Annotated in this window: 221 protein-coding genes, 2 tRNA genes and 4 pseudogenes (2 of these 227 only partly in view); 100 read left to right on the top strand and 127 right to left on the bottom strand. The window is 62.5% G+C overall.

Annotated features, from left to right (window positions below; all coding sequences use genetic code 11):
- From HYG82_RS38340 to HYG82_RS38330, 3 genes are all read right to left on the bottom strand, one after another.
- Positions 1-532, bottom strand: the 5' portion of a protein-coding gene (locus HYG82_RS38340; protein ID WP_179263044.1) for a GTP cyclohydrolase III. Its footprint begins 239 nt before the window's first position; only the first 532 of its 771 coding nucleotides appear in the window; the start codon lies at positions 530-532; its stop codon lies beyond the left edge, outside the window.
- Between the two features lie 317 nt (positions 533-849).
- Positions 850-1,176, bottom strand: a complete 327-nt coding sequence (locus HYG82_RS38335) for a DUF5785 family protein (protein ID WP_179263042.1) — start codon at positions 1,174-1,176, stop codon at positions 850-852.
- 80 nt (positions 1,177-1,256) lie between these two features.
- Positions 1,257-1,496 (bottom strand): hypothetical protein, encoded by a 240-nt coding sequence (locus HYG82_RS38330; protein ID WP_179263040.1) that lies wholly within the window; start codon positions 1,494-1,496, stop codon positions 1,257-1,259.
- Between the two features lie 361 nt (positions 1,497-1,857).
- Here HYG82_RS38330 and HYG82_RS38325 point away from each other — a divergent pair, with 361 nt between their 5' ends.
- Positions 1,858-2,001 carry a hypothetical protein gene (locus HYG82_RS38325; protein ID WP_179263038.1) on the top strand — a complete coding sequence of 48 codons (144 nt, stop codon included), beginning with the start codon at positions 1,858-1,860 and terminating at the stop codon, positions 1,999-2,001.
- A gap of 230 nt (positions 2,002-2,231) precedes the next feature.
- On the opposite strand, the gene HYG82_RS38320 is transcribed toward HYG82_RS38325, so the two are convergent.
- From HYG82_RS38320 to mct, 4 genes are all read right to left on the bottom strand, one after another.
- Positions 2,232-4,295 carry an ATP-binding protein gene (locus tag HYG82_RS38320; RefSeq protein ID WP_179263036.1) on the bottom strand — a complete coding sequence of 688 codons (2,064 nt, stop codon included), beginning with the start codon at positions 4,293-4,295 and terminating at the stop codon, positions 2,232-2,234.
- A gap of 511 nt (positions 4,296-4,806) precedes the next feature.
- Positions 4,807-5,142, bottom strand: coding sequence for a hypothetical protein (locus tag HYG82_RS38310; protein WP_179263034.1), 336 nt, complete (start codon positions 5,140-5,142; stop codon positions 4,807-4,809).
- Positions 5,143-5,169: 27 nt separating this feature from the next.
- Positions 5,170-6,084 (bottom strand): hypothetical protein, encoded by a 915-nt coding sequence (locus HYG82_RS38305; protein ID WP_179263032.1) that lies wholly within the window; start codon positions 6,082-6,084, stop codon positions 5,170-5,172.
- Between the two features lie 284 nt (positions 6,085-6,368).
- The gene (gene mct, locus HYG82_RS38300) at positions 6,369-7,544 is read right to left on the bottom strand and encodes a succinyl-CoA:mesaconate CoA-transferase (RefSeq protein ID WP_179263030.1); all 1,176 of its coding nucleotides are present in this window, start codon (positions 7,542-7,544) and stop codon (positions 6,369-6,371) included.
- Positions 7,545-7,713: 169 nt separating this feature from the next.
- On the opposite strand from mct, the gene glmS reads away from it, so the two are divergent.
- The 5 genes from glmS to citE are packed head-to-tail and all read left to right on the top strand — an operon-like array spanning position 7,714 to position 13,054.
- Positions 7,714-8,169: a methylaspartate mutase subunit S gene (glmS, locus tag HYG82_RS38295; protein WP_179263028.1), complete on the top strand. Its 456-nt coding sequence runs from the start codon at positions 7,714-7,716 to the stop codon at positions 8,167-8,169.
- 8 nt (positions 8,170-8,177) lie between these two features.
- Complete coding sequence (locus HYG82_RS38290; RefSeq protein WP_179263026.1) at positions 8,178-9,611, top strand: methylaspartate mutase subunit E; 1,434 nt, start codon at positions 8,178-8,180, stop codon at positions 9,609-9,611.
- A 1-nt stretch (position 9,612) separates the two neighbouring features.
- Positions 9,613-10,890, top strand: a complete 1,278-nt coding sequence (locus HYG82_RS38285; protein ID WP_179263024.1) for a methylaspartate ammonia-lyase — start codon at positions 9,613-9,615, stop codon at positions 10,888-10,890.
- Positions 10,883-11,962 (top strand): 2-methylfumaryl-CoA hydratase, encoded by a 1,080-nt coding sequence (mch, locus tag HYG82_RS38280; protein WP_179263022.1) that lies wholly within the window; start codon positions 10,883-10,885, stop codon positions 11,960-11,962. Before HYG82_RS38285 ends, mch begins: the two co-directional genes overlap by 8 nt.
- A 48-nt stretch (positions 11,963-12,010) precedes the next feature.
- Positions 12,011-13,054 (top strand): L-malyl-CoA/beta-methylmalyl-CoA lyase, encoded by a 1,044-nt coding sequence (gene citE / locus HYG82_RS38275; RefSeq protein WP_179263020.1) that lies wholly within the window; start codon positions 12,011-12,013, stop codon positions 13,052-13,054.
- A gap of 167 nt (positions 13,055-13,221) precedes the next feature.
- Here the strand turns inward: citE and HYG82_RS38270 are convergent, their stop codons facing one another.
- On the bottom strand, positions 13,222-14,295 hold the full coding sequence (locus tag HYG82_RS38270; protein ID WP_179263018.1) for a helix-turn-helix transcriptional regulator: 1,074 nt from the start codon (positions 14,293-14,295) through the stop codon (positions 13,222-13,224).
- Between the two features lie 213 nt (positions 14,296-14,508).
- Here HYG82_RS38270 and HYG82_RS38265 point away from each other — a divergent pair, with 213 nt between their 5' ends.
- Together HYG82_RS38265 and HYG82_RS38260 are read left to right on the top strand one after the other, a co-directional pair.
- Positions 14,509-15,711 carry a DUF7096 domain-containing protein gene (locus HYG82_RS38265; protein WP_179263016.1) on the top strand — a complete coding sequence of 401 codons (1,203 nt, stop codon included), beginning with the start codon at positions 14,509-14,511 and terminating at the stop codon, positions 15,709-15,711.
- 186 nt (positions 15,712-15,897) lie between these two features.
- The gene (locus HYG82_RS38260; protein ID WP_179263014.1) at positions 15,898-16,593 is read left to right on the top strand and encodes a DUF4897 domain-containing protein; all 696 of its coding nucleotides are present in this window, start codon (positions 15,898-15,900) and stop codon (positions 16,591-16,593) included.
- A gap of 309 nt (positions 16,594-16,902) precedes the next feature.
- Here the strand turns inward: HYG82_RS38260 and HYG82_RS38255 are convergent.
- Positions 16,903-16,986 (bottom strand) — tRNA-Ser (locus HYG82_RS38255).
- Positions 16,987-17,027: 41 nt separating this feature from the next.
- Positions 17,028-17,768 carry a glycosyltransferase family protein gene (locus HYG82_RS38250; RefSeq protein ID WP_179264617.1) on the bottom strand — a complete coding sequence of 247 codons (741 nt, stop codon included), beginning with the start codon at positions 17,766-17,768 and terminating at the stop codon, positions 17,028-17,030.
- Between the two features lie 133 nt (positions 17,769-17,901).
- Between HYG82_RS38250 and HYG82_RS38245 the strand changes: the two genes are divergently transcribed.
- The gene (locus HYG82_RS38245) at positions 17,902-18,117 is read left to right on the top strand and encodes a hypothetical protein (protein ID WP_179263012.1); all 216 of its coding nucleotides are present in this window, start codon (positions 17,902-17,904) and stop codon (positions 18,115-18,117) included.
- 94 nt (positions 18,118-18,211) lie between these two features.
- Here HYG82_RS38245 and HYG82_RS38240 read toward each other — a convergent pair whose 3' ends face one another.
- From HYG82_RS38240 to HYG82_RS38215, 6 genes are all read right to left on the bottom strand, one after another.
- A complete protein-coding gene (locus tag HYG82_RS38240) occupies positions 18,212-18,814 on the bottom strand; it encodes a uracil-DNA glycosylase (RefSeq protein ID WP_179264615.1) in 603 nt (200 codons plus the stop codon).
- A gap of 227 nt (positions 18,815-19,041) precedes the next feature.
- Complete coding sequence (locus HYG82_RS38235) at positions 19,042-22,011, bottom strand: FIST N-terminal domain-containing protein (RefSeq protein ID WP_179263010.1); 2,970 nt, start codon at positions 22,009-22,011, stop codon at positions 19,042-19,044.
- A gap of 188 nt (positions 22,012-22,199) precedes the next feature.
- Positions 22,200-22,460, bottom strand: a complete 261-nt coding sequence (locus HYG82_RS38230) for a DUF7976 family protein (RefSeq protein WP_179263008.1) — start codon at positions 22,458-22,460, stop codon at positions 22,200-22,202.
- On the bottom strand, positions 22,457-23,533 hold the full coding sequence (locus tag HYG82_RS38225; protein ID WP_179263006.1) for an Mrp/NBP35 family ATP-binding protein: 1,077 nt from the start codon (positions 23,531-23,533) through the stop codon (positions 22,457-22,459). The genes HYG82_RS38230 and HYG82_RS38225 overlap by 4 nt, the downstream gene beginning before the upstream one ends.
- A gap of 78 nt (positions 23,534-23,611) precedes the next feature.
- Positions 23,612-23,935 (bottom strand): DUF7969 family protein, encoded by a 324-nt coding sequence (locus tag HYG82_RS38220; RefSeq protein WP_179263004.1) that lies wholly within the window; start codon positions 23,933-23,935, stop codon positions 23,612-23,614.
- Between the two features lie 96 nt (positions 23,936-24,031).
- Positions 24,032-24,385, bottom strand: a complete 354-nt coding sequence (locus tag HYG82_RS38215) for a hypothetical protein (protein ID WP_179263002.1) — start codon at positions 24,383-24,385, stop codon at positions 24,032-24,034.
- Between the two features lie 2 nt (positions 24,386-24,387).
- Here HYG82_RS38215 and HYG82_RS38210 point away from each other — a divergent pair, with 2 nt between their 5' ends.
- Complete coding sequence (locus tag HYG82_RS38210; protein WP_179263000.1) at positions 24,388-25,239, top strand: eIF2B alpha/beta/delta subunit family protein; 852 nt, start codon at positions 24,388-24,390, stop codon at positions 25,237-25,239.
- A 136-nt stretch (positions 25,240-25,375) separates the two neighbouring features.
- On the opposite strand, the gene HYG82_RS38205 is transcribed toward HYG82_RS38210, so the two are convergent.
- Positions 25,376-26,071 carry a ThuA domain-containing protein gene (locus HYG82_RS38205; protein ID WP_179262998.1) on the bottom strand — a complete coding sequence of 232 codons (696 nt, stop codon included), beginning with the start codon at positions 26,069-26,071 and terminating at the stop codon, positions 25,376-25,378.
- Positions 26,072-26,348: 277 nt separating this feature from the next.
- On the opposite strand from HYG82_RS38205, the gene HYG82_RS38200 reads away from it, so the two are divergent.
- Together HYG82_RS38200 and HYG82_RS38195 are read left to right on the top strand one after the other, a co-directional pair.
- Positions 26,349-27,461: a Gfo/Idh/MocA family protein gene (locus HYG82_RS38200; protein WP_179262996.1), complete on the top strand. Its 1,113-nt coding sequence runs from the start codon at positions 26,349-26,351 to the stop codon at positions 27,459-27,461.
- A gap of 228 nt (positions 27,462-27,689) precedes the next feature.
- Entirely contained in the window at positions 27,690-28,652 is a 963-nt protein-coding gene (locus HYG82_RS38195; protein ID WP_179262994.1) for a cation diffusion facilitator family transporter, read from the top strand.
- Between the two features lie 76 nt (positions 28,653-28,728).
- Here HYG82_RS38195 and HYG82_RS38190 read toward each other — a convergent pair whose 3' ends face one another.
- The 4 genes from HYG82_RS38190 to trpC are packed head-to-tail and all read right to left on the bottom strand — an operon-like array spanning position 28,729 to position 32,616.
- Positions 28,729-29,523 carry a 2-amino-3,7-dideoxy-D-threo-hept-6-ulosonate synthase gene (locus tag HYG82_RS38190; protein ID WP_179262992.1) on the bottom strand — a complete coding sequence of 265 codons (795 nt, stop codon included), beginning with the start codon at positions 29,521-29,523 and terminating at the stop codon, positions 28,729-28,731.
- 24 nt (positions 29,524-29,547) lie between these two features.
- Positions 29,548-30,468, bottom strand: a complete 921-nt coding sequence (trpA, locus tag HYG82_RS38185) for a tryptophan synthase subunit alpha (protein WP_179262990.1) — start codon at positions 30,466-30,468, stop codon at positions 29,548-29,550.
- Positions 30,465-31,787, bottom strand: a complete 1,323-nt coding sequence (trpB, locus tag HYG82_RS38180) for a tryptophan synthase subunit beta (RefSeq protein WP_179262988.1) — start codon at positions 31,785-31,787, stop codon at positions 30,465-30,467. The genes trpA and trpB overlap by 4 nt, the downstream gene beginning before the upstream one ends.
- A 25-nt stretch (positions 31,788-31,812) precedes the next feature.
- Complete coding sequence (gene trpC / locus HYG82_RS38175; protein ID WP_179262986.1) at positions 31,813-32,616, bottom strand: indole-3-glycerol phosphate synthase; 804 nt, start codon at positions 32,614-32,616, stop codon at positions 31,813-31,815.
- A 487-nt stretch (positions 32,617-33,103) separates the two neighbouring features.
- Here trpC and HYG82_RS38170 point away from each other — a divergent pair, with 487 nt between their 5' ends.
- Positions 33,104-33,574: an MGMT family protein gene (locus tag HYG82_RS38170; protein WP_179262984.1), complete on the top strand. Its 471-nt coding sequence runs from the start codon at positions 33,104-33,106 to the stop codon at positions 33,572-33,574.
- A 340-nt stretch (positions 33,575-33,914) separates the two neighbouring features.
- On the opposite strand, the gene HYG82_RS38165 is transcribed toward HYG82_RS38170, so the two are convergent.
- From HYG82_RS38165 to HYG82_RS38155, 3 genes are read right to left on the bottom strand one after another with little or no spacing between them, the layout of a single operon-like run.
- Entirely contained in the window at positions 33,915-34,508 is a 594-nt protein-coding gene (locus tag HYG82_RS38165) for an NUDIX hydrolase (RefSeq protein ID WP_179262982.1), read from the bottom strand.
- Complete coding sequence (locus HYG82_RS38160; protein ID WP_179262980.1) at positions 34,505-35,005, bottom strand: DUF7109 family protein; 501 nt, start codon at positions 35,003-35,005, stop codon at positions 34,505-34,507. Before HYG82_RS38160 ends, HYG82_RS38165 begins: the two co-directional genes overlap by 4 nt.
- Positions 35,006-35,031: 26 nt before the next feature.
- Positions 35,032-36,177 (bottom strand): glycosyltransferase family protein, encoded by a 1,146-nt coding sequence (locus tag HYG82_RS38155; RefSeq protein ID WP_179262978.1) that lies wholly within the window; start codon positions 36,175-36,177, stop codon positions 35,032-35,034.
- Positions 36,178-36,742: 565 nt separating this feature from the next.
- On the opposite strand from HYG82_RS38155, the gene HYG82_RS38150 reads away from it, so the two are divergent.
- Both HYG82_RS38150 and HYG82_RS38145 read left to right on the top strand, forming a co-directional pair.
- Complete coding sequence (locus HYG82_RS38150) at positions 36,743-36,913, top strand: HVO_0758 family zinc finger protein (protein ID WP_179262976.1); 171 nt, start codon at positions 36,743-36,745, stop codon at positions 36,911-36,913.
- Positions 36,914-37,213: 300 nt separating this feature from the next.
- Positions 37,214-38,311: a PfkB family carbohydrate kinase gene (locus tag HYG82_RS38145; RefSeq protein ID WP_179262974.1), complete on the top strand. Its 1,098-nt coding sequence runs from the start codon at positions 37,214-37,216 to the stop codon at positions 38,309-38,311.
- Positions 38,312-38,317: 6 nt separating this feature from the next.
- Here the strand turns inward: HYG82_RS38145 and HYG82_RS38140 are convergent, their stop codons facing one another.
- From HYG82_RS38140 to HYG82_RS38125, 4 genes and pseudogenes are all read right to left on the bottom strand, one after another.
- Positions 38,318-39,508, bottom strand: coding sequence for a DHH family phosphoesterase (locus HYG82_RS38140; RefSeq protein ID WP_179262972.1), 1,191 nt, complete (start codon positions 39,506-39,508; stop codon positions 38,318-38,320).
- 53 nt (positions 39,509-39,561) lie between these two features.
- Complete coding sequence (locus HYG82_RS38135) at positions 39,562-40,461, bottom strand: SDR family oxidoreductase (protein WP_179262970.1); 900 nt, start codon at positions 40,459-40,461, stop codon at positions 39,562-39,564.
- A 120-nt stretch (positions 40,462-40,581) separates the two neighbouring features.
- Positions 40,582-41,834, bottom strand: a pseudogene (locus tag HYG82_RS38130) (molybdopterin-dependent oxidoreductase).
- Positions 41,835-41,954: 120 nt separating this feature from the next.
- Positions 41,955-42,380 carry a DUF5791 family protein gene (locus HYG82_RS38125; protein WP_179262968.1) on the bottom strand — a complete coding sequence of 142 codons (426 nt, stop codon included), beginning with the start codon at positions 42,378-42,380 and terminating at the stop codon, positions 41,955-41,957.
- Positions 42,381-42,557: 177 nt separating this feature from the next.
- Between HYG82_RS38125 and HYG82_RS38120 the strand changes: the two genes are divergently transcribed.
- The 9 genes from HYG82_RS38120 to HYG82_RS38080 all read left to right on the top strand — a co-directional run bounded on the left by HYG82_RS38120 (position 42,558) and on the right by HYG82_RS38080 (position 53,322).
- Positions 42,558-43,640 (top strand): tubulin/FtsZ family protein, encoded by a 1,083-nt coding sequence (locus HYG82_RS38120; protein WP_179262966.1) that lies wholly within the window; start codon positions 42,558-42,560, stop codon positions 43,638-43,640.
- Positions 43,641-43,693: 53 nt separating this feature from the next.
- On the top strand, positions 43,694-45,634 hold the full coding sequence (locus tag HYG82_RS38115) for a glycoside hydrolase family 2 protein (protein ID WP_179262964.1): 1,941 nt from the start codon (positions 43,694-43,696) through the stop codon (positions 45,632-45,634).
- A gap of 533 nt (positions 45,635-46,167) precedes the next feature.
- On the top strand, positions 46,168-47,049 hold the full coding sequence (locus HYG82_RS38110) for a coiled-coil protein (RefSeq protein WP_179262962.1): 882 nt from the start codon (positions 46,168-46,170) through the stop codon (positions 47,047-47,049).
- Positions 47,050-47,327: 278 nt separating this feature from the next.
- On the top strand, positions 47,328-47,762 hold the full coding sequence (locus HYG82_RS38105) for a nuclear transport factor 2 family protein (RefSeq protein ID WP_179262960.1): 435 nt from the start codon (positions 47,328-47,330) through the stop codon (positions 47,760-47,762).
- A gap of 90 nt (positions 47,763-47,852) precedes the next feature.
- The gene (locus HYG82_RS38100; RefSeq protein ID WP_179262958.1) at positions 47,853-49,211 is read left to right on the top strand and encodes a carboxylate--amine ligase; all 1,359 of its coding nucleotides are present in this window, start codon (positions 47,853-47,855) and stop codon (positions 49,209-49,211) included.
- Between the two features lie 104 nt (positions 49,212-49,315).
- Entirely contained in the window at positions 49,316-50,311 is a 996-nt protein-coding gene (gene sppA, locus HYG82_RS38095; RefSeq protein WP_179262956.1) for a signal peptide peptidase SppA, read from the top strand.
- 180 nt (positions 50,312-50,491) lie between these two features.
- Positions 50,492-51,820 (top strand): DUF373 family protein, encoded by a 1,329-nt coding sequence (locus HYG82_RS38090; protein WP_179262954.1) that lies wholly within the window; start codon positions 50,492-50,494, stop codon positions 51,818-51,820.
- Between the two features lie 50 nt (positions 51,821-51,870).
- Complete coding sequence (locus tag HYG82_RS38085) at positions 51,871-52,596, top strand: diphthine--ammonia ligase (protein WP_179262952.1); 726 nt, start codon at positions 51,871-51,873, stop codon at positions 52,594-52,596.
- A gap of 258 nt (positions 52,597-52,854) precedes the next feature.
- On the top strand, positions 52,855-53,322 hold the full coding sequence (locus tag HYG82_RS38080) for a DUF892 family protein (protein ID WP_179262950.1): 468 nt from the start codon (positions 52,855-52,857) through the stop codon (positions 53,320-53,322).
- Between the two features lie 29 nt (positions 53,323-53,351).
- Here HYG82_RS38080 and HYG82_RS38075 read toward each other — a convergent pair whose 3' ends face one another.
- Positions 53,352-54,059 (bottom strand): hypothetical protein, encoded by a 708-nt coding sequence (locus HYG82_RS38075; RefSeq protein WP_179262948.1) that lies wholly within the window; start codon positions 54,057-54,059, stop codon positions 53,352-53,354.
- A gap of 87 nt (positions 54,060-54,146) precedes the next feature.
- A complete protein-coding gene (locus tag HYG82_RS38070) occupies positions 54,147-55,121 on the bottom strand; it encodes a nucleotidyltransferase family protein (RefSeq protein ID WP_179262946.1) in 975 nt (324 codons plus the stop codon).
- 249 nt (positions 55,122-55,370) lie between these two features.
- Here HYG82_RS38070 and HYG82_RS38065 point away from each other — a divergent pair, with 249 nt between their 5' ends.
- Positions 55,371-55,661 carry a transcriptional regulator gene (locus HYG82_RS38065; protein ID WP_179262944.1) on the top strand — a complete coding sequence of 97 codons (291 nt, stop codon included), beginning with the start codon at positions 55,371-55,373 and terminating at the stop codon, positions 55,659-55,661.
- Between the two features lie 194 nt (positions 55,662-55,855).
- On the top strand, positions 55,856-56,215 hold the full coding sequence (locus HYG82_RS38060; protein ID WP_179262943.1) for a DUF7344 domain-containing protein: 360 nt from the start codon (positions 55,856-55,858) through the stop codon (positions 56,213-56,215).
- On the opposite strand, the pseudogene HYG82_RS38055 reads toward HYG82_RS38060, so the two are convergent.
- A pseudogene (locus HYG82_RS38055) lies at positions 56,212-56,664 on the bottom strand (Rieske (2Fe-2S) protein). The gene HYG82_RS38060 and the pseudogene HYG82_RS38055 overlap by 4 nt on opposite strands.
- A gap of 95 nt (positions 56,665-56,759) precedes the next feature.
- Between HYG82_RS38055 and HYG82_RS38050 the strand changes: the two are divergent.
- Positions 56,760-57,869: a saccharopine dehydrogenase family protein gene (locus tag HYG82_RS38050; protein ID WP_179262941.1), complete on the top strand. Its 1,110-nt coding sequence runs from the start codon at positions 56,760-56,762 to the stop codon at positions 57,867-57,869.
- Positions 57,870-58,059: 190 nt separating this feature from the next.
- Here HYG82_RS38050 and HYG82_RS38045 read toward each other — a convergent pair whose 3' ends face one another.
- The 9 genes from HYG82_RS38045 to HYG82_RS38005 all read right to left on the bottom strand — a co-directional run bounded on the left by HYG82_RS38045 (position 58,060) and on the right by HYG82_RS38005 (position 68,585).
- The gene (locus HYG82_RS38045) at positions 58,060-59,157 is read right to left on the bottom strand and encodes a hypothetical protein (RefSeq protein ID WP_179262939.1); all 1,098 of its coding nucleotides are present in this window, start codon (positions 59,155-59,157) and stop codon (positions 58,060-58,062) included.
- 777 nt (positions 59,158-59,934) lie between these two features.
- Positions 59,935-60,807: an aminotransferase class IV gene (locus HYG82_RS38040; RefSeq protein WP_179262937.1), complete on the bottom strand. Its 873-nt coding sequence runs from the start codon at positions 60,805-60,807 to the stop codon at positions 59,935-59,937.
- Positions 60,797-61,480: an anthranilate synthase component II gene (locus HYG82_RS38035; RefSeq protein ID WP_235217741.1), complete on the bottom strand. Its 684-nt coding sequence runs from the start codon at positions 61,478-61,480 to the stop codon at positions 60,797-60,799. The genes HYG82_RS38040 and HYG82_RS38035 overlap by 11 nt, the downstream gene beginning before the upstream one ends.
- Positions 61,473-63,083: an aminodeoxychorismate synthase, component I gene (gene pabB / locus HYG82_RS38030; protein WP_179262933.1), complete on the bottom strand. Its 1,611-nt coding sequence runs from the start codon at positions 63,081-63,083 to the stop codon at positions 61,473-61,475. Before pabB ends, HYG82_RS38035 begins: the two co-directional genes overlap by 8 nt.
- A 162-nt stretch (positions 63,084-63,245) precedes the next feature.
- Positions 63,246-64,112, bottom strand: a complete 867-nt coding sequence (locus tag HYG82_RS38025) for a helix-hairpin-helix domain-containing protein (protein ID WP_179262931.1) — start codon at positions 64,110-64,112, stop codon at positions 63,246-63,248.
- Between the two features lie 71 nt (positions 64,113-64,183).
- A complete protein-coding gene (locus tag HYG82_RS38020) occupies positions 64,184-64,987 on the bottom strand; it encodes a shikimate dehydrogenase (protein ID WP_179264613.1) in 804 nt (267 codons plus the stop codon).
- A gap of 95 nt (positions 64,988-65,082) precedes the next feature.
- Positions 65,083-65,745, bottom strand: a complete 663-nt coding sequence (locus HYG82_RS38015; RefSeq protein WP_179262929.1) for a DUF7344 domain-containing protein — start codon at positions 65,743-65,745, stop codon at positions 65,083-65,085.
- A gap of 58 nt (positions 65,746-65,803) precedes the next feature.
- Entirely contained in the window at positions 65,804-66,064 is a 261-nt protein-coding gene (locus HYG82_RS38010; protein WP_179262927.1) for a DUF7344 domain-containing protein, read from the bottom strand.
- A gap of 67 nt (positions 66,065-66,131) precedes the next feature.
- Entirely contained in the window at positions 66,132-68,585 is a 2,454-nt protein-coding gene (locus HYG82_RS38005) for a PAS domain S-box protein (protein ID WP_179262925.1), read from the bottom strand.
- Between the two features lie 160 nt (positions 68,586-68,745).
- Between HYG82_RS38005 and HYG82_RS38000 the strand changes: the two genes are divergently transcribed.
- From HYG82_RS38000 to HYG82_RS37990, 3 genes are all read left to right on the top strand, one after another.
- Positions 68,746-70,116, top strand: a complete 1,371-nt coding sequence (locus HYG82_RS38000; RefSeq protein WP_179262922.1) for a D-aminoacyl-tRNA deacylase — start codon at positions 68,746-68,748, stop codon at positions 70,114-70,116.
- Positions 70,117-70,275: 159 nt separating this feature from the next.
- Positions 70,276-71,448 (top strand): cell division protein FtsZ, encoded by a 1,173-nt coding sequence (gene ftsZ / locus HYG82_RS37995; RefSeq protein WP_179262921.1) that lies wholly within the window; start codon positions 70,276-70,278, stop codon positions 71,446-71,448.
- A gap of 287 nt (positions 71,449-71,735) precedes the next feature.
- Entirely contained in the window at positions 71,736-72,383 is a 648-nt protein-coding gene (locus HYG82_RS37990) for a hypothetical protein (protein ID WP_179262919.1), read from the top strand.
- A gap of 101 nt (positions 72,384-72,484) precedes the next feature.
- Here the strand turns inward: HYG82_RS37990 and HYG82_RS37985 are convergent, their stop codons facing one another.
- Both HYG82_RS37985 and HYG82_RS37980 read right to left on the bottom strand, forming a co-directional pair.
- Entirely contained in the window at positions 72,485-73,270 is a 786-nt protein-coding gene (locus HYG82_RS37985; protein ID WP_179262917.1) for a helix-turn-helix transcriptional regulator, read from the bottom strand.
- A 294-nt stretch (positions 73,271-73,564) separates the two neighbouring features.
- The gene (locus tag HYG82_RS37980; protein ID WP_179262915.1) at positions 73,565-74,200 is read right to left on the bottom strand and encodes a rubrerythrin family protein; all 636 of its coding nucleotides are present in this window, start codon (positions 74,198-74,200) and stop codon (positions 73,565-73,567) included.
- A 104-nt stretch (positions 74,201-74,304) separates the two neighbouring features.
- On the opposite strand from HYG82_RS37980, the gene HYG82_RS37975 reads away from it, so the two are divergent.
- The gene (locus HYG82_RS37975) at positions 74,305-75,498 is read left to right on the top strand and encodes an MBL fold metallo-hydrolase (RefSeq protein WP_179262913.1); all 1,194 of its coding nucleotides are present in this window, start codon (positions 74,305-74,307) and stop codon (positions 75,496-75,498) included.
- 184 nt (positions 75,499-75,682) lie between these two features.
- Here HYG82_RS37975 and HYG82_RS37970 read toward each other — a convergent pair whose 3' ends face one another.
- Positions 75,683-76,018: a 2Fe-2S iron-sulfur cluster-binding protein gene (locus HYG82_RS37970; protein WP_179262911.1), complete on the bottom strand. Its 336-nt coding sequence runs from the start codon at positions 76,016-76,018 to the stop codon at positions 75,683-75,685.
- 142 nt (positions 76,019-76,160) lie between these two features.
- A complete protein-coding gene (locus tag HYG82_RS37965; protein ID WP_179262909.1) occupies positions 76,161-76,502 on the bottom strand; it encodes a hypothetical protein in 342 nt (113 codons plus the stop codon).
- A gap of 116 nt (positions 76,503-76,618) precedes the next feature.
- Between HYG82_RS37965 and HYG82_RS37960 the strand changes: the two genes are divergently transcribed.
- Both HYG82_RS37960 and HYG82_RS37955 read left to right on the top strand, forming a co-directional pair.
- Positions 76,619-78,370, top strand: coding sequence for an alpha/beta hydrolase family protein (locus HYG82_RS37960; protein ID WP_179262907.1), 1,752 nt, complete (start codon positions 76,619-76,621; stop codon positions 78,368-78,370).
- Positions 78,371-78,519: 149 nt separating this feature from the next.
- A complete protein-coding gene (locus HYG82_RS37955) occupies positions 78,520-79,926 on the top strand; it encodes a geranylgeranyl reductase family protein (RefSeq protein ID WP_179262905.1) in 1,407 nt (468 codons plus the stop codon).
- A 216-nt stretch (positions 79,927-80,142) separates the two neighbouring features.
- On the opposite strand, the gene HYG82_RS37950 is transcribed toward HYG82_RS37955, so the two are convergent.
- The 5 genes from HYG82_RS37950 to HYG82_RS37930 form a co-directional block, all read right to left on the bottom strand.
- A complete protein-coding gene (locus HYG82_RS37950; protein ID WP_179262903.1) occupies positions 80,143-80,733 on the bottom strand; it encodes a COG4315 family predicted lipoprotein in 591 nt (196 codons plus the stop codon).
- Between the two features lie 73 nt (positions 80,734-80,806).
- A complete protein-coding gene (locus HYG82_RS37945) occupies positions 80,807-81,109 on the bottom strand; it encodes a DUF8036 family membrane protein (protein WP_179262901.1) in 303 nt (100 codons plus the stop codon).
- A 55-nt stretch (positions 81,110-81,164) separates the two neighbouring features.
- A complete protein-coding gene (locus HYG82_RS37940) occupies positions 81,165-81,452 on the bottom strand; it encodes a winged helix-turn-helix domain-containing protein (RefSeq protein ID WP_179262899.1) in 288 nt (95 codons plus the stop codon).
- Positions 81,453-81,515: 63 nt separating this feature from the next.
- Complete coding sequence (locus tag HYG82_RS37935; protein ID WP_179262897.1) at positions 81,516-82,805, bottom strand: amidohydrolase; 1,290 nt, start codon at positions 82,803-82,805, stop codon at positions 81,516-81,518.
- Between the two features lie 159 nt (positions 82,806-82,964).
- Positions 82,965-83,300 (bottom strand): uS10/mL48 family ribosomal protein, encoded by a 336-nt coding sequence (locus tag HYG82_RS37930; protein WP_179262896.1) that lies wholly within the window; start codon positions 83,298-83,300, stop codon positions 82,965-82,967.
- A 183-nt stretch (positions 83,301-83,483) separates the two neighbouring features.
- Here HYG82_RS37930 and HYG82_RS37925 point away from each other — a divergent pair, with 183 nt between their 5' ends.
- On the top strand, positions 83,484-83,915 hold the full coding sequence (locus HYG82_RS37925; RefSeq protein WP_179262894.1) for a bis(5'-nucleosyl)-tetraphosphatase: 432 nt from the start codon (positions 83,484-83,486) through the stop codon (positions 83,913-83,915).
- A gap of 180 nt (positions 83,916-84,095) precedes the next feature.
- Here HYG82_RS37925 and HYG82_RS37920 read toward each other — a convergent pair whose 3' ends face one another.
- Positions 84,096-85,145 (bottom strand): DUF7972 family membrane protein, encoded by a 1,050-nt coding sequence (locus HYG82_RS37920; RefSeq protein ID WP_179262892.1) that lies wholly within the window; start codon positions 85,143-85,145, stop codon positions 84,096-84,098.
- Between the two features lie 247 nt (positions 85,146-85,392).
- On the opposite strand from HYG82_RS37920, the gene HYG82_RS37915 reads away from it, so the two are divergent.
- Positions 85,393-85,902 carry an FxLYD domain-containing protein gene (locus HYG82_RS37915; protein ID WP_179262890.1) on the top strand — a complete coding sequence of 170 codons (510 nt, stop codon included), beginning with the start codon at positions 85,393-85,395 and terminating at the stop codon, positions 85,900-85,902.
- A gap of 40 nt (positions 85,903-85,942) precedes the next feature.
- Here HYG82_RS37915 and HYG82_RS37910 read toward each other — a convergent pair whose 3' ends face one another.
- The 3 genes from HYG82_RS37910 to HYG82_RS37900 form a co-directional block, all read right to left on the bottom strand.
- A complete protein-coding gene (locus tag HYG82_RS37910) occupies positions 85,943-86,299 on the bottom strand; it encodes a hypothetical protein (protein WP_179262888.1) in 357 nt (118 codons plus the stop codon).
- Between the two features lie 196 nt (positions 86,300-86,495).
- Complete coding sequence (locus tag HYG82_RS37905; RefSeq protein WP_179262886.1) at positions 86,496-87,338, bottom strand: PspA/IM30 family protein; 843 nt, start codon at positions 87,336-87,338, stop codon at positions 86,496-86,498.
- A gap of 124 nt (positions 87,339-87,462) precedes the next feature.
- On the bottom strand, positions 87,463-88,323 hold the full coding sequence (locus HYG82_RS37900; RefSeq protein WP_179262884.1) for a winged helix-turn-helix domain-containing protein: 861 nt from the start codon (positions 88,321-88,323) through the stop codon (positions 87,463-87,465).
- Between the two features lie 128 nt (positions 88,324-88,451).
- On the opposite strand from HYG82_RS37900, the gene HYG82_RS37895 reads away from it, so the two are divergent.
- From HYG82_RS37895 to HYG82_RS37880, 4 genes are all read left to right on the top strand, one after another.
- Entirely contained in the window at positions 88,452-90,086 is a 1,635-nt protein-coding gene (locus tag HYG82_RS37895) for a peptidoglycan DD-metalloendopeptidase family protein (protein WP_179262882.1), read from the top strand.
- Positions 90,087-90,183: 97 nt separating this feature from the next.
- The gene (locus HYG82_RS37890; RefSeq protein WP_179262880.1) at positions 90,184-90,813 is read left to right on the top strand and encodes an alpha/beta hydrolase; all 630 of its coding nucleotides are present in this window, start codon (positions 90,184-90,186) and stop codon (positions 90,811-90,813) included.
- A gap of 184 nt (positions 90,814-90,997) precedes the next feature.
- Positions 90,998-91,252, top strand: coding sequence for a hypothetical protein (locus tag HYG82_RS37885; protein ID WP_235217740.1), 255 nt, complete (start codon positions 90,998-91,000; stop codon positions 91,250-91,252).
- A 12-nt stretch (positions 91,253-91,264) separates the two neighbouring features.
- On the top strand, positions 91,265-91,753 hold the full coding sequence (locus HYG82_RS37880; RefSeq protein WP_235217739.1) for a hypothetical protein: 489 nt from the start codon (positions 91,265-91,267) through the stop codon (positions 91,751-91,753).
- Positions 91,754-91,762: 9 nt separating this feature from the next.
- Here the strand turns inward: HYG82_RS37880 and HYG82_RS37875 are convergent, their stop codons facing one another.
- The 4 genes from HYG82_RS37875 to HYG82_RS37860 all read right to left on the bottom strand — a co-directional run bounded on the left by HYG82_RS37875 (position 91,763) and on the right by HYG82_RS37860 (position 95,971).
- The gene (locus HYG82_RS37875; RefSeq protein ID WP_179262878.1) at positions 91,763-92,191 is read right to left on the bottom strand and encodes a DUF6069 family protein; all 429 of its coding nucleotides are present in this window, start codon (positions 92,189-92,191) and stop codon (positions 91,763-91,765) included.
- 220 nt (positions 92,192-92,411) lie between these two features.
- The gene (locus tag HYG82_RS37870) at positions 92,412-94,313 is read right to left on the bottom strand and encodes an ATP-binding protein (RefSeq protein ID WP_179262876.1); all 1,902 of its coding nucleotides are present in this window, start codon (positions 94,311-94,313) and stop codon (positions 92,412-92,414) included.
- 57 nt (positions 94,314-94,370) lie between these two features.
- The gene (locus tag HYG82_RS37865; RefSeq protein ID WP_179262874.1) at positions 94,371-95,177 is read right to left on the bottom strand and encodes a cohesin domain-containing protein; all 807 of its coding nucleotides are present in this window, start codon (positions 95,175-95,177) and stop codon (positions 94,371-94,373) included.
- Positions 95,178-95,344: 167 nt separating this feature from the next.
- A complete protein-coding gene (locus HYG82_RS37860; protein ID WP_179262872.1) occupies positions 95,345-95,971 on the bottom strand; it encodes a DUF7344 domain-containing protein in 627 nt (208 codons plus the stop codon).
- 364 nt (positions 95,972-96,335) lie between these two features.
- Between HYG82_RS37860 and HYG82_RS37855 the strand changes: the two genes are divergently transcribed.
- Positions 96,336-96,668: a DUF7113 family protein gene (locus HYG82_RS37855; protein ID WP_179262870.1), complete on the top strand. Its 333-nt coding sequence runs from the start codon at positions 96,336-96,338 to the stop codon at positions 96,666-96,668.
- 162 nt (positions 96,669-96,830) lie between these two features.
- Positions 96,831-99,719 (top strand): PAS domain-containing protein, encoded by a 2,889-nt coding sequence (locus HYG82_RS37850; protein WP_179262868.1) that lies wholly within the window; start codon positions 96,831-96,833, stop codon positions 99,717-99,719.
- Positions 99,720-99,791: 72 nt separating this feature from the next.
- On the opposite strand, the gene HYG82_RS37845 is transcribed toward HYG82_RS37850, so the two are convergent.
- On the bottom strand, positions 99,792-101,069 hold the full coding sequence (locus tag HYG82_RS37845) for a DNA double-strand break repair nuclease NurA (RefSeq protein ID WP_179262866.1): 1,278 nt from the start codon (positions 101,067-101,069) through the stop codon (positions 99,792-99,794).
- A 132-nt stretch (positions 101,070-101,201) separates the two neighbouring features.
- On the opposite strand from HYG82_RS37845, the gene HYG82_RS37840 reads away from it, so the two are divergent.
- Together HYG82_RS37840 and gpmI are read left to right on the top strand one after the other, a co-directional pair.
- Positions 101,202-101,465, top strand: a complete 264-nt coding sequence (locus HYG82_RS37840; protein WP_179262864.1) for a hypothetical protein — start codon at positions 101,202-101,204, stop codon at positions 101,463-101,465.
- A 168-nt stretch (positions 101,466-101,633) separates the two neighbouring features.
- On the top strand, positions 101,634-103,253 hold the full coding sequence (gpmI, locus tag HYG82_RS37835; protein ID WP_179262862.1) for a 2,3-bisphosphoglycerate-independent phosphoglycerate mutase: 1,620 nt from the start codon (positions 101,634-101,636) through the stop codon (positions 103,251-103,253).
- Between the two features lie 26 nt (positions 103,254-103,279).
- Here gpmI and HYG82_RS37830 read toward each other — a convergent pair whose 3' ends face one another.
- Positions 103,280-104,803 (bottom strand): NAD(P)H-dependent oxidoreductase, encoded by a 1,524-nt coding sequence (locus tag HYG82_RS37830; protein WP_179262860.1) that lies wholly within the window; start codon positions 104,801-104,803, stop codon positions 103,280-103,282.
- 185 nt (positions 104,804-104,988) lie between these two features.
- Here HYG82_RS37830 and HYG82_RS37825 point away from each other — a divergent pair, with 185 nt between their 5' ends.
- On the top strand, positions 104,989-106,806 hold the full coding sequence (locus tag HYG82_RS37825; RefSeq protein WP_235217738.1) for a sensor histidine kinase: 1,818 nt from the start codon (positions 104,989-104,991) through the stop codon (positions 106,804-106,806).
- Between the two features lie 59 nt (positions 106,807-106,865).
- Here HYG82_RS37825 and HYG82_RS37820 read toward each other — a convergent pair whose 3' ends face one another.
- Entirely contained in the window at positions 106,866-109,022 is a 2,157-nt protein-coding gene (locus tag HYG82_RS37820) for an alkaline phosphatase PhoX (RefSeq protein ID WP_179262858.1), read from the bottom strand.
- Between the two features lie 376 nt (positions 109,023-109,398).
- Positions 109,399-109,836 (bottom strand): hypothetical protein, encoded by a 438-nt coding sequence (locus HYG82_RS37815; protein ID WP_179262856.1) that lies wholly within the window; start codon positions 109,834-109,836, stop codon positions 109,399-109,401.
- Positions 109,837-110,276: 440 nt separating this feature from the next.
- Here HYG82_RS37815 and HYG82_RS37810 point away from each other — a divergent pair, with 440 nt between their 5' ends.
- From HYG82_RS37810 to HYG82_RS37800, 3 genes are all read left to right on the top strand, one after another.
- Positions 110,277-111,290, top strand: a complete 1,014-nt coding sequence (locus tag HYG82_RS37810; RefSeq protein ID WP_179264609.1) for a sodium:calcium antiporter — start codon at positions 110,277-110,279, stop codon at positions 111,288-111,290.
- Positions 111,291-111,401: 111 nt separating this feature from the next.
- Positions 111,402-112,694 carry an O-acetylhomoserine aminocarboxypropyltransferase/cysteine synthase family protein gene (locus HYG82_RS37805; RefSeq protein WP_179262854.1) on the top strand — a complete coding sequence of 431 codons (1,293 nt, stop codon included), beginning with the start codon at positions 111,402-111,404 and terminating at the stop codon, positions 112,692-112,694.
- Positions 112,695-112,861: 167 nt separating this feature from the next.
- The gene (locus HYG82_RS37800) at positions 112,862-113,251 is read left to right on the top strand and encodes a DUF7522 family protein (protein WP_179262852.1); all 390 of its coding nucleotides are present in this window, start codon (positions 112,862-112,864) and stop codon (positions 113,249-113,251) included.
- Here the strand turns inward: HYG82_RS37800 and HYG82_RS37795 are convergent.
- Positions 113,229-113,438 (bottom strand): hypothetical protein, encoded by a 210-nt coding sequence (locus tag HYG82_RS37795; RefSeq protein ID WP_179262850.1) that lies wholly within the window; start codon positions 113,436-113,438, stop codon positions 113,229-113,231. The genes HYG82_RS37800 and HYG82_RS37795 overlap by 23 nt on opposite strands.
- A 211-nt stretch (positions 113,439-113,649) precedes the next feature.
- Between HYG82_RS37795 and HYG82_RS37790 the strand changes: the two genes are divergently transcribed.
- Positions 113,650-114,174, top strand: coding sequence for a DUF5813 family protein (locus HYG82_RS37790; RefSeq protein WP_179262848.1), 525 nt, complete (start codon positions 113,650-113,652; stop codon positions 114,172-114,174).
- A gap of 46 nt (positions 114,175-114,220) precedes the next feature.
- On the opposite strand, the gene HYG82_RS37785 is transcribed toward HYG82_RS37790, so the two are convergent.
- From HYG82_RS37785 to HYG82_RS37775, 3 genes are all read right to left on the bottom strand, one after another.
- Positions 114,221-115,102: a hypothetical protein gene (locus HYG82_RS37785; RefSeq protein ID WP_179262846.1), complete on the bottom strand. Its 882-nt coding sequence runs from the start codon at positions 115,100-115,102 to the stop codon at positions 114,221-114,223.
- Positions 115,103-115,216: 114 nt separating this feature from the next.
- Positions 115,217-116,269, bottom strand: coding sequence for a dipeptide epimerase (locus HYG82_RS37780; protein WP_179262844.1), 1,053 nt, complete (start codon positions 116,267-116,269; stop codon positions 115,217-115,219).
- Positions 116,266-117,285 carry an N-acetyltransferase DgcN family protein gene (locus tag HYG82_RS37775; protein WP_179262843.1) on the bottom strand — a complete coding sequence of 340 codons (1,020 nt, stop codon included), beginning with the start codon at positions 117,283-117,285 and terminating at the stop codon, positions 116,266-116,268. Before HYG82_RS37775 ends, HYG82_RS37780 begins: the two co-directional genes overlap by 4 nt.
- 532 nt (positions 117,286-117,817) lie before the next feature.
- On the opposite strand from HYG82_RS37775, the gene HYG82_RS37770 reads away from it, so the two are divergent.
- Complete coding sequence (locus HYG82_RS37770) at positions 117,818-118,012, top strand: hypothetical protein (protein WP_179262840.1); 195 nt, start codon at positions 117,818-117,820, stop codon at positions 118,010-118,012.
- Between the two features lie 17 nt (positions 118,013-118,029).
- Here HYG82_RS37770 and HYG82_RS37765 read toward each other — a convergent pair whose 3' ends face one another.
- Positions 118,030-118,962: a Vms1/Ankzf1 family peptidyl-tRNA hydrolase gene (locus HYG82_RS37765; protein ID WP_179262839.1), complete on the bottom strand. Its 933-nt coding sequence runs from the start codon at positions 118,960-118,962 to the stop codon at positions 118,030-118,032.
- Between the two features lie 29 nt (positions 118,963-118,991).
- Positions 118,992-119,384 (bottom strand): DUF5802 family protein, encoded by a 393-nt coding sequence (locus HYG82_RS37760; protein WP_179262837.1) that lies wholly within the window; start codon positions 119,382-119,384, stop codon positions 118,992-118,994.
- A gap of 371 nt (positions 119,385-119,755) precedes the next feature.
- Here HYG82_RS37760 and HYG82_RS37755 point away from each other — a divergent pair, with 371 nt between their 5' ends.
- Positions 119,756-120,559: a hypothetical protein gene (locus HYG82_RS37755; protein WP_179262835.1), complete on the top strand. Its 804-nt coding sequence runs from the start codon at positions 119,756-119,758 to the stop codon at positions 120,557-120,559.
- 156 nt (positions 120,560-120,715) lie between these two features.
- Complete coding sequence (locus tag HYG82_RS37750; RefSeq protein ID WP_179262833.1) at positions 120,716-121,375, top strand: ArsR/SmtB family transcription factor; 660 nt, start codon at positions 120,716-120,718, stop codon at positions 121,373-121,375.
- Between the two features lie 93 nt (positions 121,376-121,468).
- Here HYG82_RS37750 and HYG82_RS37745 read toward each other — a convergent pair whose 3' ends face one another.
- Positions 121,469-122,101 carry a DUF456 domain-containing protein gene (locus HYG82_RS37745; protein ID WP_179262831.1) on the bottom strand — a complete coding sequence of 211 codons (633 nt, stop codon included), beginning with the start codon at positions 122,099-122,101 and terminating at the stop codon, positions 121,469-121,471.
- A gap of 87 nt (positions 122,102-122,188) precedes the next feature.
- Between HYG82_RS37745 and HYG82_RS37740 the strand changes: the two genes are divergently transcribed.
- Positions 122,189-122,398, top strand: a complete 210-nt coding sequence (locus HYG82_RS37740; RefSeq protein ID WP_179262829.1) for a hypothetical protein — start codon at positions 122,189-122,191, stop codon at positions 122,396-122,398.
- Between the two features lie 53 nt (positions 122,399-122,451).
- On the top strand, positions 122,452-122,673 hold the full coding sequence (locus HYG82_RS37735) for a hypothetical protein (RefSeq protein ID WP_179262827.1): 222 nt from the start codon (positions 122,452-122,454) through the stop codon (positions 122,671-122,673).
- Positions 122,674-122,786: 113 nt separating this feature from the next.
- On the opposite strand, the gene ppsA is transcribed toward HYG82_RS37735, so the two are convergent.
- Positions 122,787-125,129, bottom strand: coding sequence for a phosphoenolpyruvate synthase (ppsA, locus tag HYG82_RS37730; protein ID WP_179262825.1), 2,343 nt, complete (start codon positions 125,127-125,129; stop codon positions 122,787-122,789).
- Between the two features lie 262 nt (positions 125,130-125,391).
- On the opposite strand from ppsA, the gene HYG82_RS37725 reads away from it, so the two are divergent.
- On the top strand, positions 125,392-126,033 hold the full coding sequence (locus HYG82_RS37725) for a hypothetical protein (RefSeq protein WP_179262823.1): 642 nt from the start codon (positions 125,392-125,394) through the stop codon (positions 126,031-126,033).
- 15 nt (positions 126,034-126,048) lie between these two features.
- On the opposite strand, the gene HYG82_RS37720 is transcribed toward HYG82_RS37725, so the two are convergent.
- The 3 genes from HYG82_RS37720 to thiC form a co-directional block, all read right to left on the bottom strand.
- The gene (locus HYG82_RS37720; protein WP_179262821.1) at positions 126,049-126,948 is read right to left on the bottom strand and encodes a PhzF family phenazine biosynthesis protein; all 900 of its coding nucleotides are present in this window, start codon (positions 126,946-126,948) and stop codon (positions 126,049-126,051) included.
- Between the two features lie 104 nt (positions 126,949-127,052).
- Complete coding sequence (locus HYG82_RS37715; RefSeq protein ID WP_179262819.1) at positions 127,053-128,399, bottom strand: alpha/beta hydrolase; 1,347 nt, start codon at positions 128,397-128,399, stop codon at positions 127,053-127,055.
- Positions 128,400-128,504: 105 nt separating this feature from the next.
- Positions 128,505-129,944 (bottom strand): phosphomethylpyrimidine synthase ThiC, encoded by a 1,440-nt coding sequence (gene thiC / locus HYG82_RS37710; protein ID WP_179262817.1) that lies wholly within the window; start codon positions 129,942-129,944, stop codon positions 128,505-128,507.
- A 385-nt stretch (positions 129,945-130,329) separates the two neighbouring features.
- Here thiC and HYG82_RS37705 point away from each other — a divergent pair, with 385 nt between their 5' ends.
- The gene (locus HYG82_RS37705) at positions 130,330-131,058 is read left to right on the top strand and encodes a sporulation protein (RefSeq protein ID WP_179262815.1); all 729 of its coding nucleotides are present in this window, start codon (positions 130,330-130,332) and stop codon (positions 131,056-131,058) included.
- A gap of 58 nt (positions 131,059-131,116) precedes the next feature.
- Here HYG82_RS37705 and HYG82_RS37700 read toward each other — a convergent pair whose 3' ends face one another.
- A complete protein-coding gene (locus tag HYG82_RS37700) occupies positions 131,117-132,565 on the bottom strand; it encodes an MATE family efflux transporter (RefSeq protein WP_179262813.1) in 1,449 nt (482 codons plus the stop codon).
- 215 nt (positions 132,566-132,780) lie between these two features.
- On the opposite strand from HYG82_RS37700, the gene mtnP reads away from it, so the two are divergent.
- Positions 132,781-133,641, top strand: coding sequence for an S-methyl-5'-thioadenosine phosphorylase (gene mtnP / locus HYG82_RS37695; RefSeq protein WP_179262811.1), 861 nt, complete (start codon positions 132,781-132,783; stop codon positions 133,639-133,641).
- Positions 133,642-133,864: 223 nt separating this feature from the next.
- On the opposite strand, the gene HYG82_RS37690 is transcribed toward mtnP, so the two are convergent.
- Positions 133,865-134,269 (bottom strand): DUF8108 domain-containing protein, encoded by a 405-nt coding sequence (locus tag HYG82_RS37690; RefSeq protein ID WP_179262809.1) that lies wholly within the window; start codon positions 134,267-134,269, stop codon positions 133,865-133,867.
- 118 nt (positions 134,270-134,387) lie between these two features.
- On the opposite strand from HYG82_RS37690, the gene HYG82_RS37685 reads away from it, so the two are divergent.
- Positions 134,388-135,599: an MFS transporter gene (locus HYG82_RS37685; RefSeq protein ID WP_179262807.1), complete on the top strand. Its 1,212-nt coding sequence runs from the start codon at positions 134,388-134,390 to the stop codon at positions 135,597-135,599.
- 55 nt (positions 135,600-135,654) lie between these two features.
- Here HYG82_RS37685 and HYG82_RS37680 read toward each other — a convergent pair whose 3' ends face one another.
- From HYG82_RS37680 to HYG82_RS37670, 3 genes are all read right to left on the bottom strand, one after another.
- Positions 135,655-136,791 (bottom strand): segregation and condensation protein A, encoded by a 1,137-nt coding sequence (locus HYG82_RS37680; RefSeq protein ID WP_179262805.1) that lies wholly within the window; start codon positions 136,789-136,791, stop codon positions 135,655-135,657.
- Complete coding sequence (gene smc, locus HYG82_RS37675) at positions 136,784-140,356, bottom strand: chromosome segregation protein SMC (protein ID WP_179262803.1); 3,573 nt, start codon at positions 140,354-140,356, stop codon at positions 136,784-136,786. Before smc ends, HYG82_RS37680 begins: the two co-directional genes overlap by 8 nt.
- Positions 140,357-140,444: 88 nt before the next feature.
- A complete protein-coding gene (locus HYG82_RS37670) occupies positions 140,445-140,750 on the bottom strand; it encodes a DUF7518 family protein (protein ID WP_179262802.1) in 306 nt (101 codons plus the stop codon).
- 237 nt (positions 140,751-140,987) lie between these two features.
- On the opposite strand from HYG82_RS37670, the gene HYG82_RS37665 reads away from it, so the two are divergent.
- Both HYG82_RS37665 and HYG82_RS37660 read left to right on the top strand, forming a co-directional pair.
- Complete coding sequence (locus HYG82_RS37665) at positions 140,988-141,845, top strand: SDR family NAD(P)-dependent oxidoreductase (protein WP_179262800.1); 858 nt, start codon at positions 140,988-140,990, stop codon at positions 141,843-141,845.
- Between the two features lie 2 nt (positions 141,846-141,847).
- Positions 141,848-143,872, top strand: coding sequence for an AMP-binding protein (locus HYG82_RS37660; protein ID WP_179262798.1), 2,025 nt, complete (start codon positions 141,848-141,850; stop codon positions 143,870-143,872).
- 236 nt (positions 143,873-144,108) lie between these two features.
- On the opposite strand, the gene HYG82_RS37655 is transcribed toward HYG82_RS37660, so the two are convergent.
- The 8 genes from HYG82_RS37655 to HYG82_RS37620 form a co-directional block, all read right to left on the bottom strand.
- Positions 144,109-145,494, bottom strand: a complete 1,386-nt coding sequence (locus HYG82_RS37655; RefSeq protein ID WP_179262796.1) for a hypothetical protein — start codon at positions 145,492-145,494, stop codon at positions 144,109-144,111.
- Positions 145,491-146,774, bottom strand: coding sequence for a Glu/Leu/Phe/Val family dehydrogenase (locus HYG82_RS37650; protein ID WP_179262794.1), 1,284 nt, complete (start codon positions 146,772-146,774; stop codon positions 145,491-145,493). Before HYG82_RS37650 ends, HYG82_RS37655 begins: the two co-directional genes overlap by 4 nt.
- Positions 146,775-146,926: 152 nt before the next feature.
- Positions 146,927-147,316 carry a helix-turn-helix transcriptional regulator gene (locus HYG82_RS37645; RefSeq protein WP_179262792.1) on the bottom strand — a complete coding sequence of 130 codons (390 nt, stop codon included), beginning with the start codon at positions 147,314-147,316 and terminating at the stop codon, positions 146,927-146,929.
- 86 nt (positions 147,317-147,402) lie between these two features.
- Entirely contained in the window at positions 147,403-147,729 is a 327-nt protein-coding gene (locus HYG82_RS37640; RefSeq protein WP_179262790.1) for a hypothetical protein, read from the bottom strand.
- Positions 147,730-147,963: 234 nt separating this feature from the next.
- Entirely contained in the window at positions 147,964-149,505 is a 1,542-nt protein-coding gene (locus HYG82_RS37635; RefSeq protein WP_179262788.1) for a cytochrome c oxidase subunit I, read from the bottom strand.
- The gene (locus HYG82_RS37630; RefSeq protein ID WP_179262786.1) at positions 149,502-150,917 is read right to left on the bottom strand and encodes an MFS transporter; all 1,416 of its coding nucleotides are present in this window, start codon (positions 150,915-150,917) and stop codon (positions 149,502-149,504) included. Before HYG82_RS37630 ends, HYG82_RS37635 begins: the two co-directional genes overlap by 4 nt.
- A 139-nt stretch (positions 150,918-151,056) precedes the next feature.
- On the bottom strand, positions 151,057-152,703 hold the full coding sequence (locus HYG82_RS37625) for a permease (RefSeq protein ID WP_235217737.1): 1,647 nt from the start codon (positions 152,701-152,703) through the stop codon (positions 151,057-151,059).
- A 265-nt stretch (positions 152,704-152,968) separates the two neighbouring features.
- A complete protein-coding gene (locus HYG82_RS37620) occupies positions 152,969-153,412 on the bottom strand; it encodes a hypothetical protein (protein WP_179262782.1) in 444 nt (147 codons plus the stop codon).
- Between the two features lie 207 nt (positions 153,413-153,619).
- Here HYG82_RS37620 and HYG82_RS37615 point away from each other — a divergent pair, with 207 nt between their 5' ends.
- Genes HYG82_RS37615 through HYG82_RS37600 form a run of 4 tightly spaced genes read left to right on the top strand, consistent with a single transcriptional unit; the run spans position 153,620 to position 157,886 of the window.
- Complete coding sequence (locus HYG82_RS37615; protein WP_179262780.1) at positions 153,620-154,186, top strand: hypothetical protein; 567 nt, start codon at positions 153,620-153,622, stop codon at positions 154,184-154,186.
- A gap of 50 nt (positions 154,187-154,236) precedes the next feature.
- Entirely contained in the window at positions 154,237-155,250 is a 1,014-nt protein-coding gene (locus HYG82_RS37610; RefSeq protein ID WP_179262778.1) for a TIGR00341 family protein, read from the top strand.
- A gap of 27 nt (positions 155,251-155,277) precedes the next feature.
- Complete coding sequence (locus HYG82_RS37605; protein ID WP_235217736.1) at positions 155,278-156,915, top strand: DUF7972 family membrane protein; 1,638 nt, start codon at positions 155,278-155,280, stop codon at positions 156,913-156,915.
- Positions 156,912-157,886, top strand: a complete 975-nt coding sequence (locus HYG82_RS37600) for a sialidase family protein (protein WP_179262776.1) — start codon at positions 156,912-156,914, stop codon at positions 157,884-157,886. Before HYG82_RS37605 ends, HYG82_RS37600 begins: the two co-directional genes overlap by 4 nt.
- Positions 157,887-157,889: 3 nt before the next feature.
- On the opposite strand, the gene HYG82_RS37595 is transcribed toward HYG82_RS37600, so the two are convergent.
- Together HYG82_RS37595 and HYG82_RS37590 are read right to left on the bottom strand one after the other, a co-directional pair.
- Entirely contained in the window at positions 157,890-158,168 is a 279-nt protein-coding gene (locus HYG82_RS37595) for a hypothetical protein (RefSeq protein WP_179262774.1), read from the bottom strand.
- Positions 158,169-158,398: 230 nt separating this feature from the next.
- Positions 158,399-158,566, bottom strand: coding sequence for a hypothetical protein (locus tag HYG82_RS37590; RefSeq protein ID WP_179262772.1), 168 nt, complete (start codon positions 158,564-158,566; stop codon positions 158,399-158,401).
- A 341-nt stretch (positions 158,567-158,907) separates the two neighbouring features.
- On the opposite strand from HYG82_RS37590, the gene gatB reads away from it, so the two are divergent.
- Positions 158,908-160,404: an Asp-tRNA(Asn)/Glu-tRNA(Gln) amidotransferase subunit GatB gene (gatB, locus tag HYG82_RS37585; protein ID WP_179262770.1), complete on the top strand. Its 1,497-nt coding sequence runs from the start codon at positions 158,908-158,910 to the stop codon at positions 160,402-160,404.
- Positions 160,405-160,694: 290 nt separating this feature from the next.
- Here the strand turns inward: gatB and HYG82_RS37580 are convergent, their stop codons facing one another.
- Both HYG82_RS37580 and HYG82_RS37575 read right to left on the bottom strand, forming a co-directional pair.
- Positions 160,695-161,177 (bottom strand): acyl-CoA thioesterase, encoded by a 483-nt coding sequence (locus HYG82_RS37580; protein ID WP_235217735.1) that lies wholly within the window; start codon positions 161,175-161,177, stop codon positions 160,695-160,697.
- A gap of 317 nt (positions 161,178-161,494) precedes the next feature.
- A complete protein-coding gene (locus tag HYG82_RS37575; protein WP_179262768.1) occupies positions 161,495-162,289 on the bottom strand; it encodes an N-acyl homoserine lactonase family protein in 795 nt (264 codons plus the stop codon).
- A 140-nt stretch (positions 162,290-162,429) separates the two neighbouring features.
- On the opposite strand from HYG82_RS37575, the gene HYG82_RS37570 reads away from it, so the two are divergent.
- From HYG82_RS37570 to HYG82_RS37550, 4 genes are all read left to right on the top strand, one after another.
- Positions 162,430-162,564 (top strand): transporter, encoded by a 135-nt coding sequence (locus HYG82_RS37570; protein ID WP_179262767.1) that lies wholly within the window; start codon positions 162,430-162,432, stop codon positions 162,562-162,564.
- A 136-nt stretch (positions 162,565-162,700) separates the two neighbouring features.
- The gene (locus HYG82_RS37565; protein WP_179262765.1) at positions 162,701-164,065 is read left to right on the top strand and encodes an NAD(P)/FAD-dependent oxidoreductase; all 1,365 of its coding nucleotides are present in this window, start codon (positions 162,701-162,703) and stop codon (positions 164,063-164,065) included.
- A 161-nt stretch (positions 164,066-164,226) separates the two neighbouring features.
- Positions 164,227-164,886, top strand: coding sequence for a helix-turn-helix domain-containing protein (locus tag HYG82_RS37560; protein ID WP_179262763.1), 660 nt, complete (start codon positions 164,227-164,229; stop codon positions 164,884-164,886).
- 341 nt (positions 164,887-165,227) lie between these two features.
- Positions 165,228-165,602: a HalOD1 output domain-containing protein gene (locus HYG82_RS37550; RefSeq protein WP_235217733.1), complete on the top strand. Its 375-nt coding sequence runs from the start codon at positions 165,228-165,230 to the stop codon at positions 165,600-165,602.
- 69 nt (positions 165,603-165,671) lie between these two features.
- Here HYG82_RS37550 and HYG82_RS37545 read toward each other — a convergent pair whose 3' ends face one another.
- Together HYG82_RS37545 and artA are read right to left on the bottom strand one after the other, a co-directional pair.
- Positions 165,672-166,391, bottom strand: a complete 720-nt coding sequence (locus HYG82_RS37545) for a metallophosphoesterase (RefSeq protein ID WP_179262759.1) — start codon at positions 166,389-166,391, stop codon at positions 165,672-165,674.
- On the bottom strand, positions 166,388-167,479 hold the full coding sequence (gene artA / locus HYG82_RS37540) for an archaeosortase A (RefSeq protein ID WP_179262757.1): 1,092 nt from the start codon (positions 167,477-167,479) through the stop codon (positions 166,388-166,390). Before artA ends, HYG82_RS37545 begins: the two co-directional genes overlap by 4 nt.
- Positions 167,480-167,608: 129 nt before the next feature.
- Here artA and HYG82_RS37535 point away from each other — a divergent pair, with 129 nt between their 5' ends.
- Positions 167,609-168,388, top strand: coding sequence for a DUF7839 domain-containing protein (locus HYG82_RS37535; protein WP_179262755.1), 780 nt, complete (start codon positions 167,609-167,611; stop codon positions 168,386-168,388).
- Between the two features lie 92 nt (positions 168,389-168,480).
- The gene (locus HYG82_RS37530) at positions 168,481-168,843 is read left to right on the top strand and encodes a DUF7344 domain-containing protein (RefSeq protein ID WP_179262753.1); all 363 of its coding nucleotides are present in this window, start codon (positions 168,481-168,483) and stop codon (positions 168,841-168,843) included.
- A 57-nt stretch (positions 168,844-168,900) separates the two neighbouring features.
- Here the strand turns inward: HYG82_RS37530 and HYG82_RS37525 are convergent, their stop codons facing one another.
- Genes HYG82_RS37525 through HYG82_RS37505 form a run of 5 tightly spaced genes read right to left on the bottom strand, consistent with a single transcriptional unit; the run spans position 168,901 to position 171,126 of the window.
- Positions 168,901-169,668, bottom strand: a complete 768-nt coding sequence (locus HYG82_RS37525) for a proteasome assembly chaperone family protein (RefSeq protein ID WP_179262751.1) — start codon at positions 169,666-169,668, stop codon at positions 168,901-168,903.
- 6 nt (positions 169,669-169,674) lie between these two features.
- The gene (locus HYG82_RS37520; protein ID WP_179262749.1) at positions 169,675-169,854 is read right to left on the bottom strand and encodes an RNA-protein complex protein Nop10; all 180 of its coding nucleotides are present in this window, start codon (positions 169,852-169,854) and stop codon (positions 169,675-169,677) included.
- 14 nt (positions 169,855-169,868) lie between these two features.
- Positions 169,869-170,669, bottom strand: a complete 801-nt coding sequence (locus tag HYG82_RS37515; RefSeq protein WP_179262747.1) for a translation initiation factor IF-2 subunit alpha — start codon at positions 170,667-170,669, stop codon at positions 169,869-169,871.
- Positions 170,666-170,839, bottom strand: coding sequence for a 30S ribosomal protein S27e (locus tag HYG82_RS37510; protein ID WP_179262745.1), 174 nt, complete (start codon positions 170,837-170,839; stop codon positions 170,666-170,668). The genes HYG82_RS37515 and HYG82_RS37510 overlap by 4 nt, the downstream gene beginning before the upstream one ends.
- Before the next feature lie 5 nt (positions 170,840-170,844).
- Entirely contained in the window at positions 170,845-171,126 is a 282-nt protein-coding gene (locus HYG82_RS37505; RefSeq protein WP_179262743.1) for a 50S ribosomal protein L44e, read from the bottom strand.
- A gap of 154 nt (positions 171,127-171,280) precedes the next feature.
- Here HYG82_RS37505 and HYG82_RS37500 point away from each other — a divergent pair, with 154 nt between their 5' ends.
- Both HYG82_RS37500 and HYG82_RS37495 read left to right on the top strand, forming a co-directional pair.
- A complete protein-coding gene (locus tag HYG82_RS37500; RefSeq protein ID WP_179262741.1) occupies positions 171,281-171,547 on the top strand; it encodes an HAH_0734 family protein in 267 nt (88 codons plus the stop codon).
- Positions 171,548-171,757: 210 nt separating this feature from the next.
- Entirely contained in the window at positions 171,758-172,201 is a 444-nt protein-coding gene (locus tag HYG82_RS37495) for a GtrA family protein (RefSeq protein ID WP_179262738.1), read from the top strand.
- A gap of 66 nt (positions 172,202-172,267) precedes the next feature.
- On the opposite strand, the gene HYG82_RS37490 is transcribed toward HYG82_RS37495, so the two are convergent.
- Positions 172,268-172,657, bottom strand: coding sequence for a PPOX class F420-dependent oxidoreductase (locus HYG82_RS37490; RefSeq protein ID WP_179262736.1), 390 nt, complete (start codon positions 172,655-172,657; stop codon positions 172,268-172,270).
- Positions 172,658-172,832: 175 nt separating this feature from the next.
- Between HYG82_RS37490 and HYG82_RS37485 the strand changes: the two genes are divergently transcribed.
- The 3 genes from HYG82_RS37485 (at position 172,833) to HYG82_RS44360 (ending at position 174,088) form a co-directional block, all read left to right on the top strand.
- Complete coding sequence (locus HYG82_RS37485; protein ID WP_179262734.1) at positions 172,833-173,117, top strand: hypothetical protein; 285 nt, start codon at positions 172,833-172,835, stop codon at positions 173,115-173,117.
- Positions 173,118-173,205: 88 nt separating this feature from the next.
- Positions 173,206-173,934 (top strand): profilin-fold protein, encoded by a 729-nt coding sequence (locus HYG82_RS37480; protein WP_179262732.1) that lies wholly within the window; start codon positions 173,206-173,208, stop codon positions 173,932-173,934.
- A gap of 31 nt (positions 173,935-173,965) precedes the next feature.
- Entirely contained in the window at positions 173,966-174,088 is a 123-nt protein-coding gene (locus HYG82_RS44360; RefSeq protein WP_284145005.1) for a hypothetical protein, read from the top strand.
- Positions 174,089-174,187: 99 nt separating this feature from the next.
- On the opposite strand, the gene HYG82_RS37475 is transcribed toward HYG82_RS44360, so the two are convergent.
- On the bottom strand, positions 174,188-174,463 hold the full coding sequence (locus HYG82_RS37475) for a PadR family transcriptional regulator (RefSeq protein WP_179262730.1): 276 nt from the start codon (positions 174,461-174,463) through the stop codon (positions 174,188-174,190).
- Positions 174,464-174,661: 198 nt separating this feature from the next.
- Between HYG82_RS37475 and HYG82_RS37470 the strand changes: the two genes are divergently transcribed.
- On the top strand, positions 174,662-175,231 hold the full coding sequence (locus tag HYG82_RS37470; RefSeq protein ID WP_179262728.1) for an NUDIX hydrolase: 570 nt from the start codon (positions 174,662-174,664) through the stop codon (positions 175,229-175,231).
- Between the two features lie 64 nt (positions 175,232-175,295).
- On the opposite strand, the gene HYG82_RS37465 is transcribed toward HYG82_RS37470, so the two are convergent.
- A complete protein-coding gene (locus HYG82_RS37465; RefSeq protein ID WP_179262726.1) occupies positions 175,296-176,519 on the bottom strand; it encodes a hypothetical protein in 1,224 nt (407 codons plus the stop codon).
- Positions 176,520-176,783: 264 nt separating this feature from the next.
- Entirely contained in the window at positions 176,784-176,975 is a 192-nt protein-coding gene (locus HYG82_RS37460; protein WP_179262724.1) for an HVO_0649 family zinc finger protein, read from the bottom strand.
- 104 nt (positions 176,976-177,079) lie between these two features.
- Between HYG82_RS37460 and HYG82_RS37455 the strand changes: the two genes are divergently transcribed.
- The 8 genes from HYG82_RS37455 (at position 177,080) to HYG82_RS37420 (ending at position 184,712) form a co-directional block, all read left to right on the top strand.
- The gene (locus HYG82_RS37455; RefSeq protein WP_179262722.1) at positions 177,080-178,972 is read left to right on the top strand and encodes a bacterio-opsin activator domain-containing protein; all 1,893 of its coding nucleotides are present in this window, start codon (positions 177,080-177,082) and stop codon (positions 178,970-178,972) included.
- A gap of 112 nt (positions 178,973-179,084) precedes the next feature.
- Complete coding sequence (locus tag HYG82_RS37450; RefSeq protein ID WP_179262720.1) at positions 179,085-179,270, top strand: DUF1328 family protein; 186 nt, start codon at positions 179,085-179,087, stop codon at positions 179,268-179,270.
- Between the two features lie 236 nt (positions 179,271-179,506).
- Positions 179,507-181,432 carry an aldehyde ferredoxin oxidoreductase family protein gene (locus tag HYG82_RS37445; protein WP_179262718.1) on the top strand — a complete coding sequence of 642 codons (1,926 nt, stop codon included), beginning with the start codon at positions 179,507-179,509 and terminating at the stop codon, positions 181,430-181,432.
- A 269-nt stretch (positions 181,433-181,701) separates the two neighbouring features.
- Positions 181,702-182,679, top strand: coding sequence for a flap endonuclease-1 (gene fen, locus HYG82_RS37440; protein WP_179262716.1), 978 nt, complete (start codon positions 181,702-181,704; stop codon positions 182,677-182,679).
- Positions 182,680-182,849: 170 nt separating this feature from the next.
- Positions 182,850-183,224 (top strand): rhodanese-like domain-containing protein, encoded by a 375-nt coding sequence (locus HYG82_RS37435; protein ID WP_179262714.1) that lies wholly within the window; start codon positions 182,850-182,852, stop codon positions 183,222-183,224.
- A 196-nt stretch (positions 183,225-183,420) separates the two neighbouring features.
- Entirely contained in the window at positions 183,421-183,636 is a 216-nt protein-coding gene (locus tag HYG82_RS37430) for a hypothetical protein (protein ID WP_179262713.1), read from the top strand.
- A complete protein-coding gene (locus tag HYG82_RS37425; RefSeq protein ID WP_179262712.1) occupies positions 183,629-184,141 on the top strand; it encodes a hypothetical protein in 513 nt (170 codons plus the stop codon). Before HYG82_RS37430 ends, HYG82_RS37425 begins: the two co-directional genes overlap by 8 nt.
- A gap of 376 nt (positions 184,142-184,517) precedes the next feature.
- On the top strand, positions 184,518-184,712 hold the full coding sequence (locus HYG82_RS37420; RefSeq protein WP_179262711.1) for a hypothetical protein: 195 nt from the start codon (positions 184,518-184,520) through the stop codon (positions 184,710-184,712).
- A 186-nt stretch (positions 184,713-184,898) separates the two neighbouring features.
- On the opposite strand, the pseudogene HYG82_RS44820 reads toward HYG82_RS37420, so the two are convergent.
- The 3 genes and pseudogenes from HYG82_RS44820 to HYG82_RS37405 all read right to left on the bottom strand — a co-directional run bounded on the left by HYG82_RS44820 (position 184,899) and on the right by HYG82_RS37405 (position 187,681).
- Positions 184,899-185,270 (bottom strand): annotated as a pseudogene (locus HYG82_RS44820) (DUF7522 family protein).
- A gap of 427 nt (positions 185,271-185,697) precedes the next feature.
- Positions 185,698-186,987, bottom strand: a complete 1,290-nt coding sequence (locus tag HYG82_RS37410; RefSeq protein WP_179262709.1) for an MFS transporter — start codon at positions 186,985-186,987, stop codon at positions 185,698-185,700.
- A 4-nt stretch (positions 186,988-186,991) separates the two neighbouring features.
- Positions 186,992-187,681, bottom strand: coding sequence for an MBL fold metallo-hydrolase (locus HYG82_RS37405; RefSeq protein ID WP_179262708.1), 690 nt, complete (start codon positions 187,679-187,681; stop codon positions 186,992-186,994).
- 89 nt (positions 187,682-187,770) lie between these two features.
- Between HYG82_RS37405 and HYG82_RS37400 the strand changes: the two genes are divergently transcribed.
- Entirely contained in the window at positions 187,771-188,505 is a 735-nt protein-coding gene (locus HYG82_RS37400; RefSeq protein WP_179262706.1) for a helix-turn-helix domain-containing protein, read from the top strand.
- Positions 188,506-188,805: 300 nt separating this feature from the next.
- Here the strand turns inward: HYG82_RS37400 and HYG82_RS37395 are convergent, their stop codons facing one another.
- On the bottom strand, positions 188,806-189,549 hold the full coding sequence (locus tag HYG82_RS37395; protein WP_179262704.1) for an Lrp/AsnC family transcriptional regulator: 744 nt from the start codon (positions 189,547-189,549) through the stop codon (positions 188,806-188,808).
- A gap of 232 nt (positions 189,550-189,781) precedes the next feature.
- On the opposite strand from HYG82_RS37395, the gene HYG82_RS37390 reads away from it, so the two are divergent.
- The 6 genes from HYG82_RS37390 (at position 189,782) to HYG82_RS37365 (ending at position 195,526) form a co-directional block, all read left to right on the top strand.
- Positions 189,782-190,132 (top strand): hypothetical protein, encoded by a 351-nt coding sequence (locus tag HYG82_RS37390; protein ID WP_179262702.1) that lies wholly within the window; start codon positions 189,782-189,784, stop codon positions 190,130-190,132.
- A 6-nt stretch (positions 190,133-190,138) separates the two neighbouring features.
- Positions 190,139-190,561: a universal stress protein gene (locus tag HYG82_RS37385; RefSeq protein ID WP_179262700.1), complete on the top strand. Its 423-nt coding sequence runs from the start codon at positions 190,139-190,141 to the stop codon at positions 190,559-190,561.
- 53 nt (positions 190,562-190,614) lie between these two features.
- A complete protein-coding gene (locus tag HYG82_RS37380; RefSeq protein ID WP_179262698.1) occupies positions 190,615-192,951 on the top strand; it encodes an amino acid permease in 2,337 nt (778 codons plus the stop codon).
- A 6-nt stretch (positions 192,952-192,957) separates the two neighbouring features.
- Complete coding sequence (locus HYG82_RS37375; protein ID WP_179262696.1) at positions 192,958-193,644, top strand: potassium channel family protein; 687 nt, start codon at positions 192,958-192,960, stop codon at positions 193,642-193,644.
- Positions 193,645-193,769: 125 nt separating this feature from the next.
- Positions 193,770-195,320, top strand: a complete 1,551-nt coding sequence (locus HYG82_RS37370) for a TrkH family potassium uptake protein (protein ID WP_179262694.1) — start codon at positions 193,770-193,772, stop codon at positions 195,318-195,320.
- Positions 195,317-195,526, top strand: coding sequence for a hypothetical protein (locus HYG82_RS37365; protein WP_179262692.1), 210 nt, complete (start codon positions 195,317-195,319; stop codon positions 195,524-195,526). The genes HYG82_RS37370 and HYG82_RS37365 overlap by 4 nt, the downstream gene beginning before the upstream one ends.
- 183 nt (positions 195,527-195,709) lie before the next feature.
- Here HYG82_RS37365 and HYG82_RS37360 read toward each other — a convergent pair.
- The 3 genes from HYG82_RS37360 to HYG82_RS37350 all read right to left on the bottom strand — a co-directional run bounded on the left by HYG82_RS37360 (position 195,710) and on the right by HYG82_RS37350 (position 197,150).
- A tRNA-Pro gene (locus HYG82_RS37360) sits at positions 195,710-195,782 on the bottom strand.
- 102 nt (positions 195,783-195,884) lie between these two features.
- Positions 195,885-196,487, bottom strand: coding sequence for a tRNA (pseudouridine(54)-N(1))-methyltransferase TrmY (gene trmY / locus HYG82_RS37355; RefSeq protein WP_179262690.1), 603 nt, complete (start codon positions 196,485-196,487; stop codon positions 195,885-195,887).
- 105 nt (positions 196,488-196,592) lie between these two features.
- Positions 196,593-197,150, bottom strand: a complete 558-nt coding sequence (locus HYG82_RS37350) for a metal-dependent hydrolase (RefSeq protein WP_179262688.1) — start codon at positions 197,148-197,150, stop codon at positions 196,593-196,595.
- A gap of 131 nt (positions 197,151-197,281) precedes the next feature.
- On the opposite strand from HYG82_RS37350, the gene HYG82_RS37345 reads away from it, so the two are divergent.
- The gene (locus tag HYG82_RS37345; RefSeq protein WP_179262686.1) at positions 197,282-197,467 is read left to right on the top strand and encodes an HVO_A0556 family zinc finger protein; all 186 of its coding nucleotides are present in this window, start codon (positions 197,282-197,284) and stop codon (positions 197,465-197,467) included.
- 13 nt (positions 197,468-197,480) lie between these two features.
- Here the strand turns inward: HYG82_RS37345 and HYG82_RS37340 are convergent, their stop codons facing one another.
- From HYG82_RS37340 to HYG82_RS37325, 4 genes are all read right to left on the bottom strand, one after another.
- Positions 197,481-197,639, bottom strand: a complete 159-nt coding sequence (locus HYG82_RS37340; RefSeq protein WP_179262684.1) for a hypothetical protein — start codon at positions 197,637-197,639, stop codon at positions 197,481-197,483.
- Positions 197,640-197,777: 138 nt separating this feature from the next.
- Positions 197,778-197,963 carry a DUF8028 family protein gene (locus HYG82_RS37335; protein ID WP_235217732.1) on the bottom strand — a complete coding sequence of 62 codons (186 nt, stop codon included), beginning with the start codon at positions 197,961-197,963 and terminating at the stop codon, positions 197,778-197,780.
- Positions 197,964-197,971: 8 nt separating this feature from the next.
- Positions 197,972-198,163, bottom strand: coding sequence for a DUF7511 domain-containing protein (locus HYG82_RS37330; RefSeq protein ID WP_179262680.1), 192 nt, complete (start codon positions 198,161-198,163; stop codon positions 197,972-197,974).
- Positions 198,164-198,489: 326 nt separating this feature from the next.
- On the bottom strand, positions 198,490-199,599 hold the full coding sequence (locus HYG82_RS37325) for a S1C family serine protease (RefSeq protein WP_179262678.1): 1,110 nt from the start codon (positions 199,597-199,599) through the stop codon (positions 198,490-198,492).
- Positions 199,600-199,755: 156 nt separating this feature from the next.
- On the opposite strand from HYG82_RS37325, the gene HYG82_RS37320 reads away from it, so the two are divergent.
- Complete coding sequence (locus HYG82_RS37320) at positions 199,756-201,105, top strand: tRNA pseudouridine(54/55) synthase Pus10 (RefSeq protein WP_179262676.1); 1,350 nt, start codon at positions 199,756-199,758, stop codon at positions 201,103-201,105.
- Between the two features lie 97 nt (positions 201,106-201,202).
- On the opposite strand, the gene HYG82_RS37315 is transcribed toward HYG82_RS37320, so the two are convergent.
- Positions 201,203-202,387, bottom strand: a complete 1,185-nt coding sequence (locus HYG82_RS37315) for a peptidoglycan DD-metalloendopeptidase family protein (RefSeq protein WP_218834184.1) — start codon at positions 202,385-202,387, stop codon at positions 201,203-201,205.
- Positions 202,388-202,578: 191 nt separating this feature from the next.
- Here HYG82_RS37315 and rnhB point away from each other — a divergent pair, with 191 nt between their 5' ends.
- The gene (gene rnhB / locus HYG82_RS37310) at positions 202,579-203,247 is read left to right on the top strand and encodes a ribonuclease HII (RefSeq protein WP_179262672.1); all 669 of its coding nucleotides are present in this window, start codon (positions 202,579-202,581) and stop codon (positions 203,245-203,247) included.
- Between the two features lie 80 nt (positions 203,248-203,327).
- Positions 203,328-203,717 (top strand): DUF8147 domain-containing protein, encoded by a 390-nt coding sequence (locus HYG82_RS37305; RefSeq protein WP_179262670.1) that lies wholly within the window; start codon positions 203,328-203,330, stop codon positions 203,715-203,717.
- 108 nt (positions 203,718-203,825) lie between these two features.
- Here the strand turns inward: HYG82_RS37305 and HYG82_RS37300 are convergent, their stop codons facing one another.
- The 5 genes and pseudogenes from HYG82_RS37300 to lonB form a co-directional block, all read right to left on the bottom strand.
- Positions 203,826-204,170 carry a hypothetical protein gene (locus HYG82_RS37300; RefSeq protein WP_179262668.1) on the bottom strand — a complete coding sequence of 115 codons (345 nt, stop codon included), beginning with the start codon at positions 204,168-204,170 and terminating at the stop codon, positions 203,826-203,828.
- Between the two features lie 24 nt (positions 204,171-204,194).
- Positions 204,195-205,349 carry an RNA-guided endonuclease TnpB family protein gene (locus HYG82_RS37295; RefSeq protein ID WP_179262666.1) on the bottom strand — a complete coding sequence of 385 codons (1,155 nt, stop codon included), beginning with the start codon at positions 205,347-205,349 and terminating at the stop codon, positions 204,195-204,197.
- Between the two features lie 2 nt (positions 205,350-205,351).
- Positions 205,352-205,792 (bottom strand): annotated as a pseudogene (tnpA, locus tag HYG82_RS37290) (IS200/IS605 family transposase).
- Between the two features lie 155 nt (positions 205,793-205,947).
- On the bottom strand, positions 205,948-207,021 hold the full coding sequence (locus HYG82_RS37285; protein ID WP_179262664.1) for a CPBP family intramembrane glutamic endopeptidase: 1,074 nt from the start codon (positions 207,019-207,021) through the stop codon (positions 205,948-205,950).
- On the bottom strand, positions 207,022-209,184 hold the full coding sequence (gene lonB, locus HYG82_RS37280) for an ATP-dependent protease LonB (RefSeq protein ID WP_179262662.1): 2,163 nt from the start codon (positions 209,182-209,184) through the stop codon (positions 207,022-207,024).
- A gap of 353 nt (positions 209,185-209,537) precedes the next feature.
- Here lonB and HYG82_RS37275 point away from each other — a divergent pair, with 353 nt between their 5' ends.
- Together HYG82_RS37275 and HYG82_RS37270 are read left to right on the top strand one after the other, a co-directional pair.
- Positions 209,538-210,056 carry a nicotinamide-nucleotide adenylyltransferase gene (locus tag HYG82_RS37275; RefSeq protein WP_179262660.1) on the top strand — a complete coding sequence of 173 codons (519 nt, stop codon included), beginning with the start codon at positions 209,538-209,540 and terminating at the stop codon, positions 210,054-210,056.
- Between the two features lie 28 nt (positions 210,057-210,084).
- Entirely contained in the window at positions 210,085-210,975 is an 891-nt protein-coding gene (locus tag HYG82_RS37270; protein ID WP_179262658.1) for an SAM hydrolase/SAM-dependent halogenase family protein, read from the top strand.
- Between the two features lie 173 nt (positions 210,976-211,148).
- Here the strand turns inward: HYG82_RS37270 and HYG82_RS37265 are convergent, their stop codons facing one another.
- Positions 211,149-211,520, bottom strand: a complete 372-nt coding sequence (locus HYG82_RS37265) for a HalOD1 output domain-containing protein (RefSeq protein WP_179262656.1) — start codon at positions 211,518-211,520, stop codon at positions 211,149-211,151.
- 120 nt (positions 211,521-211,640) lie between these two features.
- Entirely contained in the window at positions 211,641-213,185 is a 1,545-nt protein-coding gene (gene thsA / locus HYG82_RS37260) for a thermosome subunit alpha (RefSeq protein ID WP_179264605.1), read from the bottom strand.
- Between the two features lie 188 nt (positions 213,186-213,373).
- Between thsA and HYG82_RS37255 the strand changes: the two genes are divergently transcribed.
- Together HYG82_RS37255 and HYG82_RS37250 are read left to right on the top strand one after the other, a co-directional pair.
- A complete protein-coding gene (locus HYG82_RS37255; protein ID WP_179262654.1) occupies positions 213,374-214,201 on the top strand; it encodes an amidohydrolase family protein in 828 nt (275 codons plus the stop codon).
- A 325-nt stretch (positions 214,202-214,526) separates the two neighbouring features.
- Positions 214,527-215,888, top strand: a complete 1,362-nt coding sequence (locus HYG82_RS37250) for a GntP family permease (RefSeq protein WP_179262652.1) — start codon at positions 214,527-214,529, stop codon at positions 215,886-215,888.
- Between the two features lie 80 nt (positions 215,889-215,968).
- Here the strand turns inward: HYG82_RS37250 and HYG82_RS37245 are convergent, their stop codons facing one another.
- The 6 genes from HYG82_RS37245 to purH form a co-directional block, all read right to left on the bottom strand.
- Positions 215,969-217,336, bottom strand: a complete 1,368-nt coding sequence (locus tag HYG82_RS37245) for a glycerate kinase type-2 family protein (RefSeq protein ID WP_179264603.1) — start codon at positions 217,334-217,336, stop codon at positions 215,969-215,971.
- A 207-nt stretch (positions 217,337-217,543) separates the two neighbouring features.
- On the bottom strand, positions 217,544-217,777 hold the full coding sequence (locus HYG82_RS37240) for a hypothetical protein (protein WP_179259077.1): 234 nt from the start codon (positions 217,775-217,777) through the stop codon (positions 217,544-217,546).
- A gap of 569 nt (positions 217,778-218,346) precedes the next feature.
- Entirely contained in the window at positions 218,347-218,841 is a 495-nt protein-coding gene (locus HYG82_RS37235) for a metal-dependent hydrolase (RefSeq protein WP_179262651.1), read from the bottom strand.
- Between the two features lie 592 nt (positions 218,842-219,433).
- A complete protein-coding gene (locus HYG82_RS37230; protein WP_179262649.1) occupies positions 219,434-219,577 on the bottom strand; it encodes a hypothetical protein in 144 nt (47 codons plus the stop codon).
- A 1-nt stretch (position 219,578) separates the two neighbouring features.
- Positions 219,579-219,764 (bottom strand): hypothetical protein, encoded by a 186-nt coding sequence (locus HYG82_RS37225; protein ID WP_235217731.1) that lies wholly within the window; start codon positions 219,762-219,764, stop codon positions 219,579-219,581.
- A gap of 101 nt (positions 219,765-219,865) precedes the next feature.
- The gene (gene purH / locus HYG82_RS37220) at positions 219,866-221,497 is read right to left on the bottom strand and encodes a bifunctional phosphoribosylaminoimidazolecarboxamide formyltransferase/IMP cyclohydrolase (RefSeq protein ID WP_179262647.1); all 1,632 of its coding nucleotides are present in this window, start codon (positions 221,495-221,497) and stop codon (positions 219,866-219,868) included.
- 176 nt (positions 221,498-221,673) lie between these two features.
- Here purH and purB point away from each other — a divergent pair, with 176 nt between their 5' ends.
- Positions 221,674-223,062, top strand: coding sequence for an adenylosuccinate lyase (purB, locus tag HYG82_RS37215; RefSeq protein ID WP_179262645.1), 1,389 nt, complete (start codon positions 221,674-221,676; stop codon positions 223,060-223,062).
- A gap of 506 nt (positions 223,063-223,568) precedes the next feature.
- On the opposite strand, the gene HYG82_RS37210 is transcribed toward purB, so the two are convergent.
- Together HYG82_RS37210 and HYG82_RS37205 are read right to left on the bottom strand one after the other, a co-directional pair.
- The gene (locus tag HYG82_RS37210; protein ID WP_179262643.1) at positions 223,569-223,781 is read right to left on the bottom strand and encodes a YgaP family membrane protein; all 213 of its coding nucleotides are present in this window, start codon (positions 223,779-223,781) and stop codon (positions 223,569-223,571) included.
- Positions 223,782-223,901: 120 nt separating this feature from the next.
- Positions 223,902-224,739, bottom strand: the 3' portion of a protein-coding gene (locus HYG82_RS37205; RefSeq protein ID WP_179262641.1) for a M20 family metallopeptidase. 302 nt of this gene lie beyond the right edge of the window; only the last 838 of its 1,140 coding nucleotides appear in the window; its start codon lies off the right edge, out of view — the gene reads right to left on this strand; the stop codon is at positions 223,902-223,904.

Below are 224,739 nucleotides of genomic sequence, written 5' to 3'. Positions count from 1 at the left end.
CGTAGCGCATGTGGCGCATGAGTTCCGCGTATCCCTGCTCGATCTCGATGAACGTATCGAAGGCGTTGAGTTCGTCCGTGTAATTACCGGTCGCGTTGATCACGTCGAAGTGTGCGATCTGGATGTCCCCCTCGGATCGGTGGGGTGGTTCGATGACCCGACCCTTCAGACACTCACGTCGGTTCTTGTCCTGTGCGCTGCCGGCGTCCTGTATTGTTTCGGTCGCATCGGCCAGGGCCTGTACCGGGTTCGTTCCGGTCGCGACGCCCAGACTGAGGGTCACGGGATACCGGTTGCCGACCGACTCCTGAAGAAGCGCGTGATCCTCGAGCGAGCAGCCGTTCGTCACGGCGATCATGTTGTCGAAACGAGTGAAAAAAGTGTAGCCACCGCGGTTGCCGACGAACTGGGAGATGTCTGCATATAGCCGCGATTGCATGGTCTGGAGGTCCGCCTCTCGTCGCGGCTCGGGCGTCACTGTCCACGGCCCGTAGTTGTCGATCTGAACGAGCGTTACCTGCGTGTTAGTCACTGTGTCCGATTCTTTCGAACGCCGTCGTATAAGTGATACGTAATCCAGATTCGTGATACGGCTCGTAGTGTCGGGCCGTTCAGGGGCAGGTCGGAAGCTAACAGCCAAAATCGTATCAGCTGGTCGCTACCGGTTCGATTGCTGCTGGTATGGTTCTGCTCGGGTAGTGGTCCGAACTCGCAGTTGCAAGGCTTTCGTCCGTGCGGTCAGCGAGGTCTCTCCCGAGTCGACGGTCTCGAGGCTCGGCGCAGTAGCGTCGCCGAACGCCGCCGTCCGCGTTCGGTTCCCGAGTACTGGAACGAGTCGTGGAAAACGGCTTACGCGTGTTTCTTCTCGGGATCTTCACCCTGCGGGTGATAGTCCCAGAAGACGCCTGCGCGCATCGCCGCGCCGACCGCCTTGTGCATGTCGACCATCGTTTCGAACTCCTCGGGTTCGACGTACTCGAAGATCTCGCTCATCGGGACGATCGTCTTGTAGTTGATCCGTATCGGATAGTCGCCGTACTCGTCGACGAACTCGTCGCGGTCCATCGGAAAGTCCTCCTCCTCGTCGACCTTGTCAGCGATGATTCGCATATCGAACTTTCGCATCCCCTCGCTACCCTCCTCGCCGTCGGGATCGACCGGCCAATCGTTGCTCATACTCGGACGTGCGCATGGGTCCCGCAAAAGGATTACTCTCCGTCGCTGTGGGGCCAACCGCGATGCCGCCGAGTCGGCTCTCACTCCCTCGTCGCGCCATCGTCGGCCGTATCGATGTCCTGGGGCTTTTCTCGCTCGGAAAGAAAAGCGGACTGAAGACCGAACTCGTGAGCGCGCTGACGCCAGAACTCGTCGTACTGTTCTTCCCTTTCGTTGACGGTGCTGTGGCCCTGATCGACCTGCGACAGTTTGAGGTTGACCTCCTCCAGTACTGGCTCGCTTACTTCGTCGCCGACGACCCCAGTCCGCATCGCGTCCATGATCGCGCTCTTCTCCTGTTTGAGTGAAAATCTGGCCAGGCACGGCACCAAATTCCGGTGACGGGTGTCGAGGAAGGGGTTCGACAGTTCGTTCCGGAGGATGGATACGCCGTGTACAACAGTGTGTCACATCGGTGGAATGTCGATGGGGCGTTTCGGCTCGTTCTCGAAGGCGGGCCCGGAACCTATCAATTCCGAGCTATCGCCCAGTCGAACGTCCGTCCGATCGGTGTAGTCGGATGCTGTGAGTGCCAGCTATGCTAAAAACGAGGTTTTAGATATTTCCTCCTGGGATTTCCAAAGGCTAGATCTATAGTAAATAGTACATTATTTAATGATGGAGCACATATCATTGCTACAGATGACGGGGTTAAGTAAGGGGAGTAAGGAGCATCTCGAGAAGGCATTGGAGAACGACGATCCATCGGAAAAGGACTTCCACATTCGTCAGGTGATACAGGCCTACGGCGTCGACGACCTTCCGGACGACATCGACACGCTGTAGCCGTTTCGTCCGCCACCGAAACGGGGGACGTCGACTAAGCGAAGGCAAATAAGTGTCGACGTCCTGTCGTCAGAATAACTCGACGATCGATCGCGCAGGGGCTGGCGGTACCACCATGTCGTCCGACCATTCGCGGTCGACTTCTCGGTGTCGTACTCGCAAGCCACTCGAATCACGTCGCCAAATTATTTTCCGCGAGCGGCAGGGAAGCACCACCAGCGTGTCGTCGATCATCCATCGCGCGTATCGACTGCGGGCAACGTAATCGAGAAGGTGGCGCCAGTTCCGGGTTCGGACTCCACCCAGATGTCACCGCCGTGTCGTTCGACGATTCGCTCGCAAACGGCCAGTCCAACCCCGCTTCCCTCGTACTCGTCACGGCTGTGAAGCCGATGGAACACGTCGAATACGTTGGCTGCCGCTTCGGACTCCATTCCGATTCCCTCGTCTCGAACCGAAATTACCTGCCGTGAACCGTTCCGTTCGGCCGAAACGTGGACCGACGGAGGTTCGTCACCGCTGTATCGTATCGCGTTACTCAACAGGTTCTGGAAGACCTGTCGTAACTGATTCACATCGCCCTCGACTCGAGGGAGCGACTCACTCGTGACGTCTGCATTGCTCCGTGAAATTTTCATCTTGAGGTCCTGACACGCACCGTCGAACACGGCGTTCAGATCGACCGGTTCCAACGGCTCGCCATTCGTTTCGACTCGAGAATACGCGAGCAATCCGTCGATCATCCCTCGCATCCGGTCTGCCCCGTCGATGGCGAACTCGAGAAACTCCCGCCCATCCTCATCGAAGGCATCACCGTATCGCCGTTCGATGAGCTGAAGATAACTCGAGACCATTCGGAGCGGTTCCTGCAGATCGTGTGACGCGGCGTAGGCGAACTGTTCGAGTCGTTTGTTGGTTTCTTTCAGGTCGGCAATCGATTGTTCGAGTTTGCGTTGGTATTGATCGCGCTCGATCGCCTCCGCGAGGATGTTAGCGACGCTCTGGACGAAAGTGACGTCCTCATCGCTGAAAGCCTGTGGTTCGGTATCGTGAGTGCCCAAAATCCCCCACGGTTCGTCGAACGGTCCGATAATGGTACTGACACCACTGCGGACGTCGTGAGTACGGAGCAGTTCGGGGCCGCTGAAGCGCGTTTCCGTCTCGAGATCCTCGACGACGACGGGATGATCGTTCGCCAGCGTGTATGCGGCCTGAGAGTCGGCTTCGACGGCTGATACCGTTTCCGTCCCGACGATGCCGGCGTCCCACCCGACGCCCTGACGGAGGAGGAGTTCGTCCGTCTGGTCGTTCAGATCGAGTACTTTGCAGTACTCCGTCCCGAGGACGTCCGACACCTGGCGGGACGCTTCGTGCATGAGTTCGTCCAGATCGTCCGTTTCGAGCGCAAACTGTCCGAGATCGGAGACGGTCTGTTGTTGGCTTATCCGCTTCGTGAGTTCCCGTTCGCGGTTCTTCCGCCCGGTGATATCCTGCCCCATCACTAAAATGGCGTAGACGTCGCCGTCCTCGGCCGTCAGCGGTTGGGTACGGAACTCGAATATCCGTCCCTGCATCTCGAGTTCGAACTGTGTCGGCGTGCCCTCGAGCGTCGTGTGGTAGTGTGGTTCGACCCGCTCGACGATATCTGCTGGGTAGACCTCTTGAACGCGTTGTCCTCGAAGCTCAGCGGGGCTGTAGTCGACCTGTTCGAAGCCCTGCCCAGCGACGAGCGTGTGTCGCAAGTCGTCGTCCAGAAGCGCAACCGCTCCGTTCGGAACGTTCTCAGCGAGGGTCCGATATCGCTGCTCGGATTCCTCGAGTCGAGCGACCGTTTCTTCGAGTTGCGCCTGCGTCTGTCGAAGTTCCTGATTGCGCTGTTCGAGAACGTACGCCCGCGACTTCGCGCGCGCATCGTAGCTTCCGGCCCCGAAGCCGGCAACTGCGGCGAGCGCAGAAAGGATGAGCAAATTGCCCGACGGATCGGATAGTTCGCCGACGAGCATGATGAAGAGGAGGATGACAACTATCGCACCAATAGCACGGAAACACCAGCTGGCGATGGACGGAAAGAACTCGGGATGGATGTCGGTTTGGGGGAGGCGATACCCGCCATAGAGGAGGACGGCGCCCGACCCGCCGACCAGAACGGTAATAATGAGACACTCCTCGAGCGATCGCGGCCCGCCGATCTGCACGAGCGGCCAGATCATCCCGGTTGTGGCGTACAACGCCCCGAGGGTCAGAACCGAGCGCCGGCCGCCGACGTCCGATATGACCTCCGTCCTAAGCGTCATGACTTTCCGACAGTGGCCCTGGACGGATAGCGGTTCTGGATCGAGCCGGTGGATCGTCGGTCGTCCGCTCTCCGACTTCCGATCCCACGAAACACCCCTCGAATCGTGACGGTCAGCCGTCCAGCTGCCGATATCGACAGGAGGTACGACGCTGCGATACATCACGACACAGCCCGGGACTGGCTCGCAGTGAACGGCCTGTTCGAGGACGGGACCTCACGTCCATACTCTCAGCGTCCAAACCGTAGTCGGTGAAACGATGTCCCCACCGCTCGCACTGCTGCGGCCAGTGAGTGCTCGCTGGCTGCGAATTCGCGAGCGGAGTGTGCAATGACGTTCAACGACTACCATAGCCACAGAGGACAATAGCAACTGAGAACGAGGTGTGGAACTAACCGGATTGTATCATCGTCATACCTCGACAATCGGTGTTCGTAGTCGACTCCGGGACCGTGTTATCCGTAGCTGCAATACCTGATTGACGGGGTACTTGTTCTCAACGGAACACCCCTCATCGTCGTCGACGTATCTGCTCTTCGAGGATCATCCCGATCCCGCCGAGAATGTACACCCACATCAGTACGGTTGGGCCGAGCTCGGTGATGATACCAAAGATGCCGATGCTGCCGATGAAAATTCCCACCAGAGACATCGGCGGGTGGCCAATATCGACGATGGGGAGATACGGAGCGAGTACTGCGAAGCCGATTACAGTGCCAACGGCGACGACACTAAGCGGCTGTAACGCTGGCTCGACCATCGTCGCCAGACCGGCTCCAATAATGACGATCGATCCGACGATCATCGCAGCCGTCTGGTGGCGAGCGAGCGCCAGATGGGCAGTCATTCGTGGATAGTACGCCGACCTATCTGATTAAATTATCGAGCAGTTGCCTATTTTACATCCGTATGCGACCCCGCAGGAGCCGGCATTGGGAGTGGGAAACACACAGTCTGCAAGGGCTGCGTTACAAAATGCACTGCTGAGATGTTCGTCTGCACACTTGCCGAGGTAACATGCGACTGCTACCGAACATCCTGCACACACGAGACACCCGAGGTAGTTCGGCTTTTTGAAACACCCGTCACGACAGGTGATCGCACAGGCTCCACCGCCGGTGACGATTCCGCCTGCGCCGCTGGTGACACAGCCGATAAAGTCCGATACCGATTGGGCGCGTACGGTCTCTTGTTGTAAATCGACGGTACCGAAGTACTCGAGAGCGTCGCGTTCCGACTGCGCCGCCAGATCACCGTCTGCAGGGACAATCGAAGCGACTGCGATGTCCGAGTCGGGTTCGATGAACCGCTCTATTCTGATCTGTTCGGAGTCGTGGTCAGGTATCGCGGCGGTGGCCTCATCCAGTACTCGCGGTGTCTCCGTTAGTTCCGTCCCCGTGCCAGCAAGTCGACCGAAAATCCGCTGTCCATCCGGGGAGTTCGTCCACACGACACCAGCCTGAAGATCATCCGCCGCTGGCGTGAACTGGAAGTAGACGGCGTGGAATTCCGCTTCCGCTCTCGAGTCGGAAACGACGTACCCGCCGACGTTCCTGATCTCGATATCGCGATTCGTCGACCGTCGAATCTGGGCCGTGATGTCGGTGAATTCGGGTGCCCGTCGAATCGTTCGGTCGAGCGCGGCGAGTGTCCAATCATCGAGGGGTGTTTTTTCGATGGTAGTCGCATCCTCATCGGCTGCAACTCCCGTCTGTGCTGCAGCCAGACCAACTGTTGCGGTGGTCCCGACGTTTCGAAGGATACTCCGACGACTTCTCTTGTTTGCCATCGTGTATCCAAAAGTAATTACTATCTTCTATTTAAAATTACTCATGGGATCGATTTTTCATTTTCGATCGTAGGACATTTTTCAAAGGGAATGCCACAGAGATAGCCGAAAGCTACCGATATCCGTTCGTACTTCGGCTACTCGGCCAGTACTGCCGGGGTGTCGGTCAGTGGACCGACGAGACGGATACCGGAGACACAGTTAGTCGAAGCGTGGACGACTGTACCGGGGAACCAGCGGACTAAGAAGCGAAATTTGCGGACGGGAATCAGTTGATAGACGGTTCAGTCGTCGGCCGTTTCGACGTCTGCTTTCTCGCCCAGCACTTCGTCACGGTGCTCGTCGAGCAGCGGTGCGCGACCGCGTGGTTCGGGGTTCGTCTCGCTCATTTTGATCGGGGTGCCCGCTATCTCGACGTCGGTGTCGGCACCAGGTTGTTCGACGGGCACGAGCATGTCTCGAGCGTGGACGTGCGGGTCGTCGAAGATTTCCTCTGTGTTCTGGACGGGGGCGGCGGGGACGCAGCCCTCGAGCTTGCCCACGAGTTCGTCGTTGGTCTGCTCGCGGGCCCAGTCGGCGATCTCCTTGCGAAGTGCCTCGCGGTTCTCGAACCGTTCCTGCGTCGTGGGATACTCCTCGGCCAAGCCTTCGCGGTCCATCACGTCGCAGAGTTCCGCCCAGTGGTTGTTGTTGAAGGCAGCGATGACAGCGTACCCGTCGTCCGTTTTGAAGGCGTTGTAGGGAAAGAGCGTGGGGTGGGAGTTGCCCCGTCGGGTCGGTGCCTCGCCGGTGTAGGACTGCTGGTAGATGGCGCGCTCGGTAAAGCTGAGCATCGAGTCGTACATGCCGGTGTCGACGTACTGGCCCTCGCCGGTCTGTTCGCGGTGGTTGACCGCCGCGAGAATGCCGATGCAGTTCAGCGTCGCGGTGAAGAGGTCGCCGACGCCGGGGCCGGTCTTCGTCGGTGGGCCGTCGGATTGCCCGGTCGTTTCCATGACGCCCCCGAGTGCCTGCGCGATGAGGTCGAAGGATGGCTGTCCCTGTCGGTCGGTTTCGCCCGTCCGCGGGTCGCCGAAGCCGCGGATCGACGAGTAAATCAGGTCCGGGTTGTACTCGGTAAGCGTCTCGTAGCTGAGATCGAATTTCTCCATCGTCCCCGACCGGTAGTTCTCGACGACGATGTCGGCTTCCTCGACGAGCGAGAGGAAATCGGCACGATCCTCGTCGTCGCCGAGGTTCAGTTCGATGCTCTTCTTGCCGCGGTTGACGCTCTGGAAGTAGCCGCCGTACGCTTCCGTTTCGGGGTCGTCGATGAACGGCGGGTACGACCGTATCATGTCGCCACCTGGGCGCTCGATCTTCACTACGTCTGCTCCCATGTCGGCGAGTAACATCGTACAGTACGGTCCCGCAAGCACCTGAGTCAGGTCCAATACGCGCAGGTTTGAAAGGGCTCCCATATTTCGTCTGTACCGCCACCTACCGAAACCATCGCCAAAACCTTTACCATTGATCATGTACTTGGATGCTCAGTACCACATCTCATGTGATCATTCCCCATAGAGACGCTGCTAGGATGTTTAAGGGGTATTATCATTGAAGATCATTAGGTTTATACGGGAGTTCCTCATGGTTCTGCATACGATGTCCCACACGGTCGTCCTCGGCGTGATCGGCTCCGATGCCCACGTCGTTGGCATCACAATCCTCGAGCAAGCCTTCAGCGCAGCCGGCTTCGAAGTCGTGAACCTCGGTGTCCAGACCTCTCAGGAGGAATTCGCCGAGGCGGCGGTAGCACACGACGCAGAGGCTGTACTGGTCTCTTCGCTCTACGGCCACGCCGAACAGGACTGCCAGGGGTTCCACAGCGTCCTCGAGGACGCTGGCGTCGACGCGGTCACGTACATCGGCGGCAACCTCGCCGTCGGTCAGGACGATTTCGAGCAAACCCGGCGAACGTTCCGGGAGCTCGGGTTCGACCGCGTCTTCGATTCCGAAACCGATCCCGAGGACGCGATTGCCGCGCTCCGCGAAGACCTCCAGATCAGACCGACGGAGTCGGAACGGGCAACTATCAGTTCGTAGATGACTAAATGATACGAGACGAACGCATACCATCCGACGAGCTACAGCGTATCGACGAGGAGATTCGGTCGAACTGGTCGACAGGGGCGGACGTCGACTTCGAGGAAGCGATCGAGTACCACGAGTCGCTTCCGGACCGCAAGCGTTTCGCTGACGTCCTCGAGTCGGCCGACAAACCGCTTCTCCAGCCCCGAGCCGGCGTTCCCCGGCTCGACGATCAAATCGAACTCCTGCAGTACCTTCACCGTGAAGGGCAGGCGGATCTGTTGCCGACCACCATCGACTCGTACACGCGCGACAACGAGTACGAGAAGGCCCAGCAGGGTCTAGAAAAGGCCCGCGAGACGGGTGACGATACTCTCAACGGTTTCCCCGCAGTCAATCACGGCGTCGACGGCTGTCGGCAGCTGATCGATGCGATCGACGCGCCGATCGAAGTCCGCCACGGAACGCCGGACGCCAGGCTGCTCGCGGCGATTACGTTCGCCGGCGGCTTCCAGAGTTTTGAGGGAGGGCCGATTTCGTACAACATTCCGTACACGAAACGACACGGACTCGAAGAGACGATCGAGAAATGGCAGTTCGTCGATCGGCTGGCGGGGGCATACACCGAACGCGGCGTGCGGATCAACCGCGAGCCGTTCGGTCCGCTTACGGGGACGCTCGTCCCGCCTTCTATCGCGATCGCGATCATGCTGGTCGAAGGAAAGCTGGCGGCGACGCAGGGCGTGCGATCGATCACGCTCGGCTACGGCCAGGTCGGTAACGTCGTACAGGACGTCGCCGCCCTGAACGCCTTGAAGAAACTCGGCAACGAGTACCTGCCCGACGAGGTCGTCGTCACGACCGTCTTCCACGAGTGGATGGGCGGCTTCCCGCCGGACGAAGCGCGCGCAAACGGCGTCATCAGTCTGGGTGGGATGACCGCCGCAATCGCCCAGCCCGACAAGGTCATCACCAAGTCACCCCAGGAGTTCCAGGGGGTTCCGACCAAGGAGGCCAATGCATCTGGGCTGCGCACCACGCGGCAGGTCATCGACATGGCGATCGAACAGAAAATAGACATCGACGGCATCGAGGAGGAACAGGACCTTATCGAGCGCGAGACTCGGTGTCTGATGGATACGATCTTCGAACACGGCGACGGCGACGTCGTCCAGGGAACGCTCAAAGCCTTCGACTCCGGAGCGCTCGACGTCCCGTTCGCACCCAGCGACAGTGCGAAGGGTGCCGTCCTCCCGGCGCGGGATGACGACGGTCGAGTTCGCATCTTCGAGTGGGCCGACCTCGCGATGGACGAAGACATCAAGGAGATCCACAGGGCTCGGCTCTCGCAACGTGCTACCACCGAAGGCCGCGACCAGTCGTTCCGGATGGTCGCAGACGACGTCGACGCGATCAGCGACGGAAAACTCATCGGTCGACCACAGGGTGACGTTTAAGATGGAAATTAAAGGAGTGTACGCCACGCCCGGCTACTCCGGGTTCTTTTTCGACGACCAGCGCGCGATCAAGCGGGGAGCAACGCAGGACGGGTTCACCTACGAAGGCGACCCCGTCACCGACGGCTTCGACGAGATTCGACAGGCAGGCGAGTCGATCATCGTCGACATCGAACTCGCGGACGGCTCCGTGGTGCGCGGCGACTGTGCCGCAGTCCAGTATTCCGGTGCCGGCGGCCGCGACCCCCTCTTCAAAGCCGACGAATACGCACCGGTCATCGACGGCCCCGTTGCCGACGAACTCGAGGGCCGCGACGCGACCGAGTTCCTCACGAACGCCGAACTGCTCGAGGAGATGACGGTGGAGGGCGATCGACTTCACACTGCGATCCGCTACGGCGTCTCGCAGGCGTTGCTCGCGGCGGCTGCCGAGGCCGAGAAGACGACCCGAACGGACGTCGTGGCCGACGCGCTCGGCACCGAGCCTGCGATGGAACCGGTCCCCGTCTTCGGGCAATCTGGCGACGACCGCTACACCAACACCGAGAAGATGTTCATCAAGGGCGTTCCCGTCTTGCCCCACGCGCTCATCAACAGCGTCGAGAAGATCGGCGAGGACGGGGAGACGCTGCTCGAATACGTCGAGTGGCTCGTCGAACGGTCCCAGGAGCTTGGTCCCGACGGGTACGAGCCGCGGTTCCACATCGACGTCTACGGGATGATCGGCGAAGTTTTCGGCGCTCCGTACGACCGCGACGAAGTGGTCGAGTACTTCGCCGCGCTCGAGGAGGCCGCAGCGCCGTTCCCGATTCAGATCGAGGGACCGATGGACGTCGGCAACCGCGCCGACCAGATCGAAGCGATGGTCGAACTTCGGGAGGGACTCGCCGAGACGAACGTTTCCGTCGACATCGTCGCCGACGAGTGGTGTAACACCTTCGAGGACGTGCAGGCGTTCGTCGACGCCGAAGCCGCCGACCTCGTACAGGTCAAGACGCCCGATCTGGGCGGCATCCACCGCAGCGGACAGGCGGTCCGCTACTGCGAGGGGACCGATACGGAAGCCTACCTCGGCGGAACCTGCAACGAGACGGAAACCTCTGCGCGCGCCTGCGCTCACGTTGCACTCGCGACGAACGCCGCACAGGTGCTCGCAAAACCCGGCATGGGCTTCGACGAGGGGTACATGATCGTCGAAAACGAGATGCGACGAACGATCGCCCGACGGAAGCGAGAACAGTTAACGGTAGACACAGACGAGGTGACAGCAGATGACTGAGTGGACCGATCCCGATACGTTCGCACAGGCGCTCGAACAGGTCGAAATCAAGGAGAAAGGGAATTGCTTCGAGGATTTCGAAGAGGGCGACGTGATCGAACACGATCCCGGACTCACCCTCACCCAGTTCGGCAACGAGCAGTGGATGGGCCAGACGCTCAACCACGACCCCGCCTACTGGCGGACCGACGCCGCCGAAGAACGCGGCTTCGACGAGCCGCCGGTCCACCCCGACTACCTGACCGCCGCGACGCTCGGTATCACCGTCGAGGACCTCAGTGAGAAAGGGGGTTACTTCCTCGGTCGAACTGACGTGCGGTTCCCCACCGCGCCGGTCTACACCGGCACCGAACTCCACGTCGAAAGCGAAGTCGTCAACTGCGCCACCTCGAGTTCTCGGCCCAACTACGGCATCGTCTCCTGGCGGACTCGCGGTAAAGACGCCGAGACCGGCGAGGTGCTGTGTTCATACGAACGGACCAACATGATTCCCCGCCGCGAACCCGTCGCGACGGACGGGAGCGGAAAGCGAACCGATGGTGGCACGACGACCGCCGAAGCGGACGACGGTCCCGATCTCCCCGAGGAGTTCGTCACTCCCGAGGGAGGGTACTTCGAGGACTTCGTCGACGCACTCGAGGAAGCCAAAGATCGCGACGCCGCCGTCGCGTACCGCCACGAACGTGGGCGAACGCAGGACGACGTTACCGTCGCCTCGCTGCCGCTGTCGACGCTCAACACGGCCAAGCAGCACCACAACGTCGACGAAATGGCCGACTCCCCGTCGGGTAACATCGTCACCTACGGTGACGTGACCCGCTCGACCGCACTCGGACACGCCCGCTCTGACGAACGAACGTGGCGTGAGGTCGGCTTCGACGACGAATCGTTCCACACGTTCGTCGCGGTCGGCGATACGGTCTACGCTTTTACACGGGTTATCGAGGCCGAGAACGACGCCTCGAGCGACGAGGCGGGCACCGTTACGTTCGAACACATCGCGTTCAATCAGAACGACGAACCGGTCTACTCCGGGACTCGAACGGCCGAGATCCGAAAGCGTTCTAACTGACACGATCGATTATCAAAAACGCCCGCAAGCGACAACGAATTCAGACACATGACCGACGACATCCGACTCTGCCGTACGTTCCAGACCGCACCGGCCGCCGTTCCGAAAGACGACTCGGCGAAGTACCTCGTCTCCGCTCTCGAGGCCGAGGGCTTTCAGGCACCCGACTGGCTCGTTCCCGACATGGAAGACGGGACGGCTCCGGACATGAAAGCCGAAGGGCTCGAAAACACCATCGAGAAGGTTCCCCAGTACGACTTCCCCGGCGAAATCTGGCCCCGCGTCGAGTGGAGCTACGAGGACGAAGAATACTGCGAGAAAGGACGCAACCAGATCGACCGACTCGTCGCCGAGATCGGCGACGAAATCGAAGGCGTCGTCGTCCCCAAGGTCGGCCGTCTCGAGGACGTCCAGCGTGCCGCCGAGGTCGTCGCCGAGGCCGAGGCCGAACACGGTTACGAGGATGGTTCGATCGGCCTCTCGGTCATCATCGAGACCGGCCGCGCCCGCTCCGATCTGCGCGAGATCTCCAAGTTCGGCGAGAACTCCCGACTGACCGCACTCGTCTTCGGTCCCGTCGACTACGCCGCCGAACTCGGCGGTCGCGATCTCGGCGACGGCATGCCCCGCTGGGACGGCCTGCTCGAGGCGCTTTCGAACGAATCCAGCGCAGCCGATCTGCTCTCGATCGGCGGTCCCTTCGACGACCTGTTCAAGGAACGCGCCGGCCTGACCTACTACAACGCCGACGACTACGCAGACCAGGTCGAGCACGAAGCACAGCTCGGTCTCGACGGCTCCTGGTCGCTGTACCCGAAACAGACCATTCAGGCCAACACCATCCACATGCCCACGCCCGAGGAACTCGAGCGCGACGTCCACAAGATCGAGCGCTTCAACGAAGCCAAACGCGAGGGCACTGGCGCGGTCACCATCGACGGCCAGATGGTCGACGAAGCCACCTTCAAGAACTTCCGCAACACCGTCCAGCAGGTCCGCGCTATCGACGATATCCGCCCCTCTCAGACCAAGGAGTACTACGACGGCGACCTGCTGTCTCGAGCGCGGGAGCTCGAGCTATCCTACCGATAAGCGCTCGAACAGCCCACGGGCATATTCCTGCTTCGGTTTTTGGTCGGTTGCGGATCGACGATTACCCGATGCTTCTACCGATCCGGAACCGGCTATCTTCCCGTCGAAAACGGCGAACACGGCGACCGATGCCGAATGGTCGGTCGAGAACACCGCACCCCGACTCGTTATTCGTCGTCCACGAGGTCGATCAGGTTTTCTCGACCGAGCCTGCGTTTCTCGATCGATCCCTCGTCGACCAGCCGTCCGATAACCCGGGACGTTTTCGACGGCGACCAGTCGAATTCCTCGTCGATCGCCGCCTGGCGCATTCGGCCACCGTTCTCCTCGAGAAGCGCCACGATACGTTCTTCGTCCGTCATGACCGGTTTCTCCGACGAGGAGCCGTCGGATTGCTCGGCGGGATCGGTCGCCGGTCGCGTCGAATCGCCCGATGATTCCTCGGCCTCGATCGTCACCGACTGCTCCGTCTCGGCGGACCCACCGTGCAACCGATAGACCGTGTATCCGGTAGTGATGACGAAACCCATCGCCGCGATTCCGACGAGCATGAGCCCGAGACCGTCTCGACCGGCGGGAAACGTGGCGTCTTTCCTATTCGGATCGAACGTGACGTGCGGGCGATCGGTTGCAAAATCTGCCCGGCCGACCCACGTCACCGTTTTCCCGTCCCGACTGTCCGGTTCGGGTTCTACGCCACCAATCGCGTGGTTCGACGGACCTTCGATCGTGAGCGTGTCGTTCGCCCCGATGAAAAACCCGCTCTGAAAGGCGTCGCCGACGACGACGGACTCGTCAGTTCGGGCGGCGAAGTTCGTCCAGGTGAATTGATAGGTGACGATCCCCCAGCGACGAGGGACTTCCTGGATGCTGGTGGAGGCAGTAAACCGGGTCGCCTGCATCTCTCGACCGGTCGCGTTTGCCGCGTTGGCGACGACACCGCGCATTCGTTCTCGGAACGGGCCGAGATATCGCGACGTGTCATTCCGAAAGCGAGTGCGGAACGCCTCGTACTCCTCGGCGCGCTCGTCCGTATCGAGTCGTGTTCGGATGTGAATCGTCCACTGTGCCGACCCGTTAGCGTACACGTCGATCCGTGTGACGGTGTTGTCAGTTTCGGGCTCAGCCTGTTGTGACACACCATCTACGATTTCCTGGGGGACGATCATCATCCCGGGCAAGAGCACGACGACTCCGAACAACAGAACCGTCACCGGAACGATTCTTTTCGACCCGACCATCTAATGAACCTGTTTAGAGGTCCTTCGTATAAAGCCGTCGGCCGAATTGGACGCGTCGTCCGTGATCGAGGCTGCAAATGGACGAAATTACATCCCACGGACGAAAAGGTGTGAAAATGAGTGCAAACGGTCGCAAGAGAGACTGAAAGCGGCTGCAAATCACGTCGAATACCATCCCGGTTTATTATCGGAGTGGTGTGAGTGTCACCTGCGATGAAACGAACGACGATCGGTTTCGTACTGATCGCGATGCTCACCATCGGGATGACCATCCCAGGGGCAGCGACCTCGGTGACCAGCGATCATTCGGCCGCCGCGAGTTCCGGGGCGGCTGAAATAGAGGGACAGGAGAACGCAATACAAACTGACTCGGACTCGAGCGTGGACGTCACGGTCGGGCAGCAGCTCTCGACGGTCATCGGAGTGTCGAGCGACGAGGTACAGACGGACTTCGAGAACACGGCGTTCGAAGTATCCGTCGAGGAAGCGAGCGAGGAGGAGCAAGCCGAAGCCGTCGCTGAGCGCGCAGAAGAGCTTCGTGAGGAGGCCGAAGACATCCGCGAAGAGTACGAGGATGCCACCGAAGAATACGAGGAGGGTGATATCAGTAAGTCAGAGTACGCTCAACGGCTCGCAACCCTAAACGCGCGTGCGACTAACATAGCCGACAGTTACGAGCAACTCCAACGACGAGCGGCGAACGTCTCCGCGTCTGAACTCCGATCGTCCGGCGTCGACCCAGCGACGCTCGACGATCCGATCGACAACGTGAGTAGCGTCAGCGGAACGGGTGCGGCGGCGCTTCTCGATCGATTCACCGGTGAGGCGGAAGGCGAAATCGAACTCGAGACTGCCGACGGGCTCAGCATCGAGGTGACGGGTGAAGACGGCGAACGGTCGCGCGAACTCGAACGAACGCGCGACGACGACCGAACCATCTCTGTGAGCCAGTCGACTGCCCTTCAGACGGCTCGAAAAGCGATCGCGACGCCCGAGACGGGAGATTGGCAACACGTCGAATCGAGCGTGAAAGATCATGAAGGCGCCTACGAATTCGAGTTCGCTCTCCGGAACGCGCCGGACCAAACGGGCGAAGCGGAAGTTCGTGTCGACGGTTCGTCGGGCAAGGTGTACAAGCTCGAAGAAGAGATCGAGGCTCGAGACGGTGACGACGAAGATGAAGACGAGCGAGAGGACGATGATGAACGGGAAGACGAAGACGAGCGAGAGGACGATGATGAACGGGAAGACGAAGACGAGGAGACCGAAACGGAAACCGAAAACGAGGAGACCGAAACGGAAACCGAAAACGAGGAGACCGAAGCCGAGACCGAAACGGAAACCGAAGACGAGGAGACCGAAGCCGAGACCGAAACGGAAACCGAAGACGAGGAGACTGAAACGGAAACCGATTAGGACGAAGATCGGCACCGACGAAGAAAATGCGGAGCCGATTCTTCGGCCGAGTTCGCGGTTCCGACCCGGCTGACGACGCTATTCGATGCCACGATTCGAGAGACATGATTCAACGGTATGACTGCTAATGAACGATCCCCGGTATGGTCGAACAGACGACGAGTTCGCACTGCGTGCGTTCTCGTGATGATTGCACTCCTCGTGACCGTTTCGGTCACAGCACCGGCGGGAGCGAAAGCGAATCAGACGTCGGAAGCGGTAGCAGCCGAACCGGCGTTCGGCGTGGCGCTCGAGGCGGACGGGTCGGCTCACGTAACCCTCGCGACCACGTTCAATCTGACCACCGACGGTGAACGGCAGGCGTTCCAGGCCCTTCGCCAAAACGAGACGGCGCGCGAGCAGCGAACGGAGCGCTTCGCTGCACGGATGCGGGCCATTGCAACCAGGGCTGAAAACGAAACCGGACGGGCGATGCAGATTACCGACGCCGGAATTTCGTTCCGCGAACGAAACGACACCGGGGTCGTCACGCTGTCGGTGACGTGGGACGGACTCGCCGCCCAACAGGGGGATCGGCTCGTGCTCAAAGAGCCGTTCGACAGTGAGTTTTCGCTCGACCGTCCGTTCCGCGTCACGAGGCCCGACGGCTACGAACTCGCGTCGGTGTCGCCAGAGCCGACCGAACGATCGCAGAACGACGCGGTGTGGAGCGGCGGAACCGACTTCGATGGGTTCGAGGCGACGTTCGCCCCGTCGAACGGTGAAGCGGGAGCCGACGATGGACTGGGTGGGAGTGTCCCCGGATTTAGCGTCGGGACCGCCGTCCTCGCGGTACTGGCCGGCGTAGGGTTGCTAATGTACCGCGATCGGTGCCGACGCTAACGGCTGTCGGTGCGACCGACGCCGCTAAAACTGCCGTCTCGGATGTCGGCCACCATCGAACGAGAACGATCGGCCTCGAGATTCCGCCGTTGTAGGCGGAGGCCGGTACGATGGAATCCGAATTGCGGCCGGTTCGCACTCCGTTCGAATTTCCACCATCCCCGCTGGCGCCCACGGAGTCCTCCGTCGCACAAGCGGTAGGAACGGGATTTGAACCACGCCCAGACGTGCTCGCTTCGCTGCGCACGACTGGTCTGATTCGAATCCCATCGACCTCGCTGTCGCTCACGAACGTGTTCGCGACAGTAACGGTGGGGATGGGATTTGAACCCATGAGGCTTGACAGCCACCTGCTCTCAAGGCAGGCGCGTTGGGCCGCTCTGCCACCCCACCTCACCTCCCGATTTGCCGTACGTTCAAAAAGGGTTGTCGGTCTATTCGCGCACCAGCCCGCCGTCCTCACCGACCGAAATCCCCAGTTCATCCACGAGGGCGGCCGTCGCCTCGGCAATCGGCCGATCGGCGACACGCCGGGCCTCAAGCCCCACGAGTGTCGACCGGAGGCCGGCCGGCGTCGCGACTGTTGGAAGCATCGGGGCGAAGCCGACGCCGAAGCCATCGGCGACCGCGCGCTGTGCGAGCGACGATAGTTCGGGCGTCGCGTACGCGTCCGCAAAGTCGATCGGCTCCGAAAACCCTGCGAAATAGGTTCGGCCCCCGTCGGCGGGCCCGAGCACGACGTCGTGACGACGCAGCGACATCGCCGCCCCGTCTATCTCCGTCCGATTGACGAGCGGGACGGTCGGCTCGAGGACGCCGACGCTCTGTGCATCTTCGCGCTCGAGAAGGTGCGCGACGGTGTTTCCGACGCGCGCCGATCGGCTCGAGCCGACCTGCCGTTCGAATCGGACGTCCGCGCTCTCCCCGAGTACGTCGACGGCGAGGGCTCGGACTTCGCTCTCGGGGTCGCCGCCCGAGTGCGCTTCGGGCAAACTCTCCGCGTCGCGGTAGTTGATCAGGAGGTCGCCACCGCTCCGTGCGACGGCCCAGAGGACGTCGGCGACGGCGGCTTCGTACAGCGAGACCGCCTCGCCGTCGGAAATCGGAGACTGCTCGACGAGCGACGACAGGACGAGGCCTTCCCGGGGTGGATCGACCGGAACGACGACGATCATGCCGACTAGTCCGGGCGCGCGGTCCTTGAACGCGGCGCTTCCGGGCCTCGAAGGTATGGGTTTCAAGCGTCGAAGACCGAGACCGGAACCGAAATAGCGACGAATTATAACGGCGGAGTGTCTTCGGCCGTGTATGGACGATCGCTCGATCGCCGGACTGCTCGCGACGCTCGTGATCGCAGCGCTTGCAGTCCTCGGCGTATACGGTTTCAGCAACGGCTACCTGATCAACTCATCCGATTACCTCACGTCGACTGTCGGCGCCCTCGTCGTCGCGATACTTGCCGTCGGTTCACTGATCGGCCTGGGCGCGGGCTCGAAACGTTGGCGCGAAAACCCGTACTGGTAGGTAGCGGCCGCCGGTTCGGCTCCATTTCGGCCCCGGTCGTTCGTTCCGATTGTTCCATCGTTCCGGTCGTTCCTGGTGTCGTACCGGTGCCAGTCTACCGTTCCTGTCTTCCCTTCGTCTGCCGATAATCCGACGCCATCAGTGTCGCGAATGCCTCGAGCCACGCTCGCGTCTGTTCTTCGGTCTGGTCACGCGGATCGATCATGGGCACCAGTTCGAACCCGCGACCGCGAATTCGCGCGGCGTGGTCGTCGGGGAGCGTGAGGGTTTCGGCCGGGGTCGTCGTATAGTCCGTACCCAGTTCAGTCAGTGCGCGCTCGCCGACGGGGACGAGAATTTCCGGGTTGATCATCCGAATTTCGGCGTTGAGATATGGCTCGCAGGTAGTGACTTCCTCGTCGGTCGGCTGCCGATCAGGGTCGCGACAGCGGGTGAGGTTCGTCAGATAGACGTTCTCGAGTATCGGTTCGTCGGCCGGGGAAGAGACGTCACAGAGGCCAAGACGCTCGAGCATGCGCCGAAGCCCACCGTCACCGTCACTCCCGCCTGTACCGGCGAACGGGACACCCACCTCGTCCGCACGCGCCGTCGGCCGTTCGCCGACGAACAGGAAATCAGCGCCGACGTCGCCGTAGCCGTGGACGACCTGCGTGCGCGTTTGGCACAGCGCCGGACAGTTCCGACACTCCTCGTCCATGCCGAAGGGGTTCGCTCGAGACTGTTGATTCGCGTCCACGTACGGATCTCGTGGCAGAAACGCAAAAGTGCCGCGGCTCAGTGGGCTCGTCGGAACGGTGGCGATCCGGTAGGCCGGGGGTACGTTCGTCACGACTGGAGGGGAAAATGCCGGACCGGCCGGGATCACTGCCGACGATGCTCCCGAGACACCGGCGACTCTGGGATTGATACCGTCGCGGACACCGGCTACTTCGGAAGCAACATCACGACAGAGGTCGTGTTGTGATACCCGCTCATCAGGCCGCGCTCCATGCAGAGTTCGCCGTACGTTTCGAACCCGCTGAAGGGGACGCCCAGTTCCTCGTTCATCGCGTCGACCGCCTCGTCGAAGTTCTCTCCGAGGATGATCGACCGACACGCACAATCGTAGACGAAGCCGCCGGAAACCTCACCGGGCGCGTTTCGAATCGCCGTGTTAGCCGTCTCGCGAGCGGAGACGATCTGTTCCTCCGGAGGACTGTGCATCACGCGCAGCACCGTCCCCTCGGGGACGCCGACGGGGAAGTCGAGCGGGCCCTCTTTTTTCTGTCGTAAGCCGGGCCAGCGGATCTTGTATCCGTCGCTGATCGCACCTTGCCCTTCTTCGAGGCCGAACTCGAACTCCGTCAACAACCCGAGCAGTTCCATGCTGTCGTCTTCGATAGCGTCGAAGTCGATGGTTCGATCCGTCTCGGCGAGATACGATTCGACCGCCTCGCGCCACACCTCGAAGGCGGGCCGGCCGTCCAGTTCCCGGACTGTCCCACCCTCGGACTTCGTCACCGTCACCGGTTCGGAGATGGGCGAGTGACCGTGTCCGACCGCGATCGTCACGGGCTCTTTCGAGGCCATGAGGGCGATGACGACCGAATCGGTCGCGATGGTGTCGTCGTGGAAGACGTGGGTCGCTTCCATCGCGAGGTCGTCACCTGCGGAGCCGCCGACGAAACTGGCCTCGTGACCGAGATTCCGCTGTGTGACGACCGCGATCTGGTCGCTGATTCCGGCCAATCCGTCGTGGAGGTTGATCGCCGAAAGATGCGGATATCCCTCGACCGACGTGGGAAGCGTCTCGATGGCTTCGTTCACCGCGCCGACCACCCCGTCGGAGAGGTCCGTCCCGAGTCCCGTGAAGAATTCGATCGTGTCACTGGCCACCAGCGACACCGTGACGGTCCCTTCGGCGACCGACTCTTCGGTGAACTCGCCCGACGACGAGGCACCGATCAACTTCGCGTCGGGTCCGATGACGTCTCGGATTCCCTCGAGAACCGCCTCGTACTCGTACGCCGGCGAACAGAAGACCTGACAGAAGTCTACCCGCTCGGTATCCATCGCGTCGAACGCCTGCGCCGTTGCCCGACGGCCAGCCTCGTAACTATCGTCATCGATCGCCATTCCCGTCTGGAACTGCGTCGGGAGCCCACCGGTGTCCGCCGCCTCTCCGAACGTGAACTCTTCGGATTCATCCGTCGGCCAGGAGTTCGATTTCGTCACCCAGTCTGGCGACGTCTCGGGAGCGGTTTCGCTCGCCGGCGACGGGACTTCGTCGGCGGTATCGTCCGGAGAAGCGAGTCCTTCAGCTGTCGATCCGGACGACATTTCCGCTCCGCCGGGCGTCGTCGCACCCGGGAGGGGCGAGCCGGTATCACTGGCCGCCCCCGCCGTCGCCGCTGGCGGGGAATCGACCTGAGCTGTCGGCGACTGTTGATCCATCCCCGGCACGTCCTGTCGCGCTTTGTACATCTCGAGCGTGTCGAGCAGCCAGTTTGCGTTCTGCGCGAGTTGCTCGGTGTTCGTCGCGACGTCGGTAAGCGAGGCCGTCTGTTCTTGGGCGGAGGCGGAGACGTCTTCGGCCAGATCGGAGGTCTGGTCGCTGATCGTCGCCGTTTCGTCGACGAGGGCGACCACCTGCTGTGTCGACTTGGCCTGTTCGTCGGCCGCCGTATGCATTTCCTGGACGCCGTGGTTGGTCTCCTCGGCGTACTCCGCGATTTCGTCGAGCGCGTCGAGGGCGTTTTCGACCGAATCGGTGTGTGCAGCGACTCGGCTCTCGGTCTCTCGGACGGTGTTCGTCGCGACCTCGGTCTTTTCGTGAACGTCCTCGATGCGCTTCTCGATGTTTTCGGCGGCCTCTCTGCTCTTGGCCGCGAGTTCCTTGACTTCGTTTGCGACTGCAGCAAAGCCCTCGCCGGATTGATCGCCACTACTGTTGCGAGTCGCCTCGATGTTGGCGTTCAGCGCCAGCATGTTCGTCTCGCGAGCGACATCGCTGATAAACTCGACCAGTTCGTCGATCGCTTCCATCTCCGACTGGAGCGTCTCGATCGCTTCGACTGCTTCCGTCGAGCCGTCCTCCATGTCGTTCAGGCCATCGATCGCCGTCTTCGCTGCTTCCTGGCCCTGCCGACCGACTTCCGCCGTCCGCTCGGAGAGCGTCGCGACTTCGTCCGACAGACTGGCGATCTCCTCGATACTCGAGGAGAGCGTTTCCATCTCGCCGTTGACCGACTGCAGTCGCTCGGACTGGACGTTCGCACCCGCTGCGATCTTCTGGATCGTCTCGCTGATCTGGTCGCTGGCTTCGCTGACTTCCTCGGTTCCCGACATCACTTCGTTACTCGAGGAAACGACGAGAGTGATGAAGTCTTTCAGGTGTCGCACCGTCGCCTCGAGTTCGTCCATCATCTCGTTGAAGTCGTCCGCAACGTCCAGTGGCGATTCCTCGTCGAAATCGATTCGATGCGCGAGTTGGCCGGCGGCACACAGTTGCATTGCCTCCTGCAACCGTTCGCTCTGGCTCTCGATGCGCTCGTTTCGCCGCGTTGTGCGTTCGAGAGTCGCCTCTAACTCGTCGACCCGTTGTCGGAGGTCTCGGTTCTCGGAGACGCGTTTATCGAAGGCACCGTCCAGTTCCCGAAACCCGCCATCGAAGGCCGCAGAATCGGACTCATCGAGCGCGGCTTCGACGTTCGAAACCACGTCCTCGTGTGCGCTGTCGACGCGGTGGCCGAGGGCGGTCCCCGTCCCCCCGACGAGGACCGCTCCGAGAACGAGTCCAGGCATCCCACCGACGGAGCCGGCAACCGCCATTATGCTCGCTGCTCCGAAGAGAACCGCACCGAATCGAAGTGTCCAGTTAGTGTCTCCCCCGTTCGTTCGCAAGAAGCTGCCCATAGGAACGGAACGAAGAGAATAAACAAGAATATGTCGGCCAAACAGAAATTGTTATTCGTTCACACAGCACAATGGACTGTATTTGGTCGTGACAGACAAAATATAACGACGTTCCATTGGAAATGCCGGGCGGGCCAAACGAAGAGGTTGCAAACGCCCGAATCGACGACCAGCGGGATGATGTACCCTCAGCGCTCGAGGCCGCCGTGTTCGGTGATTTCCAGAATGAACTTCACGTTACGAATGATTTCCTCTGGCGAGGTATCCTCGTCCTCGTCGTAGAGGTCGCTGGTGCGGTACAGGACGTTTGCGAGCTGTTCGCGTTCGCTGGAATCGCCGCGAACGTCGTCGGCGATCTCGCGGAGGAGTTCGACGCGTTCGGGATCGGGGTCGAACCGGTCGTCGCTCGTTTCGCAGTCCGTAGCGTCGTCGCCCGCGTCAGGGGTCATCGATCCGGCGAGAGGGGTTCGCTTTGTCGCGTCTGGGCGATCCCCTGCCGGTGGACGATCCCGGTGTTGTTCGCGACGTTCTCGGTGATCGTCCGAAGCGCGTCGCTGGTCCCGTCCTCGTCTTTCAGGACGGTCGGCTTCCCGCCGTCGCCGCCCTCGCGGACGGCCGGGTCGAGGGGAATCGAGCCGAGGAAGGGCAGTTCGTGTTCGTCCGCGAACTCCTCGCCGCCGCCGGAGCCGAAGATGTCGTGTTCGCCGCCGCAGTCAGGGCAGGCAAACGTCGACATGTTCTCGGCGATGCCGAGAACGACGGTGTCGTGCTTGGCGAACATCTCGAGGCCTTTTCGGGCGTCGTCGAGTGCAACGTCTTGCGGAGTCGTCACGATAACGGCCCCGGTGACGGGCATGGTCTGGAGCATCGTCAGCTGGGTGTCGCCGGTTCCCGGCGGAAGGTCGACGACGAGGTAGTCGAGGTGGCCCCACTCGACGTCCTCGGTAAGTTGCGTGATGACCTTGTGGACCATCGGGCCGCGCCAGATGACCGGATCGTCCTCACCTGTGAGAAAGGCCATGCTCATCAGCTTGACGCCGTACTTCTCTGGCGGGACGAGGGTTTCGTCTTCGGTCGCCATCGGTGGTTCGTCGGCATCGACCATTCGTGGAACGTTCGGTCCGTAAACGTCGGCATCGAACAGCCCGACGCGGGCACCGAGCTGCGAGAGCCCGGCAGCGAGGTTGACCGCGACCGTCGACTTTCCGACGCCGCCCTTCCCGGAGGCGACGGCGATGACGTTCTTGACGTTCGGCAGTACCTGTTCTTCGCTGGTGAGATCGTCTCGGTCGGGAACGCTCGCGGTGAGGCCGGGCTCGAGCCCGTCATCTGTCAACACCTGTCGAACGTCTGCGGCGATGTCACTCTCCGTGGGAGAGTAGGGCGCTCCGAGAGCGATATCGACGTCAACGTGCTCGCCGTCGACGCTGATGTCGTTGACTAGTCCGAGCGAAACGATGTCGTCGCCGAGTTCCGGATCTTCGACCGTCCGAAGGCGGTCGCGAACGGCGGCTTCGTCCATGTCTGTAGGTACTTCCCAGCGTCGAAAAGGGTTGTGTTCGGGCCCGGTCCGTCGTCAACCGGCACCCGTCTCAGTGAATTACTCCCTGAAATCGAATCGCGGCCCGCCGTACGTCGGCGGATCGGGTTCGAGTTCCACCCCGTGCTCGTAGCGGACGAAATTGAGGTAGAACGGGCGACCACAGCCCTCGACCGGGGTGCCCTCGAGATCGGTGACGGGTCCATCCTCGCCACAGAGGAACTCGATTCCGTCGGCCTCCTCGCGGTCCGGATCGTCCGGCTGAGCGTACTCCCACCCCGGCTGACGGACCATCGTGACAGATCTGTCCGCCAGATCCGCCGGCCGGTCGAGACTGACTACGGCACCACAGTGAGGACAGGTGTATCGGACGGTGACGGTCATCAGCGATGGTAGGGACTCCAGGAACCTGTACTTCTCGCCGATCTCGTCGTCCCGCCCCGTCGACGTGTTCGCCCGGGCTCAATCGCTGATGCGGACTCAACCGCTCGAAGGAAGCTCCGGAAGCGACGACGTAGTCGACTTTTCCCGAATTCGGTGAGCGTACCGGCGAAGCTCCGCGATGGTTCCGGTATCGGCGTCGCCGTATACGGTAGTGACGTTGTTGTGGTGGTCGTGGCCGAATATCTCCTCGTGTCTCTCCTTCGAACCGAGGTGGTGCAGTGCCGCGCCGGCGACGTCGGCTGCATCCATCCAATTGTGGTACTCACGGAGTCGCTCGTTCCGCGTCACGAGGAACTCCTCGTCGATCTTTCGGCTGCGACGGTGACACCCCCGCGAAAGGGCAGATCCGTACACCCGGAACACCTTTCCCGCTGTCGGGAAATCGTCCACGTATGATCGACGAGACGGCCGAGGAAATCAGGGAGATGCAAACGCACAGCTCCTCCGTGGTGGCCGTAAACGCTACGCGAGCCCTCGAGGAGCTCGTCGAGCGGGAGTTCGCCACCGTCGAGGAGTACACCCGCGCACTCGAGCGAAACGGCTCCGTCCTGCGGCAGGCGAATCCCTCCCACGCGTCGCTGCAAAACGCCGTTCGGGAGGTCGTCGACGACGTGACCGATGCAGACCCCGAGAGCGTCGAGGCGGCCCGGCGACTCACGAGCGAGAAGATCGACGAGGTGGTCACGCGGATCGAATCCGGCAAGCGACTGGCGGCCGAAAACGCCGTGGAAGAACTCACCGACGGCGCGACCCTGCTGACGCACGATTATTCCTCGACGGTCCTCGAGGCGCTCGAGCAGGCGACCGGGGCCGGCAAGACGTTCGACATCTACGTCACCGAGGCCCGACCCCGGTACCTGGGACGCAAGACCGCTCGGACGCTGGCCGACCTCGAGGGAGTCGACGTGACACTGGTCACAGACAGCGCACACGGGATTTACCTCGAGGAGTGCGACCGCGTCATCGTCGGAATGGACTGTATCGTCGACGAGACGCTGTACAACCGCGTCGGGACGTTTCCGATCGCGGCGACAGCCGACCAGGTAGACGTGCCGGTCACCGTCCTCGGTTCGGCCTCGAAGATCGTAAGCGAAGGATTCGTCTTCGAGAACGAATTTCGCCCTGACAGCGAAGTAATGGCCGAACCCGCCGAAGGATTCGACGTCGAGAATCCCGCTTACGACGCGACGCCGGTCGACCTACTCGAGAGCGTAATTACCGACGACGGCCGGCAGACGTTCTGACCGGTCGATCGGTTTCCAAGGCTCCGCCGCCGGGGGCGAATTACGTGGTGATCGACACACACGCGTCGTCGGCAGTCCAGACAGTCGGTATCGAACCGATCGGAATCCGACGGTGCAACTGCATTCTACCAGCCCGCTACGTTCGTTCGCCGAACGTCCGCGGCGAACCCTCGGGCGGGCTAGCCCACTCGACCGCGTTTCGGAGCACTCGTCGGATCGCCGCGTGTTCGTAAATCGGGTACGTCTCGTGACCCGGACGGAAATAGAAGATTCTGCCGTTGCCGCGCCGATAACAGCAGCCGCTTCGAAACACCTCGCCGCCTTCGAACCAACTGATGAATACCTGCCGGTCGGGTTCGGGCACGTCGAACGGTTCACCGTACATCTCCGTCTCGGGAAGTTCTATCGAGCCGTCCAATCCATCCGCGATCGGATGACCGGGGTCGACGACCCACAGGCGCTCGGTGCCGCCGTCCTCCCGGTACTGCAAGCTACAGGACGTCCCCATAAGTCGCTTGAAGGGCTTCGCGTAATGGCTCGAGTGCAGGGCGATAAATCCCATTCCCTCGAGAACGCGGTCGTGAACGCGGTCGACGACCGAATCCGTTACCTCGTCGTGGGCCTCGTGGCCCCACCACAGGAGGACGTCGGTCGCCTCGAGAACGTCGTCCGTGAGTCCGTGGTCGAGTTCGTCGAGCGTCGCGGTCCCGACGTCGTGTTCGTCGTCGAGCGCATCGGCGATGGTTTCGTGGATGCCGTCCGGGTAAGCGGCCGCGACTGCTTCGTCCTCGCGTTCGTGGCGGAATTCGTTCCAGACCGTAACGTCGACCATGCCAGTTCGTTGGCCGACGAGGACTTAGGTCAGTCGGAGTCTGCGGAGAGAATTTCTCCATCAATGATGTATTTATTCAATAGATTTGAACATTTATCAGGTAACAGTATGGTAGGGTATGGAATGGGAAATGATTAGACGGATTAATCGGTCATAACCCTTATTTCGATCGCACCCTGCCTCTCTCTATGGACTGGCATCGCACTCAAACGTCACCGAAATGGTTCGTTTCTCACTGTGCGTTCGTTTCTGCAGAATCGAAATCGGAGGCTGAGATATGATCGGAACCGGAATCGGCGTCGGCATCGTCGGTCTTGGCGGTATGGGAACCCTCCATGCACGAAGTATTCGGGATCTCGGTGCTGACGTCGTTGCCGGTGCAGACCTCGTCCCGGAGCAACGAAGGCGGTTCGCCGACGAATTCGACGCGACCACCTACGAGACCCACGAGGAGCTCGTCGTTGACGGAGCGGTCGACGCCGTCATCGTGACGACGCCAAACCGATTCCACGAGCCGATCGCCACCGCGGCCCTCGAGGCAGGATGTGACGTCCTCGTCGAAAAGCCACTCGCACACACGCTGGAGAGTGCAGAACGGATCGCCGAGGCGGCGGCCAGAGCCGATGGAATCTGTATGGTCGGATTTCACAATCGCCATGCCGCCTCGATGGCTATGTTCGACGAACAGCACGCTCGCGGCCGGTTTGGCGATCTGACTCACGTCGAAGCAAACTACGTCCGCCGACGCGGCGTCCCCGGCCCGGGGTCCTGGTTTACCGATCCCGAACTCGCCGGCGGTGGTGCATTGCTCGACATCGGCGTCCACGCCCTCGATCTCTCACTGTACGCGCTCGACTTCCCCGAAATCGTCGAGGTGAGCGGCGTCACGCGGACCACGTTCGGCGCGACGGAGGAGTACGCCGATCCGGAAGGGTTCGGAGACAACTGGAACGCCGAGGCCGAGACCTACGAGGTCGACGACTCCGTCAGCGCCTTCATCCGCTGTGCCGACGGCCAGACCGTGTCGCTCGAGGCCGCGTGGGCGACCAACCGCGAGGAGAGCATGAACTTTCGCGTTCGGGGGACGCAGGCGGGGGCACAATTCGACATCGGCGATACCGATATGCAGATCCTCGAGTCGGGAACCGCCGGCTGTGATCACTACACCGACGTCAACATGAGCGGCGATGCCACGTTGACCGGCTACACCGAGCAGGACGATGCGTTCCTCGCGGCCATTGCCGCGGACGTACCGCCGGAGACCAATACCGTCGACGAGGCGATGACTGTCCAGCGCGTCATCGACGCGATCTATCGCTCGAGCGAGTCCGGTCGAGCGGTAGAGCTCTCGGAGGTCAGGCGAGAAACGTCGCAACGAGCGCGTCGGTAAGCGAATCCCGTTGCGATAGCGGGTAATCGAGTGACGCCGGAAAGCGTATCGAGTGTTGAACGACGATCGAACATGTGGTAGGGTAGGGAAGGAAGGTCGAGACGACCGATAACCTGATCTGTTCACCTCGTTATTAATCCGGCAGGGGATTTTTGTTACGATTGCTAGTCTATACACCGATTAATAGCAGCTGAATTAATAAGACGGACGTTCCGAGTTCGAACTACGATGAGCCACGACGAGTCGGCGCACACCCACGACGACTCTCGGTCGCACGACGCACACGATCACGAGGGTCACGGCCACGGCGGAGAATCGACGAGCAGTCGCAAGCTCGCTGCCGTTTCGCTCATCAATATCGTCGGCTTCCTCGTCGAACTTGCAGGCGGACTGGCGTTTGGCTCCGTCGCACTCCTCAGCGATGCGTTCCACATGCTGTTCGACGCGCTCGCGTACGTGATGGCCTTCGCAGCCTCTCACGTCGCCGAACATTACGGCGACGGCGACCGCTGGTCGTACGGACTCCACCGCCTCGAACCGTTCGCCGCCTTCATCAACGGACTCCTGCTCCTGCCGATGGTCGGCTTTATCATCTGGGAGTCGTATCAACGGTTCCTCGATCCCGCTCTCATTTCCATCGGTGTCGTTCCAACGCTCGCCATCGCGGCAGGCGGGCTCGTCGTCAACGTGGGCTCGGTTCTCGTTCTCCACGGCGACGCGATGAGCCTCAACGAAAAGGGCGCGTTCTACCACCTGCTGGGCGACGCCGGCGGCTCGGTCGCGGTCATCGTCTCCGTACTCGCCATCGAAGTGACCGGCATCCGCGTGATCGACCCGATCACCGCGGCCCTCATCGCCGCCGTCGTTGCCTGGTCCGCGGTGACGGTGTTGCGCGGGAGCGGCGAGATATTTTTCCTCAAAACGCCGCTCGAGAGCGACGAAATTCGGGCCCACGTCCGCGAAATAGTGGGCGTCGACCAGGTGGACGACTTCCACGTCTGGCAGATCTGCAGCCAGATCACGGTCGCGACTATGCACATTGAAACGGACGTCGAAACGATGACCGAAGCCGAGTCAGTCCTCCGTCGCGTCCACGACGAACTCGCGAGCCACGGCATCGATCACGCCACCGTCGAACTCGGGCCTGGCTACGCGGACCGCGACGTGCATCTCGATACGCACTGCCATTGAGTGCGCCCCGAGACGAGTCTCGATAAACGAGTGAAAAACCGTCCGGAGAACAGAGATCTAGCCTCGAGAAGAGACGTCAGGCCTCGAGCGCCAGCCCCGCCTCGGCGAGTGCCTCGTCGGTCGAAAGATCGTGGTGGACGACTCCGGCGACCGCGTGCGCGATAGCCTCGGGGTCTTCGTGCTGGAAGATAGAACGACCCATCGAGACACCGGCGCCACCGGCATCCATCACGCCGCGGACCATCTCGATCGTATCGCGATCAGTCCCTTTCGAGCCGCCGGCGATGACGACCGGGAGCCGGGTCGACTCGACGACGTGCTGGAAGCTTTCGGCGTCGCCGCTGTAGCCCGTTTTGACGACGTCCGCGCCCAGTTCCTCGGCGAGTCGGACCGCGTGGCCCAGCGCCTCGGGGTCCTCGGGGTCGACACCGGGGCCGCGGGCGTAGGCCATTGCGAGGACCGGCATCCCGAACCGTTCGGCCGTCTCGGTGACGTCGGAGAGCTGAGTGAGCTGGTCTGGCTCGTGATCGGAACCGACGTTGATGTGGAACGAGACCGCGTCGGCGCCGACCCGAATCGCCTCCTCGACGGTGCCGGTCACTCGCTTGTCGTTCTCGTCGGGCCCGATAGTCGTCGAGCCGTTGAGATGCACGATGTACCCCTTCCCGTTCTTGTTCTCGTGGACGCGAGGCGCGATTCCCTTCTGCGTGAGGACCGCGTCCGCGCCACCGCTGGTGACGCCGTCGATGGTCGATTCGATGTCTTTCAGCCCCTGGACTGCACCCATCGTGATGCCGTGGTCCATTGGGACGATCACGTACGATCCGTCTGTCCCGATTCGTTCGAGTCGTGCGTCAATTCCGGAGGTCATTGCGGGAGTGTAGCAAGCTAGCAGTTATGGCTGTTCTGGTTCTGGTGCATCTTCCGCGCCGGCCGCAGTTTCGCCGGTCGAGCCACGGAGCGCGCCGCGTTTGAGCTCCGCCGCTTTGGTCTCGAGTTCGTCGACTGCCTCGCGTGGATCGTCGCTCGAGGCGATTATATCCACGAGTGCGCTGCCGACGATCACGCCGTCGGCACCCGCCTCGACGATTTCGGCCGCGTGGTCGCCTTTGCTGACGCCGAAACCGACGGCCTTGGGCACGTCGTACGCTGACAGTCGCGCGAGGCTGTCGTGAGTCGCGCCAGAAACGTTCTCGCGCGCGCCCGTCGTTCCGAGTCGAGCCTGGACGTAGGCAAAGCCCGAGACCTGCGACATGATGGTCTCGAGACGGTCGCCCTCGGTCGTCGGCGCGATGATGAAGACTAGATCGAGCCCGTTGTCGTCGCAAGCCTCGCGAAGCGGATCGGCCTCTTCGGCGGGCAGGTCGGGAACGATGATCCCCGAGAGTCCCGCTTCGGCCGCGCGTTCGACGAACGGCCGAACGTCGGGTTTGTTCCGCGACGAAACCGCGTCACTATCCGAGACGCGTGGCGCCTCGCCTGCCCCGTATTGCAGGATCATGTTGTAATACGTCATCACCAGGAGCGGTGCCTTGGTCTCGAGGTCGTCGACCAACTCGAAAAAGCCCTCGGGGGTCGTGCCCGCCTCGAGCGCGCGGTTGATCGCCGCCTGGATCGTCGGCCCTTCCGCGATCGGTTCCGAGAACGGCAACCCGAGTTCGATCAGGTCCGAGCCGCCGCGGTCGAGCGCCTCGACGTACGCTTTGGTCTCCTCGAGCGACGGATCGCCCGCCGTAATGTAGGTTATCAGTGCCGGGTGGTTTTCGCGGACGGCAGCTTCGACGTCGCTGTCGGTACCTGCCGAATCTGCGGTCATCCGTCGAACACCTCGACTGCGGGTGCGGCCTCGAGATCGCGCTTTTCCGTCTCCTCGAGTACAGTCTCCAGGTCCTTGTCTCCCCGGCCGGAGACGGTGACGATGACGAGGTCGCCGAGATCCTCGTGTGCTTCTTCGAGGTATCCAAGCGCGTGACTCGATTCGAGCGCGGGGATGATTCCCTCGAGTCGGGAGAGCCGGTGGAAGCCGTTGAGCGCGTCCTCGTCGTCGACGCTCACGGGCGTAACACGGCCCGTTTCGACGAGGTGTGAGAGCTCGGGCCCGACGCCGGCGTAATCCAGCCCCGCGCTAACGCTGTGTGACTCGACGATCTGGCCGTCTCCGCTCTGAAGGAGCTTCGTCATCGCGCCGTGGAGGACGCCGTCCGTGCCCGTCGAGAGCGTCGCGGAGTTAGGCGCGAGGCCCGCGTCTTCGTCGATATCGAGGCACGAACCGCCGGCTTCGACGGCGTAGAGGTCGACGCGCTCTTGCGGATTGGGCCCGCTCGAGTCATCCGCGGAGCGTGGCTCCGCGCTCTCCTCGTCGGGCACGAACGCGTGGAACGTCCCCATCGTGTTCGAGCCGCCGCCGGCGCAGGCGATGACGCTGTCGGGGAGTCGGCTGGCTTTTTCCAGAATCTGGCTCCGAGCTTCGTCGCCGATGACCGCCTGAAAGTCCCGGACCATCTTCGGGAACGGGTGCGGGCCGACGACGGAGCCGATCACGTAGTGCGTCCGCTCGACGGTGGTCGCCCAGTCGCGCATGGTTTCGTTGATCGCTTCCTTCAAGGTTCCACTACCGGCGTCGACCGGGTTCACCTCGGCCCCGTTCATCCGCATCCGGTAAACGTTCGGTCGCTGGCGGTTGACGTCGGTCCGACCCATGTAGATCTCGCAGGGCATGTCCAGGTGGGCTGCGGCCATCGCCGTCGCGGTGCCGTGTTGACCCGCGCCAGTCTCGGCGATGATCCGCTCTTTGCCCATGTACTTGGCCAGCAGGACCTGTCCGAGCGCGTTGTTTAATTTGTGCGCGCCGCCGTGGACGAGGTCCTCGCGTTTGAGGTAGATTTCGCGGTCGTAGCGTTCGCTCAGCCGATCCGCGCGCTGAAGCGGTGTCGGGCGGCCGCCGAAGTCGCGCATTCGTTCGCGGAACTCGTCCATGAACCCGTCCTCGTTCTCGACGACGTATCGCTCGTACGCATCCTCGAGTTCCTGCAGGGCCGGCATTAGCGCCTCCGGAACGTACTGACCGCCGTAGTCGCCGAACGTACCCGTGCGCCCGGAACCGTTCTCGTCGCGTTCGCGTTCGCCTGTACTCATGTCTGGGAGTCTCCGTCGTGTTCACTCATGTCGTCTCGGTCTCCGTCGTCGATTCCGCCGTTTCTGCCCGCGTGAGTCGCCGCGTATTCTCGGTCACATCGCTTTCGTCTGCACCGTGGTCCATGATGGCGCTACCGACCAGCAACGCGTCTGCACCGGCTTCGCGCATCCGACGGGCGTCGACCGGCGACGAAATTCCGCTCTCGGCGATCACCGTCACGTCGTCCGGAGCGTGGGGGGCCACCGACTCGAAGGTTTCGAGGTCGACCTCGAGCTTCGCCAGATCTCGGTTGTTCACCCCGATTATCTCCGCACCCGCTTCGAGTGCGTCCTCGAGTTCGTCCCGGTCGTGCACTTCGACCAGCGGCTGGAACCCGCGGTCGCGCGCAGCCGCGACGAGTTCCGAAAGGTCGTCTACGAACCGTGCGATCACCAACAACAGGTCGGCCGCAACGACGTCCATTCCAGCCTCGTCCAGAACGAAATCCTTTCGCAGAACCGGGACGTCGACGGCCTCGCGGATACGGGTCAGTGCCTCGGGGGATCCGCCGAAGTGAGTCGGCTCCGTGAGAACGGAAATCGCCGCCGCACCGCCCTCGACCATCGCCTCGGCCAGTTCGACTGGATCGTCGGTCCGCGTTCCGTCGGCCGTCGGACTCGTCGGTTTCACCTCCGCGATTACCGGCACCCGTCCGTCAGCCTCCGCCCGCGCCAGCGCGTCGGATATCGACCGCGCGTCGACGTTTACGACGCCCTCGCCGCCCGACCGCTCTCGAGCGGCCGCGAGAATCGACTTGACCGCGGGCGCAAGCTCCGTCTCGGAGTTCATTATTGTACATCGACGTACTCATATGTACATAAGACTTGCGTCATCGCGTCGACCAGCGGACCAGTCGCTCCGTTTGGCTGCCAGAATTCAACGGGGGTCGGAGGCGTCGAGTGGCGCGTCCGTGTGCCAGCGGATACAGTGGTCACGACGAGTGCCGACGCCGTTGGCGAGTGGCAATAGTTCGTTCGTCTTGTGATCGAACGTCGCCGTCGGTTTCGCCGTTTCGCCGTTTCGCCGAATTCACTGAATTGGTTTCGCTCCGGCCCGTCGTCGCCCAGTTCACCGAGCAGCTGCTCGAATTCGTCCAGTTCCCGGAATCGGGACATCGAGGAGACGAACGACGACCGGTGAAAAGGGACGAGATATTGTCACGAGTCGAGTGCCAACTGCCGGTCGACGAAACGCAGGCGGCAATCGATCGCAGGGCCGTACCGAGCTGAGAACCGAGACCGGCGGCTATTCAAGTCATGGCCGCTTACACCCACCTATGGAGGACGTTACGGACGCTGGAATCTACGCGCGGGAGTCATCGTATCTCGATCGATACATCCAGCTCGGAGTCGCAAGCGGGCGCGTTTTGAGCGTCTCGTTTCCCGAGATACCGGACGACGACGCCGAAGACGAACACCCCATCCTCGACCGGGTCTTCGAGTACCTCGACGGTCTCGAGCCGGTTACCTTCGACGACGTCCAGGTCGCGATGACGATGCCGACCGATCAGCGGTCAGTTCTCGAGCAGGTCCAACAGGTACCCTACGGCGACCAGGTCACCGTCGAGACCCTCGCCCGGATGACTTCGGGTCTCGATCACGAGGACGAAGACGACATCGTTCTCGTCCGGACGGCGCTCGACGAGAATCCGGCCCCACTTCTCATTCCGGATCATCGCATCCGCGACGGCCCCAGCGCCGCACCGCCGGACGTCGAACAGAAACTCCGGTCGCTCGAGGGACTGTAAGCGACCGATACCGTATTCTGCTCTCTCGGCCGGTGTCCATCCTCGTCGTGCGGCTTCGACTCGGCCAGTGTCCATCCTCGTCGTGCGGCTTCGACTCGGCCGGTGTATGTCTCCGTCGTGCGGTCGCGACTCGGCTGCATGTACGCCACCGCTGAAAACGGCCATCCCATGAAACGCAGACGAGTAGAACGAAGCGCTGTCCGAACTCGAGACGACGGTCGTTGAAGAATTACGGACGGCGCGAGAGGACGGCCGAGTGAGAACGGATCGACCGAACGAGCACGGAGTCAGGGTAGTGACGGAGAGTGCAACTGAGATCAAGAGGGCGGCGCGAAAGCGGTTACTTCTCCGTCCGGTCGACCGTTTCGGCCGCTTCGAACTCCGTCGCCAGCTCGAGCAACTGCACGAGGATTCGGCCAGTTGCGCCCCAGACGGTGTAGTCGTTTACGTGGAAGTAGTGGATGACGATATCGCCGTAGTAGGGATGGGACCGACGCTCGTACTCGTAATTATCCGGGTCGAGCAATCCGGAGAGAGGAAGCACGACAATTTCGGCGACTTCGTCGTCGTTGCGGTCGTAGTCCCGATCCGGGACGTTGGCGACGAATGGCGTTACTGCGTACTCTGAGATGGTCCGGATGTCGTCCAGTTGGCCGACGACTTCGGCCTCGCACGGCTCGAGACCGATCTCTTCGTTGGCCTCCCGAAGTGCGGTATCGAGGATCGTTCCGTCTACCGGCTCGGCACCGCCACCGGGAAAGCTCATCTGTCCGGGGTGTTCGCCGAGGTGGTCGGCCCGCCGGGTAAAGAGCAGATGGTCCTCGCCATCTCGGTCGACGATCGGCGCGAGGACGGCGGCGTCGTACTCCTGATCGTCGATCGCGGAGGGGGTGTGATTCGCAACCGGATCGAGTGTCAGTCTCTTCGGTGTCATTCCTCGAGGGCATCCTCCAAGCGCGTCCGTTCGTCCGTGAGATCGACCGGTGCCCAGGACTCGAGATCGTAGCTGACGTCGAGCAAGGTCCGACACCGCGCGTCGTCGCCTGCAGCGACAGCCTCGTCTGCGGCTGCGACGAAGCGATCGCGGGCTGCCTCGCCCAGCATCGTGCGATCGAGCCGCCGCCGCTCGACGTCGAGAATGTGGGGGACGTCTTCGGCGGATTCCGGTACCGACGGAAACGCCGTCGGTCCGGCAACGTAAAGTGCCTCGCCGTCCGCGTCCGCTGTCGCATCGCTCTTTCGGGCGGGGTCGTATCGAACGAGCGCGAACGATTCGAGCGCCGCCTCGATCGCCGCCTCGAGGGCCGTGTCGTCTACCGACTGCCCGTCGGCTCGGTACGCGGCCTCGGCGAGCGCCCGCTCGAGTTCATCGTGGGTCAACCCGCCGAAGAGGTCGACCACGCCGGCCAGTTCGTCGGCGGTCGCGTCCATACCCGGTCCAACGGCCGGTGATGGGATTAGTCTTGTGAGCGGGAGCCGACCCGACGCTCCCGCCAGGGCCGGGCGGCTTCGAGTACGTCGGTCGGTTCGAACGGCGCGTCGGTCCAGCGCGGAAGACGCGCGTCGTCCGTCGGCGGGGCGATCGATTCGGCGTAGCGCTCCAGTTGGTCCCGTTCGTTCGCAGGGTCGTACTCGAGACCGTTGAACGCCGCGTCGACGCGGTATTGGTCGATCAATTCTTCGCCGACGGCACGATATCGCTCGGGCAGCGTCTCGTACGCGGGGTCGACGCCGTGTTCCTCGAGTACGCAAAGCAGCGCGGCCCCGACTTCGCGACTCATCCCCTCGAGGCCGGTGTCGCCCGCGACGTCTCTGTGATCGTGTTCGTGGCGGCCGAGATCGACCTGGGCAGTCCCACGGAAGCCAGCGACTTCGTACGCATCGCCGAGCGTTCCGACCTCGAGTCCCCACGCGCGGGGCGTTCGCAGTCGGCGGGCGAGAGCGGCGGTCGCGGCGAATTCGCCGGCAAGCGCGTAGCGAAACGCGCCGAGGTAGTCGACGATCGGCGCGTCGTGGGCATCGGCGACGGTTCGAACGAGCGGCTCGTAAAACAGGCGGAAGAGCCGTCCGTAGAGCCTGCCACGTTCGACCCGGGCGTAGTAACCCTTCGAAAAGTCGAAGTTCGTCGTCAGCGGGGCGAGCAGACGATGGACGTGTTCGGCCTCGTAGCTTCGGGCGTCGGCGTCGTGGACGACGACCGCCTCGCCGCGGTCGGCCGCCGGGCCGAGCGCGAGCCAGACGTCCCGCCCTTTCCCGAAGTCGCCGCCTAAACCCGCATCAGAGAGTAACGCGTCGACGCCGGGTGCGGTACACCAGAGGACGCGGATCGGAAGCGCAAACGAGGTGAGCCACTTTCGAAACGGCCCGATCTGATCGGGGTCGGCGCGGACGGGAACGAAGACTGCGGCGGGCGCTGGCACCAGTTGCTCGAGTTCGACGAGGACGCGTTCTGCGGCGGGGCTCTCGTACTCGCGAGCGGTCATCGGGACGACGATGGACGTTTCGGCGACCGCCGCGGCGGCTTCGCGCGCGAGGGTGCCGTCGGGTCCATCCCCTCCGCCGAATTCGTGGAGCGTCGCGATTCGCTCCTGGACGTACTCCATCGATGGTGTGTTCGAGCGAACCGGTAAAACGCCCACGAATGCGGCCAGATAGGGTGTACCGACGGCCGGTCGACGGCCGTCGAGTCGACGTCTGCCGAGTAACCGAACGAGGGCTCGGCATTCGCGACCGATGATCGGCCACGCGATCCGGGAAAACCACACGACAGGAGCACTACGCGGGCCACCGTAGCGGGCCGACTCGCGGAGTGGACACGTCGGTCGCTCGAACTATCGGATAGAACGGTCGAAGACCGATCGGTCGAGTACGGCTGTCTCCTCGTGAGCCGCATCGGGGTCAGGTGGATCGAACGGCCTTCGTCCTTTCGTCACCAAGCGGAGCGGAGTTCCGCGAGGTCAGCCATACCAACGGTTTCGCCAGATCACGAGAGAGCTTCGCTCTCTCGAACGACCCGGGGCAGTCTCCTCTGCCGCTTGCAAATAATTGCCACCGATCAATAATTGTCTGTGAACACACATATGTTCGACGGCACACCAGCCGTGTGAGTCGAGTCGAAACTCGATAAAGCACCGGTCTTTTTCTTCCCCTCCTCCCTACAGGGGGAACATGAAATCAGTCCGAAAGGCACTTCGAGAGGGCGAACTCGAGAAGGACACCTACGATCGGCTCGTTTGCGGCGAGTGCGAGAAGCCACTAAAGACCGAAAACGATCCCGACGAGATCAAGACGGTCCGAATTTGTCCGGACTGCAACGCCGAGTGGAAGGAGATCCGGTAGGGACGACCGGTCACGTCGACCCGAAACGACCGTAGTGGGTTGGTGGTGCGGACTCGAGAGTTCGATCTAATTCGTTTTCCATGCCATGTGATCAAACAGCACGCTGTACTGCTGTCGCTACCACCACTTGCCGCTGTGACGTAACACGCTGTACTGCTGTCGCTACCACCACTTGCCGCTGCGACGTAACACGCTGTGCCGCGTGTCGCGTGTTTCACCGACGGGCCGTTCCGCACTTCGGCGATCGTCGAGGATCGCCGCGACCAACTGCTTTTACTGACGAGTGCCCCAATTACGGGTGTGAGCTACGCCGACCTTTGCGACCACCTCGACGCTCTCGAAGGAGACGGTCGCCGCCACGTCGTCGCACTCCCCGACGGCAGCGTCGATCACCGGTACGCTCTCTCGGGAGCCGGCGGCGTGCGAGTCGAGCGAGCCGACGAGTTCAGGAGCCAGCTTGCAGCGGGCAGCCGCGCGTTCTCACTCGAGCCGGTCGACGTCCGACCGGGTGGTCAGGCGGTCAACGCGGCCAGACAGGTCCACGCCCTCGGCGATTCGGCGACCCTCGTCGGTCACCTCGATCATCCCGTCCTGGCCGAGTTTCCGTTCGAAACGCGTTCGATGGGCCCGCCGGCGACGGTCCGCGTCGTCATGCTCGACGAGGACGACCTCCTCTTCTCGGAACCGGGGGCGGCCGAAACGTGGGAACTGGCGGATCTCCGTGCGGTCGTCGACTGGGACCGAATCCTCGATGCCGACGCACTCTGCTGTGCGAACTGGGTCTCGGTTCGCGGCCTCACGGCCGTCTTCGATCGATTTCGGTCGGCCCCGCCGGACGAGTCGCTCACGATCGTCCTCGATCCCGGTCCGATCGATGCTGTCGATCCGTCGGCACTCGAAGACTTGTTCGACGTGCTCTCGCGGACAGATGGGGCCAGCGAGTCCATCGAAATCGTTCTTTCCGTTAACCCGACCGAACTCGAAGCCGCCGTTGCAGCCACCGACGTCTCGGGCCGTGCTTCCGATCGGGTCTCCGACGCATCCGGCGTTACTTCCGATGGGACTCGAGATCGGAATCGGGCTCTCGGCCGGGCAGTGGCCCTCCGCTCGGCGATCGGGATCAGTGGCGTGATCTCTCACGGTACGGCCGTCGCTGCCGGAGCGACCCGCAACGGGACGACCGTCGTGAACATGCTCGAGGTCGGCGAAACCAAACACACGACGGGCGCGGGTGATCGATTCTCGGCTGGGGTGGCGTGCGCGCTGGCTCGCGAATGGTCCCTCGAGACGGCGCTCGCGCTCGGAAACGCCTGTGCGGCACACTTCGTCGGGACCGGCGAAACCGCCGGCCCAGCGGCCGTACGCTCGATACTCGAGCGCAGCGAGCGAGACCGGTAGACCGAGCTAGCGTTCGCCGGCCATCGCCGAAAAGAGGCGTTCCTCGAAGTCAGAGCGGCTAATCCCGTCTGAAGGGCCGATTCCGTTCATGTGATCGACCGAGAGCTGTCCGCCGCCCATCCGCGCGTGACCGCCCGCGCTGGCCATCGGAATGTCACTGATGGCGTGACGAAGCGTTTCGCCCATGTGGACCCGGTCGTCGCGGGATCGTCCGGAGAGGTGAAGCGTTCCGTCGTTTTCGCCGTAGACGACGACCGCCGTCACACCCTCGAGGTGCATGAGTTCGTCCGCAGCCTGGGGAATCGCGTCGACGTTTCCGATCTCGCCGACGTCGCAGACTGCGAAGGGGCCCTCGACGCGTTTCTGGGTGATCGCCGTCGCCTTGACCCGTAACACGTCGTCGCTGACTTGTGGATTGGCGATACGATCGAGCAGGTCCTCGTCGATCCCCGGAAAGAGCGTGGCACAGGCGTCGAATTCGGCCCGCGAGCAGCCGTTCGTCAGGTGATTCGTATCGGACTGAATGCCGTAGAGCAATCCTGTGGCCAGTTCCGGGGAAACCTCGAACTCGCTCGAGTCGTCATCCTCATCGATCGTCGCACCGACGTCGTTCAGGTACTCGACGATGATCGTCGACGCCGCCCCGTAGTTGGTCCGCACGTCAGTGAATTTCGTGCCAGCCCCGTTCCCCGGGTGGTGATCGATGACCGCGATCGGCTCGACCGTCTGGGCTCCAGTAAACCCCCGCGGCGTATTGTGGTCGACCAGCACCACCGCGTCCGAACTGAGCTGTGAACTGGCCTCGACGGGTTCAAGATCGAGATCGAGAACGGTCCGAAACGCCCGATTCTCCTGGTGGCGGATTTCGCCGGGAAACTGCATGGTTACGTCGGTGTCGACCGAGTCGGCGATCGACGCGATACCCATCGCACACGCCATGGCGTCGGGATCCGGATTGGGGTGCATCAGCACCGTCACGTCCTCGTGAGTTGCCAGCACGCGCTGGAGCCGAACGCCTGGGGGTCGACGGAACCACCGAACCGCCCACCAGCAACCGATGGCGATCCCGACGACGACGAGAACGAGAAGGGAGAGAACGAGCGGCTCGAGGGAGCGGAGCGAATCGCCGACCGGCTCGGCAACCAGCGGGTTTGCCCCGACGGACCCGACCCCATTCGAGCCGCTCCGAACGCTCATATCAGCAAATCAAATCGAACCACCAAGAATTTTCCCCATAGCTGCCGCTTCCATCAGATATCCGACTCGACGCGGAAGCGCTCGACAGCACCGCGGTATCCGTCGCGGAACGTCGGATAGGAAAACTCGTATTCAAGCGCCCGCAGTTTCTCGTTCGAACAGCGCTTGCTCGTCAGAATCCGCCGTCGGCCAGCCGCCGAGATATCGTCGTCTGCGAGCCGTTCGGCTTTCGTTCGCTTCGGCGGCTCCCCCACCCCGCATTCGTCGGCCAGCCAGTCCGCAAATTCCCACTTCGAGACGGGCTCGTCGTCGACGACCTGAACCACCTCACCTCGGGCGAGGTTCTCCTCGAGCAGATGCCGGACCGCGCCGGCCGCATCGTCCCGGTGAGCCATGTTCAGGTACCCCTCCGTTACAGGACCCTCGATGTAGCGCTCGAGCCGATATCGTTCCGGACCGTAGAGGCCGGCGTAGCGCGCGACGGTCCCGTCGATGCCGTATTCCGGCGCGTAGTCGAGTGCGATCCGCTCGGCCTCGGCGAGTACTTCGGTCTTGTCGGTGGTGGGCTCGAGCGGCGTTTCCTCGTCGACCCAATTTCCGTCGTGGTCGCCGTGGACGCCCGTCGAAGAGGTGTAAACTAGCCGATCGGGGGCGTTCTCGCGCTCGCCGAACGCTTCGATCGCCGTTTGCAACCCCTCGACGTATATCGTTCGGGCAGCGTCGGCCCCGCGACCGCCGCTGCTCGCTGCGAACACGACCGCATCGGCGTCGGGGATCGACTCGAGAGCTTCGCGGTCGGTGACGTCGGCCCGTATCGCTTCGATGCCGGCTGCCTCGATCTGCTCGACGCCCTCGTCCGATCGGCGAACGCCGATCGGCTCGTGACCCCGGTCAGCGAGCTGTCGGCCCAGTTCGATGCCGACGTAGCCACAGCCCAGAATTGCAACGTTCATAGCCGAACTCGCGGTCGGGTGCACATAATGTCACCGCTCGGGTGAGCCGTTTCGGACGACCGCGCTACATACCGTTCGGGTTCAGTATACCCGGTCGAAGACGGTCCGCGGCGATATCGCTCATTCGACGGTATCCTCGACCGCGTGGGGAAGAGAGACGTTCTCGGCGTAACCGCCCTCGTTCCACGGATAGTTGTTGCCGACGTCCCCCTCCGGCTGCGAGATTCGCGCCGGCTGACGGCGGCCGCGCTCGTCCGTCGCTCGAGAGACGAGCGTGTACGAACCGGGTGACGGCTCCCAGACGTATCGAAACAGCCGCCAGGCGCAGTCGTAGTTCGGACCGAAGAACTCGCCGGTGTCCCAGCTATCGCCGCTGTCGGTCGAGAGTTCGATTTCCGTCACTTCGTCGTCGCTCGCCCAGGCGACGCCGACGATGTCGACCGTGCCATCCGCTCGCGGAGAGACGGCTTCGCCGTCTTTGGGGCTCCGATCGTGGACTTGACGTTTTCGTCGAACGTATACGGATGGTCGATCTCGTCGGACTCGATCTGATCCCAGGTGTCGAACGTCGGCACAGTCGCGTTCGATTCGGGCTCGACGCCCACCGGGTGAATCCGGTAGGCGGACTGTTGCCATTGCGTGTCGTCTTGACCATCGCGGTCCGACCATTCCTCACCGTGGACCATCGTCTCCGCCACGTGAAGTTCGGTGAGCCACTTGACGCTGTTGACGCCGTACCAGCCCGGAACGAGTAACCGAACCGGCCGGCCGTGTTCGTCCGCAGCTTCGATCACGTCCTCGCCGTTGACCTCGTAGACGAGGATGCAGTCCTCGAGAACTGTCGTCATGGGGATAGAACGGGCGAACCGGTCGTTCTCGCCCTCGACTTCGGGATGGTCGCCGCCGACCGCGGTCAGCCACATCTCGTCGTCGGTCGTTGCACCGTGCTCTGCCAGGATCGTGCGCAGCGGCGCACCCGTCCAGATCGCCGTGCTTACGGCCCCGAACTCCCACTGGACGCTCCCCGTCTCCGGTTCGAAGTATCCGCGGCCGTTACCGGCACATTCCATCGTGTGCGACCGCAACCGTCGGATACGCTTCTCGAATCGCGTCCATATCGAGTTCGACCTCTCGATCGACCGCGCCGGCGAGTTCGACTGTCCACTCGTCGCTCGGGGGATCGAGCGTCTCGTTTCGGTGACAGATGTAGTGATCCCTGACGGGCGAAGCCAGTTCGCGTACGTGTCACGATCGGCCGCACCGACGACCCGATATCAATCTTCGAGATCGGTAACGGCTTCGGCGCCGGGTTTTCGATCCAGTATCGCGTCCGTCTCCCATCGCCGGTTCTCGTTGCGATCCGAATTCGACATGCGGATCGGACACCGTCGAGGGCGATAAGTTTCCGGGGGCTAATATCGTTTCCCGCTACTGTCAGAAGCCGTTCCCACCGTTGTTGGCCGTGAGCGAACACCGGCGGAAAGCGGCCGTGTCTACGGTGCGCTGTCTGCGATCACGTACTGGACATGGACGAACTCCTCGAAGGACATCGGCGCCCGCTGTTCGATCTTCTGCTGGATCTCCTTTGGGTCCATATCGATCTCGAGGTGACTTTCGACTGCGTCGACGTCGAGGACCGCCGTCGACATTCCGAGCAAAAGGTGTTCGAGCGCCATCGTCACGATCGTCTCCGGTTCCGGTTCGTCGTCTTTGAGCGCCTGTATCTCGGCCGCTTCCTCGAGCGTGAGAGAAGGCGAGTCACCGGCTGCCAGCGCCTCGAGCGCGTCCTGCTCGATGTCGGTTTCAGCTGCGACGGCCGATGGATCGCGTCTCTCGACGATCGACGTGAGATCGTCCTCGTACTCGGCACGAAGGTCGGCAGGCGAGTCGGGGACGGACATCCGCTGTTCGTAGAACATACCCGAAGGGACGGGGATATGGCAGAAATGTATTGTGACCTCCGATCGACGGTCGAGCCACCGTCTCGTTTCCGCCTGGTAGCTGACTGCAACACGTCGTGTCTGCCTCGAACAGGTCCGAAGAAACCGTCTCAACTCACCGGAACGTTCAACAGGACGCACTCACATGAGGCTGCTATGAAAGTTGCCCTGATCGGAGTAGGTCAGGCCGGCGGAAAAATCACCGAACGGCTCGTCCGGTTCGACGCGGACATGGGTTTCGGAGCCGTTCAGGGTGCGCTGGCCGTCAACTCCGCGAAGCAGGACCTCCAGTCCCTCGAATACGTCGACACGCAGTTGATCGGTGCCGACCGCGTCAATGGCCACGGTGTCGGTGGTGACAACGAACTCGGAACTGAGGTTATGCAGTCGGATATCGAACAGGTGCTCGGCTCGCTCGACGGGCGCATCACCTCGAAGGCGGAGGCCCTCTTCGTCGTGGCAGGACTCGGCGGCGGCACCGGTAGTGGCGGCGCGCCGGTCCTCGTCCACCACCTCCAGCGGGTCTACGACGTGCCCGTCTACGCACTCGGCGTGCTGCCGGGGCGCAACGAGGGAGTGCTCTATCAGGCCAACGCCGGTCGGTCGCTGAAAACGCTCCTCCGTGAGGCAGATTCGACGCTCCTGATCGACAACGATGCCTGGCACGAACAGGGCGAAAGCGTCGAAGACGCATTCGAGACGATCAACGACCGGATCGCCCGGCGGGTCGGGCTGCTCTTCGCTGCTGGGGAAGCCGTCGAGGGCGTCGGCGAAAGTGTGGTCGACTCGAGCGAAGTTATCAACACGCTCCGCACGGGCGGGGTCGCGACGCTCGGCTACGCCACCGAAGTCGCGAGCGAGGACAGCGGCGAGAACATCACAACCGCCATGACCGTTTCGAGACAGGCCCTGTTGACGGGAGCGAGCCTTCCCGATGCGACGACAGCCGATTCGGCGCTTTTGGTCATCGCAGGCCAGTCAGATCGAATCCCTCGAAAGGGAGTCGAGAAAGCGCGGCGATGGCTCGAGGACGAAACGGGCAGCATGCAGGTCCGTGGCGGGGACTTCCCGCTCGACAGCGACCGGATCGGCGCGCTGGTATTGCTCGGCGGCGCGGAACGCTCGGATCGCGTTCAGAAGTTTATGCAGCGAGCGCAGGAGGCCAACCGCGCTCAGGAAACGGAATCGGCGGACCACGCCGAACAGTTCGCAGACGACCGACTCGAGAACCTCTTTTAGACGGTTCTAAACCGTCGGAAGGGCTTTTTACCTCCGGTTCACTGAAGGTGACAATGACCGAGGAGTGGGTCGGTGGGATGGTGACCGACCACGGTGATGGCGGCCCGCCGACCGTCGAGGAGTGGCGGCCGGTGTCGGTTCCCGGACGCCCCGCGGGATTCGACGACGAGGGACCGATCGCCTACCGAACGAGGTTCGAAGACCCCCGCCGCGACGCGGAGGAACGCGCGCTACTCGAGTGTCGTGGCGCCTACGATCGGGCGACATTCTGGATAAACGGCGCGCGACTCGGAACGAACGAGCCGCACTTCCTCCCCGCTCGACTCGAGTTTGAACCCGAACCCGAAAACGAACTGATCGTCGTCTGCGAGCGCCCGGACTCGTTTGCGGGGATCTACGAGACGGACGAGGTTCCCGCTCACTTCGGGACGCCGGGTATCTGGTGGGGCGTCGAAATCGAATCCCGGCCCGCGGCCTTTTTCCGACGGGTCCGGGCGCGGCCTCGACTGGGCACGAATTCGGACTCGAAGCAGAGCGCGGGCACCGCGGGTGCTACGTCCACGAACGCATCCCCCGACGACGCGGGTGCGGCAATCGACGTTACGCTCGAGATCGATGCGGGCGAGGGTGTCGACGATGCGGTGTCGCTATCGCTTCGGCCCGAGGGCTTTCGCGGCGGCGCCACCATGGAGCGCATCCCCGTTCGAGTCGACGCGGGCCAGCGGACGACGGTATCGAAAACGCTCACGATCGATGAGCCGTCGCTGTGGTGGCCCCGCGGTTACGGGCCCCAGCGGCGGTATACTGTGCGGGCGAAACTCGGCGAGGAGGCCGTCGAGCGAACCGTCGGCCTCCGGACCGTCGAGCGCGATGCCGACGGTCTCCTGGTCAACGGCCGCCGCGTTCGCGCTCGCGGATTCACGCGACTCCCCGGCGGCGATCCGCGCGAAGACGTCGACCGAGCGGTCGACGCGAACGCGACGATGCTCCGTGCTCGGGCTCACGTCCCACCACGGGAGTTCTACGGCGCCTGCGACGACGCGGGGATTCTGGTCTGGCAAGATCTGCCTGCCACCGGAACTGGTTCCGGTTCCGATTTTAACCTCCCGATCGAACGAGGAACGGAACTGGCGACGGCGCTCGTCGAGGAGTACGGCCGGCATCCCAGTCTCGCGATGTACGGCGTTTACGATCGGCCGATGGACCCGTTCGCGGAGCCGCTCGGAAGCGGCCTGCTCGCGAAACTCGCGCTTCGCTATCGGGTGTGGCGAACGTCGGTCGACCACGGTCCCGCCACCGAAATCGCCGAGTCGATCCCCGACGACCGCCCCGTCGTCCCGACGGTCGGCGCGCCCGGAACCGGTGCAGACGCGTCCCACCTCGCCCTCGGCTGGCAGTACCTCGAGGCCGACGATGTCGACTGGTTGCTCGAAACGTACCCCGCTCTCCACGAGGTCGTCGGCGGATTTGGGGCCGGCTCTGTCGCGACTGACGACGCCGACCCGGCAGCGATTCCGGGGATCGACCCGGCGCTACTCGAGCGGCGGGCCGACGACGCCGAAACGTCGCAACTCGATCAGGCGCGAACGCTGAAGACGATCGCGGAAGCGCTCCGGCGACGGAGCTGTGGCATCCTCACGGCGTCGACGCTACGCGATAGCGCTCCCGGGGGCGGCATGGGGGTTTACACAGTCGACGGCGAGCCGAAACGAGCCGCCGAGGCGCTCGCACGGTCGTTCGAGCCCGTACAGGCCGTTCTCGACGGCCCGGCGAGTCCGGGTACTGTTGGGATCACCCTCTGTAACGACACGCACGACGCGCTCGAACCGATCGTCGGTTGGCGGGCCGGCGACAGTACGGAAACCGAACGCGTCAGCGTCGGGCCGCTCGAGACCGCCGCCGTCGGAACGGTTCGGATCCCGAAAGATGCAGAGCAAGTCGACCTCGAGGTGGCCGTCGATGGACGCAAGATTCGGAACAGCTACGAGTTGTGACCTGCACCCACGGCGGTAACCGCGGATGACCACCCGGTGTCGGCCGAGTCGGAACGAACAGACGACGGTTCGGCGTGCTTACGCCACCGATTCCGCTGCGAGAGACGTCGAGTCGTCCGCCCGCGTTCTCCCTCGAGACGAAGGTACCGGTTCGAAAAACGAGCATCCGGACCCTCCCTCGTATAATGCACCGTGGGTGTTTCGTCTGCTAACCAGTATAAGACCCCCCATCCCCCCTGTCAACGTCCAACATGGCACGATGAGGGCCCTGAGAACCGGTTTCAGGGGTTTCTGGACCGGTACATTTAAATTACAAGCGCCAGTAGTTGCGGCTACCAGAACGCCACCGGGGCGCGTATCGCTCGACGATCGATGACAGGAAATCTTATTCACCGAGGTTTCGCAGATCGTGAGTGCACGCTACGAACAGCCGGACGGCCGTCAACGAGCGCGACTCGCCGTTGGTACGGCGAGTCGCTTCGTGCCGTCCAACCGTTTCTCCGGTGCGGGTATGGCACAGAGGTTTGAATAACATGGTAGACGAATCGAAAAACATCGAACTGACAGAGGACGACCTCGAGAACAAATCGAAAGGACAGCTCATCAAAATGGCCGGTCAACTGCGAGACCGGCGAAACGACCTGAACCAAATGGCTTCTGAGCGCGCATCCAAGCGCGACGACCTCAACGCGAAGACTCGCGAGAAGGTCGACGAGGCCCAGGAACACCGCGAGAAACGCGACGAGCTCAACGAACAGGTCCAGGAGCACAAAGAACAGCGCAACGAGCTCAACGCCGAAGCCAACGAGCTGTTCGACAAGGTCGAGCAACTCAAGTCGGACATGGAACTCGACGAGGGAAAGGACCTGGAGGAACTCGAGGATGAGATCGAACAACTCGAGTTCAAACAGCAGACCGAGGTTCTCTCGAGCGAGGAAGAGAAGGAACTCATCGAGAAAATCGAGTCGAAACGCGAGGAATACGAAGAGCGCAAACAGAAGCTCGATCAGAACGAGGATCTCGAGGAACTCGTCGAGGAAGCCGAAGAAGTGCGATCGGATGCGTCCCAGCACCACCAGAAGGTGACGGAGCTGGCGGACAAAGCCCAGGAACACCACAACCAGATGATCGAGGCCTATCGAGAGGCCGACGACATCCGTGACGAGGCCGACGAGATGCACGAGAAGTTCGTCGAGGCCCAGGAAGCCGCCGACCGCCACCACGAGGACTTCGTCCGGGTCCAGAAACGCCTGCGCGAACTGGACAAGAAAGAAGAAGAAGAGCGCAAATCCGAGCGCGACAAGAAAAAGGAGGAAGCCAAAGAAGAAGCCGAAGAGATCTATCAGAAGTTCAAAGAAGGCGAAACCCTCGACACCGAGGACCTGATGAAGCTCCAGAAGACAGGGCTACTCTAGATCGATACCGTCTACCGCGTCTTTTCTCCCGGTTTTCGGGATTTGTAAGCGGGTCCGTACCGTCGTGTATCCTCGTCCTTGCAGCGTTGCGAGAGGGAACTACCCCGATGAATCGCCGCAAGCCACCGACGTGTAATGAACGTCCTGAATGGTCGTCGGAAACGATCATCGTGACGCCCAGTCACCTCGCTATGACAGTCATCGTTCCATTCTCATAGACTGTAAACCGAGTATAGCTATTTTGTTCGCGCGCATGTTCGAGACCATCTAGCAGGGTAATGACATCAAACGAACATCGGTCGATCGAGAGCGCGACTGCTCGAGAACGGCTTACGGAGTTCTATACCGAATTCAATCACGTCGTCACGAACCACAGTGACGTCGATGAGTTTGCTGCTGTACTGAGGGATGACGTGAGGTGGACAGACGTTACGACGGGCAACCGCTCCGATCGAACGTATGCGGGGATCGATGACGTCCTCGAAAACGTAGTACTGACACCGAGTAAGCAAGCCGACCACCTCCAGGCCCTTCCAGAGCGGTTTACCGACGCGGGCGACACCGTGGTCGTAGAGGGGGCCTACGTCGGAACGGTCGATGGACGGAACTTTGACATTGCGTTTGCTCACGTGTTCGACCTGACTGACGGCATGATCGAAGCGTGTCGGGCCTTTCGGGATACTGCCCTCGAACAACGGGTATTCGATGCCTAACACTGTCCGTTCGGGGATACGTCGAATTGGAATCTAGCGCGTCGGAGTATACGATCTATAACAATGGAACCAGACCCACTGCCATCGGTCATGCAACGACACAGGAACGGCACGAGCGTGGTCGTTCCCGGGATCGGCGCGCCGAGTTCCGTCGCCTGTCTCCGCTCGCTTCGACCGCGCGGCGTCCGAACGATCGTCGGCTCCGAGACGCGGACGACACCGGCGGCGACGTCGGGGTACCGCGACGAGTTCGTGGGCCTGCCGGACCCGGTGACTGATCTTCCCGAGTACGGCGACGCCCTGCTCTCACTCGCCGAACGGTCGGACGTCCAGACGATCATTCCCGTTCGAGAAGAGGACATCTACGTCCTCGCGGAGCGGAAAGACGCGTTCGCCGACGAAATCGCGACCCCCTGGCCGGATTTCGACACGCTCCGGCGCGTCCAAGATCGTATCGACCTCTTCGATGCCGCCGATGCAGCCGGCGTCGCGGCCCCAGAGACCGAGCGACTCGACGAATGGGACGACTGGAACCGCGAAACGATCGTCAAGCCCCGCTACACCGTGGCCGCCCCCGAGTATCTCGGCCCGACGTTCGACCGCGCTGAGATCGGCTCCACCGAGTACCAGCGGCCGGGGTCCCGGCCGAACCAGGCGGCGGAAATCGAGAAACGTGGCCACGTTCCGCTCGTTCAAGAACGGATCCCCGACTCACGAGAGTTCGGCTTCTTCGCGCTCTACGACCGCGGCGACCCCGTTGCGACCTTCCAGCACTGCCAGCGCCGAGGATGGGAGTATTGCGGCGGTCCGAGCGCCTACCGGGAGTCGGTCCACATTCCGGAACTCGAAACTGCCGGTCGTGCGCTGCTCGGCGAGCTCGAGTGGCACGGTCTCGCGATGGTCGAGTTCCTCCGTGATCCCGCGGACGGCGAGTTCAAGCTAATGGAGATCAACCCTCGCTTCTGGTCTTCGTTGCCGTTTTCCGTCCGAGCCGGCGCCGATTTTCCGTACTATTACTGGCAGATGGCGATGGACGAGCGGATCGAAACGGGGCCGACGTACGAAGTCGGCATGGGCGGCCACCTCCTCCGAGGCGAGCTCAGCTACCTCCACAGCGTGGCGACCAAGGAGTATCCGCTCGTCGACCGGCCATCGTTGAAAGAGGCCGCACGCGAGGTCACGTCGTCGATCTTCCAGCATCCTCGATTCGATTACGCAGTCGCTGACGATCCGGTACCGTTCTTTCAGGACGGTGTGAACCTGGTACGGGCGTGGCTGCATTCGCGATCTGACGCAGATCAGCCGGCTGAGGCTGCGCCAGAGGCGATGGCCGAAACCGGACGCCCGGACGACGGGCGCACGGAATCGACCGAAACGAGTCCGACGGTTGACGGTGACTCGACGCGCTCGGCGCAGACGGACGGTGGCCCTCGGTCCGAGTCGCGTTGACCCCGACCGAACTCACGTCGGTTTCTCCCGGCCGAATCGCCCGCTATCGCCAATGCTTAACGGAACCCGCTCCGAGCAATTCGGTATGACTCGAGGTGGACCCAATGATCAGTAGCGAGGATATCGGTCGGCTGGTGATCGTCGTGGGTGGCGGGCTCGCGTTTGCGCTCATCGGCGTCGCGCTGTTCGTCGTCTTTCCGACGTCGCTAACGGATCTACTCGGCGTGGTTCTCGCGCTGGCGGTTGCCCTCGTCGGCGCGCGTCTCGCGGCCAACGCTGCCAGGTCGGTATTTCCGGGCTACGACGTCGCCGAGGTCGCCGTCGAAGGGCCGATCACCCGGGACGGCGGTGGCGGTCGGTTTCCGTCGAGCCCGGGGGCGACGCCTGCCGACGATATCGTCGACCAGATCGACCGTGCGCACGACGATGACAACGTCAGGGCGCTTTTGCTGAAGCTGAACACGCCCGGCGGCGAGGTCGTTCCAAGTGACGACATTCGGCTCGCGGCAAAACGGTTCGATGGCCCGACGATCGCCTACGCGACTGACGTCTGTGCGAGCGGCGGCTACTGGATTGCAAGCGGCTGCGACGAGCTCTGGGCCCGCGAGGGAAGCATCGTCGGATCGATCGGCGTTATCGGCTCCCGGATCAACGCAAGCGACTTCGCCGAAAAGGTCGGACTCTCCTACGAACGGTTTGCGGCGGGCGAGTACAAGGACGCCGGGACTGCGCTCAAAGAGATGGACGAAAACGAACGCGCGTACCTTCAGGGGCTTATCGACGACTACTACGACACGTTCGTCGAGCGGGTCAGCGACGGCCGCGATCTCGAGCCGGAGTTCATCCGAGACACCGAGGCGCGGATCTATCTGGGGGAACGAGCATTCGACCTCGACCTCGTCGATCACCTGGGTACCCGTCGGGAACTCGAGGACGAACTGGCCGACCGACTCGAGGTCGACGAGGTCACGGTCGAGGAGTTCGAGCCCTCGCGACCGCTGATGGCCCGCGTCGGTGCAGGTGCAAAGCAGATCGCGTACGCCTTCGGCGCGGGAATCGCGGGCATCGCTGACGGGCGCAGCTTCCGACTGTGGAGCTGATTCGGCAGGGGCTCGCGTCGAGGAGGTGGTCGCCATCGCAGGCGATTCTATCGACGGAACAATTCGCTCGATACGGTCGACGTTGCTGGATCGGACGGTTCGATTGGCGCGGCCGATACTGCCACGAATGTCGTCGAACGAGTAAGTGGTTTTATCGTTGCACAGAATGCAACAGCTACCGTGACTACGTTGGTCGTCTGCCTCGACCGGACCGACGACGTCGGCCGTAAGACCGGCCTTCGCTCGCCCGTCGTCGGCTGGGAGGCAGTTCGCGCGCTCGTAACCGACGTCGGCCTCGCTGATCCGGAGGACTCGGGTGTCAACACGTTGCTCGAGTCGCTACGCGTCGCCCAGAATTTGCGCGACGAGAACGAAGAGGTCGTCGTCGCGGTCGTTTCGGGGAACCACGAATCGATGGTATCGGCAGACAGATCCGTCGCCGCGCAACTCGACGACCTGATCGCCGAGTACGACCCGAAATCGGCGGTCGTCGTGACCGACAGCGCGGAGGACGAACGGCTCATCCCGATCGTGGAGAGTCGCGTGCGGGTGGATTCCGTGGATCGAGTCGTCGTTCGCCAGGCCCGCGACATCGAGTCGACGTACTACCTGCTCAAACAGTTCCTCGCGGACGAGGAACTCCGTCAGACGGTGCTGGTCCCGATCGGATTAACACTGCTCGTCTTCCCGCTGCTCGCGACCTCCGTCGGCCCTGCGACGGGTGCGGCCGCAATCACGACCGTCATCGGTCTCTTCTTGCTTTACAAGGGATTCAACGTCGACGAACTGTTGACCCGGCTCGCACACCAGACGCGAGAGTCGCTTTACTCCGGCCAGGTGTCGGTCGTCACGTACGTGGTTGCGGCCGGACTGACGTTCGTCGGCCTGTTCGTCGGTGCGCTCGGCGTCTCGAATCTCGGTGAGACGCCCGGCGTGGTGATCCCGGCAACGCAGTTCGCCTTCGACAGCATCCCCTGGCTCGCGATGGCCGCGTTGACTGCAAGCGCCGGCCGACTACTCGACGAGGCGATCGGCGAGGCGCCGATTCGCAGTTCGTTTCTGAACCTGCCGTTTATCGTCCTCGCCGTCAGTCTGGTCGTCCGCGGATTCTCCGCGTATTTTCTGGAACAACAGAACGTGATCGATCCGTTCGTCGTCCCAGCGGCCGAACTCGGCGTTCTCTCGAACGAACGGTTCGTGATGGGGGCCGGCGAACGGCTGGCACTGTTCGTCGTCACCGCGATCGTAGTGAGCCTCGTCGGCGCGCAGATCGCATCGATCGTTTCCGGGTCCAGTGGTAACGAGCGTCGGGACGGCGGCTCAGACGCGGATCGCAACGCCGGCGGTGACGGACCAGACAGCAGCGTCGAACGTGGTACACCGGCCGACGGGACTGCTAATCGTCAGGCCGGGCTGCTAGCGGATGGATCAGATCCCGAACTCACCGACGGCGGAGCCGATTCGAACGCGAATCCGGACCCGTCCAGGGAACGGGACCACGATCGATAATCCGTTCCCGAACTCGGTAGCCATTTACCCGTCTGAACCCACGACTGACCATGAGCGATGGAGACGGCGCGTGGGTGAGCCTTTTTTCCGGCGGCAAGGACTCCTCGTGGGCGCTGTATCGCGCCCTCGAGCGCGGGTTGCCAGTCGAACGACTCGTCACAGTCCATCCCGAAGGCGACTCGTACATGTATCACGTCCCCGCGACGGAACTCGCCGCGCTGGCGGCCGAAAGCCTCGGGATCGAACTCGTCGACGTCGAACCCGATGCCTTCGGAGCCGACGGGGGAGTCGACTCGAGTGCCCGGGGAGACGACGAACTCGAGCCGCTCGAAGCGGCTCTCGAGGAACTCGGTCGCGAACTCGACGGCGGACTCGCGGGCGTGACTGCCGGCGCCGTCGAGAGCGAGTACCAGACCAGCCGCATTCGGGGGATGTGCGACCGTCTCGGCTGCGACCTCTACGCCCCGCTTTGGCAACAGGAGCCGCGGGAACTCGCCGACGCAATGCTCGAAGCAGGCTTCGAGATTACGATCATCCAGGTTGCGGCACACGGACTGGACGAATCGTGGCTAGGTCGAACGCTCGACCGTGAAGCGATAGCCGACCTCGAGGCGCTACACGAGGAGTACGGCGTTCACATCCTCGGTGAGGGAGGGGAGTTCGAGACGTTCGTCGTCGATGGGCCCCACATGGCCCGGCGGATCGCTCTCGAGTACGAAACCGAGTGGGACGGAATGCGCGGCCACGTACGGATTACCGACGCGCACCTCGAGTGATGACCCGTGAGCGATCGGTTTTTTGGCCCAGATTTTTGCGCGAGCGGTCGCCGACGGCGACCCGAGCGGAAAAAGGTGGTTCCTGAGATGGTCGTCGCGGACGGGTCGTACGTGGATCGGCCTCGGAGACGAACGCCAGTGGGGAAACGTGCGGGCGAGTCCGGAGTACGAACGCACGGCAGAGATACCGGCCCGATTCCTCACGACGTTTCGAGTGACGGGCGAACCGCTTTGCGCGTTCACGCTGACGACTCCGACATGATCGAGAACGATCGTGAGTTGTTCGTTCGGGAACTGCGCGAACTCCATCACATCGAGCGCGAACTCGAAGACCTGCAGTCGGATCTAGCCGAGGCCGCGACCGACGAGGAACTCGAGGACTTCTTTATGGCCCACAGCGAGCGGATGACGGAACAACTGAGACGGCTCGAGCCGATCTTCGACGCGATCGAAGCCGATCCCGCGCCGGTCGAGAATCCGGTTCTCGATGGATTGCAAACGGACCGCGAGGATATCGTGGGCGACCTGCAGGACCCGGTGTTGGGTGATCTGATCGAGACGGAACTGGGCCGGGGTATCGAACGCCTCGAGATCACGAAACTGGAGACGTTGCTCGCACTCGCCGACCGGATCGGCTTCCCGAGCGAGATCACCGATCCGCTGGAGCGAACCAAGACGGAGGCCGAAACCGGCCTCGAGCGAGTCCAGGAACTGACTGCCGCTTGACCCAGCAACTGACGCACGTTCGATGGTTGTCACGCGTCACGAACGGCCTCGAGGACGGCGTCGCGTTCGTCCGGATCGGTGGCCGTCCACCACGCGATGCAGTCGAGTTCGAGGGGACTGAAATCCGAAATGAACGCCAGCCACTCGCAGGAGGCGATCGTCCTGAGATCGGTCGTCGTTTCGATCGGGGATGCGTCGAGGTCGTCGTCGACGGCCAAAAGCAACCGTTCGATCGTCGGGTCAGGCGCGACGGTCGGGACCCCGGCCAGTTGGCGAAGATACTGGAACGTCGCCGGACCGACGCCTGAAACCGCCCCGATCGGGTCATCGACGTATCGATAGTGGTCTGCCGACTGTGCCCAGTCGACGAGTGCGTGGAGATCGTCGTCGATCGAACTGTCGGCGAAAATGTGTGCGATCTCGCAGAGAACACGCCGCTTGCGCTCCGCACCGAAAGCCGCGACGAGGTCTTCGTCCTCGACGTCGAGTGCCGCAAGGGACGCAAACGAGGTGACGCGGTCGGCCGCGACGAAGGCGTCTCGAAAGCGCTCGACGGCCGGCTTGATTCCGTCGACGAAGCGCTGGCCGGTGGATGCGGCGGCAGCCTCGGCGACCAGCAACAGCGGGTCGTCACCGGTCCAGCGCCGGTACTCGAGGAAATCTCGCGCGAGTTCCTCGAACGGGACACCGTCGGCGTGCGGTTCGAGTGCGTCTCGAGCCGCCTGTTCGGATTGCATGACCGTTGTCCACACATATCACACGGCGGACTGATATCTGTATCGACCGGTTCGACGCGACGGCCGAGAAGACGGATTTCAACGGCGTTACTGTTCGTGGCCGTTCGTGATCGTCGTGTGAGCCCCGATGAGAGCCCCGGCGAGGTCGAGGTCTTCGATATGGGTGCCCTGATCGATTATCGAACGTCGGATGTCACCGTTCTGGACCGTTGCATCCGGAAAGATGACCGTATGTTCGAGGTCGGTATCCTCGAGGGTGACGGCATCCATGACGTGGACGTTCTCACCGATCGTTGCGTCTTCGAGCGTCGCGGACTCGGCGACCATCGACTCGCCATCTAAATGCCAGGCGACGGCGTCGAGATAGCTCTCGGGAGTGCCGATGTCGAACCACGCGCCTTCGAACGTGTAGGCGTAGGTCGCCTCGCGGTTCTGGAGCCACTGGACGAACCAGCCCGGTTCGTCGGGGTTGTTGCCGTCCTCGAGGTAGGTCGCCAGGAGATCGAGCGAATCTCGCGGGAAGGCATAGCACGCGATCGAGACGAGTGTACTCTTCGGGTCGTCCGGTTTTTCCTGGAAGTCGACGACGCGGTCCCCGTCGATATCGACCAGCCCGTAGGATTTGGCCTTCTCGCGGGAGCCGACGTCGTAGGCGGCGAGCGTGGGAGCGTCGTGGTCTTGAAAGTAATCGAGAAAATCCGAGACGGCGAAACTGATCAGGTTGTCGCCGGCGATGACCAGAAGATCGTCGTCGATGTTCTCGCGGTCGATCAACTGGGCGAGGGCGCCGACGACGCCGAACTTGTCTTCTTCCTCGGTCGTATCCTCGACGGAGAGACGGGGCTTGTCGAAGTCGCTCTCGGCGAGGTGGGCTTCGAAGTCGGGGGCGAACCGCTCGTTCGTGCTGACGTACACCGCGTCGATCCGATCGTCCGCCTCGAGTTCCGCGAAGATGCGATCGATCACGGTCGATTCGCCGATCGGGAGGAACATCTTGGGCCGATGTTTGGTGATTGGCCACATACGCGTCGCGTACCCGCCTGCAAGGACGACGGCCTTCATGGTTCCGTCTTCATCAGCGGGGTCTAAGTTCCTTACCCTTTCACGGAATCCGCAACCGACTCTCGACTGCGTCGGAAATCGCTCTTGGAACAGAGACAGCGCGACAGCGATGACTGCGATGTGCAACGCCAGGGAGGACAGGCTGTGAAAGGTCAGATCGATACCGTCGCTCGGCGGGCCCGGGGCCCGGTATATCCGACACGCCGTTTCAGCCGACAGTATAAAACCGCAAGCACCGTGAGCAAACGTATGCGAGAGGCCGACGAAACGACGCGACAACGGCTCGCCGATTCCCTTCGCAACGAGCCGGCGACGCCGAGCGAACTGGCCGTCCGACTCGATCTGACTCCTCATGCCGTGATCCGCCACGTCGAGCACGTCTCCCGCTCCGTCGACGGATCGGACGAACAGCTACTCGTCGCGCCACCGACGTGTCGGGACTGCGGCTTCGACGACTACGACGACCTCCTGAACCTTCCCTCGCGGTGCCCCGACTGCAAAAGCGAATCCATCGACGAGCCGACCTTTACGATCGAGTGATCCCCCGAACCTGCATCGATCGCTGACTGTCAGCGTTAAATGCAAATTCTGAACCGGATTCGACACTAATATTTAGGCAGCAGGCAAGACCCTGATACGAACCCTCGGGTGAACGGCGTCCGTCTCTTCGGTAGTAAGTCGGGCCCGTTCTCCGCTACGCGTCACGCCGTTCGCACGAGGACTACGGACAATCCATGACTTCCAGATCCGATTCGGACCTCGACGTCGTCGAGTTCGTACAGAAGTTGCTCGACTGGCTCGACGAGGACGACGTGTCAACCGAGGCGCTGACCGACGCGTTCGCCCTGTTGTCCGACCGTCGCCGACGGCTCCTGCTCGAGGTCATGCGTACCTACGAGGAGGAACTGACGCTCCCGGATGCGGCGGAGGAAGTCGCTATCCGGGAAACGGGCCACACCGTGACCAACATTCCGGCCGAGCGGGTCACGGAGGTCTACCTCTCGCTCTATCACGACCATCTCCCGAGGTTGGTCGATGCAGGCCTACTCGAGTACGACCAAGAACGAGATCTGGTCGCCCCGGATGCCATCTAGAACTCGACGTTCGAGGTCGACGTTCGATCGAGATCGTCCTTCTCGATCGGACCCGTACCGACGAACTCGTAGTCGCCGTCGGTTAGATAGACGTCACCGTCAGCGACCTCGATTTCGAGTTCGGTGAGGGACGCACCCTCGCAGGGACCGAACGTGCAGCGACCGGAACGAGCCTCGAAATAGGCACCGTGGTTTGCACAGACGATCTCGCCGTCTCACATCGGCGCGCCCGACCCCTTATCTAGTTTGATATGCGTAAGGTGTTGACAGTAATTGAGCCAGCACGAGAGACAGTCGGTTCCGTCCGACGGATTACCGCCGTCGGTTTGAGCTGTGGCGTCTCTGACGACGATCGCCTCCCGTCTGTCGCCCGATTCATCAGTCACGCGAAAGAGTACGGTCGAGTCCGTCGGCACGTCCGCGAGCGCCGTGATTCGTGTTGCATCCATTTCTCCTCCGTTGTCACTCGGTCGCCCCGTCCGTTGTGATAGGCACGTGGGAGTGTCTGACGGACATTTAACCCCCTGACCGACCAACGTGACCCATGGACTCCCTTCTCATCTACGGCTCGTACGGCTACACCGGTCGACTGATCGCACATCACGCCGTCGAACGGGGAGGGTCACCCGCGATCGCGGGCCGCGACGGCCGCTCGGTCGCCCGTCAATCCGACGAACTGGGCGTCGAGGGCCGCACGTTCGACCTCGAGTCGGACGATATCGAATCACACATCGAGAGCTTCGACGCCGTCCTCAACTGTGCAGGACCGTTCGGCGAGACGGCCGAACCGATGGTCGCGGCCTGCCTCGAGACCGAGACGGACTATCTGGACATCACCGGCGAATTCCCCGTTTTCGAGCGGCTTCGCCAGCAAAATGGGGCGGCTCGCGATGCTGGCATTACGCTGCTTCCGGGCGTCGGCTTCGACGTCGTTCCGACGGACTGTCTGGCGGCATTTCTCGAGGAACGGGTCCCCGAGGCAGACCAGCTCGTACTCGGGATCAAAGGCGGTGGTGGGCTTTCTCGAGGGACTGCCAGAACGCTCGTCGAGCACCTCGGCGACGGCGGCGTCGTGCGGCGAAACGGGCGGCTCATTCAGGTGCCGACCGCCTTCCGAACGCGGGAGATCGATTTCGGCAACGGGCCCGAACACGCCGTGACGATTCCCTGGGGCGACGTCGTGACTGCGGCCCAGAGTACGGGCATCGAATCTGTCGAGGTGTACGCCGCCGCGCCACCATGGGCGACCAAGGTGTTACCGATCGTCGATTCCTTGGGGTGGGTCCTCGAGCGTGAGACGACCAAACAGCTGCTGAAACGGATAATCGATGCCCGACTCGATGGTCCGGACGAACGATCTCTGGCGATCGGCAGCGCCATCGTCTGGGGGGAAGTCACGGACGAAGCCACCGGGCGACGGGCACGCGCTCGATTACACACGCCGAATCCCTACGCACTGACTGCCAAGTCGGCGGTATCGGCCGCCGAGCACATCCTCGAGGGGCGAAAACGAATTCCGACGGGATTTCAGACCCCCGCATCGGCCTTCGGGAGCGAGTTCGCACTCGACCTTCCGGGATCGGAGCGTGAACTCCTCGAGTCGCCGCCCGATTCCGACAGGCCGAATCGGTCAGCCGTCGAACTCGACGACTGACGGAACGCAATCGGAGCGTCTGCCCCTGGCTGCGGAGGCGTGATACGTCGTCGGAATCTATCAATCGTCGAATCTGTGTTTCCGAACAGACTACAGAATCAGTTCGTAGAACGCTTCGTAGCGAGTAAGTGAGCGGTTCTGCTCCGTTATACCGGAGGTCGAAACGTCACTCGGTTTCGGACAGCGGTCGTTACTCCCCAGCGCGCGCTCGACGTCGGATCCACTCGAGAGAGATCATGCCACCGGCGAGGGCAGTACCAGCAGTGAAGCCGGGCGTTCCTTCAGACGACGTAGAATCGGTCTCTGAGTCGCTACTGGAGTCAGTCGAGGCACCGTCATCGGTGTTGGTAGTATCGTCGCTGGCAGTAGAATCGCCACCCGAGGTGTCGTCGTCAGCAGCGGATTCGTTACTGGCGCTGTCGTCGTCAGCAGCGGATTCATTGCCGAAGACGTCGTCGCCACTGGAGTCGTCCGACCCGTCGTCGCCACTGGAGTCGTCCGACCCGTCGTCGCCACTGGAGTCGTCCGACCCGTCGTCGCCACTGGAATCGTCCGACCCATCGTCGCCACTGGAATCGTCCGGCCCGTCGTCGCCACTGGAGCCGTCATCGGACGCGTCCTCGTTTCCGTCCGAGCTAGCGGAGGACCGGTCAGAATTGGCTGAGTCAGTCTGCTCGAGGGTTTTTCGCGGCGTTTCGTCAGTCACTTCACCGGATGAGAGTAGCGGGACAGGATCGCCAGGTTCCATGGTATCCTCGACATCCTCGAAGAAGTCGAGCTGAAGCGCAGAAGTGGTACGATAGATGTCTCCAACTCGAGACTCGTTGTCTTCCACGAGAATGGTCGTGGATCCGTCGGGCGAAATCGTGAGGTTGCTATTTTCGGCACCTACTGGGACGTGACTGATGTGGCCGTCGACGGGTCTGTCGTTGCCATTCGATACTGTATATTCGACTAGACCGTGTTGTTCGTCGTAACTGACGGCTTCGATGGTGATTTTTCCAGGATTCGGGTTAGCAGGGCCGAGATCCACGGGGTGACCAGCGAAGTCGTGGGCGTAGGTCGTTCCATCCTTCGTCAGTGTAATCTCGCCAGCGGTATTCCCGGTCACACCCGTCGTCACGTTCGTCGCTGAATTCGCATCGACCGTCACTGTTGACTCGGTTCCCGATTCGTTGGTATACGTCAAGGTGACCGCCTGATCGCCATCGTTCGACACCTCAAAGACGGCGATATCATCGTAATAATCCACTCCCTGGCTCGTAACGGAGACGTCGTCAGGCGACACGGTAGAACTCCCCCCCGCTGCAAGTACACCACCTCCGGCGACGATTGACAACATTATCACCGTTACCACAACACCACTCCCGAGTCGTTTTGGACCGATCATAGACAGTGTGGCTTTCGAGTCACCCACCGCATGTTATAATCCTCTAATTAAGCTGTTTGAAATTTTCCTATAGAGGGTGTATGACACACATGTCGTCAGTTTCACGCCCGACACTCGACGAGAAGTCAACCGGATCTCGATACCTGGACTCGATGCGCAAAATGCCCCTCTCGGCGCTTGCAGTACATTCTAATCGAAACTGGCTGTTTTTCTCGCCCGACTGGGGGCGAGTTGGGCGGAATAAAACGGTTTCACGTCTGACAAACGTTCGGTGTTCACGGTTCGGCACCGAACCCACGCGGGACCGAACACGCGGCATCGGAGCCGTTTGCGCACCGACGAAACGCAAATGAAAGTAAGCGATCCCCCAAACGAGAGGATAGCTGACGACCCGAGATTACCGCAACAGAGCCCGATTTTAACGGCCGAACATTCCCAGCCGCTGGTTTTCGACGAGGGACCGAAAGATCTACCACCGGCTCCGCGGTTCGGTTCTGAGGGTCGGCTCAAGCGAAAGCGAGGCGACGGACAGCGGCGTATACAAGACACTGCAGCTCCCGTAATTCGGTTTTGCTCAGTACGTGGACGCGGAGTGACGGACTCGTCGAATCGAACCACGCTCGCGACAGTTCGTCGCCGTCATCCGAACACCTATTTCGTGGCGGAGGACGTCCACTACTGATAACACGATCGCTCGACGCGTTCGTCGTACAGCCGCGAGAGTCGCTCGGTGACCGGGCCGCTGCCGACCGACTCCTCGTCCAGCGTCTCGATCGGCCGAAGCTCCCAGGTTCTGTTCGTCAGAAACGCCTCGTCGGCCTCGAGAACGTCGCTCAGCTCGTAGCGATCTTCGATGACCGAAATCCCTGCTTCTCGAGCCAGTTCGAGCACGATCTTCCGGGTGATACCAGGGAGGACCGGTCCGTCCGTCGTCGGCGTGTGTAGCTCGCCGTTGCGGACGAAACACAGGTTACTCGTCGCACCTTCTGCGATTCGTCCGTCGAGCCCGCACATGAGCGCCTCGTCCGCATCGGAACTCAGGTTCGCGCGTGCGAGAATTCCATTTAGGTAGTTATGGGTCTTCGCAGCGGCCGGGATCGCCTCGTCTGGCACCCGACGGGTCTCGACCGTCTCGACCGTCACAGGATGGTCCCAAACCGGTTCGCCATCGAGACCGCCTCGAGGAAGGGGTTTCACGTAGACGACGACGGTCGGGTCGGTCACGGATCGAGGGGTGAGCTTTCCGGGCTGGACGCCGCGAGTGATCGAAAGACGGACGTAAGCGTCCGAAAGACCGTTCGCCGTGAGCGTCTCGTCGATCCGCGTGTGCAGTTCGGCGGCCGACAGTCCGTGGTCGAGTGACAGGGTATCGCAGGTTCGTTCGAGGCGCTTGCGGTGTGCCTCCCACGCGAAGATCGTCCCGCCGTACGCCCGCAGAGTCTCGAAGGCTGCGTCGCCGTAGCGAAAGCCCCTGTCGTCGACGCTGACGGTCGCCTCGTCGGCCGGAACGAGATCGCCGTCGACGTGATAGAACAAGTCATCGGGCATCGGTGACCTCCGTGTTCGAGTCGGTTGCGGTGGCAAACCGGTAGAAGTTCGCAAGCATTCGCTTGCCGACAGCCAGCGAAATGTCTTCCCCAGTGCAGTCGGCATCCGTCTCAGTTGCCACACCAGGCTGCGTTCGCGTAAGGATGCTCTCGGGATGGAATTGCACCCCGATGTGGGGTTTTTGTCGGTGACGAACTGCCATCAGGACGCTGCGTTCATCGATCGTGCAGGCGGTTTCCTCGAGCATGGCTGGGAGATCCGCGCGGTCGACTGAAAGCGAATGGTAGCGCCCAACCTGAAACGAAGACGGGAGGCCCCGAAAGATTCCATCACCGTCGTGGCTGATCGTCGATGGCTTTCCGTGGACTACTTCGGGTGCATGGACAACGGGTGCGCCGTTTGCCGCACAGAGCGCCTGATGACCGAGGCAAACGCCCAGAATGGGGTAATCGGTTTCCGCGAACAACGGGATCGAAATACCAGCTTCCCGTGGGGTTCCCGGTCCCGGCGAGACGACGATTCCCGCCGGTTCGAGGGCGCGAACTCCGTCGAGGTCGATCTCGTCGTTTCGGCGGACGACGACTTCGTCTGCGATTTCTCCGACGTACTGGACGAGGTTGTAGGCGAACGAATCGTAGTTGTCGACGACGAGGAGCCGAGCGAGTTCAGTCACTAGCCTCACCTCCGTCGGCCCGTTCAGTGGCGGTCTCACCGTCCGACTCGAGACCGAGGTCGGCCCGATCGCCGAGTGCCTCGTCGACCGCCGTGATGAGCGCCCGGGCCTTGTCGAGGGTTTCGTCGTACTCGCGGAACGGGTCCGAATCGTGGACGATGCCCGCACCGACTCGGAGGTGGTATTCGTCGGCGTTACGAACCAGCGTTCGAATAATGATATTCAGCGTTGCCTGGCCGTCGAAGCCGAAAATACCGACACTGCCCGTGTAGGGACCGCGCCGAGTCGCCTCGAGGTCGTCTATGATCTCCATGGTCCGTGGCTTCGGCGCGCCGGTGATCGTGCCGCCGGGAAAGACCGCTGCGATGGCGTCGGCAAGCGTTTCGTCGGTGCGGAGTGTGCCCGTCACGTTCGAGACGAGATGCATTACTTCGGCGTAGCGGTCGATGCGGCGGTACTCTGAAACGTCGACGGAGCCGTACTCGCAGACCTTCCCGAGGTCGTTGCGCTCTAAATCGACCAACATCGCGTGTTCCGCTCGCTCTTTCTCGTCGGTCAACAGGTCGTCCTCGAGGTCGGCGTCCTCCGCGGGCGTTTTCCCACGCGGTCGCGTTCCCGCAATCGGCTCCGTTCGGACGAAGTCCCCGTCGCGTTCGAGCAGAAGTTCCGGACTCGCGCTCACCAGATCGGCCGCCCGGAACTCGAGGAGACAGGAGTAGGGTGCCGGGTTGACCCGACGGAGGGCGCCGTACGCCGCAACGGGATGAACCGCGGCCGGCGCGACCAGTCGCTGTGAGATGTTCGCCTGAAACGTGTCGCCGTCGCGGACGTACTCTTTGACCCGACGGACGCGTTCGGCAAACGCCTCGCGACCGCAGTCGCTTTCGAACGTCGCGTGCGGGCTCGAGACGGGAGGGTCGTCGATCCTAGAATCGCCATCGCGGACCACCCGGGCGAGGTCGAGCGCGCGATCGCGGCCCCGTTCGTAGGCGGCATCGATTTCGGAATCCACGGGCTCGCTGCCGGCGAGAGCATCGATGTCAATCCGTGGACAGGCCGTTATTCGAAGCGTCACGTCGCCGTCGGTCGTCGCTTTCCAGGCGGCGAGTCGGTCGTAAACCGCCGCCTCGAGTCGCGGAAGCCTCCGGTCGTCGACGGAGGATTCGGGCAGGTCCTCTAGTTCGCGAGCGACGTCGTAGGAGAGCCACCCGATAGCCCCGCAGGGGTAAGGCACGTCGCAATCGCCGCGGGCGAGTCGATCGGCGGCAAGCATCCCCTCGAGCGCGGCGAGCGTCGGCGACCGATCCTCGTCTTGGCTTCGCGACGCCGCAGCGGCGTTGACGGTAAGCCGATCGATTGGATCGACGCCGAAGTAGCCCCAACCGGGCTGGCCGCCGGTCGTCTCGAGAAAGACGGACCCGTCGCCGTCGCGTGCTCGACGGTAAGCGAGAAACGGATCGTCAACGCCCAAACGCACCTCAACGGGAATTCGAAGGTCGGTGCGCGTCGCCGACTCGACGCGGTCCACGGCCGATGCGTTGCTGGCGCGATCGGCGGTGGTGCGAAACGAGTCGAGCGTCGTGACGACGCGCGGATCGCTCATGTCTCCAAACAGGTGACGGGTAGGTAATCCTTTTGCGTTTTTGAATCCACCGAGAACGGCGGGCAAGGAGATCGAGTACGAGACGTGATCTGCTATCGAATCGAAACTCCAGTCCAGGCGGACGATTCGAGGCGTGGGTCCGTCGATCGTGAGGACAGTCCGTTACCTGACTTCGGCGCGGTCGATCCAGCCCTGAATGCGCGTTTCGGAGATGTCGGTCTGCTCGGCAAGGTCGGTGGCGTCAGCGTCGGCAAGTTCGCTGACGGTATCGACGCCTGCACCAGCGAGACGGTCGGCGTAGGCCGGGCCGATACCTTTGATCGAATCGACCGGCTCCTGGGTGGTCGACTCTGGTTCGGATTCGGATTCGGATTCGGATTCGGATTCGGATTCGGATGCAGAATCGTCCGTCTCCGATGTTGCTTCCGTTTCGGTGTCCGTTTTCGTTTCCGGTTCCGACTTAGTCTCATCGTCCGTCGGACCGGTCTCCGGTTTGGTATCTGCACCGACCGCTGACTCGTCGTCCGTCACGTCGACTGCCGAGTCGGTCGTATCGCCGTCAGTTGGTGCCACTGTCGATTCCGACCCGTCCTCGGCATCATCGGACGCTGTCTCGGTTTCGGTTTGGGCTTCTGTTGCAGCGTCCGCATCGACGGGTGCGTCGGGTTCGGCCTCCTGAACGGGTGACTCTCCGTCGGAGCGATCGGGCGTTTTCTCCGTCGTCGGTGAGGCATCTTCCGTCTCTGGACCCGTCGCTTCCGCTGGTTCGGCGGCCTCCTCCGTGGTGTCCGTCGACTCCGTCAGCGACTCCGTCGAGCCTGCTGTTCCGGAACCGGCTGCGGCCGACTGCGGCGGCTCGACGCTCCGCTTTTCCGCTTGTTCGTCCCGATCAGCACCAACGGACGCTCTCGTACCGTCGTCCGTCGATCCTTCTCGCTCGACCGTTACCCCGACATCTCGAGTGCCCCCGCGATCCGAGTCCGACCCATCGAACCCCAACAGGGACTTTAGCTTCTGGAGGATTGCCATTATCCCGGTGTAGTCGTCTCCGACACTTAAATTCGCCTGATACTGTCAAGAAGGACATGTTCGTGGCCACTTCACAACCGCGTCCGTAGTGCATCGTTCATGGCCCCAACGGGCGCGTCCCGATCGGTCCAAATTTCGAACGCCTCGACGCCCTGGTAGAGCAACATCCACGCGCCATCGACGGTCGTCGCCCCGGCGGCGGCGGCGTCACGCAATAATCGCGTTTTGAGCGGGCGGTAGACGGCATCCAGAACGGCGAGTTCCGCGTGAAGCGAGTCAGCTGGTACCGGCGAGACGTCATTTTCCATGCCGACGCTCGTCGCGTTGACCACCACGTCGGCGTTCGCCACCAGTTGGTCGATCTCCGCGAGCCCGTAGCCGGTTGCGCGTGGCACCTCCGCGGCCAGTTCGTGTGCTTTCTGCTCGGTCCGATTGGCGATCGCGACGGTCGCACCGGCGTCGGCGAGACCGAATGCGATCGCTCGACCGGCACCGCCGGCGCCAACGACGACCGCTCGTGCCCCCTCGATCGCCACGTCGTGATCGCGCAACGCGCGTAACGCACCGACAGCGTCCGTGTTGTACCCCGTTGGCGGTCCGGATCCCGAGAAGTCGATGGTATTGACGGCGCCGATCCGGGCAGCCAGATCTTCGGGCGCGACGATTTCGAGGGCGTCTCGCTTGAATGGAATCGTCACGTTCAGCCCCGCGATGCCGAGCGCATCAGCGCCGTGAATCGCGTCCGAGAGCGACTCCCGGTCGGGTTCGAAGGTTGCGTAGCGAGCCTCGAGTTCGAGTTCGTCGTAGGCCGCCTCGTGCATCGGCGGGGACAGCGAGTGTCCTACCGGATTGCCGAGCAGACCGTATACGTCCATAGCCATCGTTTGCTCCCATTCCGAGCGGCGAGACTATAATCGGTCTGGCTCGAACGTGAAGACGTCGACCCACCCCCTCGGTCCACAGCGACGAGTCAGGTCGGAGGCGTTCCGTCGTGCGGTTCGCCCACAGCCGACGACGGTTCCGAACGAGTCGAGATTTCTCGAGACGACGACCGTCCCCCGCTGTGCGAACGCCCGGCGGGTGGCCGAGCCAGCGTCCAGAGCATCCTGTCGTCATCAGCGACCGGTTCGACCGTCGCCGACCCCTCAACCGCTGGAGTCTCGGACGCCATTTCGTCCGAAATGCGTGGCGTCTCGAGTCGATCGTCGTCCGCTTCGGCTGTTTGGAGGGAGTCTTCGGCATCGGACAGCAGCCCCTCGAGCAACCAGTTCGCCTCCCACTGCGGGTCGTCGGTGGCGAACGAAACGCGCTTTTCGTCGACATCATACGACACGAGGTTCGCATCCGCCAGAGCGGGCAGATGAGAATGGACGAGCGAACAGGTGACGGACGCGTATTCCTCGGCAGGCTTTTCGGAATTGTCAGTTTCGCCGTCAGTTTCCAGTTCGAGGACCGCCGTGGCGAGATCCGAGACGGAAACGGATTCGCGTCGGCGCTCGAGGACGGTACAGACCGCCCGTCTCCGCGGCGCACGAAGTACTTTGAGCGTTCGGTTCAGTGTCTCCTCATCCATGTCCAACGTTTCGCCGGTCGGTTCCGCGAGGAGGGACTGAACCCATTCATTCTCGTGCATCGGGTGGTCGACGAGCTCGATTCTATCTCCGCTGGCCCGTTTCGACAGGACGCCGACGTCAGTCAGACGCGGGGATGTGGACGTGTCTCAGCGCAACGGCCGTCTGTCTGCACTGCTCGTCGGAAACGATCTGGCGGCCGTGTTCCATGGTCGCGACCTCGGTCGCGAGCGCGTCGACTGTTAGCCGCTCGGACGCCGAAGAGCGAGCCGTCGGCACTGCATCCGATCGCTCGAGTACTGCCGCGAGCACGTATCGCCGTCGCGGTTCCGCGAGGATGTCGACCGCGGTAGTCGTCTCAGTGGACAGGGGCGAACTCATTACACGATAGAGACAACGAGCGGGGGAAAGATGTGTACCAGCATGCTCTGGTATTGCCGAATGGTCGTCAGTTAGTCGTCCCGAAGTATGCTGAAAGTAATTTCTCGAGAGCGACTCTGAGGTGCTGATGAAACGTCTGACGGGCGATCCCGAGTCGGTCTGCGACTTCGGTTGCGTCGCTGTTTCGCGTCGGCCACTCGAAATAACCGCCGTGGTAGGCAGCCTCCAGGGCGAGGCGCTGTTTCTCGGTCAGCAACGATTCGACGGTGTTGCGAAAGTCGCCTCGCGTTTCGACCGGTCGGTCGACGGTTCGTTTCGAGACGAGTTCCGTATCGGGGTACGCGGACGTGATTCCGTCGACGAGTTCCCGCAGGTCCGCATCGCGACTCGCCTGCACCGTAAGCTTCCCGACGCCGTTGCGGACGATTTTCGACTGCAGTCGCGCGCCGTACTCCGTGAGCAGTTCGGCAATCGCGGATCCACGGACGACGATTTCCCAGTAGCTTTCCTCGCCGGTGGCGTCGATGAGACGAAATTCAGTGACTGCATCGTCCTCCCGAACGCCATCGCGAATTCGCTCGGGAGCGGCTCCGGTAACGGTGAGGTAATAGACGAACACCTCGTCGGTCAGCGGCAGCACGTGGTCGAGCGACAGTTCGCAATCGAGGCCCTCGGACAACCTGATGCAGGTATCTCCCCGGTCCGTCGATTCGAACTCGAGTTCGTCGACGGTGTCCATATACAGGAGCTGGCGGACTACCATCGCGTTGATGGCGTGGCCGATCGTCCCGCCGAATTCCTGGAGCACCTCTCGCTCGCGATCGGCGAATGCATCCGGTTCGTCGGCGCCGACGACGAGAGCGCCGAACGTCCGATCGGTCGCGACGATCGGCACGACCGCGACCGAGTCGTACCCGTGTTCGCGGGCATCGGCCCGCCACTCGCCGACGGGGCTCTCGCGGAGGTTTCGATACCGCTGGACGGCCCGCGTTTCGAACAACGATGTTTCGCCCGCGTCAGCAGGCGGGTCGACGAACGACGAAAAGACGTCTTCGATCGTCGGAGCGTCGATACCAGCCCAGGTGACGGGATCGAGTGAATATTGATCGATCGTCGAAGTGGGATCGGTCCGCCCGATGACCGCAAACCGGTACGGATCGGCGGCTGCAAACTCCTCGACGATCGCCGTCTCGATCTCATCGCGAGTGTCTGCAGCGACCATCGTCTCGTCGATCGTTCGAATAATCGCATTGAGACGTTCGAGGCGCTCCAGTTCCCGCTCGCGGGCTTTGCGTTCGCTGATATCGCGACCGACGCCGGTAAACCCCAGGACGGTGCCGTCATCGTCTGTGATGCGGGCGCTGTTGAACTCGTAGGGAATACGGTCTCCCGTCCTGGTGAGAACCCGGCTTTCGGCGGTGACCCGTTCACCATCCTCGAGGATGCGCTCGATCGCATCGCCGAGGTGCTCCCGATCCTCCGGTGCGATGAAGGTGAGCGGGTTTACGTCGGCGAGTTCGTCCGGTCCGTAACCGGTCGCGCATTCGAACTGGTCGTTCCACTGGATGAGGTTTCCGTCGGTGTCGTAGGCGTAGAGAACGTCCGGTTGAGCTTCAAGGATGCTCTCCGTGAACGCCTTCTCCTCCCGGAGTGCCCGCTCGCGAGCGTTTCGTTCGCTTACGTTTCTTCCGACGCCGGTAAACCCCAGGACGGTGCCGTCCTCGTCGGTGATGCGGGCGCTGTTGAATTCGTATGGAATTCGCCGCCCGTCTTTTGTGAGGAGGTCTGCTTCGGCGGTGACGTACTCGTTTTCCTCGAGTACCTGCTGGATCACGTCCTCGATTTGATCACGGTCCTCCGGTGCGATGAATTCGAGCGGATTCATCTCGGCTAATTCCGCTTCGGTGTACCCCGTCACTGCCGGAACCCGGTCGTTCCACTCGAGGTGATTGTCGTCTGAGTCGAATGCGTAGACGACGTCCGGTTGTGCCTGGAACACGCTTTCGACGAAGGCCTTCTCCTCGCTCAGTTTCTGTTCGCGATCGTGTCTCTCGGTGCGGTCGCGGACGAACCACGCGTACCCCAGCATATCGTCGGCCTCGAGACCATCGTCGTGAGCGAGCGTTCCGTCCTCGCGGACCGGGATGATCACTTCTCGAGCCCAGAACCTGCTCCCGTCGTGTCGGACACGCCAGCCGTCGCTCTCGACGCTTCCGGTCGATCGGGACCGCTCGAGCAACCGCTCCGGCTGGCCGGATTCGCGGACGTCTGCCGTAAAGAACGTGCGATAGTGCGATCCGACGATCGTCTCTTCGTCGTAACCGATCAATTGCCTCGCACCGTCGTTCCACGCGGAGATCGCTCCGCTGGGGTCGAACATCGCGACAGCGCAGTCGGTCACCAGTACACTCAATTCGCTGACGTCGAGGCTGAGATCGCACGGCTGCGCGTCTGACGATGCGCTATCGCTACGGTCTGTCCCGTTCGACGAGTTCGTTCGTTTCGACGCATTATCGGTCATTGATCGGCTCGCTTGGTCACCATTGTATGCTGTCTCCACACACGAAAAACTATAGGCAACATACGCTACGTATTTTTACCCCAAATCCGGAACCGTCGATGACGACCGGCACGCCGGTGGAAACCGGCGACGTTAACGTACTCAAAACGCGACCACGAGTATGTCCACGATCGCGATCGTCGAAAGCCGTGCCGATCGTGCCTCTGAACACATCTGCGATCAACTTCGTGATTGCGTCGATTGGGACCGAGACGAAGACGACGTTCGAACGGATGCCGACGGCGGTGGTACCTACTACCGGACCGATGGGGCCGAACTCCGCTCGTTCGACGAGTTACACATCGACCTCGAGCGCCCGGCGGCGGCCTTCGACTGCGATCCTGACCTGCTCGTGTTCGCATCGCGCCATTCTGGTGACACTGGAGCGTTGTTGACGGGCCATTTTACGGGCAACTTCGGCCCGGCGGAGTTCGGCGGCGAACCCGATTCGCTCGCCGAAGCCGCCCCGAACGCCCTGGCTCGCCTGCTCGCGTCGTTCGACGAGTACGGACCTGAGGAGTACGACGTCGGCATAGAGTGTACCCACCACGGCCCGACCGACGTCGGCTGTCCGTCGTTGTTCGCGGAACTCGGCAGCGGCGACGAACAGTGGGACGACCCCGCCGGTGCCGAGGCCGTCGCCCGCGCCATTCTCGATCTTCGAGACGTCGACCCCCGTCGCGAGAGACAGATCGTCGGCTTCGGCGGCAACCACTACGCTCCGCGGTTCGAACGGGTCGTCCGCGAGACGCCGTGGGCGGTCGGCCACATCGCCTCCGACTGGGCCCTCGAAGCGATCGACCACCCGACGGCCCACCGCGATGTCGTCGAGCGGGCCTTCGAGGCGAGCGATGCTGGGATCGCTCTCCTCGACGGCGAGTGGCCGGTCCTCGAGGAAACCCTCGGAGGCATGGACTGCCGCGTCGTCAGCGAGACCTGGCTGCGCGAGGTCGGCGATCGCCCGCTCGCGCTCGTCGACGCGATCGAGTCCGATCTCGGGGCGATCGACGACGGAATTCGCTTCGGCGACCGGCGTACAGAGTCGGTTACAGTCGTCGACTTGCCTGCAGACCTCGTCACGACAGCGGAAGGAATCGATCACGACTGCGTCAGAACGATCGTCGAACGAAACGTGGTCGCGTTCGCGACCGACAACGGCGGTAGCCGCGTCGGCTCGCAAGCGGCGGTCCCTGCGACGGGAACCGAGGGCGGCCCCGACGGCGATGCCGAAGCCGATTCGAGCGACCCGCGCACCGCGATTGTCGAGGGGCTGGCCGAAATTCTCGAGGCGAAATTCGATTCGGTTCGGATCGAAGACGAGGCGGTCGTCGCCGAAGAGACGGCGTTCGATCCCGAACTGGCACGAGAGGTCGGCGTGCCCGAGGGACCGAAGTTCGGTGCGCTCGCCGAGGGCGACTCGGTTACGGTCGACGGAGAAACGGTCAGACCAGAGAGAGTTCGAACCGAGCGAACGCGCCGATTTCCGATATAGCAAACCGGGTATTTTCCGGTAATGATCGTATACTCTGCCCCGTCGCGCGAACTCGCCGGCGGCGCCAGTGGCTGTGTAAGAAACCATTAACGCGTCAGACAAACGTCTGACGTGTGGGGGGAAAGGTAATTATGCTCCATCTTTTAGACAGGGCCAAGAATGGACTCTATCATCGACGACGCAATCGACGAGGCTGAAAGCGGGGACCCGTCTGGGGACCCCCACGACGCGCCGGCAGAGGGACGATCACCCGACGGTGACGCGACCGGCAGTCAGCAAACGGGGACGATGACCGACGACGAACTGGAAGACGTTCTGCAGGACCTCCAGACTGATATCACGGTCGTCGGCTGCGGTGGTGCCGGTGGAAATACGATCAATCGGATGCACGAAGAGGGCATTCACGGCGCGAAACTCGTCGCCGCCAACACCGACGTCCAGCACCTAGTCGAGATCGATGCCGACACGAAAATCCTCATGGGCGAGGAAAAGACCGGCGGCCGGGGAGCCGGCTCGCTTCCACAGGTAGGTGAGGAAGCGGCGCTCGAGAGTCAACAGGACATCTACGACGCCATCGACGGCTCGGACATGGTCTTCGTGACGGCCGGACTTGGCGGTGGTACCGGTACCGGTTCGGCACCGGTTGTCGCGAAAGCCGCACGCGAGGCCGGCGCGCTGACCATCTCCATCGTCACGACGCCGTTTACCGCCGAAGGCGAAGTTCGGCGCACCAACGCGGAAGCCGGTCTCGAACGACTCCGCGACGTTTCGGACACGGTCATCGTCGTCCCCAACGATCGGCTGCTCGATTCTGTCGGAAAACTGCCCGTCCGGCAAGCGTTCAAAGTCTCAGACGAAGTCCTGATGCGCTCGGTCAAGGGAATCACGGAACTCATCACGAAACCCGGTCTCGTCAACCTCGACTTCGCCGACGTCCGCACCGTCATGGAACGGGGCGGCGTTGCCATGATCGGCCTCGGCGAGGCAGATTCCGAAGCCAAGGCAGAGGACTCCGTCAAGACCGCGCTCCGTTCGCCGCTGCTCGACGTGGACATCTCCGGCGCGAGTTCCGCGCTCGTCAACGTGACCGGCGGCAACGACATGGCCATCGAAGAAGCCGAAGGCGTCGTCGAAGAAATATACGATCGGATCGACCCCGACGCCCGCATCATCTGGGGAACCTCGATCGACGAGAGCCTCGAGGGCAGTATGCGGACGATGATCGTCGTTACCGGCGTTCAATCGCCCCAGATCTACGGGCGTCCCGATGGCGAGGCCACCGTCCAGCCCGAAACGCCCGCACAGGGAGACGACATCGACTTCGTCAACTGATTTTCCGTTCCGTCGATCCGGTTGATCCCGGTGTTTCCGTCTGTCTTTTCGACGTCCTCTCGTCGTTTTTGGCTCCGCAACTGCCGCGGATCGACGGTTTCGGCGTTCGAATTCGACGTCGACAGATCGTTCATCTTTCCGTCGCTGGTGGGACGAAACGGGCGATTTCGCCCGGTCCTATCCGCCGTTCATCCGATGAAATTTTGTCATGGAGTGAGTACAAGATAGTGACGCACCAACGAGGAGTAATGCCTTCACGAGCGAACTCTCAGTTTTCGAGACGGTGCTTGCTCCGCACATTCGGTGTCGCATCAGCGGGATTGCTGGCCGGCTGTTCAGAAACCAGTGACTCCCCGTCCGGCGCGTCGGGATCTGGCGGCGGGGGCGGGAACACGGATGGCGGAGACGGCGGTGGCGATGCGACCTGGAAACCGTTCGAATTCGACCGGCCGGTCACGTACACCTACGACGTTTACTCGCCCGACGATGGAGCGGGAACGCTCGTCTGGGACGTGACCGACGTGACCGACGACGGTGCGACGGTTACCGTCCGCTACGATACGACGGAGACACAATTCGAAACGACCGTCACCGGGACGAAAGACGACCTCCAGAGCGAGTTACTCATGACGCCGGCCGGCCCATTTATCGTCACGACGATCTTTTCGCCGACGATGGCCCAGTACGAGGGCCGCTCCCTCACAGTGGGCAACGAGTGGTCGTACTCCTCGTCGGACGGATCGATGCGATTCGAAGTCACGGAACGGCAATCCTACGCGGGCGTCGACTGTTTCGCATCGGTGACCGAAATAGACGGACAGACGGTCCACGAAGGCTGTTTCTCCCCGGAGCTCGAGCTGGCACCGCACACCGCGTACTACGACGAAGACGGAGACCGAACGTACGAGATGACGTTGGTCTCCGTCGAGGAATGATTCGTCGCCGTCCGGATCGGTTCACGACCGACGTGGCGATTCGCCGCTGCCGGCTCTACACTGGCTCGTCTGCTCTCTGTGGCCCTTCGAACGACTGATCTCTAGATGACCCGGTCCGCCGCCGCCCGATACTGTTCGAAGAGCCGTTCACCCCATGCGTACGCGTCGGAGTCGTTCGTATCTGCGAAAACAGAGAGAACTCCCGACTCCGCGTCGTAACCGCCGATCCCTACCCGGTCGTCGAACAGCGCTACTCCGAACGGGAGCTCGTCGAGCGCCCAGAGACGGAGGTTCTCCCGTTCGAAGGCGACCTCGGTGAGGTCGGCGTATTCCGACGCGAGCCGGTCGATCACAGGCGCTTCGAAGACGATTTCGACCGACATGCCGTCGAGAATGCGGTCGTGGATATCGTCGACGTACGTGGGCGCGACTGACGTCGTATCGCACCCGCGGAGCGACGACGTTTCCTCGAGCAAGTCGACGAAACGGTTCAACGGCCGGTACGGATCGCGCGGTTCGATCACCGTGACGGTGGCATCCGCGAACCAGTCCATATCGACGTCGACGGGGAGGTTCGCGGTCGAAACCGTCTCGTACAGCGGTGCTAGCCGTCGCGTCTCCGCGACTGCGGACCGGTAGGTTCCCACCGCTCGTCCCATCTGCGTTCCCAGTGGCGTGAGCGCGTATCCACTGTCAGTTCGTGTAATCCAATCCTTGTCGCGAAACGATGCGAGAATTCGGTGTGTCGTCGCCGGTGATACCTCGAGAGCCGCGGCGAGTTCGGGCTTCTCGAGTGCCTCGTCGGTCAGAATCTCGAAAACTTCGTGTCGGCGGACCAGTTCCAGCAGGTCGGCTTCGAGATCGTCCTCGAGCGGCTCCCCCTTCATTGACCCCCCCAAGGAAAGTACCAGTCAAAAACCTTTTCATGAGGTGAACTATGCTCAACGGATGAATAGAGAAACGACTGGTTTTCCCCGAGACGCGTACGAGAATTCACAGCGCGTCCGTGATTTCAGTCGGCACCCACTCGAGTTTGCGTTTCAGTCGGTACGCATCCGAGTTTGCGTTTTAGTCAGTACGCACCCGAGTTCGCGTTTTAGTCAGTACGCACCCGAGTTCGCTTTCGGTCACGGTATCGCCTCCGGCACCGGCTCTGACGTCGAACCGGCGCGGAAACGGCTTCAACAGATCGGCTTCGGATCGAGGCCCAGATCGTCGAGCGAATCCGCATACGACTCGTAGGCGACGGCGATCACGTCCTCGGCCCTCTCCTGCGCTCGGTTCCAGTCTCCGCTACCGTCACAGACGTCCTCGAGTAACGAACTCGCTCGGTCGCCCTGGGCCGCCGTCTCGGTCCGCAAATCTCGAAACGCGTCGGCACGCCGCTCGTCGCTTTCGTTGACGAAGAAGTTTATCACCTGCAGGTGCATCCGATCGCTGACCAGAGATCGACCGACGACGCCGCCAAGGCGGTCCGTCGCAGTCTCGAGCGACCGAAGCCGTTCGTGCATCGGGCCGCCCGCCGCGTCATCGGCATCGTGGTCACCCTCGAGCAGGGCCACCACCTGGTCGTAGTGATCGCGCTCCTGGCTTCCGAGCGCGTCGAACGTTTTTCGTGCACCCTCGTGATCCTCATCGTCGGCCCACGCCTCGAAGGTGTCCGCGGCGGCGCGTTCGCTATTCGCTACAGTTCGAACGACCCGCTCGACCGTCAGGTCCGCGTCGGTGAGCGCGACGAGCGTCTTGGACGATCCGAGGCGTTCGAGTTCGACAGACATCGTCTCCTCGATTGCGGACCGGAATTCGTCGCTGTCCATACGGAACCGTCGCCGCCGATAGTGTTGAACCTTGGCAGCCGTGCAGGGCCCTCGGCGGCGTCTCGAGGCGCTACTTTACGCACCTCGGGCGCGTATCGATAGACATGACCGATCGGAGCGATGACGCTGACCGACCAGATGACGACCACCCCTCGATCGCTCCCGATGCGATGGCTGACCGGTTGCAATCCGGCGACCCACTGACCGTCCTCGACGTCCGCAATCGCGACGAGTTCGAACGCTGGCACCTGGAGGGGGACGCCGTCGAGGCCGCCCAGATCCCACACGTTCGGTTCATCCAGGCCGAGGCGACGGGCAGGGTAGACGACCTCGTGGACGATCTTTCGGAACCGATCGTCGCAGTCTGTGGTCACGGAGATGCAAGCGCCCACGCCGTCGGACTCCTCCGCGAGGCGGGCATCGAAGCGCGCAATCTCGCCGGCGGGATGGACGCCTGGGCCGACCTGTATGAGTTGCGTGAACTCGAGGTCGAGACGGACGTCCGGATCTTTCAGTACGACCGCCCGTCGAGCGGCTGTCTCGCGTATTCGATCATCAGCGGCAGTGAAGCGGCGGTTATCGATCCGCTGCTTTCGTTTGCGGACCGGTACGTCGCGGACGCCGTCGACCTCGGTGCCGAGCTCGCGTACGCCGTCGATACGCACGTCCACGCGGATCACGTAAGCGGCGTCCGCGCCCTCGCGTCGGAAGCCGATGCCGAAGCGATGGTTCCGAGCGCCGCCCGCGCTCGCGGTCTCGACTTCGACGCCACCACCCTCGAGGATGGAGACGAATTCGAGGTCGGCGAAGCGACGCTTTCGACGGTGGCGACGCCCGGTCACACGACCGAATCGATCGCCCTCAGTCTGTACACCGCCCTGTTTACCGGCGACACGTTGTTCCTCGAGGGCGTCGGCCGCCCCGATCTGGAGGGCGACAGCGAGGGGGCGGCAGTCGCCGCACGGCGACTGTACGAGAGCCTGCAGGAGCGTGTTCTCGAGTTGCCATCAGAGACGGTGATCGCGCCGGGCCACTATAGCGACGCCGCAGATCCGCACGAAGACGGGACCAGAACCTATACCGCCCGACTTGAGACGTTGCGCGATCAACTCCCGGCGCTCTCGATGGCCGAAGACGAATTCGTCTCTCACGCAACGAACGATCTCCCGCCCCGGCCGTCAAACCACGAACGGATCGTCGCGATCAATCTCGGACTCGAGGACGTCGATCCCGAGACGGCGTTCGAACTCGAACTTGGCCCGAACAACTGTGCGGTTGCCGACTATAGTAGTCGTTGACCGTCATTGCACATCCCGCTCGCGAATTCGCGGCCAACGAGCGCTCGCTGGCCACAGCAGTGCGTGCGGTGGGGAAATCGTTTCAACGACTACTATAGCGAACCCGGCCACCGTATCGAAAAATTGGCGTTGTGATCCGGCCCGGGTCCAGTCCGTCGCGGACGACGAACGAGCGAGGCGTCGCTCAGTCGTCGGCAACCGCGCCGTCGCCTGCGGTATCGGCCTCGATGTCGGCCTCGATGCTCGGCGGATACTTGCCCCGGTCGAGTTTCAGGTCCGACTGCGGGCGAGCCATACAGGTCAGCGCGTAGTTCTCGGCTTCCTGGTCGGTCAGGCCGCGAGCAGCCGGCTGGGTGACGTCGCCCTCGAGGATTTCGGCGGAACAGGCCAGGCACATCCCGACCCGGCAGGAGTACTCCTGTGCGATCCCCTCCTCGAGACACCGGCTGAGGATCGTTTCCTTGTCGGTACAGGTGATCGTCTCACCCGTCCCGACGAACTCGATAGTGTACGCTGTCATACCGAGTGATACGAAGGACGTCCCTAAAACGCTTTATGTGCCGAGAACTGGAATATCGGTTCCGGCGAACCGAACAGGTAGCGGTGACTGGGGACACCGGAAGCGATGGCTGCTAGCTCGAATCGGTCACCGGTGGACGGAGTTAGATTTCTCTGACGAAGTGTGCGGCGATCCACCAGTCTCGGTCGAGTCTGTGCCAGTCGACCTTGTACACGTCAGTTCCGTCACGGTCGTTCGTATACGCCACAACGTCCCCCGCCCAGGAGTGATGGATCTTCCGCCAGTCTCCGCTTCTGGTACTGTTCTCCCAGCCGGGGGCCCAACTGCCGTTACCCCACACCTGCACCTGATCGCCCGTGTCGATATTCGACCCGGATGCAGCGGCAGTGGTGATCGCAGCAGCAGACCCCACACCAGCCGCAATCGTCCCGGCAGTCGTTTTCAAGACAGTACGCCGAAGCCGTCCATTCTGCTTCTCCGTCATCACCGTAACCGTTACTGATGGCCAGTAATAATGTTTATCTAAAAGGTAATTATATAAATTATAGCTCATAAAATTCGAAGTACTTATAGATCATTAATAATGATGTTATCGTGGTAATGTCTACGACGCGGAAACAGGTGGTGCTTCTCGCGCTCTCGCTACTGCTCGTCTTCAGCGGGAGTGCGCTGGCCCACTGGGGGCAAACGGCCGGGGGATCGATCGACGTCCGACACGTCGAAATAGACACGGAGAACGGGGGGACGATCGACGGCTATCTCTACGTTCCAGAGGGAGTCAGTGCCGACGATCCCGCACCCGGCGTTCTCGCGATCCACGGATACATCAACTCCAAGGAAACGCAGTCGAGCTTCGCGATCGAATACGCTCGACGCGGATACGTCGTCCTCGCGATCGACCAGCCGGGCCACGGCTACTCCGATCCGCCGGCGTTCGCGAACGGGTGGGGTGGCCCGCCGGCGCTCGAGTACCTTTCCGAACACGAACTCGTCGACGAAGAGAATATCGGGCTCGAGGGGCACTCGATGGGCGGCTGGGCGGTGGTCTCGGCTGCAGCGGAACATCCGGACAGCTACGAATCGGCCGTTCTCGTGGGATCGTCGACCGGATCCCAGGGCGCGCCGGAAGGGAACGAAACGTTCCCGAGAAATCTCGGCGTGGTCTTCGCCGACTACGACGAGTTCCACTGGTTGATGTGGGAGACGGGCACCGCACCGGCGACGTCCGGAAGCGAGAAGCTGCAGTCGGTGTTCGGCACCGACGAAGCAATCGAAGACGAGACCGTCTACGGATCGATCGAAGATGGAACGGCGAGAGCGCTGTTTACGCCTACCACGACGCATCCGGGCGCACACCACACGCCGGCGGCCGTTTCCGACGCCGTCAGTTGGACGCAGATGACACTCGACGGTGCCGACGAGGATCCCGGCGATCACATCTGGTACTGGAAGGAGATCGGAACGGCGATCGCTCTGTTGGGCGGGTTCCTCTTTCTCTTCCCCGCCGGCTCCGTCCTCGCTCGACCGGAGCTATTCGGCGACGCGACGCGGACGCAACCCGATCCGATTACCGAGCACGACCGGGGCTGGACCGTCGCGGCCCTGCTTACGGCTTTGCTCCCGGTCTTGCTCTACTATCCGACGATGCTTCTCGGCAGTCTGGCGATGCCGGTAACGGCAGTGACGCCGCAGGGTGAGACGAACGGAATCGTGCTCTGGGCGCTCGCGAACGCCGTCGTCATCGCTGCACTGTTCGGCCTGTGGCATCGAAACACCGACCGGTCGCTGTTCGACGAGCGGTACGGACTCGACGTCGGCGACGGCGCGGCGACGATTGCGAGGTCGCTCGCCATCGCAATCGGAACGGTCGGCGGCCTCTACGTCCTTCTGTGGATCGTCGACACGCTGTTTATGACCGACTTCCGCGCCTGGATCCTCGGTCTGAAACTCATGTCCGCACTCCACGCCCGGATCTTCGTGACCTACCTGCCGGCGTTTCTCGCCTTCTTCCTCGCGCTCGAGGTCCTGTTGCACGGTCGACTTCGAACGCCGGAGACGACGCAGTCGCTTCCGCGGGCGATAGCGACGAACGCGGCCGTTCTGACCGGCGGGTTCGCGGTCTTGCTCGTCGTTCAGTACGGCGTCCTGTTTACCACGGGCGCGCTTGCGATCCCGATTACCGCGTTGCAGACGATCATCGCCTTCCAGTTCCTCGCCTTACTGCCGGTCATCGCGGCGGTGTCGACGTACTTCTTCCACCGTACCGGACGGATCTGGACCGGTGCGTTCGTCAACGCCCTCCTGATCACGTGGTTGATCGTCGCCTCGCAAGCGATCCATTATCCGTTCTAGTCGGCCCTCGACGGCCGAACTCGAGGGTTCGGCCCGTATCGGGGCCGGATCGACCGTCTTCGCAGCGCGAAAATCCCGGCCGTTCGAGTGGGCAGAGAATCGCGGCACTTGATAAAACGTTTTCTTACCGCGGCGACCACAGTGGGTGTATGAGTACGCAGGAGCAGTCGGCTGCCGCGGCGACGACTCGAACACAGTCGCCGGACGTCGTCGTCGTCGGAGCCGGAACTGCAGGGTGCTACGCCGCCGCGACCGTCGCACGCGAGGGGTACGACGTCGTCATCCTCGAGCGAAAATCCGAGACCGAAGCGGGCCACATCGCCTGCGGGGACGCGTTAAAGGGTGCCGACGCCTTTCCCGAGGCGATCCCGAAGTCGAAGCTCGAACCGGCCTTTACGAACACCGGGGTCGATCACGGCCGCTTCGAGATTCCACAGGAAAACACCGTCCTCGAAATCCCGGTCCCCGGCGAACTCGCCGTCATCGATCGCTGGGAGTACGGCCGTCGGATCATCGACGGTGCGGGCGACACCGGCGTCGACTTCCACTACGACACCGTCGTCAAAAACGTCGTCCAGGCCGATGGCGGCCGCGTCACTGGGGTCGAAGCGATCCGCGCGGGCGATCCGGTCGAGTACGAGGCCGACGTCGTCATCGACGCTGCGGGCTCGCTCTCCGTCCTGCAAGACAACGTGGACTTCTCGGAGTCGAGGTTCGACACGAACGTCAACTACACGCACTTCTGTTCGGCATATCGGGAGATCGTCCACGTCGACGAGCCGGTCGAGTGGAACGACGCGCTCGTCTTCAAACCGACGGAGCGGGCTGCGGGGTACCTCTGGTACTTCCCGCGTACCGAGACTGAGATCAACGCCGGACTCGGCTTCCAGATGACCGAGGAACCCATGCAACTGGTCGACGACCTCAAACGCGACCTCGAGAACCGACCCGAATTCGCCGGCGCGGAGGTCGAAGACAAACTCGGCGCCGCCTTGCCCACCCGACGGCCGTACGACTCGGCCGTCCACCCGGGGTACATGGCCGTCGGCGACGCCGCGGGGCACGTAAACCCCACGACCGGCGGTGGCATCGCCGGCGCCGCCTACGCCGGCAAGTACGCCGCCGAACAGGCCATCGAAGCCCTCGAGACCGAAAACTACGGCGAAGCCACCTTCTGGCGATACAACCAGCGCGTGATGGATCACTTCGGGGCCCGCTACGCCGCGCTCGACGTCTACAACATCCTCTCGACCGCCGTCGACGTCGACGACCTGATGGGGCTGCTCGCCGCGATGCCCGGCGACAAACTCGCCGAAGCACTCTATTCGGGCAGTACGGATATCGGTCTCAAACTCAAACTCGAGGCGTTGCTCAAGAGCCGCGGCCACTGGGGGACCATCTGGAACCTCTATCAGACCAAGCGCCGGGCCGACGAGTTGCTCTCCCACTACGAGAACTACCCCACGAGTCCCGAGGGATTCGCGGGCTGGCAGGAGCGACGCGATCAGCTGATGGAGAAGGTATACGAGACGACTGGCGCGGACCCGAAGTACTAGGCTGGTCAGTTGCGCTACGGTCTGCCGTGGGGATATCTCGTCACACGACACGGGTCTCCCGACGAAACCACCGCTTTTCGTTCCGGCGTATACTGTCCGTCTCGACTGCAGTCGTCCACCCGCCGCTCGCGGTTCGAAATCGGTCGTCCGGGCCCATCGAAGGCGCAGGGCTCGAACGGCCGTGTGAGACGCGTTGCTGCTCGAGCGGGACGAGTTCTACGAACTGCTTTCGGTTTCGTTGTCCGGGTCGTTCCCGTCGCTCGGTCGCATCGGCGTTCCGTCGGGTCCGAGAACCCACCAGACGTCGTTGGCGCCGTGACCGTTCGCGTCGCCCGGCTCTTCGTCTGAAGCGAAGTAGTACAGCGGCCAGCCGTTAGCAGCCACCTGCATCGTTCCGTCCGCTCGCTCGAAGGTGGTCAACTCCGCAGTGACGCCCTCACCGGCGGTCGGTTCCTGATCGACGGTCAACGGCGGCCACGCGTCGACACAGTCACCGGAGCAGGCGCTTTCCGCCGCGTCCTGCGTATCTCGATCGAAGTTGTACAGCGTCAATCCGTCCGGACCGACCAGCACGTCGCCGTGTTCGGAATGCGACCGGATCCGGACCGTCGCGTCGGCTTCGCTGTCGTCCGTCTCATTACCGCTGTCGTCCGTCTCATTACCGCTGTCGTCCGTCTCATTACCGCTGTCGTCCGTCTCGTTACCGGCGTCGTCCGCGGGTTCGTCCGAATCGCCGCCGCCGAGGCAGCCGGCGATTGCAGCACTCGTCGCAACCCCGGTCAGGAGTGTTCGTCGAGGTATCCGCATACAGCATCCAACACTGGTAGGATAAATTAGATTTTTCCGAACTCCGTCCAAAATTCGACCCAATTCGATCGCGTCAGTTCCACGTGATGCGAAACACGAAGATGAGCGCGAGTGTTTCCAGACCGCAGAGAAGCGTCATCCCGACCTGTATGTCGGCTCCGGAATTAACGAACCACCCGATGTACGACGAGTGGAGGCGATAGAAGTACAACCAGAGCCCGTTCTGGACCAGCAGCAACGACGCGAACACGAGGAGACCGAGCGTGTGACTCGCCCCGTGTCGACGGTAGTTTCGCAACCAGATCGAGCCGAGAGCCAGCAACAGCGCCACGTTTACCGCTGCGGCGAGCCAGGCGATCGTGAGTAGGGCGGTCATCTATCCTCACCATTCCAGGCAACGGATGTGTGTGTTGTCCACAATTGGTCCATAATTACCTCTCCTCCGGATCGACGGTCTCGAGAACGGTCTCGACCATGTCCCAGTTCGACGTCGTCTGCTCCGTAAACAGATACACGGCCGCGTAATCGTCACCGCTCCGACGGACGACGTTGTTGTCCATCAGCACGTCGAGGTGGTGACGAATCGTCGTGTAGTCCATGTCGAGTTCGGTCGCGAGCTGATTCGCGTTCCGTGGCCGCTCGTCGAGCGCTCTGAGGATCCGCACGCGCGTCGGCCCCCCGCGAGAGCTGGCCAGAACGTACCACAGAACGTCCTCCATCTAGCGCTCCGTTCTCACACGAGCGTTGTAAATTCGACGGGGACTGACGGTCAGTATCGCGGATTAGTCGGACCCGGTTCCGTCGAGGGCCAGACGTTCGACAACGCCCGCGAGCACGTCGATTCCGTGGCCGATGCTCCGTTCGTCGACGTCGAACGTCGCGGTGTGGTGCCCGCCGGGATGGTCTGTACCGACGCCGACGTAGCAGGCGGTCCCGCCGTTTTGCTGGACCGCACGCATGAGGAACGTCGCGTCCTCGCTGCCACCGAGTTCGTCGCGCTCTACGACTCGTTCGACCCCCGGCGTCGAACCTGCAACGTCGGCGACGACAGAGACGAGTGCTCCGTCGCTGGTCGCGCTCGGCGCCTCCGCGCCGGTCTCGATGTCGACCTCGCAGTCGTGCATCTCGGCGGCGCTCCGGAGGACTTGCTCGGCTCTGCGTTTCACGTACTCCATCAGTTCAGTCGTCTCGCCGCGGACCTCGGCGACGATCCGCGCCTCGTCGGGGATGACGTTGGCGGCGCTGCCGCCCTCCACGACGCCCGCGTTGACGCGCGTCTTCCCGTCGTTGTGTCGGGGAATCCCGTAGAGGTTCTGTACCCCCGTCGCCATCGCCTGAACGGCGTTGCGTCCCTGTTCCGGATGGCCACCGGCGTGGGCCGACTCGCCCGTGAAGGTCGCCTCGAGGTGTGCCACCGCGAGAAAGCCGTCGATACCGGCGACGACCTCGCCGGTCGGGTGGTCGAGACCGATGTGGACCGCGAGCAGCGCGTCGACGTCGCGGACGTGGTCGCTTTCCGCCATCGACTTGCCGCCGCCGACGACCTCCTCTGCGGGCTGGAAGAAGACCTTCAGGGTGCCGGTAAAGTCGCTCTCGGCGATACGCTCGAGAACGCCGACTCCGATCGTGGCGTGGGCATCGTGGCCGCAGGCGTGCATGGCGCCCTCGTGCTCCGATCGAAACCCCTCGGCTGCAGGCACGTGAGTCGGATCGGTCGACTCCGCCTGCGGAAGCCCGTCGATGTCGACTCGAAGACCGACGGTCGGCCCGTCGCCGCGCTCGAGGACGGCGACTGCGCCGGTGTAGCCGCCGTCGAGATGCTCGAGAACCGCTTCGTCGACGCCCGCGGACCGAGCCTGTTCGTACCAGTGGGTTAGCTCGACGTCGACGGGAACCGCCATCCGATGGTCACCCGCGATAGCGTCCTGGCCGACGTAAAGTCCGTCGAGGTCGTCGCCGAGTCGGGACTCGAGTTCGTCGACGATTCGCGCGGTGGTGTAGAACTCTCGCCAGGCGGGTTCCGGTTTTCGGTGCAGGTCTCGACGCAGCGAGATGAGATCGTCCGCGGTCATACCCCGATATCGACGGGAACGATAAAAAGCCCTGTCGACGCTCGCGCACCGAGACGAAGCGGGGGAAGACAGCCATCAGCTGTCACTCCGTTTCGGCCGGGTGATGGCATGGCGTTGCCGAGTCGACTCGGCCACACCCAGACGCGGTACCCGATGCTATCAGTTCCCGCGACCCGCGCCGTGAATCTGCTCGACTTCGGCCTCGATGTGGACCGAGTCAGGGAAGTTCTGCGAGGCGATGTTTCGCGCGAGGTTGTCGTGACCGTGAATTTCGAGTTCGCGGGTAAATACGGTGTACTCCCAGGAGGAAAATCGCCGGTCGTCGTCGGCGTGGAGTCGACAACGCTGGGGAACGGAGAGTTTCTCCGGTGGGTGGGAGTGCGGGCCTTTCAGCGCCGCCCCCTTTCGCTCGGCGGTGTCTTTGATGTCCTCGACGATACCATCGAGTGCGGCTCGGTCGCCGCTCTGGAGCGTCAGGCGCGTGACGAAGGTCATGGCTGTGTTATAGATCCTCCACGGTCGGCGCGTAAAAACTTGCTGAGAGACGGCGGGGTCGGGTGGTCCCGTGTACGACTGTGGAGATCCAGCGTCCGACATCGTGACAATCGACTCCGCAATCAGTGTACGTTGGACGAACAGTCCGATATTCTCTTAACGTCGCACCTACTAGCACAGTCAATGGCAGTCGAAGCTACGAGCGCAGGCGCGATCCTCTTCCGCGATACGCGGGGCCGGCGCGAGTATCTTCTACTCAAGAGCCGCCCGGGCGACTGGGAGTTTCCCAAGGGCGGTGTCGAAGGGGACGAAGAACTACAACAGACGGCGATCCGCGAAGTAACGGAAGAGGCAGGTATCGAACAGTTCCGACTACTCGACGGCTTTCGCAGGGACTACGACTACGTCTTCGAGGCGAACGGCAAGACGATCCACAAAACCGTTCACCTCTTCATAGCGAAGTCGTTCGAGGCAAGTGCGGAACTCTCGAACGAACACCGCGACCTGCAGTGGCGCGATTACGAACAGGCGGTCAACACCGTCACCCAAGACGGTCCACGAGAAATACTCGAGGAGGCCCACGAGTTCCTGGACGAACAACAAGAAGAGGTCTGAAAGCGACGCGCAAAGCATCGTTTCGACGAGGCGATGAACGACCTGTTGTTGCCGACGAAGCAACAGCCATCCCCACGTTCGGCCGTCGCGTAAAGCGGCGATTGGGGCTGTGTTCTCACCGACGGACAGTAGCCAGTGTTTATTCACGCCAGCAGAGGGGAAAAGAGCTTCTGAGGGCTGTTACCCCTCCTCGCTGTACGTCACGTCGAAGGGACCTTCCTCAGGATCCTTCTGCGGGAGCATCGGCCCGGAGGATGCCGTTCGTCGCGTGATCGTCGTCGTCCGAAGGATAAACGACACGAGAAGTGCAAGCGGCGAGAGAACGATAACGATCAATCCGATCGCGACGTAGGGGAGCGCGGCAATGTTGACGCTTGGGCCGGTAACGTCGGCATAGAGGAGTCCGATGAGGATTGCCGACAGGATCGACGGGACGCCACAGTACACCGTCAACTGTGAAAACCGGGTCAGCTCCCGTTGCAGGTACGTCGTTTTGAACTGTTCTCCGGCTACGTGGAATAATTTCAGGGACTCGATCAGGTCGTCGAGCCGCTCGGTGGCGGTCGGCGACAGCGAGTCGGCGTGTGCGCTGCGGAGGTGAGATCCGACGTACAACTGCCAGTCTTCGTCGTAGTCGGCCGCCGCTAACACGGCACTGAACGTGCCAAACGAAGCGTGTTCGAGCGTTTCGTCGATTCGATCAGTCTCAGCTTGTACGGCGTTCGTGTATCGTGTAATCGCTCGTCGCACCTCTTCCTCGTGATCGGTGGCCGCGTCGTCGAGCGCGTTTGCATCTCGAGAAATCGATTCGACGAGCAATTCGAGTAGTTTGGTCGGCGAAGCGGGACTTGCGGAAACCGACGCTTCGTCGGCGACGTCCGCACGGAACCCGATGACCGACTCGAGGCGCTCCTGGGCCTTTCCGGCCGACGCAAACTCCTGTGAGAGGATCAGCTGGTTAATCGAAACCACGAGCGTTACGAGTGAGAACGTTCCCGCGATCATGCCGCTTGCCACTCGCGTCACGGAGTTCGGGTTAACGAACGAGATGAGGCCGATTTCGTGGAGAACGAGAATGACGAAGATAATGACGACTGAGAGGAGAGCCGTAACGACGATGCGATCACCTTCGATCAACAGCCACTCCCGGGCTCGCGGCAATGGCCCCGATCGAGTGCCGATCCTGGCCCCGTAGGACTCGATCGTCTCGTCGCTCTCGGAGGACACCATAGGGAACCGTTCCATCGACTCGGCAATAAGGGCCTGCGTTGCACACATCGGTAGCGACAGTCACTAACGCGAAACCCGATCGATTCGGAACCGGAGGAGAATCGTCGAGAACGACCGGAATCCGCCAAGCCGACGCGCAGTCGAGAGTAGAGTTGGCGATTCAAGGTCGACACTGAAATACGTCCGCGGTGTCGGTGTGGCAAATGCTCGATGACAACCACTACTCGAGGTCGCGGGCCCGGCGACGATGACCCGTGCGAGGACGGTCAACAGACGGCAGGTGCTCGCGGCGATCGGGGCTGCAATACCGACTGCAACGGCTGGCTGTACAGGTAGCGGGGGCATCGGCGGCGAACCGACCTACGAAGACGGAAATATGGGCGATCTAAACGCCAGCAACTATTCGAACCGGTCGGCGGCACAGATGGGCACCGCGGCGGCGCTCGCCCAGAGCCAACCGAGCACGTCGGTAACGCCCCTCGATCCGCTCTCGCTGACGGCTCACGAGTTCGTCGTCGAGGACGGCTATCTCGGCTCGACAGTCCAGGGAACCGTCGAGAATACGGGCACCAACCGGATTCAGATCGTCGAAGTTCGGACGCGGGTGTACGACGACGCCGGCAACCAGATCGGGAGATATCTCGCCAGTACTGGCGATCTAAACGCCGGCTCGACGTGGGAGTTCGTGGTCGTCGTCCTCGAGTCGCCGACGACCGTCGCCGATTACGACATCACCGTACTGGGGACGCCCACGTGATCGAAACGGTCGACCGAAGCGACCGCCGCCTGTCCACCGGTTACTCCGACGATCCGTTACGAAGGCTATCAGCGACCGCGTCGTAGACCACGTCGGGCCGTACGGAAAGCGTGTACGACGGTCGGCCCTTTCCGGTCGGCGACGTTTTCGTCGACTCGTTCTCGTCGACGAGGCCCGCTTCCTCGAGCCTGTACAGCGACCGGATGACGTCCGCCTCGGTGATCGTCCCGACGACCTCCGTATCGAGGCCGGAGAGATGCTGCTGGCAGCGCTTTCGAACCTCGTGTGTCTGAGCCGGTGTCTCGCCATCGCGGGCGAGTGCGGCGACGCCGAGCAGGACCGCCTGCTCGGTTACCGAGATGGAGTCGAACGCGGACGGTGCGGATCGCTCACCCATGTGTGAAGGTTTCACGCGGACCATCGTAACCGTTTCTCCTGGTTTCAAACGAGGGAAACCGGGGCAGCGCTCGAACGGAACCAAAAATGCAGTCTGTACCGAGAGAAAACGCCACGAGTGAAACGTCAGGACCCGGTCCAGCGAGTCGCTGCCGTTTCCGTTTTTGCACGACCCACCGCAGCGTCGCCGGTGTCGATCAGGCGTTCTCCTCGTCCTGAAGCTCCGCGAGCTCGGACTCGACGTCTTCCTGATCACCGGACTCGAGGTCGGTCAGTTCCGCTTCATCCACGTCGGTCTCGGGCGTAGCCTCGGTCTCGACATCGGATTCCGTCGCCGATTCGTCTTGTCCCACCTCGGACTTGAGGGTCTCGAGTTCGGCTTCGACGCCGCTGTCGGTGGAGAGTTGTTCGAGTTCGCGGTCGATGTTGTCCTTGTCGGACATGACGTCCTCGAATGCCCCCGACTCGTGGAGTTCGTCGAGGGCAGCCGCGCGGGCTTCCATGTCTTCGGTCTGCTCTTCGGCGCGCTCGATGGCACGGCCGACGTCCTCGAACTCTTCGCCCGTGGCCGTCATCGCCTCCGAAACCGTAGAGCTCGCCTCAGCGGCCTCGTAGCGGGCCTTCATCGTCTCCTTCTTGGTTCTGAACTCTTCGATGCGGGTCTGAAGTTCGTTCTTTTGGTCGATCAAACTGTCCTGCTGGCTCTGCAGGTCCGAAATTTGCCGTTCCAGATCTTCGATCTGGTTCATCTTCGTTTTCTTCTTCTCGAGGGCGCGTCGCGCCAGATCCTCCCGATCCTGCTGAACCGCCGTTCGTGCCTGATCGTTGTGTTTCTCGACGTTTTCTTCGAGGCGGCGTTTCTGCATCTCGAGGCGCTTTTTCTGCGTCGTCAGATCAGCGATCCCGCGTTTGACCTGCTGGAGTTGATCCCGCATCTGCTCGTAGGAATAGTCCAGCGTTTCGGTCGGATCTTCGGCCCGGTTGAGCACCGAGTTGATCTTCGACCGGATGACGTAGGAAGTCCGAGAGAGGATGCCCATACTCGCAACGTATGGTTCGCCGGCCTTAAAAACATCACTTCAGCAACAGTCCATGACGATCGGAACCGACGCGCTGGTAACCGCTCGTCGTACGTTCGGTACACATCCACCCTCGCGTTGTGAGTTACCGGTCGGTGGTAACCGATCGGACGGAAAACGTTTCGTCGACGAGAATCGTTGCCGATCCCATTTCGCCGTCGACTTCAAGGACGACACGGCCGGGGTCTCGCGATTTGATTCGCATCGCCGGGGTCGGTAGTTCCCAGTCGTACCGCTCGAGATCGACGCCGACATCGGCGAGTGCACCGGCGACGCGATTGTCGGTCAACAGCGACTGGAGCGGTTCCACGCCGACGAGAAACGTACAGGTGTCACAGGCGATCTCGATCATCTGATCGTCGGCTGCAGTGGTTTCGAGATCGATGTCGACCGCAGTCCCGCCCGCACAGAACGGACACTGTCCCGTCCGAGCCATACCGATATGATGCCTTGCGCGACGGACGGTCGCTCGGGCGACCGCGTCCGCGTTTCGTGTTTCGAACCCGTTTTTCGGAAACGGATACGTAAAGCCGGCCCAGTCGTCACACGCGGAACATTCGATGGAGACGAAGCCGCGGTTGTACCGCAGGACCGCCTTCGCGTCACATCGTGGACAATCCGAATCGATGGCCGTTGGGTCGTACTCGGTTCGTTCGGTCGGCCGATGAGCTAGCACGGACCGGTATAGCGCCGTCACGCTCGCCGTGGGAACATACCCGTCCTCGACTTCCCTGACGTAGACTCCCCGTAGTTTATCGAGGTGATAATTGAACTTCCCGCTGTCACGCATGCCGACCGCATCCATCAGGTCCGCATACGAGCGGGGGTCCGTATAGACGGCCCGCCACCCGTCGAGTAGCGCCAGAAGGATCTCGAGTCGGATCTCGTGACCGAGCAGTGAAAACGCCTCACGAGCGGTCGGTTCGGACTCGTCGGCCGTCGTCATGATTGTCCGTTGTTTCGACAGCACATTGATCGTTCGGGACGTGTGACCGCCCCCTCAATCGTGGTACTGTGTCTCGTGAAATGTGCTTCACAAAGTGATTACATGCTGTCGGGTCGACTGTGGGACCAATGAGGGAGGAACCGAAACCCAGCAGTACGATATCGCTTGCCACACGGCTTCGGCGGCGTCTCCGGTCGTTCGAGCCGATGCACATCGCGCTTTTGGGTCTGCTTTCGCTTCCCGGCTACGTCATCGAATCGCTGGCGTTTCTGCAGGTGTTCGCGCTTTTCTTCCTCGTTTTCTTCTGGCCGTTCGTCGCACCGCTCGTCGACGTGGTGTTGCGACGGGGTTCCGACGAAGACAGCGAAGAACCGACCGACTGGATTCACCTCGGAGACTGGCGTGCATACGCCGCGTGGATGCTCATGATGCCACTGACGTTTCTCAACCCTCTCGTGATGACCCAGGACCTGCTCCAGCTTTTCGGCAGTGCCGTCGCGTTCGCTCGTCACCGCGGTTCGTTCCCCGACCCCGAGAGCTACGAGCAACGCGTCCCCTATCGACTCCCGTTCGACGGCACCTGGACCGTCGTCAACGGAAGCCACGATCAGAACTATTCTCACTCCTGGTTCCCCGTGAACCAGCGGTACGCGTACGATTTCGTCATCACCGACGATGATGGTCGGACATCGCCCGAAAACACCGGAGCGGGCGTCGAGAACTACTATTGCTACGAGGAGCCGATTCGGTCACCGGCCGCGGGTGTCGTCGTCGATGCCTTCGAGACCGACTTCGAAGCCTCGTACGGCGGTGGGCTCTCCCATCCGTTGAAACGGGATATCCGGGGTTGCTACGTCGTGATTCAGCACGCTCCCGACGAATACAGCTGTCTCGCCCACCTCGTACCCGGCAGCCTGACGGTCGCACCCGGAGACTGCGTCGACCGCGGCGAGCTTGTCGGTCGGTGCGGTCACTCGGGCAACTCTTCGGAACCCCACCTTCACTTCCAGATTCAGGATCATCCGGTCTTCGAACTCTCGGCCGGGCTCCCGGTCGCCTTCGACGGCATTACGATTCAGTGGCCGGGGGCCGAGGCTTCGGATATCGACTCCCATCCCGGTCTGGACGAAAACCGAGCGGGAGAACGGCTACTCGAGGCCGATACCGGGGATCAGACAACCGTCGGTGACGGCGGGCCGAACGACGAGTCTTCCTCGCACCGTGACGAAGCAGGCCCTGCTCGGTCGTACATCTCTGCCGGCCAACGAGTCACGTACGGCGGTGAAAACGACGGCAACTCGAGCCATCGCAGCGGGGGAGTCCCGTCCGACGCCGACGAGCCCCTAGCACGCTCCTCGGACGACAGCCGTGCGGGAATCGCAACGGTACGGCGCACCTGCTTCGGTGTGTGCGTCGGTGCCATCGTCACGTTCTTCGGGTCGATCGTCGTATCCGGAGGTTTCGTTGCACTCCTTCTCGGCGCGGGACTGGCGATCGGGGTGGCCGCTCGGGTCGGATTCGCGGTCCGTCGTGGGAACGATTTCGGCCGACGGGCTAATTGGATCGGGACTGCCCTCGGCGTCGGACTCGTTGCCGGTGTCCTCACCGTGGTCACTCAAGCCGATCCGTTCGCCGGTGTCGGACCGCAATCGATAGCAGGGCTATTTTTCTCGATCGGATTCACCGGCTACGGAGCTCTTGGCGAGTTCAACAGACGGCGCTTAGGTGACAGGTTTGCCGAGCATAGCGTCGATGGCCCGTAGTGAAAGGGATGTGGGCTTCGATTGTCGAGAGTTTACGTCTCGGTGTCGAACCTACGGACGACGAGGGTTGATGGGAGGGGATCTACAACGACACGCTATGACCGATGTCTTGCTACCCGGCAGTCGCGACGTTCGGGGGACGCTCGAGCAACCTGAAGGACCGACGAATGCAATCGTCGTGGCCTGTCCGCCCCATCCCCAACACGGCGGCTCGCGAAGCGACCAGCGCCTCGTCGCGGTCTCGAAGGCACTTCGGGAATCAGGCATCGCGTGCCTGCGATTCGATTACGGTGCGTGGGACGAGGGCTACGGCGAGCGGGAAGACGTTCGGAACGCCGTTCGATGGGCCCGCAACGAATACGACGGGGAAACGGCCAACGATCTCCCGGTCGGCGTCTTCGGGTACAGTTTCGGCGCGAGCCTGACGTTGCTCGCCGCGGCGGAGACCGATCCCAACCCCGATGCGGTCGCTGTCCTCGCACCGACTGTCAAACTCGCCGACGACCTCGACGCGCTCGAGGCGCTGGATGCGCTCGAATCCCCCCTGCACGTCCTCTACGGCGAGCGTGACACGACCGTCGACTGGGAGCCGATCGTCGAGCGGGCACGGGATCGCGGTGACGGCGTGACGGCGCTGTCCGGCGATCACTTCTTTCTCGGCGCACACGACGAGATCGCGGGGTCCGTCGCGACGTTTTTCGAGCGAACGCTGCTCGAGTCGGCGTGAGTCGCCCCGTCGGTCGGCGTCGAACACACTCTCCGCATCCCGACATCCGCCTCCTGACGCGAGAATCGTTTTCACCGTGCTGCGAGTTGATCCGTCGATGTGGAACCGAGGGGTGACCGAGTCTGGACCGGCCGTGCGCACCGATGCCAGCTGACGATTCCGGACGGGTCCAGCGAGCCGAAACATGGACCGAACTGCAACGACTGGTCACCCAGGAGATGTGGGCAGCGGACATCGGCCGACACCGGTCACCGGACGTGTTCCGCGGGGTCCCGAACGAGTCGTTCAGCCCGAGACGTTCCTCGATCGCTTCGTCGGCGACTCGGAAACGTGGAACCTCGAGCCGTTGCTGCTTCGCAACTTCGCACAGTACGCGGCGGGTGCGATCGACGAGCCGCGATCGATCTGGCACCTGCTCTCGGTCGTCCAGCACTACTGACTGCCGACGCGATTGCTCGACTGGTCGTTCTCGCCGCTCGTCGCGACGTACTTCGCGACCCGAACCGGCGATACCGAGTGCGGCGGGGCGATATGGGCCGTCGATTACCGACAAATACACGCCGGCCTTCCCGACTACTATCAGGACGTCCTCGAGATGACGGAGACGCACATGCTCGACACCCACCTCCTCTCGAACGCGACCCTCGAGGGCGAGTACGTCGTGTTCTATTCGGCCGCCAGCGATCGACGAGCGCATCGTCACCCAGTCGGCCGTCTTCTCCTTCCGGTCGGACTCGCGTCTGTCCCTCGATCGATGGCTCGAGGAGCATCCCGACTGCCACCGGAAAATCGTCGTCCCGGGCGAGCGCAAACTCGAGTTCCGCGACAGACTCGACCAGCACAACGTCACTCACCGGACGCTGTTCCCCGGACTCGAGGGGCTCGCGACCTGGTTCAGGCAGTACTATCGGCCACAATCGGGGGGAGACCGAACGGCTAACCGACGACATTAGCGTCGGTTTCGGAGGTCGGTTAGTGTACCCACGCAAATGACCGCCGTCGTGACGTGCATCGCACCGAGAATAGTACCAGCGACGAGGCTGCCACCGGGTTCACCGGGGATGACGATAAAATCCGGAAGCAACGATATGAGGAGGACGATCGCAGCTACGGCTGCGAACGGTCGATCGGGGTCGACGGCGACTCGCGTGAGGATACCGTACGTCACAGTCGCACCGACAACGCCGAGGGCTGTAAACAGCGATACCGGGCTATAGTTCAACGCCATCAGATTCGGGGCGATGCCGCCGGCATTCGCGCCGAACACGATAAGCCAGTTGACACCAAGCGACAGGACGAGTGCGACCGCCCCCGATAGCGCGATACCGCTGAGAGAGGCCGTTCCTGACGACGACGAGCCTGTCGCTTTCGAAGTCATAATTACCCGTTCGATTAATTCGGCAAAAAACGTTCTGACCGCAATCAGACGCTGATCGAAGAGTGAAACGGAAGCAGACACGAGAGGCGCACGACGTATTCACGACTCCGACCACAGCATTCGGTGGGGGAAAAGCGCAGTGCAGAACGAGCACCGACGGTGAGCGACCGTCTGGGCGAGGAATTCGTCCGAAAAACCCCCCGGATTCTGTCCGAAAATTTCAGTCCCGGCCGTGGCAAGTTACGCACTTCGGAAGGCCGATCAATTCGACCGGTTCCGAGTTGTCGGGCGAGTAGACGACCATCTGGCCTTTCTCCATGTAGGGGACTTTCGACTCGAGATTGCTGGGGATGTTGACGCTCTTGATGGCGTCTTCGTCGCCGAGGTTGAGGACGATGGTCGTGTTGATCTGCTTGAAAACGGCGTCGTGAATGTCCTGGGGGTCCTGGGTGATCAAAAAGAGCCCGAGGCGCTCCTTGCGGCCCTGTTTGGCGGCTTCGGTGAACTTTTTGATGACCTTTCCCGCCTGGACGGAATCGGCGTCGGTCAGGAAGTTGTGGGCCTCGTCCATACCGAGGACGAGCGGGGTTTCCTTGATCCGGTCGTACGTCGGGTCGTTCGAGAGTTTCTGGTCGATGATCAACGAGGAAACTGCGAGGACGACGGCTTCGGTCGCCCGACTATCGTTGATGTGGTAGGTCGGCACGACGGAGAGCCCGCCGGGACGGACGAACTCGTGGACGAGGTCCGTAATCGGGCGCGCGTCCTGGTCGAAGACGTGGCCGAACCCGAGTACGCGCCGGCGGACCGCGTCGAAGGTCGCCTCGTGGACTCGACCGGATTCGTCGAGTTGCTCGCGCAGTCCCGGATCGTCGAGGAACGTCGTGAACTCCTCGTACGTCCCCTCGTTACCGTAATCGTCCCGAAACATCGGCAGGAGTACGCCGACCAGCGCGCCGTACTGGTTGTCGTTCAGCCCGCTGCCCGCGACCAGCCACGGGTTGTCGTGGACCATCGAGAACGGAATCGTGAACTCGACCTGTTCGGCGCGGTGGTGGCCCGCGGCGTACGACGCCGAACCGACCTTCGGAACGAATGCGGTCGTGTCGTCGTGGCCGCCGTAGGCGACCCCCTCCCGCTCGAGTCGCCGAGTGAATTCGTCGTCCAGATCGGGGTTGTCGTCGTGCATCTGGGCGTACTCGTCTTGCGGATCGAACTGGACGACCGCGGGTCGGACCCGTCGACCGTCGTCCATCGGATAGGTCCGGTCGGCGTCGAGATACTGCCGCAGGACGTTTTTCGCGCCGTGAGTTTTGCCCGATCCCGTCCCGCCGGCGACGAGCGTGTGACGGAAGACCAGCGGGTCGCCCGCCTCGTAATCATCTTTTAACCGGTAATCGATTGTTGGCGGCGACGCTGCCGTCCGCACCTTCTCGCCGCCGACGGAGAGGTGGCCCAGAAAGACACCATTATCGGGCATTTTGAGCCCGGTCTTGATCTCCCGGGTGTCGTCCGCCTGCCGAATTACGGTCTGTGGTTTCGGCACCCGATCGGTCATCCGGCGCTTGAGCTCGCCGTCGTCGTCGTAGAGAATCGCGACCGGATCGAGGCTCGCGACGAACTTGTAATCGGACTCGTCGATTCCGTCGGACCGCATCGCCCGCCGGGCGTGGATCTCCGTCGCGTCGTCGGCGTGGAACTGCTGGGCGTACTCGAGACCGGTAATTCTGCAGAATAGCGTCTCGTCGGCCGCGCCACCGCCCGTTCGACCCACGGCGGAAGCCGCGTCGTCGGGGTAGGGCGCGAGCAGGTAACTCCCGATGCGAATAGACGATCGATTGCCGCGGGTGACGTAGGCTCGCAGCGTCGTTTCCTCGCCGTCCTCGGTGACGCGCAACCCCTGAGAGACACAGATTGCGCCGATACCAGCGTCTTCGCCGCGGGGTTCGACCGGCGTGGATTCGAACGCGTCGTCCGCACCGTCTGTCGTCGCCGTCGCGTTCGGCGGTCTCTCGGTTCCCGAAGACGACATCGACGAGTCGGCGCCGTCGCCCGCCGCACCGTCTTCGGCATCGGCGTCAGCGTCGGCGGTGAAGTCGCCGAAATCTCCCAGGTCGGTCATATCATCCCCATCTGGGCCCATCCATAAAACGCGTTTCCCTCCAACTGGACGGACTGTTTATTCGCGGTGATAGTGTCGGCCAAGCCACAGACGGACCGCTGCGATCGCGACAGCCGTCAACGCGACGGGAGACGTAAAGCCCGAAACCGGCAAGCTACCGTCGGTCTCGGACGTTTCGTCTGATTCGCTTGAGTCGGTTTCCGGACTCGAGCCACGGGATTCGAGTCCGAGGTCCAGTTCGTCGGGATCAGCGTGGTCGAACGTCTCGAGGGGCTCGTCGCCGCCGTCGATCGAGACGGTCGCGGACTCGTCGACGACGGCGATCGGCCAGTCGCCGGTGAGGTCGACGTCGCTTTCGCCGAACGAAATCGTCGTCGCCCCGGCCGGCGCGTCGGCCGCGACTCGAACGGTCAGCGTCGCGAACGTTCCGTTTCCGGTCGTCCCCCCGGCGGGCGGCACGCGTCGTCGGTCGAGAATTGCCGTCCCCTGCTCGTGGGCGATCGCCTCTCCCGTCCGGACTTCGGTGCCGTCACCCTCGAGCCACGATCCGTGTTCGATGTCGGTAATCTCGATGTACTCAGGATTGTACTGGGCGACTAATCTCACGGACGTGATACCCTCGCTACCGTGCCCGCCCCGGCTTTGCAGCGTCACGTCGATCTCGATCGTCTCTCCGGGTCCGGCTTCGAGTTGCGTTCGGTCGGGTGAGAGGATCGCGACTTGATCGATCGCGGCGACTGTTCCGGCGGTGCCTGCGATCGAGAGCGTGAGAAGGACGGTCATTCCCGTGACGATGGCGACAGTGCGTCTCCCGTTCGAACGGCATTCGTACCGATAGCTTCGGTCGTCGCGGTCGGGGCGCATCGCTCTCGGCTCTCGATACGTGATGGAAGACTCTTAGCGGTTTGGTCCTCGTCCCGGTGAGAGCGAGGCGGCCGTCGAACGGACGCGCGTCGGCAACGGACAAAAAGCGAGCGACACCGGATCGAAGTGTCCGTCGAATCGATGACCTCAGACGGTCTCGGCGGCTGCTAGATCAACGAGGCGACGTGATCGTATCGCGTTACGAGCCTCGACTCGTGGTCGTAGCTGATGACGCCGACGTCCGCCATCGCGGGCAAGTGCGAGTGATGGAGCGCCACTTTCGCGTTGCTCTGGTCGGTAAACTGACCGGTGTCGAGTGCGCTGAGTCGGGCTGCAAGTTGCTCGAGCGACAGCGGTCGATCGCCATCCTCGAGTAGTGATAGCAGGCGCATTCGGACGGGATCGACGAGCGTCTCCAGCATCCGTTCGGCGTTTTCGGCGTCGCAGAGTTCGAGGAGCAGAGAGATATCTGCCGGATCGACCGGCGGTTCGTCGACGAGCGAGATACCGTCGTCGTTCCAGTCGACGACGTCGTACGTCTCGAGTCGCGGCAGGTGATTGTGAACGAGGCTGACCCGAACGCTGTGCCGGACATGCCCGTTCGAAGCGTCCGTCGTCGATCGTTCGATCAGTTCCGTCGTCAGTTCCGATACCGGCAGTCGAGACCCCCGAGATCCGAGGACCTCGAGAATACGAAGTCGACGGGGATGGCGAAGAATTTCGTAACATTCCGTCGGGACGTTCGCCAGTGGCTCGGGTGTGTTGTCGCCGCCGAGGTAAGCGTCCAAACTCATTACTCAAGTCAATCCCTGCAACGGGCATAAGCCCATTTCCAAAACGATTTGGGCCGCGAAGTCAGTCGTTACGGGAGTAACCACGGAGTAACAGGTTGACGACGCCATTGGCGGCTGTTTGAGGAAATTTCCGATGGAAATAAAAAGGTATAGCGCCATGAGAGTCGGTCTATCCAGGCGGTCGCGAAACGGATAGCTTCCGCGGGCTGAACCAGTCGGATCGGGGTAATGTGCTTACATCTGATACGAGTCGGGCCGCGACCGGTCGCGATGGAGGGATACCCGGTGAACGTCGGGCGAATCGAGTCGCGTAATCCGGGTCCGTTCCACGACGTTTTTGCGTCCACGAGCCCTACAGCATCGTATGCTCATGGTACGCGGACGCGCGGGCGGGACTGAACTCACCGGGACGTTGTACGAACGGGGTGAGCGAGCCCCGACGTTCCGCGGTGCCCCGGACGAAGACGCCGCGTACGTCTGGGTCTGTGACGAGTTCTACGAGGTCGATAGTGGCGGAACGACACAGCTCGTCGACGGCCGCGAGGTCAATCTCGCGTTCGAGTCGCCCATGCCTCGCGGCTTCGATACCCGCAAACAGGCCCTCGAGGGCGCCAAGGAACACGTTCGAACGCAATTCGCCAGAATCGGAGTCGATCCCGAGGACGTGGCTGTCGAGGTCGAGAAAAACGACGCCTAATCGGGATCGGGATTGACGGATCCGTCGCCAGCGTCGAAGCCGAACGCGAGCGTTCTCGTTCGTGAAATAACACATATACTATTCTCCTACCCGAACGGATAATTGCGCCACGGTGACCTGTTCCCGCAGCCCTAAGTGATGTCTGGACGTTGAGAGCAATACATGTCCGGGCCACCGAGTTCAGTCGAACCACCCGATGTCGACCCGGAGCCGAGAGTTTTCGATCGTATCACCGACGCCGTTTTCGCACTCGATAACGCGTTTCAGTTCACCTACCTCAACGCGCGGGCCGAAGACCTCCTGGAAGCCGACGCCGAGGAGGTCGTCGGCGAACGAATCTGGGACGTGTATCCCGACGCCGAAGAGACGGCTATCTACGACATTTTCCACGACGCACTCGAGACGCAGCAGTCCGCCGAAAGCGAACTGTACTACGAACCGCTCGACATCTGGGTCAGTATGCGTGTCTATCCCTCCGAGAGCGGTCTATCCATCTATTTCCGCGATATTACCGAACAGCAGGAACACCAGCGAGAACTCGACTTCAGAACAGCGCTTCTGGAAGCAAAAGCGGAGACGACACTCGACGGACAGTTGGTAGTCGATCAGGACCGAACCGTCGTCCAGTACAACGAACGGTTCGTCGATATCTGGGATATCCCCGAAGCGGTCCTGGCGACACGGTCGGACGAATGCATCCTCGAGTACATTCTCGATGTCGTCGCTGATCCGGACGAGTTTCGTTCGACGGTCGAATACCTCTATGACAACCCGGAAGCGGAGAGCCGGGACGAAATTCACCTTACGGACGGGCGATGGCTCGATCGGTATTCCGCCCCGGTCATCGGCGAGAACGGGACCCACTACGGCCGACTCTGGGTGTATCGCGATATCACCGAGCGCAAACAACGCGAGCGCCGGCTTGCGACGCTGATGAACAACGTCCCCGGTATGGTCTATCGATGCCGGAACGAACCCGACTGGCCCATGGAGTTCGTCAGCAACGGGTGCCGGGAACTGACCGGCTACGACCCTGCCGCGCTGGAACGCGGCGAGCGCTCCTATGGAGAAGATATCATTTTCGAAGCGGACCGCGAGCAGCTCTGGGAAGACGTACAGGAGGGCCTCGAGGACGAGGAAGAATTTTTGGTGACATACCGCATCAAAACCGCCGACGAGAACGTTCGATGGGTCAGAGAACGCGGCCGGGCGATGTACGACGAAGCGGGAAACCTGGAGGTGCTCGAGGGAGTTATTATCGACGTCACCGAACGAAAACGTCTCGAAACTGAACTCGACGAAATTCTGGGGCGGGTGACCGACGCCTTCTACGCGCTCGACGAGGAATTCCGGTTTACACACGTCAACGAGCGAGCCGAGGAGTTGCTCCAGACCTCCGAAGACGAACTGCTCGGCGAGAAGTTATGGGAGCTGTACCCCGAAGCAGGCGAAATCGACGACATCAGGGATAGCTTTCAAACGGCGATGCGTCGCCAGGAACCCCAGAGTCTCGAACGCTACTACGAACCCCTGGATTTCTGGGTCGAGGCGAGTCTGTATCCGTCTGAGACGGGAGTTTCGGTGTACTTCCGCGACGTCACCGAGCGCAAGGAGCGAGAACAGGAGCTTCGAGAGTCCGAGCGACGGTACCGGACGCTCGTCGAGAACTTTCCGAACGGCGCCGTCGCGCTGGTCGACGACGATCTTCGCTACCAGACCGTCGGCGGAAACCCAATCGATATCGTCGGCCTCACGTCCGACGTGATCGAGAATCGGCCGATTCGGGACGCTATCCCGACAGCACTGGCCGACGAGGTCGCCCCCCGGTATCGGGCTGCACTCGACGGAGATGCAAGCACGTTCGAGATACGGTTCGAGGGCCGTACGTACAGATTCCATACCGTGCCGGTTCGAGACGACGACGGTGACGTGTTTGCCGCCCTCGGGATGTCCCAGGACATCACCGAACGCACGGAGGCCAAGCGCCGACTCGAACAGAGCGAGCGTCGGTACCGGACGCTCGTCGAGAATTTCCCCCACGGTGCTGTCGGGCTGTTCGACGAGAATCTGGAATACACCGCCCTCGGTGGGCAACTTCTGGACGACATCGACATCGCACCGGACGATCGGATCGGACGCAGCGTCTACGAGATCTATCCCGACGACCTCGTGGCTGAAATCGAACCGAACTTCCAGGCCGCACTCGAGGGGGAGAGAAACTCGTTCGAGACCGAGTTGCACGACCGTCACCTGTACGCCCATACCCTTCCAGTCAGGAACGCGGACGACGAAATCTTTGCAGGGATGCTCCTCGTACAGGACGTGACCGATCTCCGGGAGTACCAGCGACGGTTGGAAGAATCCAACGAGCGACTCGAACGGTTCGCCTACACCGTCTCTCACGATCTCCAGGAGCCACTGCGGATGGTCACGAGCTACCTGACGCTTCTCGAAAAGCGGTACGCCGATGAATTCGACGATGACGGCCGAGAGTTCATCGAATTCGCGGTCGACGCCGCCGAGCGGATGAAAGAAATGATCGACGGCTTGCTCGAGTACTCTCGGGTCGCGACCCGCGGGTCGCCCCTCGAACCGGTCGATCTCGAGCAAGTCGTCGACGAGGTTCTCGAAGACCTCCAGTTCCGAATCGACGACAGCAACGCGACAATCACGGTCGAGTCACTGCCCCGCGTCGAGGGTGACAGGAGTCAGCTACGACAGATCTTCCAGAACCTGCTCGACAATGCGATCGAATACAGCGGCGACGAACCGCCACGGATTCACGTCACTGCCGACCGTGATGGTGAACACTGGCAGCTCTCGGTTCGCGACGAGGGGGTCGGAATCGAACCCGAAAATCAGGACCGTATCTTCGAGATATTCCAGCGGCTCCACACCCGCGACGAGCATCCGGGGACGGGCATCGGGCTCGCACTCTGTGAGCAGATCGTCGAACGCCACGGCGGGGAGATGTGGGTCGAGTCCGAACCCGGTGACGGCGCGACGTTTGCGTTTACGCTTCAAGCCGCCGGTGACCGCGACCGGTCCTGAACGAACCGCCCGAACCGCCCGGGTCACAGTTCGGAATCGAGTCATCAGAGAAGCGGGGCACGATACCGACCGCTAGGAGGGCTGTTCGTCCCAGCGATGGTCGTCGTAGGTCCGATCCTGGGCCGCGTCGAATCGGTCCTCGAGGGTCTCGCGGAGCGACGCTTTCTCCGGGCTGGCGATTCGAGCCAGTTCGTCCGCTTTTTCGACGATTCTCGGCGGCCCGTGTGCGATGGCGACGTCCTGAAGCAGTTGCAACGTCAGCCGTTCTCGCGTGTCCGGGTCCTTCGTGAACGCGTAGGGGGCCTCGACGCGATAGAGCAAATCGTCGCGGGGATCGTAGACGACGAAAAAGGTGACTTCGTAGGCCTCGTGCTCGAGGTGTCGCTCGACGCCGAACGCATCGCCTTCGATCGACAGCGGTCGGTCGACGCCGCCGCGCGAACGGAACCAGTTCGTGTACGAAAGCGCCGACAGATCACGTTTCCAGCGCTCGCCGTCGACGTCGTCGACGTACTCACCGCGCTCGAGCAGGCGGGTAAACAGCGCCGAATCGTTGCTCCACGGAACGCTGACGTCGACGTCGCGTTTGGATTTCAGCGTACGTGTCAGGACCCGAGTCGCGGGGTTTTTGACGAATCCAACGAGCGGGACGTCCCGATCGACGAAGTCCTCGACGAGCCGGACGTAGTTCTCGAGGACGGTCGTGGGTCGCGGGTCGTCGAGCAGGAAATCGGCGAGGTCCGGGTGCTGGTCGGCCCAGCGCAGCAGCCCGCGTGGGTATAGCGGCCCGTCGAGGACGAGCAGGTCGGACACCTCGCCGGCGTGGTCGAGGGCGTGGGTGCTCTCCGCGAGGTACAGCGCCAGCGCGTGGACAACGCCCTCGGCGAATCGAGGCAGCGGCGGTATCTTGACCGCTCGGCTCCGGCTGTATCCGCCGTCGAATTTGCCCCACGTCTCGTCGACGGTCATCGTCTCGTCGTTCGAGTGGACCGTCATCACCGTTGTTCGCGACCGGTGAAGGTCGAGATCGCTCGGCGTCGTGCTCATCGCCGCCTGCGCAATATCGATTACGAGCCCGTTTTTGAACGACGTCGGATTGATCGTTCCCGCATCCAGGCCGTGTTCGGTCGGGTATTCGCGATCCTGGAGGGCGACAGCTTCGCAGTCGACGAGCCGTCGCGCTCGCTCGTCGACCGGCTCGAGGATCGTTCGACCGTCCTGAACCAGCGGGTCGAGAAACGACTCCCAGACGGTCTCGGCGAAGGCGCGGCGGTCGCGCTCGTCGGTCCCGTGGTCGATTCGCCTCGCGAGGCGCGCGATACCGTCGAAGTGGACCGGATCGAGCGTCATGGCGTCATGCTGAGAGGCACCGACCCGACCCGCAAAAAGCCAGTGGTCGCGGCGGCCGGGATGATAACTCGAAGGCGGGTAAATAACTATCAGAAAATGTATGTATGGGCGCATCGAGGCTACGATATCTCGATGTCCGAGCGAGAAATTCGGTCCGCCGAACGCGACGATCGTGCGGTCAATTGGCGACAGACCAGTTCCGGAGTCACCCTCTTCGAAGCGGGGAACTCCGAGGCCTGGATCCACGCGGAATTCCGGGCGGGCGTTGCTCCGGAAAAACGACTCTTCATGGTCTGCGACGAATGCGGTGCCGTTTTCGCACAGCGAAGCAAGCCCGGAAACGGAACCGTCTGTGGTGACTGCGGCGTGACGTTCGACCACTGCGGTGACGACTGACGACGCGACGACAGAACCGACTGTCGCGCTCGCCTGCACCGCTTCCGTTCCGTCCGTTCGAGTTCTCCGATAGAAATGAGAGCAATAATTCATTTCTGCCATGCAGGCCCGTTCTCGGCGGCGGCGAACAACGATAGTTAGTTACGACGTGCTCGTGTCCGATTTCACATGGACGCAGCGCTGATCGTCCTCGACGGCTGGGGTCTCGGAGACGGTGGCAGGGACGCGGTTGCGGCGGCCGAGACGCCCGTCTTCGACTGTCTCGCTGAATCGGGTGCGTACGGCACGCTCGAGGTTGCGGGCCGGCGCGTGGGTCTCCCGGACGGCCAAATGGGAAACAGCGAGGTCGGTCACCTCAATATCGGGGCCGGCCGGGTCGTCCATCAGGAGTACACCCGCATCTCGGACTCGATCGCGGACGGCTCGTTCCGGGAGAACGACGCGATAAACCGAGCGTTCGATCGAGCGCGCGAGAACGACGGCCGGGTTCACTTCCTCGGACTCGTCAGCGACGGCGGGGTCCACTCCGACCAGGCACACCTCCACGCACTGATCGAGATGGCGGCCGACCGCGACGTCGAGGCCGTCACCCACGCGATAACCGACGGCCGGGACACGTCGCCGACCGGCGGCCGCGAGTATCTGGCCACGCTCGAGGACGTTATCGCCGACCACGGCACCGGCGACGTGGCGACGGTCACCGGCCGGTACTACGCGATGGACCGCGACCAGAACTGGGAGCGGACAAAGCGAGCCTACGACGCCATCGTGAACCGCGAGGCCGACTGGACCGCCGAATCGGCCGTCGACGCGGTCGAGAAATCCTACGACCGCGACGTGTCTGACGAGTTCGTCGAGCCGACGCTCGTTACGGGCGAGGCCCACAGCAACTCGGAGAGCGAGCGGCGAAGCCGCGAGCAGGGACGGCCCGCCCTCGAGGACGGCGATTCGGTGGTCTGGTTCAACTTCCGCTCCGATCGCGCTCGGCAGTTGACGCGGATGCTGGCCGACATTCGACCCGCGGACTGGTCGGATACCTTCGAAACCAGCCCCCCGGACGTCGAGGTCGTGATGATGACCCAGTACGACAAGACGTTCGACCTCCCCGTCGCCTATCCGCCGAATCAGCCCGCACAGGTCCTCGGCGAGGTACTCGCCGACGCAGGCAAAACGCAACTCCGGATCGCCGAATCGGAGAAGTACGCGCACGTCACCTACTTCCTGAACGGGGGCCGGGAAGTCGAGTTCGACGGCGAGATCCGCGAAATCGTCGAGAGCCCCGACGTGCCGACCTACGACCTGCAACCCGAGATGAGCGCCCCCGAGGTAACCGACACAGCGATCGACGTCATCGAATCCGACGATCCGGACGTGCTCGTCCTCAACTACGCCAATCCGGACATGGTCGGCCATACCGGCGACTACGACGCCGCGATCGCGGCCGTCGAAGCCGTCGACGAACAGCTGGGCCGGCTCGTCGAAACGCTCGAGAACGCCGGCGCACACGTCCTGATCACCGCCGATCACGGCAACGCAGACGACATGGGAACGGAAGACGATCCGCATACGGCGCATACGTACAACGACGTTCCGCTGATCTACCTCGCTCCGAGAGCGAGGTCCCAACGCGACCTCGGAAACGCGAACGGTGAAACCGTACGCGGCGGGACCGACGGCGGTCGGACGGTTCGCGAAGGCGGCACGCTCGCGGACGTTGCGCCCACAATCCTCGAGACGATCGACCTCGCCCAACCGCCCGAGATGACCGGCGAGTCGCTGCTCGAGTAGTCGATTCGGAACTCCCCGAAGCGGATTCACGAGAGGTTGAGCAACGGAACGGCGCCGAACCAGAGCAGGTACCCGAGCGAGGCTGCCATCATCCCGTCGATGCGCGTCGGTTCCGTCTGTCCTCGCAAACGGGTCTGAAGGAGCCAGACCAGCCCGAGCGCGTGCGGAACGGTGAGAGCGACGAGCGGGCCGTATGCACCTCCGGCCACGTCGAACGCGGCCCAGACGACCGCGGCCAGACTGGCCAGTATCGCGGCCGCCATCGCGACCCTCGCTGCCCCGTCGACACCGGCGCGAACGGCCACCGTCTCCTTTCCGGCCGCGCTATCGGCGGCGCGGTCGGGAACGCCTGCTAGCGTTATCGACGGCAGGATAGCCAACAGGAACGGGATGGAGAGCAACCACGGACGCGGATCGGCCCACGCGCCGCCCTGGACGAGAAATCCGCACAGCAACACGCCGACGCTGTGGGTGACGGCGACGTCCAGTTCCCCGAGCGTTCGGTAGGACAGTTCCAGCGGCGGTATCGTGTATCCGAGCGCCAGGGTGCTCAGGAGCACCATCGCCGCAGCCACGGCGTACTGTGAACCGGTTCCGGCGGCAAGGACGGACGCGCCGAACGCGACGGCCCCTGCGACCGAGACGACGATCCCTCGCCGCAGATCGTCGAATCCCAGTTCGCCGTCGACGAGGACGCGTGAGCCGCCGGTGAACGGTCCAGCGAAGGCGTTCTCGCGATCGGATGGATAGTCGACGTACTCGTTGCTTAGCACCGTCGCCGCTTCGAGAGAGAAGAGGAAGCCGAACCCCAACCAGTACGCGGTGGACGAGAACACGCCACTCGCACCCGACGCCGCCATCGCGCCGATCGTGTACGCCGCCCACGACATCGGATAAAACTGCAACCGGAGGGCTTTCGCCCACGACCTCACCCGACGTCGGATGCGCCTCCGCCGAGGCTCCGGCCCGACGGCGAGTCGCCGACCCAACCGGGTCGTTTTCTCGAGCCACCCCTCGCGTTCGTCTGGCGTCGACGACTCGACTGGCCCGAAGTTCGTTACCCGCGTCGTTCTAATCCCGGCAAACCCCAGCGTCGCGCGCTTGACGGCGTTGTGGCCCGGCTGGCGATAGATCCAGCGATATACCCACGGCGGCACGTCCATCGTGACGATCAGTTCGGCAGTTTTGTCGTCAAGCAGTTTCTCGTGACCCGCCCCCTCGCCGTCGTCGTAAAACGAGAACGCGAAGCCGGATGTAAACGTGCGGTCGAAAAACCCCTTGAGCCGCGCCGGCATGGTCCCCCACCAGTTCGGATAGACGAAGACGAGGTGATCCGCCCAGCGAATCCGCGCTCTGGCTTCGACGAGGTCGGATTCCAACTCCTGGTCGTCGGGCGTCTCCGCGCGAACGTCCGGGTCGAACTCGAGATCGGCGACGGCGAGTTCTCGAACGTCCGTCCCCGCATCGAGTGCTCCGTCGCGATAGGCCTCGGCGAGTGCGCCGCACAAACTATCGGTTCGCGGATGGCCGAGGACGATACAGACGTTCATGACCCACTCGGAACGTCTTCTCGTTACGGCGTCCCGACCTAAAAGACGCGGCCTGGGGAAGCAGCCGTTTGATCACGGCGGTCGGTTTCGTGCGTCCGCGACCAGCCTCTATACAATCCACCGGCTCCATCGAGCGCGGTCTCCGCTCACCGATCCCCGCGTTTCTCGGCGGTCTCCGCCCGTCTGTGACCGAGATCGACGGGCCATCGGACCACAAACCGAAGTCACTGTACTCGAACGCTGAGTACGATGGGGCAGTTCCATGGCCAGCAGCCGGATCACTCCTCTCCGGGGTCGGAACGGTCCTGTTACTCCGATATCTTCGACGACACCGCGGGAAACCGGGTGCAAACTGGTTTCTGCTCGTGCTCGTGGCGCAGGCCCTGTGGTGTCTCTCCTACGGCGTCTCGTTGTTCGTCGACGATCCGACGCTCAGGGTAGCCCTCGAGATGCTGACCTGGATCGGCATCGTCTGGACCGGTGTGCCGTTTCTGGCCTTCGGCCTCGAGTACACCGGCCGCGGTTCGCTCGTCCGCACGCCGTGGTTCGGTGCGCTCCTCACCGTCCCTGCGATTACGACGGTGCTCGTCGTGACGAACCCGCTTCACGAAATCGTCTGGAACAACTTCCGAATCGACCCGATCTTCGGTGCGGCGACAGTAGCGTACGATCTCAACGCCTGGGCTTTCTTCGCGATTTCGCTCGGGATGGTGGCCGCACCGTCCGGCACGCTACTCCGTTTCGATACGGTCGTGAGCTACGGGCCGCTCTATCGTACAGAAGCGCTCGCCGTCGGCCTCAGCACCCTCCCGCCGGGTATCGCCGTGCTCGCCTGGCTCCTGAAAATCGAACCGATCCCGCCGCAGCTAACCCTCGCTGCGGTCATGTTTCTGCCTCACGTCGCCCTCGACGCCTACGCGTTCGTCGGCGGCGGCATGTTCACGTACAGCCCCTCCGTCCGTCGCAGGGCCGATCAGTCCGCGGTCGACGCCCTCGAGAATCCGTTTCTCGCCGTCGGTACGGACGAACGGATCGTCGACTGTAACCCGGCGGCCGAGTCCCTGTTCGACGTTGCGGCGTCGGACGTTCTCGGCGACCCGCTCGAGGAAGTAACCGGCTCGACGCTCGACAGGCTCTCCGAGATGGTGGTCGTTCCGGACACTGTCGGCGGAACTCGCCGAGAGCTCGCCGTCTCGACGTCGGAACTTCGTGACGGTTCGGGCCGGATCGTCGGCCACACCGTCCTGTTGCAGGACAGTACCGAGCAACGGCGACGCGAGCAGCGACTCGAGATTCTGAATCGTGTGTTGCGCCACAACCTCCGGAACGATCTGACCGCCGCCCGGGGCTACGTCTCTATCGCCGCCGACCGAGCCGACGGCGACCTCGCATCGATGCTCGCGAGAGTTCACGACGACGTCGAGGGCGTCCTCGAGCTGAGCGAGAAAGCCCGCGCGTTCGAACGCGCGATCGAATCCGCGTCCCAGTCGCCGGACTCCTTCTCGGCCCTGGCCGCGTTGAGGTCGGTCGCGGCCGAACTCGAAGCCGAAGCGGAGGGACGGGTCGACGTGTCAGTTCCCGCCGACCTCTCGATACGATCGAACCGCGAACTGTTCGAACTCGCGTTCGAAAACCTCATCGAGAACGGGCTTACCCACAACGACGCGGACGATCCATGCGTGACGATCGGCCTCGAACGCATCACGGACGATCGGAAAGCCGTGTTTACCGTCCGCGATAACGGGCCCGGGAGTCCGGACCACGAACTCGCCGTCCTCGAGCGCGGGGAGGAAACGGCCCTCCAACACGGCAGCGGACTTGGTCTGTGGATCGTTTCGTGGTCCGTCACCGCCCTCGGCGGCGACCTCGAGTTCGATACGGACGCGGACGGCACGAGTGTTACTGTTCGCTGTTCCGTCGTCGAACCGGAATCCGAAGAGATGGCGGAGATGGCGGGGATGGCAGAGATGGCGGGGATGGCGGGGATGGCAGAGATGACCTAAACGGGAGAGATGGCCCGAAACCACCGTGTTCGAGAGTCGGCTCCGGTATCTCCGTCGTCTCAGTCGGCTCCGGTATCTCCGTCATCCCCTTGTCCCTGGACGTCAGCTCTCCCACGAGCGCGTCCGTCTCCCGGTCGATCGGCGTCGTTCCATCGCTGGCCGCAGCCGCGTCCGGAGACGTCATTTTCCGCGGGCTCGTACACGTAGAGACAGTCGTTGCTATAAGACCGGCCGAACTGATCCGCATCCTCACAGCAGAGGACGCGACCGTCGTCCATCACGGAGACGTTGTCGACGTTGATGAGCGCGTCGTCCGCAACGTCGGCCGGGTCGCTCGCGTCCGGTCCCACGATAACCGGCTCGAGCGTCGAGACGTTGAAATCGCCCTCGAGTTCGGCGCGGTAGACGACCCCGCCGTCGACCCGTTCGATCCGAACGTCGCCCGCGTCTTCGTAGCCCTCCTCGTTGGACATGTCGTCGTTGAGTTCCGAAATGGCGAAGTAGACCGGGTCTCCCGGGCCGGCACCGTCGACGCTGTCGACGCCTTCGGCCTTGTTGAACTCGATGGACGCACCGACCTCCTTTGCCGCCGCCCGCGTCTCGAGGAACGGAACGCGACGGAGTTCCGTCGAAACGCCGTCGGGTCCCTCCTCTTCCCACTGCTCCGCCCAGCGAACGATCTCCTCATCGCTGATGTAGTCCCGGTTCCCGTTCTCGACGACCTCCCTGTCGGCCTCCTCGAGCGCGGTTTCGAAGTCGTCCTCCCAGTCGGTCTCCGCGTGACTCTCGAGGTAATCCTCCTGGGTGACGCCGTCGTACTCGGCGATCCACGCTTCGACCTCCCTGTTGGTCGCGTGGCCCAGTTTCAGCCACTCGATCTCGAGGTCGACCGCCGCCGTCGGAAGCTCGCGCGCGGCCTCCTCGTTGGTTACCGTCGGTGCGTAAAGGGTGCCGGCGAGATCCATCGGATCGTCGTAACAGTCGATCGATCTGTCGGCGACGAATTTATAGATCCCTTTGCTGTCCCCGTCGGAGCAGCCGTAGACCGTCTTCCTGTCGGACTGGATATCCGGAGATTCCCAGGCGGCCCGCCCCATTACGTAGTACTTCACGGGCTGTGGCGGGTCGGCCGTCGGCTCGCGGACGTCGATGTGGTAGCCGTACCGGTATGGGTTCGGGTAGACGTCGGTGATAGGTCGCGTCGTGGTGCCGTCGGATCCCTGGTCGACGGGGTCGGCACCGAGGTAGTACGCGAGGAATTCGACGCCGGTCATCGCCCAGAACCCCTGGACGCCCCAGGAGTCGTCGTAGTAGTCCTCGACGGCGCTCTGAATCTCCGACGGGTTCGGTCTGTTCCAGAACTCGTGGGCACCGCGAAGCCCCTTCCCCGTTCCAGCCTCCAGAACGTCGCTCACCGTTGCGGCGAGCGATACCCGCGGGTGGGCGTAGTTCTCCTCGGAGGAGATCATCGTGTTCCACGGACTCAGATCGCCGTAACAGTTGATGCGCGTCCCACCGAGTTCGCGCATCGGCTCCGTGTTAGCGAGGTTGATGGCGTTCTCGAGGTCGGCGTCCCACTCGCCCTCGTCGGTGCGCCGGATCGGAAGTCGCGAGACGTTTCCGGGACTGTTCTCCCAGTTCGTGAAGAGAAATCCCTCGGTTCCCGCGTCGTTCGTGGCGACGAACTGGTTGCAGTCGGGATTGTACGCCGCGTCACCGTACTGTGTGCCGGCGAACTCGTTCGTCGTGATGTTCTTCCCATCGGGCGTCTGTACGACGCCGAGTTCTTCGGTTCCGCCGTTTATCGCTTCGTGTGCCCGTGCGAGGAACGTGAACTCGCCGTTCGAACCCCGGACCGTCTCCCGTTCCGCGTTCGATTGCGGCGTCGACAGTTCGTCGAAGTCGTCGTTGCTCCCGTCGAACTGGAATCGAAAGCCACTGAAGTACCCGATACCCGCTTCGTCGTACGGGGCTGAGTTCTCTCGGCTCGGGTGCTGAAGGCTATACAACAGCGACCCGTCTGCGAACACGATCGGACCCGTTACCTCCGCACCGCGTGCGGTCGACGAGAATCGCTTCAGTTCGCCTTTTACGTGCGGCGCCAGGGGCGTATCGGGGTCGGCCGGTCCGTCCCCGGTCGCTATGCCGGTTACGCTCGCGCCCAGTGCCGCAGCCACCGATGCTTCCATCAGGTTCCGCCGATTTAACTCGACCATCGATTCGATACTCGCGTATCGACATATTGGCGGTTTATATTTGTGATATATACGTGTAACTCACTGTTCGGAGACTACTCGACTCTATGTAGCCCTCTGTCGATTTCCATCCCGATATCAGGCCGACAATCGACGATCAAATCTTGGCCCGAAAGCCGTCCCTCTCGTGGCGGGTGCCATACGGCTGAACACGGTTTTCGGCGAACCGAGGATGGAACTCGGACCGTCCGACCACTCCGGCGTAAGCCGATCACTCGATGGGGGTACCACCGATTCGGACGACCGGCGGGACCACGTGAGCAAATGCGGTGGCCGGTGGAACCGTCGGAGAGCACCGGGTCCCGCACGCTCATCTGAGTCGAACGGCTCGAGTAATCTACTTCGGCGACGCGATGCCCCGCTCGACCGCGTTCGATCGGATTTCCCGGGAGCGTTGACGAACGGAGGCTACGTACCGCTCGATTTTCGGGGGCTTCTTGCCGTAGAACGATGCGACCCAGTTCAGGTCCGTACCGGGCATGGTCAGGAAATACGCAGCGAGCGTATCACGCCCCGCCTGGATAACTTCCGGTGGGACGCCCCGTTGGCCGGTTCCGTCCTCCTGGAAGCCGTTCGTGTCGAAGTAGACGTCGGCGTACAGCGTGGCGGTCTCCGGATCCGCGAACGTCATCGGCGTGTGCTGGGGTGCATCGAACCGATACCGCGGTTCCTCGCCTTCGGGCTGCGTAACTTCGAGAATTCGGACGTCCAAAACGTAGTCTTCGTAGACCGATTCTGCTTCTTCGGTCGATTGCTGCGGCGTTGAGTAGGGCATTGGTTGTCGACGTCGATCGGCGACGGGCCGGTGGAGGCCCCCGAGCGTACCGACGTACGACGATTCCACGTCCGCGGCGGGTATGTGTGTTGCTAATAGCAGTACATTTTATCGGGGATCGGTCCCGAGTAGTATTGAGACGGTTTCCGCTCCCATCGTCGTCTCCGATCGTCCGCGTTTCAATGTGTGATCGCCACAGCCGAAAGGCGGGATAGTAACCGATCCGGAGCGCCGGTAGCCGACTCCTGGGGAATCCGCGAGATTCGGCAGACGGTGGCTATCACACGTCGGTACGGGGGAGCTATCAAACGGCTGGATGTGGACGAACGAGACGTGAGAACCGACGGAGACGTCACTCGAGGAACCGCCGCGCCACGGGGCGACTGCGAGGAATGGCCGCTGTCGGCGCTGGCGAGTGGGCGGGTTGCATCGAACTGATCATGATCGAAATCGCTGGGCTGCTAGCCCTCGCTGCCGTCGGAGCCGGGATCGTCTGGTTCGGTAGCATCCGGCTCGAGGACGCGGCGAACGACATCGCAGCGGGCTACGGGCTGCCGACGGTCGTTCAGGGAGCAGTAATCGCCGCAGTGGGCTCGAGCATGCCCGAACTGGTGAGCGTGTTGCTCGCGACGCTTGTCCACGGCGAGTTCGAACTCGGCGTGGGTTCGATCGTCGGCTCCGCGGTGTTCAACCTGCTCGCGATCCCGGGCATGGCCGTGGTCATAGGCGGTGGCATCGACACGACGCGGGAACTCGTCTACAAGGAAGCGCTGTTTTACATGCTCGCGGTCGCGTCGCTGCTGTTGACGTTCTCGCTCGCAGTCATCTACAATCCGGTCACCGCGGCCGATGGACTCATACGTGGAGCAGTCTCCCGGCCGCTCGCTCTCTTCCCTGTCGCCCTGTACGGGCTCTACATCTTCACCCAGTATCTCGACGTCGCCGACGAAGGGCGAGTAGTGGACGAGTCGGTGGATATGGGACGCGCCTGGCTCTGGTTCGGCGTCGGACTCGTCACGATCGTCATCGGCGTCGAAGGCCTCGTTCGGTCGGCGGTCGGTCTCGGGGAGGCGTTCGGGACGCCGGCGTTTCTCTGGGGTATGACTGTTGTCGCCGCGGGCTCGAGCCTGCCCGACACGTTCGTCAGCATCGCGGCCGCCCAGGCAGACCGGCCGACGGTTACGCTGGCGAACGTTCTCGGGAGCAACACCTTCGACTTACTCATCTGCGTCCCGGCCGGCGTCCTCGCCGCCGGCACGTTGACGGTGAATTTTGCCTACATCGTCCCGATGATGAGCTTTCTGGTCTTCGCGACCATCGTGTTTTTCGGGATTTCGCGGACCGAAATGCGTCTCTCCCGACGCGAAGCGTGGACGTTGCTCGGGCTGTACACGGCGTTCGTTTGTTGGTTGGTTCTCGAGAGTCTCCGTGTGGTCACCGTCATCGAGTTCTGATTGCGGAAAACGCTGTGCGAAACCAGTGGCAATCTTGTTTGGAGATGGTTGGCCCCAATCAGCGGGCGCTTGTCTAGTGGTTTTAGGAGGGCTGGATGCAACGGCGCAGGTATGAGCGACGATTCCAGCGGCGACGATCACCGATTCGCAACGAACAGCGTCCACGCCGGCCAAGAGCCCGATCCGACCACGGGCGCTCGCGCGCCACCGATCTACCAGACCACGTCCTACGAGTTCGACGACACGGATCACGCCGCCGCGCTGTTCGGACTCGAGGAGTTCGGGAACATCTACTCCCGGATCATGAACCCGACCAACGCGATGCTCGAAGAGCGTATCGCGACCCTCGAGGGCGGCGTCGCTGCGCTGGCCACGTCCTCCGGGATGGCCGCGTTCGACCTCGCGACCTTCATCCTCGCAGAGGTCGGCGACAACATCGTTTCGTCGTCCTCGCTGTACGGCGGTACCTACACCTACCTCACCCACACCGTCGAGAAACGAGGGATCGAGACGAAGTTCGTCGATACGCTGGACTACGACGCCTACGAGGAGGCCATCGACGACGACACCGCGTTCGTCCACCTCGAGACGATCGGCAACCCCGCGCTCGTGACGCCGGACATCGAGCGAATCGCCGACATCGCCCACGACCACGACGTACCGCTGTTCGTCGACAACACCTTCGCGACGCCGTATCTCTGCCGACCGCTCGAGCACGGCGCGGACCTCGTCTGGAACTCGACGACCAAGTGGATTCACGGCGCGGGCTCGACGGTCGGCGGCATCCTGGTCGACGGCGGTTCGTTCCCCTGGGAGGAGGGCGACTACCCCGAGATCACCGAGCCGAATCCGGCCTATCACGGCGTTAACTTCCGCGAGACGTTCGGCGACATGGCCTTCGCGCTCGTCGCTCGCACCCGCGGTCTGCGCGACCTGGGGAACCAGCAAGCGCCCTTCGACGCCTGGACCACCCTGCAGAAACTCGAATCGCTTCCGCTCCGGATGGAAAAACACTGCGACAACGCCATGGCCGTCGCAGAACACCTCGAGGATCACTCAGCCGTCGACTGGGTCAACTACCCCGGCCTCGAGAGCCACGAGACCCACGAGGAGGCCACCGAGTACCTCGAGGGCGGCTACGGCGGCATGATCACCTTCGGACTCGAGGACGGCTACGACGCCGCGGAAACGGTCTGTAACGAGGTCGAACTCACGAGCATGCTGGCGAACGTCGGCGACGCGAAGACGCTGATCATTCACCCCGCGAGCACGACTCACCAGCAACTCACCGAGGAGGAGAAACTGGCGAGCGGCGTCACCGATGATCTCGTCCGCCTCTCGGTGGGGATCGAAGACGTCGACGACGTGATCGCCGACCTCGACCGGGCGATCGAGCAGGCGTAACTCCCAGAGCGATCGAGCAGGCGTAACTCCCAGAGCGATCGAGCAAGCGTAACTCGTGAATCGACTGTGCCCACGGCGGGAGTACCGCTGCCTCCGTCGGCCCCAGTACTTTCAATTCGTGTTGAATAGCCCGCGTCGTTAAGGTCGCCGAGTCCGACTGCTCTGGTATGGCGACAGGGCTACTCACGTCGGAGGCGTCGGAACAGATCGTTACGACCTGTCGAACGGCAATCGGCGACAGCCTTCGTTCGGTCACGTACTTTACGCGCGACGACTACGAGCAGATGTATCTTCGCGAGGACTTAGAGCGCGATGCCGACCTCGCGACGTTCATCGGCCACGAGTGGCGCGGGTTCAAGACCACCCAGACGGCCTACGAGGGGTCAGAACTCGGCGCATACGATTACACGATCCGAGTGTTCGAAAACGGATTTCTGGTTCGCGTTACGAACGACCGCGAAGGCGTCTTCGTTACGACGGACGGCCTCACGGTCAAGGATTTCGAAGAAGTCGCAACGGCACTCGATTCGTTCCTTAGCGAGCGCGAGATTTCCTGACGGGGTCGGCCTCCTCGCTCGAGCAGCCGCGGTCACCGTCGTCTGCAGGTTGCTCGTCTTCCTCGTCCGCTTGCTCCGCCACGCCGTCTTCTCGCCTGCCGATCGGCAAACCGGAGCCGTACTCGTCGTCCGTTCCGAGGAGGCGAGCGAACCGACGACGTTCCGCCGCGTGTCTGTCTAAACTCATGCCCCGGATGGAGGACTGATTCCCTTGTTGTAATGCAGGTCTTTTTCGGTCGAAACGCGGTACTTCCCTCGTGAAACGATCACCGCACCGTCCGGTGATTTCCCCCCGCTGAAACAGTTTCTGTCGGATGTATTTCCAGTTACGGTGACCCGTCTTCACGGCTTCCGAAACAACGCAACACCCTTTTTCGCCACGCTCGTTGTGTTCCTCAATGACCGACCTTCCGGGACCCATTGAACGCGAACTCGAGTCCCACGGCGCGTTCACCCGAACCGGCGGCGACTACGACCTCACGACCACCGTCTTCGAGACGACCGTCACGGCCGACGACGCCGAGGGAAAACGCGACGGCCGATTCAGCGTGACGGTCGTTCTCCCGTCGCTCGACGCCGCCGTGGCCGACGAAATCGTTGCGGGCGTCGTCGAGGACGGCTGGTTCGAAACCCTCGAACGCCGCTTGCAGGACGTTTTCGGCGTCGCCCAGACGAGTACCCACGCCGAACCCGCCGTCGAACGCGACGACGACGAGGTTCGGGTCCGTCTCGAGTACACCGCCTGGGACGCAGCCGAGGGCGTCGAAGACGCCAAAGCCCTGATCGAGTTCGTCGAGGGCACGTACGCGCAGGGGATAATCCCCGGGTACGAGTATCGCGGACCGGCGGCGACCTTGCTCGAGAACGCCCAGAATCGTGGACGACAGGCCACGGACGACGACGACGGCGGTATGCCGATGTAACGTCCCGGCGTCCTTGGGACCGTCCCCGTATCGGGCGGACCCGTCGTTATGAGTGGCCCGGAGCGAGATCCAAGATGTCGCTCGGGGAGAAATCGTCGGGCGTCAGTTCGGGGACGAGATCGTCCGGCAGAACGTCCCATCCGAGTTCGTCTTCGCCGGGCGCGGCGTCGGTATCGAAGCCGGGACCGTCGGCGGGTTGGCGGTCGCGATACGCCGCCGGTGGCGCATCGTGGGCGTAGACGCTTTCCGGATGGTCGACGGACCAGACGTGAAGCATACAGGGTGTTCGACAGGGGAAGTCGAGAGCATTTGCCGCGAAGTCCCGCTCATAGGCTTGCCTGTAGTACCACCATGCGAACCGGCCTGGCAAGCCGGTATGAGCGTGCCACGGCGAGCACCGACCCGTAGATTCGTCCGCTTCGTATACGGCCGGTGGCTCGACTGGCTCTCCGTCTCTCGTCGCGATGAACATGACGCCGATCGACCGCCACGATTCGTTGTCGACGAGAACCGACTCCGGGCGATCGGGATCGAGCACCGCTGCGTCGCCGATACGATCGGGGCTGAGCCAGTGCGACCAGCCGTCGTCGCCACCCTCGAGGGTGTCGAAGTACGGCTTGTATCCCGCGTCGATCAGCGTTCCGACGTCCGGGTATCGATCCTCGAGCGTCTGCGTCACCGCCGATCTGAGATCGTTCGTCGCCGGAGACTCGTCCGTACATCCTCCCGACGTCGTCCCTTTGCAATCCGTCATTCCCGGCTCGAGCGTGGCGTCCGGGCAATCCAGATCGATCGCCCGAGCGACGTGGCGCTCTGAGTCGTCCCCGGCGCCGCGCGCGCTTCCCACGGACGACAGCGAAGCCGCTCCTGCGGATGCTCGTAACAGCGACCGACGAGAGACGTTCAGCCCGTCAGTACCGTCATGCATACCAGCAGTTCCACACCGAACGTCGATATGAAACCCCGTTGCCTGTCGCAGTGACAGTCCAGGATCCTGATCGCTCTGCAGGCGTGTCGCCGCGAAACGTCGTCTGAATCGCCGTCAGTCGAACTCCGCCTCGAGGACGGCACCCGTTCCCGGACGGTCGAGGGCGGCGAGATCGATCCGGCCGTTCGGCATCGAAACGCCGTCGACAGGATCGTCGGCCAGCAGCAGCGAGCCGTCGAGATCGGCGTAGTCGAGCAGCGGCGCGAGATGACAGGCCGCGGCGATCGAGGCGTTCGATTCGGTCATACAACCGCACAGTACGTCGAGGCCGTGTGCCCGGGCGGCGTGGATCAGTCGCTTCGCCTCGAGCAGGCCGCCGCACTTCATCAGTTTCAGATTCGCGATGTCGCACCGGTCCGCGATTCGGGGGACGTCCGCGAGCGTCACGCAGGACTCGTCGGCGGCGATCGGGAGGGTGGAGCGGTCGAAGACGTATTTCAGCCCCTGCGGGTCGTCGGCGGGAACCGGCTGCTCGACGACCGCCACGTCGAACGCGGCCAGCCGATCGATTTTCCGGAGCGCTTCGCGTGGTGACCAGGCCTCGTTCGCGTCGACGAAAAGCCGCACGTCCGGCGCGACCGATCGGATCGTCCGGACGATCTCGAGATCCCGATCAGTTCCGAGCTTGACTTTCAGTGTCCCGTATCCCCGTTCGATGGCAGTTTCGGTCTTTTCGCGCATCGTCTCGTCGTCGTCGAGGCCGATCGTGTACGATGTTTCGAGCGTCTCCGCGGGATCGAGCCCCCAGTACCGGTAGAGCGGAACGTCGAGACGCTTCGCGACGAGATCGTGGAGGGCGATGCTCACCGCCGCACGAGCGCTCGGATTTCGCCGGACCGTTTCTCGGAGTCGCCGCTCGAGTCGCTCGAGTTGGTGGGGATCGCCGACGTCTTCGACGACCGCGAGCAACTCGGGCATGACGGACGAGACGGTCGCAGCGGTTTCCCCGTAGTGTGACGACGGCGACGCAGCCCCGAGACCGGACGTGTCGTCGCCGTCGGTGATCCGAACCAGGACGACCTCGGTCGCGGTCGTCGTTCCGCGGGCGATTCCGAACGGGAACTCGAGCGGGAGCGAACGACGTTCGAAGGCGGTCTCGAGCGTCATCGAATCAGCGCCTCGAGCACTGCATCGGTTCCAAAGCGGAGCACGTCGGTTGCGGGTGCGTCGAGCGAGTCGGCATAGTCGTCGACCGCCTGGCGAGCCGCTGGGTCCTCGAGACCGGCAGTGTTGAGCGCACCGGCGACGACCCGACTCGCCGCCACGGGTTCGGCGAGGCGCTCATAGAGGTCGACGTACGTCGGAATCGTCGGCAGCGCGAACGACTCGTACCCGTGGATCGCCTCGCGGCCGGCCTCGTGACAGAGGACGAGTCGGTCCGCCATCGATCCGTGGAGAATCCCGCAGGTAACAGCCGAATACGCCGGATGGACGATACTCCCCTGCCCTTCGACGAACAGGTAGTCGTGATCGGCTCCCCTCTCGAGGATCATCGACTCGACCGCGCCCGCAGCGAAGTCGCCGATGACGCGATCGATCGGGATACCCCAGTCCTCGATCAGGATTCCCGTCTGGCCGGTCGGAATCACGGCGGCGTCGTACCCGGACTCGCGTGCGGCCCGGGCGAGTTCCATGGTCGTCGTCATCTTCCCGACCGAGCAGTCGGTGCCGACAGTGAGGATCACCTCGGCGTCGCCGTCGCCGGCAACCCCCTCGCTGACCGTGAGATCGTCCGGCGGCTTTCTGACGTCGCGCAACTCGCAATCGTGGTCGGCTGCCAGACGAGCGAATTCGTCGTCCTCGCCGAGAAAGTAGTGGAGCCCCGAGATGACGTCGCACCCGTATTCGAGTGCCGTTCGGACGTCGTCGCGCCAGGTTTCGTCGAAATCGCCACCGATCGGGGCGATGCCGATCAGCAGGGCATCGACGGCGTCGGGCTCTATGTCGGCCATGCTGGCAACGATCCGGGCGTCCTGAACGTCGGGGACGAAGTCGGAGACGCGACGACCGGCGTTCGAGCGGTCGAGAACGGCGACAACGTCGTGGTCTGCATATCTGAGGACGCCGAGAGCCGTTTTTGCCCGGTCGGGAAATCTCTCGTGGGCGAGAATCGCAACGCGCATACCGGAGTATCGTCGAGCGATCACTTAACCCTGGATCATCCGAAGCGTCGAGTTCGTCTCGCAGCGGGTCTCCATCCCTCGAGTCGACCGAGGTCGATCCGCTTCGTGTGCACTCTGACCGCTACTCCACGCGCGTATCTGGGCTTCGACAATCTCGTTCGGCGCCAGGTTGTGTCTCGAGGTTTGGTCGCCACGGACGTGATGCCGCCCGATTTCGGTCGCGCTGGCGACCGTGTACACCCCCTCATTACTACCGTACTGTTCGCGGAGGTTGCCTTCGAAGTCGGATCGATTCGATCAAAAGGTCGTTCCCGGAACAGATGACGGGATAGAACCGTTTCGGCGACGACCGAATCGTCCGGCGGTTGATTGTTTCGATAGCAACAACTCCCCGTTTCAGATCGCGGGACTGCTCCGTCGTCAGGCCGGAACCGTCCGTGCGGTGAAACGGGAAAAACTGTTCTGACCCGATCCGGTTCGCGCCGGCCAACGGACGATGCTATTATGTACACTGCCTGTGGTAACAAGTAGCATGAACGGAGTCCTGAACGAAACGACCAACAAGATCCACAAGTACGAGGCCGGACGGTCCGACTTTCAGACTGCGTGCGGGGCGACGTCACACGTCGCTCACGAGCACCTCCGGCTGATCCCCATCGAACAGGCGGTCAGTGAATCCGAAGCAATCCGTTGTGGGCGCTGTTTCACCGACGGAAATGGCTACTGACGTCTAACTGATAGGGGTTACAAAATCCGTAACTCCGTCGTCCAGAACGAACGAACGGCGTCCTCGAGCGCCTGCTTCGGCGCACCGGTCGCATCAACGGCGGCCGTCGCGGCCGGCTGTAGCTGTGAATCATCGACCAGTGCATCGACGACGCCGCGCTGACCGACGAGATAGAGCGGTACATCAGTTCGTTCGCCGCCGCGTTCGTACGCAGCGAGAGCCGTCCGACAGCGTTCGAGGTGTTCGTCGATCTGCTCGTCGCGAATCCGTTCGAATCGTGCCTGCGAAAAGCCCCCCTTCGAGTGGCTTCCTTTGACGTTGCTCTCGAACCCTCGATAATCGATGCGTTCGTCGCCCTCGTAAACGCCGAGCGCGAAGAGGTCGGTCCGCACTACTGCGAGAGCGTGCGTCCCGGTCGGCAGAAACCACTCGCGCTCGAGGGCAAATCGGTCATCCCAGGTGGCCATCGGGTCCGGATCGGTCGGCGGCTCGAGGGTCACGGCGATCAGGCCCGCGTCGTCGACACAACACAGACACGGCGCAGCGTCGTCGACGAGCGCGACACGTTCGCCGAGAACGTCGGCCAGTTGCGTTCGGACCGACTCGGTAAGCCCGTCGTCGGCGACCCCGATAGTCAACGCTCCTTCGGCACCAGTTCGGAACGATGCGAGTCGATCGACGAGTTCTTCGAGGCGATCCCTTCGAAGGAGATCACGACCGCGGACGTCGAGACCGCCGTCGTCTGCGTTTTTCCGCTCGAGTTCGCCCTCTAACTGGGCTATTCGGTCTTCGAGGCGGTTGATCCGCTCTTCGGCGTCCTGTCTGGCCGTCGCGGCCTCGGCCCGGCGATCGGATTCGGCCTCGTAACGCTTTCGCAGCCGGTCGTTTTCATCTTCGAGGTCGTCGATTCGCTCTTTGAGCGATGCACGGCCGAGTAACTCGTCGAGCATCCGGCCGAAGACGGGAAGCGAGCGTACTTTTAAGTTCCGGCACCGGGCAGGTCGTCGTCCGGTGACCCAAAGCGTTCGGTTTGCCAGCCGCCGGTGAGTTCGAGCAGCTGTCGGGCCTGTTCTCGACGGGCGAGAAACACTTCCCGTAACGAAGGCGGATTCCTGATGTCGGTCCCCTCGAGCATCGGTTCCGGCAGTGCGAGCGTGTTCGACGGAACGTCCGCCGCCCCGTGAACCGGAAAGTGTCGCGACTCGAGTTTCATCACGAGCGGCGCGTCGAGTCGCTCGAGTCCGTCGTCGGTCGCGTACACTTCCTCGTTGATGCGTTCGTGTTGCTCACTGTGCATACGTGCACAGTTCCCGTCGGTGGGAGTCACGTACAGGCGTCCGAGATAGTAGCTCCGCGAAAAGACCTCGAACATGCTAGTTAGTACCATGGTCCGGGAGAACATAACTGTTTGCAGATACGTTTATATCGCCGCGCTAATGGACTAATTGCCGAGGCGACGATTCGCCGACTGAACCGCCAGCGCGGTGATCGATTTGCGAGTGCCGTTCGGACGACATATCACGTCCGATAGAGTACAGCGGCCGTCAGTGAACGATGTTCGAACGGACGAAACAGTTCGAACGGTGACGTCGAATCGCGGTATTTCACCCGCCGCACTTGCACCGATAACGGAGACTGCAACCGTCTTAAACGCTCAAAACGAATCTCACCGTCTGTTCGAACAGAGTGAACGGTTCGAACGAAGGTCAGTCTTTTTAGTACGTTTGAATCAACAACAATTCAATGGTTCCAACCCGATCGGTGGCTCTTCTTGCGGTCCTCACCGCCGTCGGCATCGCGATCGCACCGCTCGCAAGCGGTGCCATCGCCAGTCCGTTCGTTCAGGGCGAGACTGGCGATTCCGAGACGGCGACGACGAACGCATCCGTTGGGACGCTTATGCAGGCGAGTGCAGCCGACACCGAAAGTACAGTCGAATCGGGCATGTTCGAAGCGGCATACGAGCATGCGGATACCGAAAATCGGTCCGCGATCGTCCGCAATCGGGCGGCCGAACTCGAGGCGCAGGTAGACGAACTCGAGGCCGAACGCGACCGCCTTCGATCTCGACGAGACAAGTTCACACGAAGCGAATACCAGTCCCGAATGGCGAAGCTGACGGTCGAAATGGCCGGTCTCGAGCGCTCGATCGAGCGAGCCGAGCGGCGCGCAGGCGAAGTCGGCGTTTCCGAGAGTCGGCTTGCGACTCTCCAAGAGCAGGCGTCGGTCATACGGCAGAACGCGTCGGAGCAAGCCGGCTCGAACATTTCGGCGATGGCTCGAGGGCTGGCTGGAAGTGATGGCCCGCCCGGCTTCACGACGAAGCCACCGGCCGATCCCGACCAACCCGGTAACGACGGGAAACCCGAAACCGTCGACGATCCACGAAACGGTTCGGGTACGGGGGCGCCCGACGGACCGCCCGCTGACTCAGGATCGCCGACCGAAAAAACGACCGGCGGGTCCAACACTGAGTCAGGCTCCGGGACCGAAAGCGGGTCCAGCACCGAGACACGAACAGGTGCCGACAGCGATAGTGGCTACTGAACGTGGGTGCACGCCCGACCGTACGTCGGCTGTGCGATCGATAGTAACCGGTTTGGGTGGTACTAAAACCCAAGAAGCAATTGTTCTCGTCGAAAATTTTCGCTCACGTCCGACGAGCAGACACGCTTTTCAGCGCCGATCACTAACCAGCACTCGATGGACTCCGCCGCGTTGTTGGATTTGCTCGGGAACGAAAACAGGCGGCGAATTCTTCGATTGCTCGCCCGCAAACCCTGTTACGTCACCGAAATTTCGGACTACCTTGGCGTAAGCCCCAAGGCGGTCATCGAACACCTCCGCAAACTCGAGGAAGCGGGGTTGATCGAAAGTCGGGTCGACGATCAACGGCGGAAATACTTCCACATCGCCAGGAACGTTCGACTGGAAGTGAACGTTTCTCCGTACGGATTCGCGAGCAAAAGCGCATACCCATCGAACAATAGTTTTGATATCACGACCTGTCGCCACCTCTCGCTCGACGTTTCCTGGGACGATTCGAACAGTCTCGACGAGTTGCTCGGCGCCCTCGAGGATTTAGAACAGCTCGAAAACGAGCTCTCGCTGGCCCAGCGATGGGTTCAAGGTCGACTCTGTGACGTCCTCGACCAGATATCCGAAAGCGTCGGGGCCGGTCCGGAAAGCCGGATCTACGCTGATCTACTTGCGAGCGTCCGCTCGGAGCCGAAATCGGTCGGCGAACTCAGTGACGACATCGACGCGCCCCGCGAAGTCGTCGCCGAGTTACTCGAGGTGATGGCAGACAGCGGAGTCGTTCGCCGAACTGAGCGCGGCTGGGAACTGACGACGGCCGGGTGACTGTTCCGTTCGACTCCCGCGTTGCTCGAACGGCGGGATCGGTGGCGGGCCACCCGCTCTGTTAACTCCGCTCCCTGTGCTACAGCTGCGACCTCAAATATCGCGTGAAAGGCCGTCGCGCAGGTCGCGACCGAAATAGTAACCGCCGACCGCCGCGAACAACCCGGCGGTCGCCCCGACTGCGACGAGTGTCTGTCCCGAGCCGGCGACGGCGAGCATCGTATGACTGAGTACCGCAGCGACACCGCCGACCGAAACACCGGCGGCGCTTATCTCGAGATACTGGCGGTTCGAGCCGATCAGACCGGCGGCGAACGCACCGACGAACATACCGATCACGCGCCCGCCGAAGGGCAGTACGGTTGCGCCGGCCACCAGGCCGATACCGAGGGTGAGAACGAGGGCGAGAAACACCTTCGGCGAGAAGTACCGCCCGAGCGAGAGCCGCGACGCGAGCGGCGACGTGAGCCGCGAGAGCCGCGACCGCGACGCACCGGTTTCGGATTCGGCGGTGGGTTCGGGTTCGCTCGGCCGTCCGTGACCCGATCCGCCGACAGCCCTCGACGACTCATCGTCGCTCGCCACAGATGACGGACCCGCGGAGCCGGACGCTCTGCCCCCCGAATCCGCCCCCGTCTCCGAGAGGAGCCGATCCGTCTCCTCGAGAAGGTCGTCGGTGGCGGAGGCGTCCCGATTCGTGGTCGCCTCGTTCGAACGGTCGCTCATATGCGAACGGAGGGCGGCCTCCGTCATGGACCTTTCCCCGCCCGCAGCGGCCACAGCATATAGGGTGGCGCCGGTCGGACCGGTACTATGGCGTGGATCTCCGCGGCAACGATCGGGGTCCTCTCCGTCGGCACCGGTGCGTTCGTCTACCTGCTCGTGGCAAATCTCGAGCCACAGCCGGAGTATCCGAATCTGATGACTGCTCTGCTACGCCTTATCGGGATCGGGATCGCGGTCTGTGGCGTCGGGATCGGCGTGGCGTTTCTCGTCGCCGCCGGACTGGCGTACACCGGGTGACGTCTCGCGCCGAGAAGGCCGTTTTTTCACGGTCGTGCTGGTAGGCCACCGGTATGGATACCGACCTGCTCGCGTTCGGGTTCGCCGCACTGGCACTCGGACTCGGGTTCCTGATCGTCGCCCGACGGCTCTCCGCCCGTCTCGAGGTTGCCGCCGACGTCCGACGTTCTCTGCGGCTATTGACGGGGTTGATCGCGGCCATTCTCGTCCTCACCGGCCTCGGCCTCCTCGTCGTTGGCGTCGTCTCGTCGTCGGCGATGAATCCGATACCGTGACCAGTCGACTTGGAGTGAGCGCGGAAGGAGCGACAATCGGATACCTCGAGAAGACGAGTCCGCATCCCGTCGCGAATCCCAGAATCAGCGGTCGAAGGTAAAGGTGTTCGACGTTACCGAACCGAATCGAGTAGCAGCTTTTGTTCGACCCGCTTGACCTCGTGTTGGACGTCGCGAACGGCGTCAATGTTGGCCGAGATCGAGCCGATGCCTTCGTTGACGAGGAACCGGACCATCTTGGGTTTAGAACCGGCCTGTCCGCAGATGCTCGTGTCGACGCCGTGTTCCCGGCAGGTCTCGATGACGTCGCCGATGAGCCGCAACACGGCAGGGTGCAGTTCGTCGAAGCGATCGGCGACGTTCTCGTTGTTTCGGTCGACCGCGAGTGTGTACTGCGTGAGGTCGTTGGTACCGAACGAAGCGAAGTCGATGCCCGCTTCGGCCATCCCGTCGACTGAGAGCGCGGATGCCGGCGTCTCGATCATCGCGCCCCAGCGGCGTTTTTTCGGGTCGATTCCCGCCTCTTTCATCAATTCCTTCGCCCGAAGGACGTCCTCGGCGTCGTTGATCAGCGGGAACATGATCTCGACGTTGTCGTACCCCATCTCGTAGAGGCGACGGAACGCCTCGAGTTCGTGTGCGAAGACCTCCGGCCGATCGAGCGAGCGCCGGATGCCACGATAGCCGAGCATCGGGTTGTGTTCTTCGGGCTCGTTTGCCCCCCCTTCGAGTTGGCGGAATTCGTCGGTGGGTGCATCGAGCGTTCGAACGCGGACGGGACGCGGGTAGAACTCGTCGGCAACGCTCCGGATCCCGTCGACTAGCTCCGTGATGTAGGCGTCCTCGCCGTTCTCTTCGATGAACTTCGCCGGGGTCTGGTTCAACGAAAGGATCATGTGTTCGGTCCGCAAGAGACCGACGCCGTCGGCTCCCGTCGCGGCCGCGCGTTCGGCAGCTTCCGGGATCGAGACGTTGACCTTGACCTCCGTCGCCGTCATCGGTTTGATGGGCGACTGCGGCCGAACCTCCTCGACCGGTTCGGTTTCCTCTTCGGGTTCGACTTCGCTTCCCTCGAGAACGGACCCCTTGTCGCCGTCGAGCGTGACGACCTGCCCGTCTTCGAGAACGGTCGTCGCGTTGGTCGTCCCGACGATAGCGGGTACGCCGAGTTCCCGTGAGACGATGGCGGCGTGGCTGGTCATACCGCCTTCGTCGGTGATGATGCCGGAGGCCCGCTTCATCGCGGGTACCATGTCTGGCATCGTCATCTCGGTGACGATGATGTCGCCCTCGCCGACCTTTGCAAGGTCGTCGAGTTTGGTGACGATCCGCGCGGGACCGCTGACCGTGCCGGGGCTCGAACCGAGGCCGTCGACGAGAGCGGTCCCGGTGGAACTCGAGTCCGTGCCGGATGCGCCCGCGCCGCCCTCGGTGGCCTGTACGCTGCCGCTGCCGTCGGTAAGCCCCTTCGCGACGTCGACCCCGTCGGTCGCGTCCGCCACATCGCTCCCGCCGTCGTCGATCGTGGTGATCGGCCGCGATTGGAGCATGAAGACCTCTCCGTCGACGATCGCCCACTCGACGTCCTGGGGTTCACCGTAGTGGTCCTCGACGCGTTCGCCGAGGTCCATGAGGGCGTCGATCTCGTCGTCGGAGATGACCCGCGCGGTTCGCTTGTCTTCGGGTACCTCTCGCTCGACGGTCTGGCCGGTCGCCTCGTCTTTCTCGTGCATCACCTTCTTCTCGGCGACGGTGATATCGACGTCTCGGTCGTCACGGTCGATCACGTAGTTGTCCGGGGAGACGGCACCGGAGACGACGGCTTCACCGAGACCCCACGCGGCTTCGATGATCATCGTCGGGTCGCCCGTCGAGGGGTGGCTCGTGAACATCACTCCGGATTTCTCGGCGTCGACCATCTGCTGGACGACGACCGCGATGTTCACGACGGAGTGGTCGAACCCTTGCTCCTTGCGGTAGTAAATCGCCCGCTGTGTAAACAGCGAGGCCCAACACTCCCGGACGCGGTCGAGGAGGTCTTCTTCGGTGACGTTGAGGAAGGTCTCCTGCTGACCGGCAAACGAGGCGTCGGGCAGGTCCTCGGCGGTCGCCGACGAGCGAACGGCGACGAACGCCTCGCCGTCGCCGACCTCGAGGTAGCTCTCGAGGATCTCCTCCCGCAGGTCCTCGGGGAACGGCGTCTCGAGAATGAGTTCCTGTGCGCGATCTGCGGCGTCGGCCAGCGCGGCCGAGTCGTCAACGTCAACGTCGACGGACGCGAATAGTTCTTCGTCGATTTCGGCTTCTTCGATGAACGATCGATAGGTTCCCGCAGTGACCACGAATCCCTGTGGGACGGGGAGCCCCGCACCCGTCAACTCGCCCAGGGAAGCGCCTTTGCCACCGACCCGCTCGAGGTCGCCGGCACTGATCTCATCCAGCCAGAGTACAGCCATCTCTATTGTTGTGGTCACTCGACCGAATAAAGAAGGTTGCGAACGCCGCCTCCCAGCACTCACTCGTGATCGAATTAGTTCTCCGACAATGGACGACGAGCGGGCATCTTCAACCGCGAACGGCAGCGGACCGATATCGGGAACGCTCCGACTGCGATTCTCCGGCGGTCATGGGTGTCTACTTTCGCGACCGTGTCTCGAATTGACAGCAATATCTTCTGACACCCACAGCGGTTATACAACTCCAGTGAGTGTCGCCACTATGACTATTCGAACCCCGTTCGGATGGGCACTCGTCTATCGGACGATCGCGGTCGGATCGTTAGTACTCGGATTGGCCCTGGTCGCCGCCGGACTGTTCGCGGGCTTCGGCGGTGCGGCGACGACGCTGATTACCGAGCCGCTGAATCCGGATCTCGCGCTCGAACAGGCGAATCCGATGATCACCGTACTCTTTGCCGCCTTCGGTATCGTCGTCTGGCAAGTTGGGAAGACGTACGCGCTGTTCATGACGCTTCCCCGTGCGGCAGGTCAGGCCGCCGGCGGCCAGATCGATTCGAACCGCGTCGCGAGCGAAGTCCGCGAGGGGATCGACGACCGCCTCGCCCAACTGGAGGCCGAACTCGAAGAAACTCGCCGAGCGGTCGAAGCCCTCGAGGCCGGCGATCGGCGGACGACCGGCGAACAACCAGCGTCCTTCGGTGACGACGAGTCGGCGACGTGGAAAACCAGTTCGTCCGGGTCGTCACCGCTGCCGCCCTCGAGCCCACACCACGCTACGAGGGATGGAACCGAGGTTGGCGACGACGAGACCAGCAGCGATACCGGAGACGGCGGTGAGACCGACGGCGACGCGGTCGGCGACCGCGACGAAAGCGACGATGCCAGCGATCCGCTCGCCTGAGTCGGGTCGGTCGGATCAGGCTTCGAGAATCTCGTCGTCGTTCGCCTCGGGAACGACGATCGAGCCGTCGAGCGCGGTCACACCGCGACCGCCGACCTGTACCGCGTCGTGGAGGCGAACACGAACCCGTCCCGGTCGATCCACGTAATGGCCCTGCTCGAGGCGGAGTTCCTCGGGCAGGTCGTCGTCGAACGCCTCGAAGTGATCCAGGTACGCGCCGACGGCTCCGCTTGCGGTGCCGGTGACGGGATCTTCCGGGACGCCCGCTCCCGGCGCGAACATGCGGCCGTGCGCGGTTGATTCGCCATCGAGCGCGTCGAACGTAAAGAGGTAGATACCCGTCGCGTCGACCGCGTCGGTGAGTGATTCGACCGCGGCCATGTCAGGCTCTGCGTTCCCGACGTCCGAGAGGTACGTGATCGGGATGACAAGGAACGGAAGGCCGGTCGAAGCTACCGCCGGCGGAAGATCGGCGCTCGCCCCCTCGAGTGCGGCACGATCGACGCCCAGCGCGTCGGCGATGCGGTCGTAGCCGACGTCGACCTCGCCGACTGTCGGCTCATCCTGGCTCATCCAGATCGTCCCGTCGGATTCGACGTCGATCTCGAGCATGCCGACGTTCGTTTCGATGGTCGTCGGTCCCGATTCGAGTCCCTCGTCGTGGAGGTGCGCGAAGGTGGCGATCGTCGCGTGACCGCAGAGATCGACCTCCTGTGTGGGCGTGAAGTAGCGAATTCGTCTCTCTGCAGCGCTGCTCGAGCGAAGGAACGCCGTCTCGCTGACAGCCATCTCGGCGGCAATCGACTGCATCTGGTCGTCCGAGAGGCTGTCTGCGTCCGGAACGACTCCCGCCGGATTCCCGGTCAGCGGCTCGTCGGTGAACGCATCGACCTGCACGATCCGTGTCGTTTCCATACGACGTGGATCGGACGACCGCCGTATCAATCCTCGGTCAGCGAGCAGGACGACGCGCGTCGGGTCAGCGACGACTCGCCGATCCACCCCGCGATCACCACCGACTACAATTCGCCGATCCACCCCGCGAGATCGTCGACGACCTGCTCGGAGACGTTGTTTCGAACGGCGTAGGCGAACTCGACCGACGGCCCCTCGCCCGGCATGAACAGGTGGTTGAGACCGTCGTACGTTTCGAACGTCGTCTTCGATCGGCCTTCGAGTTCGGTCTGCCAGCGCTCGAGGTCGTCGGCCACGGTGACCTGAAAGTCTCGATTCCCCTGCAACAGGCAAAGCGGCACGTCGACATCCCGTGCAGTCTGGAACTGGTCGTACGACGCCAGGCTGTCCCAGAAGGCACCGGGTTTACCGAGGAGGGTGTCGCTCGGCTCGTAGTCGCCCGCCCGAACTCGATCGATCTCGTCGGCCCACTGGTCGTAGACGTCCGCCAGGGCGTCCCACTCGAGGGAGCCGACCGAAATCTTGTGCTCGAGTTGGGCGAGCGTCAGTTCGTGATACGGGCGCGCCGGCGCGGCCAGTCCGACGATCCCGGCGAGGTTCCCGTCCCGAGCGGCAATTTTCGGTGCCGCTGTTCCACCGAGTCCGTGACCGACGACGACGATGCTGTCGCCGTCGACGCCATCGACGCCACGGAGTCGCTCGATCGCGGCGAGCGCGTCGTCACCGGTAACCTGATCGATGGTGTACTGCCCGGGATCTATCTCGCAGGCGGGAATGCGCTTGTCGTAGCGAAGGGTCGCGAGACCCTGTGTCGCGAGTCCCTCAGCCAGATCGACGAACGCTTTCGTCCCGCCCTGTGTGGTGTCCCGGGTCGACGGGCCGGAGTCGTGTAGGAAAACGACACCAGGTACCGCGTCGCCGCCGTCAGCTGACGACGTTACGGTTCCTTGCAGCGAGCAGCCGTCGACCTCGAGTTGCAGATCCTGTTTCGTAACCGCGCTCGGATCGACGTACGTCGGTCGCTCGTACTCGTCTGCGATCCCACAGTTACGCAGCCGCCCCGTTTTGTTTTTGTCCACGACCACGCGGCACGCATGATCGCCCCCCTCGAACGACAGTGCCAGGTCGACCAGAACGACGCCGCTTCGCGCCGTTTTACTCGTTTCGTCGATCCCGTCGAACGCACCGGCGACGGCGGTGTATGCCATCCAGAGCCGCTCGAGTCTGGCCGGATCGCCGTACTTCGTGCGATCGCGCTCGGCGAATCGTTTGCTCGCTCGCTCGAACTCCTGGTTTGCGAGATCGTCGATGAACGCCGTCGCGACATCCGTGGGCGTTTTCTGACCGCTGCCATCGGTGGTCTCGTTAGCGAGCAGGTCGGAACAGCCGGCCGCTGCTGCGGCTGTCGTCGTCGATACTGCTGCGAGGAGGGTCCGCCGTCGGGGTGCCATCGGTACCGGACCGACCACAGTGTATCGGATAAAGACGAGGTCGTTTCTCTGTGACTGTACTCGTATTTTACATGCGAAGGCACCGCTGCGGGTTCACGTCCGGAATCAATCGTCAGTCGACTCTTCGAGCGAGGCGGCGTGGTCCGCGACCGGCGGCAAGTCATCCGATTCGTGGGTGCCGACCGGCGGCAGGTTTACCATCGCCGCGGGCGACGCCTCGAGGTCGGTCCCGGCGTCGGGTTCGAGCGACTTCATCTCGCCGTCAGCCCTCGCATCCTGATCGATCCGCATCGAACAGAACTCCGCGCCGCACATCGAGCAGAAGCGCGCTTCCTTGTAGTTGTCGCCAGGGAGCGTCTGATCGTGGAACGACCGGGCGCGGTCCGGATCGAGCGCGAGGCTGAACTGTTCGCGCCAATCGAACTCGTAGCGGGCCTCGGAAAGGGCGTCGTCCCAGTCTCGAGCGCCGGGCCGTTCTGTGGCCACGTCGCCGGCGTGAGCCGCGATGCGGTACGCCGCGAGTCCCTCGCGCACGTCTTCTTCTTCGGGAAGTCCGAGGTGTTCTTTGGGGGTGACGTAACAGAGCATCGCCGCGCCCGCCTGCGCGGCGATTGCAGCGCCGATAGCGCTCGTGATGTGGTCATAGCCCGGCGCGATGTCCGTCACGAGCGGCCCGAGGACGTAAAACGGGGCGCCGTCGCAGACGTTCTGCTGTCGCTCGACGTTCTCGGCCACCTTGTGCATCGGGACGTGGCCCGGCCCTTCGACCATCACCTGGACGCCGCGGTCCCAGCCGATTCGCGTGAGTTCGCCCAGCGTATCGAGTTCGGCGTACTGGGCCTCGTCGCATGCATCCGCCAGACAGCCCGGTCGAAGGCTATCCCCGAGACTAAAGGTAACGTCGTGTTCGGCGAAGATCTCACAGATATCCGGGAAGATCTGGTAGAGCGGGTTCTGCTCCCCGTGTTCTTCCATCCACTTCGCCATGATCGACCCGCCGCGGGAGACGATTCCCGTCTTCCGCCCGTCAGTCAGCGGCAGATGTTCGGCGAGGATCCCCGCGTGGATCGTCATGTAATCGACCCCTTGCTCGGCCTGCTTTTCGATGACCTCGAGCAACAGGTCTTTCGTGATTGCTTCGGGGCTGCCGGCTCGCTTGACCGCCTCGTACAGCGGCACCGTCCCGATCGGAACCGGCGAGTGCTCGACGTGGGCTTCTCGAATCTCGTCCAGATCGCTCCCGGTGCCGAGATCCATCACCGTATCTGCCCCGTAGTGAACCGCGGTGTGGAGTTTCTCGAGTTCCGTCTCGAGGTCGCTGGTCGTCTCGCTGTTGCCGATGTTGGCGTTGACCTTGGTCGCGAACTCCCGGCCGATGATCATCGGATCGAGCGCGTCGTGGTTCCGGTTCGCTGGGATTACCGCCTGTCCCTCCGCAACTTGCTCGCGGACGAACTCCGGATCGCGGTTCTCTCGTCCGGCGATGCGTTCCATCTCGGGCGTAACCGTCCCGTCGCGGGCGGCCTGAATCTGTGTACGCGCCATCAATAACTAGGTTATATTAATCAATAATAAAGCTCTGGGGGGAAGCTCGATCGGCGATGGAACGCACAGCGGATTCCACGGCTAATTCGTAACGAGCGGCCTGTTTTAGCCATCGTGGAGGGGTAAACGAGTCGCGGAAGGAAGGGCTCTCGAGTCACTGATCGACCAGACGGATTCGACCACCCCGTGGCCAACTGGAACTACGCTTTGGACCGATCAGGATATGACCGGCGACGTACACGGCGGCGAGTTGGAACCGACCGTTATCGACGCACTGGCTCACAGAAGCTAACACCAGGTGCCGGTCGATGACTACCGAGAGAGGGCAGAATCTGGAATTATCAGAAGCAAATAGCTTATAATTGGGACGCCCGAGCACCGTTCTGTGAAACGAATCCTCTCGAGCCTCGGGATCGGCGCAGCGACGGTCGACACGGTACTGCCGACGACGCTGACGGCGGGCGAATCCGTCGATGCGCGCGTCGACGTTACCGGCGGCAACGACGAACAGGAAGTCGACGACATCTACTTCGCGCTCGCGACGCGCTACGAAACCGACGAAAGCACACGATCGGCGAAGATCGATACGTTCCGCGCGGCCGACTCGTTTACGATCGAACCGGACGAGGAACGATCGTTTCCCGTCACGATCGACGTTCCGTACCACACACCCGTCACGATGGACCGCACGAGCGTCTGGCTCGACACCGGCCTCGACATCGACTGGGCGGTCGATCCCGACGACCGAGACGACCTCGAAATCCAACCCGACCCGCTCCGACAGTCGCTGTTCGACGCCCTCGAGTCACTCGGCTTTACGCTTCGAACGGCCAAATGTGAGGCCACGGAATCGCTCTTTGCGAACCACAGATTCGTTCAAGAACTCGAGTTCGTCCCCCGCACCGGCCCCTTCGCCGGCGACCTCGACGAACTGGAAGTCGTGCCGTTACCCGAGGGCGACGGATTCGATCTCTTGCTCGAGGTCGACCGTCGCGGGGGCTTGCTGACCGAACATTTCGACGCGGACGAGCAGACCGACCGACTTTCGCTCAGAAACGATGACGGCGGCGACCTCGAGCGACGACTACGAACGGCGATCGAGCGGAATAGCTGACCCCGCTGGTTCGGATGTACGGGGCAGGTGCGGGGCGCAGGTGTACTCGAGATGACGATTATTCCGCGGCCGATTCAGAATCAGCCGCACCGTGCGGTCCATTCGCTCGTTCGCTTCCATCGACGATCGACTCTTTCCAGGTCCCCCGGGTGAACCACGCGACGGCCGCGAGCGCGCCCACGACGTCGCCGACGACGACGCCGGTCCAGATCCCTGTAGTCCCCCAGTTAGCGACGAAGAGTAGATAGTAGGTGACGGGGACGCGGACGACCCACAGACCGAGGACGGCGAAGACGAGCGCCGTCTTCGTGTTGCCCGCGCCGCGGAATGCGCCCTGAATCACCTGTAGCACGCCCATGAAGACGAAGGCGACCGCAGCGAACCGGAGATACGTTGCGCCGTAATCGATGGTCGCCGCTTTGCCCGGCGCATCGGCCGTCAGGAACGCCGACACGAACGGGTGGGGGAACAGAAACGCGAGCGTTCCCGCTGCGAGCATGACCGCCGCGATGACGCTCGCCGCGATCCGGACCGCCCTCGCCGCCCGGTCGGGGTCGCCGGCACCCAGGTTCTGGCCGACGATCGTATCCGTCGCCTGTCCCATTCCCATCGCGGGGAGAAACGCCAACGAGATCAATCGATTGCCGAGCCCGTAAGCTGCGACCACTGCCGGCGGGAAGGTGACGACCATCGCCGTCATCGCGACCAGCGCGAGCGCAGTCATCGATTGCTCGAGCGCCGTCGGGATCCCGAGTCGCGTGATTTGCCCCACGTACTTCCGACGCGGCCGGAGATGAACCGCCCGAATGTCTGGCCCGACGTCGGTGTAGTACAACAGGTAGAACCCGATCAGCGTCGCGAGCCCCCGCGAGATGAGCGTCGCGACCGCAGCACCCTCGACCTCGAGTCGAGGGAACGGTCCGACGCCGAAGATGAACAGGGGATCGAGCGCGAGATTGATGACGACGCTGACGAGCATCACTCGCATCGGTGCCTGCGTGCTGCCGTAGCCGCGCATGAGCGCGACGAAGACGAAGAAACCGAAGAGAAAGGGCAACCCGAGAAAGAATATCCGGAGGTAGCCGGCAGCCAACGGGATGATCGCGGCCCGCGTCGCTTCGTCGGCCGGCAAGGCGGAAAGCATCGGCTCGGTGACGACGAAACCGACCGCACCCAGACCGGCGGCGACAAACGAGACGAACGCGAGCGTCTGTCCGGCGATCAATCCCGCTTCGCCGCTCTTTGCACCGGTGTGCTGGGCGATCAGTATCGCACCGGCCGCCGTGAAGCCACTGCCAATCGAGATCAGCAAGAAAAGCAGCGGGAAGGCGAGACTCACCGCCCCAACCGCATCAGGGGAGAGCGCACCGAGCCAGAAGGTGTCTCCCACGTTGTACGCGACCTGCAACAGTTGAATGACCACGAGCGGCCACGCCAACCTGATCATGGGTCGCACGAGCGACCCCTCGGTGAGGGCGCCGTCGTCCGACGCATCGCCGACGTCCATATCCGGAAAATAAGGGGGACGCTATTTGGCTATTTGTGAAGTGTGATAACTCCAACCATTACTCGCGAAAGCGGCTCCATCCAACGGCCGCTATCGACTGTCCGCTTCGGACGGTCGAGGCCGTCGATCCGCTGCGAGAGCCGGCGCCGCCACCGCGTCGCCGAGATGGAACCCGCGACCGGACATTTAGGACCCTGGTCCGCCCACGTTCTGCCATGACGATCGGCGTTATCGGCGGAAGCGGCATCTACGATGCACTCTCACTCGAGAATACCCGCACTGAAGAGATTTCGACGCCCTACGGTGAGCCGAGCGGACGGGTGACGCTCGGCGAACTTCACGGGCGAACGGTCGCGTTCCTCCCCCGTCACGGGAAACAGCACCAACATCCGCCGACCGATGCATCCTATCGGGCGAACATATACGCGCTCAAAGCGGTCGGCGTCGACCGGGTGATCGCCACGAACGCGGTCGGGAGCCTGCGCGAGGAGTTGCCGCCCCGTACGCTGGTCGTCCCCGACCAGATCTTCGATCGAACCAAACACCGTTCGCCCACGTTCTTCGGCGACGGACTGGTCGTCCACATGGGCTTTGCCGAACCCTACTGCCCAGAGATGGCCTCCCACCTCGCGACGGCGGCCGAAGAGGCGACCAATGGCGAGACGAGGACGGAAGCGGGCGGCACGTACGTCTGTATCGAGGGCCCGCAATTCTCGACGAAGGCCGAAAGCGAGTTCTACCGCTCCCAGGGCTGGGATATCGTCGGGATGACCGCCATACCGGAAGCCAAACTCGCCCGCGAGGCAGAACTGAGCTACGCTACCGTCGCGGGCGTCACCGACTACGACGTCTGGAAGGACGACAGCGAAGTGAGCCTCGAGGAAGTCCTCGAGAACGCGGCAGCCAACGAGGACGCGATCAACGCCGTCATCGAACGCGCCATCCGAACGATGCCTGATGACTTCCACAGCGAGGCCTGGAGCGCACTCGAGGGGACGATCAACACCCCAACTGAGGCAATTCCCAAAGAGACACGCGAGCGCGTCGACTTGCTGGTCGGCGACTATCTGGACTGAACTGCGCTGCTGACCGGCACCGATGCGAGCCCGCTACTCGAAAGCGCGTTTGAGTTCGAGCGCCGTCGTCTCGTCGTGCTGATCGACTCGCCGGGCGCGATCGGCGTGTCCAGATTCGCGGCCCGCGGGCGGAGTATCGGACGATACTGGCGACCGCGATCCGGAATCGGCTGGCGACGATCTCGCCGACTCCGGAGTCGAATCGGTGGTCGGATCCGCCTGCTCATCGAGTGCGATGCAGTCGCCACAGAAGTCGTTGCTCCCACTCGAGGGTGTGGATCGGAACGCCGAGTACGACGAGCTGGCGCGCATACTGTCGACGTACACCTGATGCAACGAGCGTGGCGCAACGAACGCAACGGCGTCGTTCGCCCTCGAGTGGAACCTCCTCGAATCGATACTCGATCCCGAACGTGTGGGCCGGATATAGCGGCAGGCGGCTCGCGAGGTGGAGGCCGACGAGGACCACCAAGAAAAGCAGCGCTGAAAGCCATTTCCCGGTAGTCGGTTCAGCGATCAACAGCGGACCGACCAACGCGCCCGCGAGCAGGGCGACCGGTAGCAATTTCCGGATCACCGCGAACGTTTCGACGCGGATACGAAAGAGGGCGTCGTCCGGCCTGGACATCGCCCCCACATTTCGCCGGTGCGGGCGAAACGCTTGTGAGCATTCAGTTCAAATGTAGTCGACAGGAATATATAAACTGTTATTCCGGATTGGGGACTCGGGTATACCGAGTTCCTGAATGGAAATCATCTCATCGATCGGGGCGGAAGTAGACGAATTGTGGGGAGAAGGCAGGGGGCCGTTGCTCGCCACGATCGCGAGTGGCTGGGGGGTATTACTCGGGACGCGAATGATCTATCCGGTTCTTATCCCGCATCTCCGCACATCGTTCGATCTCAGCCTCACCGTTGCGGGATTTCTCGTCACGATCCTCTGGCTCGGGGCAGCACTGGGACAGTTGCCTGGCGGCGTTCTCGCGGACCGATACAGCGAGCGACTGATCATGACTGTGGGTGCGTTCGTCGTTGCCGTTGCAATCGGCTGTGTCGTGGCCGCTTCGTCACCAATCGTTCTGTTTGTCATGACGGGGTTTATCGGATTCGGCCAGTCACTGTATCCGATCGCCCGGATTACGATCATTTCGGACATCTACCCGGACCGAATTGGTAGTGCCCTCGGCGTTACGATGGCAATGGGCGATCTCGGACAGACGATCTTTCCGCCGATTGCCGCGGCGCTTGCTGCTGGTGTTTTCTGGCAAGCGGGTCTCGGCTTCATGATCCCGCTGCTCGTTATCGTCGGCATTTCGCTCTGGGTCGTTCTTCCTGTCCAGACACCGACGGAAAGCGGAGGAGACACACTCTCGCCGGAACGTGCCCGCTACGTAATCGGTGAGTTGCGGCAGTCAAATCTGGCGTTCGTAACGTTCATTCTTTTCCTGTATATCATAACGTGGCAATCGTTTACCGGCCTCTACCCCACGTACCTGGTCGAAGTAAAAGGCATGTCGTCGGCGACGGCAGGGCTGCTATTCAGTTCCTTCTTCGCCTGTGGAGTCCTCGTCAAACCGCTGGCCGGTGCGGCCTACGACCGGATTGGGACACGTAGCGCACTTCTGCTCGTGCTCATCGGTCCCGTTATCGGACTCGGACTGCTTCCAGTTATCGAGGGATTCTGGCTTCTCGTCGGGGCCACTGCGCTCGTAAGTACGATGCTCGGTTCGGGCGCAATCACGCAATCGTTTCTCTCCGATGCGATTGCCGAAGATATCCAAGGGACTGGCCTTGGCGTGATTCGAACCATATCAGCAACCTGCGGTGCGGTTGGGCCGGTTTTCTTTGGCGGACTCGCAGACCGCGGCTACTTCGACGAAGGATATCTGTTGTTAGCCGGGATACTGGCCGTGACGATCCTGCTTACCCTTCGGCTTCCTCAGCCCTCGTCGTCGTGACTGCGAATCGCGCCGGTGCCAGTCCCAAATCGAGCGAACGGCACGGGATACCGAATCAATCCGCGATCGCTTCGTTCGCTTTCGACTCCACCGTCACTTCCGTGACCCAGAGGTCTCCGAACAGTTCGTCCTGTTCGAGCGTGACCCGACCGCGGTGGGCCAGAAAGAGCAGTGCGAGGTACGTCATCACGCGCGTGCCGCCGATCTCGGCGATCTCGGCGTACAACACCTCGTCTCGGCCCCCTTCGTAGTGGCGTTCGAGTTCGGCTTCGACGTCGTCGATAACCGCCTCGATGTCCTCTTCGTGGGTCGTGTGGGTGACGTCGTCGCTGGTCGGTTCGTCGTCGACCCGGAAGTCGTCGCCGGAGTGGTAGTTCAGCTCCTGGACACCGCGGTCGTATCCCCTGGGCGAATCGCTCGTGTCGTAACTGCGCGATTCCTTCCACCAGGTGTCGCGTTCGGCCGTCCGGAGTTCGCGAACGAGTTCGTCCAGCGTCTCCGGTTTCCCGCGAGCGTGTTTACGCTCGAGGCGGCGCTCCATCTCTTCCTCGAGGTTCTCGACCGGGTCGAACCCCGGCGGATACTCCCGGCTGTCACCGTCTTCGGCGGCCATCGCCCCGTCGTCGGCGAAGGGGGCCTCCCACGGCGGGAGTTCCTCGTCTTCGGGTTCGTCGGTAGCGAACAACTCGTCGCTTTTCATCCGCAGGAGAACGCTCGCGTAGAACAGCGCCCGACCCGACGTTCGCAGATCGACGTCGTCGAGCGCCTCGAGGAATTTGTCAGTCACCGCCACGATGTCGATGTCCCACGGATCGATTTCGCCGTCTTTCGCGAGCTGTACGAGTAGTTCGACGGGCTCGACATCGTCTTCGTCCTCGTCCTCAACACCGTCGTCCGCGGCTTCGGGCGTCTCCACGTCCGTGAATTCGAGCACCGACTCGCCCGCTCGGTCCTCGGGTTCGCCTGTCCCGTCACCGTTCGCGCCCGCAACCGACGCCGAACCCGCGTCCGGACTCGAGTCGCCCGGCCGCTCGCGGTCCTCGTGACCGACGATGGTAAGCGGAATTTCGTCGTCCCCCGGATCGTTTTGCGACTCCCTGCTCGCCTGTTCCGAGTCGCGCCGCGACTCGCTGCTCGCAGTAGTCGAGGGCACATTCGTCGTCTCCGGCTCCTCTGTACCCTCGCTAGTCATCAGCCGGCACCTCCCCGCTACTCAGGTCGATCCCGGTCACCGCGCTCACGTTGTCCTGTTGCATCGTGACGCCGATCGCCCGCTCGGAGCGATCGAGCATCGCCGTTCGGTGGGAGACGACGACGAACTGGGCCTTCTCCGAGAGCTCGTCGACCATCTCCCCGATCCGCTCTGCGTTGACGGCGTCGAGGAAGGCGTCGACCTCGTCGAGCGCGTAGAACGGCGCCGGGTTGTGCCGCTGAATCGCGAAGATGAACGCGAGTGCGGTCAGCGACTTTTCCCCGCCGGACATCGCGTCCAGCCGCTGGATCGGCTTATCGCCCGGCTGGGCTTTCATCGTCAGTCCGCCGTCGAACGGGTCGGCCTCGTTCTCGAGATGCAACGTTCCGGTCCCCTCCGAGAGCTTCTCGAAGATTTCGGTGAAATGGGCGGCGATCGCATCGTACGAATCCATGAACGTCTGCTTTTTCTGGGTCTCGTACTGCTCGATGCGTTCGCGGATTCCCTCCGCTTCCTCGACCAGCGTCGCCTTCCCCTCTTCGATGTTCTCGAGATCCGTCCGAACCTCGTCGTACTCGTCGATCGCGAGCATGTTCACCGGTTCCATCGCTTCCATATCCGCGCCCAGGAGGTCGATCATTTCGATGACGGTGTCGTGGTCAGGTACGTCTTCGGGGTCGTAGTCGCCAACCTGTGATTCCAGGGACTCGATCTCCCATTCCAGGCTGTTCGCGCGCTCGCGAGCGTTCTCGAGTTTGCTCTCGACGGCGTTGACCCGATCCTGTTGCTGGTCGCGGTTGGTTCGAGCGGTGGCCAATTCTTCCTTGAGATCGCTTCGTTCGTCTTTCAACTCGGCGAGTTCGTCTTCCAGATCCGCGACGGCCTCGCGCTTTTCCTCGAGTGCCTCCCGTTTCCCGTCGATCTGCTGTTCGTGCTCCGCAATCCGCTCTTCGTGTTCGGCTTTGCGGTTCTGGGCAGTTTCGATATCGTCGTGGAGGTCCTCGATGGCCTCTTCGGCGTACTCTTTCTCGAGGCTCAGTTCGTTGAGCGTGTTGTCGTGGTCCTGAATTCGACGCTCGCGCTCGTCAATCTCCGCATCGAGTTCCTCGATCTGTTCGGTCAGCTCGGGAATCTTCGAGTCCGCAAGTTCGGTCTCGAGTTCGTCGATATCGGCTTCGATCGCGTCGACCGTCGCGGTTTTCGCCTCGATCTCGTCTGCGATTTCGTTCATCCGTTCGTCGACGGACTCGCGTTCCGCCCGCAGTTCCTCGAGGTCGGCTTCCAGGTCCTCGATATCGGATTCGATCGTCTCCCGTCGGTCGTCGAGCGTCTCGAGTTCGGACTCGATGGAACGTACCTCGTCGGCCGCGTCGCTCTTGCGATCGCGGGCATCGTCGAGACGCTCCTCGACGCCCCGAAGCTCCTCGCGGAGCGATTCGCGTTCCTCCTGCAGGTCGGTGATCTGTTTCGCGACGCGCTCGAGTTGACCTTCGCCGCCGCCGGTAAAGGAGTACCGCGAGCCGCTGCCCGAACCGCCGGTCATCGCGCCGCTCTTTTCGACGAGGTCGCCGTCCAGCGTCACCATCCGGTAGTCGCCCATGTACGAGCGGGCGGTCTCGATGTCCTCGACGACCAGCGTGTCTCCGAGCACGTAGGAGAAGACGCCGGCGTACTGGGAATCAAAGTCGACGAGGTTGTACGCGAAATCGACGATTCCCGGATCGGTAGGCGCGTTCGGGAGCCGACGCTGGCTCATGTCCGTAAGCGGCAGGAAGGTCGCGCGACCGGCATTGCGGGATTTGAGGTGTTCGATACACTGTTGGCCGATGACGTCGTCGTCGACGACCACGTTCGCGAGACGGCCGCCGGCAGCCGTCTCGCAGGCGACCGCATACTCGCCGGGGACGTTCCCGAGCTGGGCGACTGCACCGTGAACGCCGTCGATCCCCGAATTCAGGATCGTCGTCACCGCGCGGCCGAACGAGGAATCGCCACTCTCGCCCGCGTTGGCCTCGAGTTCGGCGTACTCCTGCTGTTTGGCCTGAATTTTGTCGTCGAGGTCGTCGACGTCCGACTGGAGGCGGCGCTTTTCGTCTTTCAGGTCGTCGACGACCTCCGCGATGTTCGTGCGATTGCGCGTTGCTTTCTCGAGTTCCCGCTCGAGGTCACCCCGCTGGCTTTCGATTTCGGGAATCGACTCGCGTTTGTCCTCGATCGTCTCCTCTTTCTCGCTGATGGCGTTCGAACGCCGTCGGGCCTCGTCGAGCAGTCGGTCTTGCTCGCGCTGGAGGTCGTTCTTCTCGGTCTTTTCCGTCTCCAGTTCGTCCTTTCGCTCGCTTAATTCGGCTTTCAGTTCGTCGAACTCGGTGTCGACCGCTTCGATCTCCGCCTCGAGGTCGTCTCGTTCGGCCTCGCGTTCCTGTATCTCGGTCTTGATCGAGGCCTTCTCGAGTTTGTGATCGCGCATCTCCGCTTCGAGGTCGTCGATCGTCTCCTGTTTGCGGTCGATCTGGACGAACGCCTCGCGCCGGTTGGACTCGGCCTCTTCGATCGCCTCCTGGCTGGCTTCGATCTTGTCCTCGAGTCGCGAAATGTCGCCTTTGATCTCCTCGATCTCGCTTTTGATCCGGAGCTGTTCGTCCTCGCCTTTGCGCTCGATCTCGGCGTTTAAGTCCTCGAGGTCTTCCTGTAGCCGGACGACCTTCCCTTCGCGTTCGTCGAGTTCGCGCTGGAGTTCGCGCAGTTCGTCCGCGAGGTCGTCGACCGTCGATTCGACCGATTCGAGTTCGGTGCGTTTGTCCTCGAGTTCGCTGGCCTTCTTATATCCCTCGTACTCCTCTTTCTCGCGGCGGAGCCGGCGATACCGAATTGCTTGTCGGCGTTCGTCGGCAAGTTGGTCGAGCCGATCGCGTTTTTCCTCGATTCGAAGTTCGGCCTCGTCGATTCGCTCCTGGACCGTCTCGAGTTCCGCGAAGGCGTCTTCTTTCTTCGCATCGAACTCCGCAACGCCCGCGATCTCGTCGATGATCTCCCGCCGGGAATGGGGAGTCATATTGATGATTTCGGTGACGTCGCCCTGCATGACGACGTTGTACCCTTCCGGGGTGACGCCGGCCTGTGCCAGTAAATCCTGAATGTCGGAGAGATTGACCGACCGGTCGTTGAGGTAGTAATACGAGTAGTAGTTGTCCTCAGTTTCTTTCACGCGCCGACGGATTCGGATCTCGTCGACGTCGCCGACGTCCTCGCTCCCGGCCGCGTTGACGACCTGCGAGCGCTCGAGTGCCCCGTCCGTGTTGTCGAGGATGACCTCGACGACTGCCTCGCGGGGGCCGCCGGAGGCATCGCCGTCTTCGTGGCCGGGGTTGTAGATGAGGTCGGTCAGTTTCTCGGCGCGGATTCCCCGGGTCCTGGCCAGTCCGAGCGCGAACAGAACGGCGTCGATGATGTTCGACTTGCCGGACCCGTTCGGACCAGTGACGACCGTAAAGTCCTCGTAGAACGGAATCCTGGTTTTCCGACCGAAGCTCTTGAAATTGTCCAGAACGAGCGCCTTGATATACATTCTCGTTACAAGCCCTCCGTTTCGCCGTGCCCTGTCGCCGCAGAGTCGGACACCCCATCAGCGGTCTCGACTCCGACGCGGTCTGCAGTTATGCAACAATAATGTCGTCGCTACCTGAGTCTTCCGCTTCGTCGCCCGCGGCCCGTTCCGTGCCCTCGGCGTCTGCCGTCGCTTCCGCCACGTCGTCGGGTTCGGCTTCCGGTGTTTCCTCGGACTCCATCTCTGCTCCCTCGCTCCGTCGATCGGGGACGCGCGTCGGCGTGTCGGCATCGAGTTCGGCCTCGAGAACGCGAATCCGCTCTTTTGCCTCGATTAGCTCGTCCGTCAGCCCCTCTACCGTCGACTCGAGTTCCGCAACCGTCGATTCGAGTGTCTCGACGCGGTTGTTCGACATACCAACTAGGGGCCCGTCCGGGCATATAAACGTACGTCAGACGTTCATAATTGATGTTACATCTTGTGACGGAGCGGTAGAGGCCCCGCAGAGACCTGCTCGCTCGAGCTCGACGGTGCTGGCGTCGGTGCGCCAGAATCGATTCGTGACTATTCACGTCGCAGAGTGTCTCACGACTGGCGAACGATCGTCTCCCACTTTTATCGTGATCCACGGAGACGGATACCGTACCGACTCATGTCCCAGAACCAGGTCACGCCACCGACGGTGGCGCGCGACGATATCTACATGTTCCCCGACGAGTCGTTTACCGACCGGAACGTCTGTGTCGTTACGGGCGGTGCCTCGGGTATCGGCCGAGCGACGGCGCTGGCCGCCGCCGGTAACGGATTGACCGTCGCCGCCACGGACGTCGACGAGGACGGACTCGTGGGAACCGTCGAGCGCGGTGAGGAACTCGATCTCGAGGGGTCGATCGAGTCGGTTCCGGGTGATCTGACCGACGATGACGACCTCGAGCAAGTCGTCGAGGATGCTGCGAATCTGGGCGACGTCAAGTACCTCGCGAACGTCGCGGGGATGCAACACATCGATCCGATCGACGAGTTCCCGATGGAAACGTACGACCGCATGCATCGGCTCATGCTTCGAGCGCCACTTTACCTCTCGAAACTGTGCATCCCTCACTTTCACGAGACCGAAGACGGAGAGGGCTGTGTCGGGAACATGGCGTCGGTTCACGGGCACTACGTTACCAGCGACAAGGTCGCGTACAACGTCTCCAAGTTCGGCCTCCGCGGTCTCACACAATCGATCGCCGCCGAGGGAGATGGGTCGATTCGGGCATTTTCGATCAGCACCGGGTACGTAAAGACGCCGCTGGTGACGGCCCAGCTCGAGGACACGGCCGAACAGCGCGGGATCAGCGTCGACGAGGTGATCGAAGACGTCATGCTCGGTCAGTCCCGCGTCAAGGAGATGATGGAACCGATCGACGTCGCCAACCTCTTCTTGCTGGGCTTTTCCGATCTCGGCCAGCACCTCGACGGCGGCGACCTGTTGTTTGATGGTGGCATGACGCTAACCTACGAGTGACAATGTCTGGGAACACGGGTCCACGTCTCGAGGATATCGACGAGATCGCACACGAGCCCAGTCGGGAGTTCGTCGAGTCGACGAACGTCTTCGATTTCATGCAGGAGTACGGAATCGACGACTACGACGAACTAATCGAACGAACGACGACGGAAATCGAGGACGAACCCGAAAGCGGCGTCGACTGGTTCTGGGACGAACTCGTCGACTACCTCGGAGTCGAATTCTACGAAGGGTACGACGAGGTACGAGACGACAGCGAAGGTCCGCAGTTTTCCGACTGGTACCCCGGTGGAAAACTCAACGTCGCCCACAACGTCGTCGATCGCCACGCCACCGTCGGCGAAGAGCGGCGAAACAAGGTCGCAACTATCTGGGAGGGAGAAGATGGTGACGTCTGGGAGGTAACGTACCACGAACTCCACCGGCAGTCGAATCAGGTGGCAAACGCACTCGAGGAACGCGGCATCGAAACGGGCGACACGGTCGGGCTCTACATGCCGATGGTTCCCGAAGTCGTCTCGATCCTGTACGGGTGTTTCAAGATCGGCGCGATCGCCGTCCCGATCTTTTCGGGCTTCGGCGTGGACGCTGCCGCGACCCGGATCGCCGACGCCGAACCGACCGTGCTGTTCACCGGCGACGGCTTCTACCGTCGCGGCAATCCCGTCTTCCTCAAATCCGCCGCTGACGACGCTATCGCGGAGGCGGGACACGTCGAGCATACGATCGTTTTCGATCGGTTGGGCTCGAGTGCGAAGACCAGCGAGCACGAGATTCCCTGGAACGACGACCGCGACGAGTGGTGGAGCGACGCCGTCGAAACGCGAGGCGACGAATACGATACGAAATCGCTCGACTCGGATCAGGAGTCGATGCTCCTCTATTCGTCGGGGACGACCGGACAGCCCAAGGGTATCGTCCATACCCACGCTGGCGCCCAACTGCAGTGTGCGAAAGAGGTTTACTTCGGAATGGACCTCAAGCCCGCCGATCGGTTCTTCTGGGTGTCGGACATCGGCTGGATGATGGGGCCGTGGACGCTGATCGGCACCCATACCCTCGGCGGCACCGTTTTCATGTACGAAGGCGCACCCGACCACCCGGAACCGGATCGGTTCTGGGAGATGATCGACCGCCACAAACTCACCCAGTTTGGTATCTCGCCGACCGCGATACGCGCGCTCCGGAAACACGGTGACGACTGGCTCGCCGGCCACGACCTCTCGTCGCTTCGCGTCCTGGGTTCGACGGGCGAACCCTGGGACCCCGAATCCTGGGAGTGGTTCTACGAGAACGTCGGCGGCGGCGACGCGCCGATCATCAACATCTCCGGCGGAACCGAAATCTGCGGATGCTTCCTGATGCCGATGCCGACCCAGCCGCTGAAACCCTGTACGCTCGGTGGTCCGGGACTCGGAATGAATATCGACATCGTCGATCGCGAAGGGAATTCAATCGAAGAGAACAACGAGCGCGGCTACCTCGTCGCGAGGGATTCCTGTCCGTCGATGACGAAGTCGCTGTGGTCGGGCGACGAGCGCTACCTGAACGAGTACTGGTCAACCTTCGATGACATGTGGAACCACGGCGACTGGGCCCAGAAGGACGACGACGGGTTCTGGTTCCTCCACGGTCGCGCCGACGACACGCTCAACGTCGCCGGCCGCAAGGTCGGCCCCGCCGAAGTCGAAGGGGCACTCATCGACCACGACGCGGTCAACCAGGCTGCAGCCATCGGCGCGCCCGACGATACCACCGGCACCGCAGTCGTCGCCTACGTCATCCTCGAGGACGGTGTCGACGAGACGGACGACCTCCGTGAGGAACTGCGTTCACAGGTCGGCGAGGAACTCGGCAAACCGTTCCGCCCACGAGAGGTGCTCTACGTGGACGAATTCCCCAAAACGCAGTCGGGTAAGATCATCCGTCGGGCCATCCAGGGGACGTACGTCGGCGAGGAGTTAGGCGACATGAGCAGCATCGAGAACCCGGACGCGCTCGAAGGACTCGAGAACGCGCGATAGCAGCGGTAGTATCGTGAACAAGGTCCCACAGCGGCGCTAACGGCGGCGACGAAACTGTTCGGGTCATCGGGATCGTCGCCGACACCGAACTGACCGCGACGTTCGAAAAGTCGCTTTACTCGTTCGAAACGAACGTCGTGTCGGTCGAGCGCGGTGCCGGTTGCGAGTCGAACGGAGACGAGCGACGCCGTTAGGGAACCGAACTCAGACTCGGGACTCGGTAGCAGTCGCCGAATTCACGGCTTAACGCCGCCAGAATCCGAGGATTTCGTCCGATCGCGTTCGAGGATCACGCCACCCGATCCGACGGCGACGTCGACGGGGGTGGTTGCCAGCCCCTCGTCGACGTCGGCCCTCGAGCGGGCGAGCGCGAGACCGAGCAGCGACTGTTCCGTGGGCGCCTCCAGTTCGTGCCACCGGACGCTATCGTCGCGTTGGTAGATTCGGCCGCCGGTCGCGACCGCGATCGTATTCGATCTGGTCGACCGAATCGACTGGAGGGCACCCTGGCCGACGGCCAGCGGCGTCCAGTTCTCGCAACGGGGATCGTAGCGGTACGCGATTCCATCAGCGCCGGCGATGAACACGGATCGCTCGCCGGCCCACACGTCCTGGAAGTTCACCTGCGCGTTTCTGACGCCGATACGTTTCCACTCGTCCGACGGATCGGTGTCTGTTGGCTCCGTATCCGCCGGTTTGCCGTGCCTCGGATCGCGGTCGGCCGCGTCTGCCCCGGGCGGGTCGTCGGGTCGAGGTTCGAAATAGGCGCCGCCGCTGGTGTCGACGGCGTAGAACCCGTCGGGCCCAGCCGTCAGGCCGGGGATCGTCGAACCGCCCCCCGGTTCGACCACCTCGCCCCACACCGGGCAGTCGTCGTCGTCCATGATGCAGTCGAGGACTTCGCCGGAGCCGTTCGCGATACGAACGCGTTCCTCGCCGGTTCGGCCGGTAACGGCGATCGATTCCCAGGTACTCGTCTTCTCCATCGGCGCGGAGTAATCACTGAGATGACCGTCGGCCACATCGTAATAGCCGAGCGCACCACTGTCCCCGGCGAACCAGACGCGACAGCCGTCGTCGGTCGCCGCGATCGACCGAAGGGTGTTCTCGGAGACGCCAGGTCCGCGCTCGAGAAGGATCTGCCATCCGTCGGCTCCACGATGGAGCAAGAGCCCTCCCTCGCCGCATGCGTAGGGACCGTCCTGACCGTGAACGACACCGTGTAAGGTCCGCGACGTTGGCGACTCGGCCGGCTGCCACGTCTCGGCCTCGCCGTTGGCTCTGCCGTCGGACGAGTCGGCGGCCGGATTGCCGCCGTCGGACCGGGTTTCATTCTCCCCGCTCGAGCCGTCACTTGACGGTCCTGACCCCGATTGATTGCGGATCTCGGCAGGGGTGTCGTCGTCCGCGTCCGGTCCGTCGTCATCCGCATCCGGTCCGTCGTCATCGTCAGCGTCCGGTTCGTCGTCATCCGCATCCGGTTCGTCGTCATCGTCAGCGTCCGGTTCGTCGTCATCGTCAGCGTCCGGTTCGTCGTCATCGTCCGCATCCCTGCGTGCCGGAATGACTCGCTTGAGCCAGTCGACGGTCTCCCGCAACGACTCGTCGAATCGGTCGATCATCGAACCACCTCGTACGCCGCCGCGACCCGGGAGAGGCCCACGCTGTAGGCTGCTTCGCGCCAACTCAGCGAACATCGCTCGCGGCGGTCTCTCACGTCGTCGACAGCGTCGGTGAGCGCGTAGCCGAACTCGTTGGTCACGCGCGCATCGCTCATCTGGTCGCGTCCGAGGCTTTCGACCCACTCGAGGTGGGCTGCGATCGGTCGGCCGACTGCCGCTAACACGTCGGGAACGACCGTGCTGTCCCGTTCGGCGAGGACGCTCTGGCCACCGGGAGTCACGCTTCCGGTGGCACCCTCGACGACGAGATCGGCCTGGATCTCGTCGGCGTTTTCGGCGGTCACCGCCGTTGCGGGCGCAGCGAGAATCAGCACGTCGACGTCCTGCTCGAGAACGTTCTCGGTTCCGGTCGTCGTGCCGTCGTCGTACGCCGAGAGTGCCCCCGGTCGTTCGAGGTAGCTGGGAGCCAGATCGGTGTCGAGGCCGTTTTCGCTTTCGGGTGCCGCGAGCCCGGCCTGATCGTTGCACATCGCGATGACGGTGGCGCCCCAGAACTCGAGCAATCGGGCGGTCGTCGCGCCGAGTTGGCCGGTTCCGTAGATGGCGACCGTCGCGTCAGAAAGCGGTCGGTCGAGATCCGTTTCCAGTACGTCCTGTGTGACGTGGGCGACGCTGTGTCCGGCGGCTCGAGTGATCTCTCGATGGCCGCCGAGCGCTGGCGGTTTCCCTGCGACGGCCGCGTTCTGAGGCCTGTCGACGCGATCCGAGACCGCATCGGCGATCTGGGCCATGGTGCGCTCGTCGGTTCCGACGCCGGGGAAGAGGACGTCGTCTTCCGGACCGAGTCCGTTGATGCGACTCGCATACGACCGGGTGAGACTGACGCGTTCGTCCCTCGAGAGCGTCGTCGGGTCGACGGCGATGCCGCCCGCTGCGCCGCCGAACGGGACGTCCGCGATCGCCGCGCTAACCGTCGTCGCGGCCGCGAGCCCGGCGCAGTCGTTACCGGTCAGCGAAAGGTCGTACCGATGAGGGCCGAGGTAGCGGCCGCGAACGGCGTCGTGGCGGACGCGATACCCTTCGCAGACGCCCCGCGACCCGTCATCGCGTTCGAACGGCACCGTGATCCGCTGTCGGTGCGTGGGATACAAGAGTCGTTGTTCGATATCGTCGGGAACCCCGAGACGGCGCGCAGCGGCTGTCGCGTACGTCCACGGGGCGTCAAGATCTGGATCTGTTCGACTGGGTTCGTCAGTAGTGGAGTCGTTAAATGTAGTCATACGTATCTGTCAGCACACGTTGATCAGACTGTCCGATCGGCTGGTTCAATTCGACCGATCACGACGGCGATTCGTCCTGTCACCACAGCCGGGGTCGGTACGGCGCGAGTCGTTCTCGTCCGCGTCCGAACGCGACCGGGGACGAATCACGCCTATGGGAGATCGCAAAAGAGGCAGCGTCGCTCCCACTCGTAGTGTTCCTCGAGGCGCCTGTTCGCGCGCGTACTCGGCCTGTAGGCGTTAGTTCGGCCGTCGAGGGGATGCTTCTCGACGTACCCTTCGTCGACGAGTTCGCCCAGGTTCTGGTAGAGCCGTCCCTGGTTGATCTCCTCGTCGTAATAGCAGTCGAGTTTGTCCTTGATAACGAGGCCGTGGGGGTTGCGGTCCGCGAGCATTCGGATGACGAACAGTTGGTCGCGCTTGAAGCCGGTCAGGTTCGTCAACGGGCGAGGTTCCGAGATGTCGTCAGAGTCCGATTTCTCGCCGTCGTCGGTGGCCGGTTCATCACTGCAGTTCGTGTTCGTGGGGGTGTGATTGGACATCGGTTCGTCCTCGGCGGCGAGGCCGCCGAAACTACGCGCGGGGATCGAACCCGCAGCCGGCCTGGATCCGGGCGTAGCAAGCGGGGTCAGGGGCCGTATTCTTTCCGATGTTCACGGTAGAGGACGGCGATGAACGCACCCAGGGGAAGCAGGCCGATGATCACGAGCACGAGTCCCGCATAGAGGGCGTTTGGTAGGTTCAATCCCGCGATGAAATACGAGAGGACTGAAATCGCCGCCGTGAGCAACAGCGCGATACACGACGCGACGAGTCCGAAGCTTAGCCTCCGGAACCGCCACTCGAGATTATCCGATTGTCGGAGCTGTTTGATCAGGACGACGGTCGACGGGATCGTTATCGCGATCAGTTGGACGAGCATCAGTGCGACATCGGTACTTGTTGTGGTCGACATAGTGGTAATTTAGAGTGTTACGAAGGTGGTCGGATTGCACGCAACTGCGGTGGTCGGGTGTCGGTACGAGTCGTCGAACGGGGTTCGAGAAACGGGACGTCGAACGGGGTTCGAGAAACGGGACGTCGAAACCCGGACGGCTGATCGATCGGATTTCGAACGGCCGATCGGTCGCTCGAGGTACGATCCGATGGCGACGCGGGCGGTGAGCCCGGCAGGACTGCACGCCGGACTCTACCGCCATTCGCGTGTGTGTGACGGACCGTCCTCGAGGTCCCACGGATCGGCGGGAACGGGATCGCAAACCAACAGCGAGCGGCCGAGGTTAACGAGGAAAACCAGCTGGCCGGCTGCGATCACGTAGGCGCCGACGGTCGCAAGTTGGTGGAGCGGCGCGTACGCTGGCGGATACGTCGCAATACGTCGGGGAAGCACGGCGAGTCCGACGAGCAACAGCGCGCCGAAGGTCACCGCGACGCCGACGATCGTCAGCCACCCGTGCAGCCGAGCGAGGTCCGGCTCGAGTCGACGGCCGGAAAGCAGCGGGAACCAGTAGTAAGCGCCGGCGACGAGAGCGAGGCCGACGAACCCGGCGAGCAGCAGATGGAAGTGGGCGACGACGTAGTAGGTCCCGGTGTACTGTGCGTTGATCGGGACGACGGCGAGGAAGACGCCCGTGACCCCGCCAACGACGAAGAAACCGACGGCGGCGACGGCGGCGATCATCGGTGCGGTGTAACGGATCGACCCGCCCCACAGCGTTCCGAGCCAATTGCAGAGCTTCGCCGAACTCGGAACGGCCACCGCCAGCGTGGTGAACATGAAGACCGTCCGCACGGCTGGACTCATACCTGTCACGAACATGTGGTGAGCCCAGACGGTAAAGGAGACGACGCCGATCGCGAGCGTCGAGTAGACCGACGACCGGCGGCCGAACAGCCGCCGACCGGCGAAGCGCGGGAGGACGTGACTGACGATTCCCATCGGCGGCAACACCAGGATGTACACCAGCGGGTGGGCGAAGAACCAGAACAGGTGCTGCCAGACCAGCGGCCCGCCGCCGCTGATGACGAACGCGGTTCCCAGCGAACGGTCGGCAACCATCAGCGCGACCGTACCTGCCAGAACCGGGAAGGCGACGATCGCCATCGCGCCGGCCGTCAGCACCGTCCAGGTGAACGTGTCCACGTCGAGCCACCGAATCCGGCGGCTGCGCAGGATCGTAGCGACGAGATTGCCGGCCGTCGCCGTCGTCCCGACGGCAACGAGGACGAGTCCGACGAGGACGGCGTCGACGGCGGGATTCGGCGATAGTACGCTCAGTGGCGGGTACAACGTCCACCCGCTCGCGATCGGTTCGAGCCCGGCCAGTCCGAGAATGCCGCCGATCGTCCCCGCACGGATCGAGAGCGCCGCCGGCACTTGCAGCCAGAACGCCCAGACGCCGAGTCGCGGAAATGCGGTTCTCTCGGCCTCGATCAGCGGAGGAACGGCGGCGTACGCGAATCCCCAGATCGCCGGCAACACGAACAGAAACAACATCGTCAGTCCGTGGGTCGTAAAAAAGGCGTTGTAGGTTTCTGCCGACCAGCGGTTCAGTCCCGGCGTCACGAGGGCCGTTCGAAGGGACAGGGCGTCGAGGCCGCCCCACAGCCCCATCACCAGCGCGAGACCGAGGTGCCAGCGCCCGAGCCGTCGATGGTCGACGCTCGAGAGTCCGTCGAGCGAGTTCCGAGTGCCCTCGAGCGCGCGTCCGGGCGTCGATGGTCTCGTCATCGGTGACGACCGAAGGTGAACGCACGTCCCAATTCGCGGACGCCGAGCAGCCCGACCGTCGTCGCGGCGGTAAACGCCACGAGCGGATCGATCGCGTACAGGATCCCCCCGACCAGCGGCGCGGGCACGATGGCTATTCGGACGGCCGTCCGGATCTCCTCAGGGAGCCGCGAGCCGGGGACGGGGCTCGCTCGAGTGCTCGTCCCGACCGTCGGTCGGAGCGGCTCGATCGCGGTGCGACAGCCGAGGAGACCGAAGAGGCCAGCGACGACGCCGGCCTGCGGCGGCGCGGCGATGATCGCCATCGGAAGCAACGAAATACCTGCGAGCCCGGCGGCGAGGAGCGCTCGCCGATCGAGGTGATCGATGAGCGCAGGGGCCCCTATCGCACCGAAGACCGCACCGCCAGCCTCCGTGAGAACGAACAACCCGAAGACGGCGGCCGGCGCGAGCGAGAGACCGCCGACCGAAAGCGCAATCGCCCGGTACTCGACGACCAAAAGGATCAGAAACGGCGCGATCCCTGCGGTCGCGACCCGGACGAGCGCATCGCCGATGACCGCCCAGCGTCGGCGGTCGGGTACCCTCGAGACGGCGTCCCGGAAGGCCGTAAGCGAAGAGTCGGCGTCGAGCGACGCGTCGTTCGCTCCGCCGTCGTTGGTCCGCTCGTCGTTCGTTCCTCCGCCGCTTCGCAGCCGATCACCGAGCAGTGGCGAGCGATCGCGAACGGTTCCGAGCGCGACCGCACCGACGAGGGCGACGGCAGCGCCGGTGGCGGCGATCAGTGCGAACCCGGCACCGACGGTGTCGGCGCTCGCGACAGCCGCCGTCGCGAACACGGCCGCGGCGGCGACTCCGAGCGCACCGACGACGGTCCGGGTTCGACGGTCGATAGTGGCTGTTCGTCGAGCCGATCGGTCGCCGCCGTCGGATTCGTCAGCTGGCGCGCTCGAGAGGCCAGAGGTCTGTGCGGTGGCACGCGTATCGATCGGCCACAGGTGTCGGCCGGGACCGCCGACGTACCAGGCCTGGAGGAGGACGACGCCAGTGGCGAGCCACCCAAGCGCCGAAAGAGGTGTCCCGAGCAGCGTATCGAGCGTCGGGGACCCCGCCCAGGCGAACAGGCCGACGGCGGCGAGCGCCGTCGACAACACAACGGTCGCCGTCGTCTCGAGAGTCGTTGCCATGTCGTTGGACACGTTGTCCGAACGATCTGATGCGACCACGGCAACGCCCATACCGAGCGTCACCAGCGATCCGACGACGATCGGCCCGTAGCCGAGAGCGGACAGGAACTCGGGGAGGTAGCGTTCTGCCAGGCGAACGAGTCCGTGGCTCGCCACGAGGGCGACGAGGCAGACGAGTCGGATCGGATCGATTCGTTCGGTACTGTCGGTCGGTGATGATGTCATGTATACTGAGACGGTGGAATCGATCGGTTAGGAGTGAGCGACTGATTCGAGTGCTCGGGCGCTCGGACGATGAGACCTCGGCGACGCTGCGGCTGTCGCGTTCGAGCGAACGCGTCAGTCGACGGCCGGAACGCCGGTCTCACTCCAGCCCGCGATCCTCGAGCGCGTAGGCGAGTCGCTCGAGGAGCTTGTGGGCGTGGTAGATGACGCCGGCGACGTGCGGCGCGAGCCGGTTGCCGATTCGGACGCGTTGCTCCGGCTCGAGGGCGACGTAGATCTGGATCGCGAGGATCGGAAGGGCGACGACGTTGAACAGGGTCGTGAACGTCCCGGAGATCGTGCCACCTCCCGTCCTGACGGACGGGATGAGGCCGAGACCACCGAAAAGTAGTTCCACGACGAGGCCGGCCACGACGGCCGCGAGGAAGAATGCGACGAAGATCACCGCGGCCATTCGAATGCCGTAATAGCGCCGGTAGGTCCGAACCAGCGGGATGATCAGCAGATCCGCGAAGATGAAGGCGAGGACGCCACCGAAGGAGACGCCGTTCTGCCAGAGGACGAGCGCGAAAGGAACGTTGCCGACCGAACAGAGGAAGGTCAAGACGCCAACGATGGCGCCGATGACGACGTTCGAGACGGACCGCGCGAGAGTCCCTTCGGCGCCGACGCCGAAGAGGGCCGTCCACCACGTCGTGGGAACGAGCGCGGCGAGCAACCCCGCGATGACGAATCCGAAGGCGATATCGCGCCAGAGCATGTCCCACTCGCGAATCGCGTTCGTAGTCGCCGACCGCCAGCGGTCGCCCGAGAGGAGTTCGGGACCGGCGGTGACCGCGTCCCGGTCATCGTCGGGATCGTACGCGCTGTGGCAGCCGCCACAGCAGAAGTACCGCCGCTTGCCGTCGAATTCCCGGGAAAGCGTGTCGTCGTCGGTCGGGTCCGCGGCCATTCCGCAGGTGGCACACTCGGTTTCTTCGAGCGCTATCGCGTGCGCTCGTGCGCGGTCGATCCACGGTTGAGGGACGAATCGCCGATAGACGACCGCGATCACGGCGACGGCGACGAGCCCGCCGACGATCTCCGCAGCGGCGAACTGCCATCCCAGCAGGATCGTCACGACGAGGGCGAGTTCGAGAACGAGATCCGTACTCGCAAACTGGAACGCGCCCAGACTGGCCGCGGCCGACGCGCCCTTGGTGAACAACGTTCGTGACGTCGCTACCGCCGAGAAAGAGCAACTCGAGGACGATGCGCCGAAGAAGGTGCCGTAGCCAATCTCCCGCCAGCCGTCGTCGCCGAGGTAGTCGGTGAGTCGGTCTTCGGAGACGAACTCCTGGACGGCGCCGGTGATGGTAAAGCCGAGGACGAGCGCCCACCAGGTGTCCCAGGCCATTCGGAACGCGATGACCGCGCCCTCGAGAAGTCCTAACAGGAACGCGCCGAGCAAACCGACGAGTCGGGCTGCAAACCCGAGTCCGCCGCCGTTCGGAACGACAGCTCCCGAATCGGTCGGTTGAACGGTCGGGAGCGGCCCCGTAAGGACCGGTCCGTGATCGATCGCCGGCGGCAGCAGGATGGAAAGCGGTCGTCCCGCCGCCAGCGCGAGGCTGGACGCGTCGGTGATGAGGTGTGTCGCTGAGAGCATGGAGTGATCGAAGGAACCGTCGTCGTACCGGAATCGCGGAGAACGGCGTGAGCGGGCTGCTGTGGGGATAATGGCGGCTGTGCTGTCAGGCCAGGAGGTCATCCGCGCCGGGAGCGCGTCGTCCGGGCCAACCAACACTAATAACCAATAGATTGTGCCCCATAAAATGGGACGAAACCTAGAGGATTCGAACCAAACCAGCGGACGGTAGTCGCCGAGTCGATTCTGCTCTGTTCGGGATCGACACCGACGCTCGTCGTGATAGTAGTCGCCGAAAGTCATTGCAACCCGACTCGCGAATTCGCAGCCAGCGAGCGCTCGCTGACCGCCGTTTGGCAAGCGGTGGGTACATCGATTCCACGACAACCGTCGTCGCGAAGCGGCGTCCGCAATCAGATCGTTCTCAGCGAGTCAACAGACCGACCTCACGGTGTCGATTGTACAGGTACGTGAGACAGACCGTAACCGTCGAGAGCATGAACGCGACCACCACGATCGCGATCGCGATGCCGAATCCGGCCACCAGCCCCGAGAGGACGCCGAGGAGCAACGGTGCGGCGACCGCCGCGCCGACGTATATCTCCCGATCGGGACGCCACGATTCGGTTTCGGTCACGACGAAGTCGACGTCGCGCCAGATCGCCGGCAGCGTAACCGCGCCGACTGCAGTGACGATGATCAGAAGGGCGATGCTTCCGAATCCCGTCGCCAGAACCGAGCCGCCGCCGGTGAGACGGGCGAGCGCGACGATCCCGAGCAAACTCAAAACGGGATAGCCGATGAGGACGTACCAGTACCACGGCGCGCGATCGGTCGAATCGACGGCTGCGAGATCACCACGTGTCATAACGCATCCGCCGTAGGAACCCCCCACTCATAAGATGTATATATTCATAACATTATCGCACAAAATATCTGAAACATACGTCTAGAGCGCCCTATGAGTCCGTATCTTTATTGTAGACACTCTCAGTATTGTGTCAGTTTATACCACTGGCACTGCTAGCCGGGGTGCCCGGTCGAACCATACTGTCGGTTCGATCGACCTCCAACAATGATTGGTAAATACGCGTTCTGTCCAACCAGCGGTGCCTCTCTCTCGCGAGAGGCCCACTACGATGAACGGGGCCGTCCAGAGCGGGTTCCACAGTCCGACGACCTCTCGCCGAATGCGACCCTCGAGGCACCGCTCACCATGGGAAAACGGCGGTCCTCGAGGCGTGCCGTGACGACATACTTTCGGCGGTGTCACCGTCGGCACGCCGAACCGAACGACGAACTCACCCGTTGTGCGGCGCTCGCGATCGGTCGGCTCAAGCGGCGGGCGAACGGCCGCCAGGAACGCGATCTCATCGTCTGGTTCGCGCTCGGCGAACGATTGGCTCGCGACGGGTTCGACGTGGGTTGGATGACAGCCCACGCCGAACCTCGGTGTCCGGAGTGTAGCGGCCGGCTGACCTACGCCGTGGGACCCGACGGTCCGGTCGGCCACTGTGGTGGATCGTGTGACGATACCACCACAGATCGTCTCGACGCGATCCGGGAGACCGTCCGATCGTTGTTCGCACAAACCTTTCCCGACGATCCAGCTCCTGATATCGATGCGCTCGAACTACTGTGATCGACCGCGACAGGTCTCGTCGATCCGCCCGCTCCACGGAAACGTCGAATATGCGTTTGCTGACGGTGATCACGTCATCGCAGTCGAGTACCGACGAGGTTACTGCGATCATCGACCACCACGATCTCGAGTACAGTCTCACCGATCACACCGACGGCAAGAGCCGAACGATCACGGTTCCCGCACCCGCACACGCGGTCGAACCGCTCGAGGACGATCTCGCATCGGTCGAGGGCGACGTGGCGATCGTCGTCGAAGAACCGATGGCGATCGTCGGGAAAGGGTGGGACGATTCGCCGCCCGACGGGCGACGCGAGTGGCTCTCGTTCGAGCGGATTTCCCGGAGCGAGTTGCGGTCGAAAGCGCAGTCACAGCTGCCCTCGCTCGTCATCTTCGCCGCGATGACGGCGATCAGCGGTATCGTCGCTACGACCGGCGTCTTGTTGAATTCGCTTGCGGTTCTGGTCGGTGCGATGGTGATCGCTCCCTTACTCGGGCCGGCGATGGCATCGAGCGCCGCGACGGTCCTCGACGAGCGCCGACTGTTCGTCCGCGGCGTCAAACACCAGCTCGTCGGGATCAGCGTCGCCACCACGAGCGCGCTCGCGTTCGCGATATTCGCACGCAGCTCGAGCGTCATCACCGGCGCAGTCAACCTCCAGGCGAGCCTCGGGCTCGGCAGCCACGGTCTGCCGCCGTCGCTACTCGTGACCGTCGCGGTCTGTTCAGGCATCGCCGGCGGCCTCGGAATGGCGACGACCGGTATCACGGACCTCATCGGAGTCATGATCGCAGCCGCGATCATGCCGCCGATCGGCGTCGTCGGCGTCGGCGTCGCCTGGGGCGAGCCCGCGGCAGTACTCGGCTCGCTCGTCGTCGTCGCAGTCAACGTCATCGCCATCAACGTCGGCGCGATCGGGACCCTCTGGACCGTCGGCTTTCATCCCTCGGACCGCTCGCGGATCAGGACCACCAGGGGTGCCATCATCCGACGAGTCGTCGTATTAACTGCACTACTACTGCTCTCGATTCGCCTCCTCGAGGCCGTCTCCAACGGACTCTGAGTCGATCTCTCATGACAAGTTACAGCTATGACTGACGATTCCACACGACCGGAGCCCGAACAGAAGTCCGACTCGTCATCGACGTCGCAGGACGGTACCGACGCGGAGTCGACACGTTCGAGTCGGACGTCCCGTGACGAATCGCGCTCTGAAAAGAGCGGCGACCCCAGCCGCTCGAGCGACGGCGCCGACGATCGAACCGACGAGACCGATACTGTAGCCCGATCACCCGACGCGAGTCCCTCCGCACGTCCCGACGGTGACGACCGAACGGACCTCGTCGACCCCGATGGCGCCAACCGCAATAGCGACGGCGAACGCGACGACGGCGACGACCCGTCGGTCGGCATCTCACTCGTCCACTACGTCCTCCGACTGACGGTTGCCGCGCTTACGGTCGGTGCCCGCATCATCTGGACCGGCGTCCGGATCGCCGCACGTTATCTCACCGACACGCCGTCACGCCGCCGAGCCCGGCGATGGCTCCTGCTCGAGGGCGATCGTCGAGCGATCGTCGTCGGGTTCGTCGCCGGGATCTTCGGCCTCGCACTCGTTCTCGGCATCAGCGACGTCATCGGCGTCCGGGAGAGCCGGTTCGTCACCACGATGTTCAGCACGATGATCGCCGGGCTGTTCTCGTTCATCCCGATCGTCGTCGCGGTCAATCAGTTGATCATCTCGCGACTGTTCGGCACGCCGGATCGACTTACCGATCGTATCGACGGCGTCCAGGAGTTTCGCAGCCGCGTCGAATCCCAGACCGAGGGCGACGGCGTCAGCCCGACCGGCCCCGCACCCTTCCTCGCCCGATTGGCCGGGACGCTCGGCACGCGCGCAGACGAACTCGCGACCGAATGCGGCGAGGGGGAGCGAAACGCAGACAGCAGCGAGCGCAGCCGAATCGGCGACGAAGAGGCCGACGATACGCCGATCTCCGCTCTCGAGTCGATCTGTCGCTTCGCAGCGCGGACGCGCGAGCACACCAACGATCTCTCGTCGCAGCTTACCGGTAAGACGGACTCGGTATTCGCCGTGGTCCTCCCGACGATCGATCACGACTACGCCGGTGCCGCAAACGAGGCGCGACGGCTCCGCCGACGGTTCGACGAAGACCTGCCGGATCGCGCGGAAGAGTTGCTCTCCGAACTTCGAGAGCTGTTCGTCACCGCGGACGCGACCCGACAGTACTTCACGACGATCTACCTCCAGCGGGAACTCGCGCGGCTGTCGCGGCTGATCACCTACAGCGGCACCGCCGCGATCTTGCTCTCTTCGCTGGTCATCATGATCTACGCGAGTGGCTACCCGCCGGTCGCCTTCGAGGGGTGGTTGCTCGTCCTCGTGAGCCTCGCACTCGCGGTCGCGTTCAGCCCGCTCGCGGTGCTGTTCGCCTACGTCGTTCGAATCTCCGCGATCCTCATGCGGACGTCAGCGCCGGGCGCGTTCACCCCGCCGGGCGAGTTCCACGAGTCTCACGACGCCGCCGCCAAGAATCGATCGGTGACGAACGGAACGACCCAATCGAACGAATCCGCCGCCAAGAATCGATCGGTGACGAACGGAACGACCCAATCGAACGAATCCGCCGCCAAGAACCAGCCGGCATCGACTGACGAACCGACGCGATCGAACGACCCCGACCGAAAGCCGAGCCAGAGCCGATGACGGCCGATTGCCGTCCGACGCGCCGGCGCTTCCTCGCAGCGGTCGGCGGCGCGGCCGCCTCGCTTGCGCTGGCCGGTTGCGGCGGGACCGACAGCGAGTGGGTTGCGGCCGACGTTCCTACGGACGCGGCGCTGTACGACGTCGTACCGACAGCTCGGGGCGCCTACGCCGTCGGCGAGGATGGCGTCGTCCTCGCCCGCACCGATGGCGACTGGACTGTTGCTCTCGAGAACGGCCTCTCGGACGCGGGCGACGGACTCCGGACCGCGGCGGTGACGAGCAACGGCCAGGCGATATGGATGGCCGGGGACAGCGGCGCACTCGGCCTGTACGACGTCGTCGCCGATCACGTCGTTGACTTTTCGGCACCGAAAGAGAAGACGACCTCATGGACGACGATCGCCGCCGCCGGACTGGCCGGCGACGAACGGATCACGGTCATCAACAGCTCCGGTGAACTCCTCAACGGCCGACGCGACGGTGCGGACGTCGAGTGGGGCGCCGTCAGCAAACCCGGGAGCGGCTCGAGCGTGACCGACGTCGACCTCACGTCGCTCGCGTACGGCTATATCATCGACACCGACGGCGGGGTCTTCGAGTCCCGCGACGGCGGGGTCACCTGGACCCGCATCGGCATCGACGGAGCCGGCGTCAATTTCGCTGCGGTCGCCGCCATCGACACCGGCCACGTCACGGTCGCCGGCGGGAACGGTGCCGTCTACGGCTACAACGGCGTCAACTGGTCGCGTACGACCCTCGGCGAGCAGCCGATCACGGCGCTCGCGCGAAACCGAGACACCGCACTGGCGGTCTCCTCGTCGGGCATGATCTACGAACGCAGCTTCGACGGCTGGGAGCCCCGCGTCCGCCTTCGGCCCGGCAACGAGTTGCACGCAGTCGCGCTCGGTACGGCCCGGTCACCCCGTCTCGTCGTCGGCGAGTCGGGGACGGTGTATGAGCGACGGTTCTGACCGTCACCCACGAGCGGCCATCCATAGCCCCGTCGCGCCCATCAGCAATCCCGGCGACATCGCGAACAGTCCGAGACCGAGAAACCCCGTCTCGCCGAGAGATCCGATCCCACGAATCACGAGGAGATACAGCAAGACCCCCGGAACGACGACGAGCGACGTCCCGATACTCGCACCGACCAGTAGCATGTCGGGTTCCGTGGGTGTCGAACGCGAAGAGCGTGCGTTCACTGCGGAGTCGGTGCCGGCCGATTCGCTCGAGGAGACGTCGGTTCGGGTCACGACTCGAGAGAGGGGCTGATACCCGGAATCGATGTCCCCGAATATTTCTGTCGGGTTTATGTGGAATCGCTGCGGGAGGGAACTCGCCCTGTTCCAGGACTTCACGAAGCACTCTGATGGTGGTGGTGGATGCGGGCTCGAGTGTTCCTGCGGAAATGCCGATTGCCATATTTGACGCGCTGATTCCCACCAATCAAGCAAACGAGTGTGTAGTCAGACACGTCTTCGGGCTAGCGAAGCGCACTGTCGACGACACGATCTTGGATTTCGGACTCGACAATCGCATAGACGTCTTCTTCCGTAAGTTCCTGATCAACCGGCTCGGCTTCCGCACATCGAAGCAGGAATTCACTCCACGCCTCTTCCGCTTTCGCTTTCGCCGCGGCTTTCACTCGCATATTCTTCCACTCTGATCCGGAATTATTTATTTTATTCACATTTTATAAATGATGTAATAACACATAGTGGTTGCGGTCTAAATGGCCTCAACCGGGCGGTGGGTGTCCAATACGCTGGTCACACCGACGATCCCGGTTATAGGTACCCCTGCCCATCATTGCCAGTCGTCGGTAGTGTTTGCACACACCTCCGGATTCTCGATACACCCGAGCGGAACAGGTCCACTCTTTTACCACACTGGTACCGATGCACTGTCGGCACCGCCTTCTCCAGGGACGGTTCGAGCGCTCCCGACTCCGTCCCGTTACGTTTTACCCCGACCAGCCCGAATCGGGGCTCAATGACTGCCCAGACCGTCCAGCAGGGCGACCTCGTGACCGTCATCGGCCTCGAGGTCCACGTCCAGCTGGAGACCGACACGAAAATCTTCTGTGGGTGTTCGACCGAGCAGACCGACGAACCCAACGACACCGTCTGCCCGGTCTGTCTCGGCTTGCCGGGCGCGCTGCCGGTTCTCAACGAGGCAGCCGTCGAAGCCGCCGTCAAGATCGGCAAGGCGATCGACGCCGACATCCCCGAGGAGACGCGGTTCCACCGGAAGAACTACTACTACCCCGACCTGCCCAAGAATTTCCAGATCACCCAGTACGACGAGCCGATCTGTCAGGACGGCGAAATCGAAATCTCCGTCGAGGGGCAACGCCGGACCGTCGCGATCGAGCGCGCCCACCTCGAGGAGGACCCGGGTAGCCTGCAACACGTCGGCGGCGGTGGCGGGATCGATTCGGCGGAGTACACCCTCGTCGACTACAACCGGGCGGGTACGCCGCTGATGGAGATCGTCACGGCCCCGGACTTCCGCAGCCCCGGCGAAGTGCGGGCCTTCCTGGCCGAACTCGAGGAAGTCCTCGAGTACCTGGGCGTCTTCGACGCCGACCGAGACGGGAGTCTGCGGATCGACGCCAACCTCTCGATCATCCCCGACGACGAAATCGACAGCGACGACGCCTCCGTGATCGGCGAGGACGCACTCGCCGCGGCGAACCGGACCGAGGTCAAGAACATCTCGAGCCACAAGGGCGCGGAGAAAGCGCTGGCCTACGAGGAAACCCGTCAGAAGAACGCGATTCAGCGCGGACGGGCGGTCGAACAGGAAACTCGCCACTGGGACGAATCCCGCGGGATCACGGTCTCGATGCGCTCCAAGGAAGAAGAAAAGGACTACCGCTATTTCGAGGAGGCCGACCTCCCGCCGCTGCGCGTTTCGGGATGGAAAGACGAGATCTCGATTCCGGAGCTCCCTACAGCCCGCCGCGAGCGGTTTCAGGACGAATACGGACTCAGCGAGGAAGCGGCCTCGAAGCTCACCTCGACGAAACAGGTCGCGGACTTCTACGAGAACGTCGCGGGCGAGTTCGACCCCGACCTCGCGGCAACGTGGGTCGCGGACAACCTGCTCGGCGAACTCAACTATCGAGACATCGAAATTACCGAGATCGAGAGCCGTCTCGAGGAAGTGACCCGACTCGTCGAACTCGTCGCGGAAGACGAGATCACGGCGAAAAATGCCCGCGAAACGGTCCTTCGCTCGATGCTCGACGACGGCCGAACGCCGGACGAGGTCGTCGCCGAGGAAGGACTGGGCAAGACCGGCGAAGACGAGGTTCAGCAGGCCGTCGTCGAAGCGATCGACGAGAACCCGGGCGCCGTCGACGACTACGAATCGGGTGACGACGGCGCGATCAACTTCCTCGTCGGACAGGTCATGCAAAAGACCGGCGGCAGTGCGGACCCGGGCGACGTCAACCAACTCCTGCGGAGCGAACTCGAGGGGTAACCGCTCCGTTCGGCGTGGTCGACAGGACTGCGCCCGTTGGTGAATCGGGAACCGGACGGTACGTCGGCTCGTCGCCGGGTTTCCGTACCGGAAGCGGGCGATGCGTCTGACGTGGTTCTCCCGGTAGCGGCGGCAAGCGCCGTTCGGGATTTTTCGCGGACCGATAGTGAACGGTGAGAAATCGGCCGGTCGAAGTCGTGATTCGAACGGTTCGATCTCTTCCGCTGGTTTGGAGCCGGTTCATCGAGTCTCCGGTTCGCGCATCCGGAGAAAAACGGCGGCTGGACGCCTCACTCGGTGGACTCGAGACTGCTCTGAAAGGTCACGACGGCATCCCGGAACGCGTCGGGGATCCGGGTGGGGTCGCCCGTTTCGAGGTCGACGGCGACGTGGGTAACCGTCCCCTCGGCGAGAACTTCGTCGTCGGATGCGCGTCGAGCACGGTACTCGACCGTGAAACTCGCGAAGCCGAATTCGGTCACGCGCACGTCGTTACAAATAACGTCGCCGAACTCGGCTCCGGCGCAATAGTTCAGTTCGCTGTTAACGACGTGGTTCTGCCAGCCGTTCTCGAGCATGTGGTTGTAACTGTAGTCCATTTCCCGCATGAATGCCATAACGGCCTCGTCCTGAAACGTGAAATACTCGCCGTAAAAGACGATGCCCTGCGGGTCGGTCTCGGCAAATCTGGCGCGGTTCTCGTAGACAGTCTGGAATTCGGATTTCTCAACCAGGTCGGTCGAATCCATCGGTTCGTCTGGGTGTTCTTCCATATCATCTTCGCTGTTTCGACCGACAAAACCGTACCGACCACGGCAACCGAACGGACACCTGCATTCGGTGCGCCGCGGGAGGCACCCGACTAGAGTAGACGTTGAAAGTCGTTGCACACCTCCCTCGCGAATTCGCAGCCAGCGAGTGCTCGCTGACCGCAGCAGTGCGAGCGGTGGGTACATCGTTTCAACGCCTCCTATAGCTCACGGCGGCATCGGCGGTCGGACGGGAATACCGCCCCATCGGACTGAACCGCCACGGGCGCGGTCCGAGCGAAATCAGCTTCGAAGGGGCTGGGTCGGCTGGAGCGGGGCCGCTACAGGCCCGTTTGCATCGCCTCGAGGTCGCCCGGCGCGTGACCACAGACGATCCGCGCATCGTGGCGACGCTCGAGGTCTTTGAGCGTCCGCAGACTCTCGAACCAGTCGCGCTTGCTCCAGAGGAGTTCGCCGCCCATCGGCAGTTCGCGATCGTAGTTCGGCCGCGTGAATGCCTGGTCACCGGCAAGAATCACCGTGCCAGCATCGTCGAGGTCGAGTTTGACGCCGAGCAGGCCGGGCGTATGGCCGGGCAGCCGAACGAACTCCAAACCGTCGAAGACGTACTGTCGGTCGCCGTGGACGACCTCCCAGTTGAGGTCGCGGTCGAAGTCGCCGGCGATGTAGGCATCGCCACCCGCGTCGGTCTTGGCACTGTAGTATGCGTATTTCAGTTCTTCCTCGTGGACGTAGACCGGAGTGTCGGTCCCTTCGAACGCGTAGAGACCGCCGGCGTGATCGAGATGGAGGTGTGACTGGATTACGAAGTCGATGTCAGAAACGTCGTATCCGGCATCTGCCAGGTCGTCCTCGAGCGGCCGGAGACCGGTGTGTTCGAAGGCGGCGTACAGTTCGTCGGGCCAGTGGCCGTCGGCAGCGTCGGGGTGAGAACCGGTATCCCAGAGAACTAATCCGTCGGGGTGATCGATGACGATGTTGTAGACCGGACTCTCGCCCATAACTGTCTGGGGGTTCGGCTCGTCGGCCGTTCCGAGGACGAATCCTTCGATAGCATTATTGACGTCACTGGTGACCGTCCCGCGATCGATGGGTGTGAGAGTCGCGTCGACCATACTCGAATCACGGTCGGGGAACGTTTACAGGTGCGGGTCGCGGTCCGGGGCTGACCGTCAGTAGCGCTCGGTTCGGTGGCGCTCGTTCTCGCTGTCAATGCTTGCCGTACGTCTACCTGACTCCCTCCCGTGGTCGTTGCATGGTCAGAGCTTCGACAATCGTTCTCGTCGTCGGCGTGGGACTGCTATTCGTCCCGATTCCGCCCATCGCGACGATTCTCGGCGTCCTCGTGATCCTCGTCGGTGCTGGGCTCAGGGTCCTGACCGATCACTGATCGCAACCCGGTCGTCGGTATCCATCGCCCCTCGTAGCGAGTTACGATCGGAACGGGCGTCGAGCCCCGGTCGCGACCGCTCTCCACCTGCATCGGTAGGTCCACGATTTTACCGGTCGTCGTCCAACGGTTGCGTATGGCTTCGACACCCGACGTGATTATCGTCGGCGGCGGTCTCGCCGGCCTCGTCGCGGCGAGGCACCTCGCCGGCGGCGGCGCCGACGTAACGCTGTACGAACGTCGTGGGACGGTCGGCGGCCGCGTCCGAACCGTCGAGCGCGACGGCTATCGGTTCGATCGCGGCTTTCAGGTGCTCTTTACCGCCTATCCTGCGGTCCGTCGTGAACTCGACCTCGAGGCGCTCTCGTTGCGTCAGTTCGCGCCGGGTGCCACAATCGGCGGTCCGAACGGCCGATCGACGCTTGCGGACCCGCTTCGGGAGCCCGGAACGATCCCAGCGACACTGACCAATCCGTTCGTCTCCGTCGGCGACGCGGTCCGCGTCGCCCGACTCTGGTGGAACCTCCGGCGAACCGACCCGGACGCGATATTCGCCGACGCTTCCGATACCAGTATCGCGGCATATCTCCGCGACCGTGGCTTTTCGAACCGGTTCGTCGACGGGTTCGTCGCTCCGTTCTACGGCGGGATCACCCTCGATCGTTCGCTTTCGACCTCGAGTCGTGTCTTCGAGTACACGTTCCGGACGCTCGCCGCGGGTGACATCGCCGTTCCGGCAAGCGGCATGGGCGAGATTCCGGCCCAGCTCGCCGCTCGAGTGCGGGAGCTCGGCGGAACGATCGAGACCGGAGTAACGGTCGAGTCTGTCTCGGAAGTCACGGACGACTCGAACACCGTCGAGGCGAGCGAACCCGACGGCGGTGTCACGGTCGAGACCGACGACGGGACCGCGGAGGCCGACGTCGTCGTCATCGCGACCGATCCGCCGTCTGCTCGGGATCTGACCGGCATCGCTTCGATCCCGACCGACGCGCGTGCCTGCGTCACCCAGTACTATGCGCTGCCTCCCGATACCGGCCTCGAGACCGGTCGACGGCTCCTATTGAACGCGACCGGAGAGGGGCCCAACCACGTCGTCCCGCACAGTGCGGTCGCGCCCGAATACGCTCCCGACGACGCAACGCTCATCAGCGCGACCTACCTCGGTGAGCGGTCTGAGACCTGCGAACAATCGACAGGCAGCGGTGCCAGTCGCGGGGCGAACGACCGCGAGATGAGTCTCGTCGATCGGACGCGGTCGACGCTCGAGTCGTGGTACCCCGGCCGTGGATTCGACGAGCTCGAGCCGATCCGTACCGAACGCATCTCGTTCGCCCAGTTCGAGCAACCGCCGGGATTCCGCGAGCGACTGCCGGACATACGGGACCCGGCCGGGCCCATATACCTCGCGGGCGACTACACGCGGTGGTCGTCTCTCCAGGGTGCGATGGAAAGCGGTCGACGCGCGGCGAAAGCGGTTATCGACGATCGATCGGGATGATTCGAGTTTCGAGTCAGTCAGGAACGATCGTCGGCAAGTCGCGTCGCACGCGCGGCGCGTCCGGCCGATCGGACGACGGTGAGGGGAAGGTGCCGACCGATCAATTCCCCGTTACACGATTTCGCGTGGGTATTTACGGTCTAGTCGCGATACGTCGAACGATGGCTACCGAGGCTACCTTTACGGTTCCGTCGGATCAGTTTCCCCTGGGAACCGTCTTCGAGCAGTTGCCCGACGTAACCGTCACGTTGGAGCGGATCATTCCGGCACAGGACGTGGTAGTTCCCTACTTCTGGGTGCGGGGAAGGGATGTCGACGACATCGAAGGTGCGTTTGGCGACCATCCCGGCGTTGCTGACATTCGTCTCGTCGATTCCGTCGCGGACGAGTATCTGTTACGAGTCGAGTGGGCGGTCGAGTACTCCGGCGTTCTGAGCGCGCTAGTGGAGACGGGAGTTCCGCTCATCAAGGCCGTTGGCACGAACGAGCAGTGGACGTTCGAGGTCCGAGGGGACGACCGAAACGAAATCGCAGAGTTTCAAACGCAGTGTCGGGAGTCCGACGTCCCGATTACCGTGACGAAGCTACAGGCGCTTACGCCCATCGAGACGGGAACCGAAGCGTCGCTGACCGAGACCCAACAGGAGGCGCTGGTGCTTGCGTACGATCGCGGATACTTCGAGTCCCCGCGCGAGGTAACAATGGAAGAACTCGGCGACGAACTGGACATCACCCAGCAGGCCGTCGCGTCTCGACTTCGGCGCGGGATCAAGCACATCCTCGAGAATACCCTTTCCGAAACGGGACCGCCGAATCGATAGTGCTGTTTAAAAGGATGTTGTATACTCAAAAGTGATGCTAACCACGCTAACAGGCCAACCATGGTATACAATGCCCGATGGGGAGAGCGAACGAACGATGGCCGAATGCGTCGCCTGCGGGTCCGCATACGCAGCAAAAGAGTGGCCTGACGGGACCGTTCAACCGATCGGAACGAGAACAGGCTGTCAGTGCGGTTCGTCGGAGTTTCGCATCGTCGAACGTTCAGCCGATGCCGTTTTGGACGACGTAAGCGGCTAACGACGCCGTCCTCGTTCGGAAGAAAACGTCTCCTTTCTCTTTCGAGACCCGTGAGGGAAGCGTCGATCCGGTGTCCCTGCGTGTGCACCCGACAATTCCACACCATTCGCTGACCGAAGAGAACGTGAGTGAGTTAGAGTATCACCCCACCAGACCCGACGTTTCAGGCGGTTCGGATTCCCCGAGGCGCGTTGAGTGCCGATTCGACCGCGATACACCGCCCAGTATCGCTATCGTCAGAGCCATCGCCGTCATCGAAGACATCGATCCGACGGACTCGCCGACCGACCTCGGGATTACCCTTTACGACCACGTCGATCCGGCGGCACTGGACAGTATCGTCACCAGCGGGGACACCGACAGTACTATTACTATCGATCTGACGATTCGCAACGATCATCAGTATTCGATTCGAGTTCAGGATACCGGCCGACTCGTCGTCGAAAAAACCGATTGAGACGATGCAGAGCCGGGCGATAGCTGACGATGCCCGAGATCGTGTCAAACGTTCTGTCCCGGCAGACGGTTACAGAAGCCGACGCAGTTCGCCAAGCGGCGGAAACCAGAGCGTCTCGCCGCTCGATCCGTCGCTGATCGCCGGGTAGAACGCATCGGCAGTTCGGACGAGCGGCGACTGGAAATCGCGACCGAACATCCCGTTGACCGTCGCTCCCGCGGCGAGACGCGTAAACGCCGGCAGAACGAGAACGGCTGCACCCTCGTACGCGTCGGGCCCGTAGAGAACGCAGGGATGTTTGCGCCCGTCGACCGACAGCGCCGGATGGTCGTGGCCGATGACGTACCGCTCGGCCGACGCATCGGGCCGGTCGTGACCGTGACAGACGACGGTTTCGCCGTCGGTCAGACGATACTCAGTCGCGGTCTCCCCGTCGAAGGCCCGCTCGAGCATCGCGTCGTGATTGCCAGGCGTGACGACCAGATCGGCACCGGCCGCGTCGACGGCGTCGACGAGTCGACCGAGGTCGCGCTCGACTCCGGACGGGAGCCGCGAAAACGAGTGCAACAGGTCGCCCGCGACGACGACCGTGGCCGGATCGGTCGCTTCGAGGAGTCCGCTGAGGCGTTCGACGGAATCAGCCCCGTCGTCGATCGGTGCGTCGACGCTCGATGCGGCCGCTTTACCGAGGTGAACGTCCGAGAGAACGAGCGTCTCGGCGGCGGGGACCGAGACGGCACGGTCGTGGACGGAAAACGGCACGTCGACGTCACCGTCGACGGCGGTCATCGCTCGATCTCGGATTCGGAGATGCCGGTTGGCCCGTCGGCGGCTTCCGATTCCGTCGCGGCAGATGCCGTTTCGGCCGTCGACCCGCCGTCGGCCCGGACTTCCTGACCGAGCGCGTCCGCGAGGTCGTACTCGGAGCCCGTCAGGACGTAGAGAACGTCCTCGAGAGGCTCGAGGACCTCCGGGAGGATGCGGACGACGAGGTACGTGATCCCCAGCAGGGCGATGATCGACAGCGACTGGGCGATGAAGTTGTGTGCAACGATGTAGGAGGTCCGGTCGGCGGGAGCGCTCATGAACTCCGTGGCGATGTACACGAGGAAATCCTGCTGGAACCAGCCCCACGGAGAAGCGAGGCCGATGAACACGTTTCGAACGAGGTTGAGAAACCAGATGACGCCGATGGCGAGCGTGAAGGCGGCGACTTTCCGCTTGAGTGGCCCTTTTACCGCGGCGATCAGTCCGCCGAAGATGGCCATGCTCCCGATCCCGGTACACGACATGATGATATAGGTCGTTCGGCCGGTCACCGTCTCGTCCGGATCGAAGGCGAAGCGGCTCTGATAACCGTTTATTCCCTCTTCGATCCCCGGACTGTACCCGAACAGCTCCATCCCGAAGTGAGTCTGTGCGGCGGTCGTCTCGATCAGCCAGGTGCGAACGAACGGGATCGTTTCGGCCGGCAGGTAGATTATGCCCATGAACGCGACGGCCCTCGAAAGCAGGAGTAACGACTCCCGTCCCTGAACGAGCAGGTAGCCGGTGTAAACACACAGCGGTAGCGCCGCCACCGTCAGCAGCGTCTCGATCGGGCTCTTGACCTCGAGGTAGTAGTGAGGGGCCATCGTCAGCCAGAACACGCCGAAGATGACCCAGGCGGACGCGGCGACGTATCGTGCCGGATCGACGGCACCGCGCCACTCGAAGATCATCGCCGCGACGAACGCACCGATCGCGATCCACGCGAGCGAATCCGAAAGCGGGATCGACCCGATGCTCACGGCGGCGGGTGTCGCGGGCACCGACCCCGCCGTCACGGATTCGAGAACCGCGCCGAAGACGACGGGCGACGTTGGGAGGGCCGGCATAGTCAGGCTAGTCCGATGAACTCTCTCGGTATCAACTTGACGCCTCGAGATCGGGGCAGACTCGCGGCTTGCATCGACCGATGGGGCGATCGGATACCTTTTTGCCACCCTGACCAAAAGGCTAGCCGTATGGTCGACGTCCTCGACAACAAGCGGGCCGCGACGCGATTTCGCATACTCGTACAGATCGCCGAGCGCCAGCCCGCAGTCAGTCAAGGGGAAATCGCCGAGGAGGTCGGCGTGACGAGCCAGGCCGTCAGCGAGTACATTCGGGAACTGGTCGACGATGGGCTCGTCGAGAAAGAGGGCCGATCGCGCTATCGCGTAACCCGCGAGGGAGTCGACTGGCTCTTCCGCGCCGCCGACGACGTCCGCCGGTTCGCCGACCACGTCACAGGCGACGTACTGGGCGCGATGAGCGAAGACGCCTACATCGCCACGGAGGACGTCGAAGAAGGTGAGACGGTCTCTCTGTCCGTCAAAGACGGGCTACTCCACGCAAATCCCGGAGCCGGCGGGCCCGCAACCGGGATCGCGACGACCGACGCCGCGGCCGGGACCGATGTCGGCGTCACCAGCTTCGAAGGCGTCATGGATCTCGAGCCGGGTTCCGTCACCGTCCTGCAGGTTCCCTCGATCCGAACCGGCGGGAGTCGCGCCATCGCCGAGGAGACCGTCACCGACGCCTGCGAGGATGCCGATCTCGTCGCCGCCACCGGCGTCGAGGCCATCGTCGCTTGCCGGCAGGCAGGCGCCGACCCCGACGTCACGTTCGCCGTCGGCGAAGTGGCGGCGGACGCTGCCAACCACGGTCTTATCGTGACCGCCGTCGCGACGACGGACGCCGTCGGCCGCGTCACCGACGCACTGCGGGACGCTGACGTTTCCTACGAAGTGCTCGAAGGGTAACCGAGTTGGAGTTCGCGTCCCCCGGCCGTTCCAATGACTTTAGGCGCTATTTCTTTGCCGGATAAGACGCTTCGTCCGCGTAGGAGGACACCATGGACAAATCAGACGCATTTAGAGTACTCGCCAGCGCTGACCGGCAGTACCTCTTCTACGAACTCATCGAACGGGACGGAGCGAGTACAGTGGAGACGTTATCACAGCAGGTCGCCGGTAGACGTCATCGGACGACCCCCGGAAACGTCACCAATGCAGAAATCGACCGCACCCGCGTCAGATTAGCCCACATCCATCTTCCGAAGTTCCTCGAACAGAACATCGTCGACGTCGACTGGGCCGACGGGAGTATTGCGTTTACAGAGGACGCAGATATCGATCTGCTGCTCGAGGCTGCTGCGGAACTAGAACAGTGGCCACCGGAGCCACAACGCGAGCCACTGCTCGTTTCCCGTTCATGATGGAATACGGTCGACCGAGCGAAGTTGCCGGTCGAAACCAACGAAAACAACGCGTCGCTAGCCGATATATCGGAGATCGTCGTCGGTCGGCACGTCCATCTGTTGTTGCTGTTCCATCTCCTGAATCTTGCCGATGACTTCCTCCATCTCGTCGGCTCGCTCGTCCAGCGATTCGTACCCGAGTTCGAACCCGAGTACCTCCTCGAGCACTTCGAGGACCGCTCGAGCGCTCTTGGGATCGACGAGGTAGCCGCTCGTTTCGCCCATCAGACAGGCGGCTTCGAAGCCGCGCCGGTCACCCAGACCGAGTAGCAGGCCGGAGACGCCGACGATTCCACCGGCGGGTTCGTCTTCGCGGAACTCGACGCCCGCCGCCTCGAGTTCGTCGAGAAGCGATTCGTCGCTGACCGCGCCGACGACGGCGTACTCTTCGATGAGTTCGCCGGTCGGAACGCCACCGAGTGCGTACACGTCCGTCGCGCCGAATTCCCGTGCGATGTCGAGGAAGGCATCGGTGAGTACGTAGTGACCTTCGTTCGTCTGTGCCTGGTGATCGCCCGTCAGCAAAAGCAGGTCACGGCCATCGGGGACTGAAACGGCGTGAATCTCCGCGCAGGTCAGTTCCGAGACGCCGTCTTCAACGCTTACCTGTGGCGGAAATTCTCGAGAGTAAACACGGCGTACGAGCGTGCTTTCGCCCTCTAGCTCCTCGAGCAGGTGTTCAACGGCGAGGGTACCGACGTGTCCGACGCCCGGCAACCCTTCGACGAGGACGGGATCGTCTAGTTCGACCTCGGCGACTACGTCGATCTCGAGTTCGTCCATACCGTATCAGCGGTGGCGACGTTTAAGAGCGCGTCGGTACTCGCCGTACGGGTCCTCGGGATCGAACGGCGCAGGTGCACTGTTTTCGGCCGCGCCGCCGCACTCCGGACAGGTGTCAGAAAGAGTATACACCGGACGATCGTGGGTTTCGCGCCACGCCGAACACACCCGAATGTCGGATTTCATACGTCGTATTCGTCTTATTCGTCTTCGGTTCGGCGCTCGCGGTGGTACTCGCCGCTGCCCCCGTGACCTTCGATTGCGGCAATCGCTCGCTGTGCACTTTCTTCGAGGTGGGTTTCTGCCGTCTTGTAGTTGGGCGCCTGGACTTCGATCCGATACTCAGGTGCGCCGACGTAGCTTACGGTCAGGTCGACTTCGTCGGGAACCTCGCCGTTCCCACTGGCGGCTTGGAGGGCTTGTCGAATGCCGTCGACGCCGGTGGGGGAGGGGTTCTCGAGGTCAACGTAGCCGGTGACGTTGACGTACGGTACCGAGACGTTTTCGCGCGCCGTCTCGACGACAGCGTCGATTTCGTCGTCGTCGAGGTCGGTATCCTCGAGTGCGCCTTCGCCGTGAATCGCCGCCTGCTTGAACCCTTCGTAGAGGCTTCCGTGAATCGCGATCAGTTCGGTGGCGATGGCGGTAAAGCCCTCGTCGTCGATGTCGTCGCCGAAGGCAAGATCCATCCAGTTGTCGGCTTTTTGCTCGTTTTTCCACTCCTGGATTTTGTCCGAGCGCTGGTGGTCGTTGACGTCCTTCAGCGAGAGATCGATCTGCTGGGACCCTTCGTCGACGTCCAGTACCTTGCAGACGACGATCTGGCCCTCGCGAACGTGATCGCGAACGTTCTTGATCCAGCCGCTTGCGACCTCGGAGATGTGGATCAGCCCGCGTTTGTCTTCGTACTCCTCGAGATCGACGAAGACGCCGAAGTCTTCGATTTCGTCGATCTTGCCGACGACGAGTTCGCCGGGATCGGGCCAGCCGCTGTATTTCATCGTGACTCGACGGTCTCGACTATTTCGTGGTCGATCTCGGCTTTGCCGCCCGTCGGTCTGACGAGCGTCGTTCCACAGACGGCACAGGCGACTTCGGTCGCAGCCTTGCCGAAGACGACCTGTTCGTTCTCGCAATCACCGCATCGGACGCTGTAGAAATTTCCTGCCATTGGAATCACTCCTGGAACTCGAGTCGGCCGGCGCGCCATCCCTCGCGGAGGTGGGCTTTGCCGCACTCGCTGCAGCGGTACTTGAGGTCGGTCTTCTTGGTGGGCTTTTCGCCGGCGGGCACCTTCGAGAAGCGACCGGAGTTCCCGATCGACGAGGAGTTGCGCCGGGTGCGGCGGGCGTCCCACTTCATGCCCGAGGAGCGGCCGGTTCGGGACTTCTCGACTTCGTGTTCGTGATGCTCGTTACAGAACGGACAGTACGTATTGAATCGGCGTGGCATCTGCATGATTATCTCACTTGCCGTGGGCTATGGCAGCGCTGTTTAAAACGCGTTTGGTTCGTCGGCGGACGTCGTTCCGACCGCAGACCGGTATCTCCGTCGGTTTTGGTCCCGCATCCCCTCCGAAGCGTTTAATCCGCTCTCCTGTGAATCCGTGGGTATGAAGCAACTCATCATTCACGGTGATCCCGGCATCAGAAACGGTGCGATCATCCGATACGATGGGGAAGAGGTTGTCTGTTTCGGGATTAACCGAAACGGCGAATATCACGGACCCGATCGCGTCCAGCTCTGGTGTACCGTCGGCGACGAAGACGAGTACGAAGACTACGAGAAACGAAATTTTACGCCGCACTTCCTCGACGTCGACCGCGTCGACGCCGACGTAGTGGAGGTCGTTCGGCCAAAGAGCGATCTTGCGATCTGAACGAGCCGTCACCGCTGCTGACCTACATTTTGGCTGAATCGGGCTCTTTCTGCCGGCATCTCCCCGCGCGAGCGTATCAAAGACGTTCGAGCAGAGTAGTCGGCCGTGCCAGCGCCATCATATATTCATTCCGATGTTTTTCTGTATCGACCGCAAAACGGAAATCGGTGCCGACGACAGTGGTGGATAGGCGCGAGAGTAACCACGAAGATGAGTGATTCCCTTTCAGAGGCCATCCGAATGCGGGTGCGTGTGCTGCTTTCGACGACGCGTTTTAGCCAATTCGTCGGGGTTGGCTTCGTCGGCGCAACCGTGGATAACGTCGTTCTCTTCTTACTAATCGAGGGAACAACGCTCGGGCTTCAGGGCGCGAAACTCATCTCGTGGGAACTCGGAATCGCGATCATTTTCGCGATCAACGAGCGGTGGACGTTTGCGAACCACGGCGACGTCGGACTGGGCGCGCTCGGACGGAGATTTCTCCGTTCGAACGCGGTTCGAGTCGGCGGATTGCTGGTTACGCTGGTGGTGTTGAAGGTACTGGTTCAGCGGTTCGACGTCTGGTTCGTGACGGCAAACGTTATCGGTATTGGCGTCGGTTTTTTCGTCAACTACACCTGTGAGAGCCTGTATACGTGGAAAGTCCACAGGTAATAACCCGGCCCGAATCTCGCTTCTGATCGATGGACGATGGGTGAAGCCACCTCCTCTATCGACCGCCTAGAAGACCTCTTCCACACGAATGCGGAAGAGTACTCGCTCGGATTGGATCGGATTCTGGTATTCGTCCGCGTCCGTGTACCGTCGAGCCAGTTCGTCGATGTGGTCTCGGGCCCCTTCAGTCGTGATTTCGTCGATCTCGCCGATCACCGAGAGGCGTCGGTAGGGATCGTCTGGATCAGTCATGCTGACGCCGACGCCGGAGTTGTGTTCCGCGTTCCGCGTTTTTTGTCGGTCTCGTTCAGTGTTAACAAGCAAGTGCCCCCCGTCCGCATCGTAATCGATCCAGACCGGGGTAACGTGGGGGAGCCCGTCGTCCGTCAACGTCGCGACGTGGGCGAACGTTTCCTTCTCGAACAGGTCGTGATACTCCTCGGGTATCGAACCCATGCGCCCCGTTCTCCGCCTATAGGTTTGTGTGTAGCGCCTACATGGTCACGTCCGAACACGTCGCCGTCGGTAGCGGTCGAGAGAATGTGGGTGAAGTTGGCAAATCTCATGGTATTTCAATGACCACGCACGCGACGGCTAACGGCTTATGCAGATTGACATTGTTCTCAGCAGTATGTCCGATCAGCAGCGATCGAGTCGCAGACGGGTACTACAACTAACAGGTGCCGCGGCATCGACCGCTCTCGTCGCGGGGTGTGGCGGTCCGGGCGGCAATGGAAACGATACCGGCGGGAATGAAACCGAAGGCGAAGAAGGAACCGGTAACGGACAGGATATGGAAGACAACGAAACCGGTAACGAGACGAACGAGACCGGCAACATGACCGGTAACGAGACGAACGAGACCGGTAACATGACCGGTAACGAAACCGACAACGAAACGAACGACACCGGCTGATCGCCCCGCCTCGGAAACGACCGGACTACCCCGCACGGTACACCGAGCGAGCGCAACAATTACCGGTCCTCACCCCCTTCCTCGGGTGATGACCGACGGACCCGAGGCGGACGTCGAAGCAGTAGACGAGATCGCCGAGCGGCGGGACGAACTCGCGACCCGCGTCAGAGCCCACGCCGGCGAGATCGCACGCGAACTCGCAGTGTTGCAAGGCGGTGACTACGGCCAGGAATCGTTCGATACGGACGGGGGCAGTTGGACGCTCAAGTACGAAGCAGGCGACGTTCAGTACCTCCGATTCGATCCGAAATCCGGATCGGAAATCTACGTCGTCTCGGACAAGCGCCAGCCCGAGCCCGACGCCCTCGAAACGGCGATGGCTGACTACGAGTCGTTCGTCGCGGCGTACAACGAGTTCGTCCGCTCGTTGGACGGCTTGCTCGCGGACGTCCCCCCTACTTTTCCCGAGGTCGAATCGACGGCCGAACTGGTCGCCGAACGCGACCGGATCGTCGACCGCATTCGTGACGTCGGCGACGCGATGGCGGGACAACTCCACAGGTACGACGGTGAGTACGGCACCTACGCCACGACCATCTCGGGTACCCGCTGGGAACTGAAGTGGGAGGGCGATCTGGCGTCTTACCTCCGAGTCGGGGGCTCGAGCGGTACCTACCTCATCTCGCAGTACGGTCCGCCGGCAGCGGCGGATGTTCGGAGACTTGCAGCCGACGTCCCCGCATTCGTCACCGCGTTCAACGACCACGTGGCGGATCTGGAATCGGATCTCGAACAAATCCGGTTCGAGGACGTCTAACCGCTATCTCCCCACGCTTGCCGCCTCGTCGATGGGTCAAGAGCGATATCGAGCATCGGCCGAATCCGAACGCTCGATCCCGGAACTCGGAGTAGTACAGTCCGACCGGGAAGCCGTCGGCGAACACTGGCGCCGAGAGCGAGAAACGTGCTGACGGCTGCAGTTGGCTATGGGATTCGATCCTGAACGACGGTCCCGATGCAATGTAGAGCGTTTCTCGGTACCTGTACTCGAGGGAGGACAGCGAGAGGAGTCAGACGTCGACGTACTGGTCGACCCACTCCTGGCGGCGCTGCAGCGCGCGTCGGCCTTTGGGCGTCAGCGCGTAGTAGTTCGTCCGTCGGTCGAGTTCGCCTTTTTCGACGAGTTCCGTCTCGACGAGCGTATCGAGATTCGGGTACAGTCGGCCGTGTGTGACCGGCTGATCGATGTAGCTATTGATGTCGTCGAGAATTTCCTGTCCGGACGGTCGGTCTTTTCCTGCGATTACGTACAACAGGTCGCGTTGGAAGCCAGTTAGCTGGTCCATGGATCACCCTCTGAGTGACGACCTTCACCGGTCTGTGGTTTTGTTATAGAGCTGGTACGACAGCGTCACGGTGGGGAACGCACTGCATAGGACTGTCCTGGGGGACCGTAACCAGCGATGAGCGGGCGGATCGTCACCCTCACCCGAATCCGCGGACGCGACGGGGCGTTTTTGACGATGACTGCCGTACGGGCCGCTATGCCAACAGATCCACTCGCCTGGGAGACCCGCGAGCGGCGAGTAGCCTACAGTTGTCCGGGGTTCGAAATCGTTAACGAATCCGTTCGCCTCCCCGATGGCACGGAAGCCGAGTTCGACTACCTTTCGGAACCGGCGAGCGTCTGCATCCTCCCGTTTACGCCTGCCGGTGACGTCGTCTGCATCGATGAATGGCGGCAAGCCGTCTCCAGAATCAACCGCGGACTCCCCGTCGGCGGCATCGAACCCGAAGACAGCGATCTCGAGGCCGCGGCCCGTCGGGAACTAGCCGAGGAGACCGGCTACGAGGCCGAGAGTCTCGAGCCACTGGTGACCGTCGAGCCGGCAAACGGGATCGCCGACAGCCGCTTACACTTTTTCGTCGCGGAGGGATGTCGACCGACCGCGGAACAACGACTCGATCACAACGAGAGCATCCGACCGACAGAGGTGTCCCTCCAAGACCTGACCGATTCGGTAGCCGACGGTGATATCCGTGACGGCCGGACAGTACTTGCCATCTCGTATTATGGGCTGTTCGACGCGAAGCGCGATTCGACTCAAAAATAACGAAATAGCGAACTGCGTTCGGTTTGCGGGCCGGTTGTGGCGGACCAGCGAGACCGCTCGGTCCTCAGCCCGTCTCGTTCGTTGCGTTGCCGCCAGTCTCGTTTGCTCCGCCGTCGGTCTGGTTTTCGGTCTCGTTTGCCCCGCCGCCGGCTTGTTGCTGGAGGGCTTGCTCAAGCCCTTGCGTTTCGCCGAGGGTGAGTGTCTGGGCGGTGCTGTTTTCGACCGTCATCGACCCTGCGGAGACCGAGGGGATCGTCTCGCCCATCGCCGTCTCGTTACCGTCCGTGGTCGTTTCGGTAGCGTTCTCGGTCGTTTCGTTGTCTGCCATGGCGGTTTCGTTCTGCGTCGCGTTGCCAGCGGTTTCGTTCTGCGTCGCGTTGCCGGCGGTATCGTTCTGCGTCGCGTTGCCGGCGGTATCGTTCTGCGTCGCGTTGCCGGCGGTATCGTTCTGCGTCGCGTTGCCAGCCTGTTGAGTCTCGAGGGTACCGAGGGTCATGGACTCGAACGTGACGTCGTCGACGTCGAACTGTTCGATGGTCAATGATTCGATTTCCTGCGTGGTTTCGTTTCCGTCGGTCGCGGTGGCGTTCGTTTGATTACCACCGTCACCGCCGTCACCGCCGTCACCGCCACCACCGCCGAACAGGCCGCCGATGAAGTCCGAGATGCCGGAGAGGATACCGCCGCCGTCGCCACCTTCTTCGACAGTCAAGTCCTCGATCGTCAGTTGATCCGCGTTCATGGACTCGATCGTCAGATTCTGGACGGAGACGTTACTCGCGTTCTCGTCGATCACCTGCTGGAGGCCCGTCTCGGACTCGTTCTCGGTCTCGTTGGTGTCGCCGACTTCGCCGCCGTCGGTCTCGTTGTCGGCCATGCTCTCGTTTTCACCGCCGCCGAGTTCTGCGAGGGAGACGTTCTCGAGCGACAGCGATTCGAACGAAGCGTCCGAGATCGTCACCGGCTGAGTCGTCTGATTGCCCGTAGATTGATTCGCTGCCGACTGGTTCCCGTTCGTTTCGTTTAGCTGCTGCTGAAGATCCGTGTCGCCCTGCACGTTCAACTGCTGAACGGTGAGTTCTTCGATCGTGGCGTTCTGAACAGTAAGATTCTCGAGTTCGAGCGTGTCGACCTGTACGTTCTGAAGCGTTGCGCTCGGTTCCGATTCGCCCATGTCTCCGGAGTCGCCGTCTGCGGCCGTAGTCGCACCAGCGAGGGCGGGACCCCCCGAAAGCGTGACCAGGAGCGCGACAAACGCGACACCGATCGTTCGCGGTCGTGAAACCATGCAGCCCGACGTACAGCGGTTCTCGGGCTAAAACGGGATGACTGTTACGAGATTATCTCAGGGAAAACAACCGTTATGTCCGATTTCGCGATTTCGCCTCGAAAACGAGGGCGGTCCCATCGCGGCTTCCGGCGATCGACGGACGCTCAAGCGTCGGGTTACCCGCAAACTCGCGACGAAACCTCCGGTTGTCGACCAAAACACACGTACGTTCCCTCGAGAGACCGAGAGGCGACCCGACCCGACCACGACCACGATCAGAACCTACTCGAGTCGGACCTCTCTGGTCTCGACGGCGCTGCAGGACGGACAGACGAACTGGTACTGGACTCGGCCACCCGAGGTCGTGACGCGCCAGCCGCCCTCGGTATCGACGTAACCGCACTCCGGACAGCGTAACTCCGATTCGTCGAACTTCTCTCGCAGTCGTTCGAACGGCGACCGATGCACTGACATGTGTTATACTATGACGTGGCAACATATAACATGCTAGCCTGCTCGCCGACGACGGCCATCTTCCGATCACAACGGTTCTTAGTCGTCACATCGTAGAGAGTGCTATGAACGATGCCGACGCGGAGCACGGTAGCGACATCACCGAGACGGATGGAGCTGCACGTGCCCTCGAGTACGTCGTCGATCCGGTGGTGGCAGTTACCGACGGATCGATCACGTTCGCGAACGAGGCCGCCAGAAAGGCCTTCGAAATCGGCGACTCCGATCGTGACGCAGCGACCGCACTGGGTGCGAGATGGAATCGTCTCGCGACGGCTATCAACGAAACCACGGTCGGCACCGCACGCCGGATCGATTTCGAAGCCAACGGGAGGAACGCGCGGATCCACCGCGGAGCCGACGGTGCAACGATCACGTTCGACCGTCGCGAGGCCGGTGCCGACACCGACGAGACTGACGGCTCACTGAACGGGCCGAGTGATCGCCAGGTCAAAGACCGCGCCCTCGAGGAAGCACCGGTTGGGATCACTATCTCCGATCCCGGACGCGAGGACAATCCCCTGGTCTACGGCAACGAGGCGTACGAAGAAATTACCGGGTACGAATTTGACGAAATAGTTGGTCGAAACTGTCGATTCCTGCAGGGCGAGGACTCTGACGAGGACGCGATAGCCGAAATGGCGGCGGCGATCGACGACGAGCGGCCCGTCACCGTCGAACTGAAGAACTACCGGAAGGACGGCACCGAGTTCTGGAACGAGGTAACGATCGCACCCGTCCGCGACGAGGACGGTCGCGTGACTAATTACGTCGGTTTCCAGAACGATGTTACTGCGCGCAAGGAGGCCGAACTCGCGCTCGAGCGCCGAACCGAAGAACTCGAGTACATCCTCGACCGCGTTGAGGGACTGATCCAGGACGTCACCGCCGTCGTCGCCGGATCGACCGACCGCTCGGAACTCGAGGCCGAGGTCTGTACGCGGATCGCCGAAGAAAACGGCTACCAAGGGGTCTGGATCGGCGAACGAAATCCCGCGACCGGGACGATCGACGTTCGCTCGAGTGCGGGAGCCGACCCTGAGGCGGACAGTATCGAGATCGATGCTGCCCATCCCGCTACCGAAACGCTCGCGTCGGCTCGGCCAGCCGTCGATACCGATGACGGGACGACACGCGCCGCGTTCCCGCTGTCGTATAACGACATCGAGTACGGCGTGTTGACGGTCCGGACGGACCGGGACCGGGCCGTCGACGACCGCGAAACCGTGATCCTCTCGGCGCTCGCCCGTGCGGTTGCCAGCGGGATCAACGCGCGCGAAACCAGCCGCGTCCTCGCGACCGACGCCGTCGTCGCCGTCGAACTCGAGTTGACGGATCAGTCTCTGGCACCCGTCGCCCTCTCCGCGGAAGCTGACTGTCGGCTCGAGTATCGCCGATCGGTTCACCGCACCGGCGACGAGACATCGTCGTTGTTTACCGCAACCGGGGCGAACGCCGACGACCTCGTGAAGGCTGCGGCGGATCTATCGGACGTCGACTGTCGCATCGTCGTCGAGCGCGACGACGGATGTCTCGTCGAACTGAGCGGCGCGAATGACCTCGTCGGCTGGCTCTCCGAGCGCGGGACCCGCACGCAGGCGATCGAAAGCGAGGACGGCCGGGCCCGCGTCACCGTCGAGATTCCCCGATCGGCGAACGTCCGCTCGATCGTCGAAGCCGTCGAAGATCGCTACGCGGGAACCGATATCGTCTCATTCAGACAGCGCGAGCGCGACGGCGAAACCAGACAGGAGTTCGCGGCCCGCCTGGAGGAGACGCTAACTGACCGCCAGTTCGGCGCGTTACAGCGGGCCTACCTCGGCGGCTACTTCGAGTGGCCTCGCCCGACGACCGGCGAAGAACTCGCCCAATCGATGGGGGTATCGCGACCGACCTTTCACGAACACCTGCGGACGGCCGAGGCGAAACTCTGCCGTGCGTTTTTCGGTGATACGTAACGTCCGCGTACCGATTACGTTCACCGCTCAAAACCTGTAGCCCCCGCCTAGACCGACAAACGGTCACGGACGGTCGCTGCCGTTTATATGGCTGTTCGTGGGAGTCGGGCCTATGCTTCCGTTCGTGACGCCGCTGCAGACTGGTGGTGGCTTCCTGTACTGGGCGATCATCTTCTTCATCCTCGCGATCGTCGCGGCCGCGGTCGGCGCCCGCGGCGTTGCTGGGGTCTCAATGGAGATCGCGCGGATTTTCGTCCTCATATTCATCATCCTCGCCGTTGTCGCCTTATTGTTATAGTCGCGCCATCGGCTCGCAGTTTCGTTCTCGACCCATCGCCGTGGTTTCGCGTCGAGTACCGGCGGTTGCGGTGGTAGAAAACGCGCACGTCTCCGAACCCGTTCGACCGAGTTCGCGGTCAGTTCCCCCCGATCGTCGCTCAGGACGAGGTCCATATCGTCCGTAACCGGTACCGGTTACACCCGGTTGTTAATACCTAACAAGCTGGCCGTCGTAGATAAAAGGGAACGATTACTATGACCGAATTCGGTGGATTTCAGGACAGGGTGGCTCGCATCGACCTCTCGGACGAGGAAATCGCGTACGAGTCGATCGACGACGAGGACGCGAAGAAGTATATCGGTGCGCGCGGTCTCGGGGTAAAGTACGTCTTCGATCAGGGGCCGGACGTCGATCCGCTCGGACCCGACAACTTGCTTGCGTTCATGAACGGGCCGTTGTCGGGCACGCAGGTGACGATGAGCGGCCGGATCGCCGTCTGTACGAAGTCGCCGCTGACCGGCACAGTTACCGACAGCCACCACGGCGGCTGGTCGGGTGCCCGCCTCAAGTGGGCCGGCTTCGACGGATTGCTCTTCGAGGGAGAGGCCAACGAACCAGTCTACGCCGTCGTCGAGGATGGCGAGGTCGAACTCCGGGACGCGTCCCACCTCTGGGGGAACGGCTTCCACGAAACTCGCGATACGATCGAAGAAGAGGTCGAGGGCTCCTACGGGAAGAACCTCAGCATCATGGGGATCGGTCCCGGCGGCGAGAACGGCGTCAAGTACGCCTGCATTATGAACGAAGACGACCGCGCCTCGGGTCGGGGCGGTACCGGTTGTGTGATGGGGTCGAAGAACCTCAAGGCGGTCGTCGTCAAGTCCACCACGAAGATGCCCAAGCCAGCCGATCCGGAGACGTTCCAGGAGGGCCATCAACAGGCGATGCAGGCTATCCAGGAGTCGGAGGTCACCGCACCCAACGAGGGTGGGCTCTCGATGTACGGGACGAACGTCCTGATGAACATCGGCGAGGAGATGGATGGCCTCCCGACGAAAAACGGCCGCTACACGTCGACCGAAAGCATGCGCGAGGCGGAGGGCGCCGACATAGACGCCGAACGCGTCTCAGGCGAAAACGTCCGCGAGAACATCCTCGTCGACGAACCGACGTGTCACTCCTGTCCGGTCGCCTGCAAGAAGGAAGTCGAAGTGACGGCGATGCACAAGGGCGAGGAGATGAACGTCCGAACCGAATCCTACGAGTACGAATCGGCGTACGCGCTCGGACCCAACTCCGGTCACACCGACCGCGATGCAGTCGCCCTCATGATCGAGCGCTGTAACGACATGGGCGTCGACACCATCGATACGGGCAACATGATGGCGATGGCCATGGAGATGACCGAGGAGGGCAAACTCGAGGGCGTCGGGGAGTTGGACTGGGGCGACACCGAGACGATGATCGACATGATCGAGCGGATCGCTCGGCGCGAGGACGACTTCGCCGACCTGTTGGCCGAGGGGCCGCGCCGGGTCGCCGACCGAAAAGACGCCCACGAGAACTCGCTTGCGGTAAAAGGACAGACGATCGCCGCCTACGACCCTCGCTGCATGAAAGGCATGGGCATCGGCTACGCCACCTCGAACCGCGGAGCCTGCCACCTGCGAGGCTACACGCCCGCCGCCGAGATCCTCGGTATTCCCGAGAAGGTCGATCCCTACGAGTACGAGGGGAAGGGCGAACTCACTGCCCAATTCCAGGACCTACACGCCATCAGCGACTCCTTCGACATCTGCAAGTTCAACGCCTTCGCCGAGGGCATCGAAGAATACGTCCTGCAGTACAACGGGATGACCGGCCGTGACGTCACCGAAGAGGAACTCCTCGAGGCCGGGGAACGAGTCTACAACTTAGAGCGCTACTACAACAACCTCAATGGCTTCGACGGCGCTGACGACTCGCTACCCGCCCGCTTCCTCGAGGACGGAATCCACGGACAGGGCGCGAGCGAAGGCGAGTACTGCGAACTCGAGGAGATGAAAGAAGAGTACTACGAGCACCGCGGCTGGGTCGACGGCGTCGTCCCGGACGAGAAACTCGACGAACTCGGCATCGATATCGGCCCCGGAACGGGCGTCAGCGGTGAGGGCGGTGTGGCGGTCTCGGGTGACGACTGATCGCGGTGGTCGGTTGTCGACGTCCCCGACGGGGATTCCGCCCGGACGTAAATTGACACTCAGTTTTCATTTTTCGCACACAGATAGACTAATCCGCCAGGAAAGTCACCGAACATCCCCCAGTCGAACGATGGACAGATCCGACGGAGCGAACACGAACGGCGTATCGCTCGAGGGAAACGACCGAGAAGTCACGAAAGACCAGCTTGCACCGCGAATCCGATCGGGAAGCCAACGATTCAAATCCCAGTCGTCCCAAACGGTCTCCAATGGGAAACGCTGCACTTCGGGACATCGCCGTCATCGAGGAGATTCCGTTCGACGACATCGACGGTGTCGTTGCCGTCGATGCGCACAACTGGCTCTACCGCTACCTGACCACGACGGTCAAGTGGACGAACAGCGACACGTATACGACCGCGGACGGAACCGAGGTTGCCAATCTGGTCGGGATCGTCCAGGGACTACCCAAGTTCTTCGAAAACGACGTCACGCCGGTGATGGTTTTCGACGGCGGTCCGTCCGAACTCAAAGCCGACGAGATCGAGTCCCGTCGCGAACAACGCCGCAGCTACGAGGAGCAACTCGAGACCGCAAGAGAGGAAGGCGACGAGGTCGCGATCGCCCAGCTCGAGTCTCGAACCCAGCGGCTGACGTCGACGATTCAAGAAACCAGCCGGGAACTCCTTCGGCTGCTCGACGTGCCGATCGTCGAAGCGCCCGCGGAAGGGGAGGCACAGGCCGCCCACATGGCCAAACGAGGCGACGCCGACTACGTCGGTTCGGAGGACTACGACGCCCTGCTGTTCGGGGCCCCCCTCACGCTGCGTCAACTGACGAGCAAGGGCGATCCCGAACTGATGGATCTGGAGGCCACCCTCGATCACCACGAACTCACTAGAGAGCAGTTGATCGACGCGGCGATCCTCATCGGGACGGACTTCAACGAGGGCGTGTCGGGAATCGGCCCCAAAACGGCTATCGCGGCGATTACCGAGCACGGCGATCTCTGGAGCGTCCTGGAAGATCGCGGTGCCCACATCGAGTACGGGGACCGCATTCGACAGCTGTTTCGCGACCCCGACGTGACCGACGACTACGAGTTCGACGCATCGCTCGATCCGGACCTCGAAGCGGCGAAGGACTACGTCACCGACGACTGGGAAATCCACGCCGGAGAAGTCGAACGCGGCTTCGAGCGAATCGAAGAGAGCGTCACGCAAACGGGACTCGATCGCTGGACGTGACCAGCGGGCCGTGATCGGTATTCGATTTCAAACGGACGGCCACACTTGCGGTGAACCGCTGGCGTAGCGAGGTGGTTCGATGGTGCAACGCGGTATCCGTCTCCACAGTCGACCGTCGCCGGGACGCCCGAAACGTTACGGTTTTGTGTGCTTGCTACAATACAACACCAATGAGCGGTATCCGCCCGAACGAACTCGACGAGCGCCTCGAGGCGGCATCGAGAGGAGATCTCTTTCTCCTCGACATTCGCCCGAAGTCGGCCTACCGGTCGAAAGCCATCGAGAACAGCCATAATATTCCCGTCTACGGCGATCTGCGCCGCGGCGACGAATCGACGCTGCGAGATCGGCTCGATGAGATCCCGAGGGATGCCGAAGTGGTCGTGGTATGCAAGATGGGCATGGTCGCCAAACGGGCGACCAGTTTGCTCGATGACGAGGGATACGACGCGGCAACGCTGACGGGCGGCATGAGCGGATGGACCGGCTATCAGAACGGATCGCTGGGATACAAAATACGGTCGCTGGTCTGGAATCTCCGATAACGGATGCTGGCGCTTCGGTAACTCGGTCCACAGCCCATCGCAATCCCGCATCTCCGAACAGGCGGGGTCAGTCAGAGACGCTGCGACTGCACTGGACGACATCGCAGACCACACCGAACGGACAAACGAAGGCATACGGGAGATCCGAGACGCGACCGAACAGCAGGCGGAATCGATCGAAGACGTCGTCGATGCCGTGGCGGTAGCGACGGATATCAGCGACGAGGCCGCCTCGGAAGCGGAAACCGTCGCTGCGGCCGTCGAAGAACAGACGAGCACGCTTACTGATGTCTCCCACAGCGCGAACGATCTCACCGAACGAGCGACGCTCTTGACCGACGCGATGAATCGGTTCGAGACCGGTGATCCCGACGCGACGGACCACCAGTTCAGGGTGATCGGGGATGACTGATCGAACGCGAGGACGTGACGGCACTGACGCGACACGCATCGAACGCCGATCGGTGTTCGCCGCGATCGGATCGGCGGCCGGGACCGGCGGATTCGCCGGGTGCAGCCGCGTACTCGGTGACGACTCCGACGGCCCCGACGTGACTACCGACCTTTCGGTCGGCGTCCCGGAGTGTCGCCCGGTCGAGTCGACGGCGAACGTCACGTTCGACGGACCGACGATCGTTCACGTCGACGGAACGATGCCGCTTGATACGTCGTGTCACTCCGTCGAGCCAACCGTCTTCGGCAGGACGGACGATCATACGGTCGTGCTCGAACTGCGGACGGACGACGGATCGACTCTCGACCGCATGCGCAACTGCGGAGAGTGCTCGGCCGAGAAGGCTCCGATGGCCGAGTACGAGGCGACGGTGACCTTCCACGGGTATTCGCCGCGGGATCTGTACGTCGTCCACGACAGCGCATTCGGGAAGGTAGAAGTAACTCACGCGTACCGAGACTAAGCGACTCATGCCCACGAAGGCTGCTGGAACTTCACTCCACGCGGATGCTTCCGTGGCGTGAACGACCGTGATCACGGGGCTCCGGATTCTCACCTCGGTCTATCTCGTGGTCGTAGTTCGACGCCGGTGTCGAGACCCAGTAACCGCACACGACGAGCATGGAACTCGAAATGCACTGCGTGCCAATACTGGGCCGCGACAGAGAACTAACGGTTCGTAATTGGGGAAACGAGCCGGTTCCATTCTCGTATCGAGTCTTCCCGTCGCTGTCTGTCTCTTCGCGAGGACACGGAGCGCCCCGTGCCACAATCACGTTACCGACTCCATTAGCTATGGCCAGTAGTTTCTTTGGTGCTGCAAGTCTCCTTTCGGTAGAATGACCGAGACGAAGTGGCGCAGGAAAACCATAGAAGGTCTAGCCGAAGCGGTCGCTTCTGAATACATCGAGCGAGATCTGTTGCCGGGCCGAATTATCGACGACGTCACCGGCTATCTCGAGAACGATGAACCCCTGGAAGCGCTCGAGGTGATCCTGGAGACTCGTCAGGGGTACACGCGACGGGAACCGTGAGCGTTTCACGCCGGCGCTGAGTCGTTTGTTGGAGGGCTATTGTCTCAAAGCGGAGATCGATGAGTTGGTTCGGTTGTAGTGTGCGCAGTGGTGGTCCTCATATGTACTGTGGCAGGCGTTAGCAGCTGACCGTACTACGATTGGATGTCGACGGTAGAACCCGCGATATCGCGAGAGCATCGCCGATTAGCCGTCGTATTTGGAGTCAGCATCGAGAGATAAATCCACTATTTCACGGATGTCGTCGATCGCCCCAGCGTCAACCGCAACCATTACTCCGTTAGTTTCGCCCATGATATAATGGAGTTCCGTCGCTTCCGCAAACCATCGAGCCACACGCTACAGTTTACCATGCGTATACATCGACTCTTGTTGGTCATTCCCGATCGCCTCAAGCCGGGCCTCTCGAAAAACCCGCTTCCGAACGCCCGTCGCGTAATGATCCGTGTCGTCCTCGCGAATGTATACTATCTCGTTCTCGTCGCCTTCACAGCAGCTAACGCTACGCAGTTTGCTACCAAACCGGTCTTCGAATCGTTCGCAAAGCTGGTCTGTCACCGAAGTTATCAGAGACAGTTCGCCACACGATATCTAATACGTTCGTCGGTCGGGGAAAGCAGGTGAACGCACGGAGAACCACGCGAATTCCGGGTATCGAAGAGGGCTGTAGCGACGAATCGGATCGAGAACGAAGCGGTGAATCGCGACGCGAGAGGCGGGGAGATCGAGAGGGTAAGGGGCAAAACGCGAAGACGAAGGGCAAGAACGACCGGACCGAGACAGCGGACGAAGAAAAGAGACCGATGAGAGAACGAAGGGTGCGAGGAAAACGAGCGACAGGCAGGAAGTGACCGATACGCGCGTGCGTCAACGCCGTGGCGAAGACGAATGCGCCGTGGCGAAGACGAATGCGCCGTAGCGAAGACGAATGCGAAGCGATTGGCCATCGGGCGAGCGAGTATCCTGCTCACCCTTCACGCCGGGTTCACTTCTCGGACACCGCTCGAGTGGCCGGTTCTGTCGCAGGGGCAGGTGGCTTGTGGGTCCCGAAGTCGGGATGCGTCTCTTCCATCCAGACGTACACGACCGCCCCCGAGACGAACATCAGAATTGCGGTCATGTAGAACGCGGCCTCGGCGTGTACGAACTCCATCGAGAGCCCGATCAGGATTGCGCCGACTCCGTAGCCGGAATCCCGCCACATCCGATAAACGCCCATTCCTGCCGACCGCCACGTCGGGTGAGCGGCATCGCCTGGTACGGTCATCAAGTTCGGATACAGTAGCGCCATGCCGACTCCGGAGACAGCGGCCAGCACAGTCCACGGGAGATACCCGTCGACGAATACCATTCCGAGGACGCCGGCTCCCGCGATGAACATCCCCCAGATCACCGGCGGACGGCGGCCAATACGGTCTGCAAGTCCTCCCGTCACAATTTGCAGGAAATACATCGCGCTGTGGACGCCGACGACGATACCGACTGCGGCGATGCCGAGTCCCCGACTTGTGAGATACAGCGGCACCGCGATCCAGAACAGCGTATCCACGTAGTTCTCGATGTGGCCTGCCTGCGCGGCAGCGAACAGCGTCCGGTCGCCGTAGGTCGCCCGCTTCAGTACCTCGTTGAACGGGAGATCCGCGTCGTGGTGATCGTCGTCAGCTTCGGCCTGTGCATACTGGACGGTCTCCCTGATCAGGAAGATCGAAACGAGAAACGCCAGCACGACGACCGCTCCGAGGAAGTAAAACGGTTCCGGCCGGAGACTCGTCTGTCCAGCGATGACGCCCGTAACCCACGCGCCGACTGCGACGCCGGTGTAGCCAAACGCCTCGTCGATGCCGACTGCGAGTCCGCGTTGGTCGGGGCCCGCGAGATCGATCTTCGCGTTGATCGCCATACTCCAGGTCAACGCCTGATTGATACCCAGCAAGACGTTCCCGACCGTGATCCAGCCCCAGCTCGGGGCGAGAATGAGGATGAGCGGAAGGGGTAACGCGGTTGCCCATCCGAGGACGAGGACCGGCTTTCGGCCGTACTCCTCGCCCCACTTGCCGGCATAGAGGTTGAGCAGCGCCTTGACGAAGCCGAACGAAACGACGAACGACCCCACGACAAACAGCGATTCGACGCCGAGCACGTCGCGACCGAGCACGGGCACGACGGCGCGCTCGGACCCGATCGTCAACCCGGTCGCGAACACCAACAGGATATGCAGTGTAAATTGCCCCAGGTGCTCGCGGATTCCCTGTTCGAGTTCAGTTCCCGCAGTCATCGATTTACCCCGCTACGCCGTTGCGAGGGCACAGTTCCGGGACAACCAGTTCATCGGCCGGAACCGATTCCTGCCCCACGTTCGATCGAGTGAGCCGCTCGAAACTCGGCGCATGATCTGAGACGAGCGAAACGGACTTTCCGACGAATCCCGCACGGCCACGACCGAGATCCGTAGCCCGTTCGCTGACCGCAGCGAGGGCCGCGTACACCGGCGTCTCGGGTGAGCATGGTTCGTGCGCCGGCAGAACCACCGCGTCATTCGGCCGCTCCAGTAGCCGCTGGAGGTGCTCGTGGAGCGTCGCTGCATTCTGTTCGGTGTCGGATTCTTCGATGCCGGCCTCGACCCCGAGATAGACGCGGCCCATCCTCCCCTGGAAGCCCATCTCGCCCGTCAGTAGCCCCGCACCGTCGATATCGAACGAGACGCACCCCTCATCGCGTCCGGGCGCGGAGATGATCTCGAACTGGCCGACGGGCGCGGTCTGGCCGTCCTCGAGGGCCGTTGGGTCGGTAGCGAGTGTACCCTTCGTCGCGTCGTGATCGTCAGGTAGCTCATCGCAGTCATCGTCGTCGATACCGTTCGGGATGTGGCGGTCGTCGACATCCGCCTCGAGGCGGATATCGAGCGCGAGCGGACCGTCTCCGTCGGCTCGTAATCGCTCACTCAGCCACTCCGGGCATCTCTCTGCCATCAGTGTTTCCCGATACGAAGCGTGTTAGAATATAGGTGATGCCAGACATGACCGGCACCATTAATTCCGTTCGGACCGTCTGTCCACGTATGAGCTTGTACGAGGCCTCGTTCCGGGTCAAACACGACTGCCCGTACCGAGAAATCTCGGAACATCATCCGGATCTCACGATCCGCGAGTGGTATCTGAGCGACTGTCAGGTGATCGAGATCACGTCCGCAGAATCGCCGACTGACGATTTACTCGACGCAATCGACCAGATAGGAACGGTCCTTCACAAATCGATCGACGAGTCCGGGCTCCACGTCGTCACACAGTCGTGTCTCTGTTCGTTGGAGGACTCCATCATCGAACGGTTCGAGGAGTACAACTGCCTGTACCAGCCGCCGACGATTCACCGACAGGGATGGGAGCACTACACGGTTATCGCGTTTTCCGAGACCGACGTTCGAGACCTCCTCCGCGATCTCGAGGCTGATCGCGACGTCGAGGTGCTCTCGAAGACGGCGATGACGGAACAGCAGATCCCACACAGTATGTTGGCCCCGGTCGATCAGTTGTTCGAAGACGCGACAGAGCGACAGCTAGCGGCGCTTCGGCTGGCGCTGGAACGCGGGTACTACGAGCAACCGCGGAAGACGTCGCTCCGCGAGCTGGCAGATCAGACCGCCGTCGCTCGTTCAACGTACGAAGAACACCTGCGGAAGGCTGAGAACAAACTCCTGACGAACGCGGGGCAGTTCTTGCGATTGGTCACCGCAACGTCGGCGGGAAATCCGCTGCAAGTCGACCGGACGAATCAGACCGAACCGGCGGCCGAGTAGCTGGCGGTACCGAGGGGTTGCCTGCCTCGAATCGGTAGCGTCTCAACCCGGAATATCGCCCATAATCGGGGTGTTTCTATCAATCTGTTAGAGGAGTTCCGGGCCCGGGTTGCGAGATCGAGGATCGATATGCACACGACGGTTTCTGTCTCGTGTGCATATTTGAGAAACCGGTTTTCTCGACGTGTGACCCCCGGAGGAAGATTACGCTCCCTGACGGTTACAGTGCAAAGATGAGCGCAAGCAGGAGGGGAGCAAGCCACTTGGCCAATTAGAAAAGCAGGATACCGCTTTCAGTAACTATCCACCGGTGAAAACCGCCAAGGTATCATCAGTGATTCCTGACCGCGAGTGGACCGTCACGAAGTCGTTTACTTCGATTATCGTCTCCCCCGTCGGAGTGATGGCCTGATGGTCCCGGTCGATCCTTACGACTAGAACGCTCGATGGGATGAGACACTCTTCATTCGCTTGTTGGAGCGTCTTGCCCGCAATCGGCGCCCCGTCTTTGACGATGACTTCGATGACATCTGCGTCCCCGGAAAGGCCCGCGACACCGGTTACTGGCGAGATTGGCTCTTTTTCTCGCGGGCCGAACTGCGCGTACGGGCGGAAGTATTCTCGGTGAACGAGTCCTTCATCGTCGATTTCGATTCCGAGGGCGGTGATATCTTGCGCGATGCGCGTGAGGTCATCGGTGTCCGTCCCGATAACTTTGACTTGGAGATCACCCTTCCCCGTCATAATCTCCCTGACGTTGATGACGCCTGGAACGTCAAGTACCCGCTGGGCCAGCTCCTGTCGGTCGGTCGCCGACGTGCTACAAATAAAGAGATTCGTCAGTCGACCGTCCGCCCGTTCGTAATTAATGTGCGCGTGATAACCGTTGATAATACCATCTTCTTCGAGTCGGCGAATTCGATTCCGGACCGTCGGCGGAGAGACGTCCACCTTCTCGGCGATGTCCGGTGCTGACGTATGTCGAGCCTCTCGCGTGAGATAATACAGGATCTGCTCGTCAACGTCATCGATCACCCGGGTCATACTTATACCCCGTAATTGGTTCCCCAGCTACATTTAAGTTATCTTTGGTTCTTGGTGAGAAACCTGTCCTCGTCGCCATTGATACCCTACGTGGCTCGATACAACACCGACGATTTCGAGGGATAGACTGTCTTTTCGTGACATCGAACGATACACAAGATTATTCAAAATTAACAAACGAATCGCAACCTTCAGCGGAATTTATTTTGCTATCCGCGACAGGGACATATGTATGCCTGACTCGGACGATAAACGATCGCCCACGGAGCGACTCCCGGCGGCCCTCATCGAGGAACTCGACACGCTCGAGTCGCCGGAACTTCACGCAGTACGTGAGTACGTCGATCAGCTGCTCGAGTCGAGCCAGCCACCGATCGAGGAACAGATCCGCGAGGAAGCAACCGGTGAGGTCATCGATATCGAAGATGAGGGGATTTACACTCTCGTCAAACACCGTCCACCGAATCACGGAGAGGGAGATTCGAAACCCGTTTCGCTCTACCACGTAACGCGGGAGCGACACCCGGACGGGGAGGAAACGTTACACTGGGCGTTTCTGGGCGACGTCCATGATGAAGGGTGACCGACGATGCACTCACTCACGGAGCACGCGGTGGTGCCAGTCGCCGATGAGGACGACGCCCGCGCCACGGCGACGGTCCTCAAACGGCATCGATTCGATCAGATAACAGTCGTCCATGTCGTCGAAAAGGGTGACGGCGCTCCCGATAAGCTACCGCTCGAGCAGGCAGAATCAAGGGCGGCAGATGCGTTCGCTGCATTTCGTGAACTCATCCCCGATGTACAGGAGGAAATCTTGTACTCGAGAAGCGTCGTCGATGCCGTCATCGATTTCGCAGCGGACGTCGATGCCAGCGCGATCGCGTTTCGGCCCCGCGGCGGCAGTCGCGTCGTCCAGTTCCTCTCTGGAGATAAAGCGCTGAAACTGATCACGGAGGCTGATCGACCCGTTATTGCACTTCAGGAGGAGGAAGTCACAGATGACGGTTGACGGGAGAGCCACGACCGAACAGTGGCAGCGTCGATCGCGAGAGGTGTTGACAGATGAGTAGCGGCGAACAGGAACTCGCTCGCGATCTCGGCTTTCTCGAGGCGTACACGATCGGTCTCGGGACGATGATCGGTGCCGGGATCTTCGTCCTGCCGAGCATCGCGGCCGATCAAGCCGGACCAGCGAGCATGATATCGTTTTTCTTGGGCGGCACTATCTCGCTGATGGCTGCACTCTCGCTGTCCGAACTGGCCACCGGAATGCCGAAAGCGGGCGGGAGTTACTACTATGTCAATCGCGCGCTCGGGCCGTTCTTCGGCAGCATCATCGGCTGGGGAATGTGGGCCGGACTGACCTTCGCGTCGGCGTTCTACATGATCGGGTTCGGCCAGTACCTCCTGCCCGGACTCGGCCAGTACGTGGGCTTCCTTGCCGGTTGGGGTCAGGTCGGAATCACGGTCGCGGCACTGGTGATGGCGGCGTTTCTGACGGCCGTCAACTACTACGGCGTCAAGGAGACCGGGGCCCTGCAGAACGTGATCGTCCTCACCCTTGTCGGACTCATCTTCGCGTTCCTCGGACTCGGGATCCTTAGCGGACCGACCCTCGGCGAGTTCAATCCTGAGGGCTGGCCGGCGGTCGCGGCGACGATCGGCACGGTCTACGTCACGTTCATCGGATTCGAAGTCATCGCGACCAGTGCCGAAGAGATCAAGAATCCGAGTCGGAACCTTCCGCTGGCGATGATCGCGTCAGTCGTCACACCGACTCTGATGTATGTTGGCGTGATGTTCGTTTCGACAGGGACGCTGTCGATCGAGGTCCTCTCCTCGTCGCCGATTCCCGTCGCAGACGTGGCCGAGGTGTTCTTCGGCCCGCTCGGTGCGCTCCTCATGATCGTCGGTGCCGTTCTGGCGACAGTCTCGAGCGCAAACGCGTCGATCCTCTCAGCCGCGCGGGTCAACTTCGCCATGGGTCGCGACCGGATCTTGGTCAACTGGCTCAACGAGGTCCATGACCGATTCCGAACGCCATATCGCTCGATCACCGCGACGGGCATCATCACGCTCGCGTTGATCGCGATCGGCGTCGGCGTCGGGACGCTCGCGGAGGTGGCGAGTTTCATGTATCTCGTCACCTACGCGCTCGTTCACGTCGCCGTCGTCGTGCTGCGGCGAGCTGACCCCGACGACTACGATCCCTCGTTCCGGATTCCCGGTCTCGTCTACCCGATCGTGCCGATCGTCGGAGCGATCGCCTGTCTGGCGGTTCTATTCCAGATGTCAGTTGAGTGGGTGCCCGCGGAACTGGGCGTGGCCGGTGTTCGTCTCTCACTGCCGGTTACCCCGACGCCCGTCGGTGCTATCGGCACCGTTATCGTCCTCGGAGGGGTCCTCTGGTACCGCTTCTACGCCCGCGACCGAGCGCTCAGCGAGAGCCTGCTGGGCGAAGCGATCGCACCCGAGCCGACGCCAGTCGCGGACGGAAACGGCCAGTACCGGGTCGTCGTTCCCGTCGCGAACCCAGAGACGGAACGCGATCTCCTTCGCATGGCGGCTGCCAGTGCACACGCCCACGACGCGGATAACGCCGAAGTCATCGCGGTGAACGTCATCGAAGTCCCCCAACAGACCTCGCTGTCACAGGATCTCGCGTTCGAAGAGGAGCGCGTCGAACGACAGCAGCAACTCCTCGACGCCGCCCGAGATATTGCGGCCGGTCTCGACGTCGGCTTACGGACGCGAGCGATCGTCGGTCGAGACGCCGGGTCGGCGATTCTCGATGTCATCGAGGATGAGGCCGCCGATCACGTGCTCGTCGGCTGGCAGGGGACGCGAAGTACCCGCGATCACGTCCTCGGCTCAACGATCGATCCGGTCATCGGTCGTGCGACGTGTGACGCGACGCTCGTGAAACTCGGTCCGGACAGCGGCCGTGCCGAGGGGGACATAATGGTCCTTGCCGGCGAGGGGCCGCACGCGCCGGTTGCCGCGCAACGCGCTGCCGAGTTCGTCTCCGCTGCCGAGAATGCGTCGCTCACACTGTTCAATGTCCAACCGCCGGCTACCGACGGGAGTGACGAAGATCCCGTCCAGCGCGGTGAAGCGCTGATCGACGAGTTGGCACAACAGGCAGGAATCGAATACATGACGTACGACACACACGTCGACGTCGCCGACGATGTCGAACAGGCAATCCTCGACGCCGCAGATGAGTACGATACGATCTGTGTGGGTGCAACGCGGGACAACACAATCTCGCAGGCCATATTCGGCTCGCTCCCCGAGAGCGTCGGTGAGCATGCGGCGGGAACGGTCGTCATGGCTCGTGGGCCGGAGGAATCGCCGATGTCGATTGGAGAAGCGCTCGCGCGTCGGCTGGAGGTGTGAGCTTCCATGTATATCGTCATCGTCGGTGCGGGGGACATCGGAATGCCGCTCATCGATATCGCGACTCGCTCTGGTAACGAAGTCGTCGTGGTCGAGCGCGACGAGAAACGTGCCGACCACGTCGCTGGCCAATACGACTGCATGGTCCTCAACGAGGATGCAACGGTCAACAACGTGCTCGCGGACGCTGGTATTGAGCAAGCCGACGGGCTGATTAGCACGACCGATCGGGATGCGACTAACATCATGGTCAGTTTGCTCGCTCAGGAATACGAGGTGCCGGCAATCGTCTCAGTCGTCCACGATCCTGAACACATGAATGTGTTCCGCCAGATCGGCGTCAACACGATGGAAAACCCCCAAGAACTCATCGCCGAGTATCTGTACCGAGCAGTTGCCCGGCCGGCGATCGTTGACTACATGCGCATCGGCGACCGGGCAGAAGTGTTCGAGATTCGCGTCACCGAGAACGCACCGATCGCCGGCAAAACCCTCAGTGAAACAGCCGACGAGGATCTCCTTCCCGATGACGTGCTGGTCGTCGCGATTGAACGCGACGGACAGGATCCACCGCTCACTCCGCAGGGAAGTACACGGATCGAAGTCGACGATTTGCTCACTGTCTATTCGGGCTTCGGAGCGACGCCCGACCTCACCGACATATTCGGCCATCCCGAAGATAGAGTATACTGATATATGGGACAGAAAGCGAGTGGCTTGTCTCTCGCGACCAAAGCGGACATCAGGCTTGTCGTGGCTCGAGCAAGCACTCAAAAGCTCAGATCAAACACGAACTCGGCTCAAGGAGTAAGTAACGCATGAACGAAGCGATGGAAACGATCGGCCGGGATCTCGGGCGGATGCTCGAGGCGCTGTCCGGACTGCTGTTCGTCTCGCTACTGGTGCCGCTGGTCTGGGACGAATACTGGGCGATCCCGGCGCTGATCGTCTCTGGGTTGCTTCCGTTGGGTATCGGCTTTGCGCTGACGTCGCAGTTTCGCGAAGCGACCCAGCCCGGGAAATTACACGGGATGATCATCGCCGCAACCGGCTGGCTGCTCGTCGCGGTCTTCGGATCGCTCCCTTTCCTCCTGATCGCGTGGACAGTCGAACTCGGGCTGCCAGTCGTCGAGACGCCGTCGCAGACGGAGACGCTCGCGGCGTTTACCGAGCCGCTGAACGCGCTTTTCGAGAGCATGAGCGGCTTCACCGGGACCGGGCTGACGATGACCGACAACGAAGCGGTGCTGCCGCGCACGCTGCAGTGGTGGCGCTCGTTCATCGAGTGGGTCGGCGGCGTCGGCGTAATCGTCCTCACGACGGCGATCCTCGCCCGCCCCGGCAGCGGCTCGTTGACCCTCTACGAGAGCGAAGCACGGTCCGAGCGCATCCATCCGAGCGTCGTCTCGACGGTTCAGACCATCTGGTGGATCTTCATCCTCTTTACGTTCGTCTCGATCCTCCTGCTCTGGGTCGTCGGCATGCCGCTATGGGGCGCGATCAACCACGCGATGACTGGTCTGTCGACCGGCGGGTTCTCGATCACCGACAACTCGATCGCCACCTACGACAGCGCCGCCATCGACTTCGCGCTCCTGCCGATTATGATGCTCGGTAGTATCGCGTTCCCCGTCCACTACCTCATCCTCCAGGGCGACCTGCGAAACTTCTATGCGGACCTCCAGACGCGATGGGTGTTCATCTACATGAGTGCCGGGACGCTCGCGCTCACCGCGCTCGTCTACGTCAGCGGAACGTACAAATCGCTGTTCGCGGCGTTTCGGTACGGCTCGTTCCAGTTCATCTCGGCGGCGACCTGCGCCGGCTTCCAGACCGCCGTCGACGCGACCAACGTGGCGCTTGGCCGGTGGCCGGCCCAGGCACAGCTCACCGTGGTGTTCGGCATGATCGTCGGCGGTGCGGCCGGCTCGACGGTCGGCGGAATCAAGCTCATCCGGGCGCTCACGCTGCTGAAGGGGATTCGGTTTCGTATCGCCGACATCTTTTATCCGACGACGGCCGTCCGGCGATTAGAAATCAACGGTCGGCGGCTCAACGACCAAGAAATGCGCCAAGAGTTCGAGGAAGCGGCGATCATCGGGCTCCTCTGGTTCGTCTTCCTCGGACTCGGGCTGTTCGTACTCCTGCTGGTTCTCCCACAAGGCGAGTACGCCCTCGAGAACGTGATCTTCGAGGTTGCCAGCGCGCAGGGCAACGTCGGGCTCTCGTCGGGGATCACTGGCCCTGACTCACTACCGGCAGTTGGGAAGGTCACGTTTATGTTCAATATGTGGATCGGCCGCCTCGAGATCATCCCCGTTCTGGTGACGCTTCGGACGATCTTCAGTCGTGGAGGGCTATACCAATGAGCCTCGATGATCTCCCGATCGTCGACGATCCCCTCGAGGCAGGTGCCGAAGACCGCGTCTTTGATTCGCTGTTATTGGTCGGCCCGCTACTCATCCTCTTTATCGCCATCGCTGGACGTTCACCCCTGACGACTGGCGGTGCGATCGCATATTGCTGGTTCTTTATCTCATACATCATTTATCGAGGTGGTCAGGAGAGAGTATGAGCGACGATTCCAAGGATAGGATTGCGCTACCGTGCAGAAACTGCGGACAATTCGAACACGGGAAGACAGTCCTGCTCGCTTCGCTACGCGGGCTGTGACTTCCCTGCTCGAACCTGCTTGGATCAATTTCCCCCGCATCGCAAGCCATTCGCTGTCGCTTACGGTTTTGAGATGCGGGAAAAGTGGGCCGGCGCAGATTCGAACTGCGGTTACGGCCACCCGAAGGCCGAAGGATACCAAGCTACCCCACCGGCCCGCGTTTCTAGTGTGCACAGCCGGTCGTTTAACGCTTCCGAAAGCCTCCATCTGCTGACGCCGGCGGGCGATTCGCCCCCTCGAGCCGAGCACAGTTTTCACCTCAAAACCGCTCGTAACCGTCCGTGTCGAGGAAGTGGTGAGCGACGGTGATCGCTTGATCGGCGTGCAGCCGTTCGGGGCCGAGTCGAAGACGACGGTCGGCGACGTCGTCGAGCAACGCTGCTTCGTCGTCGGTGAAATCCCGGTGATCGGAGAGCACGAAGATCGGGGCCGCGAGCCCCTCAGTCCCGACGTCGACTATCGCTTCGCCGTTCTCGTGAAGTTGGATGACGGGGCCGTCGTCGGCGATTGCCTCGAGCGTTCCTGCGAAACCGCGCCGATACAGTTCGACACCGGGGCTCGGTTCGGCTGGGAGGGAACCGATTGCGTCGTCGCGGTGCTCGAGTGCGTTCCGGACGAGTGCGGCGGTACTTCGCTCGTCGGGATTGAGCCGTTGGAGGTCGCGCCCGTCGAAGGATATCGTGAGTGTGTCCTGTACGACGAGGTGGACGCGAACGGACTCGCGAATGCCGTGGGAGGTGACGAACGCGGCGGTGATAGATCGGCAGAGCGCGTCGAGGCGACCGGCTCCGCCGGCGAGGTCGTCGAGTGAGAAATCGGGCGTCGTCGGAACGTCGTGACCGAGGAGGACGAACTGGCGCATATCGAAAGGAAGGCTGCCGACGGGATAGCCGCCACGGTTCGATACAGCGGATCGACCCAGCCGCAGTGACACGACCAGGCGGAAATCGTCGGTCACGGCCCGCGATCACGAACCGACGCCGAGTCGGCGCTCGAGCGACGTCCGTACCAGTCCGAGCCCGGGCATCCCGTCCAGATACCAGGCTACGATGGCGACGGCGAAGAGACCGAACTGGACCCACTCGTAGGTCCCTAACTCGTAATAGTGGAGGATCGCGTCGAAAATGCCGGCGACGGGGGCTTCGGGCGGCTGCTCGAGGACCGGCCACAGAAGGAAGGCAGCAGCCTCGAACGTTCCCGAGAAGAACGCCGGGGGGACGTCAGCGAGGAGGTGCAAGCAATAGCCGGCGAGGAAGGCGGCGCCGACCATTCGACCGTCGAGTCGATCCGCGACGACGATGACGACCGGAACGAGGAACGCGACGACGAAAAGCGAGTGGGCGAACGTTCGGCCGCCGGGCAGCACCCCGAAGTTCCACGCGAGCGGTTTGTCGATCAGATCGGGCGTTTGGGAACCGATCGCCAGCGCGATCGTCGGGACGGCCCGAGGCGATCGGCCGAACTGGCGATGGACGGCGATTGAATACAGCACGTAGGCGACGGCGAGGTGTCCCCAGGGCCACATCCTGCTTGCCTACTGCGGTTGCGGGCATAGATGCTTCGGCTCGTGATTCCCTGCCGGCACACGGCCACGGCCACTGCACGCTGCATAGGCATGGCCAACCGTTTCCAGTATCACCGGTATGGAGTGACTATATGGCGAAATCGGAGACAACACAGACCAGCGGAAAAGGGCGGTTGCTCGCGATTCTCGAGGGGGAGCCGTGTCCGAGCTGTGCGGAGGGACAACTCGAGCAGAGTCGGTACAAAAACAACAGGGCCGTCGTCTGTGATAGTTGCGGTACGCCGCGGGCGCAGGTGTGGACGGCGTCGACCGAGTAACGCTCTCGTCTGCCTACCGCTCGAGCGCGCCGATCCAGGCCTCGGCGCCATCGACGGCACACCAGTCGTCGTGGGCGTGGTAACAGTCCGAATCCATCGTTTTACCGCATCGACACCACCGCTGTGTGTCGCCCGACAGAGATCGACGACAGAGTGGACAGCGAGTACGCATGGAGAGACGACCAACGATCCGAAATATATTCCTTTCGGTTCTATACATCACGAGTTGAAACGAAGTCGGTGGTTTGCCGGCCACTGCCGTACGTCCGCAGTGATGAGAGAGCCCGGAGTCGCGCGAAAGCGGTGGTTGCTACGACCGAGATCCCGAATAATCATGACCGACGACGAGTGCCAGTACGTGGACGAGCAAGAGACCAACGAAGAGCGACAGGCGGCTCATCGAATCGATTCCCGCGACGATGACGGGCAAATAGACCACTGGCAAGAAGGTGCCGAGCCAGAAGCCGACTGCGGTGACGGAGGGACTCAAGTGCATTGTAGGGGTTAGCGCATCGTTTCGAGGTCGACGAACGAGTCGTCGTGGGCCGAAATCCAGGTGGTCATGAGTACGTCTTCGCTGACATCGTGCGGGAAGATCGCACACTCGTTCGGAGCGTGATCGTTTTCGACCGTGACGTGGTCGAACTCGTACGTCGGTTCCTCGCTATCGGATGTGTGAACGTCGGCGTCGGTCATACGTTATCAGGCGACGGATACTCGCGCTGAGCAGTGCTACCGGATCTGATACTATTGTTATCGAGTATCTAATGCGACGAACCCGAACGATAGTATCCGGGTCCGGCACAATTCATACGTTTCAATCACTCTAAAAAGAACGCCACGAGTCCCGATGTGTACGATGCCGCTATGAACGAAACCGACCGAAAAACGAGTTCACGGCGGGCATAACGACGAATTTATGCGTATCTTCAGTCATTTCATTCTATTTCATTTTTTGTATTTGTATTCGAAATAGGAGGTGTGGTATCGACGCAACTACTGCAGCGTACCCTCGGCACCGATTATCTCGGTGGACGAGCATCGAGAGTCAATTCTCTCGTAATCGATTGTCCGTCTCGCCGAAGGCGAACCGTGAGCGTTTCTCCGGGACTAGTTTCGAGCGCGAGAAACGTGGATAGTGCGTGGCGATCGGGAATCGAATTGCCGTTCAGTTCGAGGATGACGTCGCCCCCGACGGGAATCGATTCGCCCCGTCGCTGAACGGAGCGCGAGGCCGGTCGCAAAACGCCGTCGGCGGCCGAGTCGTTGACGACGGCGGTGACCATGACGCCGGTCGCCTCCGCAAGGTCGTTCGCTTCGGCGATCAGTCGATCGACTGTTCTGAGTCCGATACCCATATAGGAGTGTTCGTACGAACCGGACTCGATGAGCGACGGGACGACGCGCTCGGCGAGGGCTGCAGAAATCGCGAATCCGATGTTGTCACCGCCACCGGAATTGATGACACCCACGACCGATCCCCGGAGGTCGACGAGTGGACCGCCGCTGTTGCCTGGATTGACCGCGGCATCCGTCTGGATGACGTTCGGATAGGAAAATTGGCGCTGCGGAAGCTGGAGTGTCCGATCGACGCCGCTTACGATCCCCGCGGACATCGACCCCTCGAGGCCGTAGGGATTGCCGATCGCTGCGACCTGTTGGCCGACGACCGGCCGTTGGTCGGTAAACGATAAGGGTTCGGCCGAGTCGGGGACGTGATCGACCTCGAGGACGGCCAGGTCGCTGTAATAGTCGCGGCCGACGAGCGTGGTGCCAGTCCAGTCGCCGGTGATGTACTGGAGGTCGGCTGCCGTCCCGTTAGCGATGACGTGGTCGTTGGTTATGACGTGGCTATCATCGTAGAGGAAGCCCGACCCCTGTCCGCGCCCCTCTGTGCCGGTCTCTGTGTTCTGAATGCCGAAGACGCGAACCTGCGTGACCGATTCGATGATCGCGTTGTAGAGATCGGTAAACGCCGATCCCTTTGCCAGATTGTCCCGGTCGATGTTGTACGAGGAACCGCCCTCGATCGAACGGTCGGCCTGAGGTTCGGAACAGCCGGCGACCGCGCCGGCGAGACCGGCGCTCGCGACCGCGAGAAAGGACCGCCGATCCAGTCGAGAATCGTTCATAACCCGGGGATCGAACGCCATCCATTTGAACCTCCGGGCAAACAGCCGGCATATTCAAGGGGCGGTGGTCGATCACCGGTCGCGGGCGAACGCTGCTTTCGTCGTCCGTCCTGCGAAGGGAAAACGTGTTACCCGCGGCCCCCCGATTCCCGAGATATGATTACGGAGGACGCTCGCGCGTTACTCGCAACCGGGGCCGTCTGTGACTCCTGTCTCGGGCGGCCGTTCGCCGAGCGGAGTTTCGGGCTGACCAACGCAGCGCGCGGCCGGGCGCTACGGACCACTGTCGCGCTGGCCGATGACGAGGATTTCGATCCCACCAGCCCTGCGGACTGCTGGGTTTGCGAGGGATACTGTGGCACCTTCGACGCCATCGCCGAGACGATCGTCGATGCCCTCGAGGGCATCGCATTCGCCACCTATCAGGTCGGGACGCGCGTCCCGCCGCTGGTCGAGGAAAACGAACGACTGCTCCGAGAGGACGCGGGCCTCGATCCGGACGTCGGCGAGTCGATCAAGCGGGAAGTCAACCGCGAGGTCGGCCGGCGCGTCGGCGCGAAAACGGGGACCGACGTCGACTTCGACCGACCCGACGTCCTCGCAATCGTCGACCTCGATGGGTTCGAACCGTTCGAAGCCGTCGAATCCGAATCCGTCACGAGCCACGCAGTCGACGTGCAAATCAACCCCGCATTCGTCTACGGTCGCTATCGCAAACTCGAGCGGCACATCCCGCAGACGGAATGGCCGTGTCGAGAGTGTGGGGGCAGCGGCGTCCAGCTCGGAGACGGCGGCGAGGAACCGTGCGATTACTGCGGCGGTTCGGGCTACATGTACGACACCAGCGTCGAACAGGTCGTCCGACCCCACGTCGTCGACGCTATGAACGGCGACGACGGAACGTTCCACGGCGCGGGCCGGGAAGACGTCGACGCCCGCATGCTCGGCGACGGCCGGCCGTTCGTTCTCGAAGTCAAACGGCCCCGAAAGCGCGACCCCGATCCCGCAGCGCTCGAGCGTGAGATCAACGAGGCTGCCGACGGTGCAGTCGAAGTCGAGGGACTGCAGCTTGCGACCCACGAGATGGTCGAACGAGTCAAAGAACACGACGCGAGCAAGCGCTACCGGGCCGACGTCACGTTCGAAGACCCGATCGACGAAGCCGCATTCGACGCGGCGCTCGCCGAACTCGAGGGGACGACAGTCGATCAGTACACACCCGAGCGAGTCGACCACCGTCGGGCCGGCCTCACCCGCGAGCGGACGGTGTACGATATCGACGGCGACCTTCGGGAACCGACGGAGGCCGAGGTACGACTCCACGGCGAGGGCGGCCTATACGTTAAGGAGCTCATAAGCAGCGACGACGGCCGAACAGAACCGAGTCTGGCGGGGCTGCTCGAGACCGACGCAGAGGTAACGGCGCTGGACGTGACCGGCGTCGAAGGGGAAGACGATCCGTTCGAACTCGAGGCGTACCTCAGAGACGAACCGGACGAGCGCTAACGGGATCGAACCAATTCGGAGTCCGTCCAGCGACTCGGGACGCTCGTATCGTCGGAGAGGCGACCGGGAAGCGGTCGCGGACCGCGCGCCGCCCACGTCAGATTCCGTCGTAGTCCCGCGGAATCGCCTCGCCCGCGTTGACGGTCCGGCCGTCGCCGCCGGGGATCGGCAAATGCGACCGATTTCGTTCGATCGTGAAGTGCAGGTGCGGTGCGGTCGACCGGCCCGTATCACCCATCCCACCGAGTTGCTCGCCCCTCGAGACGCGCCGTCCCTCGGAGACGCGGACGCTGTTCAGGTGGCAGTACATCGTCTGGTAGCCGCTGTCGTGGCCGAGTTTGACGTAGTTGCCACAGCCGGTCGCTTCGTAGCCGACCACATCGACGACGCCGTCGCGCGCCGCGTAGACCGGCGTTCCGACGATTCGATCGTTGCCGAAATCGACCGCGAGGTGGCCGGACCGATCGCCGTACGGCGAGGTGATGTACCCATCGATGGGCCACGTGAAGTCGGGCCCCTGCGTGCCACCGCTTCCACCGCCGCCGTCAGAATCGTCCGCGGCCGTGAGATACCGTTCGACCGACCAGCCCCAGAGATCGTTCTCGAGCCAGTGGACGCCCCACCACGTGTATCCGTCCGCCGATTCGGGACCGTTGACGATCTCGCCGGCGGATCCCGGTTGCATCGTGGCGAGGACGTCCGATTCCGTGCCCGGCCGATGGCGAGTGTTCAAACTGGTCGTCGGCGTGATCCGATCACCGTCGCCGAACTCGGCGCGCTCGCCGCCACCGCCGCCGGTGTCGCCACCACCGCCGTCGCCACTCCCGTACTGATCGCGATAGCGGGCGGCGTGTTCCGTGACGTGCTCGACGTAGGACCACCGCGGATTGTACGCGTACAGGGCGTCGTCCCAGTTCTCCGGTGCCCCGTTCGCCTCGAGGTAGTTCGCGGCGGACGGGATCGCATCGCGGAAATCGCAGATATCTGTGGTCCCATCGCCGGTTCCGTCCACACCGTACGCCTCCCACGTCGACGGCATGAACTGCATGGGACCGCGAGCCCCCGCGGAAGAGGTTTCACAGCCGTCCTCGTACTGACCGTGCTGGGTCTCGACCGCCCCGATGCCGGCAAGATACGTCCAGTCCATCCCCCAGTTGGCGCCAGTCTCTCGGTACTGCTCGAGGTAGTCAGACGGGATTTCGAGGGCCTCGTGTGCGCTCGCGCTCCCGGTCAGCGCCGTCGTACCGAACGCGGTTAGGCCTCCCGTTCCGACTGTTCTCAATAGTCTGCGTCGTGTCGGTAGCACGTTTATTACTAATGTTCAATATCCGTTAAATTATTACTTCGAAGACAAAGTCAGTTATGAGAAGGGATCGGACGAAAACAGAGTCGATTACCGTTCGACCGGGAACCGGGTACAGGCCGAACGGCCGATTCACAACGATTTTAGCTCCGCCCCTCGAGCACGCGTCTATGCCCTTCGGCGTCGACGAAGCGGGAAAAGGTCCGGCCCTCGGATCGATGTTCGCCGCGGCGGTTCACCTCGAGAACCCGGCCGATCTCCCGGATGGGATCAGGGACTCGAAACGACTCCCGTCGGACCGACGCGAGGAACTGGCGGCGATCCTCCGTGACGACGAGCGGATCGCAGTCGGTGTCGCCGAAATCACGCCCGAACGGATCGACGCCCCCGAAACGGATATGAACTCGCTGGCCGTCGCGGCCCACGCAACGGCGATCGAAGAGGCGGTCGCCGATCTCGAGCAGGACGCGCCGACTGCGGCGATTCCGGGACTCTGTGACGCCTGCGACACCGACGCCGACCGGTTCGCACGCCGCGTGACCGAGGCGTGTTCGCTCGAGGGCGTCGATGTGGACGCGCGCCACGGCGCCGACGACGATTCGCCGATCGTCGGGGCGGCAAGCATCGTCGCCAAGGTCGAGCGGGACGCACACGTCGCCGCCCTCGACGACGAGTACGGGCCGATCGGCAGCGGCTATCCGGGCGATCCGACCACCCGCGAGTTCCTCACGGAGTACGTCGACGACCACGGGGACCTCCCACCGTTCGCGCGCGAATCGTGGTCGACCTGCGAAACCGTTCTCGCGGCGGCCGAACAGACCGGACTCGAGCAGTTTTAGTTCGGCCCGCACCAGTCTCCGCGACGCCGAACCGACCAGAACGTTTACTGCGTTATCATACCAATCGGAATTGTTTCATTATGAACATTCGAACGCACGGCTACGCCGTCGCGGCTGGTATCGCGGCGTTTCTCGTGGTCTTCGTCGTCGTTTCCGAATTACTGCTGCCGTACATCGAATTTTCCGTCTTCGTCGGCATTCCGGCCGGGATAGTGGCCGGTGTCCTGACCGCGGTCACCGTCCTCCTGTTCAGTCGAGAAACGGATCGAACGCGTCGGCCGCTCGCGGTGGCGCTCGGAACGTTCGGCGTTACCTTCCTCGGTATTCTCGTCGTCGCCATCGGCGGATTCCAGGCGGGTGTGACGATTTCGATCGGGATTGCGACACTCCTCGGATTTCTCGCTGGAGTTCTCGCCGCCGTTCGATCGTGGCGCACCGTCGCGTCCAGTCGCGACGGTAGTCACCGTTGACCGGACGATAGCCGTGTAACCGGACGGGCGAGACTGCGCGTGTTCGCACCAGCAATCGGGCGGACCCTCCGTCGACCGCCCGCACGGGTCGAACGAGTGCAGCGCAATTCAGTTCGCACGCCAGATGGCGTAGGCGTAGCAACCGACGCCGAGAAACACGAGGAGCGACGAGAGAAAATCCACGAGAGCCGCGCCGGTGATAACGGCGACGAACTGGAGTAGACCGCCGCCGACGAAACAGGCTGCGGCCACCGATAGGGTTCGGTTTGATTTCTCGCCGCGGTCGTACAGCGCCACTCCCACGACGATCGCAATGCTACCGAATCCCAACGCTGCGACGGTAGCTGCCAGTGGATCGTTCGTTATCGACGTGTACGCAACCACCACAAAGTAGCCGACAATCAGGCCGACGATCACGCGAGAGCGCGTTTCCGGGTCTAGAGTCGCGTTCATATCTCGACTGACATCCTCCCACGGCTAAAGCCGTGGGGTTCCCCCACTGGGGGTTGAACCCACGGAAACGGAGAGGTTCGCAGGTTCGTCATCGCGTGGGACGATGACCTGCGTTTCGGGCTGTGCCAGTACAGCCCCCGCCTCAGACAGCAGTTTCGAGAACTTGCCCAAGGCTCGTTTGCCGATGTTCAGCGCACCGTTCTTGTCCGCGTTGTCGTCCAGACCACACTCGGGGCACTCAAAGCGTCCCTGCGTCTCTCGGACGCCCTCGCAGGCACAGCGGTTGCACGTCTTCGACGTGTCGTATTCTTCGACCAACTGCACGTCGATGCCCGCATCGTGAGCCTTGTACTCGATGTAGTTGAGCAGGCGGGCGAACGGCATCTTGTGGGTCTTGTCGTTGACGTATCGCCCCTTGTCGTTGTCCTTGCGAATCCCGCCGAGGTCGCTCACGACGATGACCGCGTTCCGTTCCCCAGCGTCTTCCACAATGGAGCGAGCAATCTTGTGGAGGCGGTCGTCCACCTTTCGTGCCTCGGCGTCACCGATACGCTCGACTACCTGCTGTCCCTGTCGGGGTTTCGCCTTCCCGATGGACTTCCGCAACTGCTTGTAGTGTTCACGGATACGACGCACTTCCTCGCCGTAGAACGTGGTCTTGCGGTCGGAGATGAACGCGCAGGTGGCGACCCACCGTGCGCCCATGTCGATGGTGAGTACATCGTCGTACTCGTCGGCCACGGTCACAGACCGCTTGACGACGAGATGCACGTACCAGTCACCGTCACGGCGCACCAGTTCGCTGTCCCGAACATCGGCTTCGCGGACGAGTTGTTCGTCCTTCCGAGGGACGTGGGAAGGACACCAGATAGAGTTGCCCCGTCCACGCTCAGGGTCATAGACGGGGACTTGCACCCACCACGACGAGAGAACGGTGTCCTCGTCGTAGGCCACGTCGAACACGTCGTTGCGAAGGACGACGGGTTGTTCGGTGTCGGGGTTTGGGTCTTTCTGCCGTTGTACCTTCGACGCTTGCTGGTCGGTCGCAGAGTACAGGTTGGCGTCTCCGCCGTGAACCTCGGTCTGGAACGCCTCATACTCGCGGGAAAGCAGGTCGGCTTTCCGATTGGTCAGCGAGTGGAGTTTGACCCGCACCGTGGTCGAGACGTTCCGTTGCATACCTACTCACCTGCTTGTGCGTCGATGTATTCCTCGATAACCTCGCTGGATACGTCGCCCGCACTTGAGACGAAGTACGAGCGCGTCCACAGCGAGGGGAGGCCGAAGTCGAACTCGTCACGGAGGTGGCGTGAGGAATAGCCTTTGACCTGTTGCATGATTTTGTTCGGGGCAAGCGTCGGGTCGCCCGTGATGAACAGGTGTACGTGGTCGGGTCGAATCGCCAACTCCAGTATCTCTAAGCCGAGTTCGTCGGCTTTCTCCTCGATGAGTTCTTCGAGACGGTCGCGTACCTCACCTTCGAGTACTGATTTACGGTACTAAGCGGAGCGAAGCTCCGCGAGGTCCGCAGGACCTGCGGTCCTGCGAGACTTCGGACACCAGATGAAGTGATACTGGAGTTTGTGAACGCTGGTACGTTCCCTGTCGAACCCACGAGGCATCGTCAGTATATAGAAAGCGCTCACCGAAAGATGGTATGCAAGCATCCAACCCCAGCCGTGGCTACGAGTGTGGATAGATTCCCAGTTGTCGGCTTCATCCCACCCGTTTACGGGTGGGCTTTCGCCTCGCTACCGCTGTAATCGACTCCCATCCCTTAGCCTTCGAGGGTGTCCGCCCACTCGATGCCAAGCCCCTCGTGGACGATGAATTCGAGCGCGTTAACGAGGTAGTGAGCGACGACGACGACCAGCAGACTCTCGGTGGCGATGAAGGCGGCCGCGAGGACGAACCCGAGGAGACCTGTGACGATGACACCGACCGATCCCTGCATTCCGTGCCCGATCGCGAACGCCACCGACGAAACGACCGCCAGCAGCCACGGCGAGACGCCGAAACCGGCGACGGGAACGCCGATCAGCGCCGCTCGAAAGAGGAATTCCTCGAAGACGGCGATAATCGGCAAGATGCCGAACAGCAGGAGCAACCAGCCGTGGATCGAGTCCGGGGCCAGCAGTTCTCGCAAGCCCTCGTCGTGATCGAAACCGGCCCACGTCGCCGCCGCCGCGCCGAGTTCGTTCGCGACGTAGAACGTACCCCCGGCGACCGTCCCCAACACCAGACCGCTCTCGAGATAGGCCGTCGAGAACTCGATGCCCAGCGCCGCGGCCGGAATCGCCGTAAAGACCGCCGCACCGAGTAGGACGAGTGCGAACAGCCCCTGGGAAAGGGCCACGTTCAGGAGAATCAGTTCGGTCGACAGGGACTCCGGGCCACCGCCGCGTCCGCTCGGCCGATGATGATCACCATTCGGAGCGAGCGGGTCCCGTGCTCGATTCGAGTCGGCGTTTCGATCGGGGCCGGGACCCACACCGTCGACGGTATCGCCGGCACCCGAAGTCCCGCGTTGGGACGGCGATCGGTCGCCGACTCGAGCGCTTCCTTTGGAGTCACGATCCGTCGAATCGGGCGGATTCGGGCCCGTTTTCGAAAACGGGTCCCGATCGGAGTCGCGGTTTCGCGGCGGCAACTCAACTGCAACATCGACACTGTTCGCGTCAGTTTCCGTATCGTGGCGACCGGTGCTTTCCGTCCCACCGGTTCGAGTCTCGGTCTCGCCACCCGGTTCACGTTCACCGTCGGCAAACGTCGACTGAGTCAGGTGAGATAAAACGAGTAGCAACACGAGGACGACGCCTGCGATACCGAGGAACGTCGCCCACTGTGGCATTTACTGGGGACTCGGGTTCGAGCCGCCAGCGGAGCCAACGGCGCCCTGATCGAACGCGGAGCCGGTGATCGACTTGAGCCGATCGACCAGCGAGTCTTTCTTCGGTTCGCCCATCAGGGCGACGTCGAGGACTTCGCTGATGTTCGAACAGGGGATGATCTCGATCATGTCCTCGTACTCCTCTTCTATCATCACGTCCTGTTCGTTCGCTTCGGGGATGATGACCCTGGAACAGCCGGCCTTGGCGGCGGCTTCGATCTTGTGAGTGACCCCACCGACCGGGAGCACGTCACCACGGACCGACAGCGAGCCGGTCATCGCGATCGATTGATCGACCGGGATGTTCTCGAGGGCGCTGATGACCGCGGTCGCGACCGTGATGGAGGCGGAGTCGCCGTCGACGCCCTGTTGACCGGCCTGTACGAACTGGATGTGGATGTCCTTCTCCGAGAGGTCGACGTCGGAGAACTTCTTGATGATCGCGGAGACGTTCTGGACGGACTCCTCGGCCATCTCCTTTAGCTGGCCGGTCGCGATCACCTGACCGCCACCCTGGGCGGGTGCGATCTCGGCCATCACGGGGAGCATGATGCCCGAGTCCTCGCCCATGACGGCGAGGCCGTTGACGCGGCCCTCGACACCGCCTTCGTTGACCTGCAGTTCGTAGTCCTTGCGGCGCTCGATGTAGTCGTCGGCAAGCTGTTGCTCGATCGAGCGCGAGCGCTGCTTGGCCTGAAGGACGTCATCGCGGGTCGTAAACTCCCGATCCTCGGCGCGGGCGATGTCGCCGGCGACGCGGACCAGGCCACCGAGGCTGCGAAACAGCAGCGTCAGGTGGTTCTTCCGACCCGAGCGGCGTTTCGCCTCGAGGATGACTTCCTCGACTGCGTCGTCGGTGAAGTGGGGCAGGCGGCCGTCGCGTTCGACCTCCTGAGCGATGAAGCGGGCGTACTTGCGACGCATCTCGGGGGTGTCCTCGATGGTGTCGTCCATGTAGACCTCGTAGCCGTACCCCTTGATCCGGTTGCGGAGCGCGGGGTGCATGTTCTCCATCGCGTCCAAGTTACCCGCCGCGACCATGATGAAGTCACAGGGGACGGGTTCGGTCTGGACCATCGCGCCCGAGGAGCGCTCGGACTGACCGGTGATCGCGAACTCGCCCTCCTGGATGGCCGTCATCAGCTTCTGCTGGGTGCGAATGTCGAGCGTGTTGATCTCGTCGACGAACAGCACGCCCTTGTTGGCCTTGTGGATGGAGCCGGGTTCGACGCGGTCGTGGCTCGGCGTTTCCATGCCGCCGGACTGGAAGGGGTCGTGGCGGACGTCACCGAGCAGTGCACCGGCGTGGGCGCCGGTTGCGTCCTCGAACGGCGCAACGCGCTGATCGCCGTTGTTGACGATCATGTTGGGCACCATCGCGTCCGTGCCCCGGCTGGTGTACCTGAAGATCAGCCAGATGATCCCTGCTGCGACGACGCCAAGCAGGATGTTGCCGGAGAGGATCGCATACCCGATGACGATCGCGATGATGATCCACATGAGGATCGAGCGCATCTGGTTTCGCTTTCGGGCTTCCTCCTTGTGGGCGTCGATGATCTGTTCGCCCTTGCCGGCGGGGACGGTTCGGACCTTCGGCTCGTTGCCGTCGTCCGGGTTGTGGTAGACTAAAACGTCCTGAAGATCCTCCTTCGGTAGCAGTTGGCTCATCGCCTTCGCCAGCATCGACTTGCCGGTCCCCGGCGAGCCGATCATCATGACGTGTCGACGCTGCTTCGCCGCCTTGATAATGATATCTCGTGCTTCGTCCTGTCCGATGACCTGATCGACGAGTCGATCGGGGACTTCGATGTCCTCCGTCGAGTCGATCTTGAGGCCGCCGAGGAGGTCGTCCTCGGCGATCTCCTCGTCGACCTCGACGCCTGGATCGACCTCGACCGTGCTGCCGAGGTCGTCGACGGTTTCGATGTCGTCGTCTTCGTCAGCTTCGTCGGACGACGGATCGAACTCGTCGGTTGGATCGTCGACGTCTGTGCGACGGTCGCCTCCCTCCTCGAGCGGCGACCGCTCTCCCTGACGGTCGGATTGCTCCTCGACGATTCCTTCGTCGGGAGGCGCGTCCGAGACGTCTTCAGGAGGGTCGTCAACGTTCGTATCGTTACTCATAGAACTCTGTTCGGTATCTGTTTCGAGGGGATTGCGACTGATATACTTTCTCCATGCGGAGCATGGTGTCAGTTGCTGATACTGAGGGACACAGCGGTCGAGGGGCGGAATCAAGAACTGACCGGCAGTTATTGATTCGGGAGCTATATTTTCGGAATATTCGGACACACCACTAGTCAGACTGGATACCCGTTAATGACCGTGACGGGATCGCTGGATCGAAGCGAGCGGAGGAACGGGCAGCGAGGCAGCGAACCTACCTCGCCCGCTCGACCGGCCGAGACGGGAACGATACTACATCGGGTCGCTGAGAACTCGCCACGCTTAAGCGTGCTCCTCGAGCAATGTTCGGCATGACTCGGGGGTTTTACATCGGCCGTTTTCAGCCCTTTCACAACGGCCACCTGAATATGGTCGAACAGATCGCCGAGGACGTCGACGAACTCGTCCTCGGTATCGGGAGCGCCGACGACTCACACACCGGTCGAAATCCGTTTACCGCGGGCGAGCGGATCATGATGCTCACGAAGTCGCTCGTCGACTACGACCTCGTGACCTACGCCGTTCCTATCGAGGACTTAGAGCGAAACTCGGTGTGGGTAAGCCACATCCAGAGCATGAGTCCCGATTTCGACGTCGCCTACTCGAACAATCCGCTGGTCGTCCAGCTCTTCCGGGAAGCCGGCATCGAAATCCGCCAGTCACCGATGTTCAACCGGGACGTCCTCGAGGGAACCGAGGTTCGCGAGCGGATGATCAACGACGGCGACTGGGAGTCGCTCGTACCCGAAGCGGTCGTCGAGGTCGTCGAGGAGATGAACGGCATCGAACGCATTCAGATGGTCAGCGACACGGATTCGAACGGTAGCTGATTTTAATCGCCGGCCCTTACTGACAGCTATGATTACACTTGCGTCGGACTTCGGCACGCCGTATCCGGCGGCGATGAAGGGGGTGTTGTTGCACCGAACTGACGCCAGGCTGGTCGACGTGGCCCACGACTTCCCCAGGCAGGACGTCCGCGCGGCCGCATTCTGGCTTCGGGAAGTCCTCCCCTACTTTCCGCCCGCAACTCATCTCGTCGTCGTCGATCCGGGCGTCGGAACCGATCGGGACGCACTCGTTCTCCGTGCGGGCGATCATGCACTTGTCGGACCGGACAACGGCGTCTTGCTGCCCGCCGCGCGACGACTCGCCGGCGGCAACGAGGACCGACTCGAGGCGTACGCCGTCGACGAGCGAGCAGTCGATTCGGTCGCCCCGACGACGGCCGCGAGATCCGGCCACGACTCGAAGGAGCGACGCCCCCCGAAGAGCAATACCTTTCACGGACGGGACGTCTTCGCGCCGGTCGCCGCCGCAGTCCACGATGTCGACGTCACGATGCTCTCTTCGCTCGAGTATCTCGCACCGACCGGGGTAGACGCCGATCTCGAGCTCCCGTCGCCGTCGATCGAGGACGGGCGAGCGACCGGTGAGGTGCTGGTCGTCGACGGGTTCGGCAACGTTATCACGAACGTTCCGGGCGACTTCCTCGCGGGTTGCGACCGGATCGCTGCGAACGGCGACGTCGTTCCAGTCGGCGAGACGTTCGCCGACGTCCCAATTGGAGAGCGTCTCGCAACCGTCGGGAGCCACGGCTCGATCGAACTCGACGTCAATCAGGGACGCGGCGACGAGGCATTCGGTCTCGAGACCGGTGAGCGAGTCATCCTCGAGACCGGTGAGCGAGTCATCCTCGAGACCGGTGAGCGAGTCGTCCTCGAGTCGGCAGAGCGAGCCGAGGAGTGACGGATCGGCCGCGGAGACGCAGTCACGGCACTGTCGACACAGCCGGCTCACAGCGCTCCGTAGAGCCTTCGATCTCGGAGAGCGAACGGCGATAGCGCTGACCGACGTTCCAGAGACCATTCGAGGGGGCCTGCGGCTCGCGAGAAGAAGCCGAAAGCGAGGTGGGTGGGCGTTTACGCATCTCCCACCGACGTGGCTCGGCGCGTCGGATCGATTACGACTTCGCCGTCTGACCTGACGGTCACCGCACATTTCGAGAACGTAAACGAAATCGATCCGTCCCCAACGCGTGGCTCGTCGCCCCGCCAGTGGACGAAGAGCGCGTTCAACGCGTCCGGCTCGATGCACTCCGAAAGCGCCTCGAGATCGTCGGGTTCGACACCGAGAACCGACGAGACGGTCATCAGCAGGGCCGTACTTACCGGTTCGTACGCATCGTCATCGCACCACGTATGGTAGGTCCCTCGGTCTTCGTCGTAGTAGATCGTTCGATCGGTCGCGGTACCGATGGGCGTCAGGGTCTCTCGCGGATCGGTGCCGGCCATTGCACGCAATGCAAAGCAAATGTTAACACTTAACATTGTCGGCCAGCGTACACGACGGGTTCGTCAGGGGAAGCGGGACAAAAAAGCAGATCGTTGAAACTCGCAGGACGAACGGAGGCGTTACTCGGCGGCGATGACGTCGTCGATGCGAGCGATCATCGTCGCGGCCTCGGTCGCGCTCTCGATGGCTTCGCGCTTGACGTCGGCGGGATCGACGACGCCGTTATCGAACGGATCGTCGATCGAAACCTCGTCACCGCTCGTGATCAGACCCGCCCGACCCTCTGACTCGTGGGCGGCACGAAGGTCCACGAGTGCATCGATGGGGTCCTGGCCGGTGTTCGCCGCGAGCGTGCGGGGAACGACGTCGATCGCGTCGGCAAAGGAGGTTACAGCGAGTTGCTTGCGGCCCTCGATGCCGGCTGCTTCCTGACGGATCTTGTCCGCGATCGCTATCTCCGTTGCGCCCGCACCGGGGACGACCTCGCCCGACTCGAGCGCCGTCGCGACGACGTCCAGTGCGTCCTCGATGGCGCGCTCGAGTTCGTCGACGACGTGTTCGGTGCCGCCGCGAACGAAAACGGTGACGGTTTCGGCGGCCGCGCCACCCTCGACGAACGCCAGGTCGTCGTCACCGAACGTCTCGGTGTGGATCCGATCGGCCGAGCCGAGGTCCTCGTCCTCGAGGTCCTCGAGCGCGCCAACGCGGCGGGCGCCGGTCGCGGACGCGACTTCTCGGGCGTCGCTATCGCCGAGACCCTCGAAGACGAGGATTCCCTCGTTGGCGAGGGCGGTAGCGACGCGGTCGGCGACGTCCTCGGTGGTGAAGACGACGTCTGCCCCGCTGTCGGCGACAGTTTCGGCGTACCCCTTCAGTTCGCCTTCTTCGGCGTCGATGGCGGCGTTGAGTTGATCGATCGAGTCGATGGCATACTCCGCGTCGACGTCGCCAGTACGGACATCGAGTTCGACGTCCAGAATCGCGATCGACGCGTCCTTAACTTCCGCGGGCATCGCGTCGTGGACGGGTTCTTCGTCGACGATGATTCCAGGGACGAGTTCGGTCGCGTTCGAGGATGCTCCGATCTGCGTGTGGACTGTGACGTTGTCGCGTGCGACACCGCTGTCTGTTTCGACGTGACGAATGGCTTCGACGACCGTTTCAGCCAGCGACGTGGCCGTGAGACCGCCAGTCCCCTTGCCAGTCATACTCGACTCGGCGACTTGCTGCAGGATTTCGTCGTCGACGTCGGCCTCGTCTACCTGCTCGGCGATCGCCTCGAGGGCGATTTCGGCGGCTTCGTGGTAGCCTTCGACGATCGTCGTCGCGTGGACGTCCTGCTCGATGAGGTCTTCGGCCTCGCCCAGCAGGTTGCCGGCGAGAACTGCTGCCGTCGTCGTCCCGTCGCCGACTTCCTCTTCCTGGGAGTCGGCGACTTCGACGATCATCTGGGCAGCGGGGTGCTCGATGTCCATCTTGTTGAGGATGGTCGCGCCGTCGTTCGTGATGACGACATCCCCGCCGGAGTCGACGAGCATCTTGTCCATTCCGCGGGGGCCAAGCGTCGTACGTACCGACTCTGCCACGGCCTTGCCGGCCATGATGTTCGACGATTGGGCGTCGCGTCCCTGCGTTCGCTGACTATCCTCGCTCAATATGAACATAGGCTGTCCGCCCATGCGTCGCTGTTGTGCCATCGTTGTTCCTCACTAACCATGTCGTCAGCACTTCTATATAACTCTTTCCCTACAACCACCGCTCCGTCTTGCGATTGTCCATGTGAACCCTCACCAGACGGGATGACGACGGAGCCGGTAGGGAAATATGGGTTGACTCGGAACACACCCGGTAGATGCTGGAGTTGGAACACGGATTTCGCGTCGTCGACGTCGCGACGCGACTGCCGCCGACCGACGGCAGTAGGGCTCCCCAGAAACGAACGATTACGGCGGATCGGCTCGAGCGCGAGATGCATCAGGCAGGGATCACCAGGTCGATCGTTTTCCCGCCGTCACGGCCAGGTACGAGCTATCTTGCACCAAACAACGGCGTTGCCAGGCGAAGCGTCGATCGGCCCTTCGTCGCCTTCGCCCGGATCAACGGAACCGAGACACCGGGCCGAAAGGCGACGGGACGCCTCCGCAACGCCGTAAGCCGGCGCGAGGACCATCACACTTCACCCGGTGACGTCGAGAAGTTCGCGTACGACGACCGCTTTCACGGCTTCGTTCTCGACCCAGCCGCTGACGACTATCCCGACGACGACGTCATCGCAGCTCTCGAGGACGTCGGTCTCCCGGTGATCGTTCGCGGGAGCGTCGATGCGCCCCCCCAGACGCTGGCTGAAACGTTACTCGGCAGCTCGTTCCCCGTCATCGTCGGTCGGTTCGGCGGTCATCCGCTGAACCGGTCGTTGATGACCGATATGATCGACCTCCTCGACGAGTACGACGACTGTTACCTCGAGACGAGTTTCGTCCGCTACCGTGAACAACTCGAGCGGGCCCTGCTCGAACACCCCGACCGCGTATTCTTCGGGAGCGGCGCACCCGCCTGCCACCCGAACGTCGCGGTCATGGAGATACTTACCCTCGACGTCTCGGAGGATCTCCTCCGACGCGCATTTTCGAAAAACGCCTGTCGTGTGATCGATCCGCTCGCGCCGGAGGCTGAACCCTAAATCGCATCGGCGTACGAGCGCAATCGCGCCTCGAGTCTCGAACCGCCCGGCGCGTGAAGTGAACGAAATCGTCTCCGTCGAGCGACTGCGAACACCGTGGTATCAGCCCATCGCGCCACCAGCCCCATTCCTCAGGACGATTCCGCTACGGTGCTCGGGCGGTCATCCCCGCCCCTAGCCAACATTTGACATACGTTTGCCTATTTATTTGTTATCGCAAACATTGCGTTATAACTGTATAATTCGTTCCTATTCTATAGATATGAAATCATTTTTTCGCCGAAATCGGAATATTCATTCCGATTCGTAATCGGCAATCGATTACATGATAGACGGATTTCCATTACTGCTGTTGCTCGCCGCGGCGGTTGCGTTCATCATCGTCGCGACGGCAACACTGAACCTGCATGCATTTCTCGCGCTCCTGATTGCCGCCTACATGACCGGTCTCGCCGCAGGGCTCGATCCGGCCACCGTCGCTTCGCTCGTGACCGACGGGTTCGGTGGCATTCTCGGGTACATCGGCATCGTCATACTCGCCGGAACGATCATCGGTACCTGTCTCGAGCGCTCGGGTGCGGCGATCGTCATCGCGGAGACGGTCCTCGATTACGTCGGCGAGAAATACACGACGGAAGTCATGGCGATTACGGGGAGTTTCGTCAGTATCCCGGTGTTCTGTGACTCCGGGTTCGTCATCCTGTCCGGACTGAACCGATCGCTGGCCGAACGGTCCGGACTCTCGCTGTCCACGCTCGGCGTGGCGCTGGCGGGTGGCCTCTACATCACGCACGTCTTCGTCCCGCCGACGCCCGGTCCCATCGCTGCAGCCGGGATCATCGGCGCGGACATCGGACTGGTGATGCTCGCCGGTATCATCGTCAGTGCCCCGATCGTCTTCGTCGCCTCGACGTGGGCCGACAGAGTCGCGTCGAACTACCACATCGATCCAGACCCGGAGATGACGATCGACGAGATCAAATCCGAGTACGGCACGCTCCCGTCGCGCGCGGCATCGTTCGCGCCGTTGCTCGTTCCGATCGTGCTCATTGCCATCGGGTCGATCGCCGCCTACCCGGAAGCTGAGAATCCGGAGCTGATCACCGGCACACTCCAGCGCTGGTTACTGTTCCTCGGCGACCCCGCCGTCGCCTTGCTCATCGGTGCCTTCATCGCGTTCGCCATCGTGCCCGACTTCGAAAGCGCCGTCACCGACGACTGGGTCTCCGACGGGATCAAAAACGCCGCCGTCATCCTCGCCGTGACCGGTGCCGGAGGCGCGTTCGGCGAAGTCCTCTCCTCGCTTCCGCTCGAGAGTTTCATCACCAACACGCTGGGCGGCCTCGGAATCGGACTGTTCGCCGCGTTCGTCGTCGCTGCGGCCATGAAGACCGCACTCGGCTCCTCGACGGTTGCGATTCTGACGACCGCCAGCCTCGTCGCGCCGCTGCTCGGATCGCTCGGGCTCGACACGGAGTTCGGTAAGGTGTTCGCCGTCCTCGCGATCGGGGCCGGCAGTATGACCGTCAGCCACGCGAACGACTCCTACTTCTGGATTATCACGGAGTTCACCGATATGGAAACGTCGACGGCCTACCAGGCCTGGACGCTCGCGACGCTGGTCCTCGGCGTTACGAGTATCCTCTGGATCGTCGTCCTCCGGAACGTCGTGGGAATCGCCTTCTAACGCCCCGTTCGGTATCGACTGCCGGAAGGGAGCAGACTCCCGCTCTCGGCTGTCGGAATCGGATCGGACCGAACGCGGCGTTACTCGACGACGAGCACCCGCAGGTCGTTGAGGTTCGTCCCGGTCGGTCCGGTCAGAACGAGGTTCTCGCGCGCCTCGAGGTACGGATACACGTCGTTTTCGGCGAGGGCCGCTCGCGCACCGTCGGGGTCGTCGACGGTCCGCTCGTCGACCAGCGCGCCGGCCGCATCGGTGGCCCCGTCGATGCCGTCGGTGTCGACCGCTGCGACCGTGATTTCACGTCCGTTCTCCCCATCCGTTCCGTCTCTGTCCCCGACCCCGCTGTCACCAACGAGTGCGAGAGCCGCGCTCGTGGCGAACTCCTGGTTCGGCCCGCCGTCGCCGTCACCGCGAACCGTTACCGTCGTCTCGCCGCCTGAGAGGAGCACGGCCGGCGGCGAGACCGGCGTCTCCGTCGCCCGGACCTCTTCCGCGATCGCGACGTGGGTCGTGGCCGCGTTGCGAGCCTCCCCGCGAACGCGCGAGGAGAGGATCAGAGTGTCGTACCCGCGCTCGGTCGCCGCGTCGCGGGCGGCCTCGAGTGCAGTCATCCCGTCGGCGACGACGTGATTCGAGACGCGTTCGAAGGCGGGATCGTCGACGCCCGGCGTCTCCGGAACGTCGCCGGCCGCACCGCGCTCGAGACGAGCAGCGACGGCTTCGGGCGCGTCGATATCGTATCGATCGATGACCGAACGCGCCGCTTCGAACGTCGAATCGTCGGGAGCCAAAGGACCGCTCGCGATGACGCTCAGATCGTTTCCGACGACGTCGCTCAAGATTAACGAGACGACCGTGGCGGGGGCGGCCCGCTGCGCCAGATGACCCCCCTTCAGTGCCGAGAGGTGTTTCCGAACGGCGTTTATTTCGTGGATGTCGGCCCCGCTCGCGAGCAACGCGTCGGTGGTCGCTTGCAGGTCGGCCAGCGAGAGGTCCCCCGCGGGTGCGGGCATGAGCGCGCTCCCGCCGCCGGTGATCGCCGCCAATACGAGCGTTCCCTCGTCGGCCGCGTCCGCCGCTTCGAGGACCGCACGCGTCCCCTCGACGCCGCGTTCGCTCGGTACCGGGTGGTCGCCCTCGCGGACCGCGACGCGCTCCGTATCGGCGGGATCGTCCGTGACGACCACTCCCCCGTCGATTCGGTCACCAAGCACGGTTTCTACCGCTGCGGCGACGTTCGCCGCGGCGTTGCCGCCGCCGAGGACGACGACGTCATCGTATTCGCGGAGGTCGTACGCCGCGTCCGCGACACGGAGGGTATCGCCCTCGAGCGCCACAGCGTCGCGTACGACCGTCCGGGGGTGACCCGCCTCGATGCCGGCCTCGATGCACTCGAGGGCGACGTCTCGGGCCTCGCTCGAGGCGAGTCGGTCGCGATTCGCAATCATGCTTGAATACTGGGTCTGAATCTCGAGTCCGATGCCACTCGAGACCGCGATTCCGGTTCCGGTTTCGATCTTCTGCGGGCCCTCGATCCCTTGTCCTCGGCCATCGCCGGATTTCATCGGGGGGCGCACAAAAAGAATTCGCAACCCCGCAGAACCGGGGCTGCGGGTGGCCGTGTCAGAGGCAGCGTGGATCGACCGCGAGGCGGCTCAGAGCCGCCTCATCTGCCCGGGCGTGAGGCTGCATCCACACGGCCCGGCGGTGTGATCCAGCGGCCCTCGAGAGGTGACCGTCGCGACCGGATCGCCGCAGTTCGGACACTGCGAGCGACTCGCCGGTGGTGCCAGTTCGACGTGCTCGAGGACGCTGTCTGCGGTCTCGCCGTCGTTCAAGGGCTCAGCGTCGTTCGAGGGCTCCCCGTCGGTCAGTTCGTCGTCGGTCATCTCGAGCCTCCGTCTTCTCGGAGAGTGTCGTGGCTCCCAATCGGGCGACTGCGGTGGCGCTTTCGGTTCGTGTAGCGATACTTCCGTCGTGCGAGACGTTTATGTCTCGGTAGAAGCAAGTGGAACATGGCTTGCAAACGGCACGAGTTTGGAAGCCACGCTTCGGGTGTCTCAGCACCCGGGGCATTTCACGTACGCCCCCGCATTCGGAAGCGTAACTTCCATTCGAAAGCTGTCCGTAGGATACCTTATAATTATTGGAATTGTCTATGTATTGAAGTCACCCTGTTCCGGAATTTATCGAATTAGATCGTCTCGAGACCGATCACTCTTGTGGGGGAGAATGAGGAGTTGTAACGGGTCTCTCGAGGAACTCGAGAGGCCATCTCCGCTCGATGGGAAGCAGCGGTTGCGCTTAGAAGCCGGGATGTGAATTCGGGCCGTCGCTTACATTCGCTAAGCTCGCTCCGCGAGGGATGTATGTCAGCACGAGGACAGCTATCAATCTACTCTCAATGCATCGAAATTCGGTGGAAGATACAGAAATTGCATTCCGATATTCATCCCGGCTATATAGAAAGGAATATCGACCCTGTCAGAAACCCAGCACCGGTTACCAGAAGTGCTTGGTTCGCAGTTTCATTTTTTGCCTTTGTGAGATTTAATCCACACTTCTTATCCGAATAGGGTCGAAGCGGTCTAATCATCATCGGAGTAATCGCATCACCCAATAGATGCCCGACAACTCCCAGCGCTCCAATAAAAAACGCGAGTACTATCCATGCCACAAATATGGATATTGATTGGGTATCAGGTACACCCAGTATGAGGAATCCGATCGCCACAATCGCAGTAATCAATCCAGTTCCGATAGCGGCCCAGATTGTGTGCGTTGGCCCGCGATGTTTAATTGGTAATTTGAGGTCAAGATCAGGCGCAAAGCCCCAGAAACAGACTGCAGCTAGCCCCAGCCCCCACCCCATTTGAGCATCGGAAATTAACAATAGATAGGAGATGGGCGAATACAGAAGCAGTCCGATCCCTAAATGACCCTCACGATGCATCAGAGTAGCCCACCAAAATCACCCGGGTCGCCATAGCGACGGAGTGTCTCCGTGACATACCCCTTCGACGTGTCACACTCCTCCGCTATTGCTTGTTTGCTGATATTAGGATACTGTCTCGCTGTCTCGATAATACAACGCTCCTTCTCGGTCATGTCCGTTCCAAATATCATTGGTGCCTCGGTTCAGGGGCAAGGAGAGGTTTTTCAAGGCCAATTGCTGCAACTTCCAATTGGCTTGTGTCAGAAATCAACCCTTATCATCCCCATTTCACCGTCGATAACGCAGTTCTTATTGTAGGATATTGAAATTTGTTGCTCAAAAACATTCATATTCGATAATTGCACCTTAGCTATCTAACGAAGCCGTCGAGTGTTCGCATACTAGGGCTCTCAGAACCGTTCCCGTAATGGGTTGAATCAGTGGTTTCTGTGGTCAGAATCAGATCAAAGTCGCTTCGCTGGCTGAATCTGGTTCAGTATGCCGATCCTGAGCAGTACGCGGCATTCACTGAAGAAGTGCTGTAGGTTACCAGAGGTGAACTATAGACCAGTTTGAGACAGTACCAGCGGGTTTCGAGTAGCAAAAAAGGCTACTCGTCGGCCAGTGCGTCGTAGATATCGCGGTGACGATCCATGTCCCGTTTGACGATGAACCGAAGCAGTCGCTCACGAACCTCGTCGGGGTCCATGTCCTCTAATTCGTCAGGGGTTGGTTGATCTTGCTGGCTCGCCATCTTATCTCTCGTTTTGATCGCCATCGGAATGGTCGTTTCGTACCCGTTCCTCGAGATCGAAGAGATTGAGAACTGCGACCTGTACATCCGAATCTATCGGCTTTGCCGTCTCTTCGAATTGGTGGATAGCGGCTTTTTGATTGACTTCGTTTTCATCCGGTAACATGAGAAACCGGCACTGTTTCATATCGAACGTTTTCGCTTGATGTGTACGAGTCCAAAATAATATATGACTCACACTATGTCGCTGTCAGACAATCGTGTGAGACCGTCGTTCCCTCGAGGGCGCTAATCGTGCCTGAAACTCCGCTGCCCCGTAAACGCCATCGCGATGCCGTGTTCGTCCGCAGCTTCGATCACGTCCTCGTCGTTGACCGAGCCGCCGGGCTGGACGACCGCTTCGATGCCCGCCTCTGCGGCCTCCTCGATGCCGTCCGGGAACGGGAAGAACGCGTCCGAGGCCATGACCGCACCCTCGGCATCCTTGCCCTCGGCGTGCTCCTCGGCTTTCATCGCGGCCAGTCGGACCGCGTCGACGCGGGAGACCTGTCCCATCCCGATGCCGACGGTTTCGGTGCCGTCCGCGAAGAGAATTCCGTTCGACTTGACGTGCTTGAGCGTCTGCCACGCGAACACCATCGTCTCGAGTTCCTCGTCGGATGGCGCGCGCTCGGTGACGACCTCGAGATCGTCGGCCGAAATCGACTGCAGGTCGCGCTCCTGTACCAGCCGACCGCCGACGAGCGGCTTTTCGGTGAATCGCTCCGTGCGCTCCCCCAGTTCGCCGACGTCGAGAATGCGGAGGTTGTCCTTCTCGAAAAGCACCTCGAGCGCGTCGTCGGCGTAGCCGGGCGCGACGACGACCTCCTTGAACGAGTCGACGATCTGCTCGGCGGTGTCGGCGTCACACTCCCGGTTCAGGGCGACGATGCCGCCGAATGCGCTCATCGGGTCCGTCGAGAGGGCCTTCTCGTAGGCCTCGGCCAGCGAATCGGCGGTCGCACAGCCCGCGGGGTTCGTGTGTTTGATGACCGCGGCCGCGGGTTCGTCGAACTCCTTGATGAGGTTGAGCGCGCCGTCGGCGTCGTTGTAATTGTTGTACGACAGCGCCTTCGCACCCTCGTTCAACTGGTCGGCGTGAACGACGCTGGCCTCGTCGCAGGTGTAATCGGCGTAGATCGCGGCGTCCTGATGCGGATTCTCCCCGTAGCGGAGGGTGTCAGCGCGATCGCTGGCGGTGAGTCGGCGCGCGGGAAGCCCCTCGGCATCCGGAGCGCTCGGCGCGTCGCCATCGACGCTAACGTCACCGGCCTCCGTATCGACGTCCACCGCACCCTCGGCGAACCACTTCACGGCTCGCGGGTACGCCCGAAACTCACCCTCGTAGAGGACCCGCTCCTTCAACACGTCTTCGTCGTCACCCTCGTAGACGGGGACCGGCTCCTGTGTGACGATCGGACCGGCGTCGACCGCCGCCTCGACGACCTCGCCTTCCTCGTCGGTCGCGTCCGTGACCACGTGAACCGTACAGCCCGTCAGCGAGACGCCGGCCTCGAGCGCGTCGCCCCAGGCGTCCATGCCGGGGAACGACGGCAGCAGTGAGGGGTGGACGTTCAGCGTCGTCGGCACCTCGTCGAGGAACGTATCGGAGAGGATCCGCATGTAGCCGTCCAGACAGACGAGGTCGAACTCGTCATCCGACAGCGCCTCGAGCACCGCCGCCTCGTGGTCGCGCCGGCTCATCCCGTCCGCAAGCGGGACGACTTCGGTCGGAATCCCGCGCTCGGCGGCGGCATCGAGCACCGGCGCATCCTCGTCGTTGGTCAGGATGACGGCGAACTCGGCTCCGCCTGGTTCGCGGTCGGCGATGTTCAACAGGTTGCGCCCTCGGTTGCCGGCCATCCCGGCGATTCGCGTCATGGTCGAACCCGCGCCCCCGAGCGGCAAAGTGATTGCGGTCTCGTGCACCCGGATATTCACATCTGTGCATTAATCGTGCCCTATTCGCAGTCCGATGACCGGAGGTATGCACGCTCGTGGCGTCGACGGGCCGTGGTTTCGATACGCTTTTGCGACCTGCTCGACCAACGGCCAGTATGACCGAGACCGATGCCCTGTACGCCGTCTCGCCGCTCGATGGCCGGTACGGCGGCCGGACGGCACCGCTGTCACCCTACGCGAGCGAGGCCGCACTCATGCGCGCTCGCGTTCGCGTCGAAGTCGAGTACCTGACCGCGCTTGCCGACCTCGAGGCGACACCGCTGGCGCTCGACTTCGAAGAGCGCACGCGACTGCGCGGCCTCTACGAGAGTTTCGCCGAAGAGGACGCGCAGTTGATCAAGAAGCTCGAGACGGAGGGGCACGCGGACTTCGAGGCGACGAACCACGACGTCAAGGCAGTCGAGTACTTCATCCGCCACCGACTGCCCGACGACAGCGACGCATCGGCCTGGATCCACTTCGGGCTGACCAGCGAGGACGTAAACAACCTCGCTCACCGACTGCTCATCCGTGACGCCGTCGACGAGGTCCTCCTTCCCGAACTGTACGACGTCCGCGATACGCTCGCCGAAATGGCGCGCGACCACCGCGACTTGCCGATGCTAGCCCGCACGCACGGCCAGCCCGCGACGCCGACGACCTTCGGGAAGGAGATGGCCGTCTACGCGTCGCGTCTGGGGCGTGCCACCGGCCGTGTTCGGCGGGCGACAGACGACCTGCGGGGGAAACTCGGCGGCGCGTCGGGAACCTACGCGGCCCACGTCGCCGCCTACCCGGACGTCGACTGGCCGACTTTCGCGCGGGATTTCGTCACGGGCCTGGGCCTCGAGTTCGAGGGACTGACGACGCAAGTCAACCCCTGTGACGACCTCGCGGCGCTGTTCGACGCGTTTCGCGGAGCGAACGACGTTCTGCTCGACCTCGATCTGGACATGTGGCTCTACGTTTCCGACCGCTACCTCGGCCAGGAGGCCGTCGACGGCGAAACGGGATCGTCGACGATGCCCCACAAGGTCAATCCGATCGACTTCGAGAACAGCGAGGGGAACCTTTCGAAAGCGAATTCGGATCTCGCCTTCCTCGCGGAATACGTCACCACCTCCCGGCTCCAGCGCGATCTCTCCGATTCGACGGTCAAGCGCAACATCGGAAGCGCCCTTGCACACTGCCTGATCGGCTACGGCAAAACCGCCGCCGGCCTCTCGAAAGTCGTCCCCAACGAGCAGGTCATGCGCGACGACCTCGAGGACACCCCCGAAATCATCGGCGAAGCGGTCCAGACGATCCTCCGGCGCGAGGGTCAGGCCGACGCCTACGAACGCGTCAAGGCCATCACCCGCGGGAAGGACGTGACCCTCGCGGACTTTCGCGAACTGTTCGACGACCTCGAGGTCGACGAAGACGTCCGCGAGGACCTCCGCGCGCTGACGCCGACGGGCTACACCGGCGTCGCGGGCGAACTGGTCGACGACATAACCGAGTGACGGTCGACCGGAAACCGGGTGACAACCGATAGCGTACGATCGACTGTCGTGGCGCTCAATTACAGTCGGGCGTGTAGATATATTCTGTCGACGGTGATACCGGAACCGCGTGCGCTCGAGCAAGCGGCGGCGACCGATGGGGCGCCTGATTCGCAAGTCAGACGCGGTACGCGGGCGGTCGGTGTCTGTCTCGTTCAGGCTGTCCGATTTCAGTAGTATAGCCGCTGACGTGGGCACGCCCAGCCACCGCTCCACACTGGGCGACGGTACGCGTACGGTCGAGGGAATCGGACTCACGGTGGGTTCACCGTCGGCGCCGTCGGTACGGCACACTCGTAACTGATCACTCGGTAATGCGGGTTCGATCGGCGTTACGCCGCCGATTACCTTCGAATCCAACGGTCGACGTGCTGGGACGTGGCCTGAGTCGTCACGGGACTGGTCGGGTGCGTTCGTCGTCGCGGTCGGTTTCGTCGCCGTGGACGAACCCGTCACGGCCGACACGTTCACTCGGTCGTATCGATTCCGGCGGCGTCGTTGATCGGACACTTCTGGGTCGTTCCAGTCACCAACAGGATTCCTCCGATGGTGAGGGCGATGACTGCGGTCACGATTCCGACCGTCCAAAAGCCCATCAACGCGGCGATACCGGCCAGCACAGCCGCCGCGCCGACGACGAGACGCCCGGTGCGATCGATCCCTCCGACGTTCTTTTTCATGGTACTTACCCACACGCAATTGGACTTCCGTTGACAAAGCCGTTCGGTGTGAAAGTCGAGTGATACGTATCGACGAACAACCGTTCGGGACCAACCGAGTGGGGTCGAAGCCGAGTTCCGCTACGCGAGTAGTTCCGAGAGCGTCGTCTCGAGTGCACGAGCCGCTGCTCGCACGTCAGCGACCCGCACGTATTCGCGCGGGGCGTGTGCGACGGCACCCTCCTCGTCGGCGAGGACGCCGGGACCGAAGACGACCGTCGGCGCGTCCGCGGCGAAGTAAGACGCCTCCGTCGCGGCGGTGAACGGGCGGACGTCACCGCCCGCTGCGTCCGCGAGGACATCGACGACTCGAGCGTCCGGATCGGTCTCCCAGGCCTCGAGAAACGGCGTCGGCCGATCGGTGAAGTGGAATTCGACGTCCACGTCGTCGGGAACCGCGGCTCGCAAGTGGGCAGTGAGCGACTCGTGGAATTCGTCGGCCGTCTCGGGCGGGACGCTCCGGCGGTCGACCGTCAGTGCGCAGTCTGCTGGCACCTGATTGGTCGCCTCACCACCCTCCACGACGGTGGGGGTAAGAGTCGCCGCACCGAGTTGGGGATGCGCCGGCGGCGAATCCTCGCGCTCTTCGAATGTCCGGATCGACTCGAGGACGGGTTCCAGCGCCGCGACCGCGTTGGTTCCGGTTTCGGGTTCTGCCGCGTGGGCGTTCGCCCCCGAGAGGTGAATCGTTCCCTGAAAGCGCCCTTTGGCAGCCGTACAGACGTCGAGACCGGTCGGTTCGCCGACGATCACCGCGTCCGCGTTCCGCGTCGGCGCGTCCTCGTCCGAGACCAGCTCGTACGCACCCGTCGAGAGGACTTCCTCGTCGGGCGTGATCGCGAGCGTCACGCGACCGTCGACCGGCTCCACGGTGAAAAAGGCCGAGAGAATGGCCGCCAGGGGCCCCTTTGCGTCGCAG

The organism is Natrinema halophilum (genome assembly GCF_013402815.2).
GTDB lineage: Archaea > Halobacteriota > Halobacteria > Halobacteriales > Natrialbaceae > Natrinema > Natrinema halophilum.
Note: the sequence above shows the minus strand (reverse complement) of the source record. Positions and strands in the feature narration are given on the sequence as shown.

Bases quoted from the DNA above. Each gene is read 5' to 3' on its own strand.
- HYG82_RS38335 (WP_179263042.1), bottom strand. From the start codon at position 1,176: ATGAGCAACGATTGGCCGGTCGATCCCGACGGCGAGGAGGGTAGCGAG.
- HYG82_RS38330 (WP_179263040.1), bottom strand. From the start codon at position 1,496: ATGGACGCGATGCGGACTGGGGTCGTCGGCGACGAAGTAAGCGAGCCA.
- HYG82_RS38325 (WP_179263038.1), top strand. From the start codon at position 1,858: ATGACGGGGTTAAGTAAGGGGAGTAAGGAGCATCTCGAGAAGGCATTG.
- HYG82_RS38320 (WP_179263036.1), bottom strand. From the start codon at position 4,295: ATGACGCTTAGGACGGAGGTCATATCGGACGTCGGCGGCCGGCGCTCG.
- HYG82_RS38310 (WP_179263034.1), bottom strand. From the start codon at position 5,142: ATGACTGCCCATCTGGCGCTCGCTCGCCACCAGACGGCTGCGATGATC.
- HYG82_RS38305 (WP_179263032.1), bottom strand. From the start codon at position 6,084: ATGGCAAACAAGAGAAGTCGTCGGAGTATCCTTCGAAACGTCGGGACC.
- mct (WP_179263030.1), bottom strand. From the start codon at position 7,544: ATGGGAGCCCTTTCAAACCTGCGCGTATTGGACCTGACTCAGGTGCTT.
- glmS (WP_179263028.1), top strand. From the start codon at position 7,714: ATGGTTCTGCATACGATGTCCCACACGGTCGTCCTCGGCGTGATCGGC.
- HYG82_RS38290 (WP_179263026.1), top strand. From the start codon at position 8,178: ATGATACGAGACGAACGCATACCATCCGACGAGCTACAGCGTATCGAC.
- HYG82_RS38285 (WP_179263024.1), top strand. From the start codon at position 9,613: ATGGAAATTAAAGGAGTGTACGCCACGCCCGGCTACTCCGGGTTCTTT.
- mch (WP_179263022.1), top strand. From the start codon at position 10,883: ATGACTGAGTGGACCGATCCCGATACGTTCGCACAGGCGCTCGAACAG.
- citE (WP_179263020.1), top strand. From the start codon at position 12,011: ATGACCGACGACATCCGACTCTGCCGTACGTTCCAGACCGCACCGGCC.
- HYG82_RS38270 (WP_179263018.1), bottom strand. From the start codon at position 14,295: ATGGTCGGGTCGAAAAGAATCGTTCCGGTGACGGTTCTGTTGTTCGGA.
- HYG82_RS38265 (WP_179263016.1), top strand. From the start codon at position 14,509: ATGAAACGAACGACGATCGGTTTCGTACTGATCGCGATGCTCACCATC.
- HYG82_RS38260 (WP_179263014.1), top strand. From the start codon at position 15,898: ATGATTGCACTCCTCGTGACCGTTTCGGTCACAGCACCGGCGGGAGCG.
- HYG82_RS38250 (WP_179264617.1), bottom strand. From the start codon at position 17,768: ATGATCGTCGTCGTTCCGGTCGATCCACCCCGGGAAGGCCTCGTCCTG.
- HYG82_RS38245 (WP_179263012.1), top strand. From the start codon at position 17,902: ATGGACGATCGCTCGATCGCCGGACTGCTCGCGACGCTCGTGATCGCA.
- HYG82_RS38240 (WP_179264615.1), bottom strand. From the start codon at position 18,814: ATGGACGAGGAGTGTCGGAACTGTCCGGCGCTGTGCCAAACGCGCACG.
- HYG82_RS38235 (WP_179263010.1), bottom strand. From the start codon at position 22,011: ATGGGCAGCTTCTTGCGAACGAACGGGGGAGACACTAACTGGACACTT.
- HYG82_RS38230 (WP_179263008.1), bottom strand. From the start codon at position 22,460: ATGACCCCTGACGCGGGCGACGACGCTACGGACTGCGAAACGAGCGAC.
- HYG82_RS38225 (WP_179263006.1), bottom strand. From the start codon at position 23,533: ATGGACGAAGCCGCCGTTCGCGACCGCCTTCGGACGGTCGAAGATCCG.
- HYG82_RS38220 (WP_179263004.1), bottom strand. From the start codon at position 23,935: ATGACCGTCACCGTCCGATACACCTGTCCTCACTGTGGTGCCGTAGTC.
- HYG82_RS38210 (WP_179263000.1), top strand. From the start codon at position 24,388: ATGATCGACGAGACGGCCGAGGAAATCAGGGAGATGCAAACGCACAGC.
- HYG82_RS38205 (WP_179262998.1), bottom strand. From the start codon at position 26,071: ATGGTCGACGTTACGGTCTGGAACGAATTCCGCCACGAACGCGAGGAC.
- HYG82_RS38200 (WP_179262996.1), top strand. From the start codon at position 26,349: ATGATCGGAACCGGAATCGGCGTCGGCATCGTCGGTCTTGGCGGTATG.
- HYG82_RS38195 (WP_179262994.1), top strand. From the start codon at position 27,690: ATGAGCCACGACGAGTCGGCGCACACCCACGACGACTCTCGGTCGCAC.
- HYG82_RS38190 (WP_179262992.1), bottom strand. From the start codon at position 29,523: ATGACCTCCGGAATTGACGCACGACTCGAACGAATCGGGACAGACGGA.
- trpA (WP_179262990.1), bottom strand. From the start codon at position 30,468: ATGACCGCAGATTCGGCAGGTACCGACAGCGACGTCGAAGCTGCCGTC.
- trpB (WP_179262988.1), bottom strand. From the start codon at position 31,787: ATGAGTACAGGCGAACGCGAACGCGACGAGAACGGTTCCGGGCGCACG.
- trpC (WP_179262986.1), bottom strand. From the start codon at position 32,616: ATGAACTCCGAGACGGAGCTTGCGCCCGCGGTCAAGTCGATTCTCGCG.
- HYG82_RS38170 (WP_179262984.1), top strand. From the start codon at position 33,104: ATGGAGGACGTTACGGACGCTGGAATCTACGCGCGGGAGTCATCGTAT.
- HYG82_RS38165 (WP_179262982.1), bottom strand. From the start codon at position 34,508: ATGACACCGAAGAGACTGACACTCGATCCGGTTGCGAATCACACCCCC.
- HYG82_RS38160 (WP_179262980.1), bottom strand. From the start codon at position 35,005: ATGGACGCGACCGCCGACGAACTGGCCGGCGTGGTCGACCTCTTCGGC.
- HYG82_RS38155 (WP_179262978.1), bottom strand. From the start codon at position 36,177: ATGGAGTACGTCCAGGAGCGAATCGCGACGCTCCACGAATTCGGCGGA.
- HYG82_RS38150 (WP_179262976.1), top strand. From the start codon at position 36,743: ATGAAATCAGTCCGAAAGGCACTTCGAGAGGGCGAACTCGAGAAGGAC.
- HYG82_RS38140 (WP_179262972.1), bottom strand. From the start codon at position 39,508: ATGAGCGTTCGGAGCGGCTCGAATGGGGTCGGGTCCGTCGGGGCAAAC.
- HYG82_RS38135 (WP_179262970.1), bottom strand. From the start codon at position 40,461: ATGAACGTTGCAATTCTGGGCTGTGGCTACGTCGGCATCGAACTGGGC.
- HYG82_RS38125 (WP_179262968.1), bottom strand. From the start codon at position 42,380: ATGTTCTACGAACAGCGGATGTCCGTCCCCGACTCGCCTGCCGACCTT.
- HYG82_RS38120 (WP_179262966.1), top strand. From the start codon at position 42,558: ATGAAAGTTGCCCTGATCGGAGTAGGTCAGGCCGGCGGAAAAATCACC.
- HYG82_RS38115 (WP_179262964.1), top strand. From the start codon at position 43,694: ATGACCGAGGAGTGGGTCGGTGGGATGGTGACCGACCACGGTGATGGC.
- HYG82_RS38110 (WP_179262962.1), top strand. From the start codon at position 46,168: ATGGTAGACGAATCGAAAAACATCGAACTGACAGAGGACGACCTCGAG.
- HYG82_RS38105 (WP_179262960.1), top strand. From the start codon at position 47,328: ATGACATCAAACGAACATCGGTCGATCGAGAGCGCGACTGCTCGAGAA.
- HYG82_RS38100 (WP_179262958.1), top strand. From the start codon at position 47,853: ATGCAACGACACAGGAACGGCACGAGCGTGGTCGTTCCCGGGATCGGC.
- sppA (WP_179262956.1), top strand. From the start codon at position 49,316: ATGATCAGTAGCGAGGATATCGGTCGGCTGGTGATCGTCGTGGGTGGC.
- HYG82_RS38085 (WP_179262952.1), top strand. From the start codon at position 51,871: ATGAGCGATGGAGACGGCGCGTGGGTGAGCCTTTTTTCCGGCGGCAAG.
- HYG82_RS38080 (WP_179262950.1), top strand. From the start codon at position 52,855: ATGATCGAGAACGATCGTGAGTTGTTCGTTCGGGAACTGCGCGAACTC.
- HYG82_RS38075 (WP_179262948.1), bottom strand. From the start codon at position 54,059: ATGCAATCCGAACAGGCGGCTCGAGACGCACTCGAACCGCACGCCGAC.
- HYG82_RS38070 (WP_179262946.1), bottom strand. From the start codon at position 55,121: ATGAAGGCCGTCGTCCTTGCAGGCGGGTACGCGACGCGTATGTGGCCA.
- HYG82_RS38065 (WP_179262944.1), top strand. From the start codon at position 55,371: ATGCGAGAGGCCGACGAAACGACGCGACAACGGCTCGCCGATTCCCTT.
- HYG82_RS38060 (WP_179262943.1), top strand. From the start codon at position 55,856: ATGACTTCCAGATCCGATTCGGACCTCGACGTCGTCGAGTTCGTACAG.
- HYG82_RS38050 (WP_179262941.1), top strand. From the start codon at position 56,760: ATGGACTCCCTTCTCATCTACGGCTCGTACGGCTACACCGGTCGACTG.
- HYG82_RS38040 (WP_179262937.1), bottom strand. From the start codon at position 60,807: ATGCCCGATGACTTGTTCTATCACGTCGACGGCGATCTCGTTCCGGCC.
- pabB (WP_179262933.1), bottom strand. From the start codon at position 63,083: ATGAGCGATCCGCGCGTCGTCACGACGCTCGACTCGTTTCGCACCACC.
- HYG82_RS38025 (WP_179262931.1), bottom strand. From the start codon at position 64,112: ATGGCAATCCTCCAGAAGCTAAAGTCCCTGTTGGGGTTCGATGGGTCG.
- HYG82_RS38020 (WP_179264613.1), bottom strand. From the start codon at position 64,987: ATGGACGTATACGGTCTGCTCGGCAATCCGGTAGGACACTCGCTGTCC.
- HYG82_RS38015 (WP_179262929.1), bottom strand. From the start codon at position 65,745: ATGCACGAGAATGAATGGGTTCAGTCCCTCCTCGCGGAACCGACCGGC.
- HYG82_RS38010 (WP_179262927.1), bottom strand. From the start codon at position 66,064: ATGAGTTCGCCCCTGTCCACTGAGACGACTACCGCGGTCGACATCCTC.
- HYG82_RS38005 (WP_179262925.1), bottom strand. From the start codon at position 68,585: ATGACCGATAATGCGTCGAAACGAACGAACTCGTCGAACGGGACAGAC.
- HYG82_RS38000 (WP_179262922.1), top strand. From the start codon at position 68,746: ATGTCCACGATCGCGATCGTCGAAAGCCGTGCCGATCGTGCCTCTGAA.
- ftsZ (WP_179262921.1), top strand. From the start codon at position 70,276: ATGGACTCTATCATCGACGACGCAATCGACGAGGCTGAAAGCGGGGAC.
- HYG82_RS37985 (WP_179262917.1), bottom strand. From the start codon at position 73,270: ATGAAGGGGGAGCCGCTCGAGGACGATCTCGAAGCCGACCTGCTGGAA.
- HYG82_RS37980 (WP_179262915.1), bottom strand. From the start codon at position 74,200: ATGGACAGCGACGAATTCCGGTCCGCAATCGAGGAGACGATGTCTGTC.
- HYG82_RS37975 (WP_179262913.1), top strand. From the start codon at position 74,305: ATGACCGATCGGAGCGATGACGCTGACCGACCAGATGACGACCACCCC.
- HYG82_RS37970 (WP_179262911.1), bottom strand. From the start codon at position 76,018: ATGACAGCGTACACTATCGAGTTCGTCGGGACGGGTGAGACGATCACC.
- HYG82_RS37965 (WP_179262909.1), bottom strand. From the start codon at position 76,502: ATGACGGAGAAGCAGAATGGACGGCTTCGGCGTACTGTCTTGAAAACG.
- HYG82_RS37960 (WP_179262907.1), top strand. From the start codon at position 76,619: ATGTCTACGACGCGGAAACAGGTGGTGCTTCTCGCGCTCTCGCTACTG.
- HYG82_RS37955 (WP_179262905.1), top strand. From the start codon at position 78,520: ATGAGTACGCAGGAGCAGTCGGCTGCCGCGGCGACGACTCGAACACAG.
- HYG82_RS37950 (WP_179262903.1), bottom strand. From the start codon at position 80,733: ATGCGGATACCTCGACGAACACTCCTGACCGGGGTTGCGACGAGTGCT.
- HYG82_RS37945 (WP_179262901.1), bottom strand. From the start codon at position 81,109: ATGACCGCCCTACTCACGATCGCCTGGCTCGCCGCAGCGGTAAACGTG.
- HYG82_RS37940 (WP_179262899.1), bottom strand. From the start codon at position 81,452: ATGGAGGACGTTCTGTGGTACGTTCTGGCCAGCTCTCGCGGGGGGCCG.
- HYG82_RS37935 (WP_179262897.1), bottom strand. From the start codon at position 82,805: ATGACCGCGGACGATCTCATCTCGCTGCGTCGAGACCTGCACCGAAAA.
- HYG82_RS37930 (WP_179262896.1), bottom strand. From the start codon at position 83,300: ATGACCTTCGTCACGCGCCTGACGCTCCAGAGCGGCGACCGAGCCGCA.
- HYG82_RS37925 (WP_179262894.1), top strand. From the start codon at position 83,484: ATGGCAGTCGAAGCTACGAGCGCAGGCGCGATCCTCTTCCGCGATACG.
- HYG82_RS37920 (WP_179262892.1), bottom strand. From the start codon at position 85,145: ATGGTGTCCTCCGAGAGCGACGAGACGATCGAGTCCTACGGGGCCAGG.
- HYG82_RS37915 (WP_179262890.1), top strand. From the start codon at position 85,393: ATGACCCGTGCGAGGACGGTCAACAGACGGCAGGTGCTCGCGGCGATC.
- HYG82_RS37910 (WP_179262888.1), bottom strand. From the start codon at position 86,299: ATGGGTGAGCGATCCGCACCGTCCGCGTTCGACTCCATCTCGGTAACC.
- HYG82_RS37905 (WP_179262886.1), bottom strand. From the start codon at position 87,338: ATGGGCATCCTCTCTCGGACTTCCTACGTCATCCGGTCGAAGATCAAC.
- HYG82_RS37900 (WP_179262884.1), bottom strand. From the start codon at position 88,323: ATGACGACGGCCGACGAGTCCGAACCGACCGCTCGTGAGGCGTTTTCA.
- HYG82_RS37895 (WP_179262882.1), top strand. From the start codon at position 88,452: ATGAGGGAGGAACCGAAACCCAGCAGTACGATATCGCTTGCCACACGG.
- HYG82_RS37890 (WP_179262880.1), top strand. From the start codon at position 90,184: ATGACCGATGTCTTGCTACCCGGCAGTCGCGACGTTCGGGGGACGCTC.
- HYG82_RS37885 (WP_235217740.1), top strand. From the start codon at position 90,998: ATGGACCGAACTGCAACGACTGGTCACCCAGGAGATGTGGGCAGCGGA.
- HYG82_RS37875 (WP_179262878.1), bottom strand. From the start codon at position 92,191: ATGACTTCGAAAGCGACAGGCTCGTCGTCGTCAGGAACGGCCTCTCTC.
- HYG82_RS37870 (WP_179262876.1), bottom strand. From the start codon at position 94,313: ATGACCGACCTGGGAGATTTCGGCGACTTCACCGCCGACGCTGACGCC.
- HYG82_RS37865 (WP_179262874.1), bottom strand. From the start codon at position 95,177: ATGCGCCCCGACCGCGACGACCGAAGCTATCGGTACGAATGCCGTTCG.
- HYG82_RS37860 (WP_179262872.1), bottom strand. From the start codon at position 95,971: ATGAGTTTGGACGCTTACCTCGGCGGCGACAACACACCCGAGCCACTG.
- HYG82_RS37855 (WP_179262870.1), top strand. From the start codon at position 96,336: ATGCTCATGGTACGCGGACGCGCGGGCGGGACTGAACTCACCGGGACG.
- HYG82_RS37850 (WP_179262868.1), top strand. From the start codon at position 96,831: ATGTCCGGGCCACCGAGTTCAGTCGAACCACCCGATGTCGACCCGGAG.
- HYG82_RS37845 (WP_179262866.1), bottom strand. From the start codon at position 101,069: ATGACGCTCGATCCGGTCCACTTCGACGGTATCGCGCGCCTCGCGAGG.
- HYG82_RS37840 (WP_179262864.1), top strand. From the start codon at position 101,202: ATGTCCGAGCGAGAAATTCGGTCCGCCGAACGCGACGATCGTGCGGTC.
- gpmI (WP_179262862.1), top strand. From the start codon at position 101,634: ATGGACGCAGCGCTGATCGTCCTCGACGGCTGGGGTCTCGGAGACGGT.
- HYG82_RS37830 (WP_179262860.1), bottom strand. From the start codon at position 104,803: ATGAACGTCTGTATCGTCCTCGGCCATCCGCGAACCGATAGTTTGTGC.
- HYG82_RS37820 (WP_179262858.1), bottom strand. From the start codon at position 109,022: ATGGTCGAGTTAAATCGGCGGAACCTGATGGAAGCATCGGTGGCTGCG.
- HYG82_RS37815 (WP_179262856.1), bottom strand. From the start codon at position 109,836: ATGCCCTACTCAACGCCGCAGCAATCGACCGAAGAAGCAGAATCGGTC.
- HYG82_RS37810 (WP_179264609.1), top strand. From the start codon at position 110,277: ATGATCGAAATCGCTGGGCTGCTAGCCCTCGCTGCCGTCGGAGCCGGG.
- HYG82_RS37805 (WP_179262854.1), top strand. From the start codon at position 111,402: ATGAGCGACGATTCCAGCGGCGACGATCACCGATTCGCAACGAACAGC.
- HYG82_RS37800 (WP_179262852.1), top strand. From the start codon at position 112,862: ATGGCGACAGGGCTACTCACGTCGGAGGCGTCGGAACAGATCGTTACG.
- HYG82_RS37795 (WP_179262850.1), bottom strand. From the start codon at position 113,438: ATGAGTTTAGACAGACACGCGGCGGAACGTCGTCGGTTCGCTCGCCTC.
- HYG82_RS37790 (WP_179262848.1), top strand. From the start codon at position 113,650: ATGACCGACCTTCCGGGACCCATTGAACGCGAACTCGAGTCCCACGGC.
- HYG82_RS37785 (WP_179262846.1), bottom strand. From the start codon at position 115,102: ATGCATGACGGTACTGACGGGCTGAACGTCTCTCGTCGGTCGCTGTTA.
- HYG82_RS37780 (WP_179262844.1), bottom strand. From the start codon at position 116,269: ATGACGCTCGAGACCGCCTTCGAACGTCGTTCGCTCCCGCTCGAGTTC.
- HYG82_RS37775 (WP_179262843.1), bottom strand. From the start codon at position 117,285: ATGCGCGTTGCGATTCTCGCCCACGAGAGATTTCCCGACCGGGCAAAA.
- HYG82_RS37770 (WP_179262840.1), top strand. From the start codon at position 117,818: ATGAACGGAGTCCTGAACGAAACGACCAACAAGATCCACAAGTACGAG.
- HYG82_RS37765 (WP_179262839.1), bottom strand. From the start codon at position 118,962: ATGCTCGACGAGTTACTCGGCCGTGCATCGCTCAAAGAGCGAATCGAC.
- HYG82_RS37760 (WP_179262837.1), bottom strand. From the start codon at position 119,384: ATGTTCGAGGTCTTTTCGCGGAGCTACTATCTCGGACGCCTGTACGTG.
- HYG82_RS37755 (WP_179262835.1), top strand. From the start codon at position 119,756: ATGGTTCCAACCCGATCGGTGGCTCTTCTTGCGGTCCTCACCGCCGTC.
- HYG82_RS37750 (WP_179262833.1), top strand. From the start codon at position 120,716: ATGGACTCCGCCGCGTTGTTGGATTTGCTCGGGAACGAAAACAGGCGG.
- HYG82_RS37745 (WP_179262831.1), bottom strand. From the start codon at position 122,101: ATGAGCGACCGTTCGAACGAGGCGACCACGAATCGGGACGCCTCCGCC.
- HYG82_RS37740 (WP_179262829.1), top strand. From the start codon at position 122,189: ATGGCGTGGATCTCCGCGGCAACGATCGGGGTCCTCTCCGTCGGCACC.
- HYG82_RS37735 (WP_179262827.1), top strand. From the start codon at position 122,452: ATGGATACCGACCTGCTCGCGTTCGGGTTCGCCGCACTGGCACTCGGA.
- ppsA (WP_179262825.1), bottom strand. From the start codon at position 125,129: ATGGCTGTACTCTGGCTGGATGAGATCAGTGCCGGCGACCTCGAGCGG.
- HYG82_RS37725 (WP_179262823.1), top strand. From the start codon at position 125,392: ATGACTATTCGAACCCCGTTCGGATGGGCACTCGTCTATCGGACGATC.
- HYG82_RS37720 (WP_179262821.1), bottom strand. From the start codon at position 126,948: ATGGAAACGACACGGATCGTGCAGGTCGATGCGTTCACCGACGAGCCG.
- HYG82_RS37715 (WP_179262819.1), bottom strand. From the start codon at position 128,399: ATGGCACCCCGACGGCGGACCCTCCTCGCAGCAGTATCGACGACGACA.
- thiC (WP_179262817.1), bottom strand. From the start codon at position 129,944: ATGGCGCGTACACAGATTCAGGCCGCCCGCGACGGGACGGTTACGCCC.
- HYG82_RS37700 (WP_179262813.1), bottom strand. From the start codon at position 132,565: ATGGACGTCGGCGATGCGTCGGACGACGGCGCCCTCACCGAGGGGTCG.
- mtnP (WP_179262811.1), top strand. From the start codon at position 132,781: ATGACGATCGGCGTTATCGGCGGAAGCGGCATCTACGATGCACTCTCA.
- HYG82_RS37690 (WP_179262809.1), bottom strand. From the start codon at position 134,269: ATGTCCAGGCCGGACGACGCCCTCTTTCGTATCCGCGTCGAAACGTTC.
- HYG82_RS37685 (WP_179262807.1), top strand. From the start codon at position 134,388: ATGGAAATCATCTCATCGATCGGGGCGGAAGTAGACGAATTGTGGGGA.
- HYG82_RS37680 (WP_179262805.1), bottom strand. From the start codon at position 136,791: ATGACTAGCGAGGGTACAGAGGAGCCGGAGACGACGAATGTGCCCTCG.
- smc (WP_179262803.1), bottom strand. From the start codon at position 140,356: ATGTATATCAAGGCGCTCGTTCTGGACAATTTCAAGAGCTTCGGTCGG.
- HYG82_RS37670 (WP_179262802.1), bottom strand. From the start codon at position 140,750: ATGTCGAACAACCGCGTCGAGACACTCGAATCGACGGTTGCGGAACTC.
- HYG82_RS37665 (WP_179262800.1), top strand. From the start codon at position 140,988: ATGTCCCAGAACCAGGTCACGCCACCGACGGTGGCGCGCGACGATATC.
- HYG82_RS37660 (WP_179262798.1), top strand. From the start codon at position 141,848: ATGTCTGGGAACACGGGTCCACGTCTCGAGGATATCGACGAGATCGCA.
- HYG82_RS37655 (WP_179262796.1), bottom strand. From the start codon at position 145,494: ATGATCGACCGATTCGACGAGTCGTTGCGGGAGACCGTCGACTGGCTC.
- HYG82_RS37650 (WP_179262794.1), bottom strand. From the start codon at position 146,774: ATGACTACATTTAACGACTCCACTACTGACGAACCCAGTCGAACAGAT.
- HYG82_RS37645 (WP_179262792.1), bottom strand. From the start codon at position 147,316: ATGTCCAATCACACCCCCACGAACACGAACTGCAGTGATGAACCGGCC.
- HYG82_RS37640 (WP_179262790.1), bottom strand. From the start codon at position 147,729: ATGTCGACCACAACAAGTACCGATGTCGCACTGATGCTCGTCCAACTG.
- HYG82_RS37635 (WP_179262788.1), bottom strand. From the start codon at position 149,505: ATGACGAGACCATCGACGCCCGGACGCGCGCTCGAGGGCACTCGGAAC.
- HYG82_RS37630 (WP_179262786.1), bottom strand. From the start codon at position 150,917: ATGACATCATCACCGACCGACAGTACCGAACGAATCGATCCGATCCGA.
- HYG82_RS37620 (WP_179262782.1), bottom strand. From the start codon at position 153,412: ATGACACGTGGTGATCTCGCAGCCGTCGATTCGACCGATCGCGCGCCG.
- HYG82_RS37615 (WP_179262780.1), top strand. From the start codon at position 153,620: ATGATTGGTAAATACGCGTTCTGTCCAACCAGCGGTGCCTCTCTCTCG.
- HYG82_RS37610 (WP_179262778.1), top strand. From the start codon at position 154,237: ATGCGTTTGCTGACGGTGATCACGTCATCGCAGTCGAGTACCGACGAG.
- HYG82_RS37605 (WP_235217736.1), top strand. From the start codon at position 155,278: ATGACTGACGATTCCACACGACCGGAGCCCGAACAGAAGTCCGACTCG.
- HYG82_RS37600 (WP_179262776.1), top strand. From the start codon at position 156,912: ATGACGGCCGATTGCCGTCCGACGCGCCGGCGCTTCCTCGCAGCGGTC.
- HYG82_RS37590 (WP_179262772.1), bottom strand. From the start codon at position 158,566: ATGCGAGTGAAAGCCGCGGCGAAAGCGAAAGCGGAAGAGGCGTGGAGT.
- gatB (WP_179262770.1), top strand. From the start codon at position 158,908: ATGACTGCCCAGACCGTCCAGCAGGGCGACCTCGTGACCGTCATCGGC.
- HYG82_RS37580 (WP_235217735.1), bottom strand. From the start codon at position 161,177: ATGGAAGAACACCCAGACGAACCGATGGATTCGACCGACCTGGTTGAG.
- HYG82_RS37575 (WP_179262768.1), bottom strand. From the start codon at position 162,289: ATGGTCGACGCGACTCTCACACCCATCGATCGCGGGACGGTCACCAGT.
- HYG82_RS37570 (WP_179262767.1), top strand. From the start codon at position 162,430: ATGGTCAGAGCTTCGACAATCGTTCTCGTCGTCGGCGTGGGACTGCTA.
- HYG82_RS37565 (WP_179262765.1), top strand. From the start codon at position 162,701: ATGGCTTCGACACCCGACGTGATTATCGTCGGCGGCGGTCTCGCCGGC.
- HYG82_RS37560 (WP_179262763.1), top strand. From the start codon at position 164,227: ATGGCTACCGAGGCTACCTTTACGGTTCCGTCGGATCAGTTTCCCCTG.
- HYG82_RS37545 (WP_179262759.1), bottom strand. From the start codon at position 166,391: ATGACCGCCGTCGACGGTGACGTCGACGTGCCGTTTTCCGTCCACGAC.
- artA (WP_179262757.1), bottom strand. From the start codon at position 167,479: ATGCCGGCCCTCCCAACGTCGCCCGTCGTCTTCGGCGCGGTTCTCGAA.
- HYG82_RS37535 (WP_179262755.1), top strand. From the start codon at position 167,609: ATGGTCGACGTCCTCGACAACAAGCGGGCCGCGACGCGATTTCGCATA.
- HYG82_RS37530 (WP_179262753.1), top strand. From the start codon at position 168,481: ATGGACAAATCAGACGCATTTAGAGTACTCGCCAGCGCTGACCGGCAG.
- HYG82_RS37525 (WP_179262751.1), bottom strand. From the start codon at position 169,668: ATGGACGAACTCGAGATCGACGTAGTCGCCGAGGTCGAACTAGACGAT.
- HYG82_RS37520 (WP_179262749.1), bottom strand. From the start codon at position 169,854: ATGAAATCCGACATTCGGGTGTGTTCGGCGTGGCGCGAAACCCACGAT.
- HYG82_RS37515 (WP_179262747.1), bottom strand. From the start codon at position 170,669: ATGAAATACAGCGGCTGGCCCGATCCCGGCGAACTCGTCGTCGGCAAG.
- HYG82_RS37510 (WP_179262745.1), bottom strand. From the start codon at position 170,839: ATGGCAGGAAATTTCTACAGCGTCCGATGCGGTGATTGCGAGAACGAA.
- HYG82_RS37505 (WP_179262743.1), bottom strand. From the start codon at position 171,126: ATGCAGATGCCACGCCGATTCAATACGTACTGTCCGTTCTGTAACGAG.
- HYG82_RS37500 (WP_179262741.1), top strand. From the start codon at position 171,281: ATGAAGCAACTCATCATTCACGGTGATCCCGGCATCAGAAACGGTGCG.
- HYG82_RS37495 (WP_179262738.1), top strand. From the start codon at position 171,758: ATGAGTGATTCCCTTTCAGAGGCCATCCGAATGCGGGTGCGTGTGCTG.
- HYG82_RS37490 (WP_179262736.1), bottom strand. From the start codon at position 172,657: ATGGGTTCGATACCCGAGGAGTATCACGACCTGTTCGAGAAGGAAACG.
- HYG82_RS37485 (WP_179262734.1), top strand. From the start codon at position 172,833: ATGTCCGATCAGCAGCGATCGAGTCGCAGACGGGTACTACAACTAACA.
- HYG82_RS37480 (WP_179262732.1), top strand. From the start codon at position 173,206: ATGACCGACGGACCCGAGGCGGACGTCGAAGCAGTAGACGAGATCGCC.
- HYG82_RS44360 (WP_284145005.1), top strand. From the start codon at position 173,966: ATGGGTCAAGAGCGATATCGAGCATCGGCCGAATCCGAACGCTCGATC.
- HYG82_RS37475 (WP_179262730.1), bottom strand. From the start codon at position 174,463: ATGGACCAGCTAACTGGCTTCCAACGCGACCTGTTGTACGTAATCGCA.
- HYG82_RS37470 (WP_179262728.1), top strand. From the start codon at position 174,662: ATGCCAACAGATCCACTCGCCTGGGAGACCCGCGAGCGGCGAGTAGCC.
- HYG82_RS37465 (WP_179262726.1), bottom strand. From the start codon at position 176,519: ATGGTTTCACGACCGCGAACGATCGGTGTCGCGTTTGTCGCGCTCCTG.
- HYG82_RS37460 (WP_179262724.1), bottom strand. From the start codon at position 176,975: ATGTCAGTGCATCGGTCGCCGTTCGAACGACTGCGAGAGAAGTTCGAC.
- HYG82_RS37455 (WP_179262722.1), top strand. From the start codon at position 177,080: ATGAACGATGCCGACGCGGAGCACGGTAGCGACATCACCGAGACGGAT.
- HYG82_RS37450 (WP_179262720.1), top strand. From the start codon at position 179,085: ATGCTTCCGTTCGTGACGCCGCTGCAGACTGGTGGTGGCTTCCTGTAC.
- HYG82_RS37445 (WP_179262718.1), top strand. From the start codon at position 179,507: ATGACCGAATTCGGTGGATTTCAGGACAGGGTGGCTCGCATCGACCTC.
- fen (WP_179262716.1), top strand. From the start codon at position 181,702: ATGGGAAACGCTGCACTTCGGGACATCGCCGTCATCGAGGAGATTCCG.
- HYG82_RS37435 (WP_179262714.1), top strand. From the start codon at position 182,850: ATGAGCGGTATCCGCCCGAACGAACTCGACGAGCGCCTCGAGGCGGCA.
- HYG82_RS37425 (WP_179262712.1), top strand. From the start codon at position 183,629: ATGACTGATCGAACGCGAGGACGTGACGGCACTGACGCGACACGCATC.
- HYG82_RS37420 (WP_179262711.1), top strand. From the start codon at position 184,518: ATGACCGAGACGAAGTGGCGCAGGAAAACCATAGAAGGTCTAGCCGAA.
- HYG82_RS37410 (WP_179262709.1), bottom strand. From the start codon at position 186,987: ATGACTGCGGGAACTGAACTCGAACAGGGAATCCGCGAGCACCTGGGG.
- HYG82_RS37405 (WP_179262708.1), bottom strand. From the start codon at position 187,681: ATGGCAGAGAGATGCCCGGAGTGGCTGAGTGAGCGATTACGAGCCGAC.
- HYG82_RS37400 (WP_179262706.1), top strand. From the start codon at position 187,771: ATGAGCTTGTACGAGGCCTCGTTCCGGGTCAAACACGACTGCCCGTAC.
- HYG82_RS37395 (WP_179262704.1), bottom strand. From the start codon at position 189,549: ATGACCCGGGTGATCGATGACGTTGACGAGCAGATCCTGTATTATCTC.
- HYG82_RS37390 (WP_179262702.1), top strand. From the start codon at position 189,782: ATGCCTGACTCGGACGATAAACGATCGCCCACGGAGCGACTCCCGGCG.
- HYG82_RS37385 (WP_179262700.1), top strand. From the start codon at position 190,139: ATGCACTCACTCACGGAGCACGCGGTGGTGCCAGTCGCCGATGAGGAC.
- HYG82_RS37380 (WP_179262698.1), top strand. From the start codon at position 190,615: ATGAGTAGCGGCGAACAGGAACTCGCTCGCGATCTCGGCTTTCTCGAG.
- HYG82_RS37375 (WP_179262696.1), top strand. From the start codon at position 192,958: ATGTATATCGTCATCGTCGGTGCGGGGGACATCGGAATGCCGCTCATC.
- HYG82_RS37370 (WP_179262694.1), top strand. From the start codon at position 193,770: ATGAACGAAGCGATGGAAACGATCGGCCGGGATCTCGGGCGGATGCTC.
- HYG82_RS37365 (WP_179262692.1), top strand. From the start codon at position 195,317: ATGAGCCTCGATGATCTCCCGATCGTCGACGATCCCCTCGAGGCAGGT.
- trmY (WP_179262690.1), bottom strand. From the start codon at position 196,487: ATGCGCCAGTTCGTCCTCCTCGGTCACGACGTTCCGACGACGCCCGAT.
- HYG82_RS37350 (WP_179262688.1), bottom strand. From the start codon at position 197,150: ATGTGGCCCTGGGGACACCTCGCCGTCGCCTACGTGCTGTATTCAATC.
- HYG82_RS37345 (WP_179262686.1), top strand. From the start codon at position 197,282: ATGGCGAAATCGGAGACAACACAGACCAGCGGAAAAGGGCGGTTGCTC.
- HYG82_RS37340 (WP_179262684.1), bottom strand. From the start codon at position 197,639: ATGCGTACTCGCTGTCCACTCTGTCGTCGATCTCTGTCGGGCGACACA.
- HYG82_RS37335 (WP_235217732.1), bottom strand. From the start codon at position 197,963: ATGCACTTGAGTCCCTCCGTCACCGCAGTCGGCTTCTGGCTCGGCACC.
- HYG82_RS37330 (WP_179262680.1), bottom strand. From the start codon at position 198,163: ATGACCGACGCCGACGTTCACACATCCGATAGCGAGGAACCGACGTAC.
- HYG82_RS37325 (WP_179262678.1), bottom strand. From the start codon at position 199,599: ATGAACGATTCTCGACTGGATCGGCGGTCCTTTCTCGCGGTCGCGAGC.
- HYG82_RS37320 (WP_179262676.1), top strand. From the start codon at position 199,756: ATGATTACGGAGGACGCTCGCGCGTTACTCGCAACCGGGGCCGTCTGT.
- rnhB (WP_179262672.1), top strand. From the start codon at position 202,579: ATGCCCTTCGGCGTCGACGAAGCGGGAAAAGGTCCGGCCCTCGGATCG.
- HYG82_RS37305 (WP_179262670.1), top strand. From the start codon at position 203,328: ATGAACATTCGAACGCACGGCTACGCCGTCGCGGCTGGTATCGCGGCG.
- HYG82_RS37300 (WP_179262668.1), bottom strand. From the start codon at position 204,170: ATGAACGCGACTCTAGACCCGGAAACGCGCTCTCGCGTGATCGTCGGC.
- HYG82_RS37295 (WP_179262666.1), bottom strand. From the start codon at position 205,349: ATGCAACGGAACGTCTCGACCACGGTGCGGGTCAAACTCCACTCGCTG.
- HYG82_RS37285 (WP_179262664.1), bottom strand. From the start codon at position 207,021: ATGCCACAGTGGGCGACGTTCCTCGGTATCGCAGGCGTCGTCCTCGTG.
- lonB (WP_179262662.1), bottom strand. From the start codon at position 209,184: ATGAGTAACGATACGAACGTTGACGACCCTCCTGAAGACGTCTCGGAC.
- HYG82_RS37275 (WP_179262660.1), top strand. From the start codon at position 209,538: ATGACTCGGGGGTTTTACATCGGCCGTTTTCAGCCCTTTCACAACGGC.
- HYG82_RS37270 (WP_179262658.1), top strand. From the start codon at position 210,085: ATGATTACACTTGCGTCGGACTTCGGCACGCCGTATCCGGCGGCGATG.
- HYG82_RS37265 (WP_179262656.1), bottom strand. From the start codon at position 211,520: ATGGCCGGCACCGATCCGCGAGAGACCCTGACGCCCATCGGTACCGCG.
- thsA (WP_179264605.1), bottom strand. From the start codon at position 213,185: ATGTTCATATTGAGCGAGGATAGTCAGCGAACGCAGGGACGCGACGCC.
- HYG82_RS37255 (WP_179262654.1), top strand. From the start codon at position 213,374: ATGCTGGAGTTGGAACACGGATTTCGCGTCGTCGACGTCGCGACGCGA.
- HYG82_RS37250 (WP_179262652.1), top strand. From the start codon at position 214,527: ATGATAGACGGATTTCCATTACTGCTGTTGCTCGCCGCGGCGGTTGCG.
- HYG82_RS37245 (WP_179264603.1), bottom strand. From the start codon at position 217,336: ATGATTGCGAATCGCGACCGACTCGCCTCGAGCGAGGCCCGAGACGTC.
- HYG82_RS37240 (WP_179259077.1), bottom strand. From the start codon at position 217,777: ATGACCGACGACGAACTGACCGACGGGGAGCCCTCGAACGACGCTGAG.
- HYG82_RS37235 (WP_179262651.1), bottom strand. From the start codon at position 218,841: ATGCATCGTGAGGGTCATTTAGGGATCGGACTGCTTCTGTATTCGCCC.
- HYG82_RS37230 (WP_179262649.1), bottom strand. From the start codon at position 219,577: ATGGCGAGCCAGCAAGATCAACCAACCCCTGACGAATTAGAGGACATG.
- HYG82_RS37225 (WP_235217731.1), bottom strand. From the start codon at position 219,764: ATGAAACAGTGCCGGTTTCTCATGTTACCGGATGAAAACGAAGTCAAT.
- purH (WP_179262647.1), bottom strand. From the start codon at position 221,497: ATGACGCGAATCGCCGGGATGGCCGGCAACCGAGGGCGCAACCTGTTG.
- purB (WP_179262645.1), top strand. From the start codon at position 221,674: ATGACCGAGACCGATGCCCTGTACGCCGTCTCGCCGCTCGATGGCCGG.
- HYG82_RS37210 (WP_179262643.1), bottom strand. From the start codon at position 223,781: ATGAAAAAGAACGTCGGAGGGATCGATCGCACCGGGCGTCTCGTCGTC.